Origin of the sequence: Leptolyngbya sp. FACHB-1624, assembly GCF_047649235.1 — a bacterium.
In the GTDB taxonomy this organism is placed as follows: domain Bacteria; phylum Cyanobacteriota; class Cyanobacteriia; order Leptolyngbyales; family Leptolyngbyaceae; genus Leptolyngbya; species Leptolyngbya boryana.
Map to the genome: position 1 here is coordinate 4,475,574 of NZ_CP180258.1, position 230,686 is coordinate 4,706,259.

Consider the following 230,686-nt stretch of genomic DNA (forward strand, 5'->3'; position numbering starts at 1 on the left):
CGATCGCAATAAGTGAATCCAGCCGAGTACAGAATTGAGCGGGGTGCGAATTTCGTGTGACAAAATCGCGAGAAATTCATCTTTCATGCGATTGGCAGATTCTGCGCGGACACGGGCAGTTTGTTCTAAGCGAAATAAGCGATCTCGCTCCTCTTGCAGTTGCCGATGTTCTGTAATCTCAAAACTCACGCCACTGATGCGGACAGATCGCTCTTTTGCTGTGTAGAAACAGCGTCCCTTAGACGCAATCCAATGCACACTTTGATCGCCCCAGACGACTCGAAACTCGTCGTAGTAGTCTTGTTGCGTCTCGATCGCATCATTCAGATGGTGCTGCACCAAAGCTCGATCGTCGGGATGAATACAGCGTAGAAATGCTTCATAAGTTTCCTCAAAGCTCTCAGAGGCAATGCCAAATAGCTGCTTTTGGTACTCACAACATTGCAGTTGATTCTGTGCAATATCCCAATTCCATCGCCCCAAGTGAGCCGCTTCCTGTGCAAGCTCTACCCAGGTTTCATGATCTTCAACCACGGCTTCCGCCTGCTGATAATCTTGACGAATACGAGTAAGCAGTGAAACGCTCCAGCCAACGAGCAGCGTAAAGATTAAGGCAGTTTTAATCGTCAGAAATGACAAATGAAACAGAGTATCTCCTGGCGCTTGAGGTTGTCCCCACAAGGTCACGAATGCTTCAAGTACCGAGAGCGCGATCGCGGCGAGCAGCAGTTGGCACACCATGCCTTCACTCGACCCATCACTAATCTGCATCACCCGCATTACTGCTTCATCTAAGTGCAACGCCTGAATTCCTGCACTCAACACTAAAAACGTAAATGCGGTTGCCAGTGCCATCGTCGAAACAGGATGAGCAGGCGGCAACCCAATCGGATGCACATTGTTGAGTAACGCATTGACAGCAATGAGAGCGGTGATCAGCGTGAGCGCTTGAGCTAAGCGATGAAATCCTCGCTCAGGTCGGCTAGATAACAAAAGAGCATTTCCAATCAAGACAAAGTTCAGCCCAGTACTCAGCGCGATCGGATAAGGTGCACTCCATGCCTGAAGATGAAAAAAGAACGCCATATGATCAAGCTGCCAGGTCAATCCAGCTTCACTGAAGCTCAAAAAACCAAGCAGAATCACAGCGATCGCCAGTACTGGCGAGATCCAACGGGCAGGCGAAGCTTTAGAACGCCAGTGCAAGCATCCGAGAGATATCGCCGCTGCAATAAATGCGATCGCGCTTTTGATACTCATAGGGGCAAGATCGTTTGCAAAGCTTCCTGTCAACAAAGGGCGATGCAGTTGCCAACCTAGTAAGACAAGCACAGCGATGAGGAGCACGATCGCACTACTCAGCCCAGAAGCCCGCTGAAAGAGCTTCGTCAAATTAAGATGAGCAGTGTGATGCAGCGGGGAAAATATCATAAGTTCTCTAGCAGCGCGAGGACCTCATTTTGAGGGAATATGCTTACTAGATTAAGGCGCGTCTCAGCATCCTCAATCCATCGGGAAAAGGAGCTTTGATGCAAATAGCGTCTCTCTTACGGAACGATTGCGCCGACTATCCCAAGTGAGCAGGGAGTAGCGAGAGGGATGTCATCAGCAAAAATAGAAGAGATGTGATGGTTTCAAGTGTAGCAATAGATTGAATTCGAGCAGTGCGATACCAATCTTGCTGAGCCAGCACGATCGCAAATTTGCATAAAGCAATCACAAATGCCGCAGATGTCAGCGGAGCAAGCCAACCTAACCCCCACAGCCCAAGCACGATTCCAGTCGCGATCGCATAATACAAACTACTTGGAACAATTGTCGGTGTTTTCGACTTGCGAAACTTAACCGTAAAAATTGTGCCAGCAAAGAACAGGGTATTCAGGAGCCATAATCCTATGCCTGTCATCGAAAGAGTCCCAGTCGTAGCAATTAGGGCAAACGGAGCCGATAAACACACTGCCGCAAAGGTGATCACTTCGTTGAAGATTGATTTTTGTTCTCGCTGCCAGACTGAAATCGCGTCAATAAAAAAGGCAGCGATCGCACCCAGATAAATCCAGAGCAGCATCGAATAATTGAGCAAAAGTGAAACCGCGATCGTCATTGCAGCGATCGTGTAAATACTTCCCCAGAGACAGAAGCGCAATTTCAAACTCTTGCGCTGTCTAATTTGCATCGCCCAAGGATGCTCTGCCTGAAATCCACAAAAAGCACAGACGAGAGCCAAAGTTGTTTCGTTTGTCCAAGCTTGTGCGGCGGCTGCGCCCGTCAGAAAAGAGACGAACAAGACAACATAGACTCCATGCTCTGGAGAAAAAGTCGGACGATACCATTGTTGCGAAGACGATCGAGGCGAAGTTAAGTTAGATGACAGTGACACTGGATCATCTCCTATGTGAAACGATTGCGCTATGCTCATTCTGACAAACTGCTGCAAGCTCTGAATATTCGCCGATGAAAGCCACGATCGAGCAACTTGCCAAGGTTGCGATATTTGCACATCTCAACCCAGAACAAGCTGCTCAATTGCTACCGGATGCAAACGTGCAGCATTATCAAGCTGGTGAAATGATTATGCAGGAGAACGATCGTCTCTCTGCTACCCTGTATGCGCTGATAGAAGGCAAATTGCGAGTTGTAAAGACAGCAACGACCGGGAAAGAAACTCTACTGCGGATTTTGAGTACTGGAGAGTTTTTTGCGGCTCCTGCCCTGTTCGGTAACGCTATTGCACCTGCAACGGTGATTGCAGAAAGCTCAGTGCAAGTGCTAACGGTGAAACGCGAAACCTTACTCAAAGCAATTCAGATGACTCCAGAGATTGCCCTCAGTATGATGGCAGTTTTTAATCAACGTCTACAACAACTCCACGAAACGGTGCATGGTTTAGTGTCTGAACGAGCGATCGTGCGGCTGGCTCGATTGATTCAAGACGCTGCCACCGAGCAGCAGATGAATCTTACACAGGAAACTGAGGTTAATCTGCAATCTCACTATCACATGGCTCGAAGAATTGGCATTACTTACGAAGAATGCGTTCGGTTATTTAAGCAGATGCAGGGGATTGTCTCCTACCGTCGAGGCGGAAAAATTACCATTCTCAATCAACAAGCCTTACACAGTATTGCTCATGGCGAAGTTGAGCTATAGGTGCAAAAATGCCAGATTTTCTTCGGCTCGCACTGCATGACGGGTATTCGGCAACATGTGAATCAACACCCCAGGCTCCATGACGATTTCGCGTCCTTCTAGGGTAAATGTGCCCCGCCCTTCAATCACCACCAGCGAAACTGTGCGCGGAGCCGTATGCTCAGCTAGTTCTGTTCCTGCTGTCAAACACAAGAGCGCGATCGCGGGTTGGGTATCTTTGACAATCGTTTTTCGAGTCACACCGGGTTTGCTGTAATCAATCCACTCTTTGAGTTGAGTGCTAAAGGATGGAGAATGGGTTGAAGTTGTCACCATGATCTATGTTCCTCTACTCGTTCATTACAATCAATCTGATAGGGAAGTGGAGAAGTGGTGAAATACGGAGCAATCCGAGTCTAGGCTCCCCCCATTCCTCTATGTCCCACTCCGCAACATGAATGCGGTTGACTATTACTATGCCGCAGGCTGAGAAAAGTTTCTATGAGCTAGCTCATTCTGAGCAATATTTTCACGAGAGTTAAGGCTTGAGCAAGCGGATCAGCTTTGAGAGTAATTCCAGCGGATCAATTGGCTTCGTAATGAACCCCTGGAAACCGGATGAAATCGCTTGCGCCTCGTCTTCTATCTGAGCATATGCCGTGAGTGCTAGGGCGGGAATTTCTCTGGCTTGTGGCAGCGATCTCACGCGGCGAATAAATTCAAAACCATCCACTTGAGGCATCCCAATATCACTGATAATCAGGTCGGGTTGTTTTTGGCAGAGGAAGTCGAGCGCATCGATCGCTGAAAGTTGAGCAGTCACGATCGCACCATATTCTTCCAGCAAAAAGCGCAATAGTTCTAGATTGTCTTGATCGTCATCCACGACCAGAATATGCAGTCCCTTTAAAGTGATTGTGAGATTAGCACTCGGTTGAACTTCTGAAGCGAGGACTTCGGCTGGCGCTGAAATAACAGGCGCGATCGCTGGAGATGCGTTAAGAGGCATCGGGGCAAGATCCGCTAGATCATTTGGTGCGCTGCGCTGCAAACAGTTCGTGTGGTATGGAAATCGCACCATAAAAGTTGTGCCTTGTCCGATTCCAGGGCTTTCGACACTGACTGTGCCACCGTGCAGTTCCACCAAATGCCGGACGATCGACAGCCCCAATCCTAACCCACCAAATCGGCGGGATGAACTACTATCTGCTTGTCGAAAATGGTCAAACACATGCGGCAAAAACTCAGGCGCGATCCCAATTCCCGTATCAATGACGCGAACTTGAACAGAACGAATCCCATTTCGATGAATGAAAATCGATGACTCGACTTTGATGCGTCCGTCTTCGGGCGTGAACTTCAGAGCGTTGTTGAGCAGATTCCAGAAGACTTGCTGTAAGCGATCACCGTCTCCAAGCACAGGCAACGCCGCAGTGTTATCCACTTCAATTTCGATGCGTTTGGCTTGAGCGGTAAACTGCACCGTCTCGATCGCATGAGCCACGACATTTGCTAAATCTAATGGCTGTAATTTCAGATGCAGTTTGCCTTGAATCACACTAGAGACATCGAGGAGATCATCGACTAAAGCAATTTGCTGTTTGACGCTACGTTGAATAATGTCGAGTGCTTCAGCCGTTTTCGCAGGGTTGAGCTTGTGATCTTGCATCAGCCGCGTCCATCCCAAAATTGGAGTCAGTGGCGTTCTGAGTTCGTGAGACAGCGCAGCCAGGAATTCATCTTTGAGCCGATTGGTGCGCATGAGTTCTTCAGTTTGCGCCGCTAAAACATCTTCGAGCTGTTTACGATCGGTGATGTCTGTATTGGTACCAAACCAACGCAAGATATTGCCTTGCTCATCTCGAATCGGAATGGCTCTAGAGAGAAACCATCGGTATTGTCCATCCTGACCCCGCAACGGAAACGTATCTTCCCAGACTTCACCCGTTTTAATTGCGTGGCGAAATCGCTGAGTCACCCGCTCGATGTGATCGGGATGTTGCACAACCTGTCGCCCCCCGTCCTGCATTTCTTCGAGCGTAATCCCGGTGTACTCAAACCAGCGCTGGTTGTACCAAAAAACTGAACCACTCGCGTCTGCAATCCAGGCGAGTTGAGCAATGTTATCTGCCAAGGTGCGAAATCGAGCTTCGCTTTCTCGCAGAGCTTGCATGGCTTGCGTTTGCCGAATCAAAGCCCAAAAACGTGCTCCCACAGATTGCAAGAGTCTGACCTCATCCGATCGCCACTCTCGAATCGCGCGGGAATGCACCGTCAGCGATGCGACCCAACGCCCAGACTCAATACAGGGAACTCCAATCAAAGCCCGAATCTGCCGCTCAAGCAAATGATGAGCAATGGGCACCGTGCTGCTGTGCGTTTCCACATTGTCAACGACAAGGGACTGACCCGCTTGATAGCACTGAATAATCTCTGGCGGAATGTACTCCGACAGTGAATAAACGCCTGCGATACTTTCGAGATCTGCTTGCCGCCAATCTTGCCGAATCGTCGTGATTCCCGCTTCTAAATCAACGCTATGTAACAGGCAGCGATCGACGTTGAGATAATGACCTAAACAACTCACAATTTCCCACATCATCGCTTCTGGCTCAGAGCACTGCCGCAACTGAGCATCGAGATGATTGAGGAAGGTATCGTTGAGTTCAGCCAGTTTGCGATCGTGGATATCGGTCGAAGTGCCATACCATCGCTGCAATTGTTGACGATCATCGAAAACGGGCACTGCCCGCATTAAAAACCAGCGATACATGCCTTCTGTCGATCGTAATCGTCCTTCAAACTCAAAGAGTTGCTGTGTTGCTAGCGCTGTTTCCCATTGAGCGGAGGCAGAGGCTTGGTCGTCTGGATGATAATGGCTAACAATGAGAGTCTGATCATGACTTTGTTCTTGGCTCAATCCTGAATAGTCGCACCATTGCTGATTCACATATTCAAGTTCTCCGTGAGCACCGCATATCCAGACAAACTGCGGCATTGAGTTGCTGAGTTGCTCTAACTGCTGCTCTTTGTCACGCAGCGCAATCTCTGCTTGCTTGCGCTGCGTGATTTCTTGAACTACCACATTGATGCCGATCGGTCGTCCTGCTGCATCTCGGAGTGGATACAAATCTTCGAGCCAGGTTCGCTGAACGCCAGGTTGAGCAGCCGTTTCACCCATAATCTCTAGATTCAGCAATGGTTCGCCCGTCTCTAGCACCCGGCGGAGTAATGGTTCTGCTTCATCTGCAAGATCGGGGACAATCTCTCGAACTGTCCGACCGAGATGATCTGCGATCGACAATCCATTAATTTCGGCTAAGCGTTGATTGATCCGAGCAAAGCGCAAATCTCGATCAAAAAGACCTAGCCCAACCGGAGCCGTATCGTAGATCGCCTCAATTTCGGCGAGTTGTCGGCAAATCGTTTCCTGAGTTTGGGCGCGTTCTAGCTGCTCCTGTTTACGATCGGTGATATCCAACGAAATGCCGCGCAGCAGTGCAGGATTATCAGAAGCGGCTCTGGCTCGGCTAAACATCCAGCGCAATCCTCGTTCTGGATGGTGATAGCGGTACTCAAGTTCAACAGCATTCAGTGTCGTTCGCTGCTGCACAACGGCTTGGATAGTCGGCAGATCCTCGGCATGAACTTTTGACATAAACGCTGTCAGCAAATCTGTCTCCGTCGATGAAACGCCAAAGAGAGGATAGCAAGGGTGTGACCAAACGATTTTCCCTGTCTGAACATTCCACTCCCAAGTGCCCGTTTCCGTCACCATTTGTGCCAGCTGCAGCCGTTCTTCACTCGAACGTAACTGATCGAACGATCGTCTGCGATCGCGATCCATTCGGTTGAGGGTATCAGCATTTCGCCCCACCAGTCCCAACGATGCAGCAATGAGCGTCATCACCATCAGCGACACCGCAAAATTTGAGTCATACCATCCTGCCTTTTGCCCCTGCAAAATTAGCCAGCCTAGGATGACCAGAATCACAATTGCAGTCGGAATAAACCGTCGTGCGACAACGCCCCCGACGAGCGGACTGGTGAGCGATCGCATCACTCCTTGTTCGCTTTTGAGTGCCAGCATTCCGATCGTTAAAATGCCAAAGGTAAGTGCAGTATGCAGCGCCATTCCGGTCGTCAACCTTGGGGATTGATAAAAGACTTGCACCTGATAGGCATACCCAATCACAGCTTGTAGGGACATCAAACCGACCGCGATCGCAAGGAGTTGAGCAACAATCAAGCGATTTATTTTGCCGCGCTCCTCCGTCATCTGGGCAGGCTGACTCAATAGCCAAAGTGCGATTCCGATCAGAGCGAGATCGATCGCTGTATTCACCCCCATCCGACCCGGATATAACGTTTCAGCAGCATCGGGTCGTGCGTGAAAGAGCAGTTGATCAATACCAAGATCCCACCCGAAGCTATACTGACAGAGGGTCAGAAAAGCAATGATGGTAGCGACGATCGCACAGCCTTGCGCGGCTCGAATCGTTCGCAAATTGTAGCGTTGTCGAGTTTGGAGTCCGAGGGATAATCCAGCCAAGAGCAGCCCGATCGCGGTATTTGCCTTCATCGTGCTCATACCGGGAAAGAATTCTTTCAAAACCGGAATATCAAAGCTCCAGCCTAGGAGGACGAGACAGGCAACTGACATCGTGATATGACTAGCAGCCCGTGCTACCCGTTGATGGAAGTGGTGGCTGGAGAAAAACCAGCGTCTTAAGGCTCCTAGCAAGCGCGATCTCCGCATCCTCGTTTACCTTCTCAACCTAATTAAATCCATTATCGTAGCGACCAAAAGTTTTGGTTCTACAGGTTTGTCAGGTGGCTTTGAAATCCAGCTTACAGCGGGTGCTCTAGAGTTGCACTTTGTGCTCAATGTTCTTCATAATTTGTGTTAAGCGGGGAGATTAAAAGTGATCACTGATACACATTCATCCGCTCCACTTTGAAATCTACTTTCAAACCCTTGAAAGCCCTCAGCAAAATCGCTCAGGGCTTTCAAGGGTTTAGTTTCATATAGATCCAAAAGACAATGAGTATCCGTTGGATTGGTTAGGCATATCGCTAAAAGAGAATGGTTAAGTTCGCTTCCGCGTTTTCTTTAAGATGAGGTCAATTTAGCATTGTCTGATGGGGGAGCAGATCTATCCTTTGGGGGAAGAGTAAATCTCAGAGAGAAATAGAATCAGCGATAGTATCTTGTCCCTAAGCGTGATGCGATTTGCTCAGTCTCCATTGCACTGCTCCAATCTCAGAGCTTCAATCGACTCCTATAATTACTGAACTAATCCTGCACGTAATGCTCGAACTGCAATCTGAGTTCGATCGCTCACACACAGCTTGTTGAGAATATTGCGAACATGAGTCTTGACGGTTCCAACGGTAATGTAGAGCCGCTCTGCGATTTCTGCATTACTGCGTCCATCTACAATCAAAGTCAAAACATCAAGTTCGCGAGCTGTGATGGGATAAGTCGAGATGCTTTGGCTTTCTTCTTCAGACAATCGATTGATCGTCACGGTTGAAGCCGGGGCTGAAGTTGGGCTGTTTGTCTGGACTTGTTTCAGCACAATCTTCGCGATCGCTGGATCAATCCATCCATGTCCCTCTGCCGTTAATGCCACCGCTTCGCTTAAACGATCACCACTAATATCCTTCATGCAGTAAGAATCTGCACCTGCTGCGAATGCTGCTAATACAACTTCTTGATCATCTTGCATCGTCATGATCAAAACTTTTGTTGGAGAAACACCTGCTTCAGCTTGCATCGCTCTCACCTGCTGCGTCAGTTCGACTCCATTCATATCCGGCAGACCGATATCGACGATCGCGACATCCGGATGAGTCTCTTGAATTACTTTTAGCCCCGATTTTGCATCTCGCGCTTCTCCAACCAGTTCAATGTTGCCATGCTCGCGCAGCATTGCCCGGACTCCAAACCGAGTCAGATCATGATCTTCTACTAAAACAACACGGATTGATGGCATCGCTTGATCTCCAAAAAATTCAACAAACAGGGGTAGACCTCAGAAAATAAGTTATTTCAAAATGCTGATTGATCTATCTGATGTAAAGCAGTTTAGAGGAAGAATATCCGAATCTCTGTCTGCCTGGAGAATGACTTTTAGATAAGAACTTCGAGAAGTTTCCGCCCCCTAAAGGTATAACCTAGATTTATTCCTCTCGATAGATTCTAACGAAATGAGGCAATTTTTGAATTCTTGCATGTAGAACGTTACAAACTCAAATGCTGTCCTACTAGAAGTAGAAGTAAGGATCGACACTGATAGGTGAACTACAGATAACCTAGCTCTCATAGCGGCTACATCTGCCCAATCTAGCCTGGATTAATCATTTCAATCTTGCGAACCGTAAACCATTAAAACTCCTGACTTTGTGTCGAAACGTTTCACGGTTTTACTCAGTCAAGCGATCAGAACAGAAACTTTAGGACAGAAAGGAAAAGGAGCAGTTGCGAAGGGAGTAGATTTTGAGATGGCTTCGATGAAGGCTTGTTTGCGATCGAGAATAAATTCACTGTAGTCAGCTAAGTCATCAATTCCAACACAGGTCAGCGCAACTTCTGAGACTGCCCAAATTGCAACTTGTACAAAGAGTGTTTTCCATCGCAGTTTCATTGTCTTGCCTCCATGAGTTGATCACGTTAGGTCTGGCATCCACTCTCTTTTACGCTTTGCTCGATCGAGTTATGCAGCCCACTTGATCACAAATCCATCACTTTTCCTAAGCTTCTGTCATCTATGGCTTTTGAAGTATGAGACTAAAAATCAGAAGTAATTTCATAATCATGCATCTCTAATCAAACAAGCTTAGCCAGGTTATTACGATCGTTCTGCTGTGTGTTTTCCCCGGAACGATGGTCGTTTGGCCCTAAAGTGATCGATGAGAAGCATAGGGGCACACTTCGCTTATCAGTCTAAATCAGAACAAGACATAGACTCAATTATCTAAATTCCGATTGATCAATCTACGTATTTTACTTAAGCATTTTACGGAAGCAAAACTGTGAGGAGAGTTACCATGTTGAGCCGCGTTACATTATTGAGTTCCTTCGCTCTTACTGCGATCAGTCTAATTGCTGTACCACCAGCAAAAGCAACTCCGATCGCTGAGATATCACAAGTAACTTCAGTATCACAGCTTTCTGATGTGCAGCCCACGGATTGGGCATTTCAGGCATTACAGTCTCTCGTAGAGCGCTATGGCTGTATTGCAGGCTATCCCGATCGTACCTTTCGAGGCAATCGGGCGCTGACTCGTTACGAATTTGCTGCCGGGTTAAATGCTTGTCTCGATCGCGTCAATGAGCTGATTTCGGCTGCAACGGCTGATTTGGTCAAAAAAGAAGATCTCGCCATGCTGCAAAAGCTCCAAGAGCAATTTGGTGCAGAGTTAGACAGCTTACGAGGTCGAGTTGATGCATTGGAAGCTCGAACTAGCCAGCTTGAGAAACAGCAATTTTCGACAACAACTAAGCTAACTGGTGAATCGATCATTGCACTGACGAATGTGTTCGGCGGGTCGGATCTCAACGGTCAAACAGTTGATCGCAACCCCACTCTCTCGCATCGCACGCGATTGAACTTTGACACAAGCTTCACGGGGAAAGACTTGCTCAGAGTTCGCTTACAAGCTTTTAATGTAAGTGCCATCTCGAATTTGACAGGAACACCCGAAGGAGAGCTTTCTTTTGCACCTGGATTTCAAGAGCAAGAGGGTAGCGAGATCGAACTCAATGCACTGTCTTACCAGTTTCCTGTGAGCGATCGCACAACGGTATTCGTTTCTGCCAATGATGGAGAATCAGAAGAATTTGCAGAATCGATCAATCCCTTCTTTGATGGGGATGGTGGTCGTGGTTCGATCTCTCAGTTTGGCACTCGCAACCCGATCTATTATTTGCTAGAAGGAACCGGAGCCGGAATCACTCACAAACTCAATGATACGCTCGAATTGAGCGTTGGTTATTTGGCGAGTGACGCAGATACGCCTACGGGGGGAAATGGATTGTTTGATGGGGCTTATGGAGCGATCGCACAATTGACGATCGAACCTTCTGAAGCTTGGGCATTTGGGATAACTTACATTCATGCCTACAATACCGACTACACCACAGAAGGCAGCGCTGGCAGTTTGAACGCAAATCTTTTCACTGCAACCGGAAGACCGACTGTGACGAATTCGTTTGGACTTCAAGCTTCTTTTAGACCTAGTACAAGCTTTATTGTGAATGGATGGGTTGGGTATACAGGTGCGAGAGTCCTAGAGCTAGGCGATGCAAATATTTGGAACTGGGCAGTTACGCTAGGGTTTCCAGATTTGGGCAAGAAAGGCAATTTTGCAGGTTTGGTCATTGGCATGGAGCCGAAGCTGACCCGGATTGATTCTGCAATTACAGCCGCAACTGGAGTCGAACGAGATCGTAATACTTCTCTGCATCTTGAAGCCTTCTATCAGCATCAAATCACTGACCATTTAGCAATTACACCCGGTCTGATTTGGCTAACGGCACCCAATCACGATCAGCGCAATCAAGATTTGATCATCGGCACCATTCGGACAACTTTCACGTTTTAGCCTTTTGCGTTCGGCACGAGAAGAGGCACAACGAGGTTAGAGTCAGCCCCTGAAACTATTTAAATTCTAGGGCTGGCTACCGCCAAACGCCCGGACGTAGAGCAAGATAGAAACGTAGACCCAATTATCAGCGTTGTCAAGTTGGATAAAGGGGCAGTTTTTACCCTCTTCCTTTCGGTTTATTAACTGATGGGCTGGCGTACTGGAAGCTGAATCACAAATTCAGTGCCTTGTCCCAGAGTCGAGTGGCAATCCAGTTTACCGTGATGCTTTTCAGCCACAATTTGATGGCTGATCGAGAGTCCGAGTCCTGTGCCTTTGCCGATCGCTTTTGTCGTGAAGAAAGGCTCAAAAAGCTTCGCGCGAATGTCTTCGGGGATGCCACTGCCGTTATCCGAGATCGTAATGTTGGCTTGCCCTTCATAGACAGAGGTACGAATCGTGATGACTGGAGCCGAGTGAGCGCTTGCTTCTAGCGCGTCGATCGCGTTACCGAGTAAGTTCATAAATACCTGATTCAGTTGGCTCGGATAGCATTCTACTAGACAGGGCTGCTGATAGTCTCTAACAATCTGAATGGCAGGAAGGTGAGAGCCTGCTTTCAGGCGATGCTGCAAAATTACAAGCGTACTCTCAATGCCTTCATGGATATCCACTGTGGTGAGCGCGGTCGTATCTAAACGAGAGAAGTTTCTGAGCGATAGAGCGAGATCGTGAATGCGATCGCTTCCCAGTTTCATCGAAGCAATGAGTTTGAGCAAATCCTCTTTTACATAAGCGACATCTATCTCTTCTATCCATGCTTGAATTCTAGGATCAGGCTCTGGATAGCATTCTTGGTACAGATCAATGAGTGCGGTTAGGTCTCGCACATAGGCTTGAGCAGGCTCTAGATTCGCGGCAATGAAGTTGATTGGATTGTTCAGCTCGTGAGCAACTCCAGCCACAAGTTGACCCAAGGTAGACATCTTTTCGCTCTGTACCAACTGAAGCTGAGCTTGTTGCAGGTTTTCTAATGTTTGAGAAAGTTCGCGCGTTTGTCGTGCTAGGTTCTTTTGGGCGTTGCTCAGTTGTAGATGAACTTGAATGCGAGCCAAAACTTCTTCATGTTGAATCGGTTTCGTCAGGTAATCTACTGCGCCTAAACGCAGTCCTCTCACTTTATCCACTGTGTCAGAAAGAGCCGTCATGAAAATCACAGGAATATCGAGAGTGGCAGAATTTGCTTTGAGACGCTGGCAGGTTTCAAAGCCATCTATTCCTGGCATCATCACATCGAGCAGAATCAGATCAGGACGAAAAGACTGGAGACGTTGCAATGCCGCATCTCCGCTTTTGGCAATCGCAACTCGGTAGCCAATCTCGCTGAGCACATCGAACAAAACTTGAATATTCGTCGGATTATCATCTACGACTAAGATGGTTCCGATTGGACTCGTTTCAACAGGCATCAGACAACTCCTAACATCGAGCAATAAAAGGTACACATCATCGAATCGCGAGAATTTCGTTAGAGATAAGGATCAAGCAGATTTAGAATTGCCTCATCATCAAAAGCTTGGCTCAGATCTAAGAGTTTGTTTGCAAAGAGCGTATATTGCGGATCGAGTTGTTTGAGACGGGCTGCTTCTTTCTGAATGTCTGCCATAAAACCATCTTGGGCAGCCTGATAAAGACGCTGCAGTTCCGATGCGGGAGGAACAACCCAGCTAGGCGGATCTACAACTGTAACTGAAGTTGCCTCTTTCTCTTCAGGGGTTTCATAGATCCATTGCACAGATAGATATCGTTCTAATTCACCCAGCAATCCAGTAAATTCGATCGGTTTTGGGAAAAATCCATTACAGCCTGCCTCGCTTGCGGCTTGGACATCAACTTCAGATAAGCTAGCAGGTGAGGCAATGATCGGAGTATCTGCAAAATCAGGGAGTTGACGGAGGCGACGAGTCATCTCTATCCCAGTCATTTCTGCCATGATCATATCGGTAATGATCAGGTCGGGGCGAATCTTTAAGGCAAGATTGAGTCCAATTTGACCATTCTCCGCTTCTATAACGTTGAAGCCCAAAGGTGTTAGCATTTCTGCAATGATGGTGCGATTTTCCGCCCGATCTTCAACGACTAGAATTTTACGACGCTCTCCTTGGTAACCAATCACATTTCGCTGCGTTGGAGATTCAGCCAGCCAGTCATTTGCCGCAGGAATATGAACTTCAAACCAAAAGCTACTTCCTTTGCCGAGAGTACTTCTGACTTGAATTGTACTTCCCATCATTTCAACAATTTGCTGACTGATTGCGAGTCCTAAACCTGTTCCTTCATGATTGCGATCGCGCTTTCCTGCTTGCTCAAACGGCAGAAAAATTGATTTCAGTTTCTCGGGCGCAATGCCGAGACCAGAGTCTGTAATCTGGAAACGGATGCGGTGGATTTTAGCAGTGGATTGATAGTTAGGGGGTTGAGAAGTGACAGGCAAGACACTCACGGTAAAGCTGACCTTGCCAAAGTCCGTAAATTTGACAGCATTGCTGAGTAAATTGAGCAAGACTTGGCGCAGGCGTTTGTCATCTGCATGGAGCGCTACAGGCAAATTTTCATCGGGCTGGTAGTCGAAAATTACTCCTTTTTGCTCGGCTTTGATCCGGCAGATATCGACTGTTGTGCTCAAGAAGTTCGCGAAATGGAAGTCTTGAGGGTAGAGATCCATCTTTTGAGCTTCTAGTTTAGACAGATCGAGAATGTCATTGATCAAAGTCAGCAGATGAGAGCCACACTGATGAATGACACCTAAGCCTTTGTGCTGCTTCTCTGTTGTAGTAGGATCGCGCTGGAGAATTTGAGCATAACCTAGAATCCCATTGAGCGGAGTTCGCAATTCGTGATTCATATTCGCGAGAAATTCGCTCTTGATACGGTTTGCTGCTTCGGCAGATTCTTTCGCGACTTGGAGATCAGTAAGATTCTGCTGTAAGGTGGCTTGAGCTTGACTGAGATTCTCAGCCATTTGATTAAAAGCTTGGGCGACTTGCTCAATTTCATCATTGCTGCGAATGGTTAGTTGATAAGCTAAGTTTCCTGCCCCAATTTCTGCAGCTCCTTGCTGAAGGTGTTTAAGCGATCGAATCGTGGGGCGTAAAATCCGCCAAAACATGCCAAAAACCATCAAAATCAGCAGTAAAATTGTGACATAAGAGAAGAGAGTACTGATCTGTCGGACTTGCTCTAACTCTTGTTGAGCTTGCTCGGCTTGCTGCTCGGCTTGCTGCTCCAGTCTTTCTAAGAAGAAGTTAATATCGCGCCCGAAGCCGTTGATTGCTCGAAAATCATGCCGAAGCTCAGTGATCGTGGCTTGAGAAGCTTGAGCCGCTTCTTGCCGAATTGCTTCAATTAAGTTTTCTTCGAGTTCTTCAAAAATTGCCGATCGCTGGTAGATCGCTTGAACATCTGCCGTGGGAGATAGAGATTTTAGTTCTTCTAGCAGGACATCGAGATCAACATCTTCTTCGCTTTCTTTTTCCAAATCGAGATTGCGAAATAAGACATGGTCTTTAATCATCAAGATCTCGCCAGAAAGCTGATTTTTTACTCGTGTCGTCAGTTCAATTCGCCGTTTGGCTTGTGTGTATTTTTCGAGCGTAGTAGATTCGATATAGTTGCGCCAGAGCGTACTCCCTCCAGAAACCAGCGTGATCGCACCGACTAGCGCCACCGAGATCCCTACAAATTTGGTCGCAATTCTCATCGGTTATGGCTCCTTTGTCAGATTGAGTTCCTGCCGCAGGTCTTGAACGGCTTCATAGTCTTCTGCTTCGACCAGGGTATAACCTATTGTTTCAGCCCCCATCAGGTCTTGAATGCCTTCAGGAGTCGTAAGAAATGCCTCTTTCAGCTTCTCGACTAGCTCAGGGGGAAGAGTTTCAGAAATCAACACAGGCGAATGCGGAAATGGATCAGACTGCCAAATGATTCTGACTGCTTGTTCGGATAGTTTGCCCTGCTGCTTCCATCGAGTGTAAGTTGCTAAGTTTGTCGCGATCGCATCTGCTGCTTTACCTAACATGGCGGCAGTCCGATCATGCGTGTCTCCAAAAATCACGGCTGCAAGATCGCGTTCTGGTTGAATGCCTAGTTCTCTCAATGCAGCTAGAGGCTTGAGATATCCTGATGTCGAGGAGCGATTCACAAACGCAACTCGTTTGTTCTTAAGGTCGGCGAGAGTTTTGATTGAGCTTTTTGCAGGGACTAAGATACAGGCACGATACCAAGGGCGCAGGGTATATCGATCAATCGGTGCCACCAGTGGCGTAACTTTTGCCCCTCGCTCTAGTGCTTCAAAGTAGGATGCTCCCCCCATATAAGCTGCATTCACTTGCCCTGCCACGAGTACATTGATGCTATCTTCGTAGTCTTTGGCAACCATGAAATCAACAGGCTGACCCAGCACTTTTTCTAGATGAGCTTTAAGAGGGGGGATCATACGCTCTTGCTCAGACCGATCTTGAGCCGGCTGCACGATGATTTTTAGAGCGACTGGCTCTGAGGATTGGGGTGAGGCAACTCGTGAATTAGATGGCGTGATCTTGCTACAGCTTATTGAGGTCAACGCGATCGCGATCCAGAAAAATCTGCGGAGTTGACAGCTAGACATTTGTAAAAAGCCGCGCTCTAAAGGGCTGGAGTTCGTGCAAGATGTAGATAAGTTCTGCGTGAGACAGGGTTTAGAGTTCATTGCCGGAGCCTAGAGAGACACTTCAAAGCGCAATTGATCCAAAAATGATTTGGCAAAACTGCACGCGGTATGCAACCTGCCCTTCAAAAAATCAAGTTAATACAGACGATTTCTAGAAGAACACGTTCTCTAGCGTTCCCAAGCAGCAAGGATTTGAGATTATTGATCAGAAATTTCTACGGCTACCATTTTTTTGGACGTGCCTCGCTCTGTATCGACCCTTTTGGATCACTCGATACTCATGCTTTGTGTTGGGCACAGGGTTTCCCACTGAATGCTCAAATATTCCCCTGCATTCTTCGCAAATCCACCTAGAAGCCCGATCGCAACTTTTGGGCATACCGAGAAAGTCGCGATCGTTTCATTTGCCCCATGAACATCCTCATGCTCTCGACCACGTTCCCCTATCCCCCCACCAAAGGCGGAACTCAGGTACGAACTTTCCATTTACTGAGATATCTCCATCACTTTCATTCCGTTACCGTTCTCACTCAACGAAGTGCTGATGTGAGCGATGCGGACATTGCTGCACTGCGAGAACATGTCAGTGAATTAGTTGTTTTTGACAAACCTACCGATCGCTCAAATAAACTGCAACGATTCGCGAATTTTCTCATGGAAGGCACGCCGCCTAGTGTGCGATCGAACTATTCCCCTGCGATGCAAGCCTGGATTGATCAACACATTGATAAGTTTGATGTCATCACCTGCGAACACAGCGTCAACGAAGCTTACATCCGTCCTGAATTTCGGCATAAAGCAGTCGTCAATGTGCACAGTTCAGTCTATGGTTCTTGTCGCAATCAATTGCAAACCGGGACTTCTGAGCATGAACTGCGCGATCGCATCAATCTACCCTTGCTCAAACGCTATGAGAAACGCTTTTGCAGCAAATTCTCACACATTGTCGTTACGACCGAAGACGATCGCACCCAGCTTCAAAGTTTTCATCCAAACGCTGCAATCCGTGTCATTCCGAATGGCGTTGATTTTACCGAATTTCCTTATCGCACAGCCGATCCAGGCGGACATCACCTGATCTTTATTGGTGCGATGGATAACTTAGCCAATATTGATGCAGCAAAATATCTCACGTTGGAAATCCTGCCGCAAGTACAAGCAAAATATCCAGATACCACCTTGTCTCTGGTTGGCGCACGACCAACTTCAGAAGTTTTGCAACTGCAAGATCGAGCATTTGTCACTGGACGGGTCGAATCGATCGCTGAACATTTACACTGTGCAACAGTCTGTGTGATTCCGATGCGAACCGGATACGGAATCAAAAATAAAACATTAGAAGCAATGGCAGCCGGAACACCGATCGTATCAAGTGATCGAGGGCTAGAAGGATTGCAGTTTAGCCATCCAATGCGCGCATTACACGCCAATACGACCCCTGAATATGTCACCGCAATTTCCCGGTTATTTGACGATGCAGCGTTACGATCGCAACTTTCAGAAAATGCACGATCGCTCATTGAAACCGAGTACACCTGGGAACGCGCCGGACATCAATATTTACAAGTCTTAGAGGAGATTCTAAACAGATCAAAAGATTCTGGGCTTACGGGGTGATTTTGACCCAAAATTCTATTTCAGGGCAGATCAGACCTAAGGCAAGAATCTTTAGAGCATCCTCTTAGAAAGGAAATCGCGCGCAAACTCAGAGACGCATATACCATTCAAAGAAGGGCAGTTTTTTACAACGCATCAGTTTTAAGAAGCTATGAAAAAAATCGGGGCAGTTCCTTGGAAATCGGTCGGCTCATTTTTAGCGATCGCCAGCGCAGCAGGATGCGTTGTCACCAGCATTTGGCTGAGTACAGAATTCATCATGGATCCAAAATCGGTTGCATGGATGAATCGCTATTTGCCCGATGATGCGCAAATCCCCATCAGCGCGTGGGACGATCCAAAATCTCTAAAAGAAGTTCAAGCCGATCTGCGAAAAGCAGGATTATATGCAGGCGAGGTCGTTCGAGTCGAAACTGTCAAGCAAGGCAAACCAAAACAAATCGATATACTCATGCCTGTTTTTCGACCAGGACAAGCGGATCAAGACGATCGCTTAGTCGAACTTCGGGCTTACCGCCTTGTCAAAAATTCCACTGCCCGCAAGCCAGAAGCACTACAATTCGTCAATCAAATCGAAGTGCGCGAGATGCGAGAAGATTTTGTCACCGAGCCACTGGTGCGCGCACGGGCGATGAATCCTAGTTCCGATCGCGAATTGCCGTTTACCAACGTGCAGCGCCTTGAGGATCGTGCCCCCCAGAACGGCATTTGGCTAAATGTCAATGGCAAACTTCAACAGGGGGATAGCTCGATCGCATATGGTCAAGTTATCTACTACAACCCGATAACCACGGCAATGAGCGCGATGCTGTCTTGGACAAGCCCGGATGGCGAACTCCCCACTTGGCAAGCTGTCCCGAAGGGGCGACCCGCTGAATTTGTGGTGAATCAAACTGTAGGATTGGAACCCGATTTTCAGGTGTATCAACTGAGATCAGTCAAACGTAAAAATATCCCCTTTCAACTCCAGCCAATTTCGCTCAGCCAACCTGCGATCGCCAATGGAGCGTTCACCGATGCACTCTTTCTCGCACGCAGCGGATTGTGGTCAAATGCCTCGGAATACTTGAAATCGGTCAAACGTCGAGTCGGGTCAGCCTGGACTCCTGCGGCTCAAGCTCAGATGGATTTGATCGATCGACATGCGAAAATTACCAAAACTCAAGCCGATCAACCTTGGGCAAATGTCAGCCAGCAAATCCTAGCAAACTTGCTGGATGGACGCTGGGAAAGAGCCGCTCAGGTGATGGAAAAATCCTCGATCGATCATCCTGAAGTGCTAGATGTGCTCAAATACGATCCCGGACGCGTTCAAAAGCGAATTAATGCAGCGCTTCAATTTAATCCGTCGCGATCCGAAGTACAGATGTGGGGCGCACTGAGAATGGCAACTCAGCAGGGCAAACCCAATGCGATCGCGTGGCTGAAAAATCAACCCCTCGATTCGAGCGCTCGCCGTACCCAAACCCTGAAGATGCTCAACCAACTGGACGCGATGACCTTCGGCAACCTCATGCCCGCCGATGAACCAGCTAAAACTTCTCAAAACAAGAAAATATAAATGACAATATTCTCAAGTTTTAGTAGCATTTGATAAGTTTTACAAGCTGTCATTGTCCTAAATAAAAGCTTAAATTTAATCACATCGATCGTAATCTTGTTGACAATGAGATTTATTATCAGAAAGTTATTGATGTGGTGTGAGATTTAGCTCCATGACAAAATCTTTATTCATTCATTCCCTGGTGGTTGCGGCAAGCTTAGGCATTGCAACGAGTGCAACGGCTGCTGAAGTGGCAGAATTGACTGCCCAAGAACCTTTCAATCAAGTCACTTCGGTTTCCCAACTTTCCGACGTGCGCCCGACCGATTGGGCATTCCAAGCTTTGCAATCCTTAGTCGAACGCTACGGCTGTATTGCAGGCTATCCCGATCGTACCTATCGCGGCAATCGGGCTTTAACGCGGTATGAATTTGCAGCGGGACTGAATGCTTGTCTCGATCGTGTGAACGAACTGATCGCAGCAGCAACCGCTGATCTCGTGAAAAAAGAAGATTTAGCCACGTTACAAAAGCTGCAAGAAGAATTTGCAGCAGAACTGGCAACCTTGCGCGGACGCGTCGATTCGCTCGAAGCTCGAACTTCCACGCTGGAGAAACAGCAATTCTCAACGACCACGAAACTCAATGCAGAAATCGTGCTTGGCATTACTGGAGTCGCAGCAGGGCGCGATTTTATTCGCAGAGAATTTGATCCAGTCACGGGAACAAGTAATGAAGTTGTCGATCGCGTGTCTCGCAATACGATCGTCGGCAATCGGGTTCGTCTCAACTTCGATACCAGCTTTACTGGGCGCGACATCTTGAGAACTCGCCTCCAAGCTGCGAATCTTTCTGCTCTGCCCGCAGGCATCAACGGCAACACCCTGACCAATGAAGGCGCACTGCGCTTTGCAGGTGGAGAAAACAACGAACTGGGAGTCGATGCTCTGAACTATACGTTTCCCCTCGGTGAAAAGACCACCGTTGTCATCGAAGCGAATGCAGGTGCGATCGATGACTTTACCGATACGCTCAATCCGTATCTGGATGGAGATGGGGGATCAGGCGCACTCAGCCACTTTGGGACTCGGAACTCGATCTACTATCTAGGGAATGGAGCGGCTGGAACTGGGGTTGGAGTCCGCCACAAATTTAGCGATGCTCTAGAACTAAGCTTGGGCTATCTTGCGGGTGAACCTAGTTCTCCTGCTCCTGGAAATGGTCTATTTAATGGCTCTTATGGCGCGCTAGCACAATTGACCTTCCGCCCCAGTGAGCGATTAGGAATTGGACTCACTTACATTCATGCTTACAATGTCGATTTTTCTGGCAATGGCGCAGTCGGCAGTACCCGCGCAAACTTCCGATCGCTCGCTGAGAATGGTTTCCTTGCCGATGAAGTTCCAACATCTGCGAATGCATACGGAATTTCAGCTTCTTTCCAAATTACGCCGCAGGTTGTTTTCAATGGGTCTGTCGGCTATACGAATGCTCAATCGTTGCAGCCTGGAAATCGAGGCGATTTGGACATTTGGAACTGGTCGGCAGGGCTCGCATTCCCAGATTTTCTCAAGAAGGGAAGCTTGGCTGGCATCATCGTAGGTATGGAGCCGAGAGTGTCGAGTAGCAGCGGCACATTTGGACAAGCAATCGGACGCGATCGCAATACCTCTCTGCACATCGAAGGCTTCTATCAGTATCAACTCACTGACAACATTGCGATCACGCCTGGGATCATCTGGTTAACAGCTCCAAACCATGACAATCGCAATGATGACATTGTGATTGGAACGATTAGAACGACTTTCACGTTCTAAGGCGAGACTGCTCTCTCTGATAGGGAGATGGGGAGATAGGGAGCAATCTGAATCTAGGTTCTCCCCACTCCCACTCCGTAAAATGACAACTAAGTAGGGAGATGCAATTAATTGAAAGATCGTCGCTCTCGTTTGCGTCTCGCCCTGAACTGGAAGTTCGGGCTAACCGTGCGAACTGGGTTGAAACCCACTGAAGAAGGCATTTTCATGGGCTGTTAGTCCCAGAGCGGACTTCGCACCGTTAGCCCCGAATTCATTCTGGGGCGGGTGAACAACGAAGCGAGAAAACTTGCCGAACTGATTATTAATTACGCCCATCTACTTAGGTTCTACGCCAAGCCTATATTTGCCACCAAAATCGCTCTCCCAACGATCGATTCCCCAACCTCCGATTCAATTCATGCGCTGTCGCGATTCCCGCCTGAAAAGCATTCTCAACCCGATTTCCCCCACACCAATCTCCCGTAAACATTAACGGTTGCTCGGTATCTGCAACCAGAAACGACTCCGGCAACGGTTGGATCGGAAAAGCATACCGCCACCGATGCACCTGCAACACTTCAGGACTCGTTAACCATGGCAACCCGACCTCAGACGCTCGTTCTAGTAACCTTTCCCCAACTTTCTGAAGATCTAGATCTTCTAAGTACCGAGTTGCAAATGCTGCATTACTCTGAACTACAACTGCCGGCTGCACCGGATGTATCTGCTTCGTACTATCTAATCCAATCCATCCCAACTCCGGGTCAGCACAAATCAATGCTTTCCACGGCAATTGCCCAACTTCACTCTGTCGCTCTGCTGGATAAACCGCGATCGCACTAATACAGGGCGAATACTCAACCTGATTTAACTTGTCCCATTCATACAACTGTGCCGCCTGTGGAGCCGGGATCGCGATCACCACGACCTGAGCCGAAATTGTTTCGCCTGATTCGCAGTGCAATTGCCAACCTGGTTTGATCTCGGTCACGCGATGATTCAGCTTTAACGTTAAACCAGCCGAGAGAAACTTCGCGATCGCCGAAATTCCCGTTGGCGAAACATAACAAGCTGCTTGAGATTCAGGAGCGCGGATCTGTCCGTCTACCCATTCGTGAATTCGATCTGTCCAAACTCGGCTAACTTGACGATCGACTAGCTGATCCAATAAATTCTGAAACTCATCCGACTTCGGCTTGAGATAACACACGCCATGATCGGCATGAGTTCCGTGGAGACGGCGCGTTGCCATGCGTCCGCCCAAACCCCGCGATTTATCCAGCACGACAACCTTATACCCGGCTTGGTGCAACATTTGAGCACAAGTGAGACCAGACATACCTGCACCGACGATCGCAATTTCAAATTGAGAATCTAACATATTGATGAAACCGTAAATTCCGAAGTACCGTCTTGCTTAGGTAGAATGAATCTTGACGCTGCATCGGGAGGAAAGTAACCAGTGGATGAGTTTAGAGCCGCATTGGAATTAGCAACAGATGATGAACTGCGCGAACTGACTGAAATCTTGTTTCGTCCCAAATTCAATCCTCTCGATTATGTCAATGCCCCCGATCCAATCGATCTGCAAAGCCTATGTCGAGAAGACTGGCTTGATGCGATCGACGATCGTTTCCGCTTTCTCGCTGCCGATGGCATCACGGTCTTGCGCCGCAAAACTGGGCAAGTGAGCTATCGCCAAGTACTCATTCAGGTCTGCCGATATTTGAAATTGCCTTATTCAGCCTCAATGTCTACGACAGACTTAGAAGCAGAAGTTTTTCTCAGTTTATTAAACCGAGCTTGGAAGCAATTGCCTGCATCAGAACAAACGGCTTTAACGAACCGTATTCAGAATACTTTATCGAAAACTGATTTTGTTGCAGATTTGCCGCTGTCTCTACAAAAGAATCCGATGTCACTCGTGGTTAAAGGTGGCAGCGCTTTAGCGGTGAATACTGTTCTTCAGCCGCTCCTACTGCAACATATCGCCCGCCAGTTTGCACTGCATTTTGCCCGCTATCAAGTGGCACAACAAGCGATCACCCAAGGCGGAATTGCTGCGGCAACTCAGATTCAAACTCAGGTTTCGATGCAGCTAGCTCGACGCGGAATGACAATGGCATCAGCGCGATATACAGCATCTCGTGCAGCATTTGCCTTTGTCGGATCAGCACTTTGGGCATGGTTTTTAGCGGATTTGGGATGGAGAGCGATCGCGACGAATTACGGACGAGTCATCCCAACAATTTTTGCGCTGGCTCAGATTCGCTTAACGCGATCGGAATGTTTTGAACCGATTTAGCCAGAGATGAAAGCGCTTCAGCCTCACCCCGATCCAAATTTCCAACGCCATTGGAATGTCGTGCAAATCGGATTATTTCTGCTGCCCTTTAGTGCTTTTTTGGGCGGCACTTCGATTTTGATGGTTGCGATCGCAATCTGGGTGAGAAAATTTTCGAGCTTAAGTCGTGAACCTGTCAATCGAGGCTTTGCGATTCTAGGACTGGTGATGATTGCAGCCGCTTGGTTTGCAGACGATCGCGCAAATGCTTTTCTTGGATTGTTCAATTTTTTGCCGTTCTTTTTCACGTTTGCAGCACTAGCTGATCTGATTCGATCTCCAAAACAACTCACGCAAATTGCTTGGATTTGGGTAATCACTTCTATCCCTGTCACTGTGATCGGGATTTTGCAACTGCTCAATTTCGGTGGTATGCCTTCGCTGCTGTGGGGGTTAATTTCTTGGAAAGTTTTCGCCGGGGGTAATCCTGTTGGGCGAATGGCATCGGTATTTGAATATGCGACGATTTTGGCAAATTACTATGCGATCGTCTTTATTCTCAGTTTGGGATTATGGCTAAAAGAGCGCAGAAAACTCCTAATCGGAATTGTTTTACTCAACGCAATCGGACTCATTCTCACCAATTCTCGTAATGTTTGGGCGATCGCAGTTTTAGCCTGTCTAGCCTTTGCCCTGTATCAAGGCTGGAAAACTATCGTTGCCGCTGTGGGAGCGATCACAGGAATTATCCTAGGAGCCGCGTTTGCTCCAGACTCGATCGCACTGCCCTTACGCAAAATTGTGCCAAGATTTTTCTGGGCAAGACTCAACGATCAAATGTACAGCGATCGACCTGTGAATCAACTGCGATCGACACAGTGGAAATTTGCCTGGAACATGACCGAGCAGCGACCGCTAACAGGTTGGGGCTTGAGAAGCTTTGCTCGTCTCTACACTGAACAGATGCAGCTTTGGATAGGACATCCGCATAACTTATTTCTCATGCTCTCTTCTGAATCCGGTTTACCTGCTGCTGTAATGTTGTATGGACTCGTCGGTTGGATCATGGCACAGGGCATTTGGATTTGGAAAGCACTCTCCCCGACAAACCGCCCGATCTATTTCACGTTCTGGATTGCCTTTTTAGCCTGCACCTTGTTCAGTTTCTTAGATATCGCCCTGTTCGATGCGCGGATTAATTTGATGGGATGGGTGTTGCTTGCGGCGATTTGGAAGATGGAAGAGAGTGGAGAGTGGGGAGTAAGATTGCGAGGGTCTTAACCCTGCCTACTCCCTACCCCCTACTCCCCACTTTTTCTACTCCTGCTGCGCCCTCACCTGTGACATCAACATCTCCAACTGTTTCTTCTCGTTCTTCAGTTCTTCTTCCAACTCCTGAATCTGCTCGCGTCTCGCCTCAAGCTCGATCGCTCGTCTCGCCAACTCTTGGCTTTCCAGCGTCAAAGACTGCCGCCACTGTTCCGCCCGCTCTGTCTCCTGCTGCAAAAATGCAGGCGTAATTCCATACGTTAGATAGCGCTGAACCAACTCCAGCACCCAATCTTTCGCTTCGCGAATATCTAAAATCTGATTGCTACTCGAAATCTCAACCAAAACTAGCAAGCCATCCGCATACGTATTGGCTTCAGCCGAAAGAACCGTTTCTTCTTCCGGGAGCCTCGTCCAAACATGCTCAGACTTTTGAGCAGCCAATAAGCGCAATCCTGCCTTGCCTAGATAGCCTTTTTTTTGAACTTGCGCCAAGTGCAGCATTAATTTACTCTCGATATCATCTCAAAGGGAACGATGCAAGTCAGGGGTGTCTACAAGACGCTGGAGATGCTGCCTGGGCTGATTCGACAACATACTACGCTGTATCCCCGTTTCATCGCCCGTAGGTGCACTGACCTGATAAGTACCGTTATTGAACTGCCTCCGTTATAACCCGGGTGCTTCCACTATCTGTACCTAACATGACAGTATAACTTTTCCGTTTTCTCTGGCGATGCTCATTCTCCCTGCCTCATCGAATTAAAAAAAAAGACGCTAGATTTCAGCGTCTCTTGTTGAAAAATTAAGAATTGATAAATTTATAGGCGATCGAGCTTCGACTTGAGAATTTCTGCCTGTTTTTCTGCTTCGGCTAATGCATCGCGATTTGATTGCACAACTTCAGGCGGTGCTTTATCCACAAATTTCGGATTACTCAAGCGTCCCCTCAAAGATTGAATCTCGGCATCGACTTTCTTCAAATCCCGCTCAATCTTAGCTTTCATCGCCTCAAAATCGACCAGTCCAGCCAGAGGGATCGAGATTTTCACAGTTCCAGTGACCCCAACAATCGTTTGAACATCGTCCGTTTGAACATCATCCGCTGCTTCCGAGATCTGCGGTTCTTCAACGGGTGCAACTGCGACGATTGGCGCAGGTTCTCCAATCACTTCACGAGTAAAAGTTTGCACTTGCTTGAAGAAAACTTGGCGATCGTCTTTGTTCCAGAGTCGCGCTTTGGTAAACCAGATCGTATAGATAATCCCAACCACTTCAAGGAATGGTGCGAGCAATGGAATTTCGTGAATTCCACTGGTGACTGTCGCAGCAATCTTAAGGGCGAAAATAATCGAGCCAATCAGCAAGAGCGATAACAAGACGTTCTGATTCTTAGCAATAAAAGAACCAACGATGTCGAGAGCCATGACTAAAACTGGAGCATCGTCCGCGATCGCACTCGCTTTCGGGGCAGATACGGTTCTAGCAGGCTGATCTGCCGTACTCGTAATCGACAAGGTTTCAACTCTTGCCAAGTCTTTGATATAAGACTGTCCTGCAATCAGGGTTTGCTTTTCTTGCGGATCTTCGGTTTGCATCGCAACCGTGATTCTCGCTCCTGGCTTAATTTCCGCTCCGGCTCTCAAGTTCCGAATTGTGCGAATCGAGTTGATAATCAGGTCAAACTGCCGCTCTAAGTTGGCATCGATCGCACTTGCATCTGGACTCGGATAAGGTTGGAGCGCCAACGATTCTGTTTCAGGCGCTTGAGTCAGCGTGTGCCAAATCTCTTCGGTAATGTGTGGCATAAACGGATGTAAGAGTTTCAGCGTTCCTTCCAACACATACGCCAGAGTTTGCTGAGCCGCCAAACGCGAAGTTGTCGGCTCTCCTTGTAAGCGCGATTTTACAAGCTCGATATATTGGTCGCAAAAATCGCCCCAAATGAACTCATAGAGACTCTTTGCGGCTTCTCCGAATCCATAGCGATCGAGCGAGGTTCGGACATCCTGCGCCACTTGATGAAATCGCGACAAAATCCAGCGATCGCTCAACTCCAACTGATCCGGCGCACCCAATTGAGCGGGAGTCTTCCCGTCCAAGTTGAGCATGACGAACCGCGACGCATTCCAAAGTTTGTTGGTGAAATTGCGCGAGGCTTCAACTGTTTCGGATTCATCGGTTTTGCGATCGTATGCGATGCGAATGTCTTGCCCTGCACCCGTCACTTCTCGAATCAGGGTATATCTCAGCGCATCCGTGCCATATTTATCGATCAAGATTAGAGGATCGATGCCGTTGTTGGCAGATTTCGACATCTTTTTATTGTTCTCATCCCGGACTAATCCGTGAATGTAGACATCCTTAAACGGCATTTGTCCGGTGAAATGTCCTGCCATCATCGTCATCCGGGCGACCCAGAAAAAGATAATGTCGAAGCCTGTTACCAGCGTGGCAGTGGGATAGTAGCGCTTGTAATCCTCGGCATCGGTATCCGACCAGCCCAACGTCGAAAAAGGCCACAATCCAGAAGAAAACCAAGTATCCAACACATCCGGATCTTGCTCAATCTGAACCGATTCGCCAAACTGCTCGATCGCTTTCTGTTGCGCTTCGGCTTGCGATCTCGCCACAATAAACGGCGTGTAATCGGTGATCTCGCCATTGGTTTCACTCACTGCATACCAGGCTGGAATCTGATGTCCCCACCACAACTGCCGCGAGATACACCAATCTTTCAAGCTCACCAACCAATCGCGATACACTTTCGTCCAGCGATCGGGCACAAATTTCGGAGAAGTCTGATCATCTAAAAACGATAACGCTCGACTCGCCAGCGGTTCAATTTTGACAAACCACTGCGTTGACAGTAACGGTTCAACCGGGACTTTTCCGCGATCGCTGTACGGAACCGTGTGCTTATAAGGCTCAATTTTCTCTAAACAGCCTTCTTCTTCCAATCGTTTGACAACATTTTTACGAGCAACGAAGCGATCCTGCCCCTGGAATTCTCCAGCGTTCTCATTCATCGTGCCGTCTTTGTTCATCACATTGATTGACGGCAATTTGTGACGCTGACCCATCTCGAAATCGTTTGGATCGTGAGCAGGCGTGACTTTTACGCAACCTGTTCCGAAACTTGGATCAACGTGATCATCTCCGATAATTGGGATTTCGCGATACACCAGCGGCAAGATCAGCGTTTTACCGATCAGATGTTTATAGCGATCGTCATTCGGATTCACCGCAACGGCTGTATCCCCCAACATTGTTTCCGGTCGAGTCGTTGCCACAACTAAAGAGCCATCTTCACCCACGATCGGATATTTGAAGTACCAGAGATTCCCGTCTACTTCTTTATTTTCAACTTCGAGATCCGACACAGCAGACTGACTGGACGGACACCAGTTGACTAAATAATTACCGCGATAAATCAAGCCTTCGTCGTGCAGCTTCACGAAGGCATCTAACACCGCAGCCGAAAGCCCTTCATCCATCGTGAATCGTTCGCGCGACCAATCGACGGACACCCCTAAGCGTCGAAGTTGATTCACGATCGTGCCGCCGGATTCAGCTTTCCATTTCCAGGCACGTTCTAAAAACTGCTCACGTCCTAAATCATTGCGCGTCTTACCTTCTTCTTTTAATTGCCGCTCTAGAATCGTTTGAACCGCAATACTCGCGTGATCGGTTCCAGGTAGCCACAGCGTATTCTTACCGAGCATCCGCTGATATCGAATTAACACATCGATCAGCGAACTCTCAAAGGCGTGACCCATATGTAAGCTACCCGTGACATTTGGTGGCGGAATCACGACGCAATAAGGTTCGCCAGGTTGACTCGGATCAGCCTTAAAGACCTGATTTTCCTCCCAGAACTTTTGCCATTTCGCTTCGGTGGTGCTTGCGTTGTATTGAGTTGGGAGAGAGGCAATCATGAGAAGTTTTAAAAAATCGGGGACATTTAGCCATCATAAACGCTTCTCAGCGTGAGCAGGCGTTAAAAATGGGCACTCCTTTTCAGAAGCGCCCATCGATTCAGATTGAATGAAATCTCTAGTCGATGAAGCCCATGAGCGTCGAAGGATCGTCAACATCGTTTGTGAAAATCGGTCGATCGCCCGGCAGTTTCTCAGCGTGCATCAAGCCGGATGCGCTTGCCATCACGGGACGATCGCCCGCTAGGGTCAATGCCGAGACAGAATGGAAATCGCTGTAAAAAATTGGACGATTGCCAGGCAGCATTTCAGCGACTTTCAAATTGCTTGCCAGAATGGGACGACCATTCAAAATCGTGCCGAATACTGCAAGATGGCTTGCTTCGATCGGGCGTTCACCAGACGAAGTAATGGTGCCAACAATTTCGATATCACTGGGCATGACGGGACGATTCCAAATCGAGAGACTGGGAACATCGCTACGAATTTCAATCGCGCTACCGTTTCCTTCAGCGGGAGTTGCTGTTGCTTCGATCACGTCTGCGTTACTCATAGGAGGTTCCTCCGGGATTGATTCTTTTGGAGTTGATTCTGTGGATGCTTCTTGAAAATCGCTGTCTAAAGCGGTTTCTGAAATGGGGTCAGTCGGTTCGCTGACTTCGGGTTGTTCACTGACGATGGGCGGTTCGTTAACTTCTAGCGATTCGCCAACGTCTGGACTTGGAGATTCTGAAGTCGCTTCTGGGGTCTCAGCCGGAGCAGGAGCCGAACTCTCAGGAGTTTCTGTGACCTTCGCGGCAGTGCGTCGATTACTGGTCCTGCGAGTACTGGTTTGAGTTCTGCGGCTGGTTGCCATCGCGCCATAACCTCAATATTGTTTACAGAATTACACTGTGCCAACCACCGGAAGAGTTTACCCAGGGCGCAGTATGTAAATTAGAAAATTACGATTCTTAGGAGATCATTATAAATTAAAGCGTTGCTTCAGATTGCATCAGATTCCGAAGCAGAACTTATCAAACCGATTAGTCGATCGCAACTCATTGCCGCGTTTCAGCTTCCCTTCGATCCGGATCAAGACTCAAGCACGAACTTTTCAAGATGCTTTGACCAAAACTGATTCGCTACGCGAGTTGAGTCGATTCAGACCGAACGCGATCATCCAAAACCTTTATGACGAAATTTCTGACAAAAAAGGGACGCATTTCGCGCCCCATCATCATCATTTCAAATGGTTCTAGACATTTGCAGGCACTTTTGTTGCACCAGCTTGATTGGTCAGACGCTCGTACGTTGCACGCATCTTCAGACCCGTCAACACCTGGAACAAGCCTGTTCCATTGTTAGAGCCAGGATACTCACGGTGTTGCAACAACAATTCGGTTACTTCCCCGTTGTACTTCGCAGAAGTCTTGCTCAAATGCTGTTCGATGTAGATGACTTCTTCGAGCTTGTCGAATTGACCATCCACTTCGAGCACCGAAACGCCGTGCTTGTAGTACACATCCGGTCCGTAGTGCATTCTGATGCCGGGATATGAACAGGTCAGCTTCCGTCCACAAGGAGTCCAATCGATCGTCGAACCCTCATCAAACAGATAAACCGGGTCGTAGCCTTCAATGCCATCGCGTTGAATCATTTGAACACGCAGAACTTTCCGTTCTTTGTCCTCTTTGATCAACTGGGTCGGCAACACTTGAATCACAACATCTGCAAACTCTTTCTGCGGATCAATGTACGCGTCAAAGTCCGGTTTGCGTGAGTTAATTTGTGCCAACACATCTTCGTAGCTATGACCACGCTCAGCCATATCGCGTTGAATCTTCCAAGCGATTTTGACTTCATCGCTAATGTCGAGATAGACGCTGAAATCAATCAAGTCGCGCACGCGCTTGTCATACAGCGGATGCAAGCCTTCGATCACAACGATGTGGTTCGGTTCGATCTTCTCAGGTGGATCAATTTCCCCGGTTTCATGGTTGTAAATCGGCTTATCGATGGTTTCTCCACTCTTGAGCGCTTTGATCTGCTCTGCCATCAGGTCAAAATTATTTGCCTTTGGGTTGAGTGCAGTGATGCCCGTTTCCTTGCGTTGTTTCCGATCCAGACTGTGGTAGTCGTCCAGGCAGATGACGGTGACGAAATCTTCCCCAAACAAATCTGTGATTCGGCGCAGAAACGTGGACTTACCGCACCCGGAGTCTCCGGCAACGCCAATCAGAACCACGCGGTCTGGCTTACTGGTCATAAGTTTCCTCTAAAAACAAAAAGTCAACGACGTTTTTTTGGGTCAGCCAGGAGAGTCTGGACTGTCTCGATAGCACTCTACCCTCACAAGTCACAGCACAAGGGTCTTTGGGCAAGAGCGATTGCCACAAAAAAACACCCTGCAAGCAGCCCCGCAAAGGCTCAAGGCATAGCGTAAGTATTTAGTACTATCAGCTAAGGGGATTCTACCAAATCGCGATCCCACGGACAAGGCTTAAAAGAACTTAAAATTTGAAATTATTTTTTATTGTGAAATTAAAAAGATTAATCTGAGTTTTATATTTTAGAGTGATCGAACGGTTCCAAGCCTCTGTAAAGTAGGGACGGTAGCGAAGTTGTCGCGTCCGATACGGTCTTGGCAGGTTGGGGAAATTTGCGATCGATCCCCAAACCATGCATATTTATCTACATGGGCAGCTTGCAGCACAATTCATTCTAAATTAGGTCGGAGAAACACACAGCGATGTATTATTCCAGCGCGTCGGGTGCTGCGAACACCCAATCGGGGAACCGAGTTTTTCGGTATGAGGTGATTGGTTTGGGTCAAAGTGACGCAGACGGTTCCTCAGGTTCCACGGTTCGGAAAAGCGGGAGCACTTTTTTTAATGTCCCTTATAGCCGCATGAATTCGTTTATGCAGCGGATCTCCCGAATGGGGGGCACGATTGTTAGCATTCAGCCTTTAGATGCAAACGGCAGTGGCACTGGAAACGTTACTGTTGAACAGAAAGCTCCTGCGATCGCGCAGGAAAATGCTTCTGCGAGCAGCTCAACAGGATCTAAGCCGATGACACAAGCCAAGGCTAAAAAACACGCAGATGTTCCAGTCAACATTTACAAGCCGAACAGTCCGTTTATCGGGAAATGTATTTCTAACGATGAATTAGTAGGCGAAGGCGGAATTGGAACTGTACGTCATATCAAATTTGATATTTCAGCAGGCGATCTGACTTATGTAGAAGGTCAAAGTATTGGGATTATTCCTCCCGGTCTTGACAAGAATGGTAAGCCAGAGAAGCTGAGACTGTATTCGATCGCATCGACTCGCCACGGCGATGATGTGGATGACAAAACCGTGTCGCTTTGCGTGCGCCAACTCGAATACAAGCACCCTGAAACAGGCGAAACCGTTTATGGGGTTTGTTCAACCTATCTCTGCAACTTGGAGCCAGGTGCAGACGTGAAGATCACAGGGCCGACCGGAAAAGAAATGCTCTTACCGGAAGAGACCGATACGAATGTGATTATGATGGCAACCGGAACCGGGATTGCTCCGATGCGGGCATACTTGTGGCGGCAATTCAAAGATAACGAGAGAGCAGCGAACCCCAACTATCAGTTCAATGGTTTCTCTTGGTTGATCTTCGGGATTCCCACCAGCGCAAATATTCTCTACAAGGGCGAACTTGAAGAGATGGCGCAGAAGTATCCGAATAACTTCCGCTTGACGACTGCAATCAGCCGTGAGCAGCAGAATAAAGATGGCGGCAGAATGTACATTCAAGACCGCGTCGCTGAAAATGCGGCTGAGTTGTACAAGCTGATGAAAGATGAGAAAACTCATACCTACATTTGCGGTCTGAAAGGCATGGAAGATGGTATTGATGCTGCTCTCGGTGCTGAAGCTGCAAAAGAAGGCGTGGAGTGGAAAGAGTTCCGCAGCGCGATGAAGAAAGCAGGTCGCTGGCACGTTGAAACGTACTAGAGTTCTGTAATTTTTAGCATAAGAAACCGGGAAAACTGAAAGGTTTTCTCGGTTTTTTGTTGAGATCCCACTCCCCACTCCCTACTCCCTACTTCTCTCACCGTGGAGATTCATCACGATCGCGTTCTGATCTACCAGATTTTCCGCTATAGTGCCGAAGGGAAAGCGTGATTTGATGTTAGGAGAGTACTGGTGTTAGGGATCATGCGCTGGCGAGGGACGGCTAAAACTCTTTCAGTCTCATTCGTGTTGGCAATGTTGTTGAATTGGGGGACAGCCCCTGCGTTTGCTGCCTCTTCAACTAAGCTAGCAGGCAAGATTTCAGAAGTGTCGCCGCCTGATGTAATTCAGCAGTTGCACGATCTGACTGATCAATATCAGCCTCAAGTCTCGATCGTATCTCCTCGTCAAAATGAGGTGCTGCAAGACAATACCGTTTCGGTGAAGCTGAATGTCAAAGACTTGCCGCTGCGCAAAGACGAGAAATTTGGGCTAGGGTCGCATTTGCACGTCTTTCTTGACGATCAGCCGTACCAAGCGGTTTACGATACGAGTCAGCCGCTCATTTTCAAGGATTTAGCAGCCGGAACCCATACTTTGCGAGTCTTTGCGGGTCGTCCTTGGCACGAAAGCTTTAAGAATGACGGAGCATTTGCTCAGACGACTTTCCATGTGTTTACGAAAACGCCAACCAATAATCCTGATCCAAAATTACCGCTTTTAACTTATAACCGACCGCAAGCGACCTATGGCGCAGAGCCGATCTTATTAGATTTCTATTTAACGAATGCTCCGTTGCATCTGGTCGCTCAGGAAGACGATAAAGATGATGTGTCGGATTGGAAAGTCAAAGTAACGGTCAATGGCGATAGTTTTACCGTCGATCGCTGGCAACCGATCTATCTCCAAGGCTTTAAACCTGGCAAAAACTGGGTACAACTGGAGTACGTTGACGACAAAGGCAATCCCGTTGCCAATGTGTATAACAATACGGCTCGCGTCTTCACCTATGAGCCGAACGGGAAAGATCCGCTGTCAAGATTGGTTCGCGGTGAAATTCCGTTTGCAGAGGCGGCATCGATCGTTGATCCAACCTTTAAACCCGCAGCCAAAGCGCCTGAAGTTGCTCCAACTCCAGAACCTGCACCCGTAATTCCGCCTGTTGTTGTCCCTGCTCCTGAACCAGAATTCTCCAAGCCTGTTGAAGAACCGAAGGCAATTGAAGAACCCAAGCCTATTGAGGAAGCTCCAAAACCGAAAGAAGCTGAAAAACCCGCAGGTGGATTCTTTAATCGATTCAAACGGTCTGAATCTGCGAAACCGGAACCAGCCGTTGAAACTCCTGCTGTTGTAGAACCCGAAGTTTCCGAACCGGAAGTCATTGAGCCAGAAGTTTCTCAACCCGAAGAGCCAGTCATAGTAGCCCCTGAAGCTCCCAAAGTACCAGAGAAACCTAAAGGTGGATTCTTTAATCGATTCAAGCGCCCCGAAGCTCCAGTCGTTCCGCCTGAACCGAGTCCTGCACCGGAAGTCATCACAGAACCAGAAGTGAAGGCAGAAGAGCCGGAAGTTTTAACGCCAATTGAAGTTCCGCCTGTGAAGACTAGCCCTGCGCCAGGTGGATTCTTTAATCGCACTCAACCGCCGATCGTTCCAGTCGTTCCGGCTCCAACGGAAGTACCAACAATCGAGTCACCACCCGTCGAAACAATCCCGGAACCTGTCGAAGTTGCGCCTGCTCCAGCAGTCAAAGAGAAACCAAAATCGAACTTCTTCGATCGCTTTAAGCGTCCAGAACCCAAACCCGCTCCAGTCGAAGTAGCGCCCGTTGAAGAACCGAAACCTGTTGAAGAACCACCAACAGTTGAAGCAGAACCTGAAGTAATTGAAGTTTCGCCTGCTCCAGCAGCCCAAGAAAAACCGAAATCGAACTTCTTCGATCGCTTTAAGCGCCCAGAAATCAAACCTAATCCGGTCGAAGTAGCGCCCGTTGAAGAAACGGCTCCAATCGTTGAAGAAACGCCAACGGTTGAAGCAGAACCCGAAGCAATTGAGGTCGCTCCGGCTCCAGAGGTTAAAGAGAAGCCAAAATCGAGTTTCTTCGATCGCTTTAAGCGCCCAGAATCCAAACCTGCTCCAGTCGAAGTAGCACCCGTTGAGGAACCGAAACCTGTTGAGGAACCATCAACCGTTGAAGCAGAACCTGAAGTAATTGAAGTCTCTCCGGCTCCAGTAGTTCAAGAGAAACCAAAATCGAGTTTCTTCGATCGCTTCAAGCGTCCAGAACCCAAACCTGCTCCAGTCGAAGTAACGCCGATTGAAGAATTAAAACCCGTTGAGGTTATCCCTACGCCAGAAGTGAAAGAAACGCCAGTTGAAACACCGAAACCCGTTGAAACTGAGCCAGAAGTAAAAGCGACACCGAAAGTTAATCCGTTTGATCGCTTCAAACGCCCTGAGCCGAAACCCATCATTGTTGCTCCAAGTCCAACTCCCGTTCCTGATGCCGTTTCTGCTCCAGCAGCCGAACCTCCAGCAATTCTAGAAACAAAGCCTGCTGAAGAAGTCAAACCCGAACCCAAGTTGAATCCTTTGGAAAAATTGCGTCAGGCAGTTCCCAAACCTGTTGAACCGCCAGTCGTGGAGAAAGTAGAACCGCCCGCAACCGAGGCAGAACCTGCTGCACCTTCGGACTTTGAGCCTCAGACTGAGCTTGAGCGGCGGCTTGGTATGCCTCTGAAGCCTCGTGTTGCTGCACCTGCGCTATCGTCAGAAGGAAACGCAGAATAAAACGCTCATGGTTCGCGCACCGGAGTTTCCGAAAAATCTCACTTGGTTAAATGTTCAGCGTCCTCGGTCTCTCAAAGAGTTTAGGGGACGCATTCTTTTGCTAGATTTCTGGACGTATGGCTGTATTAATTGCATTCACAGCCTGCCGGATTTGAAATATTTGGAAGATAAGTATCACGATCGCTTAACTATCCTCAGCATTCACTCCGCAAAATTCGAGAATGAAAGCTCGATCGAGAATATTCGCCAAGCCATTTTGCGCTATGAAATTACGCATCCGGTCTTAGTCGATCGCGATTTTCAAGTTTGGGAGTCCTATGCCGTTCGCGCTTATCCAACCTTCGTTTTGATTGATGCAAATGGGCGAATTGTCAGAACGATCGCTGGAGAAGGCAGAAGAGAATTACTCGATCAACTTATTGGTGAATTAGTCAACGGAATCGAGCCAAAAGACATCCAGTTTGAGTTAGAAGAAATGCCAATTTCGCCATTAGCTTTCCCGGGAAAAGTTTTGGCAAGCGATCGCTTATTTATTGCCGATTCAGGACATCATCGAATTGTCGTTACAACCTTTGAAGGTGAAGTCTTAGACATTATTGGCACAGGTTTTTCAGGCTTAAAAGACGATTCATTTGATGAGGCACAATTCTCAAATCCACAGGGCATGACGATTCACCAAAACGTTCTCTATGTTGCTGACACTGGAAATCATGCAATTCGCTGTATTGATTTAGAGAAGAGAATTGTCTCGACAATCGCTGGAACTGGCAATCAAAGCAAAACAATCTATCCGCAGGGTGGCAAAGCTTTAGAAGTCGATCTGAATTCGCCTTGGGATTTGGTGTGGAACGGCGATCGCTTATTTATCGCGATGGCAGGCGCACATCAGATTTGGGAAATGCAAGACGATGTAATTCAAACTTTTGCCGGAACTGGAGCCGAAGCCAGTTTTGATGGAGCCATTCAAGAAGCGGCTTTTGCTCAACCGAGTGGGATTACGACAAATGGAAAAGAATTATGGATTGCCGACAGTGAAACAAGTTCGATTCGATCAATTGATTTAGAAACTTCTCAAGTGAAAACAGTTTGCGGTGGTGGAGATTTGTATAACTTCGGTGATGTTGATAGCATCGGGGAAACGGCTCGATTACAACATTGTTTAGATGTCGAATTTGCAGAACAATTGTGGATTGCAGATACTTACAATCACAAAATCAAGCGCGTAAACTCCGATGGATTTTGTCAAACCGTTTTCACAGAATCGTTTTCTGAACCATCTGGAATTAGCGCAACTGCAACGCACTTATTTATTGCAGATACAAATCATCATGCGATTCGGAAAATTGATTTGAAAACTTTGGAAATTTCATCGATCGACTTTCCAAGTCTCTGTGCTCCAACCGTCTGCTTTCCGCACTAAATTTCAGCACTAAAAAAGGGGGACTCCAAAGAGCGCCCCCATGAACAAGGTGAATAGAAACTTACTGAGGATTTTGGCGATACCAATCGATCGTCTTTTTCAGTCCTTCCTCAAAGCTCACCTGAGCTGAGAATCCAAACTTCTCCTTCGCCCGCTGCGTATCCAAACAGCGACGAGGCTGACCATTCGGTTTATCCGTTTCCCAAACGATCTCGCCTTTAAATTCCATCAAATCGCAGAGCAACGTAATCAAATCTCGAATCGAGATTTCATAACCCGTGCCTAAATTCACAGGTTCGCCCTCGCTGTAATGCTGAAGCGCAGTGGTAATCCCGCGCGCCGCATCATCTACATAGAGAAACTCACGCGTCGGACTGCCATCTCCCCAAACGGGTAACGTCGCCGCACCCGCTTGTTGAGCTTCATAGACCTTCCGAATCAACGCAGGAATGACATGCGAACTGCTCGGATCAAAATTGTCCTCTGGCCCATACAGATTCACAGGCAGTAGATAAATGCCATCAAATCCATACTGCTGACGATACGACTGAAGTTGCACTAAAAGCGCTTTCTTCGCCACACCATACGGTGCATTCGTCTCTTCTGGATAACCGTTCCAGATATCATCTTCTTTGAACGGAACAGGTGTGAATTTGGGATACGCACAAATCGTTCCTGCACAGACAAACTTCTGTACCCCTGCTTCGTAAGCAGCATGAATCAATTGCGTTCCCATCATCAAGTTGTCGTAAAACAACTCAGCAGGTTTTTCGCGATTTAGCCCGATGCCCCCAACATGTGCCGCCAAATGCACCACGACATCTTGTTGATCAACCGCTCGTTGGCAATTTTCCATCTTGCGAAGATCGAGATCATGCGATCGCGGCACGGTAATTTTTTGTGGGTCAGCCCCCGATTCGCACAACTGACGAACCACTTGGCGACCCAAGAATCCTGCTCCACCTGTAACCAGAATGCGCTTATTGTGAAGATCAAACGTTGTTGAGGTCATGACTTAATTTCCTTGCTTAGAAAGAGACTCCAGCGAGGTTCTGGCGAACAGTTGCATAATCTGCTACCTTCGCGTGCCCATTACCAGGGGTACTGATTCCCAAAGCTTGCAGATCAGCATCCACCATCAGATGCACCAACTCTTCAAACGTTACAGAAGGTTCCCAACCCAACTGTTTCTTCGCTTTCGCCGGATCACCAATCAAAAGATCGACTTCTGCCGGACGCAAGTAGCGTTCGTCAAATTCAACATAGTCCTTCCAATCTAAGTTGACGCGACCGAAAGCAATATCTAGAAACTCATGCACTGAATGCGTTTCACCCGTTGCTACAACGTAATCGTCTGGCTGCTCTTGCTGCAACATTAACCACATTGCCCGCACATAATCTTTCGCATAGCCCCAGTCGCGTTTTGCGTCGAGGTTACCCATGAACAGCTTCTTCTGACGACCTGCAACGATTTGTGCTACGGCACGAGTAATTTTGCGGGTCACAAATGTTTCACCCCGGCGTGGAGACTCGTGATTGAACAGAATGCCATTACAGGCAAACATGTCATACGACTCACGATAGTTCACGGTCTGCCAGTGCGCGAATACTTTTGCACACGCATAAGGACTGCGAGGATAGAACGGTGTTTCTTCGGTTTGCGGAACTTGCTGAACCTTTCCGTACATTTCTGAAGAACCCGCTTGGTAGTAGCGGACTTGTTCCCCAATCCGTTGTTGATAGTCCCGAACCGCTTCGAGAATTCTTAACGCGCCCATACCGACTGCATCAGCCGTATATTCTGGAGCATCAAAACTGACGCGAACATGAGACTGCGCCCCTAAGTTATACACTTCCGAAGGCTTCACTTCTTCAAGAATGCGCCGGAACGTCGTACCATCGGTCAAATCCCCGTAGTGCAGGAAGAGGCGTGCGCCTTCAACATGAGGATCTTCGTAAATGTGATCGATACGATCGGTATTAAACGTCGAAGTTCTTCGGATAATTCCGTGGACTTCATACCCTTGTTCGAGTAAAAGTTCACTTAGATAGGAACCATCTTGACCCGTGATACCCGTTACCAGTGCGCGTTTACGTTGCGTCATTCTTTACTTTCCTCACCTGCAATTACAGAAACTGCTGGACATCAATTAAACCTGGGTTGTTGCGCTCGATCGCCATTTTCGGCGCACGAAACAAGCTGTACCTAGTTAACCCTAAGTGCAGCGCAAATAACACCAAAATAACACCCAACCTTACAGCAAAAGGTTCAACTTGTCTGTGAAAGAACCATGGACTTAGAATAAGATTCGCTAAATTTTAGAAGTTTCAGCCGCTTCAGTCACAATTTATCCCAGTCACAATTCGTTGATGGAGTCATCGATATGGCATCAGAACTCAATCGCTTCCAACTCGAAAATGGAAAGGATGCGAACTCGCCAAACTGCTAACCATTACGGAGATGATTCACGTAATCCGGATTACTCGACTCAATTTCGCAAGTTTGAACGCCAAACGGCTTAATACGCTCCGTTATTTTTCGGAAAGACAACGACTCCGATCGTTTTGACAATGATCCAGAGGTCGAGCAGAAAATTGTGACAGCTCGCATAATAGACATCAATGCGAACCCGCTGCGGGTAGGGAATATCATTACGACCCGACACTTGCCACAAGCCGGTAATTCCTGGGCGAATCGTTAAGACTTTATCGATATGAGCGCCGTATTTGGGGAGTTCTTCGACGACAAGCGGGCGTGGACCGACGACACTCATGTCTCCGACCAAGACATTCCAAAACTGGGGAAATTCGTCCAGGCTAGTAATTCGTAAGAACTTGCCGATCCAGGTAATGCGTGGATCAGATTTCAGTTTGAACGTCGTTTCAAATTCTTCGCGCATTTGTGGGGAGGTGCTGATTAGATCCATCAGCACTTCATCCGCGTTTCTCACCATTGTTCTAAATTTGATGCAGCCGAAGCGCTTGAAATCTTTTCCAACTCGCTCTTGGACATAAAAGATCGGCCCTGAAGAACTCAGAGCAATCAACAATGCCAAGATGAAATAGACCGGAGAGAAAAGAATCAGAACGGACAGCGAAAATACGATATCAAACAGACGTTTGGCAAAATCGGTTTCAAGCGCATTCCGAGTATTGAAAATTGACGGTTTACCAATCGGCTTACCACGCTTGAAGATTGACCGAATCCGCTTGCCGGGAACAAATTGGCTATCGGCAGTCATCTTACTCCTTACTTTTTCCACACCACACACACACAGTCCTGATCATAAAGCCATAGACTCGTTTCGCGTTAAATTTGCTCCCCAATTCGGCGAGTATTTTTAACGAGATTGAAATTCTCGATAGGCTCGATCGATGAAATCAAGATATCGTTGTTTGAAAATATCCGGGTGAAAGTTCATGGCAAATGATCTCGAAGCTTCGGGCTGAAAGATTGCCTGATGCTGTTCAAACGCTTGAACGGCTTCGACGATCGCGGCTTCTGTCTGATTTGGAAACAGAATTCCTGTACCTTGAGATTGGTATTCTCGTAAGTCTCTCACAGTTTCAGCCGTTCCACCCGCACCATAGGCAATAACAGGCGTACCACAGGCTTGCGCTTCGACCGGGGCAATTCCAAAATCTTCGTAGGCAGCATAGACAAACGCTTTTGCTTGTTTCATATATTGCTCTACAACGTCATCGGGCTGCCATCCTAAAATTTTGATATTCGGTTTTGCAATCTTCTGAATTGTTGACAATTCTGCGCCGCTACCGATCACAACTAAGGGAAGATCGAGTTGATTAAATGCCTGAACAATTAGGGGTATTTTTTTATAGCCAACCAGCCTTGAAACAGTCAGGTAATAATCTTGTTTTTGCGGTTCATAAGAGAAGCGATCGACTTCAACTGGCGGATAGATCACTTCAGCAGATCGTCGATAACATCGCCAAATTCTGCGCGCGGTATGGTGAGAATTGGCAATGAAATAGTCCACTCGATTCGATGAGATGACATCCCATTGTCGTAATTGATGCAAAAGATATCGCGTGAAAATTCCCGCAATTCCATGCCCAGCCCGACTATTGCGGAGATATTCAAACGTCATATCCCAAACGTACCGCATGGGAGCGTGACAGTAGCAAATGTGCAGTTGATGGGGAGAGGTGATTACGCCCTTGGCGACAGCATGATACGACGAGAGAATAACGTTGTATTCGTGGAGATCGAGTTGTTCGATCGCGATCGGTAAAAACGGCAAATATTTTTGCACCCCGTTTTTGGCGAAGGGGAAATGCTGCAAAAAGGTAGTTCCGATTTTGCGCCGATAGAGATAGCTGTTGGGATTGACCGATTCAAAATCGATCAAGGCATAGAGATCGGCATCAATATGTTTGAGAATTTCTTGAACGACGAGTTCTGATCCGCCTGTTGCTTTAGGGGTCAGCCACTCATGGACTAGGGCGTACTTTAAATTCACGATCGTGCATTTCTCATCTCTGGCACAGATTCTATCGTTATTTATGAGTGCAGACTGTCTGAGATTGCATTGTAGAGTAGATCAAAGTGATGGGCTTAGCGAATGAGAACTCGCTAGGGTACGAGAAGTCGTATATCGTCGATCTTGTAGTGTTCCATGCAATTGTGCGATCGAGTTTGGGGGTTGAGATGATTACTGCACTTGCCGTATTAGTGGCTTTAGGAATTTTAGCCGTAGGATTTAATCGTGCTCGTCCTTACGGCAAACTTGGCATTCTGGCTTGGTTTCAGTCTGTAGTACTGATGTCTCCGTGGATTATTTTTTTCGGCTTATTTTCGGCAGGAATTTATCTCAATTTGGCGGGAATGCTCCTGCTGTTTGTGATTTCGACGGGAATTTATATCTGGATTGGGCGAAAGCTGAGAGCCGAAGGACAGGAATTCTTGGCACAAAGAGCAGCAGCGAAAGTCGCGATCGAGTCTGCTTTTCCTAAATCGGATGACGCGACTGAAGCGCCAGTCATGATTCCACCTGAGAGCCTATCGATTCCGAATGAAGATCTCCAAGCCATTAAAAGTATTTTTGGCATTGATACTTACTTTTTAACTGAAACGATTTCATATCAAGATGGCGCAATTTTCAAAGGGAATTTGCGCGGCGATCCAGACTCTACCCATGCAAAACTAACCGAGAATTTGAAAGCCCAAGTCGGCGATCGCTATCGGTTATTCCTCATCGAAAATCAGGAAGAAAAGCCTGTCGTCGTCGTGTTACCGAGCAAAAACGACCCGAAGCCGTTGACGTTAACACAAACTTTATTGTCGATCGTGCTGTTTCTTGCCACGATCGCTGCAAGTTTAGAAACAGGGGGCATTTTACTCGGATTTGATTTTTACGGTTCTCCAGAGCGATACGCAGAAGTACTGCCGTTTAGCATAGGGATTCTAGCGGTTTTGTTAGCGCATGAATTTGGGCATTGGATTGTCGCAAAACGTTACCAAATCAAATTAAATTTGCCGTTTTTTATTCCCACCTGGCAGATTGGCTCGTTCGGAGCGATTACCAAATTCGCGTCGTTGTTGCCTAATCGATCGACGTTATTTGATATTTCAGTTGCAGGGCCGCTCGCTGGTGGAGCCGTTGCATTCGGGATGTTAATTGCTGGATTGCTGATGTCGCATGAAGGCAGTGGGTTTAAAGTTCCGACACAATTCTTTGAAGGATCGATCTTGGTTGGAACCTTGGCGCGTGTAATTATGGGAGCGGAGATTCAGCGATCGATTGTTGAAGTCAGCCCCTTGGTGGTACTGGGCTGGATTGGCTTAGTCGTGACGGCCATTAATGTCATGCCTGCGGGACAGCTCGACGGTGGTCGGATTGTACAAGCCATCTATGGACGCAAGATTGCGGCTCGCGCTACAGTCGCGACGATCATTATTTTGGGATTAGCTTCGTTTGTCAATCCGCTAGCGTTATATTGGGCGATCGTGATTGTTGTTTTACAACGCACACCAGAACGTCCCAGTCTCAACGAACTGACTGAACCCGATGATGCCCGTGCCGGGATTGCCTTAGTTGTGCTGTTTCTCATGCTGATGATTCTTCTCCCACTGACCCCAAGTCTCGCCGGTCGCCTAGGCATTGGCGGCTAGTTGTTTCACCTGCCCCAGATTATGTTGGATGCCCCTGAAATTTTCTTGCTCATCGACCTCAATACACTCTTCGCCTGTAAACCCTATGAGTGGCTGGAATTTAGCCCGATGGGTCGCTGTTTTGTACCAGAGGCAGTTCATCAAGAGTTAGAAGCTTGGGCAGGTCATCGGAGCGACACAGCCGAATCAAAAATTGCGCGGGAATATTGCCGATTGATGTTAGAAGGCGATTGGTACCTGGCACGATCGCCCATTCCCGCCGACACACAGCGCCCATTCACGAGACGCGCCAGACTCGCCATCGATGTGCGCAACTCAGCCGAGTCATTAGCGCAATCGAGTCCCAGGCAATTAGTCGTAGTGGTATCGAACGATCGAGCTTTGCTTCAACAACTTCACGCCCTGCGTCTGGATAATCTCACTGGCGTTCCAGTGAGTACTTTCCTGACTTGGAGCCGCACGAAACGCCAGCCGCCTGTTGTAATTCAGCATGTGCGATCGATGCAGTCGCATTCTCTCCAAGTACTGAGTGCTGGAAATCACAGACACTTACGCCCATTCTTGACCTCAAATTATCCGAAGTTCTCTTCTCAGCCTGTGTATCAATCTACGTGGCGCGATCGTGTATTGCCACTGCTGCCTCTGATTTTAATTCTGAGTGGCTTAACGTTGGGGTGGTGCTTCGCACAGCCTTTCATTCAGCAACTTCCCTCTACCTCAGAGCAAAATCAGTAAGTAACTTGTGATCGCATCCGCGCGTCCTCCCTCCATGAAGCCCTCTGCGAGTGTTTATGCGTTCCCCTGTTCAGATCATTTCTGCGATCGTCTTGATGAGTGCCTTATCTCTTGGTAGTGGCATTCCGCTTTTGCAAGCCTCTGCCGCCCCAATACGTCATCCGACAGTCCTGCTGACCACTGCTTATCCAAAAACATTGAGTTGGCGAGTGCGAAAAGATCTAGCACGCCGAGTTGGAATTCCCACAACTGAGTTGAGGGTCATGCAAGCAGAACGCAAAACTTGGGGAGATGGCTGTCTCGAATTGCCAAAAACAGACGAATTTTGCACCCAACAACTCATTGAAGGCTGGAAAGTTGTGGTTGCTCATCAGAATCAAACGTGGGTTTATCACACAGATTTGCAAGGTCGATTGCTCAGACTCGCTGAATCTCAACCGTCCGAACTTCTACCCAAGAATGTTGTGTTTCGATCGCGCATGAGCGGCGGATTTGCAGGTCAAACGTATGACACCATTTTGTTGAGCGATGGCACAATGCAGCAAGCCATTGATATGGGGGGAGATCCACGACGAACTCAAAGCGCTTCTTCATCAGCATCACTGCGAGCTTGGAAGATCACACCCCAAAAAGTTGAAGAATTTCGCGAACTGTTGAAGCGTGAACAATTTCAGAATTTCAATCGCAAGACTTACTCTCCTCCTCAAGGTGCCGCCGATTTCTTCATCGTAACTTTAGCCAGTCCCGTAGGAACCGTTCAGTATGCGGACATTGAGCAAGAAAACTTACCGCGATCGCTCCAAACCATCATTCAAGCCTGGAACGCCCTCAAATAACCCCACTCCCCCACTCCCTACTCCCCACTTTCCGCAAATTCCCCTATCTCCCCCCTGTTAGTTCCCTGAATTCCCCGGGTACGTTTCATAAAGACTTTATACGGCATTCGAGGAAACGCATGAGGCGAGAAAAACTCAAGCTGTTGATCGTGGATGATGAGCCGGATAATCTCGATCTGCTTTACCGTACCTTCCGGCGAGACTTCGACGTGATTCGGGCGGAAAGCGCGATCGAAGCGCTCAAAGTCCTTGATGAACAAGGCGAAGTCGCAATTATTATTTCAGATCAGCGAATGCCAGAAATGCTGGGAACTGAGTTTCTCAGTCGAACCGTCGATCGCTTTCCGGACACGATTCGGATTGTGCTAACGGGCTATACCGATGTCGAAGATCTCGTCGATGCCATTAACTCTGGCAAAGTATTCAAATACATCACCAAGCCTTGGAAGTCTCAACAGCTTCAAGTCGTTGTCGAGCAGGCGGCTGAGACCTATCAAGTGCTGAAACAGCGCACAGCGGATTTACGACGGGCACTCAGACGCGAATCGTCGTTGAATGCCATTACAACCGCGATTCGCGAATCGCTGGATTATCAAAACATGCTGCACACGATCGTGGAAACGATCGGGCTGACCTTTGAGGCAAGTTGCTGCATGTTACATCCAGTCGAAGGTGAACGGTTGAAATCCAATTCAGCCATGTATTGTGCAGTGAATGTGCCCTTCAAGAGTTGTGAAGACGATCGCACTTCAGACCTGGTACAAATCGTACTGCACGATAGCACAGCCAGAATGAAGAGCCAAAATCCACCGCATTTTGTGCTGCCGTTGCGCTACCAAAAAGACCTCCTCGCGATTCTGTCTCTGCATCGAGAATCCGATCAGCCATTCTGGTCAACAGAAGACTTAGAACTGATCGAAGTCGTCACAGAACAAGCAGCCTTGGCGATTTCTCAAGCAAGACTCTATCGTCGAACTCAGGAGCAAGCGGAACAAATTCGAGCCGAGTTAGAAGTCGCACGCCAAATTCAGACGAATCTCCTGCGGCAGACGCTTCCACGATTAGAAAATCTTAAAGTCCAAGCCTGTTGTCATCCCGCCCGTGAAGTTGGAGGAGACTTTTTTGAGGTCTATCAGCATCCCCAAGGCGATTTATGGCTGGCAGTGGGCGATGTCTCAGGCAAAGGAGTTCCGGCAGCACTGTTTATGGCAAGCGCAATTTCTGTATTGCGGCGAGAATTGTCACAAGAAATTTCTCCAGAACCCGATGAGGTGATGCGAAATTTGAACAGCATTCTCTCGCAAGATTTAATGGGCACAAACTGCTTTATTACGATGGTTTTGGCACGATATACCCGATCGAGCAGGCAATTAGTTTATGCCAATGCAGGACATATTTATCCCTTGGTGTGGTCGAAGCAGACGATCTCTCAAGCAGATGAGCCAACCTATTTGAAAGTACGAGGCATTCCCCTAGGGATATTACCGAAATGGAATGCGATTGCCGGAAAACGAATGCTTCAAGATGGAGAAGTCTTATTACTAACCAGCGATGGAATTACTGAGGCAACCGTGCAACCAGAAGGAGAAGTCAATTTAGCGAACGATCCCGCAAGAGCGATGTTACGACAAACCGGGTTATGGAAGTTACTACAGCAAGCGGGAGAAAGTTTGGATCTCAAACAACTGCTTGCCCAAATTCAGGCGCACAATACGATTCAAGAAGATGATCAAACGATTCTGTCTCTGGAGGTTCTCTAACCCATGAAGACTGAACTTCACGTTCCAAGCGATTTGCGATTTCTCACGGTCGTTGAAACTTGGCTATTAGAGAGCCTCAAAATTGAAATTGGTGACCAAATTGATTGGACGCGACAATCGAGCCGATTGCGGTTGGCTTTGGTTGAGGCTTACTCGAATGTGGTGCGTCATGCCCACCGCAATCAACCGGATCTTCCGGTCGTAGTGCGATTGGAATTAAGAGATCGAGATTTAGCGATCGAGATCTGGGATCACGGACAGGGATTTGACATTTCGAGCTATTTGGCTCCGTCTCCTGAAATGATGCAGGAGCATGGATATGGCTGGCTGATTCTGAATCGACTGATGGATCGGGTGGAATATCAGCTTCAGGTGAATGGGCAGAATTGTTTGAAACTTCAGGCAAATCTGTTGGAAATCTCAGCACGGTAATCCCAACCGTCTCAAACAATTAGCGTCAGCGTGAGTTTCGACAGTACTCAAAATGGCGATCGAGAAGCGGAACAATTCAGATCTTGACTCCGCGATTGCCGCGAGATGAGCAAATCTCCGGCTAACGCCCTAAATCGTGTAATTCGTGAATTGCATCTGCACAGCGCTGTGTAATGGCTTCGAGTTCTGCTCGATTGGTACTACTTGGCGCTTCGATCACTTTGCCAATCCGAATCGTAATGGGCGCAGGTCGGGGAAATTTCCCCTGCTTAAAAATCTCATGTGTCCCCCACAGACTGACCGGAATTAATGGAGAGTTAGTTTTTGCAGCAATCCAAGCGGCTCCTAATTTTGGATCAGCAATTCGTCCATCTGGAGTGCGAGTGCCATCGAGAAAAACGCCCGTCGCCCAGCCCGACTCGATCGATGCCATCGCGGCTTTCATCGCCGCTCGATCGCCTGTTCCACGCTTCACAGGATAGGCTCCATAGGCAGTAATCGCCTGTTTGAGCACAGGCACGTTAAACAGTTCTTCTTTTGCCATGTAAGCGACAGGTCGCCCGATCGCACAAGACAATAAGGGCGGATCAAAATCGCTGGCATGATTACTGACGACGAGAAGCCGTCCTTGTTTTGGAACATGCTCCGCTCCGTAAATTCGTCCACAAAAGTAAGTGTGCAGAACCGGAGACACGACTGACCATTTGAACAAATGATAGAGAACCAGACTGATTAAAGGTTCTCGATCGCGAGAGATTTCAGCGCTAGGACGTTCAGAAGTTTGGCTCATAACAGATCAGCAAGGCTGCCCACATTTTCTAACACGAGATCGGGGCAAGTGCGTTTAATAATTCCAGTTAAGACTTTTCCGGGGCCAACTTCAATGACGCGATCGACATTTTCTTCGGGAAGTCTCAGCGAAATTTCTCGCCATCGCACCGAACCCGTCATTTGCCGACTCAGCCGACTTTTTAGCTCTCCTGCATTGCGGCTAGGAATCGGATCAATATTTGATAAGACAGGCATTTCTGCGGCTTTAAATTCAACTGCATTTAAAACAGTCTGAAATTGCTCAGCCGCTGCTGCCATCAAAGGTGAGTGAAATGCACCGCTCACATTGAGCTTTACAGCCTTTTTCGATTTCACTTGCGCCATCACCGCTTCAACCGCTTCCGGTGTTCCAGAGATAACCACCTGTCCAGAATTATTATCATTGGCTAAAACTGCGCCCGGAGTGTCGGCTAAAACTGCTTCGAGTTGAGCGCGATCGAATCCTAACAAAGCCGCCATCATTCCATCCGAGGCGCTGTCCATTAACTCAGCACGCCGTTGCATCAGGCGCAGACCTGCCTCGAAATCAAATACACCCGCAGTATACAGGGCTGAGTATTCGCCTAAGCTATGACCCGCGACAAAGTCAGGCATTTGCCCTTTTTCTTTGAGCAAATCTGCCAAAATCGTTTCGACAACGTAAAGACATGGCTGAGTGTAAAGTGTCTGAGAAACTTTATTTTCGGGACTCTGGCAGATCTCGACCACTGACCATCCTAAAATCTGTTCTGCTCGATCAAATTTTGCCTTCGCTGCGGGAAGTTCGAGTAAATCACTGCCCATTCCAATTGCCTGAGATCCTTGCCCAGGAAACACCCATGCCGTCTTTGCCATTGTCGTGAATTGTTGTGAAGTAAATAAAGTCAGTTTCGCCCTGATTCCCTTGAAGGTCAGGGCAGGAGGATTGCTAACGCCCCCATTGAAAAATTGCTGCACCCCAGGTCAATCCTGCACCAAATCCCGAAGCGGCGATCGTATCTCCGGGCTTGACGAACCCATCCCGAACCGCTTCATCGAGTGCAAGAGGAATCGATGCCGCTGAAGTATTGCCGTATTTTGCCAGATTACTAATCACTTTCTCGGAAGGAATCTTTAAGCGATTCGCAACCGCATCCAAAATCCGCTGATTTGCCTGGTGCAATAAGAGCCAATCGACAGAATCAGTCTTCACGTTTGCCCGAAATAAAGCTTTTTCGATCACTTCCGGCACGCGTTTCACGGCAAATCGGTAGACTTCCTGACCGTTCATGGTAATCGGCTGAAAGTTGCCCTGACCGATTTCACAATCTTCCGATAACTGCTTCGATTCGCCTGAATAAGCTAAATTCAAGCAGCGATTCTGAGTGCCATCACTGCGAAGTTCAAATCCGAGTAACCGATCGCTTTGATTTGCTTGGATCACAACCGCTCCGGCTCCGTCTCCAAACAAAACACAGGTGCGACGATCGCTCCAATCCACCCAGCGCGACAAGACATCCGCCCCAATCAACAAGACATTACGATAAGCTCCGGTGCGAATGTATTGTGCAGCGGTCACGAGTCCAAATACAAAGCCCGAACAAGCGGCTGTCAAATCAAACGCGACCGCTTGGGACGCTCCGATCGCGGCTTGTACCTGACACGCACTGCCAAATAAATCATCTGGGGTCGAAGTTGCCAGCAGAATCAAATCAATTTGATCGGGTTCAAGTCCAGCCATGTCGATCGCAGATTTTGCCGCTTGCGATGCCAGATCGACCAACGTTCCCGAAGGCTCGCTTAAGTGTCGTTGGCGAATCCCTGTGCGTGAAGCGATCCACTCATCAGACGTTTCGACCACTTGACTTAACTGATCATTCGTAACCGTCGGATTGGGCGCGGCTGATCCACATCCGGTGATGGCGACTCCGACCCCTGAATATTCCACCAAAATTGTTCACTCCAAATGGGTTGAGGTGAGTTAACTGTCCGTACGAACAGCAACCGTCGGATCGTAACTTGAGCGAATGCGATCGAGAACTGTGTTGTCGATCGCATCTTTCGCAAGTCGCGCAGCATTGAAGATGGTTGGAGCTTGCGAACTGCCGTGGCTGATAATGCAAACACCGTCTACACCCAGCAATAGACCGCCGCCATGTTCTGCGTGATCCATGCGTTGCTTAATTCGCTTCAGATTTGGACGAAGGAAGGTGACTCCGGCTTTACCATGCAATCCGCGCGGTAACTCTTCGCGCAAGATTTGCAGTGCGACTTCTCCCACCGCTTCCGCAAATTTCAGCAAGACGTTTCCAGCAAAGCCATCGCAGACAATCACATCAAAATGACCGGACAGAACATCGCGTCCTTCGGCGTTGCCGATGAACGGAATCGCTGGATTAGCACTTAGCAATTCATGCGTTTGAATTGCCAATTCGTTGCCTTTATTCGGTTCTTCGCCAATGTTCAGCAAGCCAACTTTCGGTTCAGAGTTGCCTAAAACATATTGAGAATAGATTGTCCCCATCAGAGCAAATTGCTCTAAGAATTTAGGGCGACAATCAACGTTTGCACCCACATCGAGAATCAGAACAGGCTTACCCGCGATCAGCGTCGGCAGAACTGCCCCGATCGCTGGACGATCGATTCCTTTCAACCGTCCCAATTTCAGAAGTGCAGCCGCCATCGCCGCACCAGAATGCCCTGCTGAGACGACCGCATCCGCTTGCTTCTTCTTCACCAAATCCATTGCCACATTGATCGAGGCTTTTGGCTTGCGACGTAGCCCGACGAGCGGTTCTTCTTCCATTTCGACTGTTCCTTCGGAGGGCACAATTTCAATATCAGAAGAATGCGTATGATGCTTTAAGGCAGCTTCCACTTGGTGTGGATCGCCGACCAAGACGACATCGACATCGAGTTCTGCATGTGCTCTCACCGCACCCGCGACGATTTCATCCGGGGCATTATCTCCACCCATTGCATCGATTGCAATTTTTACCCGCGTTGATCCCATTGGCTCTAAGTTCTTAAAAACCTTCCAAATTTTATCAGCAGATTGCGCTTAGATTCGCGGATGCCGAAGCGATCGCTCTAACCTCAATCTACTTTCTAAATCTAACGATTCGATTGCTCTATTTTGCCTTACTAGGGTGACATCTTGAGAAGTGTAGTAGAACACGTTAGGCTGTCTGCGTTCCCATTCTCTTGTCTATGCACGCGATTCTCGCCAAATTCTGGAAATCGAGCCATCTTTTGCGATCGCTGGTGATTGCCAGTTTTGCGATTTTCTTGATTTCTAGTGTCATTCGACATTTACTGCTGCAATCGAATGCATTGGATTTGGGGTATTTCGATCAGGCTGTTTATCTAATTAGCCAAGGAATAACGCCGATCATTTCGTTCCGTCCGTATCATGTGATGGGTGATCATGCGGCTTGGATTTTGTATGCGATCGCTGGAATTTACAAGATTTTTCCAAGTGTTTATTGGTTGTTTGTGATTCAGAGTGCAGCCTTTGCGACTTCAGCAATTCCCGTTTGGTATTTAGCAAAACAGGCAGGATTAGATCGCGCAAAATCGAATGCGATCGCGATCTCTTTTTTGCTCTATCCCCTAGTTTTTAATCTCAATTTGTTTGATTTTCGTCCTGAAGTCATTTCACTGCCTTTGTTTTTCACGGCAATCTGGGCAGCGCGCGCTAATCGAATGGGTTGGTTTACGCTTTGCGTTGTGCTGATTTTGGGATGTCGAGCGTCTTTAGCCCTGTCGATCGCGGCAATGGGAATTTGGCTCATCGGCTTTGAGCAGCGCAAGCGATTGGGCGCGATCGCGTTAATTTTGGGAGTCAGTTGGTTCATCATTGCGACGCAGGGAATTATTCCTCACTTTCGTCCTAGCGGAGCCGATTATGTGATGCGCTACAGCTATTTAGGCAATTCGCTGACTGAGATTGTTCAGAACTTAATTCTGAACCCTTGGCTGTGGCTCGGTCGCCTCTTGTCGATCGACCGTTTATTTTATTTGCTACTAATCTTTATTCCGATCGGATGGGGATTTTCTATCCGACACTTTGCGCCATTGATTGCAACCGTTCCAGTGTTTGCGATGAATCTCTTGTCTGAGATGTCGAACCAGCGAGATTTGGTGCATCAATATTCTTTGCCGATTTTGCCGTTTCTTATGGTGATGGCGATTTCGACTGTCGCGGCAAATCCGAATCGTCGATCGCGGTTGATTCTAGTTTGGTCGCTGATTGCATTTTTAGCTCTGGCAAAATTTGGCTACTTTGGGTCACGGTATCTAGAGCGTGTTCCAATGCTGTCAGGAGCCTATACCGCGATCGAGCAAATTACGACTAAAGAACCCGTCTTAACAACTAGCTATTTCGTGCCTCACCTAACGCATCGAGTCATGATCGACTACACGAAATTTACGGAACCGCCGAAAGATTTAAATAAGTTTCGGTATATTCTGCTGAATCTAGAGCAACCCGGTTGGGCAAGTCGTCCGGAGTTGGCTCAACAAATTTTCTCTGAAGCGCAGGCGAATTCAGCCTTCCAGCTTCAATATCAACAGGATCAACTCTACTTGTTTGTCAAAAAATCCTGATCAGATCTCTCGCCCAACGTAGATGAGAGTAGTGTTCCTCCGTTTTATCGTTATATCCGTAAATACCGAAGCAACGATGACAACTTTGAATGCTCAATGATGCTGAGAATTCATGAAAGTTTAAAGATCTAGGTCAGTAGCCGTAACCGTATAAAGCTAGCAAGAAGAGAGGCTCAAAAATATTGCGCCTCCTCCTTAGGTAGTGTTTAGTCTACGTAGTTCCGTGCATCTCACCCACCAGGGTGATAGGTTGTTTTCAGACCTCTTGCTTTCACCTAGCAATTTTTTGAGCAAGTTTTAGTCGCATTTAAACCTTGCTTGATTTAGCTGAATCAAGGTTTCAAGCGCCGCTGTTGTCGTCACACTTCCTCAATCCTGTCGTTAAACGGTTTTGCCCGGACACTTGTTATGTTAAACCTGCCGCCATCAAGCAATAGTGGCGATCGTGCGCTCCAATTCTTGAAAACCTATCCCGCTCTTTCGCGATCGCTTTTACTGGATTGTGGGCACGACATCGATAAAATTTCCACATTGGTTGAGCCGATTTTAGAAGCTCCAAAGCGCTGTGCCACAGCTTATTACATTCAGGCGGTCACGACTGGACGTTCGGCATTTCTGACGACAAATTTAGTAGATTCAGACCAAGTACAGTTAACAGCGATCGCTTCGACTTGGTTGATCGGCAGAAGCCGAAATTGTGCAATTTCGCTGTCACAGCCCTCGATTTCGCGCTGTCATGCCGTGATTGGACATCAGCCAGAAGGGTTTTACATCATGGATGTCGGCAGCAGTAATGGGACGTTTTTAAAGGGGCAAAGATTACCTGTACTCGAACGCCGCACCCTGTCCGATGGCGATTGCATTGCATTGAGTCATCTTCAGGTTGAATTTTTTGTTGTGAGTATGCAAGGGGGATTTTCGGATTGGGGAGAAGCGACATCTCCGGGATGAGCCGTGAAAGAGCAGAGTTGTCTTGATCACAGTCGCTTTGATGGGGGAGTGGGGGAATAGGGAGCAATCTGAGTCTGGTTTACTCCCCATTCTCCCACTTTTCAAAATTGTCGATGAGTAGGAGAGAGATTCCATCCTCATTCCACTCTTCAATTCTTGACTAATACGCCGATCGCGCTAAATCCTCCGCCTGCTGAATCGGTGAATTTCCATCTGTTTGAGGAATTACCTGCTTCTCGGTATTCGAGCCGCTATAGTACTGCCACTTCCAATCCTCAACTTCTGGCATATCACGACCGTGTTCGACGATATAGCGCTTGTGTTTCGTCAATTTATCGCGTGCAATTTGCTTCACATATCCGCCGACATTCGTGAGTTTTGGAACTCGATCGATGACATCTTGCGCTAAATGAAATCGATCCAAATCGTTCAGGACAACCATATCAAAGGGAGTTGTCGTCGTGCCTTCTTCTTTGTATCCCCGTACATGAATATTGTGGTGGTTCGTTCGACGATAGGTGAGTCGGTGAACTAACCAGGGATAGCCGTGAAATGCAAAGATCACAGGCTTATTCGTTGTGAAAATTGAATCAAAATCGCGATCGGATAAGCCATGCGGATGCTCAGATTGCGGTTGCAGGGTCATCAAATCGACGACATTCACAAATCGAATCTTTAACTCTGGAAAATGAGCGCGCAGAAAATCGACTGCTGCTAATGCTTCCAAGGTTGGCACATCGCCCGCACTTGCCAGAACCACATCTGGCTCAGATCCGCGATCGTTACTCGCCCAATCCCAAATTCCGAGTCCTGCGGTGCAATGTGCGATCGCGCTTTCCATATCTAACCATTGCAACTGAGGCTGTTTACCAGCCACGATCACATTGACGTAATGACGGCTTCTCAAACAATGATCCGCAACCGATAACAAGGTATTCGCATCGGGTGGAAGATAAACCCGCGTCACCGTTGGCTTTTTGTTCATGACCACATCGATAAAGCCTGGATCTTGGTGAGTAAATCCGTTGTGGTCTTGTCGCCAGACATGAGACGTGAGTAAATAATTCAGCGATGCGATCGGTCTTCTCCAAACAATATGACGGCAAGCTTCTAGCCATTTCGCATGTTGATTAAACATCGAATCAACGATGTGAATAAATGCCTCATAGCATGAGAAAAAGCCATGACGACCCGTGAGCAAATAGCCTTCGAGCCAGCCTTGGCAAAGATGTTCGCTTAAGATTTCCATCACTCGACCATCCAGCGCGATGTGATCATCGTTCGGCAGAATCTCGCCTGTGAAGACGCGATCGGTGACTTCTAACACCGCATTCAATCGATTGGAATTATTCTCATCGGGCGAAAACACGCGGAAATTCTGGTTGGCTTTGTTTTGCACCATCACATCTCTGAGAAACTTACCTAAAACGCGAGTGGATTCCGTTTCCACCTGCCCAGGTGCATCGACTGGAACTGCATATTTTTCAAATTTGGGCAGATTCAAATCTCTGAGCAGTAATCCACCATTCGCATGAGGATTTGCACCCATTCGGCGATCGCCCTTGGGAGCTAGTTCTGCCAATTCTGGAATGAGCCGACCCGTTTCATCAAATAATTCTTCAGGTTTATAACTTCGCATCCATTCTTCCAACATGCGGAGGTGATCCGGCTTACTTGCCATTTCGGCAAGCGGAACTTGATGCGCGCGGTACGTATTCGCAACTTGCACGCCATCGACGATTTTAGGTCCTGTCCATCCTTTTGGCGTTCTCAAAATCAGCATTGGAAACTGAGGGCGCTCTTTGAATCCATGCGTTCTGGATTCGCGTTGAATCCCTTGGATTTCCTGCACAATTTCATCCAAGGTCGCAGCCATCAATTGATGCATCGTCTCTGGATCGTCACCTTCGACAAAATAAGGCTTGTAGCCATAGCCGATAAAGAGATGTTCTAATTCTCGATCGCTAAGCCGCGCTAAAACAGTCGGATTTGAAATCTTATAGCCATTGAGATGCAGAATCGGCAACACTGCACCATCTCGGGCCGGATTCAAGAATTTATTAGAATGCCAACTGGTCGCCAATGCGCCTGTTTCAGCCTCTCCATCGCCGACTACGCAGCAGACCAATAAATCAGGATTGTCGAAGGCTGCACCGTAAGCATGAGCGATCGAATATCCCAATTCTCCGCCTTCATGAATTGACCCAGGCGTTTCGGGTGCAGCGTGACTAGGAATTCCACCAGGGTAGGAGAATTGCGTAAACAGCTTATCCATGCCTTCTGCATCTTGAGTGATGTGAGGATAGAATTCGCTGTAGCTTCCTTCTAAATAAGTATTGGCAACCATGCCAGGTCCACCATGTCCTGGGCCAGCAATATAAATGCAATTGAGGTCGTAGCGACAAATCAAGCGATTGAAATGAGCATAGATAAAATTCAAGCCCGGAGTCGTTCCCCAATGTCCTAGAAGTCGGGGCTTGATATGTTCAATTTTTAAAGGTTGTTTGAGTAGAGGATTCTCTCTGAGATAAATTTGTCCAACTGACAGATAGTTGGCAGCAGACCAATAAGCATTGATTTTATGCAGTTCTTCCGAACTCAAAGGACTAGAAACGGATGCTGAATTTGCAACTGTCATAAAGATTTTCGCTAATGAATCGCGCTTCATCTTGGAAAATATGGCGCGATTCTATCTCTGTCGATCGATAGAACTTGAGGACTGAGGGAAAGTATCGGCTAGTGAACCGCATTCATTGTGGGGAGTGGGGAGAATCCCTCATGATGATTGATTCACTGTGATTCTTGCAGTGCGCTTTGCAAAACCGCTTTTACATCAGGAATGAAAACGGAATACATGCCTCGTAGATCGCCGACTCGGAAGTTGTACGCTAGATCTTGAGGGTAGTTATCTTTGACAAATTGGGGGCGCTGATTTCTAAGTCCGTGACAGGCAAGACAACTTTGTTCTACATTAATGCGACGGTAATAGCGAGTTCCTGCCTGATTGTTAATCGTTTCTCGATCCCAAAAGCCGACTAATTCCGGATCTTGCTGAAACTTAGCCAATGCCATGCTGGCATGTAAATCATCCGGTGCATGGGCAGGATTTCGATACTTGGATGCAATCTGCTTCACCTGCCAGCCATTTTCCTGACTCAACTCCATCGCGCGCATTCCAACTGGGCGGCAAACTTCTTTCATCGTTTGCAGGGTCGGTTCTTCGGTTCTACCTTTTAGCGTAGAGGCTAACCCAGAGCGCATCGCATCTAACTGTTCGATCTCCTGTACAGCTTTTGAAAGCTGAGTCGGATCAGTCTGAGCAAGAGCAGCAGTGGGATACAAGCTGATCAAAAGCATTAGCCCCAGAGAAAGAATCAAGCGAGCAAGCTGATGAACAATCAGTTGGTTCCACATAATACGGGCTACCTCAGCATCAATAGATTTTATAAAATCAATTTAACACTCTATAGCTAATCAGTTATATTAAAGAAGGTTACAAAAAACATCGCATTGGCCTCAATATCACTTTTTGCATTACTGCAAAAGTTTTTTGCAATCCGCTCAACTCTGGAGATTATTGATATGAAAACGAATGTAGGTTTACTCGATCGCCTGATCCGGATTCTGCTCGCTTCTGTCTTCCTTTATCTAGGCTTCTTCCTGTACAACGGTTCTGCCTTAGGCATTGGACTGTTGATTGCAGGAGGCATCTTATTTGTGACGGCTCTAGTCGGCTTTTGTGGTCTTTATCGTCTTCTAGGAATTCGGACTAACCAGCCTCATGAACAATTGTAGGAGCATTCATTTACCCACTCTTTTGGACTAATGATGCCTTAACCCATTACAGCAAAGTTATTGATTGTTTCTAAGGCTGCATAGTCCGACAGCAAAAGAAATCGCGATCGATGCCAGCCAGAAGGTGTAACAAGGGATCGATCGTTTGCCTAAAACCAAATACGCTATTTGACCCAAGGAGGCTCATGATGGATGACAGTCTACCCCTAGAAAGCCCATCTTTATCGCGGCGGCAGTTTCTCAACTTTTTGACGGGTGCTACTGTCGCTGCTACGGCGGGTTCCGCGCTCTACGCAACTGGCAAATTCTTCATTCCACCCGCAGAAACAACGGGAGGAGCCATTCTTGCCAAAGATATTTTGGGAAATCCAATTCCAGCCACACAAATTACAGCAGAGGCACCGGGTACTCGTGCCTTAGTTGCAGGTTTGGCAGGCGAACCCACTTACCTGATTGTTAAAGACGATAACACCGTGGACACCGTGGGAATTGTTGATAACTGCACTCATTTGGGTTGCACCTTTCCCTGGAATCCAACTGATCAGCAATTTCAATGTCCCTGTCACGGATCTCTCTATGCTCCGGATGGAAGCGTAGTGCGGGGTCCTGCTCCTCTCCCCCTCAAGATTGTCCATGTTGCTGTAGTCAATAACAGTATTTTGATCTCGCCCTGGACAGAAACCGATCCCCGTACCAGAGAAAAGCCCTGGTGGGTCTAGTCCTGTTGCTGAATGCCCAAAACTTTCTGTAATTCCCCATCTCAATCGATAGGTATCCTATGAAGATTGCCGTATCCAGCCAAAATCAGACTGCTGTTACTGCCCATCTCGGACGTTGTCAAAAATTCTGAATTTATCTTTAGCTCAGGAATTTGCAAAGCGCGCAGACTGAGAGCAAATCGCAATTCAAACTCAATGGGGAATATCAAACATTTTTTCCGGTGAATTGCTCTCAGTCATTTGGGAAAGTTGTAATGCTTCTCTACGCCTCAAAGATTGCGCCTCTCTGAGTCAAATCTCGCTTCATCTCTCTGGAAAACCAGCGAGGCTCATTAAATCGAGTCCGCTCTACATTTGCACCGATCAGATTGGTATCTGCAAGTACAGCACCCCGCAAATCTGCACCACTCAGATCTGCACCATACAGACTTGCACCGCTCAAATCTGAATTGGTCAGATGTGCCCGCCGCAACGTTGCATAGCTTAAATTCGTTTCGCTAAGTTTTGTCGCGGTCAAATCAGCACTCGTCAAGGTCGATCGACGCACATCCGCAAAACTTAATTTTGCTTGCGTCAAGATTGCACCTGTTAGATTTGCATTATCTAACGTCGCATTCACTAAAATCGCGCCAGATAAATCGGCGTTGATCAGAGATGCTCCCGTGAGCGTTGCATCAGTCAGGTTAGCTTGACTCAGTTTACTGCTGATCAGTCGAGCGTCCGTAAAGTCTGCGCTGATCAGGTTTGCACCAATGAGCGTCGCTTCGATTAAATCTGCATTTGTCATGTTTTTCGATCGCAGATCAATTCCGCTTAAGTCTGCTTCCGAAAAGTCCTGCAGCGGGTTCAATCCAGCGATCTGTGCTAAATCAAAAAAGTCGTCGGTATCAGCGGTCTTAACTTGCTCGATTAAATTCAGAAGAAGTTGAAGCGAGTGATCTTTGGTCATCATATATGCCTTGCCTAACTGAGACCATGTGGGGACATCTGGACGTTGCCCAGTTAGGAATACAAAACAGCCTTTACGAATTTCGTAAGAACCGAATGACAATTTGAGAGGATTGTCGGTCTCAGCGAAGATAGAAACAATCCTGATATCAGCAGACGTTAGGAATTACATTGTAGTATAAATTTTACGATCGCACATGTACGGCACGATCGCAATTCCGGATTACTCCTCAGTCCTCTGGAATAAAAAGCTTAACGTCGATTTGCGTTGTGCTGATGAAGTTCGATTAACCGCTCGATAATTGCTCGCTTGTTGCTGCTGAGATTGTTCGGAATCAGCGCTTCTCGACTCGCTGGGCTAGTCGTCACACCTGATATCTGCTCATCGTCAGAAGTGATCGCGATGGAAGCAGGGTGACCGTTTGAGTTAGAAGAAGACATAAGTAAACTGGGGGTTGATGAGCTGCAAAAAAACGATTGTGAAACACTAGAGGATTGTTCGATCCTCAGGTACATGAAGTACATGCCTCTGATACCGCCACTATAGCTCTTACGACCAGAAAATCGCATGACCTGAGTAGACGACGCGCTGATGCCTGGGTTCAGAATAGCATCGCTCTTAGGAGAGTGTAACTGCTATACGAAACTTTTATTTTGAGATGCAGGTCTACTTCTCAGTCAGTGACCAAGACCCATCCCACTGCTCCGGAGGGGGAGTTGTCAGCCAATGTTCACACCGCTTCATGTGCAGTAATGCTGCTTTATCCTGTTTGTCGATTTCTAGAACAGAAGCAAACTCAGCAACGGCAAAGGCGAATTTGCGATCCAAGTAATGCTTTCGTGCCAAGTGATAATGCTCAATCACTCGCTTTTTCTCATCTGAAATCTGGTCAGACTTCAGCCCAACGAGTTCATAGACTGCAACAGGTTTGTTTTTGCCTTTGACTTTAATAAAGTCGAGTTCTCTTGCCCAAACGCGATCGGCACAAGGACGATAGGTGCTCTCACTAATTACAATATCGGTTCCATAGATTTTACTTGCACCTTCGAGCCGCGAACCGAGGTTCACACCGTCGCCGATCGCAGTAAATTCCATCCGCTTACTGCATCCGATGTTGCCACTAATCACGGTGTCAGAGTTGATACCAATGCCGATATCGATCGTTTGTTCATTGCGACCATGCCGCAATTTATTGAATGCGGCTAATCGCTGGCGCATTTCTAATGCGGTTTGAACTGCCATCCATTCGTGGTCATCCAAAGGCAAAGGCGAGCCAAACACCGCCATGATTGCATCGCCAATATATTTATCGAGAATGCCTTTGTGCATGAACACGGCTTCAACCATTGACTCGAAATACTGATTGAGCATTTCGACCACTTCTTCTGCTTTGAGCGTTTCGGTCAAGGTTGTATAGCTGCGAATGTCTGAAAACAGAACCGAGACATCTTTGCGATCGCCGCCCATTTTTGCAGCATCAGGATTTTCTAAAAGCTGTTCTGCGAGTTCCTGAGTCATGTAGCGATACATCGTACTTTTCAGCCGCTTTTCATCGCTAATGTCATCCATCACAATCAGCGCACCGGAGACTCGCTGAGCATCGGTCGCATCTGCGATCGTATTAATCGACAAGTTAATACTATGCTGCTCTTCGCCTCGAATCGGCTGCAAGGTCTGATCGGGATAGTACTGCTCTCGACTGCGAGCACTGATCGATTGATTAAACCAATGATAGAAACTACCTTTTTCGAGTTTGATTAACTTCGTAATTGCTTGTCCTTCGATCGCGTCTTCTTGCTCTAATCCCAGGAGTTTCTTGGCGCTGTCATTTGCCGCGATGATATTTCCTTCTTTGTCGGTTGAAATTACGCCATTGGTCAGCGATCTCAAAATGTCTCGCTGCATTTGCTCTTGCTGCTTCACTGTTTCAAACAGTTTGGCATTCTGTAGGGCGACCCCTGCCTGAATGTTGAAGGTTTCCATGAATTCCTGGTCGCTGCGGTTGAAGCTCGCTCTCCAACGCTCTGGAGCTTGAGGAAAATCTTCGGGGCTGTAAGGCGGGAATTCGCCTTTCTTCGTTTTATTGACGAGCTGCGTGACTCCAATTAATTCTCCGTCTGCGTTGCGAACGGGCATACAGAGCAGGCTACAGGTTCGATATCCGTTCGCTTGATCCGTTTTCTTAGCCGTCTCAGCGCCTTCTCGATTGTATAAATCAAACGGAATGTTGATGACTTCACCGGATGCCGCAACTTGTCCAGCAAATCCAACGCCGATCGGTAAGCGCAATTCTTTCATGGCTCCGTCAGCAGTGGGAATGCGTGTCCAAATTTCATTGCGATCGCGATCGATTAACCACAAAGTACTGCGATCGGCATTCATGAGCGCTTTCGCTTCGTCCATGACTCGTTTCAAAGTGTCATCAAGGTCTAAGCTACTTTGGCTGAGAGATTGAGTCGCTTTGATCAGGGCATTTGCTGCGCGTTGTTTTTGGGTGGCGAGATAGAACGATCGCGAAGATTCCAGAATTAGCCGAATCGATGGAGCGAATTCTCGGAAAACTTCTTCGTCATAGGTGGTGAAACCTTCTAGAGCAATGATTTCGTCAAGGGGAAGTGTGCGATCGCATTTTGGACGGAGTTTATTAATCAATTGCACGACTGCAACGAGGTTTCCCTGCTCGCCGAGCAAGGGCATTGTCAGCATTGTGTAGGTGCGATAGCCAGTTTTGTTGTATTGAATTTTGGCTTGCGTGGAGCGGGGATCGTCGAAAAAGTCGTAAGGGATATTGACGGGACGTTTGAACGTTGCAACTTCTCCAGCAATGCCTTGATCGGCGGGAAAGCGGATTTCATACGAGCGTCCTGATCCTTCATTCACGGTGGTATGAAGCTCATTTTTCTCCTCGTCGAGAAGATAGATCGTAGTGCGATCGGCGTTGAGCAGTTCTCCCGTTTTCGCTGTGATCGAATTGAGCATTTCTTCTAAAATCGCGTCGAACCCTTGCGCATCAAGCATGGAGAGGGTTTGATTGACGATTTTTAATTTGTGTTCGACTTCGTGAACAACTTCTTTGAATTTATCCTGGGTGAGAGGAGCAAGAAAAGACGAGAATTTACCTTTCGGCGCAAGTCCGCCTCCCGAAGTGACTGCAAGACTAGAGTCGAGTTTTGGAGAATTGACCGAGATTGTGATGGTCTGAGGATCTTTTTGCAGTGAACGGGGCTGGTCGGGCAGATGCGAAGAAAGGGAAGTCATAGTCGGTGCAGGATTCAGTTAAAGGGACTTATAACAGGCACATTGAATTGAGCACTCAATGAACCTACGCAATCTGAAAGAGCAAAACGGTCGAACCGATCCGTAGACTTCTTCCAGAGTTCCCTAAAGCTGAAGTTTTGATGCTGTAAGCTCAAGTTTTCTTGACCGAGTCAGATTGGGCAGACTAAGCAACTGAACTCTAAAAAGACTGAATTTATTTATGCAGAGAGGGATTTTGAGGACTTGGAAAGACGATCGAGGATTTGGCTTTATTGAATCCAGTGTGGGTAAGCGACGGATCTTTCTACACATCACAGCAATTCGAGAAAGTTCTTACCGTCCTCAAGTTGGAGATGTAATTTACTTTCATCTTGAACGAGACGAACAAGGAAGATTACGCGCCTCTAACGCTTGGTTCGAGACAGATAGACCGAAACCTCCAATCCAATCTCCGGTCGTGTCAAAAAAAGCACCTAAATACCAAAGTTCATTTTCACCTGCACCCGCTTTGCTCTCGATTCTGCCGATGTGGGGAGCGTTCGATTTTATGTTCAGAACTCGCAATGCGTTTCCAGCGTTAGCTTACATAGCGCTTGGAATTCTGACATTTCTGCTGTACCGCGAAGATAAAAATCGCGCTGTCTCAAAAGCATGGAGAATTCCAGAGGCTCAGTTGCATCTGTCCGAATTGTTTGGCGGCTGGATTGGGGCACTAGTCGCGCAGCAAGTTTTTCGACATAAAACTCGTAAAACTTCTTATCAATTGGTGTTTTGCTCGATCGTTGCTCTGCATTCGATCTTCTGGTTCGACTGGCTTTTTCTAGGAAGAAACCTGGCTAAATCATTTATGTAGCAATATTTAATCGAGCGTTATTGCATCCGCATTCTCACACTAGCTTTCCTCTTGGTTTGCAGGAGGAGATTCAGGTTCAGGCAGTTCTAACTTCTCAAGTGGGGCTTCGGGTTGCGTGAGTTCAAGGGCTTCTTTTTCCTCGGTCGCTAGTTCAAACTCCGCCGCTTGTGCTTCCGGTAATGCTTTTTCAACTTGAGCAGGCAACTCTAACGGCTCAGGTTTCGCGAGTTCAGGCAACGCGACCAACGGTTTCTCGACTTCTTTGACCGTAATCGGAATCTGTAGCGGTTTGAGTTCTTCGACCCAACAAGACGCGATCGGTAAAGTCTGATCTAAATCATCTAAAGCACGCGGAATCACCATGACTGAATGTAATTCGCCGACTCGCTCAGCTTCTTGCATTCCAACATCAACCGCCATCGCGACATTCGCAACCGTTCCCCGAACGATCGCAGTACACAGACCATCTCCGATCGTGTGATATGCAGTCAACGTCACATCCGCCGATTTCAGCATCGCATCGGCTGCGGCTACCATCGCCGGAAACCCACGAGTCTCAAGCAATCCGACCGCCATGTTGCGAAATTGACTTGTGCCTTGATTGCCGATCATCGCCGCGAGTTTGCTGCCGATCGGTAAAACTGCATCTAAATTTGGCATCGGGCGAGGAATGACGATCGTAGAAACCTTCATGCCAAATTGCTCCACCAAATCGGCTCCGACTTCAACGGCAAGTCGTACATCGGAAATGCCGCCTCGAACCACAGCAGTACAGTAGCCACCACCAATCATTTCGTAACCGACAAGCGTCACCCCGGAAGACTTTAACATCATGTCAGCCGTACCCACGATCGCAGGGAAGCTTTGGGTTGAAATGAGACCAAGGGCTGAGTCAACGTAGGGATCTTGGCGGTTCATGGGCACTGAGGCAACAATATCACTCTCATCTTAACGTTACGAATGATTTAAAACGATTCGGGGTTGAGTTTTCCCATTTCCCAAGTAGTGTACGTTCCGATCGGACTCCAGATTAAATACGGTAGAAGTAAAAGTCCTGCGGTGGTCGAAACTGGGAAAACCAGAACAGCGAGAAGTAAGCCGAGCAGAAATCCGAGTCCACCGACGATCGTGCCGTTTCGCAAACTGCGAGTCCACAGCAAAACAGGAGAATAGGCAACGATTACAGCTTCAACCAGAATATAAAGTGCCATGGTCTGCCAGCTTTGGGTCATTTCCCAAACAATGTAGGCTGACCATGCGCCACAGATAAATACAATTGTCCAGATCAGCGGAATTGCTTTTTCAAAGGTCAGCCATCTTGGACGCTGTAAGCGATTGAACCATTTGACATCTTTGGGGCGGAGAAAGCTGCTCCCTAACGCAATCAAAAATGTGACCCCACCAATGACTAACCACGAAGGAAGCATAATTTCTCGCTCTAAATCTATTCGATTAGTATTGTGTCAGAGGGGAGCCACAGAGAACTCGATCGTGAGAGTGAATTCTGTTTGCTCACTCGAATGCGATCGACTTGTTCTCCCTGAAGCTCCGATATCTAGGAGATTCAGGGAAGAGATTTTAGCAATTACAAATGAATGTAATTTATCGAACCCCTGGATTAGCCGAAGCTCGCGGCGCTAAATTCGTCAATCTCGATTGCAAGTCAGGAGTCAGAATCAGTTGATCAACGGCATGAATCGTCCCGTTTTCAGCCGAGATATCTGCTCCAAGCACACGAGCATTCCCAACGGTCAAAGCGCCTGCACCACCTTGAGCCGTCAGCGGATTGCCTGCAAGCGATCGCACTTGTTTTGTCGCTAAATCACTCGATGAAACTTTCCCTGGCACGATATGATTTTCCAGCACTTGCGCTAACACAGCCCGATTCTCAGGTTGGACTAAAGCCTTAAAGGTTTCAGCAGGAATTGCTGCTAATGCTTCATCGGTCGGAGCAAATACCGTGTAGTCAGAACTACCTGCTAATTGTCCAGCGAACGTTCCTTGGGATTCTGCCACCCGTAAAAGCGCATTGAACAATTCAAATGAGCGATTGGTACGGACAATTTGATCGATCGACTGATTTTCTGAACCTGAGAAAGCAGAGGAATTCGTTCCAGTGTTACCTGTCGGCGAGGATTCACCCGTGGGTCGATTTGCAGGAGTGACGACACCGGGAACACTTTGATTTTGATCGCCCGGAAGATTCTGATTTGGGGAAGTGTTAGGAGCACTTTCGCGATCGTTGGAGGGAGTCGTTTCGCTGTTCGGGGCAGTTTGAACTGGCGGAACACCTGTATCGCGATTGGCGGGAGGAGGAGATTGGGGAGCGTTCGCTGGTGTATTCGCAGGGCTAGGAGTGAAATCGCTTTGCGCTAATGAAGGTAAGGCAATACCGAAACTAAAACTGAGGATGCCAGCCGTTAGAAACTTAAGAGATGGTTTCATTGTTAGTAATTTTGAACACTTCGCTTCATACCCTAAGCAAGAATTCGCACGTTTTCGTCCCCCCAATGAACTACGCCGATCCTCTTAATTAAGACTGTGCGATCGTGAATATTTAACCCGACTCTAGAACGATTACAGTAAGATCAAATCACTGAATTACAAGATATCTATGACGACTGATACTGTTGTTCGGCTATTACAAAAAAGTTTTCGAGTGACGCTTGGCGCAACCGCTTCACTCGTCGAAATCCTGCAAGATCCTCAAAGGCGGGAAGCAAATTTAACGAAACTCAAGACTGATCTAGAAGAACTGACGCAGGAATGGGCAGAAAAAGGGGAAGTGACCGAGATCGAAGCTCGGAACTATGTTGATAATTTCATTGCTCAAAAACGCAGTGAAATGAGTTCTGCCTCGACAACTGTGCCAACAACCGCAACCGAGGTTAAACCTGCATCACCCGAAGTTCAACTTGAATTACAAGAGCTAACCGCACAGTTAGCCGCGATTCGGGCGGAAATCGAAAGATTGAGAACGGAAGAACATCGGTAGTTTTTTGTGAGATGTTTGGGGATTGATTTAGCCTGGAGTGCAAATCCGAGCGGCTTGTGCTGCTTGGAATTTGTCAATCAGGAATTGGTTGTGTGTGATCTGCGTCGGGAAACTACGATCGCTGATATTTTCGATTGGCTCGATCGCTATTGTCCGACTGATGGAATTGTTGCAGTTGATGCTCCCACCCTGATTCCAAATCAAACCGGGAGCCGCGTTCCCGATCGCTTAACGCACAAGTATTTTGGCAAATATCATGCGGGAGCTTATCCGGCGAATTTAGGTTTAGCATTTGTCGATCGCACTTTAGAAGTCGGTCTAAGTTTAGAAGCGCGCGGATTTGAACATGCGCCAACGATTAAAGCTCAAGTGCCAGGGCGTTATCAAATCGAAGTGTTTCCGCATCCAGCTATGGTTCATTTGTTTGGGTTAAATCAGATTCTGAAATACAAAAAAGGAGCGATCGCCGATCGCAAACTGGGATTAGCCAAATTGAGGCAATTGATCTTAGAGAAATTACCTCACATAGAACCGCGATTAACCATTACAACGCTGCCTGAAATTCCAACTAAAGGCACGGATCTTAAAGCATTAGAAGACCAACTGGATAGTTTGATCTGTGCTTATGTTGCTGCGTATTGGTGGTATTGGGGAACTGAAAAGAATTTAGTTTTGGGCGATCGAGAATCGGGCTATATTGTAGTACCTACAGCCATTTGAGTTATGTTTGCTGCATTGGTGCGATCGCGAAAAATCGGACTCGGAGTAATCGGACTCGGAGTACTGCACTTGAGTCTGATTACATTAGGGCTACCGAGTTGGCAATGTCCGATTCGGCATGGGTTAGGTGTGCCTTGTCCAGGCTGCGGATTGTCTCGCGCGACGATCGCGCTGATGCAGGGACACGTTCATCATGCGCTAGAAATTCATGCGTTTGCACCGATCGTGTTGCTCAGTGGCGGATTGATAATCAGCGCGATCGTGTTACCTCACTCAAAACGCTCAACACTCGTTCAACTCCTGGAGCAATTAGACTATCGGCATCGTTTGACGATTCTATTAGCAGGGAGTTTCTTAGGCTATTGGTTAGCTCGATTGTTGTTTTCTAGAGACGCACTTTATCAGCTCGTCATGTAACAAATTAGACATACAGCAACATACGCTCTGAAACTACATCAAATTTCTCTCGGCGATGATGAAGTAGTTTAAACAACACGGTCAAGTTAGCACTTATATGGTTTTATTACTAAATAGTTTGCTTGAGGAGCGTGTGAATGGAACCTTTAATCGGGCTAATTGCCATTGTTGCGTCGATTACAAGTTTGGTGTGTTTGATTCTTGTTCTGATCAAACTCTTTCCTGATAAGGGTGTGGGTTGGGGAATCTTCGGGATTATTTGCGGGATTTATACATTCATTTGGGGCTGGCAGAACGTCGATCGCCACAACCTCAAAAACATCATGATCATTTGGTCAGTCGCGATCGCTGCGAATATTCTCATCCGTATTCTGGCGCGCGGTACTTGAGGACAGTAATTCTCAACTTGAAGTTAAGGGGGAAGGTCTGCCCCTTTTTTTGTTGCTAGGATGAGTCACACGGATTCCAGAGGAAGAATTAAGTGATGCTCGAACTGGCAAATACACTTTCCACATCATTACAGGGTCAGACTATCCAAAATCGAGTTCGCGAAGTTGGAATTAACCCAAATTATTGGTACGCCGTCGCCTGGGCGCATGATTTGAAAGCCGGAAAGATTTTACCCATCCGCATTTGGAATCAATCGATCGCGCTGTATCGTGATTCTCAAAACCAAGTGCAAGCCGTCGAAAATGTCTGTCCCCACAAAGGCGTTGCGATGGATAAAGGCAAAGTGCAAGGCGATGCGATCGTCTGTGGCTACCACGGTTGGGAATTTAACGGACAAGGCGAATGTGTTGGAATTCCCTACTGGAATCAAGGGCAAAAGCTTCCCTGCGCTCAGATGAAACCCTTTGCCGTTCAGGAAAAATATGGCTTGATTTGGATTTTCCCCGGCGATCGTGCTTTAGCTGCAACCCAGTCCCCTCCTCAAATCCCTGAATACGACGATCCGAATTGTCTGATGATTCCGCTTGGGGCTGCGTTCAAAGCCCACTTCTCGATTTGCAACGAAAACACGATGGATGTCTTTCATGGCTACCTCCATCAAAATTTACAAGGCTGGTTTGATCCTGTCCTGATCAAGCTTGGCGAAACTGAAGAATCGATCCTTGCGGAGTACCGGGTTTCTTATCGCGGGTTTCTCACAAAGCTACTTGGATTTAGCAAAGATGGCGGCATTACAACCAAGACAATTTCGATCGATTATCAGTATCCAAATTACATTAATAAACTCGAAAACGTCTCCTCACTCTACTTGATGCGACTGCCCATCTCCCGAACTGAAAGTCGATCATTTGCATTGTTCTTTTTGCGACTTCCGATACCAACCTGGTTGCTCAATCCACTCCGTCGAGCATTGCAGCCGCTAATCTTACATCTATTGTTCTTGCCATTCCTGCATCAAGACATTGAAATGATCGAATCCGAGCAGGAAAACTATCTCAAAGATCCTCAGCGTCGCTATGTTGAAGTGAATCCTGCGATTATTGCCGTTCAGAGATTGATTGTGAAACAGTACGATCGCTATCGGAACACCGATCAATAAAATTTTTCTCCTTTCATTGCAAAGTACTGCGATCGCGTGAAATTCGATTTAAATCCTTCTACATTAACAAGGAGCCTCTGAATTTTGTAGCGATCGTAGCCATCTCTAACTTGGGTCGGTTGCAACAAAATAGGCAACAGCGTAAATCGATCGTATAGTCCAATTTCCAACACTCCATATGAGACACCAAGCATTGACTTTCACAAATTGGCGGCGTGGGATCGTCGCCATGATGTTAGCGATCGCCTTATTCATTAGCGGCTGCACAGCAAAAGAACCTTCTCGTTTTGCAGAAGCCCAGAAGGAAAGTAACCAACCCGGTGTCGTTGCAGTCAAGAAAGATGCAACCCAAGGCAGCCAATTTAACAAGTATTTCCCGAAACCGGGTGCAGGATATGAACGGGTTTATACCCAAGAGAAAAAAGGATTTGCTGAAGCCAAATTGAAGAAAGACGGAAAAGATTTGGCAATGTTGTCGATCTCGGATACCTCCAGCCTGCCCGCTGCTGCTGCAAAGTATCAAAACACAACAGAGAAGATTAACGGCTTCCCCGCCATGACGATGGGAAATACCCAAACGGGAGTCTTGGTTGGCAAGTATCAAGTTAAAGTGCTATCGCGTGATCCTGCCTTTACGAAAGCCGATCGCGAACAGTGGATCTCGAAATTCGATCTCAAAGGACTCTCTCAGCTCAAAAGCTAAGATGAGCCTCGCTTCTGAAATTTTCATCATAGGTTGTTTATGAGTAAACCGATTTTTGAACTGGTAGACGAACTTCCCACCGGGGGCACGACGGTCAAGGCTTTACATGCACTGGACTTTCTCGTTCCTGGACAATGGCAGAATCTCACTGGGTTCACCAATACCATTCGCGTTGTCACAGGCGAAACCGACGAGAGCATGATTCAAGCGATCGGGGAACGCGCTGTGTATCTCTACAACGACGAATCCCAAGGCTATCAGCGGGCAATGTGGCTTTACCAAACAGTCGATAATGCCGCAGGTGCGCTAGGAGCGGCAGCGCTGGCAAATAAAGTCGGTCAAGATATCTCTTTCTTGGGCTTTTTGAGCAATCTCACTCCGAAACCCGAAAAAGCCCAAAGCATCGACCTCTGCGTCAAACTCGTCGTCGAACTCGTTGCCTTCTGCCAAATTAATGGAATTCCAGGCGACAGCATTGGAGATTTTCTCGCGTCTTTAGGAGACTACAGCGGCGAATCGCTGATGCGGATGGCGGCATTAGTCAGTTTTGACGGATTGATTCCTTTAGGGGGCGATTTTATCCAGAAGGGGCTGTCTACGATTAGCAATACCACCCCTCAAGAATTGGAGAAGAATCAATCCTTCAGCAGCGTCCAATCTTTGATCCCTGGCAATGATGCGGCTGGAAAACTAGGATTTATTGGACAGAGTTTTGATTCGGTGAAAGGTTGGATGGGCGATTTTGTCTCTTCCCGCAATTTGAGCCAGCAAACCCTACTCGATCGCGTTCGGGGGGTTGTAGACGTTTCTGCTGACAAACTCGACTATGTGGGCGCATTTCTCGATGTTGCCGTGAAATACTACACCCACACGGGAACGCAAACTCTTGCACGCCGTCTCGTAGAACGGGCAGTCGCAGAAATCTAGAGGATTGACTTCCTCAGAAACGGCGATCGCACACCGAATTGCGATCGCTGTTTTTTTTGGATTTCTATGAGTCCTGATAAGCTGTTATCACGTCTTAATAATTTGAGACATGCCAATCAGAATTGCGCCTGATTTATGAGCGAAATTCATCATAGGCAAATATACTGTTGAGTCAGAAGCAAATTGCGAACGTCATGCAGGTGAGAGGAGTAAACTGTGCAAGTTGTTAAGGAATATGTGCGGCGTTGGTATGAAAGTGAACTCGACCCGGATGAGTATCTCTGTCATCAACGCCAGGGAAACATGGTGGAAATTGAGGAGGCTGAAACCGGGAAACGACGCACAGTTCTAACGTTTTGCACGAACGATGTGCTGGGCTTGACTCAAAATGAAGCGGTGAAGCAGGCTGCGATCGATTCGATTTTTCAATACGGCACGTCAAACAGTTCAACTTCGGTGTTGAGTGGTCGCATCGATTTGCACCGCCAGCTTGAAGATGAGGTCTCGAAATTTAAGCATTTGCCTCATACGCAGCTTTTTCTGAATGCTTGGATGGGAATGCAAGCGTTGATGGATGCGTTTTGCCATTTAGCGATTCCGGTTCCAGGGTTTGAACATACTCGTGAGACTCTGATCATGACCGATGTGCTGAATCACGGCTGTATCGTGTCCGCTCTGGCTCATGCGGGAACTCGCTCTGGGAAACTTTTCGGCTATAGTCCTAGAGTTCGAGTGAAGGCGTTTCGCCATTGCGATATGGAAGATTTGGCGCGCAAGTTAAAGCGCTATGCTCAGCCGGGCGATCGCATTATGGTCGTGTCCGATGCCGTCTTTTCAATGGATGGCGATATTGCTCCATTGCCAGAAATGATTGAAATTCTGTCGAATTATCCTGACAGTACGCTGCTGATGGACGAAGCACACGCAACAGGCGCGCTCGGTAAGACAGGACGCGGAATTTATGAGCATTTTGGCTTGAAGCCGCAAGATGCGATCGATCGCGGGATTAATCCGTTAATTCTCTCGACGTTTGCAAAATTCGGCGCTTCAGTAGGAGCGGCAATCAGTACGCATGTGGCGGAGTTGAAGCCGTTGATGAACTGTTCGCCGACTTCGATCGGGACTTGTTCTCTGGCTCCACCTTTGACGGCTGCTGCGTTGCAGAGTTTCCGGGAAGTCCAGAAGGAGCCTGAGTTGGTTTCGCGGTTGCAAGAAAGCACACGCTATTTGCGATCGCGCTTGGCGGCTCAGGGATTTGAAGCGATCGGGGAAACGAATGTGGTTCCAGTCTTGCTTCCGCCTGAGATGAATCCGAAGATGTATGCGCGGGAGTTGCTCGATTTGGGAATTTGGGTGTCTCCGATCTGGTTTATTGCGAAGCCAAGAATTCGGATTACCGTGAATGCGCTGCATACTCGCGAGGAGATGGATCAACTCGTCGCTGGAATGGTGAAAGTGCGGGAGATGATGTACAAGCAAGAAGCTGCAACGATTAGCGCTTAGTTCAAAATTCTTGCAACGATTAAGCCCCCTAGTTTTTCTAAAGACTGGGGGGCTTAGTTTTTGAATGATTTCAATCAATTCGGCTCCTGGGAGCACGAGTGGATCACACTCTACTTGGCTTTTTTACTTTTTCTAACATTTGCTGCGCAACTTGTACCGAGGGAGGCTTGCCATACTGCAATTTTAGGTTTTGCAGGGCACGGTTGGCGGCTTTTGTCACACTACCTGACGGACTCCGCAACGCTTGTTCCAGATACGGCAGAACTTCCTGAGATCGAATCGATCCCAACGATTGCACAGCATACACCCGAACTTTCACATCAGAATCATTGGTCAGTTTACCGAGCACCGGAATCGATCGCTCAACATCCCCCCGCATCGGATGAGCGCTGACAATCCGACCTAACGAGGTTGCAACGTGACTCCGCACGATCACATCCGAATGAGTCGCATACTGCATGAGTTTTGCCAGATGCTTCAGGTCTTTCGATTGCCCCCAAGCCAGGATCTCTTGCGTCAAATCTTCGAGCTTGCCATCATTCGGGCGTTTCGGGTCTTGAATGGTCGGCGGAATCACCACCTCAGCAATTTCCGCTCTCGGTTCCATCAACGCTTGCCGATCCGGATCTTGAATCACCGGAGGAAGCACAATGTCTTCAACTTCATCTCTCGGCTCGATCGCGCTGTCAACGTCGAATACTTGCGCTACAGGTTCAGAAATTGGCTCACTCCCTGATTCCTCAGCCACAATTGGTTCAGATTCCGCTTCTGGAACACTTGGCTCAGAAATAGGTTCTTTAGGCACTTCAGAAACAACCGATTCAGATTCAACTGATTCTGAGATGACAGGTGTTATCGGTTCTGGGATACTCGGTTCAGTTTTAGCAGGTTGAGTCGTCAATTCGATCTCATCCTCTTGCTTGGTCGATTTCTCAAATCGAGCCACCCCAAAAATCACGCCGCTAATCACTGCCATGAAAGTTGCGATCGCAATTAAACTCTGAACCATAATCCCAATCCTTGCAATTCAGCCTTAATATTTTGTCTTATGTAGGCGCAATTGCTGGATTTTTTAACATGTCTGAATGGTTAGAGCATACGGTTCAAGTCGAAGTCGAACAGCCGATTGACCGAGTTTGGCAACTTTGGGCAGATGTAGAGCAGCTCCCTAATTGGATGAATTGGATTACCTCGGTGCAAGTTTTAGAGAATCAGCCCGAACTCTCACGCTGGACGCTCTCAACCGCAGGATTGCAATTTAGCTGGAAGTCGAAAATTACCAAACAAATTCCCAATCAAATTATTCAATGGGAATCGATCGATGGTTTGCCCAATCGCGGAGCCATTCGATTTTACGATCGCGCGACCAGTACAATTGTAAAAATGACCATTTCCTACGCAGTGCCTGAATTGCTCGCGCGGGTGATGAATACACCCTTTGTCGGTCGTTTTGTGGAATCGACCATTCAGGCAGACCTCGATCGATTTCGAGACTATGCCATGCGTTAGCCGCGATTGCGTTCTAACAGAATCATCATCATCAAACTCAACAAAATTTGAGCCTGTTCGCGATCGCTGATTTGATCAACTTGATGAATGATAAATTTGCGCGACCAGAACGTTGGACGCTTAGATAATTTCATCACCGTTCCTGCACCCGGACGGTTCACAAGATAGGTCGGGTTGAACAAGTAACCCGTGAAAAAGTTGCCGAAAGGTAACTCAGACAACAATGAGTCGATCACCTTAATCCAAGGATTTTCTTCTTCGATCGTGAACACAATTTGATCACCATCAAACACATCAAAATGCGCCTTCCAAATCGATCGCAATCCCCGACGCTTGACGGCTCCAACGACCATGCCGCTGGGATCTGAGAAGTTATAGCGGGCTGAAAAATCGATAATTCGATCGGCTTTAATCGTGAAGAGTTCTTGCGATCGCTGGGTATCAGCGAAGACGTTGATCACTTCCTTGAGGCGGAAGAGTTGCTGACGCACATAGAAATAGGGGTTTCCTTGAGCGTCAGCGATCGTCATTTGAGGAGTCAGCGACCAGAATTTGAACGTTAGTTCTAAAGGGTATTGCATATTCAAAGATTGAGAAGACTGTGCCTAGTGTCCCCAAATTTCTCGATTCAAATCATTGAAAACCGTGCGGCTGAGATTTTCTCAAATCTAGAGAATAAATTACTAGGTCGTACCTTTGAACAATCCCTGCGGACGGAACAACAACACCAGCACCATAATAAACAAGGCAAATCCGAGTTTGTATTGAGCCGTAAAAATGCGCGTATTGACGATCACATCGACGATCGGATTTCCAGCCCAAGGCGTTAACAAATCCGAAATTCCCGCACCAACTTCTTGAGCAATCCCAATCACCAAACCGCCCGCGATCGCACCGTACGGATTGCCAATGCCCCCTAAAATCACCGACGCAAACAACGGCAAAATCAAGAACCATCCCATATTCGGACGCACCGCCTCAACCAGCCCCAACATACTTCCGCCCAATGCCGTCATACTGCCTGCAATCACCCAAGTCCAGATCACGACTTGATCAACATTGATTCCCGTCACTCGTGCTAAATCCAAATCATCCGCGACTGCCCGCATTGCCTTGCCGATTTTGGTGTTTTGCAACAGATAGTGCAATCCGGCAATAGCGACGATCGCTAATAAGATCACTAATATCCGGTTAAACGAGAGCGTAATTCCCAGAAACGACAAGGCTGGATTCACGGCAAGATTGTATCGTTGATTCCCGCCGCCCCAAAACAAAATAATGCCGTTGCGAATAAATAATGCCAGCCCGATCGAAATAATAATCAAGGTAGTCGCTGTGGCGCGTTTCTGTCGCATCGGTTCCCAGAGTAGCTTTTCGCAAATCAGGGTGACTCCAACAGTCGCGATCGACGAAAGAATCATCGCAATCCAAATATTGATGCCGAACGCATTCAATAACAGCGTGAAGTAGGCTCCCATTGTCATGAAATCGCCATGTGCGAAATTCGATAAACGCAGAATTCCATACGTCAGCGTCAGACCGACCGCAGACAGGGCGATAATACTTCCAACCGAGATTCCGTTGACAATTAATTGAGCCAATTGAGCAAAAAACGCATCCATTCGCGGCACTGATAACGCAATAACGCTAGATTGTGCCTGAATTAGGCGGCTTTGGAAAGCGTTCTGAAAAATTGGCAATAAAAAAGCAGTCCCTACCCGGTTTGGACTGCCCTTGTGTTAGACGATGAGCTTCTCAATCTGTACATATCATGCCGTCTCAAAACGGCATTCACATCATCCTTAAGACTGATGAGAATGGGCATCAGTGGGAGGCCTGTATCGCAGCGATCGCAATTGCAGCAGGATAGATTTGATGTTCTTGTGCATGAATGCGAGCCTGCAATGCTTCGACGGTATCGTCTTCGAGTACAGGAACAGCGGCTTGTATGATAATTTTGCCGCTATCGACTTCTGGAACCACTAAATGAACCGTGCAGCCTGTGATCTTAACTTCTGCCTCTAGGGCTTGATGAACCGCCCGATTTCCTTTAAAGCTCGGCAACAAACTCGGATGAATGTTCAAAATCCGATTCGGAAAAGCATTGATCAATACAGGCGTAACAATCCGCATCCAGCCTGCCATAATCACCCATTCGACTTGATGATCTTTCAACGTGTTGACGATCGCTTGATCGAGGTCTTCTCGACTGTCGAATTCTCGATGATTCAGCAAAACGGATGAAACGCTGAATCGGTTGGCACGTTCAGCAACTTTGGCATCGGGATTGTTATAAATCACGACTTGAATGTCTGCATTCAAGTGCCCATCTTGGATCGATTGTGCGATCGCTTCAAAATTACTCCCACTGCCTGAAGCCATCACGCCTAATTTCAGCCGTGGGTGCGGTGGGAATTCAGAATGGTCAGGAGAAATCAGCGTAGCCATGAGAGCCATCTCGGAAAGTAGCGTCTCAGTTTAGCGTGGTTGGTGCAATCGTATCTAGAAACTCTTTGTTAAAACTTCACCGTTAAAACTTCACCGCTTCCGAACCAATGCCGCAGACCGCTCGACTATCGTTTGACTCAAAAGGAGACCCCAGACGTGGAGGCGGTGGAGCAAATAAAGAGGGACGAACAGACTGACAAACCGTAGTCGATGCAAAATCAATTTTGCGCTCAGTGCCTGTGACGACCACACTGATATAGCTCTTGAGATTGGCTTTTTTAGGACGAGCAATGATCGTGATTTGCTTCGGCTGAGTTTGAAGCTGATAGCGGTAGTTTGCAGTATTGTTCGTCGGCAATCCCAATTGTTCTAATGTCGTTGGAAATTTGCCAGATTCGACAGTCGAGAACAATGCGGATTGAGCTAACGCCTGCATCACGATGCGTCCTTCTGCTTCAGACGATTGTGCAGCTTGAGTAAATTTTGCAGCATCTAACGGCTCGATCGCTCGATCGCTGACTTTCTGCATTTTGGTCTGATCGGTGAACTTTGTCGGACGTGGTTTTCCTGGATTCGTATCGCTCATTTGAATCTGCAGCGTTTGCGGATCAGGCAAATCCGCGATCGTCAAAACGGGTTCTTTCGCATCCGGAATCGTGATATCCAGATGCATCGGCTTTGTCGTTGCATCGACTTTATAGTTTACGGTCGTGCCTGCAAGCACAGTCGGCTCAGCGCCATTCATTCCAAATACCATAACGAGCTTCCCTTCTGGGGAAAATAAAAAGCTCATCGGATATTTGTCGTTAAATGTGCCTTGCCAGCGTCCAGCGATCGACGAAGGTTGCACAGCTTCTGTGGTCGGCAGAGCCATTACACTTTGCGAGATCAAAACGACACCGATCAATCCACTCATCCAGCCTATTGTTTTCATCATTCTTTTTCCCTAAACCGTTGCCTGCCCCCATCTGCGGAGGTCTCGATAGCCTTCCCGTTGCAGATTTTCCTCTGAACGGGCTTTGCCATCCAGATTGTACTTTCTGTAACCAACTCCGACCGGAAAATCCATCGCGACCCAAAGCTACAGAAGCAGTGTTTTAAAGGAATTGGATTGCGAAGTCAATCTAGAAGTTTTCGAGACTGTGATTTTTTCGTTAAAACGGCGGTTTTGTCTTCCACCGAGTTTTTTCGTTCCGAATCCAAATATATGAGCATACTATACGGAGATATTTTGATGTGATTATTTACATCCGTACATCAGTGCATGGAAGGAGTATTACAATGCTCAATCTAGCTCTTCTAAATCAACGAGGATTGCGTCTTCTAACGGGTCGTAAGACTTGCGAAGATCTGTGTGTCAAGCAATGGACTCTTTCTCCTTCAAAGAAGTTCTTCTCTCCTTCAGCCATCTATTTAGACGGGGAATTACATAAGGTGACGAGTGTTCAAGAAGACACAACTTACACTGCTGAACTGCAAAGAGTTCAAGAGGGTGTGAAGGAATATGCAGCGACTATCGTATACCAATTGCAGGATGTGACAATTTACGATGGGTATATGTACAAAGGGGCAATGAAGTATCCGCTCACAACCGCTAAGGAATCCTTTTTTAGATCAGGGGAACTAGAAAATATTCCTGAAGCTGCCCTAGCCTGTACTTTTGTCGGCAATCTATATTTTGGTCATTGGGTCAGAGATGATTTAACCTTGACCTTGGCAGCGCAACAGTTTGCACAAGCGGTCAGAACCGCTCAAAAATTAACGAATCATCAACAGGAATATAGCCATCTTCTTAACATTCACAGTACTCCAGTGAGTAAAGCCAGAATTAAGGAATTGACCATTTTTGAAGATTTTGGACAAAATCAATATAAACGTGAACGGTATGAATACATCCGCTCTAAGTTCAGCACCTTGTCTTCCCATCAAACGGTTGAAGGAGTCATGTTGCTGCGCGGAAATCCTAGAATCCAGCGACTCCTAGTCAATGAGAATCAGATCGCAGAATTTCTCAGAAATCAAGGTTTTATCATTGTCGATCCTGAAAAAACCTCTGCAACTGAGATTGTTCGCCAAACTCTGGGTGCGAAAATCGTGGTTGGAGTTGAAGGGAGCCAATTGGCACATGGATTATTCACGCTGAGGGAATCCGGGGCAATTTTAACGCTGCAACCTCCTTATCGATTTAACAACGTCTATAAGGAATGTGCAGATTGCCTAGGACTCAAATATAGTTTTGTGGTTGGCAAACAGGTGGCAAATGGATTTGAAATTAACCTAGAAGACTTAGCCAGAACTCTTGATATGATTAGTGCTCGGAGTTAAATAAGCTATAAGACTTAAGATTGAAAGCATCGCACTCAGCACGAATCCAGCCAATGTTTTGCATTGTCTAACTTCTGTCTTAAAGTAGTCCTATTCATTGGCTCGATCGTTATGCGTTTACCCCTTAACGCCAAAGTTCCTAGTGATTCCAGATTTTCACGCCTGCTCGATCGAGATACAGTTGCAGCCTGGGTTTTCCTTGCTCCTGCATTGATTTTGCTCGGAATTTTCGTGCTGTATCCCATTGCATATTTATTTTTTCTGAGCTTTACGACCGATAGCTTTACACGAGCAGGAATGCGCTGGATCGGATTGCGAAATTATTGGCGATTGCTGCTCAGTCCCGATTTTTGGCAAGTTTTGGGGAATACGGTTTACTTTACGATCGCAACAGTTATTCCAAGTCTAGTTCTACCGTTGGGATTAGCTGTGTTGCTAAATCAATCCATTGCGCTGCGAGGATTGCTCAGAGCCGCTTATTTCATTCCTTCGATTACTTCACTTGTTGCAGTCGGTTTAGGATTTCGCTGGCTCTTTCAAACCGATGGAATCGTGAATGATGGGTTAGCAGCGTTAAATATTCCTGCGGTTCCTTGGTTGCAAGATACGTTTTGGGCAATGCCTGTGCTGATTCTGCTGAGCATTTGGAAGCAGATTGGATTCAATATGGTCGTGTTTTTGGCGGGATTGCAGACGATTCCGATCAGTCGATATGAAGCGGCGGAACTCGATGGAGCTAATGCTTGGCAGCAGTTTCGCTATGTGACTTTGCCAGGATTGCGTCCCACGATCGTATTCGTCACAGTTACCACAGCCATTTTCACACTGCGAAGTTTTGAGCAGGTTTATGTGATTACAGGCGGTGGTCCTATGAATTCCACCAATTTGCTCGTTTACTTTATTTACGATCAAGCGTTTGCTCAATTTGATTTTGGCTATGCAGCGGCAGCGGCAACAATTCTGCTGATTGTGGCGTTGCTGTTGGTCTATTGGCAACTGCGATCGCTGCGTGAAGCGGAGCGACCGAATGAGGAGTGAAGTTGCTGAAGATTGTGAATCGATCGTCAATCGCTTTGATATTGCGAAGTAGGGAGTGGGGAGAAACCAGATGCAGATTGCTCCCTAGCTCCCTATCAGATTGATTGGTGTGAACGACTCAATTAAGCGTCGGGAAACGTCTGCTTAAATTCGTCAATCAAAATATCCATTTCTTCGAGTGCTTGATTGACATCAATCCGCAACGTGCCTAAATTCGGTTGCTCCATCAGTTTCAGCAATGATTCTCGCTTACCTTCGATCAGTTTTATCCGTTCTTTAATTGTTTCTGCGTCCATTCCTGAAGCTCCTATTTATCGATCGTGTTCAATTGTTAAGCATTCTTCAATTTTAGTCAGATTTGCGAGAAAACGGGCAATTCCCGATGGGTTCTAACTTTGCGTATTTCTACCTTTTGGTAGATTAAATTTGTCTAAAAAAATACACCGAATCTTTATATAAAGCGTTAGGAGAAATCCGGTTGGCGGGTAAAGTAATGTGTACTGTCCCGATAGTATCCTCCTCCAAATAATTGGTATGACTAGAAAAAAACACCCCCCGGTCTGGATTGTCGTGTTAGTCTGTAGCGCTGCTGGTGTTGTGTTGGGCGGGTCTGCAAGTTGGGCAGATAGCAATCAGTGTATGCAGGAAAAAGTTGTTACTGATCAATGTCTGACTCAAGATCCATTGAAGAAAACGAGTGAAGGAATGATTGCTGGAATGGTAGCGGGAGCGGGAGCCGCAGTAGGTGCAACTTGGAGCCAACGCAAGCGATCGCAAGAATAAAAATTTTTCCGATATATTGCCGCTTAAATTCTCCCGCTCATAGGAGATTTGGGCGGCTTCTCTGATTTGTAATCGGATCGCGCGATCGCCATCGAATTCATATTTGAGCGCAATCGAGATTCAAACCAGAGTCCAGCTACGATAGCGCTTACGCCACAGACAACGCAGACTAGAGATTTCATGAAAACTGTCGTGTCATACTCCAGCAATCGACTCACAATCTGCAAACCCAATAAGAGAATTCCAAACCAAAACGCGCGACGTTTTCCATTGCTTAAACTGGTTCGCACAGATCCAAGTGCAAGTCCAATCAGCAGCACATTGAAGAGAATTGGCGCAAAAATCGGCAAGGGCTGAATGCGCAAATGCCAGAAGTTTACGATCGTACTGAATCCAATGCTGAATCCAATTCCGATGGTATTGAAATTCATCAATCTGACGTTCCTCAGCATATACAGCCATTGTCCGATCGCAATTCCTGCAAACAAAACAACACTCGGCAGCGATCGCCATTCTGGAATTCTGGTGTACCACGTCAGACTGCCATTCCAGACCCAATGAAACGAAAACCAGAAGAACAATCCGCCGAGAAATAACACGGCAAGTTGACGCGCGATCGGTTGAAATGATTTGCCAGAACTCCACAGCGAATCATCATATGACCACAGCAATGCCGCCGGAAGAATGCTCAAGAGCGCAGGTAAAACGCTTGCTTTTGTAACAATTGCCGCTAAGCTGCTCAACAATGCAGAATGAATCGCGATCGCACTCAGTAAAAAAATCGCTCTCGATCGACACCAATACGCCAACGGCAAAAACAGAATTGCAGACACGATCGGCATTTGCAATCCGATCATTTCGATGCCCGTGGGACTGAAATAGATTTGACTCCAACTTGTCCAGTAGCCAATTCCGATTAAAGCGATCGCCAAAATTCCTAATCCCTTGAGTTTTAAACCGTAAGCGATCGCTAAACATCCAATTCCCCAACCCAAAAATAGAGCAAATCCAGTCACGTACTGCGCCAGATTTGCCCCCAATGCAACTGCGCCAAAGAGCAGCAATATTTCCCCAAATCGCTGATACTTCGAGCGTTTCCAGAGTGCCAGTCCACCGCCATTCAGCCCAAAGAAGAGTCCGAGTAACAGCACGCTTCTGCCGAGATGCGAAATCCCGTTCCAGTTTGCAACAATGAACGTGACGACACCAATTCCAATAAAACTCAACCCTAATCCTAATAAGACTAGAGTGAAGCGACTTGCGTGATCGACTTGATCGAACTGATAGCGATCGCTGAGTTTTTGAAATTGCGACTCGGAGATGTCACCATTCGCTCTCCAGTGCTGCGCCTCTTGCCGCAACTGTCGCCGAAATTTTTCAGAATGCATAAACCAATCGAGAAGAGTCAAACAAACCGGGGAAATACGGGGGCTTCTCTCAGGTGAGGCGACCTGATCTCAGTAATCTCCTCAGATTATGGCATTTGAGAAATCGGGGTGGGGAAACTTTATGCGATCGTTAACATCGCAAATCTCGCAAACGCCCAACCCCTCACAGCAATGTCCTTGCAAGCAACATGACCGAGATCTGGTATAAGTAGCGATCGCAGTCTCTAAAATTTGTTGTGCAATCGTTCCTTGCTCTGCTGTTCGCGATTTTGATTCTGTTCGTTCCAGCACTCCCGACTCAGGCAGCGCAATTCGAGCGAACGCCTTTGACATTGGAATTATTGCAAGAACGATTGCGTACGCCGATTCCGAGTGAAGGAACGCGCATGGTCGATCTCAAACGCATGACAATCGATCTACGCCCCGAAAATTCAGCCTTCCGAGATCAGTTCTATCGACTGGTGCAAGCACAGCTTCAAACGCCAGGCGTGCCTGTCGGATTGGATTTAAGCAATTCAGTTATTGATGGAGACTTTACCACTAGCAAACTGGGATTGCGTGCGCCCCTGTATGACGGAGAAGCCTTATCTAAGTTATTCACCCCGACAGAACAAGAGCAACTGAAACGCGATCGCCGACGCTTATATCGATTAAGCACCCTTTCACAGTCGCTTTTAATTACTCCAAAATCGGTCGAAACCGCAGCACCACTTCAACTGACAGTCTTTCGTGCGCCCTTGAAACTGGTGCAAACGCGAGTCAACGGCTTTGCCGACTTCTCGAATACTTTTTTTCTCAATCGCGTCGAAGCCCAAGGCACACAATTTCCCGCTGGAGCTGATTTTTCTCAAACTCGTTTTAGTCTACCGATGAACTTTGCGAGTGCCAATTTTGGGCGAGAAGTGCAGTTCCGCAATGCGATCTTTTTTGCAAAATCAGAATTCAATCAAGTTCAATTTCGGGGCAATGTGAACTTTCAAGGTGCAGAATTCCAAAATACGGCAAATTTCAATCAAGCCACGTTCTATCAGCCTGCGAATTTTACGAAAGTGCAATGGCAAGGCAATGCCGACTTCGCTCAGACCCGATGGCGTGACCAAGCGCTCTTTAGTAAAAACAAATTTAGTCGATCGCTCTTTCTCACCGATGCCACGTTTGATCAAGCGGTCTTGTTTCGAGAATCTCAATTTAATGGATTCGCCAATTTACGCGGCGCAACCATTCTCGATCGTGCTGATTTTAGCTATTGCAGTTTCATGAATGGCACATATTTGAACGTTCCAGGGCTGCGATTCGATTCAGATAAAGCAAAAATTTTGGGCGACCCTGGGCAAATTGGGCGCGTTATTACCGTTCCAACCTTGCAAGGCAATGAGAATTTATTACGCGAATTGGTGCGAAATTTCCGCAAATTAGAACAGATCTCGGATGCGAATCAAATCGATTACATGACTCAGAGTTTGCGATCGCGCCAGCTTCAACGTCAACTGTTTGGAACCGATCTCAATACCGCCTCTCTACTCCAGTTAAAAAACATCGGATTTAGCGAAGTCCAAGCTGATGCAATTATTCAACGCCGCTTAGAACAACCATTTCGGAATTTGCCCGAATTACTCACACTCGATCCCGTTGGCATTGCCACTTACATTAATGTTCGCGATCGCGTGATTGCTGCTGATCCATTACCGCCCGTGCGAAATTTTTGGCGCAAAATTTCGACGGGAGTGCGTTGGCTGAGTTTAAATTCGCTGCTGCTTTTGACTCGAAATGGCACCAGTTTTTGGCTGATTTTCGGTGTCGGTTTAATTACAGTTGCGTACTTCAGTGTATTATTTTGGACTGTGGATCGCGCTCGAAGACGGCATCCAAAAGCAATTTTGCCGACCGTCCCTGAGATCATTTCCGTTCTCAGTTTCTCGATCGTGCTGTTTTTACTCGGGTTGACCGCAATTTTTCAATCGGCTGACCGCCCGTTGATTACGCTCGTGTGGTGGTCGATCGTCGTGATCCCTGTGCCGTTAATTTTATTAGGGCTGCTCTATCGCCAAGGTCGCTATCACTCCTTAATGGAAACCAGCTACTTTGCAGAAGAAGGCACATTACGACAGTTGAGAATTTTAATCGGACGCTTGCCAACCATTCCGAGATATCCCTTATTTCGAGAACGCTATTTACCGCTCTTGTGGGATCGTCGGTGGAATTGGCTCAATTATTTCGACTTTAGCTTCAACAATTTTCTTCGATTCGGCTTTAATGATATTCGCGTTCGAGACGAGCATCTACCCAGCGTCGTGTCGATTCTCGTTTGGTATCAGTGGTCGCTTGGCACCCTGTACATTGCGTTGTTATTGTGGACTCTCTCACGGACGATTCCCGGACTGAATCTTCTGATCTACTTTAAGTAGAATAGAGCCGTAATTTTCTACTTTTGGAGGAGCCATTTTCAAAAAAAACGAGCCATTTAATTCTTTACTTCTAAAATCAATGCAGCCCTCGATCGCACAAATTTTAGAGGGCAAGCTAAAAAATCTGGCGTTGTCCAGTTTTAACAGACAAAATATGGGAAATATTGATAACATTCTGCTTTCAGCGATTGGCTGAAAGCAAGAGATCTTTCAATAAAAGCGCCCATTCGGGCTTTATTGCATACAATACAAAGTCCGAATTCCTGTGAGCGATTGTTTTTTGTCAAAAATTTTGGTGTGGTGAGGAGTCCTGTGAAAAGCGCGAATCAACGTTCTGTGAATAAGAAAGTTCAGCCGACAAAACCTGTGCAAAAGCCGATGCCCAAAGTTGCTTCAGCCCCAACTAAGCGCAAAAAGAAACCGGCTAAGCGATCGCAAGGAATGCGGCTGTTGTTTATGTTTCTTTCTTTGAGCGGCATTGCGATGATTTCAGCTACGGCAGGCGCATTGGTTGCCGTTTCTCTCGCCAGCACACCCTTAATGCAGCGGCAACTTTCTCCGGCAGAAGCCTCGATTTTTGGTAAGGGCGATCGCTTCTCGACCCGCATGAGTTTGCAACTGCCCGCCTTGACCCGTCCCGTCAATATTCTGGTCTTGGGCACCAAGGTTCTTACCAGTGATGTCAATAACGCTCCAGAAAATCTCAAGAAGCTCCCCTATCACGCATTGGTGAATTCCTTTGAGGGATTGACGGACACCATGCTCCTGCTGCGCTTTGATCCTGAAACGAAGAAAGTCGTCGTTCTCTCGATTCCGCGCGATACCCGCACGTATATCGCTGACCATGGGATGACGAAGATCAATGAAGCGAATGCTTACGGCGGCCCCGCGCTCAGTGCAAAATCAGTGAGTGAATTGCTCGGTGGCGTGGGTATCGATCGATATATCACGATTAACGTCCAAGGGGTGCAAGCACTCGTTGATGCCCTCGGTGGTGTCACCATGCATGTCCCAAGAGACATGAAATACCAAGACGATAGCCAACGTCTTTACATTAATCTCAAAGCAGGCAGACAGCAACTCAATGGCGAGAAAGTTTTGCAACTCCTGCGCTTCCGGTACGACGAAAACGGCGATATCGGGCGGATTCAGCGCCAGCAAATGGTCATGCGAGCTTTGATGGAACAGTCTTTGAATCCTTCGACTGTTTCGCGGTTTCCGAGTCTCTTAAATGTGGTGCAATCGCACATTGATACAAATCTGACGGTGGAAGAACTAGTCGCTCTCACGGGCTTTGCGTCCCAGGTCAATCGATCGAATACGAAAATGCTCATGGTTCCGGGAGAATTCAGTTCGCCCGGTGAATATAAAGCGAGTTACTGGTTGCCTCATCCCGATCGCATCAAAGAGATCATGGCGCAGCATTTCAATTTCGGAACCTCGACCCTGGAGAGCACTGTACCTGCCGCAGTAAAAGTCGCGATTCAAGACAGCACCAAGCAAACCAAAAGTATTCAAACCGCTAAGACCGCTCTCGAAAGTGCAGGCTATCGCAATGTATATGAAGGGAAAGAGTGGAGTGAGCCGCTCAGTGTCACTCGCATTGTTGCAGAGTGGGGTGATGTCAGCAGTGCAGAAGCGATTCGGCGCGCGCTAGGGTTTGGAGAAGTGCGCATTGAGAATACAGGAGATCTGCAATCAGATATCACGATTCAACTGGGTAAAGATGCGCTGCAACCAAGAAAAGCTCAGCCTCGTCCAGCCGCAGATAAAGCAACCAAAACGGAGCCGACAAATTAGCGATCGAATTAGGAAAGGGTCAGATACATCCAGAGATTAGGGAAGGACAAACCGTCCTATCTCCTCAATTTCCATTTTCATCACCCCGAACCCCATATCCTTTGCTAAAGTGGCAACGGCAATACTACATCCCGACTTGTCGCCTCCCATGAACGCCCAGACGAAACCGAATTCTACAAAGCAAAGACCTCCTTTGCCGCTCACGATTGGCGCTGCGGCTGCCTTAGTTGGCGGTGGTGCGATCGCATTTTGGGCACTGACTCGACAGCAGCTCAACGTGATGCCGATTGGGGCAAATGCGATTCCGCAAGATGCATTGATGGTCGTTTCGGTTTCGACGGACACCGGAAAATGGCAGCAATTAAGAGAGTTTGGGACACCACGATCGCAAGCTGCTTTTGATCAAAGTTTGGTGCAATTTCGCGATCGCTTCTTGAAAAATCGCGGCTTGGAGTATGCCCGCGATATTCAGCCTTGGATCGGGAAAGAAGTCACAATGGCATTTTTGCCACCGCAAGCCGGGGTAACGGTTCCGAATCCGGGTCAGCCTGCTGCTCCGCCGAATGCTCAGCCGACCGTGATGGTTGTGCCGATCGCGGATGCGTTGAAAGCCAAAGATACCCTCGAAAAATCGCCTGCAACTCAGGGTGCAAAGTGGACAGAGCGCGATTACAAAGGCGTGAAAGTTCGGGAAAATCAAGAATCTGCCAATCAAAGTACTTCGATTGCAGTGTTAGACACAACGCAAGTGCTGGTTGCAAACAATCCGAACGCGATCGAACGCGCGATCGATACGGTGAAAGAGGGCAAATCGCTGGCACAAACGCCGGGATATGGCGAAGCATTGACGCAGATTCAAGAAGAAAATGCGATCGCCCGCCTCTATGTCAACATTCCTGCGGCGGCAAATACCTCTGCTGCAAATTCGAGTCGTCCAATTCCGCCCCAGACGCTCGCTCAACTGCAACAAAATCAAGGCTTAGCAGCAACAGCAAAGCTAACCAATGAGGGCATTCAGTTTAAAGGAATTTCCTGGCTTAGACCCGATAGTCAACGCAAACTGAATACAGAGAACACTGCAAAAACGATTCCAACTCGCCTGCCGACTGACACATTGATGATGGCATCCGGTGGAAATTTGAAGCAATTTTGGCAAGATTACACCCAAGGCAGTGCATCGAATCCAATTCAGTTTGTCAATCCTGAAGCCTTGCGGCAGGGAATTAGAACAACGGTGGGGCTAGATTTAGAGAAAGATCTGCTCAACTGGATGCAAGGTGAATATTCACTCGCCTTACTCCCTGCACCTCAAGGCGCACCTGCAGCACTGCCTGCAAGTTTAGTCTTTATGGTGCAAACCAGCGATCGACGTGCCGCAGAAGCGACGTTGAAAAAGCTCGATGAGGTGATGGCGACTAAGTACGCCTTTAAGGTGGAAGAAGCAAAAGTAGAAGGACAATCGATCGTGAATTGGTCACTGCCTGCTGCAAGTGTGAACATCACGCGCGGTTGGCTCGATGGCAATGTTGCATTTTTATCTTTGGGTGCGCCGATCGCAAGTGCAATTCTGCCAAAGCCGACGAAAGCTTTGGCAGAGAATGAGCTGTTTCGCAAGAGTACGCAGTCCGAACTAGCTCCGCATAATGGCAACTTCTTCGTCGATATGGATCGCGTGCTCAAGTTGCAAAATTTCCCACTGCTTCAGATCCCTGCGGCAAATCGCACCGTTTTGGAGGCAATTTCTTCGATCGGGGTAACGGCAGCAGTGACGAGCGATCGCACATCTCGCTATGACGTTTTTGTCGGCTTGAAAAAGGGCAATACCCCTGGGGCACTGCCTTAACGAGCTAACAATACCCAAAGAAATCCGACCGTGGCAATCAAACTAAGAATTGCCATCAATCCCGCAGGCATAAATTTGCGAGTTTTTGACCAGCGTAGGCTGAAAAAAACGAGCAATTCTACTGCAATACAAACTGCAAGAATTAATCCGCCATCAAGATTGTTCAGCGTCACATAAGCTGCAATCCACAGTACGATCGCGTTTCCCAAACCTGCAATCAAAGAAATCTGGCTTCTCGCTTTGAGGTAGCCGATGATCCCACCGATAGCGATGAACAATCCGTAGAGTGCAATAATCAAGGTCACGATCGCAATCCTCCAAGACTACAGCCATGATGCAACAAACCATTCCAGTTGTCGATCTGCAACTGTTTCTGCGTGGCGATCCAAGCCAGCAACAAACCTTTATCGCGACACTCGGACAGGCTTTAGAAACACTCGGCTTTTTTGCCGTGGTGAATCATGGTGTCGATCGCGATCTGATTCAGCAGGCGTATCAACAAGCTGAGGCATTTTTTCAACGCTCAGACGATGTGAAACTGCGCTACGAAGACGCTGCATTGAATGGACAGCGAGGCTTTACTCGATTTGGGAAAGAACACGCAAAAGACCATCCTGCACCGGATTTGAAAGAATTCTGGCATGTCGGGCGAGAGAACCATTTAGCAAATCTTGATCCGATCGAGACTCCTGAGTTTTGCCCTGTGATGAATCAACTGTATCAACAGCTTGATCAATGTGCAGTCACTTTACTCGAAGCTTGTGCGTTGTACTTAGAAGAGCCGCGATCGTTTCTCAGCAATATGACGACCTCAGCAGATTCGATCTTAAGAATCATTCATTATCCACCGATTCCTGAAGATGCTGATCCAGCCAGTTTACGCTCTGCACCGCATGAAGACATTAATTTGATTACGCTCTTATGCGAAGCGACTGATAGTGGTTTGGAACTTTTACAGCGAGATGGAACGTGGCTTGCTATTCCCAATATCCCAGGACAAATCATCGTGGATAGCGGTGATATGCTTCAGCAATTAACCAATGGATTGCTGAAAAGTACAACACATCGAGTTGTCAATCATGGCGATCGCGATCAGCGATTTTCGATGCCTTTCTTTGTGCATCCGGTTGCTCAAACCGATCTGACCCCGCTCCCATCTTGCATCACCAAAACGGGCAACGAGGTGAAATTCCCAAAAATCACTGCAGGCGAGTATCTCCAGCAGCGATTAGCAGAAATTGGACTGAAATAAGTTAGCCACCCGCTGCAAACGTTGCCATAATTGCCACAGACAGCAAGATCCCTGGGATCAGCATCAGAATCAGCATGAATAAATCGTGGGTGTTCATTATGTGAGCGCTCCTGGTTTTGTCTATGTTTATCTTAGGCAATGCGATCGTGATCCCATCGATCTAAGGCTTGAGAAACCCTTAAGTTTTGACGATGAATAACTTCTCCTTCGATGAGCTACAGAAAAAAGACTTACTGACGGCATTGGGGCTTTGGCTCATGGTGGAGGTTGTCAGTTTTGTTTTATTCCCGTCCTTGGGATTGATTAATCCGGGCGCTAGACTGAGGGCATGGTTTCTGCTGAGTATCCCCTTTGGGCTAGGCGGAGCCGCATTGCTGAGTATGAGTTCTCGATTTGTCGCAACCGCAGGCTATCGTCCTCAGCGCAAATTGTCAGAATTGATCGGTCAGTTTGGTGGTTGGATCGGACTCGCAGGTATTTTATTTCCATTTGTGATGGTGTGTCTGGAGTTTTTCTCAAACCTGAACCTCTCCAAATAGATTGATGAAACAGGCATTAAAAGAGTGGGCGATCGCAGTGGAAGCCCTCGAACGAGGTGAAACAATTCTGCTGTTACGCAAAGGCGGAATTCGGGAGACAGCGGGACGATTTGAAGTTCCGTTCCAACGAGTTCTGCTTTATCCCACGTTTGAGCATCAAGATCCAAACCTGCTGAAAACCCCAAATGTCGAGCGGGTTGAATCAGGCTGGCATCCGAAACAGGTAAAAATTAGCTCGATCGCAGAGATTACACATGTTTTACAAATCAGCGATCCAGAGATTGTTCATGCCTTATTGCCGTTCCATATTTGGAATGAACGCTTTGTCGAGGAGCGTCTGAAATGGAAACCGCGATCGCCGTTGTATTTACTGCTGCTTAAAGTCTCTCGATTGGCAGACCCTCAACTGCTTCCCTATCGAGAAGCTTATGGGGGGTGTCGATCGTGGATCGAAATCGATGAAATCAACGTCGATCAGGTGACTCCCGTTCTTAGCGACAAGGAGTATCTCGATCGTGTTGAACAGATTCAAAGCCTAATTTTTCGATCTCAGACGATTGCCTGATCAGAAAATGCTGCATTAAAAAACGCCAGACTCTCTTGAATCTGGCGTTTTTTAATGTCCAATCGGGTTAATTGCCTCGTTTGAGGAAGGTTTCCACCTGATTAAATTCTGTGGTCAAGCGATCGACCATTTTTTGAGGAACCGGGCGATTGGGATAGGAACTATAGTGTCCAGCCAACGAATTCACGGCTGTTCTCATGGTTGTAAACGAACTCAGCTTCGTCAAAGCAGAATCTCGACGATAGCGAGAGGCAAAATCATTCATCAACTTACGGGCATCAGCTTGGGCTGCCGCTCGATTCGGTGAATCCGCAGGCAGCGTGATCGCCGTTTTGAGGGTATTAATCACAGTAAGCGTATCATCGCGATAGTTGCCCGTCAGCCCGCCAGCGGGAGAGCAGCCCACAAGAGCAATCGACATGACCATCACTAGCGCCAGCAGGCGAGACAAAAAGCGCTTCATAAGCAGGTTGCGTTAAATAATGAACAAACGTAACAGTTTTCTCATCCTACCGTGATTAGGAACCGTAGGATCACAATGCGATTTCTTGCAATAGCCAAAATCCGGCAAACGCTTCGACATCCGGGCTTTCTTGAATCGCTAAAAAATGGACTTGATGCGATCGTGCCTTTGCCGCTTCAAACTGCTGCGCCTCGGGAACAGCGCGCTTATCTAAAGTGGTTAAAATCCAGCGATCGTTGACCCCGGTTTCTAACAGCAGTCGATTCTGGGTCTCGGCATCAAATTTCACAGCCGCAATCTCTAATCCCGACATCCAAGCTGCCATCGCGGTGGCTCGGGCTGAGTAGATAATGATGCCCGAGACAGGAGCATCCGGTTCAAGCTGCGCCAAACTCATGGGAAAGGCTTCTCCGAATTCGATCGACCATTCCCCCATTTCCGCAAAGGCTTCAAAGGGTAGAGTTGCAAACGTCCATTTCTGTCCTTGCAGCGCATCAGGCAACACTTGGGCAGGGGTGATTGGAAACGTCACCGAAGGATTGATCGAAGGCTGATATCCGGCTTCTTTCGGATAAACATTTTGAGATCGATCTTGCAGCCAGCTTGCCAAGGCAAACGTGCGCCGACTCAGTTGAGAAGGCAGATCTAAGCCATCACAAGCAGTCGTAATCATGTTGTTCATCGCCTGCCGGAAAAACCGAATTTTATCCGGTGGATTGGGAGCTTCAGCCATGGCTGCTGCGATCGCGTCTTTTAACCAGCCTGAATTTACAGTGCTGCTCGAGCAATACTGCGAATAGCGAAACAGCTTTTCTGGCTGAGCATCAACTGTGGTCGGGCTTTCACAGATCAGCACTTCCCAAACTTTTTTATTTTGCTCATCCAAAATTGGACGTGAATAGTAATCGAGTTCCCAAATAGTTGACATAGAAAACTTCAGCAATCGCGCGTTAGAGACATCTAACTCCTAGCATCTTTCGGATCACCCTATCGAAACGGTTTGCATCTGTTGGCAAGCTTGAATGCCTAAGTGCGGATTTGCCCGATAGCGATCGTCAGCAACCCACACACTCACCTCTCGATTCGCTGAGATGAAATATAAATATTCTGCGGTGGGATCATATTTCAAGCCTACCTTCAGGTTCGAGAAATCATCCTCACAAATCTCAAATCCAAACCGCACTACAATCTGTGCAACCAGACATTCTGGCGTGTCCTGTGCCTCACCCAGCGCATCTCGCTCTTGCCAAAATGTTTCTAAAAAAGACTCTAAGATCGGCAGCATTTTCTCTGGCGCACCTTTGCGACTGGCGTAAACAATCGCTGGATTTCCCTCAACAATGATGTGACAAGGAACTGGCATAGGAAAGCGATATGAAACGATGCCACCATCATATGCACAGTTTTACCCTCGCAAACGACCGCGATCGCTGAAAATTTTGGGTTTTAGGGAAATTCACGGTGGAGAACCCACTCGCTTGATTCGCAAAATGTGCTTAGCTCTGCGAAAACAATCGTTACAATTCAAACCCATCCTGCAAACCCACACGTCAATCCTATGTCCTCTGTTCGCCCCATTTCTGCTGACCTTGCTCCGACCCCTGATCCTGCTCGCTGCAAAATTCTAGACTCCCGGAGTCAATATCGAGCCTGTCATATCTGCGTGCCGGATTCCGATGAGCGACTTGCCGCGATCGTCGTTGCTGATCGCTATTACAGCTTTTTTCGACTCGTGCAAGATTCTCAAAAAGCTCTGCAAATTGCCGCCAAACTCGTTTATCGAGGAGATGAAGTTGCGATTACTCGAACGATGAAAGGCGATGTGCTTTGGATCTATGAAGCAGATGCCCAAGAGGAAAAAGCGCAGCTAGACAAGCCCAAATCTGTCAAACCCTCAACTTCCTACGACATTCCTCGATCAGACTCAGGATTATGGAAGATTCTGACATCTGAGCGCGATTATCAGGTGTGTCAAATTCGCGTTCCAGATGTGGCGAAACCGATGGCTGCAATCTATAGCGATCGTGAATATTACAGCTATCTCAGAACAGTACGCGAACAAAACCAAGCGATCTCGCTGGCAGAACGCCTCTCTGATAAAGGACTTGCTGCTCGTATTACTCAAAACAGCAAAGGCTGGACGCTGTGGGTCTTAGAGGCAGAAGCGATGCTTCGGACTTGAAGCCATTCACCCTGACATTTTTCTTGTCTGAAACGAGTTTCGGCTCGACTCAACGCCCGAAATTCGAGGGCTGAGCCGAGCCGAAACTCGTTTCATGGGAAGTGAATTCAACTACAGATCGTTTTCACCGAGTTCACGCGACATGTAATCAAAGGGTTGATCCAGGAAGCTCGTATCAGCAATTCCTGCCGCTGCTGCTTCTGCTTTGACGATATCCTTCATGATTTGAATTCCCCGGACGGTCGGTCCTGAAGGCACACCTAACGAGTTATAGGTTTCGCGCAAACCTTCTAGAACGCGCTCATCCAGCACATCCGTGTCAGCCGCAACCAAGGCATAGGAAGCATAGCGCAAGTAGTAATCCATATCGCGCAGGCAGGCTGCATATCGACGAGTCGTATAAGCATTGCCACCGGGGCGAATCAACTCAGGATTCTCATCAAACAACTGCAGCCCGGCTTGACGAACAATCCCGGCTGCATTGGAGGTAATGAGCGCAGCTGCCTGAATGCGCGCCATTCCGGTAGCAAAGTAGGATTTTAGGCTGTCGATCGCATTGCGATCTAAGTAACGCCCTGTAATATCGTAATTTCTAATCAGGCTGGTCACTGCGTCCCGCATGAAAGTCTTCTCCCAAATTTTGGTTCAATGTGTCTATATTTCTGTAGACAAGAGTAACGAACCGCCCCACAGCAAGTTGTATAGGCTCTCGTATCGTAAAAGATTCAAGCTCAGTTTACCACGCAGGTTTGAGCCTAATTTGAACCGTACCGTGGGGAATCCCGCTAGATGAGATAATCGTTACAATTTTTAATCCATACACTCGATCGGGTTACGGAATCCGCGAATGTAATATTTACGATCTTTAATTTAAGCGTTAATTCTTTCGGACACGGAGCTTTCCGTAGCCTAGGATACAAAATTACGGGAAGCCTGTTTTTACCATGATGCAGGACAGATTTGCTTGAGGCGATCTGATTCAATTCTGCGCTCAGCGTTGAGCAAAGCTACGCGATTTACTAGGAGTATTTCATGGCGACCCCACAAGAGATCTTGGCAAAGATCAATGACGAGAATATCGAATTGATTGATCTCAAATTCATCGATACGCCAGGGATTTGGCAACATCTCACCCTGCATAAGAGCCAAATTGACGAAAGCAGCTTTACCGATGGCGTTCCGTTTGACGGATCGAGTATTCGGGGTTGGAAATCGATCAATGAATCCGATATGGCGATGGTTCCCGATCCGGATACTGCCTGGATCGATCCATTTATGGAGCATCCAACGCTGAGCATGATTTGCTCGATTCAAGAGCCGCGTACGGGTCAGCCTTACAGCCGTGATCCTCGCTCGATCGCTCAAAAAGCTGTGGATTATTTGAAATCTACGGGGTTAGGCGATACGGCGTTCTTCGGACCTGAAGCGGAGTTCTTCATTTTTGATGATGTCCGTTATGACCAAAACCAGCACGAAGGTTACTATCACGTTGATAGCGTAGAAGGGATTTGGAATTCTGGTCGTCAAGAACCGGGTGGAAACTTGGCGTACAAGCCTCGCAACAAGGAAGGGTATTTCCCGGTTGCACCGACCGATACGTCGCAAGATATGCGATCGGAAATGCTGCTGACGATGCAAAAGTGCGGCGTGCCGATCGAGAAACATCACCACGAAGTTGCAACGGGTGGTCAGTGCGAATTGGGCTTCCGGTTCGGAACCCTGATTCAAGCGGCTGACTGGTTGATGACGTACAAATATGTGATCAAAAACGTCGGTCGCAAGTATGGCAAGTCGATTACGTTCATGCCGAAGCCGGTCTTTGGGGATAACGGTTCGGGTATGCACTGTCACCAATCGATTTGGAACAATGGCGAACCCACCTTTGCGGGCGATCTGTACGCTGGATTGAGCCAAAATGCGCTGTGGTACATCGGCGGAATTCTGAAGCATGCGCCTTCTCTGTTGGCGTTTACGAATCCGACCACGAACTCCTACAAGCGCTTGGTTCCAGGCTTTGAAGCTCCGGTGAACTTGGCATACTCGCAAGGAAACCGTTCTGCTTCGGTGCGGATTCCGTTGTCTGGCACGAACCCGAAAGCAAAACGCTTAGAGTTCCGTTGTCCTGATGCAACCTCGAACCCCTACTTGGCATTTGCCGCGATGCTCTGTGCAGGGATTGATGGAATTAAGAACCAAATCGATCCGGGTTCTCCTTTGGATGTAGACATCTACGAACTCAGCCCTGAAGAGTTGGCGAAAGTCCCTTCGACTCCTGGATCTTTGGCAGAAGCGCTGAAGAACTTGGAATCGGATCATGAGTACCTGACCACAGGTGGCGTGTTCACTGAAGACTTCATTGAAAGCTGGATTAGCTACAAGCTCGATCGCGAAGTAATTCCGATGAGCATTCGCCCGCATCCGTATGAGTTTATGCTCTACTACGATTGCTAATTTGCTGAGTTGAAAGCTGAATTGAAAAGGAGCGATCGAGCCAATTAGCTCGATCGCTTTTTTCTCGAAATCTAACTGATTACAGACTATTTCGCTCTTAAGAGTTCGTTACAATTAGACAATAGTCTTAGAGTGTCGTCTCACACAAATCATGCCCGATACATTAACAAAGTTGGCGTATCAGACGTTTCAGCAAGGCAAAAGTTACTTTGGGTTGATGCATAAAGCTGTTAGTACCCAAGTCTTGAATCTTGTCGCACCGCCCTCGATCGAACAAAAAAGAAAGGCAAAGCCGCTCTCTCTAGAATTGATTCAAACCATTCAAAAACGAATGGCTGAAGTTCTCGAAGCGGATTGGCAGGATGTCGAAAAAGGCGTTTATCCAGCGAGTCTTGTCTTTGATAATCCTTGGGAAGATTTTTTCCGCTACTATCCGGTGATGTGGTTCGATATGCCGGAAATGTGGCAGCGCGTGAATGCGAAGCGATATCAAGAGTTTGATGCAGGAGTTGAGACAGAAGGCTTACCAAGCTACTATGTGCAAAATTTCCATCATCAGACGAATGGGTATTTAACCGATACTTCTGCCAATCTCTACGATTTGCAGGTTGAAATTCTGTTTAATGGCACGGCTGATCCGATGCGTCGCCGGATTTTAGCTCCATTGAAGGAAGGATTGAAGGCATTCAGTGATGTTCTACCTTCGCAGATTAAGGTGCTAGACGTTGCTTGTGGCACAGGGCGGACTTTGAGAAACATTCGAGGAATGCTGCCGAAGGCTTCTTTGTATGGAGTGGATTTGTCGGCTGCCTATTTGAGAAAAGCAAATCAGTTGCTGTCTCAGTTCGAGGGAACTTTGCCCCAGTTAGTGCAAGGAAATGCGGAAGAATTACCTTACTTAGATAACTATTTCCATGCGGTGACGAGTGTGTTTTTATTCCACGAATTGCCGCCCCAAGCGCGTCAGAATGTGATCAATGAAGCATTTCGAGTGGTGAAACCGGGTGGAACATTTATCATCTGTGATTCGATTCAGATGAGCGATTCGCCGGAACTCGCTCCTGCAATGGAAGGGTTTCCTGAGACGTTCCATGAGCCTTATTACCGCCATTACATGACCGATGATTTGGTGGCGCGATTGAAAGAGGCAGGGTTTGGCGAAGTTTCAGAACAGGTGCATTTTATGAGTAAGTACCTGATTGCGAGGAAACCTGGAGTCGTTGCGCCCGAAGTGACGAAGGTTGCGACAGGTATTGCGATCGAATAAGGGCAGGCTGCGTTTTCGGCGGATCGTGTCCCCCAAATCCCCCAAACTTGAGAGATTTTGAATGGGAGAAGTTCCTTGAATTGGAGGGCATTTCCTAGTCAAAGTCTCTCAGAGTGGAGAATTTAACATTGGGAGCGAAGCAAAAACATTCGTCCGAGATGTTCTATTGATAAGCCATATAAAATATGGATACGACCTTACTGCTGAGAACATCTTATGTCGCAGAGTGAAACTGTCACAGTTCAATTACCGATCGAGATCAAACAAAAGCTCGAAGCACTTGCGACAAGCACAAATCGAAGTCAGTCTTGGCTAGTGACGCAAGCGATCACAACCTATGTCGAAACCCAATCTCAACAAATTCAGCAAATTGAAGCAGCAGTTGACCTTGCAGAGAGCGATCGAGCAGTTTGGGTCGAAGGTGAAGCTGTCGAGGCATGGCTCAACTCTTGGGGAACAGACAACGAGAAGCCGACTCCATGCGCGTAACGTATCTTTCAGTCGCTGTCCTAGATTTAGCTGAAATTCGGTCTTATATTGCAGTTGATACTCCAGATACAGCCCAACAAATCGGAAATCAGTTAGCTCAAGCTATCAACAGATTATCTACATTCCCAAACTTCGGAAAACCTGGACGAGTTGAAGGCACTCGCGAATTAATAACTCCAAAACTTGGTCGAACAGCTTATGTGATCGTGTATAGAATTCGACTTGAGCGAATCGAAGTTCTCCGTGTTCTGTCCGGAATGCGAGATATTGATCAAATCCTTGAAGAAGAGTTTCCTAACGAAGAAAACTAGCGGAATGACAACGAAGCGTAGAGACTTTCAAGTGAACAGAAACTCATGACGATCGCAAAGGGCTTCTTACAGGGCGCTCGTTTCTACCTTCTCAAATACCTCAAACGCCCTCGATTTTTAACGATCAAGGGCGTTTTTAGCGAGAATGTTGTGCAGTTTAAAACTGCTTCAAAAACCGCAAATCGCTATTGTACAACCGACGAATATCATCGATTTGGTGCAACACCATTGCCAACCGTTCCACCCCAAATCCGGCAGCAAATCCGGTGTAGATCTCCGGATCGTATCCCACGGCTTTGAGAACATTGGGATCCACCATTCCACAACCGAGAATTTCCAACCAGCGACCTTTCCATTGCACATCGACTTCCGCAGATGGCTCGGTGAAGGGGAAGAAACTTGGACGGAATCGAATTTCGACATCTCCAAATAGCTCTTGCAAGAACACTTTGATGGTCCCTTTGAGATCGGTAAAGGTCAGCCCTTCATCAACTGCCAAAATCTCGATCTGGTGAAACACAGCCGAGTGCGTTGCATCAACGGTGTCACGTCGATAAGTTTTTCCAGGAACCGCTACCCGAATGGGTGGATCATTCGCTTCCATGTAGCGAATCTGTACAGGCGAAGTGTGAGTTCTCAGCAGATTGCCATCCGGGAGATACAGCGTATCTTGCATATCTCGCGCCGGATGATCGGGCAAGAAGTTCAACGCCTCGAAATTGTAATAGTCCGTCTCCATTTCTGGACCTTCAGCGACCGTGTAGCCGAGTCCAACGAAAATATCGAGAACCTGATCGATCGTGCTATTTAACGGATGCATCCGCCCTTGTGGTCTTCCCACTCCCGGCATTGTGACATCGATCGTTTCTGAAGCTAATTGAGCCGCGATCGCAGCCGCTTGCAGCGCGGTTTTTTGGCGATCGAGTTCGACCTGAATCGCTTCTTTGACCTCATTGGCTCGTGCCCCGATTTTCGGGCGCTCGGCGGGGTCGAGTTTGCCCATCCCGCCGAGCACTTGGGGAATGGGACCTTTTTTTCCCATGTATTTGACGCGCAACTGTTCAAGCTGATCGAGAGAATCAGCTTGCGCGATCGCTTGAGTCGCTTCCTGGCGAATGGTATCTAATTGGGCTTCGAGTTCCTGGGTTTGTGCCGCCATAGTTCAGTAGTTCATAAATCCTTAATTCGCGTCACAATGAACTGCGAACTTGTTTATTGTAGTGGATTACATGAAACTCCTGGTTAGTAACGATGATGGTGTTTACGCGCTAGGGATTCAAACTCTAGCGAATGCGTTGGCAGAAGCAGGACATGAGGTGACGGTGGTGTGTCCTGATCGAGAGCGATCGGCAACGGGGCACGGCTTAACGTTGCACGATCCGCTGCGAGTTCAAGAAATGAGCCATCTTTTTCATCCCAACATTAAAGCATGGGCTTGTTCAGGAACCCCTTCAGACTGCGTAAAATTGGCGATTTGGGCGCTGTTGGAAACACCACCGGATTTGGTGTTGTCAGGAATTAATCACGGCTCAAATTTGGGTACAGATGTGCTGTATTCAGGAACCGTTTCTGCGGCGATGGAAGGTGTGATTGAAGGCATTCCAGGAATTGCACTGAGTTTAACCAGTTTTCAATCGCGAGAATTTCAGACTGCGGCGGATTTTGCTTGTACCTTGGTGCGACAGTTGGAGAAAGATCCGTTGCCAGAGTTGACGTTATTGAATGTGAATGTGCCTGCGATCGAGCGAGATGAAATTAAAGGGGCAATCATCACGCGACAAGGCGTGAGACGCTATACGGATGTGTTTGAGAAGCGGGTTGATCCCAGAGGAAAAATTTACTACTGGCTTTCAGGTGAACTGCTTGAAGACGTAGACGATCCGGATATTCCGAATGATGTTCCGACCGATGTGCAGGCAAATCGGGAGAATTACATTACGATCACGCCCTTGCACTACAATCTGACTTCCCCTTTGGGCTTGAAAATGACACAGAACTGGATTTCAAGGCTGGATCAGGCATAAATTCTACTGCTTGCATCCAGTTTTACAATGAATGAAAATTGCCGAGCATTGCCGATAAACGGGTGTTGATTCGAGATCCCCATTCTGGCAAGGCTGTTTCATATGGTTAGAGAAGAGGAAAATGAAAATGCTGTTGTTTACTTTTCCTGGATGATGAGCTTAATTGAACGCTGACAATGCCTGCCTGACAACCGCAGTATCCGCAGGCATTTATCTTTTCTTCAATGAATTAGCCCTGAGGAGTGGGGTGAAATTTCACTCCCTACTCCCCACATCCCTATCCTTCTTCGACTTCGTGCAGCGATTTCCAGCCTGCTTGCCATTGCGATCGGTCTTTGAGCAGTTTGGCATTCATCCAAAACCGAACGGCTGGATCGCAGGCGGCGACCATTTCTGCAAATACCCAGGCTCCCTGATTTTTGCGGTTTACAACTTGAAAGTGCCGCCAGCCCCAGGTTTCTTGCTGAGCAGTCCATTTCGATCCGACGAGATACGGAAATTTTTGTTTCTTAGGCATATCGAGAACCAAATCGGGAATACTCGCGCTTGTCGATCGTACTGAATATCGATCGTGCCACAACTGTCACCAGAAAGTAATATGAAGTGTTTTCCTGATCACCCTACCCGTTCCCTGCATATGACCCGGACTCATTTGACGACGATCGCAGCAGTTTTCTCATTGGGGATTGCATTACCCGTTCAGGCTGAAAATATTGATCACGTTCGGCAATTACTTTCGACTCGGCAATGTGCAAATTGCGAACTCAGTAGCGCCGGGTTAGTGTTGGCTCAATTGTCTGGGGCAAATCTCGCGGGCGCAAATCTCGCGGGCGCAAACCTGAGTCAAGCGAATCTCGCGGGCGCAGACTTAACCAACGCCAATCTCGCAGGGGCTTCTCTGAGTGGGGCAAATCTCGCAGGCGCAAAGTTGACGAATGCGAATATTCAAGGGGCAGATTTAACGCGATCGTATTTAGTGGGAGCAGATTTAACAGGCACTCAAATCGAAACGGCAGCCATTCACGGAGCCGTTGGCTTACCGACTTCAGCCGGGAATGCAGAAATGTTCTATCAAATGGCGATGGAAGCTGGGAAACGGCGACAGTATGAAACCGCGATCGCAAATTTCAATCAAGCCTTAGTGCGAAAACCAGATTCTGCACCTGCTTTGATTGGGCGAGCAATGGCACGATTAGAACTGGGCGATCAAACGGGAGCCATTCAGGACTCGGAACAAGCTGCGGCTTTGTTTGAGCAGCAAGGGGATGCGGCGAATGCAAAATCAGCAGTAGCACTCGCACAAGGCTTAAAGAATCCACCTGATCAACAACGTCGAGGCAACAACTTTGGTCAGAGCTTGATCAATGTCGTGGGTGGATTACTGCAAATGTTTTTAACCCGCTAAACTGCGAGACTCAGAGCCTGCAGCATTCCAGGTCGCTTGGTTTGAAGAGCACTCGGAATGTTGCAGGTGACAGGAAAATGATTGAATCGGATCTCACGATTCGTCAAACGCTTCTAAATCTAAGAGATAAAGGTAAGGCTCTACTAATTCAGGGCGCTGAAACGCGATCGCTCTGAGCAAATGCCAATCGTTCAGCCCTTCAAATGCATCTGTATAGTCATCTTTTTCCAGCCGAGCCGCCAGCATCTCGATATCTGACTCGGTGAGCTTTGACACATCCACTTGTTTCAAACTAGACATAACCCGACGTGCCTCCAACGATTTTCCCCGTTGATCCAAATTTTACTTCACCAATTCAAACTCGATTCAGAATAAAACCTTGATTTACGATCGCAGGCTCCCCTGCCTATTTCAGGTCACAATCCGTGTCACAATAAGTAACGCGACTTAAAAATAGCCTTAACTTTTTCAGGACTTCCCGTGACCTTTACGACAGAAACAACTTCACAAAACGGACGATCCACCGCAGTTCCCGCCCGTCGGCGTGCGGTGTTTCCTTTCACTGCGATCGTCGGGCAAGAAGAAATGAAGCTTGCTCTCCTGCTCAACATCATTGACCCGAAAATTGGCGGGGTGATGATTATGGGCGATCGTGGAACTGGTAAATCAACGACGATTCGGGCACTGGCTGACTTGTTGCCAGAAATTGATGTCGTGGCAGATGATCCCTTCAACAGTCATCCAAACGATATCGAATTAATGGGCGATACGGTGCGGCAGATGATCGACCAGGGTGCGGATGTGCCTGTGGTGAAGAAGAAAGTTATGATGGTCGATTTGCCTTTGGGAGCGACAGAAGATCGCGTCTGCGGCACGATCGATATCGAGAAAGCCCTCTCCGAAGGGGTTAAAGCTTTTGAACCGGGATTGTTGGCAAAGGCAAATCGCGGCATTCTCTATGTCGATGAAGTCAATTTGCTCGATGATCACCTCGTCGATGTGCTGCTCGATTCGGCAGCATCAGGATGGAATACGGTCGAGCGGGAAGGGATTTCGATTCGACATCCAGCGCGATTTGTTCTAGTAGGCTCAGGCAACCCAGAAGAAGGGGAACTGCGTCCGCAATTGCTTGATCGATTTGGGATGCATGCTGAGATTCGCACCGTAAAGGAACCTGCATTGCGAGTTCAAATTGTGGAGCAACGGACAGAGTTTGACCAAGATCCGATGCCGTTCTTAGAAAAATATGAGCCACAGCAGAAGGATTTGCAGAAGCAAATTGTCGATGCTCAGGAGCGCTTGAAACAGATTGCGATCGACTACGATTTACGTGTCAAAATCTCTCAGATGTGTTCGGAACTCGATGTCGATGGATTGCGCGGAGACATCGTAACCAACCGTGCAGCAAAGGCTTTGGCAGCATTAGAAGGACGAACTGAAGTCACCGTGGACGAGATTCGTCGAATTGCGCCTCTGTGTCTGCGTCACCGTCTGCGGAAAGATCCGATGGAATCGATCGATTCAGGTTACAAGGTCGAGAAGGTTTTTGATCAAGTGTTTGGAATGGAATAGTAGCTGTGTGGGTACTGTCGATCGCGCTTGATATCTTGCACGATTAAAGACATGCTCAATGCTTACACATCAATGTTGCAGAGGGATTCAACCGTGTTCCTCTGCATTTTTATATGGATATGATTTTAGAGTGATTCCAGAATCAACAATGCTGATGACATCGAGATCGCATTGCCTCACACGAGGTTGAATCCCCGTGCTCCTCGGACAAAGTCTCTGAAGAGACTGTATCCCTGAGCAATTAGCTGTGTGCAAGAGTCCCTTGAGGGAGTTCGCATTGTTAGCACCGGGTTTTGAATCCGGTGCGGGACAGAAACGTAGCAAAGATGATGTTCAAGCGTTTTGTCAACCCGCTATAAGACTCTTCGACTTTCATTTGTAACTCAGGAGTGGATTACCGCAAGTATCCAGTTCTGAATTGTCAGGAGAATCGATCGAGACATTCAATCGTTGTAAAACTTCCCCGATCGGTAACGCAAATCCTAACCCTTCAATCCCTTCACTCGCAATCTTCTCAGTCACAATCCCAATCACTTTTCCGTCTCGATTGAGTAAAGGTCCGCCACTATTCCCCGGATTGACCGCCGTATCCGTTTGAATCAAACTCCGAGAAGCATTGCGCCGAAACCCACTTACAATCCCTTGAGTGACGGAATTGGAAAAAGATAGCGGATTGCCGATCGCGACAACGGATTGTCCGACTCGCACGCGATCAGTATGACAAATCGGTAAGCCAGTCACTTCGCTGATATCCCCTTCCAATTTCACCAACGCTGCATCTGCCACAGAATCACGCCTTAACACTCGCCCATTCACGATATTGCCATCGTAAAGTTTGACTTTGACGGAAAATGCAGACCCAACAACGTGTTGATTGGTCATAATCAGTCCAGACGAGTCGAGCAGAAATCCGCTGCCTCGTCCGTTTGGGGTGCGAATTTGCACGATCGATGGAATGGTCTGCCCGACCAGTTGCTCTAGCGTCAGAGATGAACGACTCGGAGTTGCGATCGCGTCAATTTTATACGCTTGGATCGGAGTTTTTTCGATCGGACGATTGAGGATTGCAACAACGCGAGGCTCAGCCAGTAAGCTTCTAAAACTGGCTCGAATCGCTTCATAAGTTGCTGCTGGATTATCAATTCCCTCTGCTTCAGCACTTCCAGCAATTTCTTGACGGTACACGACTTTGTTTAAATCTCGATCGAATACCTCCCAACGCACCCTGCGATCGTCGTGCGTGTATTCCTCAAAAAACGAACTATAAGAATTGAGATTAACCTTCGTAATCGTTCCACCAATTAAAAATCGTCCGGGTTCTGAAGATGCAACTAAATCTGCAAACAGAGATTGAGGATGCGATCGCATCACATCAAATCCGGCTTGGCTCAGTTCATCCTCCAATAAGTCTCGAACCGAGGTTTCTAATTGCTCCTCTAAGCGTTCGGTTGCAACATACCGTTGTTGCCGCATCTTCAGCAATCCGTCGTAGTGCCCTCCAATGACGACACCCGGCAATACTCCAGAGCGAATCCTAGCAATTTCAACCTTTGCACTGGGTTCAATATCACTCTCAAAAGATTGCAGCGGTTCGGCGTGAATCGGGATTTGTAGCGAGAAGAAGAATAGGACAACAGCAGAGATCAGACTCCAGACGGATGCCTTCGCCATAGTTTAGTAGTAGAAAATGCGAGTCCTCAGATCTTGCGTTTAAATCCCTATCTTGTCAATAAAAAAGCTGCTAGAGAGTAACGTCTCCAACAGCTATCGATATTTTTTAGACCTAAGAAGAGCGATACACTCGATCGCTCTAAGGCTTCTTCTTCTCACTTTCGCCCAGTCATCAACCCGTATTCCGCATTCCTGCGGCAATACCGTTAATCGTCAACAATGCGCCTCTGAGCAGTTCACCCTTGCTGTAGCGCGATCGCACAACTCCAGAAGCCGCCAGAGTCTTATGCTGCCGCAGTCGCTTCAACAATGACACTTGCAAGAATCCCAATGGTACGATCGTTCCATTGCGCAACTGTACCGATCGCTGAAGTTCTGGATCACCATCGAGTAAGCGATTGTGTCCCGTAATTTTCAGCACAAGCTCGCGCGTCAAGAAATACTCTTGTCGAATCTGCTCAAACACAGGCGCAAACCGCTCGCGATCCTCAGCTTGAGTCAGTTCTTGGACATAGTGTCCAGCAATCTGCAAATCGACTTTCGATAAGGTCATTTCCACCCGCGAAATTGCCATTTTGAAGAAAGGCCATTTGTAGTAAAAATGCCGCAAGAGCTGCATATGCTTCTCTGGAGCTTCATCCAGAAACGCATTCAACGCCGTTCCGACTCCATACCAGGACGGCAATAAAAATCGGCTCTGAGTCCAGCTAAAGACCCAAGGAATCGCCCGCAGACTTGCTAAATCTTTCTTGCCGCCGCGACGAGCTGGACGAGAACTAATTTGCAACTGGCTAATTTCCTCGATCGGAGTCACCTGATGGAAGAAATCAATAAAATCGGCTTGCTCATAGATCAGTTGACGATAATGAGTGCGCGATCGCGCTGCCAATTCTTCCATAATTTGCTGCCACGGGGCAATCTCATCGAACTTGTTCTGCAACAAACTGCCTTGAATCACCGCAGTCGTCACCGTCTCAAGGTTATACAACGCAAGCTCGGGCAAAGAATACTTCGATGCGAGTACTTCACCTTGTTCGGTAATCTTGATGCGCCCATTCACGCTATGTCCAGGCTGCGCCAAAATTGCCTCATATGCAGGTCCACCGCCGCGACCGACCGACCCGCCACGACCGTGGAAGATCCGCAATGCCACACCATGTTCATCAGCAATTCTTTGCAACGCTTGCTGAGCTTTATGAATCTCCCAGTTACTACTGAGAAATCCAGAGTCTTTATTACTATCAGAATAGCCAAGCATCACTTCCTGCAAAGCCGTTCCTTTATCGATCGCGTCAAAGCCCCCCGCAATCAAAGCTTTGTAGAACGGCTGAGCAAACACCTGTTTCATAATTCCAGGCGCTTTCTGTAAATCCTCAACCGTTTCAAACAACGGTACGACTTGAATTGTTCCTAGCCCTGTGACGGGATCATACAGTCCAGCTTCTTTGGCAAACAGCAGCACTTCTAGCAAATCACTTACATCATGGCTCATGCTGATGATGTAAGTCCGGCAGATTTCCAGACCAAATTCTTGCTGAAGCTTGCGAACCATGCGGAACGTCGAAATCGTTTCGCGGGTGCGCTCCGAAAATGGCATCTCCGTCGGAATCAAAGGTCTGCGAGTCTGGAGTTCTCTGGTCAACCATTCACAGCGCTCTGCTTCGCTCATGTCGTTATAAGCTTTCGGCAGCACTTGCAAATATTCGACAATCTCGTTCATCGTTTCCGAATGGCGAGGGCTTTCTTGTCGGATATCAAGATGCGCCAAACAGAAGCCAAAGATTTCGACTTGGCAAATCAAATGCTCTAAGTCCCGACAGCTTAATCCGGTCGCAGCTAGATTGCTTTGAATCAGTCGCAACTCTGCTAAGAAATCTTCGCCCGATCGATAAAGCGTTGCTTCGTCAAATTCAGGCATTTCTTGCTGCAAGCCATCTCCGCTATAGAGGATGTGATTGCGATCGAGCGTATTTTCTAGGCGCTTCTGAATGTAGGCAAGCTTTAATCGATACGGCTCTTGGCGGAATCGAATCGATAAGCGATCGTACACATCCGGCATGCGTTGCTGATCTTGCTCTAAAGACTCCAGCAAATCGGGCAACACATCACTCCAGTGCAGCGACAAACTCAGTAAATCGGTCAAACACTGAACCGATTGCACATAGCGCTCTAAAACGATGCGGCGCTGATAACATGCTGTTTGCCAGGTGACTTGCGGCGTGACCGAAGGATTGCCATCGCGATCGGCGCCCACCCAAGATCCAAACTGACAGAAATTGCGACTCGGCATTTCCATGCGCGGGAACGACTGATGCACCGCTTGCTCTAATCGCGTATACAGATGCGGAATTGCCTCAAAAATTACCTCTCTGAAGTAATGCAGTGCATGATCCACTTCATCGAGCACAGTCGGCTTAAATTGGTGCAGTTCATCAGTGCGCCACCAGAGGCGAATCTCCTCGGTTAACTGATCTCGGAGCGACTCTGTTTCCCAAGATGAGGAAAGCCCGATCGCTTTCAAACTGTCTTCAACACTGTCTAACTGCCGCAAAATTTTCGCGATTCGTCGCTGCTTATCCCGAATCGTATGCCGGACAATTTCAGTCGGATGCGCCGTAAAGACCAGCGATACATCCAACTGCTGAATCAACCGTTGAATCTGTTGAGGCGGCACATTCAGCTGCTTCAACCGAGGAAACAACCAGTGAAACGTGCCAATTTCTCGACGAGACGCCGCTTCATGCAGACTCCGCTCTAGGAAATCCGCTTCTGGTCGTCCCGCTTCTTCTTCTGTGGCATAACTACTGGGTGACGACGGTTTTGGCACTTCTTCAACCTGTCCTTCCCGTGCCATCCGATACTGCAACTGCTGATCGCGCTGCTCGTAATGCTGCTCGACGATATTGATCAACTGAAAATAAAGCGCAAACGCCCGTGCTGCCCGGATCGCCTCATTGAGATCCAGATTCTCTACCACTTGCAGCACGTCTGACTCAGTAAAGGTCGTTGCCTGCCCTTCTGGTGAACACATCCGCCTCAACTGATTCAACAGATCGACGAGTTCCTGCCCGCATTCTTGTTGCAGCACCGCCTCCCAGAGATCCTCAACAATTCTTAGCCGATGGCGCAAAAATAAATCGGACATCAACGCACTCACATCCTCACCGATTGCGTCCGCAGAAGTGGCAAGGCTGGCAAATGATTCGTCAGAAGAAGAGGGTCGGCTCGAACTCATACAGTATCAATCCAGAGAGGTTCAACAATTTTAGGGGAGATGAGGCAGATTTGGGGAGACAAGGCTAAGAACGATCGTCCAAATCTAGATGCGGCAAGCGATCGCCGCGAAATAATTCTTCGCTAATCGTGCCAAGGTCTTGTAGGGTTTGCGCGATCGCACTCCCTCCCACCAATACCACTAACACCGGAATTGTTGCCAAACCCAATACAACATCCGGATCAAGCAAGCCTAAAACGCGATCAGACTGAGGTTTCATAGATTGTAGGTTCCAATAGTCCAGTAAACCAGTATTTAGCGTAACAATCTTGTTCCCAACATTGTGTATTCGGCTTCAGCATTGTCAATTCTCTCAGAGTGTCTAAGAATACAGGGAGAGAAAAATCGACAGTGGTGACAAGATCGGCTAACTTCAACGATGAGGTCAAGATTTGCAAAACGGAAATTGTGAAAGTTACGGATGTCGCTATGCGCTGGGTGCCATTTGTGCTCACAATAACCAAAAAAAGCGTGTCGAAATCAAAAGTTAAGCTTAAATGCAGCAAGTTGAGATAAGGAATTAAAAGTCGGATGGGGAATCGATCACACCGTACACTCTCTTCATCATCGTCATCGGTTGGCTCTAAATTGCCCTTGCTCCCGTGGCTGCATCGCGTCATTGGGATTCCTCATCTGCATTTGCAAGCTCGCCTGCGCGGAAATAACCTGTATATTCTCGCAGAAAGTCGCGATTGCCCAAAGCGATCGCTGATTTTTGCACAACTCGTGCGCGCGCTTTCCCAAACTTCACTGGAAACGCTGCTGCCTCCAACTCAGCCCACGATTTATCAAGTCGTGCTCTATGGTCGCTGCATCGGAGAACCGCGTCCTCAGTGGGCAGAAGTGATTCATGTCGCGCAGATCGATCGCTATTTAGAAAAACTCGACGATCCTCAGAGTAAAGCTGAAGCGACCGTTGCCATCGAACTTGCGAATCTGGGCTTGGCAAAACGTGGGAGACCCGATGCAATTGCGCGGTATCTCAGTGAAGCTTTAAGTGCATTGGGAGTCGCTGTTCGAGCCAGCGTCAAATCTGCGGCACTCCCCGACGACACAGGACTGCCTCAAATTGCAAATCTGGCTTCTGTATTAAGCAGTACCGCTTCGCTCACACCACAAGCCTTGCTGAATCGGCTGTGGGTCGTCTGCGAATCCGCGTACAGCCCCGATACGTCTTTGATGACCGAATCGATCGCACAAAAACTGCGGGACTTGGAACTCGACGGATTTCGAGATGCGATCGTCTTTAGCCGTGTTAAGGGCGAGAGTGACCCAGAATGGGTGTTGCGAGTCGATTTGACTCCTCCTCAAGAAATGCTCAAAGATTGGGCGCGCTGGGGCGATATCGAGGCGCTGACGCGATTGATGAATGCCGCAGTTCGCGATCAGGGCGTTGAGATTACAGCGACTCTGATGGACATCACGCTGCATGTCACGGCTCAGCGAGAACAGGCACCGGAGCGAGGGCGAGTGTTAGCCGCGATCGCGCCTTTGCTCGAAACGATCGCACCCCAAGGCATTCAAGCCGTTGCGGTTTACGGGTTGCAGGGCACAGCGAATCCTATTCCCCAGCTTTCGATTCCTGATTCTCCGGTTTGGGTGCAATGGATTAATCTTCCCGCCGCAGAACATCCAGCCCTCGCTGAATCCACTCGACAACTCGCGCAGCAAGGCGATTTAAGCGCGATCGCATTTCTGCTGACTCGCCAACTCAATCCCAATCTCGATACCCAACTCGCAACGGGTGGAATTCGCCTGCAAATTCGCCAAAAAGAGGACTTATTGCACATCATGACCGATGCGCCAGTCTGTCCGTCTCAAAGCCAAGTTGGAGTGAAAGTTGCCAAATACATTCACAATCTCCGTCTCTCTGATGTGCAAGGCGTGCGAGTTTACGGGCGCAGATCCGGTCAAAAACGCCCAATCTGGAGCTATGGCATCGACTTCGTCAGCCGTGAGCAGGCTCGCTTTATTCCAGAAGCGACTCCCGAATTTGCTGCCTCTGATGCCTATGTCGGCGATTTACTGACAAAAGAGCCAGGCGCGTTAACGGTTCCCGAGTTTGACGAAGCCGACGCGACTTGGGGCGATCGCATTGTAGAAGCAATCCAGGGCGCATTGGCTCGAACTCGGATTTTTACGATCGCGTCTGACACCGCTCCCAATACTGCCCGCGCGACTCAATCTGCGGTTCCAAATGAAGCAAAAGCGGCGATTGTTTGGAGTGTTTTAGGCATTCTGCTTACGGTGCAAGCAGATTGGCTCCTGGGACAATATGCGAAACCTCTGTTTGCCTCAAAACCCGCTCCAACAGCCTCTCCTGCACCGCTCACCTCTGAACAGATGCCTCTCCCCCAACTCTCGCTGCAAAAAACGACTGGATTTGGAGAACTGGGAGCGGCTGGATTTACGCAATCTGGACAGACGTTGATCGCTCCGGGTCAAGGATCAACCGCGCTTCTTGCCTCTCCCTTGAAGCCAAAAGCAGCGATCGACACTGCTCGTTCTCCTTATCCCACATTCAATGCGGGTCAGCTCGATGAAAAACTCGTGCTCTACCGTCAGTATGTCAATCAAAACGGTGCGCCGGATGTCTTGATCGTGGGGAGTTCGCGTGCGATGCGGGGCATCGATCCAGCGGTTTTAGAACAGACCTTGGCGACTCAAGGCTACGCGGGTATGCGAGTGTTCAATTTCGGTATCAATGGAGCCACGGTTCAAGTGGTTGACCTGATTGTGCGGCGCATCCTTGCCAACGAAAAACAACCGAAGCTGATCTTACTTGCCGATGGACTGCGAGCATTCAACAGTGGTCGTCCGGATGCGACTTATAAAGCGATCGTATCTTCTCCGGGATTCCGCAAGCTGCCTGAAGTGAGTACAAACACAGCTGCTACACCCACTGAAGCGTTCACGAAACCTTTAGAGACTCTGAATCGAACTAATATGACAGTGAGCGATAGCTATCAATCGTTCAATGATCATTTGCTTCGCCAAGTCGGGCAATTTTCAACGGTTTGGAGTCAGCGCAATAAGTTACAAGGACTGCTCAAGCGTGGCTTAAGTTTTGGATTTGAGCAAGCTCCGACTTCGGATGAGATTGACCCTGAATTGACGATCGCTCAAGATGGACAAGGCTTAATTGATATCAATGGCTTCCTGCCGATTTCCAATCGCTTCAATCCAGTGACTTACTATCAAAAGTATTCACGAGTCTCAGGCGATAGTGATGCTGATTATGCGAACTTCAACTTGCTCGGAGAACAGGATCAGGCGTTACGATCACTCGCTCAGTACACTAAGAGCCAGAACATTCCCTTAGTCGTGCTCAATCTGCCTCTAACAGAGAACTATCTTGATCCGTATCGCCGCGATCGTGAAAAAGAGTTCCAAGAATATCTGATGCGACTGTCTGGGGAACTCGGCTTTACCTATCGCGACCTACTAGAAAACTGGAAAAATACGCCAGATTTCTTTTCTGACCCCAGTCACCTCAATCGCTATGGTGCTCATGCCGTCTCGACTCATATTGCTAAAGATGTATTGATTCCTTGGAGACAGCGATAGTAGGTGAGGAGATGGGGAGAACCCAGGCTCAGATTGCTCCCTAGCTTCCCACTCCGCAAAATTAATACAGTTGACTAGCAGTTTTACTAAAGCGCTTCCGGTATCAATCGCTCCAAATCCAAATCTGCTGCAATCTGAGCTAGCTTCTCAACATCGGTTGGATCAGCTAAATGCGGAATCAACCCCAGCACAGGCAATCCTGTTAATCGCTGAATCAAGCTCACCGATGCCCAATTCTCGATTTCTTCGATCGAAGTCGATCGAATACAGTTGAGCACAATTCCGCGCAGATGCACCTTCATTTGACGCGCCAAAGCCACATTCGCCACCGCTTGCCCGATCGCTCCCAACTTCACCGGAACAACCAGCACCGCAGGTAAATGCCAATCCCACGCCCAATCTGCCACAGTTGTACTGTGCGTCACGGGCGAACCTAATCCACCCAACGCTTCAACCAGGACAAAATCTCGCTGACTTCGCAACGTCTCAAACGCCTGCCAAACTGGCTCAAGCTGAACCTGCCTGCCTTCTAGATCCGCCGCGATCGGAGGGGCAAGCGGCGCTGTAAAATGCAGCGGATTCAGCAATTCTGGTGGCTGATCTAACTGAAATAACTGACCATACGTTTCGCGATCGCCGATTCCCGTCTGCAAAGGTTTCATCACGCCGAGCGATCGCGATCGACAATACTTTTGCCAATATGCAATTAAAGCAGTCGTCAGTACTGTTTTCCCGGCATCCGTATCGGTTCCGGTGATCAAGAGTGCATTCACAATTCGTTATCCTTGGACATCAACAGTCAGCGTGAACTCCGCTGGAGCATCACTCGTCACATCAACTTGATAGCTTCCGCCTTTCGGTACAATCGCACTCCATCGCTGTAAATTCGTTGCATCTTCAACCGGGCTACCATCTGGATACCGTACCGTAAATCGTGTCCCCGGAGTAAGGGTCAAGGCTAAAGATTGCTTAGCACGAACATTGATGAGATAGCGACGAGTCGTGAGGGCATCGACTCTTTCACTCACCTTCGTTCCAGTCTGACCTTGTGGAATTTCAATCACGGCTTCCACAATGCTTGGACTTGCCGTTGGAGAGGGAGACGGTGAAGGGCTAGGGGCTGGCGTTTGCAGATTGACGTTGAGCTTGAAATCGCTCTTAGGAATCCCTTTTACGGTTCTCAATTGAATGATGTAATCCCCCGTAAACGGGAGTTCTCCTGCCCAATTCGAGACGCGATTTGATGCACTATCGACTGGATCGCGATTCGGGGCTAAAACGCTTAATAGCACACCTTCTCCACCGCCCAAACTTGCATTCAACTGCTGCCCTTGATTAGCGGGAACAATAAAATTGAGAGTCTCATTCGATTTTAATGTTCCACTGCGAGTCGCTGCACCTTGAACAAAATCAAGTCGCTGACTATACGTGACCGGATCAGGACTCGGAGTTGTAGTCGGAGAAGGTTTTGGAGTCGCAGTTTTAGTTGGACTTGGAGACGGAGTCGTTGCGGTAGGAGTCGGAGACGCGATCGGGGCAGGAGTCATCAAAGCACGGGTGATAGTCCAAGCTCCCAGTCCTGTCAGCAGCACTAGCCCAGTTCCGATCGCAAGCACTGCCCACGGATCATCCCAAAGCGAACTTCTCGACGGAATCGAAGGATCATTGCGATTTTGCAAACTCGTCGGCGCAACCGTCGTACTATCGCGCCGACCCACTGCCAAGGTTTCTGCTCTAGAGACATTTGTCGGTGGCTGCGCCTGAGTGGGCGGAGGGGTCGCTGGCAGCGGAGCCATCGTTGCCGGACTTTGTAGAACTTGCAAGACTTCGGTTGCAGATTGATAGCGATCGCTGACTCGATAACTCAGCATTCGATTCAGCACCTGTCCAAACGTTGGCTCTAAATTGACGAATCGCTGCCAACGCCAAGTCATCGTATTTTCGTCGAAGAGATCCTGCGGTTCGCGTCCCGTGAGTAAAACAACAGCGGTGACTGCCAACGCATATAAATCGCTATTCGGGTAGGCTCGACCCGTCTGCATTTGTTCGGTCGGAGCATAGCCGAGCTTGCCAACCGTCGTATGCTGTTTGACCGTATCTTGTGCCTGAATGCGAGTCGCAAGATCTTTGACCACGCCAAAATCGATCAAGACGGGCAGCTTATCGTGATCACGCAGAATGATATTGTCCGGAGCAATATCTCGGTGAATAATCCCTTTGCCGTGAATATATGCCAACACAGGTAAAACCTGCTTCACAAGCTGCGTGACTTCTGCTTCTGAAAAAACATACCCGCGCGATTTGCGTTCATCTAACAGCGATCGATAGGTTTGCCCTTCGACATAATCTTGCACAATAAAAAATCGCTGATCCTGCTCAAACGTCGCACGAAACTGCGGAATCTGAGGATGCTGAATTTGGTAAAGCGTTTGGGCTTCGCGCTGAAATAATTCTTTGGATTTCTCTAGCGCGTAAGGATTATCTTGAGGCGGCGTTAATTCTTTAATCGCACAAGCTTCGTTAAATCGTCCTTGATCTTCGGCAAGATAGGTACGACCAAACCCTCCCTGTCCCAACACGCTGAGAATCCGATAGCGACTTTGTAAAACAGTAGCTGGGGGAATAGGTGGCTGCATGGTCGATTCCGATACGCACAAGGATAAAGGGCAATTCTATAGAACCGGAGTTCCAAGTATTTACTTATAGCGTATAGCAGCCATTTTGGGTTAGCGGTGAAATATGAAGCTGAGTTTCGTTTTTTGTTTGTAGAAAGAGACGATCGGGCATGTTAGAAACTGAAGTTTTTCAACACTCTGCAATGGGAACTCAAGCTGGAGTTGGAATGAGTCATCTTCGCAATGTGACTCAAGCAGCAAAAGAGGCTGTTCAAAAAGCGATGACTGCTGCGAATATCACACAGCCAGATTTCGTTTTTCTCTTCGCCTCGCTTGGATATCACCAACAGAAATTAGTACAAGTCGTGCGGCAAGAGACAGGCAATTGCCCGCTGGCAGGATGCTCTGGGCAAGGCGTGATTGTCCAGAATGAAGCCGATGAATCGAATTTTTCAGTTGCCGTGATGGTGATCCAGTCCGATGAACTCCGCTTTACGAATCGCTACGCCGTCGGACTCAAAGAGCAGCCAACCGAAACAGGTCAAACGATCGCCAGTAAATTGCTGATGGATTTTAGCGAACAAGCTCAAGCCATGTTTCTCTTCACCGATGGCATTACGGTGAACTTCGATCGCTTGATGACCGGGATTGAATCAGAATTTGCTCAGCAGGGTTACACTGTTCCGCCGATTTTAGGAGGCGCAGCGGGCAGCGATATCGAAATGAAAGCAACCTATCAGTATTGTGATGATCAAGTCATTTCAGATGGTGTAGTTGCCACGTTGCTCTCTGGAGATTGCCAAGTGATTTGGGCACTCAATCATGGCTGTGTTCCGATCGGTCAAGAGCGAAAAATTACCCGCGCCCAAGGCAATAAGATTTTTGAAATTGATCATCAGCCTGTGTTTGAGGTGCTGCGTGAGTATCTCACAGAAGAAGAAATTCAAGCCTGGGATCGCACAATCGTTGCCTTCTGTTTCGGGTTAAAAGCTCCGAATTATGCTCAAGATCACGATGAGTTTGTGATTCGCTACTTGCCGAGCAAAGACGATGTTGCCGGATCTGTAACGCTGCAAACTGACGTTGTAGAAGGAAGTAGTATTTGGATTACTCGCCGCGATCCGGAGAAGATTGCTCAAGGCATTGATACGATCGCCGAACACTTAAACACTCAACTGCAAGCCCAATCCGCGAAGTTGATTTTCCAATTCGACTGTTATGGACGTGGAAAATCTGTGCTGGGGGAATTAGAAAAACAACGGCTTGAGCAGAAACTCCAGCAACAGGTCGGCACTTCTCTCCCTTGGATTGGGCTATATACGCATGGTGAGATCGCTCCGATCAAAGGCAGAAACGGATTTCACAATTACACATTAGTCTTAGCTGCCATTTACTAGACGATCGATCACTAGATGGTCTGCTCAAGAACGGCTTTGAAACTTGCTCTATATCCCAAACTGCTATGGTTCCTGCCACGTCTCTCGATGCTGAAATTGCCCATCTGCGCGCTGAAAATCAACGGCTCTCCGAACAGGTCAAACGTCTCGTGCGTGCAGAGCGCCGGATGATCGAATCTCAAGATCGACTCGATGGGCAAATCAGCCTCTACCGTCAACTCAATGAAATTGGGAAACGGGTGAGCCAGTCTTTTTCAATTAGCGGAATTTTGCAGGAAACTCTCCAGTTTATTGTTTACGATCGCAATTTTCAGCGCTGTTTAATTTTGCAGCGTCAGCATGAGCAATTTCAGTTGGTGCAACACGAAGGCTATTACGAAGACGATAACATCGTCGATTCGCTGGCGCTAGATTTGCACCACCCTGCTTTTCAAGCATTTGTCTCGAATCAGCTGATCGGTCTGATCGACAGTCCGAATCCAGCGATTCAAGATCTGGGCGATCGCATTGGCATGGATGAGTTTATCGGCTTTATGATCGCAGAGTCTGAGTTCTTAATTTTACTAGGAAATGCCCGGGAGCGCGCCAAATATCATCACCGGATTCAAAGCGATGACGATGCAATTTTAGGCTTGATCAATTTGATGCAGACAATCCAATCTGCTATTAGTCAAGCGAATCTCTATACTCAGATTCGCGATCGCGCCGAGGCTCTAGAACAGACTCTACAAGAACTCCAGCACACCCAAAGCCAACTGATCCAAAGCGAAAAAATGTCGAGCTTGGGACAGTTAGTTGCTGGCGTTGCGCATGAAATTAACAACCCCGTTAGTTTCATTTATGGCAATATTTCGCATGCCAGTGCGTACGCAGCCGATCTGATTGAATTGGTCAAACTCTATCGCAAGGCTACCGATGCTGAATTGATTCAAGAGAAAGAAGAGGAGATTGATTTAGAGTTTCTGATGGAAGACTTGCCGAAGTTGCTCACATCAATGACGATTGGAGCCGATCGGATTAGAGAAATTGTCGCTTCGTTGAAGATTTTTTCTCGCATGGATGAGCCAGACTGTAAAGCTGTCGATCTTCAGGCTGGGATCGACAGTACATTGATGATTTTGAAACATCGACTCAAAGCAACTCCAGATCGAAAAGCCATCACTATTGTCACAAACTACGCCGATTTGCCTTTGATCGAATGTTTTGCAGGGCAACTCAATCAGGTGTTCATGAATCTTTTGAGTAATGCGATCGATGCTTTAGAAGAGTTGTGTGAGCAAGATTCTAGCTTTTCACCTCGCATCGAAATTACTACAGAGATGATCGAGAGTACGGTGAGAATTTGCATCCATGACAATGGTTCTGGAATTCCAGAATCGATTCAGTCTAAACTATTCGATCCGTTCTTTACAACCAAACCTGTCGGAAAAGGGACAGGCTTGGGGCTTTCGATTAGTCACCAGATTGTCACAGAGCGGCATCACGGCAGTTTGGAGTGTATTTCTAATCCGATTCACGGAACAGAATTTATCATTACGATTCCAGTCAAGCCAGCTTAAATCTTGGCAAACTGGATGCAGTATTTTACGAATCCTATGCCGAAGCTGACCCATCTCCTGATTTATCCGATCAAATCTCTCGATGGCATCGCTGTAGATCACGCCAAGATTCTGCCCGGTGGCGCATTAGAGCACGATCGAGAATTTTGTATCGTTGATCGTGCCAATAAAATCGTGAATGGCAAACGAACTGCGGCAATTCATCAGATTCGATCGACGTTTGATCTCAAAGCCCGGATTGTCACGCTTGCGATTCAGAACGAGCAACCTGTCAGTTTCCATCTCGACCACGGTCGCAGGGGGATTGAAGGCTGGTTGAGCGATTATTTTGGCTTTGCGGTGACGTTGAAACAAGATCTCACGACCGGATTTCCCGATGATCCCGTTTCACCTGGACCGACTCTGATCAGCACAGCTACATTGGAACGCGCCGCATCATGGTTTGCAGATATCACAGTTGAGGAAATGCGATCGCGACTCCGCACCAATTTAGAACTCGGGGATGTCGCCGCTTTTTGGGAAGAGCGCTTGTATTCAGCCGATGAAACGCCTGTCCGATTTCAAATCGGGGAGGTCGAGCTACAAGGCATCAATCCCTGTCAACGCTGCATTGTTCCCACTCGGGATGCACGTTCAGGCGAAGCTTATCCTCAGTTTCAGAAGACGTTTATGCTTCAGCGCCGAGCAGAATTTCCCGCTTGGGCAGATGAGACTCGATTTACTCATTACTACCGCATGGCAATCAATACAAGAATTGCGCCAACTGAAGCGGGGAAAATTCTAAGAATTGGGGATATCTTATCTTGCGGGTCGAGTTGATCCGGCAACGACATTCAATCGTTGTGTCACCATTGTCATTCCACCATGCCGTACCAAAACGGCTGAAATCCACTGCGCGCCAGCTTGATTCGGGGCTTTGCCAATCTTAAACAGTCCACCCGAATTCAGCACATCCAGATCAGCCGTTGCAGGCTTCAGATACCCTGCCGAATTCACCGCTTCTTGCACGACTGTACCTAGCAGTAGGTCGTTTTCGAGGGGTTCTTGGACGATCGCATCAAAGCTAAATTCTTGTCCTACCCGCACCTGGTCAGGCAGATTAATATTGACGGAAGGTGGCTTATCTCCGGTTGTAATGAGATTTTTCTCAGATAGAATTTCTTGTTTGACGATTTTTTGATTCTGAAATTGCTGCCGCGATCGCAAGGTTGCATCCAGTTTCACTTGCTGTCCGTTTTGCGCTTGCGTTCCAGTAATCCGAGTGACCGTTTCTGCTTGAAACCCATTACTACTCGGTTGCCAAGACTGCAATTCGGTCTTGTACGTTAAGTTGGAATACTGCTTCCAAAGTTGTGTCAAAGATTGCTCTAAGCTCTGACGATTTAGCCCGTCGGAATGCGTAAAGTTTGGGCTATAAAACTGAAGTACGGCTTGTGCATTTCTGCTATTTGCAGCGGCATCAATTTTTGATAAAACTTGTTTGAGTTCTGCGGGCGCGGTTTCGGGAGTGGCAGCCGTGGCTCGATCGCTGAGTTGAGCGCTGGCGATCGTCAAACTCAATCCGAGAAAAAATAGGATTTGCCAAGACCGAAGACGCAATAGGGCAGAAAGTCTCATAGATTACTCTCAAAGGCAATGGAAAAGCTTCTAATCACTATACACGCGATGTCGAAAATCATCTGGATCTAGGGTGATAAGAATCATTTTGGTCGCGATCGCGCTGCGATGCTGAGCGATTTTTTCTAGATGAAGAAGCGTTTAGTTTTGAGGATTGCTTATTGGCTCAGCGATCGCAAACGGCTTGAAGGAGTTTGCATCAATCCTCTACAAATCGATCGATCTGCAACATAAACCCTGGTAAAACAGCTTCCCCAGAAAATTGCGTCGGCAGCGATCGCACTTCTCTCAGTTGTCCTTGACGATAGATTTCAATTTCTTGATTCTGAGGATTCACCATCAAACCCAACTGAACACCACTCGTCATATACTCCTGCATCTTTTCCTGCAATGTCTCCAAACTGTCAGTTCGCGATCGCAGTTCCAAGACAAAATCAGGTGCAATTGGAGGAAATTTCTGACGCTGTTCAGCAGTCAGAGTTTGCCAGCGCGATCGCTCAACCCACGCCGCATCAGGAGAGCGATCGCCCCCTCCCGGCAGCTTAAACATCGTTGAAGAACTGAACACTTCTCCGAGTCCAGTTTGACGATTCCAAATGATCAAGTCAGCAATATAGCTCGCTTCTCGTCTTCCGCTATCACCGCCAACTGGAGACGTAAGAATCAAAGCTGCTTTCGCATCTCGTTCGATCGTTAAGTCAGGATTGCTCATACAAAGGAGATAAAACTGCTCATCTGTAAAGTGAACCTGGCTCATGTCAATTTTGAGAGGAAGCGTCAGCGAAGCCATCATGTCGTTGCCAACAACTTTGGACATGCTTTGAATATAATCCAGATCTTTTTATCGCAATGGACCCGATCGCAGAATACTAATAATCAACCAAAGCCCCAAGAAACTCGCGGCTGCAAACAAGACATCACTCACCCAATAGACTTGACTCGACTGCGTATTCGCAGAAATGATCGCTGCACCCATAATCAATGAGCCAACGACAATACTAAAAGACACCCGATTCGCAGCAGAATCGACCGTGCGTCGCATTGGTTCTGCTTCTCGAATCGAAAAATTCCACTGCAAGGTTTCAGACGTGACGCGATCGAGCAATAACTCAACCTGCCGCGGAGATTGCAATGAGAGATTTTTCACATCCAACACCGTTCGCAACAAAGCAATTAACGGCGCTTCTCCAACAATCTGACGCTGAAACACTTCCGTCATCATTGGGCGAATTTTATTGGGAATGTTGAAATTCGGGTCGAGCGATCGAGCAATGCCTTCTAAGTTCGCGATCGCTTTCGCACATAGCCCCAAATTGCCGGGAACTCGCACCTTATTGTCTCGAACAATTTGCAGCACTTCGTAAACGAGCTTACTAAAGTTGACCTGCGAGATATTCAGACTATAGTACCGACGCAGTAACCGATCGAACTCGGTTTCGAGCTTGACTCGATTGATCGGTTGAATCGGGGGCGCAAGTTGCAGTACGAGTTGAGTACATCGTTGGGCATCCAGATTGACGATCGCAAGTACCAATTCCAAAATCAACTGCTGTGTTCTTGGATCGAGTCGTCCAACCATGCCGCAATCGAGCAATGCTACCCGCCCATCCTTGAGATAGAACACATTCCCAGGATGCGGATCAGCGTGGAAGAAGCCATCTAAGCAAATTTGCTGGAAGAACGCTCTGAGGAGTAACGTTGAAATTTCTTCTCGTCGCTGGAGATCGACGACACCTTCAGCAGCACTGATGGGCGGAAATGCAGAGAGTACCGCCACACCATCTAGCCATTCCATCGCAACGAGTTTATCAGTTGTATATTCCCAATAAATCTGAGGAACTACAAGCTGAGAGGCATCAAACCAGCGAGTCCCGCTCAAATTCTGCCTCAGTTGATCGGTATATCGAGCTTCTTGAGTAAAATCGAGCTCGTTTCGTAGCGCTTCCGCGAATTCTTCAGCGATCGCCACAATATCGTAGTACTGTCCAAAATCCGTCTGAGCAACCAGTCTTGCCATCAAACGAATCAGCGCAATATCTTGTTCTACAACCGCCGAGAGTCCCGGACGTTGAACTTTGAGCGCAACGGCTCGACCATCTTTGAGAATAGCGTAATGCGTTTGAGCGATCGAACCCGCTGCAACGGGCGTGTAGTTCACCGAGGCAAAGACTTCTTCTAGGGGCTGACTAAATTGTTTTCGCAGCACGACTTCAATTTCTGACCAATCCACCGGAGGAACTTCTGCTTGCAGCGTGGACAGAGCATCAATATATTCAGCAGGCAAGAGATCAGGACGAGTACTCAGCAGTTGCCCGAGCTTCACATACACGGGCCCCAAATCGACCAAAATATTGCGAAGCACAGCCGGAGGCGGTAATTTTGGCTCGTCAACTTTTCCCCCGGTCAAGAGCCGCCGCATAAAATCCCATCCGTTCCGAAGCACTACTTCTAAGATTTCACCTTGGCGCGAACTGGTTTGGACAAGTCTGGAAAACATAGAAGCAATTCCAAAAGTTAATGCAAAACGGCATCAGAACAGTGACTTAAAACTAACGTAGATCTCCACCGTTCAGCCATCCTCTTCCGGGGGAAAACTGAGGAGCGAAATCCGCCAATCGAATGATCGGCAACCCGATAGCCCCGATTGCAAGAAAAACAGTTAGGCTATGAATACTGTGATTGAAGTTGCCTCGCCCTTCAATTTTTTAAGCTTTTTCGGAGGCGCGCATGAATCGATTTTGGAGTGTTGCAAGCAAAGTTGCTGGAAGCCTATTTCTCTGCGGAGGTGGCGTGATCTCGATCGCGCTTTCTCTGTCGATTTTGGCATTCCAACCTCCAACCTGGGCATTTACAATTCTCTTGATTCTGCTGGTATTTTTTGGGCTGACTCCCAGTGCGATCGGAGGACTTTTACTCTATGCCAGTTCTAAAGCGCATCGCCATGCCATTCGCGATCGCTTTTTCCAACTGTTGCGGATCAAGCAGGGCAGGATTTCACTGCTCGATTTCTCCAGAGCCACCCGCCTCGAACCGGAAATTGCGCGCCGACATCTCGATCTTTGGGCACGCGAATACGACGCGAATTTTGAAGTGAGCGATGCAGGCGAAGTGTACTACGTGTTCTCAACCGAGCAATTGCATTTGCCGGAGAGCCAGCCGTTTGAAGTAATTCGTCAAGTCGTGCGCGATACCTGGCGATCGCTGTAACTCCTAGCTCTCAAAATATTCAGACTTCAGTTCCCGAACTCATAAAATTGATCCGGTCAGCGTTAGCGCTTCCTGATAGTGAGCCTCTCGGAAGGTGTTAAATTCGATTTCTATCTGTACTCTAGAAATCAAGTTGCACTGTCCCGACGCTTCCATGTCTAACCGTTTTCCTCAGATCGCTTCGCTGTTTTTTGCGATCGCTGCCTTGAGTTCCTGTAATTCATCGAATCCGAATGTCGAGCGCGATCGAGAACCCCAAGTTGCCCAAGCTTCATCTTCTAGTGCTCCAATTCGGACAGAAATTCTGAACCCCCAACCGATCCGAATTGATGTCGATCAACTTCCTCAACCCAACGCCACACAAAGCGCCTCAAAACCACCTGAAGTTGTTCCAATTCCTGAAAATCCAGTCTTACGGGTTCCTGTTGGCTTTACTGTCAATGTGTTTGCGGAAGGACTTGATCGACCGCGTTGGCTCGCCCTGACTCCAAACGGCGATGTTCTCGTCACCGAAACCCGTCGCAATCGAATTCTGCTGCTACGAGATGCCAATAAGGATGGCGTTGCAGAAGTCCGCAAAACCTTTGCAACTGAAGAAAACGGGCTAAATTTACCGTTTGGAATGGCATTTGCCGAAGATGCGTTTTTTGTCGGCAATACTGATTCAGTCCTGAGATTTTCTGTGGCAAACGATCGCGTTCAAGGTCGGGGCACGAAGATCACAGAATTACCTGGACAAGGCTATAACCAACATTGGACGCGCAACGTGGTCACTTCTCCAGATGGGCAAAAGCTTTATGTCTCCATCGGATCGCGATCGAACGCTGATGAAGAACCGCTCCCGCGTGCCTCAATTCAAGTCATGAATTTAGATGGCAGCGATCGTCAAACCTTCGCTTCTGGGCTGCGTAATCCCGTCGGTCTAGATTTCAATCCGGCAACCGGAGCACTCTTTGCAACGGTCAACGAACGGGATCAAATCGGAGATGGCTTAGTGCCAGATTATCTGACGCAAGTACAAGCAGGCGAATTTTATGGATGGCCCTATGCCTATCTCGCACCCAATCGCCTCGACCCGCGCCATCTCAAGGACGGAAAAAGCAGCCGCCCCGACCTCGTTGCGAAAACTCGTACGCCAGATGTTTTATTTGAAGCGCATTCGGCAGCATTAGGATTGCGATTCTATACGGGCAATACATTTCCCGATCGCTATCGAAACGGCGCATTTGTCGCCTTCCGAGGGTCTTGGAATCGCTCTCAGGGAACCGGATATAAGATTGTCTTCGTGCCGTTTAATGAAGGGCAATCGCAAGGGCAATACGAAGATTTTGTAACAGGGTTTCTCCTTGACCCCAGCATTCCAACAACTTGGGGTAGACCTGTCGGCTTACTCGTACTTAATGATGGCAGTCTGATTTTCACGGACGAAGCCAATAACAGAATCTACCGCGTTCAGTACGCTCAAAAACAAGTGCAGTAGAAAGATAAAAAATGTGTCTCGGCTTCGCTGAATGCTCGATTCTAGAGTTTTCGCAGGGTGAGCGAAGCTGAAACCGATTCTCTGGATTAATCTTCAACAACTTGAGCCGCAACTTCAACGGCTTCTACATCGATCGTGCCGGAAGGAGTCATGCGCTTAAATTTCCCATGCTCAACGAGTAACGGCTCTCCACAGCTAGAACATTGCATCTGAGCCTGATTAAATCCAGTCAACTCGGTTCCACACACCGGACAAGCCGACTGGACAATATTCTTTCTCACCCACCACTGGAACACAAAAATCCCGACAATCGGCGCAAGAATCAACAGCCCCACTACAAAGAAAAACGATTTCACCAACCAGCCCAACCCGACGGCACTCAGCAGTAACGCAAATCCCACGATCGTTAAAATGCGACCAAATCCATTTAGACCGAGTTGTAAGTTATAAAGTTGATTCTGGTTCACGGTGATTTCCTCTGTCTATGCTTCCTCTATTGGAACAGAATTCTTGATAATCTTAGGGACGGCTTTCTCGACTTCAGTGAGGTCTGGTATCCGTATACTTTGGGTTATGCAGGCTTACTCTTAAGCATAAATGATCTCTCTAGAAGGCTAATTAAAATGCTGGAAAGCTTAACGCCCTTTGAAACCGTTCTCGTTGCAGGTGCAAGTCGAGGAGTCGGACGCGAAATTGCTCGAATCTTACAGCCGAATTTTACGGTCAAAGCATTATTGCGATCGAATACTGCTGTTACTGAACTCGAAGTTTTAGGCATTCAACCGATCAGGGGCGATGCAATGATTCCAGAACAGTTAGATCTCTCTGGAATCGATGCAGTCATTAGCACGATCGGCGGTCTTCCCGGCGATATCAAACGCGCTGATGATGAAGGCAATCGCAATTTAATTGATGCAGCACGCAAAGCAGGCGTGAAAAAATTCGTCTTAGTCACCTCGATCGGGTGCGGCGATAGTGTGGTTGCCTTACCGCCTCGTGCTCTCGAAGCGCTAGGAGCGGTTCTCGCAGACAAAGAAAAAGCGGAACAACATCTGATCGACAGCGGGCTGACCTATACGATCGTGCGTCCGGGCGGTCTCAAGTCCGAACCCGCAACCGGAACCGGATTTCTCACCGAAGATCCCAAAATCTCTGGCTCAATTCACCGTGCCGATGTCGCAGATCTCGTGTGCAAATGCTTAATCAGCGATCGCGCCAATCAAAAAATTCTCTCGGCGCTCGATCGCAATCAGATGTTTAGTGCAACTGAAATTGTAGAATTTATCCCTTAAATCGCTGAATCCAGCCAAGGGACATCCCCCAATCAAGCACCAGTCTGGCGATCGCAAACAACAAAACACTTTCAACTGCGTAGCTGACAATGGGGATGACTGCACTTTGATTTGCAATTCCCATTTCCACCTGCGCCAACCCTCGCACTAATCCAAACGCCAGCACCGCCCCAGATTTGAGGTGAGAATTCTCATCTTCACGAATGATGTAGCGGTAAGTCACCCCAAATAAGAACCCTGCAAACAGCGCGATCGCGCCGCTAATCCAGTAGTTCATCGAAACACTGGGATAGCGGCTGACCAAAAAATCATTCAATAACGCAATCAACGGAAAAATCAACGCAACCGAACCTGCCGAAAGCAATCCTGCCTTCAACGACTCGACTCGTTCTTCCCAGCTCAGCTTTAAGTGTTGCATGTCAATCTCTAGATCCCAGTTCCCCAGTCGCTAGCCCGTTTTGCCTTATTATTAGATTTATCATCCTTTGTACCGCCCGTTTTTATCATGGATATTTTGTCACTTGGTTGGGTCGCGCTTTTATCCGTTTTTACCTTCTCGATCGCAATGGTCGTTTGGGGACGCAATGGCTTCTAATGCCTAGTTTCCAGCCCGTGGTCAACACGCTGCGGGCACTGAAAATCTAGAACTTTGAGATCCGATCGTGGAATTTACAGTTTTTAACACACTGGTGCTTGTCGCGTTTGGTCTTCTCATAGCCATCACTGGTGGCGTTGGCTATATCACCATTGCAGATTGGCGCGATCGTCGCCGTCGCGAACAAGAGAAAAAACCAACGAGCAAACGACGCTAACACACCCTCAATTGACTTCAAAGCTCCCAAATCGGGGACAGAGAGGACAAAAGCTGCACACTAGCAAAGCGAGTTGCTACCGCATATCAAAAGGCTCTAGGATTTCAACTCCTAGAGCCTTTTAAGTAAATCATCCCTGTAACCGCATCTTATTCAACTCGAGTCATCATGAACCCTGCGGTAACCTCTTCACCGTAGCCTTCTTCACCATGCTCATGAATATCTACACCCTGAAACTCAGCATCTGGGTGGACTCGCAATCCACCAAAGACTGCGCTCAGGACTTTCAGAATCACGATCGTTCCTAGCGCTGCCAAGACATAAGTGATGGCTACCGCTTCAATCTGCGTCAACACCTGGGTTGCATTCCCTGCCAGCAACCCATCTGCACCAGCCGAGTTGACTGCTTTAGTCGCAAAAATACCAGTTAAGATCGCACCAATTGTTCCACCCACACCATGCACTGGGAATGTATCCAGCGAATCATCAAACTGGAGCTTCGCTTTCAAACTCACAGCAAAGAAGCAAGCCGTTGCAGTGATTGCCCCAATCAGCAAAGCTGCAATGGGAGTCACAAATCCCGCAGCCGGAGTAATTCCAACTAATCCAGCAACTGCGCCTGTTGCAATCCCAACGGCGGTCGGCTTGCCACGTAAGATCCATTCCAAAATCACCCAGACTAAACCTGCTGCTGAGGCAGAAGTTGTCGTTGCCACGAATGCAACTGTCGCTAATGAGCCAGAGGCTAAAGCACTGCCGCCATTAAAGCCAAACCACCCAAACCACAGCAATCCAGCTCCTAACAAAATGTAAGGAACGTTATGCGGTGCAGCAGGCTGATTGGGGTAAGTTTTGCGCGGACCTAAGACCCAAGCTGCAACCAGTGCTGACACACCAGAACTGATGTGAACAACGGTTCCGCCTGCAAAGTCCAAAGCACCCAAGCCACCATATAAGCCCAAAAATCCGCCTTTCGCCCAAACCATGTGAGCGAAAATCGGATACAAAATTCCAGACCATAACACAATGAACCAGAAATAAGCTTTGAAGCTAATCCGTTCAACGATCGCACCCGAAATCAAAGCAGGCGTGATAATGGCGAACATCGCCTGATAAATCATGAACGTTTGGTGCGGGATCGTTCCGGCATAGGAAACAACCGCATCGGGCTGGCTGCCCGCTAGATATCCTGTCGTTTCTAGACCCACACCGTTCAAGAACAACCACTGTAGCCCGCCGATAAACGGAGTTCCAGGTGCAAACGAAAGACTATAACCCCACAGAATCCAACTGGTTCCAACAATACCCATGAGAATAAAGCTCATCATCATGGTATTGAGAACATTCCGAGACCGAACAAAACCGCCATAGAAAAACGCTAAACCCGGAGTCATCAGCAGCACGAGGGCAGCCGAAATCAACATAAAGGCTGTATCAGCTTGGCTAGCTGCCTGATCGGCGGCAGCTTTTGCAGCTTCAGCCGTCACAGGCTCAGCAAGAGCAGTACCCATCAACGGAATACTAAACAGCGCGATCGTGGTGAGCGCTGTCCACATGATTTTTTTCAACACTGGCTTCAAACCTTCAACGCCAATAAAGAACTCATCTTCAGACTTCCGTTAGGCTGTAGATACAGAAACCATTGGAAATCCGAATGATTGCTATTGGATTGCACCAAAATTGAAAGGCTCATTCTGTAATTGAAATTACACTTTTGCGATCGAGAAAGCCTTAATCCCAGCAGACCCTAAGTTTCATCACTAGGGAGGATGTTTCTTAAAAGATTATGTGAATTCCTAATAGATTCATCGGACTTAACAAAGTGCAAAAAGAGCGCTCTCCAAATTGGAGAGCGCTCTTCGCAGAATCTTAGATTAGACCTTTCAAGTCATTAATACTTGGTCGGTTCAGATGAACTGCTGGGGTAGTTACTAGAAGAGCCAAAAGCACTTTCCTTAGCAAATCCTGCATAAGCTTCCATACCGTGCTCGCTGATATCCAAACCTTCCAGTTCTTCTTCAGAGGTCACCCGGATACCCAAAGTAGACTTCAGCAAAATCCAGAAGATGCTGGAAACCAAGACTGTAAAGCCGCCTACTGATAAGACTCCAACCAGCTGATACCAAAACTGCTCAATACCGCCACCAAACAGCAATCCAGCTTTGGGAGCAGGAGTTGCACCAAAAGCATCAGCTTGGCTGAATAATCCGAGCGCCAGCGTTCCCCAGACACCGTTCACTAAGTGAACTGCGATCGCACCTACTGGGTCATCGATTTTCAACTTATCAAAGAACCCAACGGCGAAGACAACTAAAATACCGCCAATCGCACCGATGATCGCAGAAGAAGGAACGCTAATCCAAGCACAGGGTGCTGTAACAGCGACCAATCCAGCCAGCAGACCATTGATGGTCATCGTCAAGTCAGGCTTGCCTAAAATTGCCCATGCAACTACCGTTGCCGCGATCGCACCAAATGCGCCACCTGTGTTCGTCGTCAAAGCAATATGAGCAATCAAAGAACCATTCCCAACGCTCATCGTTGAGCCGGGGTTAAATCCGAACCAACCCAACCAGAGAATCAAAGCACCCAAGGTTGCAATACTGAGATTGTGAGGCGGAATCGCATTTGCAGAACCATCTGCATTGTATTTACCAATTCTTGCACCGAGGAAAGAAGCGCCCATCAGAGCCGCCCAACCCCCAACTGCGTGTACGACCGTCGAACCTGCAAAATCGTAGAATCCGAGAGTTGCTAGCCAGCCACCGCCCCAGATCCAGTGACCTGTAATGGGGTAAGCAATCCCAACCAACAGTAAGCTAAACAGCAAGAAGTCGATGAATTTGATCCGCTCAGCAACAGCACCCGACACGATCGTCGCTGCTGTTCCAGCAAACACCAACTGGAAGAAGAACTTCGCAGCCAGAGGAACGCCTGCCCAGCTAATGGCTTTGAAGATTCCTTGGTAAGCGTCACCTGTTACTGGGCTGCTGTCTGTACCCGTTAAGAAAAATCCGCCGCTTGCGCCAATCCAGCCGTTTCCGTTACTGAACATCAAGCCAAACCCGATCGCCCAAAATGCCACTGTAGACAGCGCAAAGACAATCAAGTTTTTCGCAAGCACGTTTACCGCATTTTTCTGTCGGCACATGCCAGTTTCGAGCATACAGAAGCCCGCATTCATGAAGAACACTAGGCATCCTGCAATCATTACCCACATGGTATCTAGACCAATTTTTAGGTCTGCGGTTGCAGTCGCAACACTTTCAACAGTAGGTGGGGTTTGGGCAACAGCCGCATAGCTCCAAAGTCCAACGATCGCGACTGTGATCGGAATTGACATTTGCCAACCGAGAGACAACTTGCTCACTGTTCTGAGCAGTGCTTCCCAGGATTTAAGCAAGGCAGGCTTCCGCTTGCGAACTTGCGATTTTTGCTTCAACGATGCTCTTAACACCATGACACGAAATTCCTAATGTAAATAAACCAATGCGAAATTGACCTGCTGGCATGAGAGCGTTACACCATTCCAGCAAGTAAAAGTTGTCTTGCAGTCGGGCAATGCAATTCCTGAATCCCGAAACCCTCCACTACTTGGCAATCAGTGCCGCGATCGAGGACGAGTTAGGTCTCTATGATTCAGCTGCCACAAGGTCGGTACGTCGTTTGAGGTACTGAAATATACGACGAAGTGGGGGCATGTCACATAGCTAAAGAAACAGAATCTTTAGATGAGATGAAGTCAAATTTCGTTGATTGAGTCATGTGATTCTGTATCTCAGATTACAAATGCTCAATTCTAGAGAGAGATTCCCAGAGAAAAATAGGGAGATTGATTATTTCTTAATTCAACATCGATTTTTATCTATGAATAAAAGATCTCATTCAAACTAAGATTTGCTTTTTTCGAGACTATCTTATATAGTACTTGTGTATTAATTTCGTCTCCTTGAGTAATTCGCCTTTTTACCTGACCGTTGCGTGAGGAAGGGGGCGATTTTTTTCGCTACAAGCCCCCTAACTGAGCTAAAGTGATGCTATGAGCGAGAAAAGTAGCGACGGATTCAAAATTGTTAGCGATAATCGTCAGGCGAGGTTTCAGTACGAGATTCTGGAGACCTACGAGACGGGAATCGAGCTTGCGGGAACCGAGGTGAAGTCCATTCGCGCCGGTCGAGTGAACTTACGCGACGGTTTCGCGCTCGTTCGCAATCAAGAAGTTTTTCTCCACAATGTCCATATTTCGCCACATAAAACTGCAAGTCAGGTCTTTAATCACGATCCAACCCGAACTCGGAAGCTCCTCCTCAGACGCGATGAAATTCGCAAACTTGTGGGCAAAGTTGAGCAGCAAGGGCTGACCCTTGTACCGTTGAAGATGTATTTGAAGCGAGGCTGGGTCAAGGTAGATTTGGCGTTAGTGCGCGGCAAAAAGTTGTACGACAAACGCGAAGATTCAAAACGCCGGGATGATCAACGAGATATGCAGCGAGCCATGAAAAATCGTTAGGAGTGATCGATTCTTTCTTGAACGCAGAAAAATCGAATCGGGAATAATAGCCGTACTACCATTCTGGCTGCGTTTATGCTACCGTCTCCTGACTCGCACTCTTCTCTAGATGCTTCAGTCTTAACTTGGCTGGAGCGAGGAGATGAATTGTTTCAACTTCAGCGCTACCGAGAAGCGATCGCTGCTTATGATAAAGCGATCGAATTTCAGGCAGGCTACACCGCTTGGTTCAGGCGGGGAATTGCCTGTGAAAATTTGCAGCGATTTGATGAAGCACTCGTTTGCTACAAAAAAGTGATTGAGCTGCAGCCAGATGATTATTTAGCATGGTTTAAGCAGGGTGCCGCTTGTGAAAATCTCAACCAGCCAAAAGAAGCATTAGCTTGCTATGAAAAAGTGATTCAGCTGCAGCCAGAAAACTATTGGGCTTGGCACGATAAGGGAAAAGTCCTAGAAACTCTGAAACGCTTTGAAGAAGCAGTAGCAGCCTACGATCGAGCAGTTCAATTGAAGCCCAATTTTCAATTGGCGGTCGAGAGTCGGCGGCGGATTTTGGTGCAGCTTCAGCGCGTTGATTCTCTCTACGATCTGCCGTTCGATGAGCCAGCGGCCAATAGCGCATCCGAGATTGCAGAACATTCCTCGGATTGCCTCACGCAAGGAATGGCGCTGGAAACACAAGGGCAATTTGAAGCAGCGCTTGCTGCTTACGATCAAGCAGTCGCTTTGCAACCGAACGACCATCTCGCTTGGTTTAAGCGAGGCAATGTTTTACAGCATTTACAGCGGTTTGAAGAAGCGATCGTTAGCTACAACAAAGTGGTTGAACTTCAGCCTGAGAATTATTGGGGATGGCACGATCGCGCAAAAGCGCTAGAAGCCACGGCTCAATATGAAGAAGCCTTATTTTCTTATATCCGAGCGATTCAGCTGCGGGGAGATTGGCAAGCTGCGATCGCAGGTCGTCAAAGAGTTTTAGATCGATTGAATTCAGGAGATCAGCCTGAGCAGCCAGCCCAACCCGCCAATGATTACGGAACTTGGTTCCAGAAAGGTCAGATTCTAGAAAAGCTTCAACATCATGCAGAAGCAGCGGTTGCTTTCAATAAGGCAGTGCGCTTGAATCCAAAAGACCCAGAAGTTTTGCGCTGGCGAGGCAATGTCCTTTATGCGTTATCGCGATATGAAGAAGCGATCGCGTCTTATGACCAAGCGATCCAGCTTCAGCCAGAGAATGCCGACTTATGGTGCTGTTCTGCAAGTTCGTTAATTAAACTGCGCCGATTTCGAGAAGCGATCGCGTGTTTTGACAAAGCTCTACAACTTCAACCTTCGCATCACGGGGCTTGGTACTGGCGGGGGCGAGTCATGGCAGAGCTAAAACGGTTTCGGGATGCGTTGTATTCCTATAATCAGGCAATTAAGTACAATCCAAATTTTCGGCCTGCCATTCGCGATCGAGCGAAATTGCAGAAGGAATTCAACTAAACCTCAGTACAAATCAACTTGATCGGTGGGTGAGAGCGATAGAATCATGAAGGACTATTTCTTCGCCCTCCGAATGCCTAAGCGTGTCAGCAAACCCAAAAGCTCCGATGCTCCGGTCTTAAGTCCTGATTTAGGAGCCGAAATCGAATCGAACGGCTCGAAAAAACAGCCTGCTCAGAAAGCTCAAAAAGTTGTTTCACTGAATTCCATTCGGATTCGAGGCGCAAGACAACACAATTTAAAAAATGTCGATCTCGATCTGCCGCGCGATCGATTAATCGTGTTTACCGGAGTTTCAGGCTCAGGCAAGTCTTCTCTGGCATTCGACACCATCTTCGCAGAAGGTCAACGCCGCTATGTCGAATCGCTCAGCGCTTATGCACGACAATTTCTCGGACAAGTCGATAAGCCAGATGTCGATGCGATCGAAGGATTAAGTCCAGCGATTTCGATTGATCAGAAATCGACCTCTCATAACCCCCGTTCAACGGTCGGAACGGTCACAGAAATCTACGACTATATGCGGCTTCTCTATGGTCGCGCGGGGATGCCGCATTGTCCAATTTGCGATCGCTCGATTACTCCCCAGACGATCGATCAAATGGTCGATCGCGTCATGGAATTGCCCGACCGGACTCGGTTCCAAATTCTTGCCCCTGTGGTGCGTGGGAAGAAAGGCACTCACCGCAAATTAATCTCAGGACTTGCCGCAGAAGGATTTGTGCGGGTGCGCGTCGATGGCGAAGTGCGAGAGTTGAGTGATTCCATCGAATTGGATAAAAATCAATTGCACACGATCGAAATTGTCGTCGATCGATTAATCAAAAAAGACGACATGCAAGAACGGTTGAGCGATTCCTTGACCACTTGCTTAAAGCGATCGAACGGAATCGCCATTATTGATTTGATGCGCGAAGCAGACTCAGAAGATCAGCCTTCAGAACTCGTATTCTCAGAAAATTTCGCTTGTCCAGAACATGGTGCAGTGATGGAAGAGCTTTCTCCGCGCCTGTTTTCGTTCAACTCGCCGTATGGAGCATGTCCGAATTGTCATGGAATTGGCAGCCATCGCACCTTTTCGCCTGACTTGATCATTCCAAATCCAAATCTTCCGGTTTATGCCTCGATCGCGCCTTGGTCAGATAAGGACAACACTTACTATCTTTCGCTGATTTGCAGTGTTGCCGAGGCATACGGATTCGATATTCAAACCCCTTGGAATCAACTGAGCGCCGAGCAGCAACACATCATGCTCTACGGTTCTAAAGACCCGATTTGGATCGAAGTCGATTCGCGATACCAGGAGAATAAAGGCTATCACCGTCGATATGAAGGAGCGATTCCTCTGCTCGATCGACAATATCGCGAAGCCAGTTCTGATCTGTACAAGCAAAAACTCGAACAGTATTTAGTCGATCAACCTTGTGATGTCTGTCATGGCAAACGATTAAAGCCAGAAGCGCTCGCTGTTCGCTTAGGGCAGTATCACATTCAAGATTTCACAGGGGTTTCGATTCGAGATTGTCTTGATCGCGTCGAGAATTTAGAACTGAGCGATCGACAAGCTCAGATCGGGGATCTCGTGCTGCGAGAAATTCGATCCCGCTTGCAGTTTCTCCTCGATGTTGGACTCGATTATTTAACACTCGATCGCACCGCAATGACGCTTTCGGGTGGAGAAGCTCAACGGATTCGACTGGCGACTCAAATCGGTGCAGGATTGACCGGAGTGCTATATGTCCTAGACGAGCCAAGTATCGGGCTGCATCAACGGGATAATACTCGCTTGCTCAACACCCTGACGAAACTTCGCGATTTGGGCAATACCTTAATCGTGGTCGAACACGATGAAGAAACGATTCGGGCAGCAGACCATTTGGTAGACATTGGACCGGGTGCAGGCGTGCATGGAGGACGGGTGATTGCTCAAGGCGATCTCGATACACTGCTGAATGCCGAAGAATCGCTGACTGGAGCCTATCTGTCTCGACGACGGGCGATTCAAACGCCAGCAGAACGGCGATCGGGAAATGGGAGAGCGATTACACTTGGCTCTGCCCAACGCAACAACCTCAAAAATATTGATGTCGAAATTCCACTAGGTAAACTAGTTTGCGTCACGGGTGTATCCGGGTCTGGAAAATCAACCTTGATTAATGAATTGCTCTATCCTGCAATTCAGCATCATTTTGGGCATAAGGTTCCGCAGCCGAAGGAAATGAAGCCTGTCAAAGGTTTAGATGCGCTTGATAAAGCGATCGTCATTGATCAATCTCCAATCGGACGCACACCTCGATCCAATCCAGCCACTTATACTGGCGTTTTCGACTGCATTCGCGAAGTCTTCTCTGAAACGATCGAAGCCAAAGCCAGAGGCTACAAAGCGGGGCAATTTTCTTTCAACGTCAAAGGTGGACGATGCGAGGCTTGTAGCGGTCAGGGTGTAAATGTCATCGAGATGAACTTCTTACCTGACGTGTATGTGCAATGCGATGTCTGTAAAGGCGCACGGTATAACCGTGAAACGTTGCAGGTGAAATTTAAAGGCAAGTCGATCGCAGATGTCTTAAACATGACTGTCGAAGAAGCCGCCGACTTCTTTCAAAATATTCCCCAAGCGGCAAATCGTCTGCAAACGTTAGTTGATGTTGGATTAGGATACATGCGGTTAGGTCAAACCGCTCCAACTCTCTCTGGAGGAGAAGCCCAGCGTGTGAAATTAGCCACTGAGCTATCTCGACGTGCAACCGGAAAGACGCTGTATTTAATTGATGAACCGACAACAGGCTTGTCCTTCTACGACGTTCACAAACTCTTAGATGTGATTCAACGCTTGGTAGATAAAGGCAATTCTGTGTTAGTCATCGAGCACAATTTAGATGTAATTCGCTGCTCGGATTGGTTGATTGATTTAGGACCTGAAGGCGGCGATCGCGGCGGCGAAATTGTTGCAGTCGGTACTCCGGAGGATGTCGTCAAGCATCCTAAATCCTATACAGGTCAATATCTTAAACAAGTTCTAGAACGATATCCTGCTGGATCATGAAACACGATCGCATCAATACGAACGGGATCAATCTCCATTACGTCGCTGAAGGCGAGGGCAATCTCATGCTGTTTCTGCATGGATTTCCTGAATGTTGGTATTCCTGGCGCAAACAACTTCCAGAGTTTGCTAAAGATCATCACGCTGTTGCCCTGGATCTTCGAGGCTATAACGAGAGCGATAAACCCAGCGAGTCTAGCGCTTACAAAATGTCTGAATTAGTCGCAGATGTAAAAGGTGCGATTGAAGGATTGGGATACCAGCGCTGTACGCTGGTTGGACACGATTGGGGAGGCGCGATCGCTTGGAATTTCGCGTATGAGTATCCGGAGATGCTCGATCGCCTAATCATCCTCAATCTTCCTCATCCTGCTAAGTTTTCTCAAGGTCTACGCACACCACAGCAGTTATTAAAAAGCTGGTATGTCTTCCTTTTTCAAATTCCCTACTTGCCGGAATTTCTCATTCAATTTGATGACTACAAACTCTTAGAAACAGCCTTAAAAGGAATGGCAGTTAATCAAGAGGTTTTCTCTGCTGAAGACATCAATTTCTACAAAGATGCGTTTGCAAAACGGGGTGCTGCGACTGCGGCTATTAACTATTACCGCAACATTTTTCAAGCGGGTATCCTTGAGAAAAAATGGGGGATTTTAGAAGTCCCGACCTTGATGATCTGGGGAGAAAAAGATATCGCTTTAGGAAAAGAATTAACTTACGGAACAGAGGAATATGTTCGTAATTTGCAGATTCGATATATTCCAAATTGCAGCCACTGGGTACAGCAAGAACAGCCGAATTTAGTCAATCAATATATTCGAGAATTTATCGGCTTATAAATAAAAACTCAGGGGCTTAGTAAGCCCCTGAGTTTTTAAAGTTTCAGCTTCGATCTAAACGATCGCAAATTCAGCTTCTTCCGTAGAATGTTCGATAATTTCAAAAACTTTATCCATGCCTGTCAGTTCCAGCAGCATCTTAATCTGATCATTGATCGACTGCAAGAACATGGTCTTGCCTTCCTCACGCGCCTGTTTGAAAACAATGACGAGCGCCATCAGACCGGGACTGCTCATGAATTTAACGTTGGTAAAATCAACGAGCAGAACAGTTGCATCTGACTGAATCGCATCATCTGCTTGCTGATGAAAGTGAGCGATCGCCGCTTCATCCAACGTTTCCGGGAACTGAATAGTTCGAGTTAATAATTCCATGCCCCACAACCCAAATGCTAAACGATAATAAGTAGAAAACTCTAGCTCAATAGATGCTAGGCAGAAGCGAAACCGCTACGAAAGTTCTGTTAATTAACTTGTTGTAATGTAGCGTTTGCTTTCCACTGTAGCCTCTATCTCAGGATGTAGCTAAAGATTCCTTGCACCATGCCTATTTCAGGATCAGAATCACAGTTCTACTTTAAGTTAGTTGAAGCAACACTGCCGTATTGATGAATACGTTTTTCAAATCTTAGTTATTGCACTCATTTATGGAAAAGACAGCACAAAGCTTTTGCAGTTCAAAGATTAGTACAACCTCTATCTAAAGAAGGAGTAACAGCTTGTTTCTACAGATAGACAGCGACAAACCAAGACCACAATACCATGTCAGGTATGAAGCGTTTGGAACCTAATTATGCAAACTCCCCAGACTGATGCACAGACTGATTTACTTCTCTCTACTGCTTACAATGGCAAAGACCGCAATGCCTTCCTATTCGGCTGGACACCCCAAGCTGAGCTATGGAATGGTCGCTTTGCAATGATTGGATTTCTTGCTTATCTGCTTTGGGATTTAGCAGGTTATAGTGTGGCTCGCGATGTTCTACACTTAATCGGTTAGTGTCTGTCTAAAGTTAATAATTACTATTAGCGTGAAGAGAAATTATGCCTCTCTTCACGCTATTTTTTGTGGCAAATCGCTGCAATATTCCTAATAAGAATTTCAGCGATCTTAGCTATTAATTTGACGATTGCTTTACTGACATCAGTGAGTGTCTCATATTCATCTTCTAGCCATTCTTCTAAAGGCGATCGCAGTTCTTCATCAATCCCATTTCCTCCTGCATGTTTAATGATATATTCTTTGCTTCTGCAGGATAATCAATGCCTTTCAAATATTTTTTGAACTCCAATCAAATTAGTCTTTACTGTGACAGTTTCTCCAGTTCAGTATCAAAATAGGAGAGCTGAACATATCACTAAATCTTCATTCTTTGATATGAGTTCTACCGTTGCATAGAGATAAGACAAAAACCCTGCCAAATTGACAGGGTTTAGATAATGAGGCTTATCAAGCGATGAAACGCTTTAAAGGGTTGATCGCCGAAATATTTCAGCGATCGCTTCACAAAACTAGAACGTGAAGGTTGTTCTCAAGGTTCCGATAACAACATCATCGTTTGCATCGTTCTGACCAGGATTCACAACCCAGATCACACCAGGAGTGATCGAGATGTTGTCGGTCAATTGGTACTTGTAGAAACCTTCAAAGTGCAGCGGAACATCGTTCGATGCACCACCACTAGGGTTACCCATGTAAGGCTCAGCACCTGCGACGAAACCTAACAAGTTGCCCTTCTTACCAAAGTCAGGGAATGCAACACCCAAACCATAAGTCCAAATGTCTTTCTTACCTTGTCCATCATCTACAAAGTTTGCGTTGATGTAGGAGAAGAAGCCATTGATAACAACTTGAGGGCTGAGCTTGAACGCAACCGACGCACCATAAGCGTTAACTTGGGAAGAACCTGTCCCAAGAGTGTTGCGGTTAGCCAAAGCAGTACCAGAAGAAGCAACTGCCGAACCACCGTCGAAGATTGCTCCACGACGATAAGCGTTTACATAGGTCAGACCAATTTGCAACGCTTCGCTTGGGCTAAAGGTCAATTGACCCAAAGCACTGTAGCTACCATTGAACAAACCATTTTTATCAGAAGGGTTGTTCGCACCGAAAGTCAACTGAGTGCCAGTGGAGTTATCAGCCAAGTAGCCTAAGCTAACCTGGAAGCGATTATTGAGGTTGTAGTTTGCACCAATCCCTGCACCGCCACCAATCAAGTAGATCGGGTTGCGCTGCGCGAAGATGGAGAGCGGACCTGTACCACCATCAGCCGCATCCAATGCAGGGCTGACAGTCGGAGCATAGTCATAGTGCAGACCACTAACGGCTGGAATATAGAATTTCAGGTTTTCGCCAACCGGGAAGTAGTAAGCCACCCAGTCAATCAAACCAGAGTTACCGCCAGTGTTACCAAAATTGAAGGTTTGAATACCTTCAGCACCGCTACCTGCGGGAAGGTTGAAGAGACCTGCGTTACCAGCTGCAATCCGGGTAACGAGCAAGTCTTTTCCGGTAAAGCTGGTGTTCAGAGCTAAACGAACTCGGTTCTGGAATACGGTATTGTTTCCGTTAGTTCCATCCACACCAAACTCATCAGTCAGAGCGAAGACCACTTCCCCTGCCAGTTTGGTGGTGGTAGAGAATTGTTGTTTCTCTAAGGTCGAAGTCCGAGCTTCTAAGGAGTCAACGCGACCACGCAGAGTTGCGAGTTCAGCTGCGAATTCCTCTTGCAGTTTTTGCAAGGTTGCGAGGTCTTCTTTCTTAACCAAGTCAGCGGTTGCTGCTGCGATCAACTCGTTAACGCGATCAAGACAAGCGTTCAAACCAGCCGCAAACTCATAACGAGTCAGTGCGCGGTTTCCACGATAAGTCCGGTCAGGATAACCTGCGATACAACCATAGCGCTCAACCAAGGATTGCAGTGCTTGGAATGCCCAGTCGGTGGGTCTAACATCAGACAATTGGGACACCGAGGTGACTTGTCCAGCACTATTTGCGGTTCTGCCTTCGCGGCTGTAGCGGTTGATTTGCTCTAAAGAATCAACACTAGGAGTCGCTTGAGCTTCAGGTGCAGCTTGGGCAACTTTTACAGGCTCAGCAACGACTACAGATTTAGCGGGGCTGAATTCAGCGGATGCTTGTAGTTGGGGCTTAACAGCTTCAGCAGTTTTCTCAGTCGAGAGAGATTTAACTTCTGTCAAAGGCGTAACTGATGCTGTTTGAGTGGTTTGAGTTCCCACTTCCAGAGCAGGCAATCCAGCAACTTCAGTTTTTTGAGCTGCAAATGCCGACGAAGACATCACAAGTGCTGCACCTAAGACAGCGGGACTTGTGAACAAAGAGTTCAATAGAATCTTACGCATTGTGTTTTTTCCTCACACCTTTTTCGTTTTGATAGAGCGACTGAATGAGCCTTCTATACCAAAAGCACTAAATCGGCAAAAAGCGCCCGATTTTTCTCTGCACTTCCATAGTTTACCTGCAATAGCTGAAATGTGACATACGGAAATTGTGCCAATTCTAAAACTGTCAGTATTTCATTACAGGATTCAATGGCAAGACAACGATTTAGGCTCTTTAGGTAGAGTACCCACGGCTAACAGATTGCCTTACTCAAAATTTACCCTCCTCTACCTAAAGAGGTACTTCTTTAGAGCGATCGATAAAGTTTTAATGAAACCAAACTCAATTAGCTTTAAAAAGCTATCCGCTCTGGTTGGGGAAAATGGACGCATCCAAATTTCATAACCAGAGCGGTGTAGCGGGTCTTCAGTTTAGAAACCAGACTGCCGGAAGGAACTCCGAGTTAGTCCAGTAATTGAAAATTGTACGGACAATACATTCAAAAGGTCTGAAATAACTGTTAGAGAACAGCCCCGGCGCACAGCCGACTTACTCTAACCTGACGACCCAAGCGTTTACTACTATCTGGCATGGGCATCACCTCCTACTTCCTAAGTGGATAAATTTCAAAGGGTTTACAGACTTGGAATTCGTTGAATCCCTTCATCTGTAATTGAATGTAGCACACCCTTTCGAGATCGTGTCAAGCAATTAAAAAAGCTCCTACCAAAGTGGTAGAAGCCAGGGAAATTGAGAAGACTTTGTCTCTTAGAGAGCGTTACCGCGAGGCAATACTTCTTCGGGGAATACAAAGTGTTCATGAGGCTGATCCTGAGATGCCATCCATGCCCGGATGCCCTCGTTCAGCAGAATGTTCTTGGTGTAGAACGTCTCGAATTCTGGGTCTTCAGCGGCCCGAAGCTCTTGCGACACGAAGTCATACGCCCGCAAGTTCAGCGCAATGCCGATGATGCCCACCGACGCCATCCACAACCCGGTCACAGGCACGAACAGCATGAAGAAGTGCAACCAGCGTTTGTTGCTGAACGCAATCCCGAAGATCTGCGACCAGAAGCGGTTCGCCGTCACCATCGAATACGTTTCTTCTGCTTGGGTCGGGTTGAACGCCCGGAACGTGCTAGAGCCTTCGCCGTCTTCAAACAGGGTGTTCTCTACAGTCGCTCCGTGAATCGCACACAGCAGCGCACCCCCGAGAATCCCCGCCACGCCCATCATGTGGAACGGATTCAAGGTGAAGTTGTGGAACCCTTGCACAAACAAGATGAAGCGGAAGATGGCAGCTACCCCAAACGAGGGAGCAAAGAACCAGGACGATTGTCCCAAGGGGTACATCAAGAACACCGACACGAACACGGCAATCGGTCCGGTAAACGCGATCGCGTTGTACGGACGGATGCCCACCAACCGAGCAATTTCGAGTTGGCGCAGGCAGAAGCCAATCAGTCCGAATGCCCCGTGTAGGGCAACAAAGGTCCACAGACCGCCGAGTTGACACCAGCGGGTGAAGTCGCCTTGGGCTTCGGGTCCCCACAGCAACAGCAAGGAGTGTCCTAAGCTGTCAGCGGGGGTGGAGACTGCGACGGTGAGGAAGTTACAGCCTTCGAGGTACGAGGACGCGAGTCCGTGGGTGTACCACGAGGAAACGAAGGTGGTTCCGGTCATCCATCCGCCGAGTGCCAGGAAGGCACAGGGGAAGAGCAGGATGCCCGACCAACCGACGAAGACGAATCTGTCGCGTTTGAGCCAGTCATCGAGAGCGTCAAAGACTCCTCTCTGCGGCGCGCGACCTACTGCGATGGTCATTATTAAAACTCCAGATAAGTATGGAATGAAAAACTGAACGCTGCTGCATCAAGAATTATGAGCAGAATTTACTTTTCGTTACCTATGCTCTTGATTATAGGAAGACTTCTCTAGAAATTTCCAGTATTTTCTTAATAAATCTTAAAATTACGGAAATTCTTGCAATTTGACTTCGATCCGACAGAATGGGGAAGCAAGCCGTTTCTGCGGATATTTGCGATACTGAGAACTGGCAATTTGTACGATCGACATTATGTTTATTCTGGAATTAACGTTAAAGGGAACTCCAATTGGTCTGTCATTTCACCGCAAATCGGCTGAAGATGCAGAAGCGACTTATCAAGAAATCATCGGGGCAATGAAGGCTCCAGGTGAATTGTTGGAATTCACGTGCGATCGTCAGACGGATAAGAAGATTGCGGTGTTTGCGGATTCGATCGCAGCCGTTCAGATGTACGAGAAGTCGAGCGCTGCGGCTTCGGGCAGACCTGCTGGATTCTTTGCAGTGGCGGCTGAGTAGTTATGACTTTGGACGCGCCTAACCCGACTGGAGAAACGCTCCAGAAAGCGGCAATTCGAGCAACTGATCTGTGCTTCGCTTGGTCGGAAGATAAAGAAATTCTGCACTCTTGCGCTGTGGAAGTGCCAGAGGGAGAGTTTTGGATGCTATTAGGCGCAAATGGAAGCGGGAAGTCTACATTGTTAAGGCTTCTCGCAGGTTTATTACAACCGACTGGGGGAGAAATTCAGATTTCGTCTCCGGTCGGTTTTGTGTTTCAAAATCCGGATCATCAGTTGGTGATGCCGACGGTTGGCGCAGATGTGGCATTTGGGTTGGTGAATGAGGGATTAGAGATCGATGAGATTCGCCAACGGGTGGAAGAGTCTCTGTCGGCAGTGAGTTTGGGAGCGTTTCAGCGTCGTCCGATTTATGCGCTGAGTGGGGGACAGAAGCAGAGAGTCGCGATCGCGGGTGCAATTGCCCGACATTGTGATGTCCTTTTATTAGATGAGCCAACAGCACTGCTCGATCCCGATAGCCAATTGGAATTAGTTGCGCAGGTGCAAGCCTTGGTGAAGAAGCGGGGAATTACAGCGCTTTGGGTAACGCATCGGCTAGAAGAATTGGAATATTGTGACGGGGCATTTTTGTTGGAAGCAGGGAAAGTTGTCGATCGGGGTGATCCCGAACGTCTGAAACAAAGATTGATGCAAACAGAAGAAGTTGAGGATTAGATGAATTAGATAAAGGGAGTGGCTTGCCTCAAGAACGCTAGAGATAATATGTGACTGAAAAGCCTCTAACGTCTGCGGACAGCCAGATTCATGTCAGTAATTCCTCCAATATTTAGTGTTTGTACTTTAGGCAACTCTTATTTTTGGGCAGCGTGGGATAGTCCAAAAGCAGCGAATGATTTCTTGGAAAAAGCTGAAAAGGTCATTTCGCTAGATTGCCTTTTTTATTCAGAGGCTGCATCTAAGGATGCCGCGATTCAGACTGCTCGTAGACTTTTAGGTGCTTTTGCTAAACAGGCAAGCGATAAGTATGCAAAAGAAGTCGCGATGACAGTTTACGGGAAGCTTTACGACGATTTTACAAAGAGTGGCAGTACTGCTAACGAATCCTCTGTATCTTCTGATCAATTTGATCCTTCTTATCTCCTCAAATCGTTAACTGGCTTGAGCATAGTGAAATCTACCGTTCAAGAGTTGGTCAACATTGCAAGGATCTCGAAATTACAAGCGCAAGCAGGATTAAAGGCTCCTTCAATTACCCGACATTTAGTATTTACTGGAAATCCTGGAACGGGTAAGACGACTGTAGCGAGGATTTTGGGAGAGATTTACAAGGATCTTGGTGTCCTATCAGAAGGGCATTTTATAGAAGTCGATCGAACGGATCTTGTTGCGGAATATTTAGGACAGACTGCACCTAAGACAGCAAAAGTGATTGAATCTGCTTTAGGAGGAGTGCTTTTTATTGATGAAGCATATTCTCTTGTGCCAGCAGAACGCAGCGATATTTTTGGACAAGAAGCAGTCAATACGTTGCTGAAGATGATGGAAGACCATCGAGAAGATTTGGTGGTGATTGTTGCAGGGTACAAGGGGGAGATGGCTCGCTTCATTGACTCGAATCCAGGATTGAAATCGAGATTTGCGAGATCAATTCACTTTGAAGACTATTCTCCTGCTGAGTTAGTTGAGATCTTCAAAACTAGATGTGAACAAGGCGGCTATTTGGTTTCAGATGAAACACTGAAAAAAGTAACTCAATTGGTCAAGCAGTTTGAGGAGCAAATTGGACAATTGGGGAACGGCAGATTTGTGAGAAATATTTTTGATCGATGTATTGCCAATCAATGTAATCGCTTAGCAACTACAAGAAGCCCATCTAAGGAAGATTTAAAGACTTTTTTACCTACGGACATTCCTTCTCAAAATCAGTTAGCAGAGTGTCTTCTTTGAAGATTACTCCTTTACATCTGATTGACTGACAAATCTCTTCATTAGTGCGTGACCTGCGACTAAGCTAAAACCTTCAGGCGGAGTAACAACAGAGCGGTCTTTTAGGAGATTTGTTAGTCAATCAGCCTCAACCCTAATAATTTGCCAAACAAGTTATCATAATCAGGCTATTCTTTACCATCACTCACTAATATGAGCAATCTTAAAGTTGAAAAAGTTGGGGATGCGCTAGGAGTCGTTCTGCCTGAAGAAATTTTGAAAAAACTTGAGGTGAAGGAAGGAGATACACTCTACATTCTCGATACGCCTGATGGAATTAAAATAACAACTTTTGATCCCAACTCAGATACAGCGATGCGAGCATACGAAAAAGTGAATCAAAAGTATACGAATGCATTGCGTGAGCTTTCAAAGTGACTCAGGAACCGATTTGGATATCAGAATCTTTTGTGCGAAGTGTCCATGCGGATCAACTCAAGCAATATGGTGGTCGCCCTGGCATTCGGGATGAAAATTTATTATCCGCTAGTTTAGCAAGACCACAACAGCTCTTTGCCTATGGTGAATCTGCAACAATTTTCGATCTAGCCGCCGCATACGCTTACGGATTAGCGAGAAATCATCCCTTTACTGATGGCAATAAGAGAATCGCTTTCGTAGTAGCCGCAGTTTTTCTTGAGTTGAATGGTTATTCCTTAGATGCACCAGAAGAGGAAGTTGTAGAAGTCGTATTGAGGTTGGCAGCAGGACAAGAATCTCAAGCAGCGATCGCAAATTGGCTGTCAACTCGATCAATTGAACATTAGAGATCGAAATGTCGATCGAATCTTGGATCGAAACTGTGCTTTTTGCGAGAATTGCACGATCGACATGAAATTGCGAATCCCATCTCTGAATGCAGACCTTATTAAAAAAATGCAATATTATTAAGATGTGAAGCGATTCAATCTTTACAAACTTGTCCTTTCTGCGTTGAGTGATGCCACGTTCTGCACCACAGGCACTTCTATTGGTGGACGGCTATAACATAGTCGGAGCTTGGCATGAGCTGAAAGAAATTCGCGATCGCCAAGGATTAGAAGAGTCGCGGCGGAAATTAGTCGAAGCGCTGATGGGATATAGCGCTTATCAAGATTTTGAGACGCATGTGGTGTTCGATGCTCAGTTTCGAGATGGCGGAACAAATCGAGAAATCATCACGAAGCATTTATATGTCTGCTATACCGATTTTGGGCAAACCGCAGATACTTATATCGAGAAAACTTGTGCAGATTTTCGATATGACATGCGGAAATTTAAGCAGCGGTTGATTGTGGCAACGAGCGATCGTGCTCAGCAGTTAACGGTTGTCGGATATGGAGCCGAGTGGATGTCGGCAGAAAAGTTAGCCAATGAAGTCGAATTTGCAGCGCGGAAAGTTCAGAGCAAATTGAAACCGAAAAAGAAATCAGCGGGACGATTGTTGATGCATTCGCTCGATCCAGATGCTCAGAAGCGATTGGCGGATTTGCGATTTGGTAAGGACAAGCCGCAGTGAAAGACGAGTTTTGAGCAATGCGTGTGAGTTGATCTCAGCGACCATTCGTTTTGATGTCTTTGCGTTTTTGCAGAATGAATGCGATCGCTAAATAAACCAAACTACTGACAACGAGCACTCCCCAATTCAAGCCTAAATTCTGCAAAGTTGCATCGTAAACTGCACTCGTCTGAATCGGTTGCGGGATCGGCGCGTGTCCTGGAATCGTAATCGCAGGTGGAATCATTGCATTCACATCGACGATCGCGCCATAAGCTCCAACTGACCAACGGCTTAGTAACAGCCAAGCAAACTTCGCGGGTAATCCTTCTAGTTCAAATAACACACCGGAGAAGATAATCTGCGGGATCATAATCAGCGGTAACGCATTGTTGGCTTCATTTTCATTTTTGACAAAGGTTGATAGTAATAGCCCCAAACAAATACTACTCAGCAACGTTAGGAAAGTTGTCACGCCTGTACTCAATATCCAAGGAAGTAATTTTGATTCAGGAGATTGGAAATTTAGCGCGATCGCAATCACAATCAACATCGTTTGCAAAAGTGCAATTCCCGATCGCACAAAGAGCTTTGAGCCGATATAAGCGATCAAATTCAGGTTCACTAAACGCTCACGCATATAGATCGCAGCTTCTTTGACGATTTCTTGAGCTGCACAGGAAATTCCCACCCAAATTGCAATACAGCTAAAGATGAATAAAGTTCTTAAAGCAAGAGAAGCCTGCATTGCTTCCGCTGGAACCACTTGCGTCAGAGAAGTATTATCTTTTAGAGCGAGCCGAATTAAAGTAATACCGATTGGACCAGTCAGTAGCGTGAGAAGTAAGCTTGTACGATCGCGCAAAAGCAATTGCAAATAGCGCTGACTTAACAAACCGAGTTGCCGAACGAAAGCAGAATTCGATCGCTTTGGAGTAGCAGAAGATCTTGACTTGGAAAAAGTAGAATGACGTTGCTCAATCAAGTTGGCGAACTTCGTTGCCCACATTTGAACCGTTGCTTGTACTTCTTGTTTGGTTCTGCCTTGATCAAGCTTGATATAAATATCAGCAAAATACTTCAAATCATTAGAAGGCATTTCAAAAAACTCTAAAGCGTTTAGAGGTGAGCCAAAGTAGCACAATTTGCCTCCACGTCCCATAAACGCAACGCGATCGCAGACTTCTAAATTTGCAGTGGCATGAGTGACGAGAATAACCGTTCTTCCTTGATTTGCAAGCTCGCGCAATAAGTTCATCATTTCCTTGTCCAGCCCTGGATCAAGTCCAGAAGTTGGCTCATCTAGGAAAAATAATCTTGGGTCAGCGAGTAATTCGACCCCAATACTGACTCGCTTGCGTTGTCCTCCACTCAGATCGCGCACAAATGTATGTTTCACATGGCTTAATTTCACTTGTTCCAAAGTGCGATCGAGAACCGCTTTTACATTTGTATCCGGTGGCAATCGCAGCTTACAGGCATAGCTCAAAACTTCTTCAACAGTTAGATTGCCATGAACAATATCATCTTGAGGAACATAGCCAATGTGCGATCGATATAGCTCAAACTGCTGCCGCAGGTCTTCGCCGTTGAGATAAACCGTTCCTGATGTTGTCGGCTCAATGCCTAAAAGCGTTTTCATTAAGGTAGATTTTCCAGCTCCACTTCCTCCGACCAATGCCACTAATTGTCCAGGCTCGATCGACAAAGAAACATCGCTCAAGATGGTTCGTTCCTGACCTTTTTTATCTTGAACTTTGCGAACGAGATGGACTGCATCTAAACGAATCTCATTGCCGCGATCGACCATTTCTAAACAGCCGCGCTCATACAGCAACGTAAACGGTCCAATGCGAATGCGATCACCCTCGCGCAGTTCAGCAAAGCGCTCAATTCGTTGCCCGTTCACAAAGGTTCCGTTCGTACTATGGTCTTGCAGCGTGTAGCGGCCATCGCGAGTCGGAGAAATCGAAGCATGACGACGGGACACAACGGGAGCATCCAATTTCATCGAGGAATAGCGCAACGGATCAGGATCGCGTCCGAGTTCGACGGGAAACTCGCGAAGCTGTTTGAGGTTGAGCCGAAACTTACTAGGTGTGATCGTTGGACTGCTCGCAGGATTGAAGTAAGTTAAAACAACTTGATTGTTTGGATCTTGTCCAATCGTTAACTGAGTTCCATGCTTGAGTAAATAGCCTGTTTGGGCAGAGATGCGCGTGTGGTTGATATAAATTCCATTGCGGCTCACCTTTTCGCGATCGCCATCATAAATTCGATAGTCCTCACCTTCACGCTGGAGAATTGCTTGTTGTCGCGAGAGCACCTCCCAACCGATCTGTGGAATCTCTAAATCTGACCAAGTGCGATCGCGTCCAAGTTGATACTCTGCGTCTTGAAGTTGAAACCGGAGAATTTCACCACAATTGTTTAGTTCAATAAACGGTTGGGTTTGACTAACAAGTGTAGTTTGGTCAGCAGTACTCATCATGGCAAGAATTCCTCTCTTCATTCTTGCCTACGACTCGATCGCTCAACTTATGCAAAAAACTTTCTCCACTGATTCGGAGGGGGCGTGAGAAATTCATATGCACCCGCAGCTTTGCCAGTGGCAGTTAGCACAATGTCAAACGACAATGAAACGCGCACTTCATCGGTCTCGTTCATCGTGACTGCATGGCGTTGTTTTGCAGGAAAAATTATTAACCGTCCTTCTACAGGGGCATAAGCTGTATCCAGTTGATTCAGATAGTTATCCGCATCAACAATATCTGTATTTTCGCTTCCCAGACCTGGGCTAACTTCATTCACTCGCGCATCGTTGAAAAACACTAAACTGCCAGGATCAGACATTTCCCCAGTTGGAACTTTAATGTAGTAAACCGCACTCACATGCGCTGTATTGTGGCAATGCGCACCGACACCTTGATCGGGACGTGAAATGATCGGCCAAGCCCGCTGAATATAGAGATCAACTTTGCTTAAATCGACTCCCACTTCTTGTAAATACGTGGCGACATGCAACTCAACTTGTTTGACAATCCAGGAAAAAGCGGGATGAGTGTGAATCTGTTCGACTCCATGTAAATCGCCTGTCCACGCCATTTCAGGATAATTGCGAGGTTCGGCTCCCTGGTGCTCTAATTGCATAACTGCATCCAGCAATGCTTGTTGATGTTCTGAAGCATCGGGTAAGTCGTCATAGTAGATAGCAAGCGGGAACCAAGTTTCGATCGGCATTGGTGCATTTTCTCAAGATTTCAGCGATCGAGTTTAGCAGGTGTCGCACTCGATCGCGCTTTTGCAAAGAGTAAAGAGACAGTGCGATCGCGCTGCCCCTCCTGAAATCTTGCATGTAAGGTGAAATGAATTGGGAGATCGGCGCTCTCGTTTGCATCCCGCCCTGAACTGGAAGTTCGGGCTAACTGTGCGAAGTGGGTTGAAACCCACTGAAGAAGGGACTGCGATTGGCTGTTAGTCTAGTTCAGTGTCCCTATGGTGGATAGTATGGCGCACTAGCCAAGATGCCCCACTCCGAAATAGCCTGAAAGTACCAAAAACAAGCCAGGAGGACAGCATGAAAACCAGCTTGAACGCCACACAATTTCATCATACAAGGGGCAACAGGTTTATATCGGCATTGATGTCCATAAGCGGCGCTACGTGGTGGTCGTGCAGATCAACCAAACGGTCGTGAAGAAATGGCGTACGGCAGCCGTGCCTGAGGAACTAGCACAACAGTTGTTACGATTTTTTCCTGAAGCCACTCTCCACAGTGCCTACGAAGCCGGATTTTCTGGGTATGTGTTGCACCGTGTGTTGAAGTTGCACGGGATCGACAACATCGTTGTCCATGCAGCGGCGGTCGAAGTCTCAGCGCACAGTCGCGTTAAGACGGACAAACGCGATGCCCAGAAATTAGCGAGCCAGTTGGAAGCGTCCCGCTTGCGCGGCATCCGAGTGCCCACGCCAGAACAGGAACAGCGTCGCCTGCTGAGTCGAACGAGATCGCAACTGGTGCAGCAGCGCTCGGCGGTGCAGAATCAAATTCGCATGAAAGCGCATCAATTTGGCTTGATTGCCCCAGAAGACCGACGACAGATGAGCCACAAACTGGTGGCTGAGTTACTTGAGCGTTCCCCAGCAGAGGCGTTTCGCTTTGTCGTCGAGGTGCATTGGCAAGTCTGGGAATTCAAGTGATGGCGATCGCTTTGAGAAACTAGTGAGAAGAAGCTTTGTAGAACTTGGATTTCAAAACTCTCTAAACAATCTCAAAGCTAGCCTTGATCTAAATGCTGCTGGGGGTGTAGGAGGAATTGATATCTATTGCGAAGCTCCTTATCCCCTAGTAGGTGAGTGTAAAGCTAGCAAACACGAAAATTTACCAAATGGTGTTGCTGCCCAGCTCATTAATTTAGGTCACACTCATTTGGGGAAAGCTCAATTTGAGCGTTCAGTTAAAGTTTTATTTGTTGCTGGTCGATTAACTAATGCAGCCGAGAAAGCAGCAGTTGAAGGAGAAATGATGTTATGCGCCCTGAAACATTAGAACGATTAGTAACACTAAAGGCTCAATATCCTGGAGCAGTCAATCTATTTGAGCTAGAAGCTTGCTTTAATCCCCTTTTGGCGAAGACTCAAATGAAAAAATTAATAGATATCTCGATCGCATTCAAGAAGATATCGAAGTGCGAGCCAAAATTATTCAAGTCCTTCAAGCAAAAGCGCCACAACAGTTAAGTGTTGGATTCATCCAAGGACATTATGAAGCCTCGAATCCACCTCGATTACTGGATGAGAAGCAATTAAGAGACATTCTGATTGAGCTTTCTTCCCCGCTAACAGGATTTGTTGGACGCAAAGAGAGCGATCGCTTTTATTTTCTCCGTCCGTTTCAATGAACAGCAACTAAGCGATCGACCGTAATAAAATTCTTCTAGCACAAGCGAAGATACGATCGATATTCAGCTTCCTCCAAAAAATTAATCATTACCCCAGGTTGGATTGCGTTTGATCACAATTTCACGCTTGTCGATCATCGTCATCAACGCCGGTAAATCAGGAGAAGCTTTACTCGTGAGATTCAACTCTGCAACGGCTTGCTTACAAGTTTTACCTTCAGTCATTCGATAAGCAATTTCTTCGATCTCTGCCCAAGCCAAATCACTCTGCACAAACGCTTTTGCCATCACATTCAGCAGATTTTCCCACTGATTGCCCTCTGCCTTCGTCATCATCGTGTGAGGGATATTCAACTCACGATCGAATCTGTAATACCAAGTTTTCGGCTGACGGACTAATAGATTCTCAAACAAGACTGTGTGATCCGTATTGCTCACTGCCCGATCCGCATCAGTTGAAACGACAAACATTGGAGGAGCCGCTGCCGACTTCGACCGTTTTAGCACCTCACTCCCTAAATCGAGAAAGACTCTTAGATCTGGAAAAGTAAACCCTTTGTAGCCGATCGGCTCTCCAGGCTCATCACTCTGCCATTCAAAATAGGTATTGAACGTTTTGACAAATAGATCAATCACTTTGTTACTGCTACTAAGATAAGCAGCAAAAAGTAAAGCACGATCGATTTGACTCGCTTTTTCCAGAGCCAGCCACGCTGCAAGCGTCCCCCCACCCGACAATCCGCCCACCACAACTCTATCGCCTAGCCCCTGAGCCTGCCGGAACCACTCCAGCGCAAAATTCTTGTAAGTCTCTACATTCGTTGGCAACGGGGGTGGATTCTTGCCGTTCCAGTCGCCCGCCTGCCCATGCCCAGGCAATCGCGGAATGATCACGTTATAGCCCGCCTGGTAAAACACCCGCGCCATTGGTAAAAACTGATAAGGCGCAGCCGTAAAACCGTGAAAAAACAGACAGACTTTCGTCGTCGGAGCGGGATGTAAGAGAAACTGCGATCGACAGCCATCATTTTTTATCGGTAGTCGATCCTCCTGAAACTTCGTGCGCTGAGGCAGAGAATTTGCAGCGATCGAGTAACCGATTTGAGTAAAAAAGTTTCTAGGCATGGTGCAGACCAGTAAAGGCAGATAAATCCAGAGTGCCCGACTTTACGGCGCAAATTCTGAACCCACAATCATCGAACCCGTTCCCGTATCGGTAAAAATCTCCAATAGCAGCGAGTGCGGCATCCGTCCATCCACGATATGAGCAGCTTTCACACCTTGAGCCAGCGATCGCACACAGCAATTGACTTTCGGAATCATCCCGCCCGAAACAATGCCTTCATCGATCAGCTTTCTCGCCGTCTGAATATTCAATCGCGGAATCAAGGTCGATGGGTCTTTGTAATCGCGCAGAATTCCAGCAGTATCCGTCAGTAAAATCAGTTTCTCAGCTCCGAGGGCTGCTGCAATCTCCCCGGCGACAGTATCCGCATTGATATTGTATGCCTGCCCAAACTCATCCGCTGCCACACTGGACACCACCGGAATATGACCATTGTTCACCAGCGAATTAAGAATTTGAGGATTGACTCGGGTTACTTCTCCCACAAATCCAATCCCTTCCTCGTCAGCAGGACGCGCTTCAAATAGCCCCGCATCTTTGCCACACAGTCCAACCGCAGAACCGCCAGCCTGATTGATCAAAGACACAATCTCTTTATTGACGCGACCGACCAAGACCATTTCGACCACATCCATTGTTGCCGCATCGGTCACACGCAGTCCATTCTTAAACTGAGCTTCAATCCCTAATTTATTCAGCCAAGAATTGATTTCAGGGCCACCCCCGTGAACGAGAATCGGACGTAATCCGACACAAGCCATAAAGACAACATCCCGGATGACTTTCTCTTTGAGCGCGCCTTCTTTCATCGCGGCTCCGCCGTACTTCACAACGATCGTCCGTCCTGCAAATTGCTGAATATAGGGCAGAGCTTCGCTGAGAATGCGGACTCGGGTATCGGCGGTTTCAAACTGTTCGCTGTCTTGGAGCATAGAACTGATCTGTGGGGGTAATCGTGCGTGATTTAACGATCGCGCACTATAACACCTACAAATTGTTATCTAAATTACTCTTCTAGACAACTTAAGAATTTGTCCTAAAGCTCTCGCATCACTTGGGGTAAAAATGTGGGCGGAATTTGCGATAAGGCTTGCGTCTGCCCCTGAATCCCTTCACGCTCGTAGATGCCTTTGACGATTTGACTCAACTGCCCAACCGCACTCGGTTGGAAGTCCGGCTGCTCTTGCCAGCCTTGAGCCGCTCGAACCTGATGTTTGAGCGCATGATGCAGAAATTGCGATCGCTCTTTCGTCTCAAGGCTGGCACGTTGATCAGTCGCCATTTGATAGTAAGCCAGCCCAATATGATGATGCGTTGCCGACAGATCGAAGCTGAGGGTCGGCGCGTAAGAGAGATTTGCAGTTAAATATTGCACTGCACTCAGGGATTCTTGATACGCATCGATCGCGCAAAGCAGGTAGGTTGCCTGATCGTCATAATGCGTCGTGTCTTGATTTGCTAAGTGCCAGTAGGCAGTGCCGAGATTATTTTGAGTCGCGGCATAAGCGCTAGGAGCCGCCTCTAGGGTGCGATAAATCAGCGCCACTCGGTAAGCCCCGATCGCTAAGTGCAAAAAGTCTTCTGCCATCGCTAACTCTTGCACCGCTTGATCGCAGCGGGAAAGATTCCAATAGGCAGTCCCTAAATTGTTTTGCAGCATCGCGTAGTGCATCGGCTCACGCTCTGGAGTGTAATAGCGCAGGGCTTCGTTATATGCCAAGACAGCAGATTGCAGGTTAAACATGGGCATACGATGCTGCGCCAAGTTCCAATACGCGGTTCCTAAATTGTTTTGAGTCGCGGCGTAGCGAGCCGGATCAGTGTCAAAGGGGCGATGTTCAATCGAGGCTTTGTATGCCGCGATCGCATGTTGCAGATTTTCTTCGGGCGATCGCAGGCCTGCTAAGTCGCTGTAAACCGAACCGAGATTGTTCTGAATCATCGCATAGGTCTGCGGCTGAATCGCCGGATCAGTACGATCGATCGCGAATTGATAAGCTTTTAAGGCTTTCTCTAAATTCGTTTCGACAGCACCCTCTCCAGAGCGAGCTTTGATCCAATACAAATTGGCGATGTCATTGAGCAAATCGGGCACTTGCTCAGATTTCATGTCGATCAGTTTCAGGGTTTGCTCATAGGCGCGAATCACGATCGTTAAATCCCCAGAACTGGGACGCACCGGATCGAGGCGATCACGATACCAATCTCCGAGATCGCGATATAACTGAGCGATCGTCGCAGCTGAAGCCCGTTGTTGATGCAGATCTTCAATCTGCTGCAAGAATTGTAGCGGTTTCGCATTAGGATGATTCGTCTGCAAGATATCGCCAATCGATGCTTGATCCTCAAGATGGATCGTCTGCATGACTGAAGCCAGCACGAAATCTGAAAGTTCATTATCCAGCTTAATTTTGCGATGTCCGTTAGTTGGCGCAGTTGCAGGCGGCGGAATTTGTACCGAATTATCTCCGAACGGATCACCTTCAAACTCAAATAAACCCGTATGCCATTGCCAGAAGTTGGGCACAGTTTGCTGAATCGAGCGACACCAAGGACGCGTCAGCCAAAGAACCAGATTGAAGTCGAGTTTGGGCAGTTGCAGCGCGATCGCAGACAGCGAATCGAGAAATGTTCTTTGAATATGAACAGGCTGGCGCGTTAAGCGATCTATGCCCGTGATTTGATAATTGGGCATCCCCGCTTGGACATGCGCCAGAATATCAGGATTTTCTAAATCTAGGTCTAGACTGACGAGCGAAGTGGCAGGAGTCTCTTGAGCAAGCTCAGCCTGAAGCTGTGTAGCCAATTGACTACGTAAGGCAGCATCATCACAAACGACCATCAGAATTTGACGGCGCAAATTTAGACTTAACGCCATCCGTAGGCGCAGATAGATCTGTTGGTTCAGACTGGGAACAGCCTGAGAGACGATCTCGTTCACAGGAATATCTTGAGCGAGGGGGTGACGATCAATGACAGACATCAGCATTTCAAGAATCGCTTGTCAAGCGCAGTATAGACGAGATGATATTAAATCTCTTCGTCGAATCTGACCGATGTTCAGGATGAAACTGAGGTTTACGTAAATTTATGGATTGTCCCAAGAAAAATCCTACGAAAAAACCAGGTTACCTACTAAGGTAAGCGACCTGGTTCGTTTAAATCTACTGTAGAGCGAATTTTTGTTTAGGAAACGGCAGCGGCGACAGCAACCAATCCACCAATCAAGACTACGGCAGCGATTCCAAGAAAAATGTAATTGCGTTTCTGATTTTGGGTCGGCGGTTCGGCTTCGTACATTTTCGGCTCGATCGCAAAATTATTCAGCAATCCACTCTCTTCTTTGACATATCGCATGGGTCAATTTCCCCTTAGTGTTTTGTTAACTTTAGCAAAGTTATGGTAAATGCCATATACCTTCAGCAGGAAGATTTAATATTCGTTACGAGAGTTAATTCTGACTGCGCGTCAGCCCATTTTGCAGCTGAAACCAGACAGCGCAATGGTTACAATCATTCAGCGCAGTCGCAACGCCGCTTACGATCGTTCAAGCCATGCCCGCATTTTCCCTGGATTTAATAAGCCATATGGATCGACTTGCTCTTTGAATTGCAGTTGTGCGAGATCCACCATTTTCATCCCGCCATCTTCAATTAAATAGGTGTGCGGATTAAAAATAAATGCGCCTTTCGATTCGTGATCTCGAATGATGTCGTTCAGGCGCTCCTCGGTTGTATAGCGAACCAATTGCAACGAAGCGGGGCGGGCTTTGCCTCCATATCTGAGAAATTCCAGATGAAACATGACTTCATCCCCGTAGTGGTGATACATTTCCTCAAGCAAAGACAAGTTCTTGTCGTCGGGGAAGAGGGTTTGTAGATAAGTAATCGTCGGATCGACGCTGCGCGCATGTAGGGTTGTATGGTTCCAAGTATATTCAGCCAGGGCAATCCCTTTTCCTGCTTCTTGAGCCGGTTTTTGATACGTGATTTCGCCGGAAAATTCTTTGACGAATTCGGCAAGTGGCTCTAAACAAGTCTCAGAAATCATTAACAAAGCAGCGTGTTTTCCGGCAGGAATATAACTTTTCAGTGCAGCAAAGTATTGAGGAATCGGATCGGGACAAATGCAGACCAGCTTTTTGATCATGCCGTCTGCATCACTGAGCGCTTGCCCAAACCGCGCCGCACTCATAAAATCGGGAAAATTGACGATAATTTCTGACCAGGGATAAGCCGGAGCCAAGGGAATTTCTAATTCGGTGATAATCCCATTCGTTCCATAAGCATGAGCGACTTTGTAAACGTCATCGCCGCGTAGTTCAAGAATCCGCGGCTCGTCTTCCATCGTGACTACTCGAACGGCAAGGAGATTGCCACGATCGCGTAATTGCCCATACGTAACTGAGCCAATGCCCCCGCTGCCGCCGCCAATGAATCCACCGATCGTCGCAGTTCGATACGTCGAGGGAGCCATGCGAATTTCCCAGCCGATTTCGCGGGTTTGCTTATCTAATGCAGCGAGTTTTGCACCCGCTTCGACACGCACCACGCCAGGTTTCATCCACTTGACTGCTGTCATTTTCGTAATATCGAGGATCACCCCGCCTTCGAGTGGAATGCATTGCCCATAGTTACCCGTTCCGGCTCCCCGCACAGTCAAAGGTACTTTGTGCCGCACACAGGCTTGAGCAATTTTGAGTACTTCCGCTTCATTTACCGGACGAACAACCGCATCGCCAAATTTGTCCTGCAATTGCGGTTGTAAGACAGGGCTAAAGTGGTAGTAATCGTGAGAGAGCTTTGCAACTTGGGTTGCGTCGGTAATGATATCAAGTCCAACTAAATCGCTGAGAACCGATGCGATCGCATTCGGAGTCGTGGTGGTCATCGCCAAATTCCTGAATTATCTGCTGTTTCGACTATAAAGGGATTTTGCAGGGAAATTCGTATGAGACAATCCATTTTGGAGTTTGGATGACGAGAGATTTGCCAGTAGAGCAGTTCAGACAAATAGGGTAAAAAAGATTTGGTATACAGAAATCATCTGAAGGCAAAGCTTTGAGAGCTCTATATACGCGAAAGCCTAAGCTTCAGAGAAAAGTAGTTGATTGATTAAATCAGGACTGTTTCGGGACAGTTCAAGGGATGTTCTAGTAGCATTGTTCGTTCTGCTTTATGAGATCAACAGCACTGGTCAAGATTACTATCTACCCTTCACTTCCTCGCCCATTTTTAGCAACAGAGAGAAGCCGTACAACTTTGAGCAGAACTGTTGTCGATCGCAATTTGCCAAGCTCCGATGAATTAGACCCAAATGACTGTCATCGAACCAATGAATCGCCGCTGCATCTCCCTCAATTCAGTCAATCCCAAAGCGATTTGGAAGCAACAGGGCTAGCACTACTTCTACCGCATCGCCCCCATTGTATTTTTCCAAGCTAGCTCTCGACAAAGCACAATCAACGCCCGTTCTTCTGCTCCCTTAAAAAGTTGCTTCTCAATCAGCTCCTCTAAAACCTGATGCGTCAACTGAGTCGAAAACGTGCCCCCACAGTTCAGCAAATGGCTGTAGTAACAAAACTGCGATCGACCTTCTTCATTCAGATGAAAGTGATAAATCTCCTCCCACGTCATCCTCCGCACTGGCGTATTCACCGGAACCACAACGCGCGGAATTCCTTGAACCCCATACGGTTTACCCGAACGCGTATTCAATTCCCCCACTAAAACCGTCCACAACAACGTTCGGACTTCCTGAACTTGGTCAGGCGTAAACATAGGATCAGGCTCACTCGTCAAGCGAATGCCCGTATTGAGAAATAGCGGATTAAAGAGCTGAGAATTGTAGACGATCCCGACTGCCCAATGGCGATCGTCTTCCAATTTGACAAATGTGCCAAAGCCGTAATCATCGGGAGAAGGCGCATCGATAAAATCCAGGCTATCGTCCACCTGCACCACATAATCGCAGTGTGAATTCGATTTAACAATCTTTCCTAATCGCATGATCGACTCCTCAAGCATTCACAGGCATTTTACCGCTATGCGAGTTTTTGTACTACAAACTTGATTGTTTTTAGCTTTCGCCTCCCCAGTCTCCACATCAGTACGATAAGATAAATTCCTGCTTGTATACGCCACCACAAAACCATCATGAGTACTGGAACACTGTTCGATAAAGTTTGGGACTTACATACGGTCGGAATTTTACCGTCGGGTCAAACTCAGCTTTTTATCGGACTCCATCTCATTCATGAAGTGACCAGTCCTCAAGCATTTTCAATGCTGCGAGAACGCGGTTTATCCGTTTTATTCCCTGATCGCACCGTTGCCACCGTTGATCACATCATCCCAACCGACAACTTAGCGCGCCCCTTCGCCGATTCGATGGCAGAAGAAATGTTGCAGGAGCTTGAAAAAAATACTTCTGCTAACAATATTCGCTTCTATCCAGTCGGTTCTGGCAGGCAGGGAATTGTACATGTGATTGCACCGGAGCAGGGATTCACGCAACCTGGAATGACGATCGCATGTGGAGATAGCCATACTTCGACACATGGAGCATTCGGCGCGATCGCATTTGGGATCGGAACCAGTCAAGTCCGCGACGTGCTAGCTTCTCAAACCTTGGCGTTGTCCAAACTGAAAGTCAGAAAAATCGAAGTCAACGGCAAGCTCAATCCTGGCGTGTTTGCCAAAGATGTCATCTTGCACATCATTCGTAAACTTGGGGTGAAAGGCGGCGTGGGCTACGCTTACGAATTCGCTGGAACCACGTTCGAGCAAATGAGCATGGAGGAGCGCATGACCGTTTGCAATATGTCGATCGAAGGAGGCGCACGATGCGGATATGTCAATCCGGATCAAGTTACCTATGACTATCTCAACGGTCGAGATTTCGCACCCAAAGGCGAAGCATGGGATCAAGCGATCGAATGGTGGAATAGTCTCCGTAGCGATGCCGATGCTGTTTTCGATGATGTTGTAGTTTTCGACGCGGCTGACATTGCTCCAACTGTAACTTGGGGTATCACACCGGGGCAGGGAATTGGCATTAGCGATCCCGTTCCTACTCCAGATACGATGCCCGAAGATGAACGAGCGATCGCGCTTGAAGCTTATCAATATATGGACTTGAAGCCGGGTGAACCGCTGCAAGGAACCAAAGTCGATGTCTGCTTTATTGGAAGCTGTACAAACGGGCGTATTTCTGACCTGCGAGAAGCGGCAAAAGTTGCTCAAGGGCGACAAGTTGCAGCAGGCGTAAAGGCTTTTGTTGTGCCGGGATCAGAGCGGGTAAAAGTTCAAGCTGAGAAAGAAGGACTCGATCGTATTTTCGTCGAAGCTGGATTCGAGTGGCGTGAACCCGGTTGCTCAATGTGTCTAGCAATGAATCCCGACAAGCTAGAAGGTCGGCAACTCAGCGCATCTTCTTCTAATCGTAACTTCAAAGGTCGGCAGGGATCAGCATCCGGTCGCACTTTACTCATGAGTCCTGCAATGGTCGTTGCAGCAGCAGTCACAGGCAAAGTGACCGATGTACGTGAGTTGATGTAGCGTGGCAAATGAACGCGACTGGCAGCAGGATAAGCTGTTGAGCCGTGGCGAGATTGCTAAACTAAAGCAATCAGGAATTGACGTTCACGAACTCAAAGGTGGGCGAGGTGCAAGTAAGCTTGACCTCTACAAAGATGAAGTAGGTAACATCTATATCAAGCGCAAAGGTGGACTTGATATAGGCGAGCCAACAGGATTGAACATCAATGATTTCTGATTGCTTTTGTTTGGAGGAATCAAAATGGACTCTGAAGTGTATGTGGAATTCAGCTTGACAGGAATCGATTTGAACCCTGAAGATATCACGTCGAAAGTTGGAATTGAGCCAACAAAAACGTGGCTTAAAGATGAGTTGATTTCTCCAAAAGGGCAGATTCGGTATAAGCAGAACGGCTGGAAATTACGATCGCACTTAGAAGCTTCAGACGATTTAGACGAACATTTCCGAGTCATTCTGCAACAACTCCGACAAGGCTGGCAACCTCTGATTGAACTTTGCTCAGTTTACGAAGCTGAATTTTGTGGAGTGATTTATACATCTGGAGAGCGTCCAGCAATTCACTTCGATCGAGAACTGCTCAAGGCTGTTTTACAACTGAATGCAGAAATCGATGTCGATCTTTACGTATTGCCAGATCATGATGCTGAACTCAATGCGACCCAACGAAATCATTCAACGGAAATGAACCAAGCCTCGGAAGCGTCAATAGTAGCGGCATCAAATGAATTAAAGTCGCTGCACAGAGGAGCATAAATCTTACATCCCTACAATGAACTATAAACAGCAAGTTGCTGATTTCTACAATTCGAGAGCTAACTATGATAATGACCTCACTCACAGTCGCGCAGTCCGTTTACTCAACTACACTCAATTGCATCCAGATTATTCTGTCTTAGATGTTGCGACTGGAACAGGTAGCATTGCGATCGCTGCTGCCAAACAGGTCAAATCTGTTGTCGGTATCGACATTGCCACAGAGCTTCTCAAAATCGCCCAACAAAAAATTACCGCAGAACAACTGACTAACATTCAACTGCTTGAAATTGATGTCGAAGCTTACCAATCTGAACCAGAGCAATTTGATGCCATCTACTGTTCGTTTGCGATCGTGCTTTTTCCCAACATCTCCAAAATTTTGCAAAACTGGTATTACTTTCTCAAACCTAATGGCTTCATTGCTTTTAGCTGCTCCTCTGAGAACTCCTACCTTGTAGATACGATCGTAGAATCCTGTGCCGCTCATGGTGTCACCCTGCCAAACCTGCATTACTTGCTTGGAACCCCTGAGCGAATTCAGAACTTACTCGGATCGATCGGCTTTCATTCCATCGAAATCCATCCACACCAGCTTGGAAAATATCTGACAGTCGAACAAGCCCAAAGCCGATGGAGCGGAAAATTCTGGCTGCACATTGATAATCCGCTACCTCAAGTAGACCCAGCAATCCTTGAGCAAATTAAAGCAAGTTACGATCGTGCGATCGCATCACTCGCCACCGATCAAGGTATTTGGCACGAAGAACTGATCTACTACGTGATCGCTAACCGCGCTTGAACTCTCAACTTCAGAGCGTTATGTCAAGACATCAGGTTGCAACACTGGAATTTCGATCACAAACTGTGTCCCCGTTCCAAACGTTGAATCATAGTAAAGCCTACCTCTGTGCCGCTCCGCAATGATTTGATAGCTAATTGAAAGTCCTAACCCGGTTCCTTTTCCAACAGGTTTCGTCGTAAAAAACGGATTAAACAAAGAAGACCGTACACTTTCTGGAACGCCTTGCCCATTGTCCGCAATCATAATTTTGACGAAGTTTTTCTCAGTCACCTCCGTCCGGATGCGAATCGTACTCGGATTCTTCTCAATCTCCTCATAGGTTCGATCGTGATTCACCTCTTCTAACGCATCGATCGCATTACTCAACAGATTCATGACGACCTGATTGAGTTGCCCTGCGTAGCATTCAACCAGTGGCAAATCACCGTATTCCCTAGTAATTTGAATCGCTGGATGCTTTGTCGTAGCTTGTAACCGATGGCGTAAAATCAGCAGCGTATTCTCAATCCCTTCATGCACATCGACTGCTTTGTATTCAGCTTCATCTAATCGGGAGAAGTTGCGAAGCGACAAAACAATTTCCCGAATCCGGTTCGTCCCAACTTGCATCGATTGCAAAAGCTTTGTCAGATCTTCAGTCAGAAACGGCAGATCAATCTCATCTAACTGATCCTGAATCACAGCAGGGGGATTCGGAAAAGTCTGCTGATAAGTTTCAACCAAAGTGAGCAAGTCTTGCGTAGAAGTTTTGACGTAGGAGAGATTACCGTGAATGAAATTCACGGGATTGTTGATCTCATGCGCTACTCCTGCCACCATTTGTCCCAATGCAGACATCTTTTCGTTCTGCACCATATGTAACTGAGCATTTTGTAAATCTTGCAGAGTCGATTCTAACTTCTCAGTTTTGATCGAAAGTTCTGCCTGAGTTTTCTCGGAAATTTCTCTCGCCTCATCAATGGCTAAAACCTGCGGTAAGCTACTCCAACAGGCGATCGCAACTCCCAAGAATGCCACCACGAGTAGCACCAAAATCAGCAGAGAAGACTGAATGCTTGCTGCTACATTATCTAATGTTGATCTCACCCACCAGCTAATACTCGTCGTCATAGCAATGATGACCAGGAGCGAAATCACCTGAGTTGAGAGGAAATCTGTTTGTTCCGAAAGCAATTTGGGTTGATAGAGCCGAAACCACCATTCAGACTGAAATGGAGCAAACTTAACTTGCTGCATTCCCCAACTGAGCAATCGAACGATGAAAGGAAGCGACAGCCCGAGAAGTAAATCTTGCCAACTCCAAGCCATTCCACCGACAATCAGTGCCGTGACTTCAATGCACAAGAAAAAGAGCGATGCTTTTGCCCAAAGAGACTCTGGACTCTTACGCTGATGCCACATTCCCAGATGGAACGCGATCATCGCAATCAGATAGCCCGTGCCTGTGATCATGATGATTCGATCGACATTTCCCCAGACCAGGCATATCAAGCTAAACAGCAGAGTTAGAGAAAGTGCAGGTGCAAATACTCCTCGCTGTGAAACGACCCCAAAAACTGGAGCAATATAGCGATCGCGTGCCAACTGATAGAGAATTCGAGACGTATTAGAAACAGCAGTCGCAGAACTCAGCAAAGCGCCACTTGCAATTAACATCGTCACCAGCAATGGAGCCGCATCTCCCCAAAAAGGTTGCGCCGAATTCACTAAAACCAGAAAGGTCGAGGTGGCATCAGTAGGACTGAGACGATTGATAATCCAAGAGCCAGCGATGTAGACAAGCGGTAATAAAACAGCAGCACCTGCAATAAAATTCAAGGTCGATCGAGGACGCTGACTATCTGCGACAAATGAAGATCCCGTTTCAGCCCCATAGACGGCATACACTGCCATGAAATACCATTTCATCCAACCTTCCAGCGAAAAGCTTGCACTTTGCATCGGCACGATCGTTGAGTTGTGCGCGAAGAAGGTTAGCCAACTGAATCCAAACACACAAAAAGCAATGATCAGTCCGATCGCAGGCAGCACAAAAAACGAGTGCAGGATACTCAAAGCTCTCGTTCCGCTGAACGCAAGGATGTAGGGCAGTAACGTAAAGAGAACTCTGAAGAAAGTCGTTGGGATGTGAATTGAGATGGGATCGAGATTTGTCTGAATCAAATCCGTCAAAATCATCGCATTCATCGGAGGAATGGAAACCCATCCAAGCCAGTAACCGATTGCGCTATATTGAGCGATCGCTGGATACGCCTTTAATAATCGAGTCGTATAGTTCGGCGTTCCACCTGAAACATCAGGATAGATTTGCCCCAGATGCCGCACTTGCAGATTTAACATCACTCCTGCAATTGTACTGATGATCCAGACTGAGAGAGCTTGTATCCCAAGCGCTCCATGCATCGCTGGCGCAGTTCCTAACCAAAGCAGCACTCCCCCTAAACTGAATCCCAAAGTTTCAAACGAGGTTAACGTTCTTGGCAGAATCGGAGGCAAGATCGAACCAGGATTCGCTGAAATTGGCTCAAACTTCCACCGAGAAAAAGATTCGGAACTGAATATCATAGAGGGCTTTTAGGCTGCAATCTTTCTCCTCCAAGCATTCCCAACTCACCGCTCATAATCGATGGAAAACTTAACATTTCCTCAGAGAAAACTAAAATCAGTCCCCATCAGGTTGAGCGATTTTGGGTTCTGATCAGGTGTATTGATTTGTATGAAGTCTAGACCCTCAAAACAAAACATCTGGCGCTGAATCAACTGCACCAGATGTTGATGAATTAGCGGTTAGCCCTAAGCTTCGACAGCTTCCGCTTTCGGTTCTTCTTGTTTCACGGTCAAATAGCGAATCACTTCGTTACTCAAGCGCATTGCTCGTTCCATTTGAGCAATCGGGCTTCCATCTGACTTAAAATTCATTTGGATATAAACACCTTCGCGCTGTCTTTCAATTTCGTAAGCCAAGCGACGCTTACCCCGATGCTGAGTTTCGATGATCTCCGCACCGTTTTCCTTCAAGATCGATTGATACTTCTCGATCGCTTGATCGACTGCTTCATCCCCGATGTCAGGACGCAAAATATACATCGTTTCGTACAACTGGCTCATGAAATCGACTCCTTATGGTCTAAATGGCTCTTTCGAGTGATCAGCATCGCCCAACAATCAGACAAAAATCGCTTGATTTAGGTTGGGAAACCCCAATAATGAAAGGGCAAGGAATTACAATTCTATACCAGTTTCTGAATGATTCGTCGCGCTCTATTCCCCGGTCTAGCAAAATACGATTAATTTCTTATGGCACAGCGTTATGTCCGCGTTCAAACCCCTGACGACAAAATCTATTACGGCTTACTGCAAATCGATCGCACTGTTCAAGTTTTAGACGCTCCCCCTTGGCATCGAGGACAACTGACAGAGCATCGACTAAATGCCGCTGAATATCGGCTGCTTGCCCCCTGTGCGCCCTCGAAAATTATTGCAGTCGGCAAAAACTACGCCAGTCATGCCGCTGAAATGGGAACCCCTGTGCCCCAAGAGCCGCTTTTATTCCTCAAACCCACCACCACCATCATTCCGTTGGACGCTGAGATTTTGTATCCACCGCAATCTGAGCGAGTCGATTATGAAGGAGAATTAGCGCTAGTGATTGGCGATCGCACAAAAGACTGCACCCCTCAACAAGCCCACAGTAAAATTTGGGGATATACGATCGCAAACGATGTCACTGCCCGAGATCTACAAAAAAAAGATGGGCAGTGGACGCGAGCCAAAGGCTTCGATACGTTCTGCCCCTTAGGTCCTTGGATTGTCAGAGACATTAATCCCGATGCGCGCATCCAAACTTTTTTGAATGAAGCCCCCGTTCAATCTGATTCGATCGGAAATATGGTGTTTTCACCGGATTTCCTAGTCTCCTACATTAGCCAAGTGATGACCCTACTCCCTGGAGATGTGATTTTAACGGGCACTCCTGAAGGTGTGGGAGCCATGCAGATTGGCAATCGAGTTCGGGTTGAAATCGAAGGCATCGGCTTCTTAGAAAATACGGTTGGCGAACGCTTACCCGTTCGCCAAGCCCAATTACAGGATTAGCGCACCTGCATATAGACGGCATCTGAGATCGTGGGAATTTCTGCATAACGTCCCAATGCAGATTGCACGATCGAATACCCGACTGCCACAATCATCCCTAAAAAGACAGCGTTGAATAGCGTTTGCGTCAACAAGCCCATACCAAAAATAGGGGATAGTGCAAATTGCCAGATAATGCTGACCAAACTCAATAAAATTCCAAACAGAATCGCTTGCATGGTATTGAATCGGATAAAGTGCGGCACATTTTCGTTGCGCACCACCAGTAGGAACAGCGCAAAGAACACAATTAACGGAATGAATCCGGTGTAAATCGAGAGGAGTGGAGCCAGCGGCAAGGCAACGATCGCAACCAGTGGACTGAGAAACGAGTCCGTCGCCAGCAAGATCCGCCCAACGAAGCCCACTACATCTAATAAGGGTAAGAGATACACTAGACAAGCAAAAATGCGATCAGACACCGTTGTAGAGCCGCGCCACGTCATAACTCAGTTCTCCTCGTTCGTATTCAGATGAATTGGGATACGCCCAGAATAGCGCACTTCCACCTTATTCAATATTTGCCACCCGAAATCCCATCTGGCACTCAAACTGATCTGGGGTCTTTTCCCCCAGTTTCAAAATTGCCTGCCCGCAACGCAGTTGACCCTGCCGCCATCTGGGTTGTCCACTTTGATCTGCCATTAAGCAGTTCTGGCAAACTTGCTGGGGTGAAAGGAGTTGTTCGCCCGCTAGGATGACTAACATCGCGCCTCCAAAAGAATGATTAAATCACACACTTCATGAATCTTCAGATCGCATTCAAAGCGCTCTACACTTGACCCTTGAGCCTATTTTAGAACAAGCTTTTTGAAAAGTAAGGTAATTCTGATACAGCTTAACTGTCAGATACGATTCACTGCTTTGACATATTTTTCAAACCAAATCGGTTCACTCTTGAATTGCAGTTCGATCGCTTGAATAAAATCGCTGAATTCTGCAATCAAATCTGGATTACGCCAGCCTTTTCTTGTTTCTTCTGCAATGATTCTCAACGCTTCTTCAGGTGAAAATGCTTTTTTATAGGGGCGTTCGCTGGTCAGCGCATCATAAATATCAAGGATTTGAAACACTTGTGCCAAAAAAGGAATGTCATCGCCTTTCAAGGCATCCGGATAGCCAGACCCATCCCAACGTTCATGATGATGCCGAATGATCGGGACAACGCCGCGCATGGTTCGCAGCGGTTGACAGATTTTTTCGCCGATCAGGACATGCTGTTTCATAATCTGAAACTCTTCAGGAGTGAGTCGTCCTGTTTTCAGCAGCACAGCATCGGGGATGCCTACTTTGCCGATATCGTGCAAATATCCACCCCACATCAAGTCGCGAATTTGCGATCGCGTTAATCCCAAAAATTCACCGAATGCTTTTCCCAGCATCACCAGTCTTTCACAGTGATCTCCAGTATTTGGATCGCGACTTTCAACGGTTCTCGCAATTGAGAACAACACTTTTTCTGCGTGATCTAAATCTTCATTCAGGCGTTTCTGATGCACGAGCGATTTGACTCGTGCCGAGAGTTCTAATTGATCAAAGGGTTTGGTCAAGAAGTCGTCGCCCCCGGCTTCGATGCCGCGGAGCCGCGATCGGCGATCGTCTAATGCTGTAATAAAGACGACTGGCGTTAAACGAGTGAGTTCATCTTCTTTGAGGCGACGGCACACTTCATACCCATCCATGCCTGGCATCATCACATCGAGCAAAATCAGGTCAGGATTCGTTTGCTGAAGTTGTGCAAGTGCAGTCGCGCCGCTTTCTGCTTCAATGACATCGTAGCCTTCTACAGAAAGCAAAGCTACAGCGGTCATCCGGCTCGAAGGATGATCGTCTACTACCAAGATGGTGGGTCGCTCCAAGTCTAGGTCATTCACACGGGAAACGCCTAAGTCACTGAACAATAGGAGGCAAAACTAAATTGCCTTTTCCAGTATGGTCACGCAACCGAGGAAATTGATCAGCGCGGGGATGGAGAATCACAATCGCTAGCATTCAGCGTGATGATCGTCACTTCGGGAGGACAGAACAATCGACCTGGAAAGTAAGTTCCTAATCCACGATTGACATAAAGTCGATTCTTGCCAATGTGATGCAGTCCTTTGACCCATTCCCAATGTTTCATAACTCGGTAACAGGCAGCGAGAACTGGAATTCTGTACTTGATTTTCTTGGGAAGGATGCGATAGAGATAGGCGCAAAAGGCTGAAATATTGACAATGCCTGGAATGATGATTTGCCCACCGTGGCTATGTCCTGAAAGTTGCAGATCGACTCGCCATTTTTGTAGGGATTCGGCGCAGTCGGGATTGTGAGCGAGCACAATGCGCGGCAAGTCGGCAGGAAGTTGATCCATGACTTCGCTAGATTGTTTGTAGGCAGGCGACCAAAAGTCTGCGAGTCCAACTAGGGCAAGTTCTGATCCAACCGGATAAACGATTTCATTCCAGAGAATTTGAATATGAATGTTGGCTAGAGCATCAATGATAATTTGCTGACTATCGCGGCGATATAAGTCGTGATTGCCCAAAATGCCATAAATTCCTGATCTAGCTTTTAACTGTTTCAAATAATGGACAAGTTCATAAATCGGCTGCGGATCATCAGTCACAAAGTCGCCTGTGATGACGATGAAATCGGCTGCGGCTTGATTGGTAATCTCGATCGCTTGATTCAGAATTTTTTCAGATAATCGCTCTCCGTCAAAGTGCAGGTCAGAGAGTTGAACGAGTGTTATCCCATGCAGGTGAGGGGGAAGGTTGTCGATCGTGAAATTTAGGGTTTCGACCTTAAGCGACTGGGTGAATAGGGGCTGCATATCATCTGGCTATAGCGCGCTCCTAGCTTAACAATTCTGAACCGATGTCAGCGGTGAAGCCTTCATGAACGCTTTAAGAAAATTTGGTGAGCAGTCCTAAGAGTTTTCGGCTAGTGGGAGTGAGCAGTTTTCGGCGGTAGGCATCTGCGGCTTTTTTGATCATTTCGGCTTGAGTGGGATAAGGATGAATGACGGTAGATAAGGTGTTGAGTCCGCGTTTCCCGACGATCGCGGTTGTGATTTCGCTGATCATTTCTCCGGCATGACGCGCGACGATCGTGGCTCCAAGAATTTCGTCTGATCCTGTTCGATGCAGTAATTTGATGAAGCCGTTGGTTTCTCCATCGGCAATCGCACGATCGACCTTATCTAAGGTGATTTTAATCAGTTCAGCGTCATCGCTTTCGTAGATCCCGACATGCGCAATTTCGGGATCGGTGTAAGTGACCCAAGGCATGGTCAAACTGCTGAGTTTCGATCGACCAAACCCAAACGGTGAAAACAAAGCGTTTTTAATCACAATCCGCGCCGCAGCATCTGCCGCATGTGTGTATTTCCAATCCATACAGATGTCACCTGCTGCATAGATGCGCGGATTGGTCGTTTGCAGAAGTCGTTGACTTTGACACCTTTGCGATCGTAGTTCACCCCCACCGCTTCCAGATTCAATCCTTCTACATTCGGGGCACGACCTGCACCCACAAGAATTTCATCGACGACAAAGCTCTCGCCGTTTGCATCGATCACTTTCCCTTCAGTAGAAGATCTAACTTGATCAATGTTGCAATTCAAGATCACGCGAATGCCTTCTTTGAGAAAAACTTGCTGAAGCAGTTCGGCAGCGTCAGGATCTTCTCGATCGAGTAACCGAGCATGTTTATGAAATAGCATCACTTCACAGCCTAAGCGCTGAAAGGTCTGTGCCAATTCACAGCCAATTGCACCGCCGCCAATCACAGCCAAGCGACGAGGACGATCGGTTAATGAAAAAACTGTTTCATTCGTCAAATATCCTGCTTCTGCTAATCCTGAAATTTTAGGGTCACGCGCCCGTGCTCCAGTCGCAATCACGGCTTTTTTGAAGTTGAGAACGCGATCGCTCACTTGAATGCGATCGCGATCCAAAAAGCTCGCTTCACCCAGAAAGACATCCACGCCTAATTTCTTAAATCGATCGGCTGAATCATTTTCACTGATGCCTGCTCGCAATTGACGCATTCGTTCCATCACAGCCGGAAAATCGACTTCAATCGTATCCGGAGGAATCACACCAAACGATCGAGCATCTCGCATCTCAGCCACGACTCTCGACGATCGAATCATGCATTTAGACGGAACACAGCCGACATTCAAGCAATCTCCGCCCATTAAATATTTTTCGATCAGCGCCACTTTCAGTCCGATCCCCAGTCCGGCGGCTCCTGCTGCAACGACTAAACCTGCCGTTCCTGCGCCTAGAACCACCAAATCATAGCGATCGCTCGGTTGCGGATTCACCCAATCCGGCGGATGCACCCGCGAAACCAAGAGTTGATTGTGAACATCATCAGGAGAAATCAGGCTCATGAATCTTCGACCCCGCTATCTTGCAACGCTTTTCGCGCAATTCGTGTCACATAGACTGTTACGACTACTGTAGCGATTAGCCCAACGATTCGAAGTCCCCATTGCGCTAGTTGTGCTTCTGAACTCAAGGGTGCTTTGCCTAATGTTGCTAAATTTCCGGCAAGCGAGCCGATGTAGACATACATGATGATGCCTGGAATCATACCGAGACAGCCGATCGCATAATCTTTTAATGAAACTTGGGTCACACCAAACGCATAATTTAATAACGTGAATGGAAATACGGGAGACAATCGGGTAAGGATAACAATTTTCAATCCTTCTTTTGCAACTGCTTGGTCGATCGCTTTCCACTTCGCATTCGCTTCAATGCGTCGAGATACCCAATCTCTAGCAACATATCGCCCAACTAGGAAAGCTGCGATCGCGCCTAAAGTCGCCCCAATTGCTACATAAAGTGAACCAAGAAAAAGTCCATAGACAAGCCCTGCCCCTAGCGTGAGCAGCGTTCCCGGAATCCAGAGAACAGCAGCGCACATATAGAGCAGGATGAACACGATCGCGCCTGTCGCGCCAAGATTTTGAATCCAAGTCAGGGCATCTTGTAGCATTTACTAAAAAGTAGCATTGACTAAAAAATAGAGTGCTGAAATTAAAGTAACGTGAATCTCGTATCGAGGAGCAGCTTGCATCCGATGTAAGAATTTGTAATAAAAACGCTCATCAAAACGGATTACCTTAACAAATAGCGCAACATGATGATTTCTACGGTCACCATTAAGTTCTTGATTCAAAGCCTTACACAGCAATGGATACAAGCCCTTAAGCTAAAACTTGGGATCATCTGTAAAATGACACGTCAGCAGATCACTTAAATTTACAGTGTTGGGAAGTTTAGAATGAGCAGTAATTTAGCAACAAAACTTCGCGAAGGAACCAAGAAAGCTCACACGATGGCGGAAAACACCGGATTCATCGCGTGCTTTTTGAAAGGAACGGTTGAGAAAGAATCTTATCGCAAGCTCGTTGCAAACTTTTACTTTGTCTATTCGGCAATGGAAGAAGAGATGCGCCGACACAAAGATCATCCGATCTTGTCGAAAATCTACTTCCCAGAGCTTGAACGGAAAGAAACGCTAGAACAGGATCTTGCTTACTACTTCGGTAAGAACTGGCGCGATCAAGTCGCTCCATCGGATGCCACTCAGTCCTATGTCGCTCGAATTCATCAAGTCGGACAAAGCAATCCTGAGTTGCTGATTGCTCACTCTTACACGCGCTATATTGGCGACTTGTCGGGTGGTCAAATCCTCAAGAAAATTGCTCAAAACGGCATGAATCTCACAGAAGGCGAAGGCACGAGCTTCTATGAGTTCAAACATATCTCTGATGAGAAAGCCTTCAAGAAAGAGTATCGGGCACGTTTGGATTCGATGGATATTGATGAAGCAACTGCTGATCGAATTGTCGAAGAAGCAAACGATGCGTTTGGCATGAACATGCACATGTTCAAAGAGCTAGAAGGCAACCTGATCAAAGCAATTGGACAAGCATTGTTCAATGCGTTGACCCGCAGACGCGCACGCGGCAGCACAGAGTTGGCAACGGCTGAATAGGCTGAATAATTCGAGTCTTGAGATTAAATTCTCATTTTTTGAATCCTGGAGGCTTGGTGAAGAAACCCATCAAGTTTTCAGGATTCGTTGTTGGAATTGGTATGATTAGCGCGATCGTGAAAGATTCCGCGTGATGCGAGAAGTCGGGATTTTGCAAACATCCAACTTCTGAGAATCTAAGCTTTAGACTAAATGGACTGAATTTATGGCTGCGAAGATTCCGGTTACTGTCATTACTGGCTTTTTAGGAAGTGGAAAGACTACGCTGATTCGTCACCTGTTACAAAATAATCAGGGACGGCGAATTGCTGTGTTGGTGAATGAGTTCGGGGAAATGGGCATTGATGGCGAACTTCTGAAATCTTGCCAGGTTTGCCCCGAAGACGAGACGAGTAATGAGACGAGTAATATTGTCGAATTGACGAACGGTTGCCTCTGCTGCACAGTGCAAGAAGAGTTTTTGCCCACGATGTTGGAATTGCTCAAGCGCAGAGACAGTTTAGACTCGATCGTGATTGAAACCTCTGGCTTAGCTTTACCAAAACCGTTGATCAAAGCATTTCGCTGGCATGAGATTCGTAATGCAGCTACAGTCGATGGTGTGATCACCGTTGTCGATTGCGAAGCGGTTTCAACCGGAACGCTTGCGGCGGATTTGCAAGCGGTCGAAGCACAGCGACAAGCCGATCCCAATCTTGACCACGAAACGCCGCTGCAAGAATTGTTTGAAGATCAGCTAGCTTGCGCTGATTTAGTGATTTTAAATAAGACGGATCTCGTAGACCGTGAGGCTCAGGAGAATGTGCGATCGCTCGTCGAGCAGGAGCTTCCAAGAGCTGTCAAAATTGTGGAAAATGGGCGGGCAGGAGAGCTTGATCCAAACTTGCTTCTAGGGTTCAATGCGGCGGTAGAAGATCATTTAGAAGCGCGTCCGAGTCATCACGATACAGAAGAAGAACACGACCATGACGATGAGATTAACTCGACTCATTTAATTTTGGATCAAGCCTTTGATCCGGAACAGTTGCGATCGCGTTTAGAAAAACTCGTCCAGGAGCAGGAGATTTATCGAGTCAAAGGGTTCGTGGCAGTGCCAAATAAACCGATGCGGCTCGTCATGCAGGGGGTGGGTTCCAGGTTTGAGCATTTCTACGATCGACCGTGGCGATCTGATGAACTGAGACAAACTCGACTGGTCTTTATTGGTAAAGATCTCGATTCGACTCAATTAATCTCGAAGCTTGCTTAGACGACCATTTCGCCGCATTCATCGACTAAATAGCACAATGCTCGGAATCTTAGACCGACAAATTGGTCATACAGGGGATTCAATTTGCACATGGGGGGGATATGCGCGATCGTGCGTCCAAACAGCTTGATATCGCGTTCAAACGGGCATTGTGCTGGAATCAGCTTGCAGACGAAGTGAGCAGCTCTACGATCGTGGATTTGAATCGAGTCGAACCAGTTGCGGAGTGGTTGTAGGAAATCGAACTTTTGAGGTGGGCGAGCGATCAAGTTGGAGTCGAAATGGGTTTCAGACATAATTGACCTTCCAGACAAACGAGAGAGAGTAGCCATCAACAGAGAGAAGAAGAGAAGAACTTGTGTTTTCTCACTTACAAGATACACAAGCAGTCTTAGATTTCCGTGAACTTCAGAAGAGAGTTAGTTGAAGTGTTGATGAATTAACTCAGTGAATCAATTCTGCTTATTTCAGCTTCAACATACCCATATCTATGTATGAATCTCTCAACCTATGCATTAGATTTCGATCCGATTTTCTATCTCTTTTCTTTCAAGATATTCTTAATTAAAGCGATCCCCGAAAGCAGCGCACAGCATCCAACAGGGTAGTTTTTTCTTCACCCCCAAGCAAAAGTACTCCTGTTGGTATTCATCCTTAGACATAAACATAGGGCTACAGCATCAACTGTGCAAATTCGTATTTTTTATTACTATCTTCAATTCTCATAATCAATAGATTTTCTTAAGATTAAAATGCTCGAATTCTTATCAATCAATTTGATAGATTGAATACATTTCCTAGGGCTGTCTATGACTTCAACCTTATCTGAGCAAATCCAGCAGTTTTACGATGCGTCCTCTGGCTTATGGGAGCAAGTTTGGGGCGAGCACATGCATCACGGCTATTACGGCGCAGACGGCAAGACCCAAAAGGAGCGCAGACAGGCACAGATTGATCTGATCGAAGAATTACTGACGTGGGCGGGGATCACAAAAGCAGAGAAAATCCTGGATGTCGGATGCGGCATCGGAGGAAGTTCGCTCTATTTGGCTGAAAAATTTGGAGCGGAAGCAACGGGAATCACCCTGAGTCCAGTGCAGGCAAATCGGGCAAAAGAACGATCGAGAGTGGCTCAGATTTCCGCCAATTTTCAAGTCGCTGATGCGCTGAATATGCCCTTCGAGGATAATTCCTTTGATTTAGTGTGGTCGCTGGAAAGCGGCGAACACATGCCGGATAAGCAGAAATTCTTAGCCGAATGCTATCGAGTGCTTAAACCGGGTGGGACGTTTATTATGGCAACTTGGTGTCATCGTCCGACGGATCAAGTGCCGCTGACGATCGACGATCGCAAACGGTTAGCTGAGATTTATCGCGTGTATTGCTTGCCGTATGTGATCTCATTGCCGGAATACACCGCGATCGCGCAAAAGATTGGACTGCAAGACATCCAAACCGCAGACTGGTCAACGGCTGTGGCTCCATTTTGGAATGTCGTGATCGATTCCGCTTTTACGCCTGGTGCAATTTTTGGCTTGCTTACATCGGGCTGGACAACCATTCAAGCCGCGCTCTCGCTGGGATCAATGCAGCAAGGGTACAAACGCGGATTAATTAAATTTGGCTTGCTTTGCGGCAAGAAAGTTTAGAACCACGGTAGGGTTTAGGGGTCAAGATTCCAGAAAGTTATGAGTCGAACTTCTTACAAATCATCCAACAAGTCATCGAATAAATCATCGAATCTCGTTCAACGCTATGCCCCTTGGCTCTATGCTTTCTGGAAATTCTCGCGCCCTCATACAGTGATTGGAACGTCATTAAGTGTGTTGGGGCTATATCTGATCGTGCTTGCTGGCAATCGCGAATTATTGCTGCATCCGACCTTGTTGATCGCGCCTCTGATTGCCTGTCTGTGTGGCAATGTCTACATTGTGGGGTTGAACCAACTTGAAGATATCGAGATCGATCGCATTAATAAGCCGCATCTTCCCTTAGCTTCGGGCGAATTCTCAGTTCAGCAAGGGCGACTGCTGGTGGTACTGACAGGAATCATCGCGATCGCAGTTGCCGCGTCCCAGAGTCCTTATTTGTTCGGAATGGTTGGGCTGAGTTTAGCGATCGGCACACTCTACTCTTTGCCGCCTGTGCGATTGAAGCGATTTCCGTTTTGGGCATCGCTGTGCATCTTTACGGTCAGAGGCATGATCGTGAATTTGGGATTGTTCTTGCATTTCAATCAGGGCTTTCCCATTCCCGCGAAAGTTTGGGCGTTGACCATCTTTATTTTGGTGTTTACGTTTGCGATCGCAATTTTCAAAGATATGCCAGATACAGAAGGCGATCGACGATACAACATTCGCACATTGACCTTGAGACTGGGACAGCGCCCGGTGTTCAATTTATCGCGGGCAGTTTTGACCGGGTGTTATCTATCGATTGTGGCGATCGCGCCTTTTTTACCGGGTGTCAATGCGCCTTTTTTGATGGTGAGCCATCTGATAGTATTAGCAACCTTGTGGTTTCGCAGCTACAAAATCGATCTACACGACAAAGTAGAAGTCGCTCGCTTTTATCAAGTCATTTGGAAGCTGTTTTTCTTAGAATATTTGATTTTTCCAGCCGCTTGTTTTCTAGGTTAAGCAATGTCAGGCAAAGTTTTTTTAGTGGGATCAGGACCCGGAGATATTGGAAATTTGACGATGCGAGCTTATCAATTGCTCACTCAGGCTGAAGTTCTCGTTTACGATGCGTTGGTCGATTCGCAGTTTTTAGAATTGGTAGCGGACACCTGTTTGAAGCTGAATGTTGGGAAGCGAGGGGGACAACCTAGCATGAAGCAGGAAGATATCGATCGCTTACTCGTCGAGCACTGTCAACAGGGCAAAAAAGTCGTTCGGCTCAAAAGTGGAGATCCGTTCATCTTTGGACGAACCACTTCGGAAATTCAAACGCTCAAAGCGGCAAATTGTGACTATGAAGTTGTTCCCGGTATTTCCTCAGCTTTAGCCGCTCCGCTGTTCGCCCATATCCCCTTGACTGATCCGGTCTTAAGCCGTGGATTTACGGTGATTACAGCGCATGAACCCGAGCGATTAAACTGGCAAGTCTTGGCTCAAATTGACACGCTCGTGATCTTAATGGGAGGTAAACATTTACCACGAATTGTCGAAGAGCTACGTCGTCAGGGAAAATCAGAACAGACCCCGATCGCAATTATTCGGTGGGCTGGACATCCTGAACAAGAAATCTGGAGTAGTACACTCGATGAAATCCTGTCGCAGGTGACACCCCAGCGATTATCGCCTTGTGTGATCGTGATTGGGGAAGTCGTTCGACTGCGATCGTTTTTATGAATTTGCCTCTTTTTAACAAAACTATCATCGTCACCCGCGCCGCAGGACAGTCGAGTCAGTTCGCTTACTCGCTGCAAAACTATGGCGCAAGTGTGCTGGAAATGCCGACGATCGAGATTGTGCCGCCGTCGAGTTGGGCGGGATTAGATCAAGCGATCGCGAAAATAAACGAATTCGATTGGCTAATTCTGACTTCGACGAATGCAGTCGATTATTTCTTTGAGCGATTGGGTTCTCAACTTCAAGATGTCCGGGGACTGTCGGGCATTAAGATTGCCGTGGTTGGCGAGAAAACGGCTCAACGATTGAGACAACGCGGATTACAGCCAGATTTTATCCCGCCAGATTTTGTGGCGGATTCGATGGTGATCAATTTTCCAGTCTCAGTCGAAGGAAAGAAAATTTTGTTTCCGCGCGTTGAGACAGGCGGGCGGGACGTGCTCGTGCGTGCATTTAGCGATCGCGGGGCAATTGTCACAGAAGTTGCCGCCTATCAATCCACTTGTCCGAGAATTCCTGATGCCACTGCGATCGCGGCGATTCAAGCTCACAAAGTTGATATCGTTACCTTCGCGAGTTCTAAAACCGTCAAGCATTTCTGCGAATTGTTGCAAAAAGCGATCGGGGATAATTGGAGCCAACATTTAGAGAAAGTGCGGTTCGCGTCGATCGGTCCACAGACTTCTAAAACTTGTCGAGCCTTGTTAGGGCGCGTTGAGATTGAAGCCGAAGAATTTACCTTGGAAGGGTTAATTCAAGCAGTTGTGCGATCGGCAAGTCTGAAAATGGACACTTGAGCAAAGCTGATATCGGGGTATTGCACCCTATTCAGCTAGGCCTCTTGCTTTAGCGTAGCGGTATACACTTCCCCGTCTATTCCTGCTAACGATTCCGTTTCGGTTTGATATGAGTCAATTTGACTCCTGACACGGCTCCATCTGCATTAAAAAGAAGTTCAGCTTTGCAGTAGGAGGCAGTGCGTGTAGTGTCATCAGGACAGCTTTGCGAATGGGGTTGGTCAGATGTAGATGAAGTGAAGTCAACTGCTTTACCATCATTCAAGATTGCGAGATAACTGAAAGCAACTTCCTCTGTCACAGGTTGCTGGAACATCATTGTGTATTCTTCTGTCGATTCAGTGTCAATAAATTTCGTCGTCAGGCTGCCGTCTTTGAAAGCATAAACGCGAGTAGAGCAGGGAGCAGCCACCATACTGAGTCCACAATCGCGATTGATTTCTAGCACTTGTTGGAAGAAAGAAGAGCTAAAGTCTTGATAGATAAAGCGATCGTCATGGTTAACCAGACTCTCATCTTGCACAGCGACTTCCGAGACTTGATGGGTCATTTGGCTGAGCGGAAATTCGCAAGCTGTATCCCCACTCACGCAGCGATTCTCACTCTGCCCTTCAGGCGTGAGTGGATAGACCTGATTGACTTCGGGCAGAGGCGCTTTGCGATCGTCAAGAGCAGCTGGACTAGAGAAGTTGCCGTGATATTCGACAGCCGAAGTTTTCGGATCTTGAATTTTCAGAATTGCGGTTCCGTCTGCAGCGATCGTCATCGTTCCAACTGTTCTCATTCCATCTGAAACCGTGAAGTTTCGCGTTCTAGTGGTTGAACTGGAATCTTGCGCCTCAGAGACTGGTGCAATCTGTGGCTGTCGAGGTGGAGTCGGTCCAGCTTGTACTTGGGGGACACTGGAGAGCGTCGAATTTTCACATCCAGACGTAACTAGTCCAATCGTTCCTGCTAGTGCAAGGGTCGCAACTCGCAAGGAACCCGTCCCGTAGTTTTTTGAGAACATACGATACAAATCTTGTAGAAGTTTATGACAAAGACGACCACCCCGATAAAAACACCCTCGATTCTCCATCTTGTAATGTACGCGAGTTTTGTCCTTTTGGCTGCAGTTGATCGAGATAAACCCTATTGGCGCTTAGAAACTTCTTTCAATACGTCAATCCTTTAAGATCTGTTTAAAATAGATCGCTAAGCGTCGATGAATGAAGTCTGACACTTTTGCTCGATCGCGTTCAACACATCTGCTTCTGGCTGAGAAATTCCGCCTGTACTCTCTGCAATCCGACGACATTGAGCTAACAGAGGAGCGGCAAAATCGCAGTTCAGTTGATCCAACAAGCTAGCTAAAGGCTGAGGTGACTTTAAGTGAGCTGCGATCGTCTTCATTGAAGACGGTTCTAACTGCAATTGTTTTAACTCAGGCAAAATATCTTCCCAAGTTTTCTCTGGATAGCTCACTAAAAGCATATGTGCAAGGACTTGATCCACAATTGCTTGCTGAGCGATCGCGACATTGAGATAAGCTTCGCTCTGTTGCTGAATCGTCTTCAAGGTTTCGGTCTTGGGAACTTCAGAAGCCTCTTGGATCTGAGCTTCGTAGAATCGACTTGCGGCATAACCGACGGAATAGAGGATCGTCGCATTTGTACTGGCACCGATCGCGGCTCCAGCAAGCGGAACATTGCGTAAAAACTTCAAGCCTGCCTTCAATGCGTTGCCGCCACCGAGCGCGAGTCCAAAAATCGCTAACACTTCACCTTTTCGGGCTGTATCCCGCAGATTCAATCCGTAGGCAGCAGCAATTTCATAGACTAAAGCAGTTTGTAGTGCCGTTGTTGCCGCGATATCAAGTGCGAGAAATGCCACAGCAAATCCAGGCAAAATGCTGGTCACTAAGCCCGTACCACCTGCTTGAATTGCTTTTTTCACCATCAATCGATGCGAGATTTGGCTCGGTGTTTCGTTCGGAAATTGTTGCTGAAGCTTTTTCACTTCTGCTTCCGCTTTTTCTAGGTTCACTTGACCTGTCAGCCCAAGTAACCACTCCAATCTCAACACTCCTGCGAATCGTCTAACAATCGGATTTTTCAGCAAAGGAATGGTATCGACAAAATCTAAGGCATGTCCTAATCTCGGTAAAATGCGTCGAATCCAGCCCAAAGAATGCTGCGCGATCGTACTTGGAAGCGCGAGCAAGTTTTTACCAGTTTTTTGAGAAGTGGGTCGTGCCATAAATCTAGATTGCAGAAGTTATTTTTAGTTTCTCCCTCCTGAAAAGCTTTTTCATCCTTCTGCATAGGTAAAATTCATTTCTGCTACATCCTTCTGCATAGGTAAAATTCATTTGTGAGATGGCGTTAGAGAGCTTTCTGAATCGTGGCTTCTGCAAGCGGAGCCATGATCTGGTATCCAGCGTCATTCGGATGTAACCCATCGTCCGAAAGGTGCGATCGCAAATATCCTCGCTCATCCACCATCGAACTGTAGTAGTCCAGATAAATGAGATGATTTGTCTCACAATATTCAATGATCCACTGATTGAGCATTTGGATCTTGGTAAGAGGTCGAGTGATGGATCGTTCCTCGCTGACCGGAAGAATCGAAGCAAAGATGAGTCGGATCTGATGTGCCTTTGCGAGATCTGCGATCGACATAAAATTATTCTGAATTTGCTCGATCGTCATATGTCCCGTATTGCCTGCGATATCATTAGTTCCAGCAAGAAAAACAACAATTTTGGGATGCAGATTAATCACATCAGGACGAAATCGAACCAGCATTTGAGGAGTCGTTTGCCCGGAAATTCCACGATTGACATAAGACTGATTTGGAAAATACAGCGATAAATCCCACTGATCAGTAATGGAATCGCCAAAGAAAATCACTTCAGCCTGTTTGACACCGCGATTCGCCTGCTCATACCGTTGAAGCTGTGCCCAATCGGTCATGCGCTCTTTGATCAGCGATGTTTCCCAAACACTGAGTTCGATTCCAGATTTGATCTGACGATAGAGTTGTTTAATCTGGTTCATTTCAACCTGCGCGACACATCGATCGATAATGCATTGACAGAAAGAGGATTTTGGCTGCCTTTACTCGAATTAAAAATTACCGAGATGGCATTATCACCTGTATTCAGCCAGACATTCTCAACGGTGACAGTTTGCCATTGATCTAATGCACCTGTTTTTGGGAAAAGTTGTCGATCGACCAAACTTTTTCCATTCACATACAGATATCTCACAGCACTTTCAGGCGAGGCGTACCGAAATTGCAAATCATACCGACCTGAGCAAGCGACTGAAACATTGAACTTTGTTGTATCAGCGCTCAATTTGGGTTGAATGCCTGTCCAAGTTGTTCTCAAGGCAATGGCTGCATTCAAAGCATCGATCGCGCTCGTTTGCCGTTTCGCATCGGCTTGATCAACATTTCCTGCCCAATCGAGTCCAAATTGATCGTTCTGATTGCGATTTGCCCAAATCGACTCTGCATTTCGAGTAATAAATTCTCGATAGCTCAGTTTTGGGCTGACTCGATACAACTCGGCTAAGTTCCGCATGAAGATGCCCTTAAATTGCGGTCCATCATTGCCACAATCATTGTTATCTTCGCAGGGTTCGCGTAAAATTCCGTTTCGGGCAAGTTTGACGATCGACGCATCGGCGATCGCTTCTGCCTGTTGCAACAATTCAGGGTCATTTGTCCCCCGATATAAATCGACGAGTCCCCCAATCAAAACTCCCTGATTGTAAGTCCAAGTCGTTTTGCCATTATTTCGACAAGTCTCGTAATCTAAACCATCATTCACCAGATTCTCAGCATTGATCATTCCGCTTTGCTGATACCATTTCCAAATCTTTTGCGACCATTCTAAATATCGTTTGTCTTCCGGTTCACGGAGATTCAATTTTGCTGCAACCGATAGCAATAATCCATTTGTGATTGCATTCTTGTAGTTCAATTCGCGCTTATGCCAGTAAAGCCCGCCCCCACAGACGTTATCCCAACCTTTCGTCATATCCCAAAAGATCAACTTAGCTTGATCTAAATACCGCTTTTCACCTGTGAGATCATAGGCTCTGATCCAAGCAATCGCCCACCAACCATCATCATCTCGAAACCAGGGATTAATAAAATTTGCGTAGCGCGGCTTTTGATAAAACGTATTGAAAATGTTGCCCCGATAGGTGAGTGAATCCGTTAATCTTGAATACTCGATCGTGGCTTCGAGTGCATTCGCCGCATTCCACCAATTTGCCGAGTCCCAAAGCCCCGTCCCGGCGTTGTAAAACATCTGCAATGCAGCCATTCCTGCTGCAATTCCTGGAGAGCATGTCGCTGGTACGATCATATACGGATATCCCTCAAACCCTTACGGTGTCTTATTGTGACGCAAATTTGCATAGTACGATTGAACTTTTGAAAATCTTGCACTACAATGCAGCGAACCAATGTAGGAATCATTGTGAGGACACGTAAATGAACAAAGGTGAATTAGTTGATGCGATCGCTCAAAAGGCGAGTGTCACCAAGAAAGAAGCTGATGCAATTCTCAGCGCAATGGTCGATACCATCCTTGAAACCGTGGCAAGCGGCGACAAAGTAACAATCGTCGGATTTGGCAGTTTTGAAGCGCGGGAACGTCAAGCCCGTGAAGGTCGTAACCCTGCAACAGGTGCTGCGATCCAAATTCCTGCAACTCGCGTTCCTGTGTTTGCCGCAGGTAAAGGCTTCAAAGATAAAGTTGCACCGCAATAATTCAGTTCATAAAAATGAGCTGCTAGTTGGCTGTTGCTGCGCTGACTAGCAGCTTTTTTGTGACCAACTCTTGACACATATTATTGATTGGCTTATCTTCTTTATTGACAAGAGATTTCAATAAACTGCTCAATTCAGATAAAAAGCCCCTTCTTTTTGGGAAGAGGCTGTGGGGTTCTTGCGTTGATTTTGAGAAAAACTTTTACTCTAAGGAGGCTTAGACCACCCAGAAATCTATCGCTTCAAGCTATCCGGTGCTAGGAAGTGAGCAACATGGAATGCTCGATCTTCTGTTGCCAACAAAATCTTTTCTAGCAAAAAGCGCGTTGCGCGATCGCCGAGGCTTTCTGCTTGAGCAGCCTGACGACGCAGTAGGTCAATAATTGCCTGTTCTGCGACTAGATCGTGCTCCAACATCGATCGACAACTGTAGGCTCCATCCGGTTCTGGCGCAAAACAGCATAACTCAGCCAACTTTGAGAAGCTTGCGACTGGAACGCCGCCCAAGCCTTCGAGGCGCTCCCCAATTTCATGAGCATGGTCTTGCACAGCCTCATAGCTTGTTTCAAAAAACTCATGAAGCGAGTAAAACTCTGCACCTTCGACAACAAAATGATGCTTTTGATACTGCAAATACAGTGCTTGAAAACTTGCGAGCAAAGCATTCAAACCTTCGCAAACTGGCTCGGTTGTTGTGTGATCGAGTAAAACTGGGTTTTCAGCGATTTGACCAAATTGACGTATCAAAACTTGCGTGCTGGACATTTTATTCTCCTAATGATCTAGAGAGCTTAGCTGTAAAAACAAGACAGTTCAGAAACGCTGGAATGATATCTGTACAACCACTTTCTTCTACATAATTGGCGCATTTTCTATGAGAAATCAAGTGAAATTCTGTATGTTTTTATTCATTTCAAATCGCAATTGAGAAAAGATTTTATCTAGAAATTTTTCGTTTCATTCATATCAACTTCCTCCTAGAATGCTGCTGCACAAGTAAGTCATGAAATGCCCTAGCTGTGGCTCAACCCAGATTAATAAAAACGGGCACTGCCGAGGAAAACAGAACTATCGCTGTAAAAGCTGTGGTCGTCAATTTGTCGCAGCGCGATCGACCAAAGGATATTCCGACGATGCCAAGCAAATTTGTCTGAAAATGTATCGCGATGGCATCGGATTTAGAGCGATCGAGAGAACAACAGGAGTTAGCCACAACACCATTATTAATTGGGTAAAGCAGATGAATGCTCAAGAGCAATCCGAACCTGATCCCCCGGAGGCTGTATCCTTACAAAACTGTGCAAATTCGGAACTCCAGTCTTCGAGTCTTACTGAGAAAGATTTTTTTACGCAAAATTATGAATTTAAATCCTATTGAGATTAAAGGCGGTCATCGCTGGCAAATTTATCACCGGCTTTGCGAATTGGGGATCGCCTGTACCTGTAATGCTTATGAGCCTTTGATTGTCAAAGTCGAGACTCCAATCGCGCTCGTGCAACTATGGAGCGTTGCAAAACACATCACAACGCCCCGTCAGACCCAAATCGCATGGCTCGAAACTTGCTGGAACTGTCGTTAACAATTCCGCAATCGCGTTAAAGCCACTACTAGACTGTCAACCGAAGCGCGAACTGTCGAAGCAGAATAGCCAGAATTCACAATCACACTAAATACAACGGGAGAATAGCCTGGAGGCGTAACGTAACCTGAGAGTGACACCACACCAGAGATTGTTCCAGTTTTGGCAAAAACAATGCCGCGAGCGGGGGTATTTCGGAATCGACTACTTAAGGTTCCGCTCACGCCTGCAACAGCGAGCGATCGCCGAAATACGTCTGCGTTGGCTCCTTCAGCCATCGCTTGCAACGTTTGCACAAATGCCTCTGCACTAGCACGATTACGATCGGCAAGTCCTGAACCATCGACCATACTATAGCGATTCGGATTGACTCCCAACTCAGACAGGATCGATCTAACAGCAGTGACTCCACTCGCGGTCGAATCCGATCCATTGGGGTCTTGCAACCGTCCTAACGTTTTTAAAATCGCTTCTGCATACGCATTATCGCTTTCCTGATTGGTTTCAAAAATCAGGCGTGAGAGCGGGGGTGAAATGACCGACGCGAGTTCTACTTCTCCAGGAGGTGCAGGAGTCCGTTTCACCAGCGTTGAACCTTTGACCTGAATCCCGGCATTGGCTAATCGGTTCCGAAACTCACCGACAAAGTAATTTCCAGGATTGGGGACTGCGCCAGTGTAAATATTATTCTGATTCAACATCAAACTGTTGACAGGCGGTGCATAACCTTGTCCTCGATCTTCTTGATCCCAGTAAGGATTAAAATCAGCCCCTCTAAAAACCGTGTCATCTCCAATCAGTAACCCAACTTGTCGAATCCCTTTTTGGCGAAGTTGCTGCGTCAGCGAGTTTAACTGTGCCGAACTGAAACTTGGATCTCCTTGACCGATGACTCGCAAAGTTGCAAGGTCTGAAGTATTGCTATTGCCGAAAACGGGAGTCCGGAGCTGGTACTGCGCACCCAGCCGAGTCAGAGCAGCAGCGGTTGTGAACAGCTTGTTATTAGAAGCGGGAACAAGCTGAGTGAAAGGATTGCGAGAATAAAGATTTTGCCGTGTGCCTCGTGGAGCTTGAGTTTGAACTAAAACGCTCCAACTGGCTGGAAGCTGATTGACAATACGATCGAGCGTTCCTCCCAATTGCGCTGGACAGAGGCCTCCATTGGTGGGAGCGGGTGTTGTGGGTCGAGGCGTGACAGGCAGCGGTGTCGTGCGAGGTGGAATAGGGAGCGGTGTCGCGCGCGGCAGCGGTGTGAGCGGCGGCGGAAATAGCGGTGTTTGGGCGCGGACGGGAGCAAAAAGGCTTTCAGACGCGATCGACAATGCCAGTGTTGCACAAACCAGAGGAGCCAGCTTCATAGGAGCGATTTCCGGGTATGAATATTCATCGGCATTGACTACTGTACCGATGGATTTGTTGCCCAATTTTTGATTGTTTGCAATCCGAAATCGAGCAACAAATCGCTGAATATTATACGCTCATCGCCAGCATTTTCTGAATTGGACGCAATGCTGCAATCCGAGTCGATTCGGGCAGGGTGATCTCTGGCGTTTTATTTTTCATTGCCAAATACAATTTTTCCAAAGTATTCAATCGCATGTGGGGGCATTCATTACACGCGCATTGATTCAAGGGAGGAGCCGGAATAAATTGCTTATCGGGTGCAGCTTTCTGCATTTGGTGGATGATGCCGGGTTCGGTCACCACGATGAAAGATTGTCGATCGCTCTTTTGACAATAGTTCAGCAAGGCTGTGGTTGAGCCGATGTAGTCAGCGTGACGCAGCACCACTTCCTCACATTCTGGATGTGCAATCACTTCTGCATCCGGATGCTGAATTTTTAACTGCACCATTTTCTTCTCAGAAAACGTTTCATGTACCATACAGCTTCCTTGCCAGAGCACCATGTCCCGCCCCGTTTGCTCGATCACGTATTTTCCAAGATTACGATCGGGTGCGAAAATAATCGGCTGATCGGCTGGAATCTGATTCACAATCTTGACCGCGTTGGCACTGGTGCAGATGATGTCACTCATTGCTTTGATGTCTGCGGTGCAATTTATGTAGGAAATTACCAAATGATCAGGATATTTCGCCTTAAATTTAGCAAACTCATCGGGCGGACAGCTATCTGCTAAGGAACATCCTGCATTCAAATCGGGCAGCAAAACGAGCTTATCTGGATTGAGAATTTTCGCGGTTTCTGCCATGAAGTGAACGCCTGCAAATACGATCACATCCGCATCAGTCTGAGCAGCTTGCTGCGATAAACCGAGCGAATCGCCGAGATAATCAGCGATATCCTGAATATCTGGATCTTGATAGTAATGCGCCAAAATTACCGCATTCAATTCACGTTTGAGATCTGCGATCGCGCTAAATAAGTCGCGGGGCAGAGCAGTCTTAACAGGAGCAGCAGTCGTAAACATGCGCGATGTTGCGTTTGAGAGAGTTTAGTTAATTATAGTCTAAACTACCAAAAATAAAAGCGTCATTTCGGATTAATTTACCAAGAAGCGGGGAGTGGGAGTAGGGAGTTGTCATTCCCTACTCCCACTCCCTACCCCTTACTCCCCACTCCCTACTTCCCACTCAACCGCCGATAAACCGTCGCCAATGCCGTCTCATCTCCCACATTCCCCGGAAACAGCACGACAGGTAGATTCGGAAACTGAGGATGATCTGAATCCGTTCTGACCATCGAAACTCCTGCTAAAACTTGTCCTAAAAGTCTCGCAGTTCTTAAAGCTAATCCCTTACTCAAAGTGTCATTTGAAGTAATGCCACCTTTACTAATCAAAAAACCGATATCCGCAGGCAAATGCTGCAAAATATCCATCAATAATCCAGAAACCGATTCCCCAAAATTCAGCCGAGTCTGAGCATCATCAAAAGTTAGCTCTGTCCGACTCGTATACACGACAGGTGTGTTTCCAGCAGTGTGAATCTCATTAATTTTCTCAACGGCATCATTGAGCAAAGCATCGTGAGCATCGTTTGACCCGACTAACTGCCCCACTTCAATTTCCACTCCAACTGTCCCCGGAGCTTCTAACAATTTCTGCAATTGCTCAGTCGTTTTCTTCACATGCGACCCAACAATTACCGCACCCGGCTTACCTTCCCGCACATACTTCGCCATTTCTGCCTGTGCGATCGGTTGCGCTCCCAAATTCGCGAGCGACGTTAACAAACTCGCTGCACTCCGAAATAAAAATCGTTTCCCTTCAGATGCCACAGCCAATACATCTGACGCAAACCGATCCATATCCCATTGCGTTTCAGAGTCTACAACGCAGCATTGATTATTTTGTAACTTATCTAATCGCGCTTGAATCCCCGATCGAATATCCGCGAGTACAAAACGTTCAACTTGATCAGCTCGAATTCGCCCGTGGGTCTTCTCTTCAACGTAATCAGGCAAATAGCTATGCTTGTATCCAAAAACGGAATCCTTCGCAAATTCAGTTTCATGAACAGGTGTATCCACTCCATTCACTTTCAAATAATGAATACTATCGCGAGTCGTTCTCCCCCCTTCAAAAAAGGCTGGAACTAAGAAATGAGCATCAAATGGACCAAGTTCCTCTGCGATCGCATCAGTTTCAATCGGATAATGTCCTCGCAACGTCGAATCTGATCGACTCACGACTAGGAAATCCTCAATTCCGGTTTGAGCGATCGCCGTCTTTAAATTTCGACAGACTTCCTGCGTAATCGACTGAGCCGCTTCAGGAGTCAGCGATCGCGTGTTCGTCAAAACAAAAAAAATCGGTGCATCGTCTTGCAAACCGAACCGTAGGGTTTCTACATCCCACTGCATCAGAAGCAAACAACTATGCACCGTCTGAGATCCAGTTGGATCATCATCGAGAACAATAATTTTAGGTTGCATATTCCTGACTCCTGGGCGTTTACAACGCTCAATCTATCAGGAAAAGCACCCCATTCTACTTTTTAATGTCCTTCGCCATCTTGAGGAACATGTCCATGTCTGATCCAGCCGTGCGCCGAGAAGTACTCTCAGCGGTCTTGCTCTCGGCAGGACTGCTTTCAACGATCGGAGCCGCATTCGTTTCAGGCTTGCCATTGACGATGCGATCCATTGCCGAAAGTTCTTGAATAAACTCTTTCTCTTCTGGGCTGTCCACAGTTTTTGGGAAAGTCCGTCTGATTTTCTTCGAGGTCTTCATGTATTCCAAGTTGCCAAACGTTTGCGCTTCATTGGAATCTAAAAAGAAAGCACCGCCTTCTTTCTCAGGACGAACAGCCTTCTCTCGCTTCGGGCGCTCTACAGGTGCGGATGCTTCAGCTTCATTCGATGTTGGTTTTGAAAAGAACCCACGGATAAACCCGGTCATGAGATGTCTTCGCCTCTAACTTTTACATTACTTAAAGTTGATTTTACCAAACTTAATATCTGTTTAGTGTTACAAGCATGGCAATTCTCAATCCATCCACTTGCCTTCGAGAAAAACAAGTGAACTAAATTGTCCGAATTGTGAGGATAAGTTGAGAAATTCCCCGAAGGACAGGAAAATTTGGCAGAATTAAGGCAGATAGAGCTTCTTAGGCAGTTCAAGAACTTCAATCCAGCCAGTGCAAATTCGCTGCATTGCACTTTAGGCGAACTTCAATGAGACAAGATTCCTATCGATCGAGGGAGACGTTCTGGAATCCGATTTCATAGTCTTGAAGTTATTGATATAACTCTGCACGAACTCGATTTATAAAACTGCTCTTACGGATTCTGGGAGGATATGGCTATGTTTGCAAAAGTTGGCATCGCTTTAGCTTGTGCGACTGCTCTGTCGATCGCGGCTCCAATCCGAGCAGAAAATCCACAACATGTCCAACGACTGATTCAAACGGGTGCATGTTCCGGGTGTGATCTGACAGGTGCAGATTTAAAAGAACTGCATGCCTTAGGCGCTGATCTCCGAGATGCAGACCTCACAGGCGCAAATCTCACAGGTGCAAATCTCGAAGGCGCAGATCTCACAGGTGCGATTCTCAAAGATACAAATCTGAGCGGGATTAACCTGACGAATGCATCGCTCGATCGTGCAAATTTAACCAATGCCAACTTGTCAAGCGCGCGTCTCTACAATGCAGAAACATTCGGCGCAATCCTGACAGGCATCAACATTCAGAACGCTGAAGTCTACGGCAGTGGCATTGCAGCAGGCGGCGAATACTAATCAGTTCACCAGAATGCCCTAATCAGAACTGAGGATTATTTGAGCCAAATCTTCTCAATTCGCTGCGATTCGGCTCAGTTCAACGCTTCAGATGCTGCTAACCGAGCGAACGACCTATCCTCCCCAAACGCGATCGAGAACCATCTGCGGGGCAATGTCTGCCATCTTTCCAGTCGGCGACTTGATGCCCAAAACGCGATCGCTCTTTGGCAAAATCTTCGCAGGTTCCGTTTCGCCGAGTAATGCCAAGGTAAACGTCTGAGCCGCGATCGCCGCATACATAGGTGCGCCATCAGTAGTAAGAACTAGACTGGCTCCAGCGGTCATGGCGACCAGTTGCCCCATATTTTCAGGTGCAGAAGTTTTGGTTCCAGGACACAGTTTGATCAATTCAGCGACCAGTGCTGCATTCTCTTCATCTGCGATGAGAACAAGCGGGAGCTCCGGCTGCTTTTGCTTGAAATCTGCAATGATTTTTTGCCAATTCTCGATCGGATAAGACTTCAAACGTCCCTTCTTCTGTGTATCCGCACCTGAATACATCAGAACATAACCGCCATCTTGCAGTCCTAGCCGCTTGCGCTCTGCATCTGCCCATTCCAAGTCTTTCGTTGGCACACTGACTGCAAGTTCGCCTAACGGTTTATCAATCTTTAATCCCTTCAAAATGTCGTGATAGACTGCGGCTTCATATTGCTCCGGTCTAAACTCGACTGCCTGAGTCAGAAATCTCTCTGTGGCTGAACTTCTACTAAATCCAATTCGGGTTGGAATGCCGCTGAGCCATAAGAGAAATCCAGTGCCCCAACCTGGGCTAAGAGAAAGCGCGATATCGTATTCGCGATCGCGCAACACCCCGAGCAAATTTCCCCAATCTGCCAAACTATTGCTGCCACTAAAATCGAACAAAATTGTGTCGCTGACTGATTTAGAGACGCGATACGCTGCCTTTGCCCTTGGCTCCACGACCACATCGATTTGGGCATCAGGATAAGTCGCCTTCAAATCATCCAGCGTTGGAAAAAATAGGATTTGATCGCCAATGCCGCCAGGCACTAGGGCAAGAATTCTCATAAGACAGTTATTGTAAGGCTGCATTCCGCCCTTAATTCTACGGGAAGAAATCGTTCAAAGAAAGAACGAAATTCAGCTTAATTGTATTTCTGAGCGAAATCGATTGAATGTGTCTCAGGAAACAGGAACTCAATCATAAAAAAGCCTCTAGAAGAACGAGAGTCTCACTAGAGGCTAAAGGGGATGAGAAGGCTAAATCTTAGCCAACTGCGGTCATCGATAATGCAGCTTCTTTCAAGACAGCCGCTTTATCGGTTTGCTCCCAAGGAAGCTCTAAGTCAGGACGACCAAAGTGACCATAAGCTGCGACATCTTGATAGAAACGACCATCGCGATCGCCCGGTGCAGTCCGTAATCCAAATGTCTGAATGATTCCGGCAGGACGCAGTTCAAAGTGAGTCTTCACCAATTCCAGCAAGACTTCTTCGCTGACTTTGCCTGTGCCAAAGGTTTCGATCATGATGCTCACCGGACGAGCAACCCCGATCGCATAACTCAATTGCACTTCACATTTCTCAGCCAAGCCTGCTGCCACAATGTTTTTCGCGGCATAGCGGGCAGCATATGCTGCACTCCGGTCAACCTTTGTGGGGTCTTTTCCAGAGAAAGCACCGCCACCGTGACGAGAATAGCCACCGTAAGTATCGACAATGATCTTCCGTCCGGTTAAACCAGAGTCGCCTTGAGGACCACCAATGACAAATTTGCCAGTCGGGTTGACCAAGAAGCGAGTTTCACTATCAGGTTTGATGTCGATATCTGCAAAACAAGGCTCAACTACCAATGCCCAAAGATCGGTTTTGATGCGCTCTTGGATTGCAGCTTCGTCGGTAACGCCATCGATCTCTGCAGTGTGCTGTGTCGAAACGAGGATCGTGTCAATTCCAACCGGGCGATCGTCTTCGTAAGCGATCGTCACTTGCGTCTTACCATCTGGACGCAGATAAGGGAGTTGACCTGTCTTGCGAACCGCTGCGAGCTTCCGGGAAATCCGGTGCGCTAAGCTAATCGGCAAGGGCATCAGTTCGGGAGTTTCGTTGCAGGCAAACCCGAACATAATCCCTTGATCACCAGCCCCGATCGCATCGAGTGCTTCTTGGCTGAGTTCTTCACGGCTTTCTTGAGCGGTATCAACGCCTTGAGCAATGTCAGGAGACTGCTCGTCGAGGGCAATCATCACCGCACAGCTATTTGCACTAAAACCGTTTTCTGCGCCAGTGTAACCAATCTCAGCGATTTTCTTGCGGGCAAGGTCAATGTAGTTGACGTTCGCTTTGGTGGTAATTTCACCAGTGATCAATACAAGTCCAGTATTTACAACTACTTCAGCGGCAACTCGGCTACTTGGATCTTGGCTGAGAATTGCATCTAAAATCGTGTCAGAAATCTGGTCACAAATCTTGTCGGGATGTCCTTCAGTTACGGACTCGGAAGTGAAAAAATAACGACGGGTCAAGGGTGGTTTCCTCTCTCGCTTAAGGGTCTAGTACTTTAGAAGTCAGTACAGTTGCGGAAATTACACCACTTAGTTCTCAAACAATAGCCGAAGCAATTGCTTGGAAGAGCCAAGTGGATCGGAACCGTTCTAATCTACGTGCAAGCATCCTAGCAATATCACGTAAAAAGGTCTATCTTCAAACTACATCTTCATGTAGTCTTTGAAATCCTGCACGATTGTTACTCATATTATGGTCTATTTCTGTTTTTCCGGATCCGTAGAGCGATCCCCAGGAAAATGTTGAATTTTGTCCTGACTACGGAACGGCAACAATTACAACCGTGATATTGTCTCGCCCACCGCGATCTTTTGCTGCATTGATTAAAGCGGTTGCTGCTTTTTCACAAGCTCGAATCGTTTTTAAATGGGTTGCGATGAGCTGGTCTGATAATTCTTCCGTCAGTCCATCACTACAAAGCAGTAAGCGATCGCCGGATTGCACCGAAAGCGATTGAATTTCTACAAATTCCAAGTCTGGGCGACCTAAGCATTGCGCTAAAACATGTCGCATCGGATGAACCCTCGCTTGATCAGGCGTGAGTTCGCCGAGCCGCATCGCTCGTGCAACCCAGGTGTGATCTTCAGTAATTTGATCGAGCTTGGCTCCGCGCAGCCTATAAAGGCGCGAATCTCCAATGTGAGTACAGAGCGGTTCTTCATCTCTGAAAATGACAACAACAGCGGTCGTGCCCATATCCGATCGCTCTGGATGCAACCGCTGATCTTTGAGGATGGCTTGATTCGCTTCTAAAACGGCTTGACGGAGAAGAGTTGCAGAATCGAGGTCAGTCTCCCACTGCTGAGCAAGAAATGCTTGCATCGTCTCGATCGCGATTCGACTGGCTTCTTGCCCACCTGCATGTCCACCCATGCCATCCGCCACGATGAAGAATCGCTCTTCTGGATCGACATAGTAAGCATCTTGGTTAACTGATCGGATTAATCCCGTGTCAGTCATCCCGGCAGTGAAAAAGCGTTTCATGAGTTCTCAAGCGCGAGGGTAGAAGACAGTTAAAGCGGCAGTCAATCTGCTGCTCTCATTCAATTATTCACATCTCGCCCTAAATCACACCAAAATTTAAGGCATTCGATCAAATCGATCGAGTTTCATCATTAATCGAATCAGGGCAATGCCGCTAACTACAGCTGCAACCGCAACAATTCCGGCAATCCAATAGAGATGATTGACCAATAAAATTGTGGCAGATACGGTGAAAGCGCTAGCGAGCAAGGTATAGTTTGTGCCCATATTCACACCGCTGATCCGCCGTAAGATGCGATCGGTTTCGGTCGATCGCACCCGGACTCGGATATCACCGCGCTCTAATTTATCGAGAGTATCTTCGATGCGACGAGGTAGCCCAAAAGCAGTCGTGCCAACTTGTGCGGCTTGACGGCTCAACTCGTTTAAGAGTCCACCATCGGGAGAATTTCCATTGGTCATAAGCTGCATTGCAAACGGTTTTGCAACCTCCATAAAGTTAAAGTCTGGATCTAAACCTTTTCCGACCCCTTCTAAGGTTGAGAACGCTCGCATGACAAAGGTAAACGTTGCGGGGAATCGGAAGGGTTGATCGTAAGCGATCTCATACAAGTCGTCGCTAATGGCTCCCACGGATTGTTCTTCAAACGGTTTGTCCATGAAATGATCGAGCATGAACTGCACCGATCTCCGAATGGGTCCCATATCGTCTGCTGGAGAAAGCGCGCCCAGTTCGATGAGAGATTTGACCACGCGATCGCCATCTTTTTGAGCGATTCCAAAGAATGTATCGAGCAATTTCTCGCGCGTGACAGGCTTAATTTGCCCCATCATGCCAAAATCATAGAAAATCAGCCCCCCGTCTGGATTGACTGCAATATTTCCAGGATGAGGATCCGCGTGAAAAAAGCCGTCATTCAGCAATTGGTGGAGATACGCTTTAGCTCCTAATTGCGCCAGTTCTTTGCGATCGAGTCCCGCAGCTTCAAGCGCGTCATAATGGCTGATCTTAATGCCTGGCATATATTCCAGGGTTAGAACTCGCGGAGAGGCATATCGCCAGTAGACTCTAGGGACATGCACCCAATCCTCTCCTCGAAAATTCCGACGAAATGAGTCCGCGTTGCGTCCTTCGTTGAGATAATCGACTTCTTCCCACAGGATCTTGCAGCACTCTTCGTAAATTCCTAACCAATCGCGCCCTTTTCCCCATTCTGGATGGTTTTGAAAATAACGTGTAATTCCTTTGAGAATTTGCAAATCAATTTCAAACAGCTTCCGCAAGCCTGGACGCTGCACTTTGACGACCACTTCTTCACCTGAATGAAGCTGCGCGCGGTGAACTTGTCCCAGACTTGCAGCAGCGAGGGGAATGGGGTCAAAACTCCGATACAGTTCTTCGATCGATTTGCCCAGATCCTGCTGAATAATCGTGGCAACTTGCTCGTAACTAAAAGCAGGCACACGATCCTGGAGTTTAGAAAGCTCCTCGACAAATTCGGCGGCAAACAAGTCTGCACGCGTTGAGAATAACTGCCCAATTTTGATAAACGTTGGACCTAAATCGAGCAGCGTTTCTCGAATCCAGATCGCCAAAGCTTGCCGCCGCGCCGCTTTCTTGGCATCACTAACCCCGCCTCGGTAGCTCCAAGACTTGGTGTAGAGCCATCTTGCTCCCATCAGTTTCAGCACAAATGCCCAGATGTCGATAAAGCGCCGTTGTCGCGAATATTTTTCGCGATTCCAACGGTAGGCTTTGCCGGAATACGAGACTTCTGGGGGTTTGCGACGACGGGGAAGCGACTCAGGAATGCGATGATCGGCAGGAGACAAGGCTTTTAGCTCAGTAACGTCAGACAGATTAGGGCGATCGCGCTGCTCGGATTGCTCAGGCGTGACTGGCTCTACCGAAGGCGAACTGGAGTCATTTGAAGAAACAGACACGCAATTTCTCAACTAAAACGAAATCTTTCAAGAATTATTGACTAGAACGAGTGCGATACCGCTGAAGTTCAGACCGCAATTCGGCGATTTCTGCTCGCAGATCATCGATCGTTGCTTGCAGATCTCCACCTGTTTGTAAGTCCGTGGGAACGATGGTGGTAGTTGTGCTGGCTTGAGTCGCGATCGCTTCTTCGCGCTGTGCCCGTTCCACCACTTCATCGACAAATTGCCGCAGGTTTTCCCGCTGCTCGGCATCAAATTTACCGAGTTCGCTCAAGGCTTCGGTCACGCCTGTTTCGAGACGTTCGTAGACAACTTCCGCGATCGCTCGACCGACAAAGAAAGCATGAACTAATGGAGTACTCATAAACCCTTTACTTTACTAGCGCGCTGCCTGAATTATAGCGTGCGACGTTGAGAGAGCAAGGCGCAACCGATTATTCTCCACGATCAGATCGTGGAAGTGGGGGAGCCGGTTCGATATCACGAGTGCTAGGTTTGACCGGGGCAGGTTCGATAGGTGCAGGAGGTGTAACTGGCGGGGTAACAGGTTCGATAGGCAGGGAATCGCTCGGTTCTGGAGCGGTTTCTACGGGTTCTGGAGCAGGTTTGACAGGCGCAGGTTGAATCGGCGCTGGGGAGATCGGGTTGCTCTGCGATCGCGGATAGCGAGGCTGGATGGGTGAAGGATATGCTGGCTCTTTTCGCAGGTTGGGGGATGGGCTAGCGGAACGTTGATCAACTTCAGGATCAATATAGTTTTGAGAAGGGCTAGAAGATTTGGCGCTTCCTGCTGTTTCGGTGAAGATATCAGCGCGGTCGTTGGGGGTTAATGTGCCTTTCCAGTCTTTTTCTGCAAAGGGTTGAACTGGATTCAGAATGCTGCTTCCCGGAGCTTTAGCGGCACTGAGCCGGAGGGTGACTCCAAACCCTAAGCCGATTGCGCCTGCCGTGACGATCGCGAACATTAAGAATTTTGGCAAGCGATTTGGAGTCACAATTGCTGCCTTTACCGGAACGGCAAGCTTTGCTGCACCTGCTCTGGAATTCGCGGCTGAAGGATTCACGGTTGGAGAGTTCACGGTTGAAGAGTTCACTATTGCAGGATGAGTGGGAGGTTCAGGGAGTGAAACTTTGACCGGAGCAGGAGGAACGGTTACATTTGCGGCAGGAATGGGTGGGAGAGCATGACCGCTGGACAGGCTGCCATTGTTGCCATTGGATGATTTGGAGGGGACGGACAGAGGTTGTGCTTGCAACGTGTTTACTGACATTAAAGGCAGCGTTGTATTGGGGAGGAGCCGCAGCCATTCGTCAACGGTCTGGACTTGCCATTGAGGATCATGCGTTAGTCCCCGGAAGATGGCTTGTTTCGTTGCAGGACTCCACGAGTATTGTTCGAGGGAAAGCGTACCGTTTGTAGGCTGTCCTGAGAGGAGATAGTAGAGGGTTGACGCGAGTGAGTACAGATCGATCGCGAATGGATTGTCTCGGCTCCAGTTGCGTTCAGGTGGGGCAAAAGGATTGTCTGGCAGTAGGTCTGGAATGGCAACATCGTGAGCTAGTCCAAATCCAACTAAAATACCCAGATTTGTGCCTTGCCGACGCACGATCGCTTCGGGGCGAATATTGCGGTGAACTAATCCGACACGATGCGCAACGCTCAACGCTGAAGCGATTTGCCGCATGTAATGAATGGCTTCAGCTTCCGTTAGGGGTGGCGCGCTGGTCGTAGAAACGCGATCGTGTAAGGTCTGACCCGGAATGTAATCCATGACCAGAAACGGCAGGTGATCTTCTTCGAAGAAGTCAAGAATGCGGACTAAGCTCGGATGCTGACAGCGAGCGAGAAGACGAGTTTCTTCGATGAAGCGTGCTTTGAGGTGCGGGAAGCTTTGAGTGACTTGCAGGCTGGGATCGAGGGTTTTGATCACAACGGGTTGTTGCAGCAGAGTTTGAGTCGCGATATAGGTTGCGCCTAAACTTTCACGCCCTAAAAATTGATTTAGCTGATATTTCCCATTCTGAAGGGTTGCACCCATCTGCAATTTCATCCTGACAGCTCCTGCACGCAATCCAAATCATGCTAACCCCTTCGAGGACAATTCCCAACATTCCGGATAGGTTTTTACGATCGAAAAAATAAAGGTTGCTCTTTCCGTCTTCAAATGGATCGCCCTAAGCGGCAATCGCACACTACGATTTCTCATTCTCAAGTCATTTTCAAAGTGCGAATTGACATCAAAAATCCCGAATGATCGCATTAAACGACACATTCGGGATTTTCTATAGATATTGATGCAGTTCTCCTAAGCTAGGAGTTCTTTCTAAGCCTTGTCTTCCGCCAACTTCACTTTAGTCGCAAGACCCAGCAATTCCAGCGTACGAATCGTCATCCAGGTGATATCAATTTCCCACCATTTCAGACCATGGCGTGCCGAATACTGAAACGCATGATGGTTATTGTGCCAGCCTTCGCCGTACACCAAAACTGCGACCCACCAGCAATTGGTAGAGTTGTCGCCAGAATCATAAGTCTGATAGCCAAACTTGTGCGTTGCGCTATTCACAAGCCAAGTGCAGTGATAAACCAGCACCAAGCGCACAAAAATGCCCCAAGTTACAAAAGACCAACCCCCGATCGCATAAAGCAACACGCCCAGTGCAACCTGCAACAGCGCAAAATAATTCTCTAAAAACTGATAGAACTTATCATCTGCAATGTCTTTCGTGAATTTAGGAATTTCATTTTCGGCTGGAACGTCGCGCAGCATCCATTCCATGTGACTCCACCAGAAGCCTTTGGTCGAATCGTGGTGATCGTTGGGTTGATCAGAATAAAGATGATGATGACGATGTAACCCAATCCACCAGATCGGTCCCCCTTGCATTGCAAGAGAGCCAAAGAATACCAGCGTATACTCCAACCATTTAGGAACCTGGAAACTGCGGTGGCTCATTAAGCGATGCCAGCCCAGCGTAATTCCGAGTCCTCCGGTCAGCCAATGCAAGAAAACGGCTAATCCAACTGCACTCCAGCTAAAGTTTCCTGGCAAAAAGGCACACAAAGCGCCGATGTGAATCGCCACCATGAAACCTGTGGTGAGATAGTCTATTTTCAGTTTTTCGGAAGTTGCAATAGTCATGAAAGAGTCTCTAAACGGAACTATGATGCTCAATTTGCGCGACAATGTAAGACCCGGTTTGCCAAAACCCGGATCAGTTCGGGAAAGCGCAATCTCTAACTGTAACTTTTAATCAATTGTAACTTTTAATCAATGAGGCGGACATGAACGGCTCGATCCTGCTAGAAGAAGCGGAACAAGCACTAACTAGAATTTTTTCTGGTATTGACTCCCAGGTCAAGAAAAATTTACAAAGGGTGCTGACGGCCTATCGTGATCATCGGGTGGGCGTTCACCATTTTGCAAGTGTTTCAGGCTACGGTCATGATGATTTGGGGCGAGAAGTTCTCGATCGCGTCTTTGCCCAAATCGTCCAAGCCGAAGCGGCGATCGTTCGAGTCCAATTTGTTTCAGGCACTCATGCGATCGCTGCCGCGCTCTATGGGGTGCTTCGTCCCGGTGATGAAATGCTTTGTGTCGCAGGCGCGCCCTACGACACCTTAGAGGAAGTCATCGGGTTAAGAGGCGAAAATCAAGGGTCACTCAAAGATTTAGGCGTTTCCTATCGACAGTTGGAACTGACTCCGGATGGGTTAATCGATTGGCACGCGCTGCAACAGGCAATTCGACCCGAGACGAAATTAGTGTCGATTCAGCGATCGTGTGGGTATTCCTGGCGACCCAGTTTGTCGATCGTCGAAATTGAGAAAATTATTGCGATCGTCAAAGAACAAAATCCCAATACGGTCTGCTTTGTCGATAACTGTTATGGCGAATTTGTCGCTGATCAAGAGCCGACCGCTGTTGGAGCCGACTTGATGGCAGGATCGCTGATCAAAAATATGGGCGGCACGATCGTCACAACGGGTGGGTATGTGGCAGGACGAGCCGATTTAGTCGAGATGGCGGCTTGTCGGTTAACGGCTCCAGGAATTGGTAGCTCAGGCGGAGCAACTTTAGAGCAAAATCGCCTGCTCTTCCAGGGATTATTTCTCGCGCCTCAGATGGTTGGGGAAGCGATGAAGGGAAATCACCTTACAGCCTATGTGTTTGACAAATTAGGGTATCCCGTTAATCCGGCTCCAATGGCTCCTCGACGCGATGTGATTCAAGCAATCAAATTGGGTTCGCCTGAAAAGATCATTGCTTTCTGTCGTGCGATTCAAAAAAATTCTCCGATCGGGTCGTATCTCGATCCGGTTCCCTCTGGAATGCCTGGGTATGAGAGCGAACTTGTGATGGCTGGCGGAACGTTTATCGATGGCAGCACTTCGGAATTTTCTGCCGATGGTCCATTACGTGAACCGTATGTTGTGTTTTGCCAGGGTGGGACACATTGGACGCACGTAGCGATCGCGCTAGAAGATGCGATCGCTGCCATACAAAAAACCCCCGACCGAAGTCAGGGGTAATTAATCAGGGTGCATCTACCAATTCCCTATACCGAAGGTTCCATGTAAATCAGGACACTTTTTCAGAATTCCCTAAAATTGCCACAGCTACACCGACTAATAAGACGATCGCGCCAAAAATCACCTGTATTCCAGGGAGTTCTCGGAAAAATGCGATCGCTAAAATCGTCGATCCCACTGGCTCTAGCAAAATTATCAACGTGACGATCGTGGGTGGCAGATGCCGCATTGCCCAGTTAAAGCTGGTATGTCCAATCAGTTGCGGAAAGATCGCCAGAAGGAGAATGCAGAGATACGTGGCACTGGGATAGCCGAGATAAGATGCCCCAAATAAAAACGGCAAAGGAAACAGCGCGATCGCAGCGACGCTGTAAGCGATCGCAATATAGCTTTTCACGCTCAATCCTTGTCGTTGCGCTTCTGTTCCTAGCAATAAATAGAAACTTGCTGCCCAAGCTCCAACGATCGCCAGTCCATTTCCTAACAGGGGATTGGTTCCTCCTTGGCTTGTACTGTTGAACCCGATTAGCATTCCGCCGATCATGGCGATTGCAATGCCCCAGAATGTCGCTCGGCTCGGTTTATCTTTGAACCAAATCCAACTGACGATCGCGACCCAAATGGGATTGGTCGTGACTAATGTTGTTGAAGCGGTGATCGACGTAAACGACAAAGACGAAATCCAAGCTGCAAAATGCACCGCTAAGGCAATCCCTGCTCCAATTGCGAATTTCACAGCAGTTGGTGAACTCGGTTGAAACGATCGCCAGGTGGGAATCAGGGTGAAAGCCGCGATCGATAATCGAGATGCTGCTAAAACCAGGCTAAATCCAACCGTGGAAGTTCCAGCAGTGTTTGTTGCCAGTCGAATCAGAATTGCAGCGGTTGAGACGGAGAGAATCCCGATCGCTAAAACAATCGTCAGTTGAGTGTGCAGTCGTTTCGCTTCCTGACGGGTTCGCATTCTAAATCAGTTCCATGCCGGGCAGCCAACAGATTAAAAGGCAGCGTTGCTCAAGCCACGAAAAGGCTAGATTTTAATGAAAGACCTTTCCGAAATCTTTCCAAGCCGAATCGATCGCACGAGACTCGCTGCTTCCAAAATTATGAGGATTGGCGATCGCTGACGTGATCATATTTTAGGCACACTGGGCTTTCGTTAAATTAGCAGCTATGCCAAAGCGGGACTGCGCAGAAATTGCAGCAATTCTCGATTCACAGTCTGAGGAGCTTCCTGTTGAATCCAGTGCCCACAGTGTGGAATCAGCTTGAACTGAAATGGAGCTGAAATCCACTGCTCAATTCCATCCATCAATTTTGGACTGAGAATTGAATCCTCGTCACCCCACAGTACAAGAGTCGGTACAGAAATCGGATCCGGCGATCGCATCCAATCGATCCAATTCCCCGACAAAAATAATTGCCGATAAGAATTCACAGCTGCCGCCAGTGCTCCTGGTTTTTGCAACGCCGCTTGATATTGCTGAATCTGCTCCTGAGTAAACGCGCCTTTCCGCACCGCTTGCTCCTGGAACATATTGCGCACAAATTCTCTCAGATTTAACTGAATGAGCCATTCCGGCAGATTGGGAACCTGAAACGCCAACACATACCAACTCCGCCGCAACTGATCCAAATTGCTGAGCAAATCTTTGGCAAATCGCTGCGGATGGGGAGCGCTTAATAATGCCAATCGATCGATAAAATTCGGGAACTGCTGAGCCAATCGCCACGCGATCGCGCCACCCCAATCATGCCCAACAATGTGAGCACGCGAGTAGCCCAATCGCTCAATTAAACTCCGAACATCGGTACTCAATGTATCAAGATCGTATCCACTCTTTGGCTTTTCTGAATCGTTGTAGCCTCTAAGATCTGGAACAACCACCTTGAAATGCTTTGCTAAAGCTGGAATTTGGTAGCGCCACGAATACCAAAACTCAGGAAATCCATGTAGCAGAAGGACTAACTCTCCTTCTCCCTGCGTCACGTAGTGCAAGCGAATCGCATTCGCTTCAATGAATTGATGCTGCCAAGCTGAATCAGAAACCATAGTACCCTTACACAACAGCCACAAAGCGCTGTAAAACGATGCACGATGAGGAGCACCAGGTTTTGTGCAAGGATGCGCCTCACTTTCTGTTGAATTATCTCACTGAAAGCGCACCAACAGAAATGAGGGGATCACGACTAGGCAACCGATCCCAGTCTAAATTACGCTTTCTACCGCTGCGGTAGGACGATACTCAGAGGGCTTGATCTGATATTTCACCAGATTCGCTAATTCTTGAAGCTGGCTGATTGCCTCGGCTCCTTCAAGTTTCATCAATTCGCGATCGTCTCTCATTTCCGTCCAGGTAATGCCGTAATCGGACACCAAAAATCGAATCAGATGGTTGTTGCCGAGGCTCACCATAAACGATGCGCTATTCATTTGACCGCCACAGGTATAACAGGAGGCCAGATATCCCCGGTTCTCCAATACGGTTGCCAAAGCCTGGAGATTCATAACCAAGTCTTTGACGAATTGACGGTGCTGTTCTGCAAGTCTTAAGAACACAATTGTCCTCCAATCACCACATATGATTCTAAACCTTTTCTTAATCTTTCACCGCTAATTTTGCTGCTAATATCTCCACCTCACGGAGATCAGCATTCCAGACAATGTTAAATCCGATACTTATACTCAGTCTTTGCCATGTTAACTGACTGAATTGAACCCCAAAGTAGCGAACGCAACAAGTCTAAGAAACGATGCAATTCTTAATCTTTTTTACCAATTGCCTTGGGAGCAAGGTTGAAAGGTGTTGTGTCGCAAAATGTGGAGAAACCGAGCCTTCAGTGCTAATTAACTATGTGCACATTCTAATGACTGAATCAGGAAATGCATGACTCTCAATCGGTAGATTTTGTTTCTACCAAACTCAAGCCTTCAGAATCTCAGTCCTGAAGGCTTGGCAAACCTGATTAAGCTTCTAACAAACTCCGCAGCATCCAAGCGGTTTTTTCATGTACCTGCATTCTTTGTGTTAACAAATCCGCAGTCGGTTCATCATTCGCTTCATCGACTAAAGGAAAGAGCGATCGAGCGGTTCTCACGACGGCTTCTTGACCTTCGACCAACAATTTGATCATGTCATGAGCTTTGGGAACGCCAGGAGTTTCAGCGATCGAGCTTAGCTTAGCATATTCGCTGTAGGTTCCGGGAGCAGGATATCCCAGTGCCCGAATTCGCTCAGCAATCAAATCGACTGCTAACGCCAGTTCGGTATATTGCGTCTCAAACATCAAATGCAAGGTTTGGAACATTGGACCCGTGACGTTCCAATGAAAGTTATGAGTTTTCAAATACAACGTATAGGTATCCGCCAACAATCGCGATAGACCTTCTGCAATCTCTTGACGCTTGGTGTCTTCAATTCCAATCGACACTTGACTTACCATAGTTTTCTCCTGATCTGTCTAACTTAAATTATCTCGCAGCAAACTTGATCTCTAGGCTAAATGTTGCTTAAGAACCGCTCTTGGCGCACGTCGGATGCGACACAAAATTGTTTCATGTCCGAGGCGGCTACAAGCTTCGTAGCGATGACAGCCTGAAAATCCGTAAAATTGTCCGTCTACTTCTAAAACATCGATCGGTTCTTGAAGTCCAATTTCAGCGATCGAGGTCATCAGATCTCTGACTTTCTCTTGGTCATTTTGTCGAAATAAAGGACGGCGAATCTGATGGATGGGGATTTCTTCAATTCTCATAAATGTCTGTCCTCACCTGACCTCTATATCATACTCATAATGACTACGACTTGCAATCAATTGTGTGAAGTTGCTCAAATCTGGACAAGTGTTTCAGCTCATGTAGCTTTTGCATGGATCTCCGGAGCAGAAGAACACGATGACGAAAATTGATGACACACAGCTGATCTTGGGAAATCCCACTACAATCGATTACAGATTTTCACCTATGCCACCTCGCGAATCGGAGGCTTGACCCCCTTGGCTCTGACATTCATTTCTCTTAAACCCCTGACCCGGATCGCTCTTGGTTTAACTTGTTTGATTGGGTTTGCTACACCGGCTGCTGCACAACAGGACGTTGGAATCCAGGTTGGAATTGTGCAACGATTCGGCGATCGCGCCAAAGATACTCTGACGCTCAAAGCGAATCCGGGAGATCGCTTAACGGTTCGATTTGATACGAATGGCAAGCCTGAAACGTTAACGGCTCAGGAGTTGAAGCTGGAGATTGCAACACAGTCTCTGCCTGAACCTGTGACCGATGAGCGCGTTGTGTTTAGTACCCATCGCAGCTTTGAATCTGCTGAAGATCAGGCTCAGGAATGGCGAAAACAAGGAATTGAAGTTGAAATTGCTCAACCGGAACGTTGGCAAGTTTGGGCAAAACGAGAGGTCTATAATACGCCGTTACTCCGACGGTTGCTGCTGCAAAGCTTGCAAGCCAAAGGCATTCAAACCGCACGGATTGAAAGTCGAACGATGAAAGAAGTGCCTCGCCCAACTTGGGTGATCAATGGGTTTCGATATACCCGAGATGTCCTGGATATCTCATCGGGATCAAATGTGATTCAAGTCGATCGAGAAAAAGATGACAATCCTAACCGTCCCTACGGTGGCGCACTCAGAATTCAACCCAATGCCTATGGCAATTACACCTTAGTGAATTTTGTTGGGATTGAGACTTATCTAAGAGGGGTTGTCCCGCATGAAATTGGAACATGGGCACCGCAACCTGTTCTAGAAGCGCAAGCGGTCTTAGCGCGAACCTATGCTCTGAGAAATATACGGCGATTTGCGATCGACAATTATCAACTCTGTGCCACCACTCAATGCCAGGTTTACCGGGGCTTAGATGGGGCAGCAGCTTCAACCGATAAAGCGATCTCCGCAACGCGCGGGTTGGTGTTGACTTACCAAAATGAACTGGTGGATGCTGTGTACTCGTCAACGAGTGGCGGGGTCACTTCTGGCTTTAACGATATCTGGCACGGCTGGGATCGTCCCTATCTTAGAACAGTCGTAGATTCTGTCAAACCGATGTGGGATATACAAAATCGCACCCTTGCCGATGAGCGCAATTTCCGCGAGTTTCTCAAGCAGAAGAAGGGATTTAACGAAGATGGAACGGATATGTTCCGCTGGCGCTATGAAGTGCCAATGGCGCAATTGAATCAAGAGCTTCGCGAGTACCTTACTGCAATTCGTCACCCCTTGACAAACTTCAAGACGATTCAAAACATCAAAGTTTTAGCGCGATCGAATGGAGGACGCATTCTCAAATCCGCTATCATCACTGATGCAGGCACGATCGAGCTTGAAAAAGATGATATTCAAACGGTATTTGAAGCGCCTGCGAGTACTCTATTTCATGTCGATGCTTGGATGGATAAAAACAGAGTCAAGGGCTTTATCTTTACCGGGGGTGGATTTGGACATGGAGTTGGGATGAGTCAAGTTGGGTCGTACAACTTGGGTCGATTGGGATGGTCGAGCGATCGCATTCTCAGCTTCTATTTCCCTGGAACCCAGTTACAGCCAATCAATAATTCGATCACGATCTGGCGTGATCATTCCACTGAGCAAACCTCTGCTCGTTAGATGCTGAGATCGTGCCAAAACAAAACAGAACTCTCATATCGAGAGTTCTGCTTAAAACACTAGAAATCACTAAGACGGGGAGAACGAACGTGAGAAGCGGAACGTGGCTCCCTGTTTTGCTGAGAACTAGTAGAGATCTTCTTCTTGATGAGTCAAGATCGTGCAGTCCGATGTGGGGTAAGCCACACAGGTCAACACATAACCTGCTTGAATTTGATCATCATCCAAGAACGACTGATCAGATTGGTCAACAGTTCCAGCAGTGATCTTACCTGCACAGGTTGAGCAAGCACCTGCACGGCAGGAGTAAGGCAAGTCAATGCCTTGCTCTTCAGCCGCATCTAAGATGTACTCATCATCAGGTACTTCGATCGTGGTGTTCAGCCCTTCAGTTTCGTTGATTAATGTGACCTTAAAACTAGGCATTCGGTGATCCTCTCTATTGTAGAAGCGGCAAATTTGCCAAAAATTCCGAGACTTAAGTTTTCCCAATCAATAGTTGAGTAACCAAGTTCGTTCCAATTCTGATACTACGGGAAAACTTGCGAGTTAAACCCGCTATTTGGCGCGATCGCTGAACGTGATTCCTAATAAATCACCATGATTGAATCTACTTATACTTATAGGACGATCAATCGGGCGCAATCGAGAGTTACAATCCTCTACCCCTATATTTTTCCATTGGTTTTCTGCGCTACAAATCTATCCGTAGCATCGATTAATGCACTCAGAATTCCAGCTTCCATCATGGAGTGTCCTGCATCGGGCACAACAATCAATTCCGACTCTGGCAAAGCTTTATGAAGTGCCCATGCCGAAGTCATGGGGCAGACGACATCATACCGCCCTTGCACAATCACTGTGGGAATGTGAGCAATGCGATCGCAGTTCTGCAAAAGCTGATCGTCGGTTTCAAAAAATCCTCGATTGATAAAGTAGTGACACTCAATCCGGGCGAATGCGTCGGCAAATTCATCGTCGGCAAATTTACTCTGCAAACTTGGATCAACAATTAATCGGCTGGTTGTGCCTTCCCAGACTGACCAAGCTTTCGCCGCAGTTGAGCGAATCTCTGCATCTTCGCTGGTCAACCGACGATAATAAGCCGAAATCATATCGTCTCGTTCTTCGGGCGGGATCGGCTCTAAATAGTGCTCCCAGGCATCAGGAAAAATCCAGCTTGCGCCGTCTTGATAGAACCAAAGAATCTCTTTACGGCGCAGCAGAAAGATCCCACGCAGAATCAATCCTAAGCAGCGATCAGGATGCGTCTGACTGTAAGCGAGTGAGAGAGTACTGCCCCAACTCCCGCCAAACACAAACCAGCGATCGATATTCAGATGCGATCGCAGTTTCTCGATATCGCTGACCAAATCCCAGGTTGTATTTTCTCTGAGTTCAGCATGAGGCGTACTTTTTCCGGCTCCTCGCTGATCAAACAGGATAATTCTCCACTTCGACGGATCAAAGTACTGGCGGTAGGTTGGAATTGTGCCGCCCCCAGGGCCGCCATGCAAAAACACAACTGGCTTTCCATTGGGGTTGCCGCTCTGCTCGTAGTAGATCGTATGCAGAGCGGCAACAGGGAGCATTCCGGATTGATACGGTGCGATCGCGGGATAGAGTTGGCGCATGAGGGTTTCCTTAGTTAAGTGGGGTGGGGAGTGGGGAGTAGGAAGTGGGGAGTCGAAGCATTCCTTCTATCTCTTCTTCACAAACCTTTTCACAAAGCTTGCATTACCCTACTCCCCACTCCCCACTCCCTACTTCTGCAAGCCAATCAACTAAACACCCGATGCTGCAACGAAGGCATCTGTCGTCTCACCTGCTCCAATCGACCGGGTGCAATTTCCGCGATCGCGACTCCAGTCATTTCTCCGGCATCTGCTAAGATCACGCCCCACGGGTCAATAATCATGGCGTGTCCATGCGATTGTCGCAGAGAATTATGTCGTCCGGTTTGGGCAGGGGCAATCACATAACAGGTATTCTCGATCGCTCTTGCTTGCAACAATACTTGCCAGTGGTCTTTTCCGGTATGCGCCGTAAAGGCTGCCGGAACAAACAGAACTTCTGCGCCAAGCTGAGTCATTTGACGGTAAAGCTCGGGAAATCTCACGTCATAGCAAACAGACAAACCGATATTTCCGAGATCCTTGGAAGGATGAATCGGTGGGACTCTTGTTCCTGCAACGACAGTTGCCGATTCCCGATACGTATTACCATCGGGCAAATTCACGTCAAACAGGTGAACCTTTTCGTAACGGGCAAGTTCTTCTCCATTCGGAGCAACGAGCAACGCCGTATTGTAGACCTTCCCAGGCTCAACAGGGACAGGATAACCGCCACCTAGAATTGTCACTTGGAAACGTTGCGCCATTGTTTTGAGAAACTTTTCGCTTTCAACGGCGATCGCGTCTGCTTGCGCAATTTTTCCTTCTTCATCTCCGAGAAACGAAAAATTCTCAGGCAAGCCGATTAATTCTGCACCTCGTCGAACTGCAATCTCGATCAATTCTTCTGCTTGCGCCAAATTCTTTTGCAGATCGGGCAAGCTGTTCATTTGCACAGCAGCAGCTAAATAAGACTTCATGGGATCAACTCACGGGTTTTGCGCTCAAAATGGCTCTAAATCGTACCGGGCTTTTAAAACAGCTTTAAGTGGGCAATCTCAGGATTTGAAATTGCTCACTTAATACTTTAGACCGCGTTGATCCCGATCGCTGTAAGTTTTCTATGAATCTGATCGCTCTTGAGGATTATGGTGCAAAACAATTTGAACGATTGAAGAAATAATTCCAACGATCGCGCCGACCACCAAAAACATCATCAACATTGCCAACGCAGAGAATGGCGAAATCACGAACACTAACAGCAAGGTCATCAATAGCAGCGAAGTTACAGCCCGATTCATTTCTTTCTCCAACTCAAAAATTGATATCTTCACTCTAAAATTGAGCGCGGATTCTGCCCTCTAACAAAAGCTACATTTCAATTTATCTGCTCATCAGAAGCGTAAGATTCCTTCACAGTCAAGGGTTTGAGTTCAAGTTATGATCGGTTTCTTAAGTAAATGATTTCCCTTGTAACAAACCCGGACTGGATCTGTCATGAATGACTGGCAAAAGGACTTAACTGAGATGTTAGAAACGTTCGTCAATCAAGTGGAAGAATTCTTTTTAGATGTTGCTCAAAATGCCACTGAGGCGATGTCTGAATTTGTTGAATTCTCTGAAGAAGTTTCAGTTCAAATCAATACAACCTTTGTCGATGAAGTTGAGGAATATCTCACGCACTTAGTCAGTCCGGTTCTGGAAGCTTACTTCGGGATAGGAGGCGCGATCGATGAAGTGACTCAGCCAATTACTCGCACCGTTGAACCGATGCTGACGCAACACTCTGCTTGTGTCGGCTGCCGTCATTTTCACGGTCAGTATTATGGGGAAAGCTTTTTAGTCTGCGGAATGCACCCCTATGGAATGGGAGAAGGCGTTGAAACCTGTCCTGATAAAGAAGCGGTCGATTGGGGATTATTTCGATTCGACGATCGTGAAGAATGGTAGCGGATGAATGCCCTCGTAGAGGATATCCACAACTTGAAGAAGAATCTGATCAATAAAAAGGCGGGAAGTTAGCCCGCCTTTTTTCGTTCACATTAAACCAGCTTTAGATTGGGATATTCTGCCAGAAGATCGTCTCGGGTGAGAACATCACCATCAGCTTGAGGTGTCCATAATACTTCCAGTGCCAACAATTGATCACTCGAAACACTTCCCAATTGACTCAGCGATCGTCGCAAATCCTCAGCGCTGTTAATTTCTGGAAGCTGCAACTTTCCTTGAGTTCCAACCAGCAGCGTCACGACGATATACTCTCCTGGAGCCTCTGCTAATGCTGAATCCTTGTCTGCCAAGGTGAGTGCACTTGACGAAGCCTGTTTCAACTGGTTATTCACATTCGAGAGCGTCTCAGCACTGAATTTACTCCGTTCCGACAACGCCAACCGATTAAATTCACCACTTGCTGCTTCTAATCGCGTTTGCTTCGCTTCTGTTGTGCCGTAGACCCAGTATTGGGGGTTGCGAAGCAGTGCCAGTGAAGCTTCTTGCAAGACTTGCGCCAAGCCTTCCGAAGAACTGGTATCTGCTTTTTCACCAATGCGATCGAGATCTGCTTTGAGTTCCCGCGCTTCGGCTAACAGACCAACTTGCACTTTCGCAACGGAAATCGTCGGTGTGCTGCTATATCCTAATTCGTTATCGTCACCTGCCCGGCGGAAGCTATTGACGAGGAAGCTCGCGATCGAGATAAAAATCAACAGCGTAAACAATCCGCCAAATCCGCCACCGACTCCAAAGAAGGGGAAGTAAACAAACGGAAAGAATCCGCCGCCCCCACCCGGATAATAGCCCCCGCCTCCAGGAGGCGCATAGGTACGACCCGGTGAGGAATACCCACGAGACGGCATTCTGAACGATCCGCCGCCAATCCGTCCGCCGCTCGCTGCCATTGCATTATCTGCTTGACTAAAAACCAGCGTAAAGACGAGCGCGATCGCAAGCACAGGTCGGATCAACGTTTTAAATAGGTTTGAAAGTTTCATGAGTTTATCCTCATCTCTTACCCGGACAAGGATCTGTCTCAGTCCGGTTGGGTGGCACTCTGCTTTAACATTTCGTTACAGAGTTTTAAGCTAACAGATCTACTGTATCGCGTTCCCGATGGGTTGAGAATGTCCCAAGAGAAGGGTTTCAGGGGAGATAACCGTACTTAAACGCACGCGCTAAAAAAGCGGATCCTATTGGACTCGAACCAATGACCGACCGCTTAGAAGGCGGTTGCTCTATCCACTGAGCTAAGGATCCAAAAAAATCAAGTCATTTACCAATATAACGGCGGAAGGCAATTTTAAGACAGCGAAACGACATCAAAATAAATTTTTAACCTTGTACTGTTGACGATCGCAACAAGATTTTATCAAGCAGATGTGAAGTCGAGGCACAAAACGGGGAATTCAAGAAAGTGAACCGATTCGATGCGGTTTGTCCCAAATCCGATCTTATCTTGAGTGTCGATCGACACAATCCCAGGCATAATGACGAACAACGTCAGTGCCCTACCCCCTAGCCCTGAGCCGCTTTATGTTCATTCTGAAACGGCAGGATGTTGAGATCAGCAGCATTCAGCACCCCAAACGCGATCAAAAAGTTCCTATCTTGTCCTACCAAGGGCAAACGTTTCGCCTGATCCAGGTCTTTAGTGCTGGACAGGAAGAAGATGCACGCGCCTTCTGGCGAGACTTAACTGACAACCAAGGAAAAGCCTGCGTTCTCCTTGAAGAACCAGAGCGATACAGTATCTGGGGCAAAGTCCGCCTCGATCAATTGGGCAATGAGCCAAGTGGTCACGACGCTGGGGGAGCGGTTTCAGCGATGTTTACTCAAGCCTGTTTGTTGATGCTCCAAGCGATGTACATCGATATTGAAGATCTCATGGGCACAAAGCAAGCGGCTTCGTTTGAAAAAGATGTCACTCATGTATTTCAGCAGTGGCGATTTCCGCAAACCGAGTCTCCTAGTGCAGTCAAGCAACTTTTGACTGTGAATCCCCTCAACAGTTTGCAGACTCCAACTTGGCAAGAGAATCTCCTCAACGTGTTGCTACAAGAACTGCACCGTCTTGGAAAAGCCTATTTCGGTAAATCATCTTTCTCCAATCGTATTCTAGATGCCCTGCAAGATCTCCCGCAAGGCGAACGCAGCCGATTTATGGAATGGCTGAGTCATTCCCCCACGGGCAAACTCTGGTCTTAACCCCCTTGCACACCGTCCCCTTGTTGAAAATTCCTTATGAGTAGTTCAGCTAGTAAATCTTCCTCGAAAACTCTCTCTGTTCAAGCGATCGTCTTTTCAGAGATCCTCTTAGCAGTCCTTGCCCTGCTGTTTTCCTTACTGTTTAGTGTGCCAGATCCAGGTCAAAGTCGCCCGGATTGGTATTCCTATGGCACTTCAATGTTTGAAGCTGTGGCATTTTTCACAGCGGCGATGTTGTGTTTTAGGAACTGGAACAGCCCTCAAATCGTGAGTGGTCGCCGCGTTTGGTTGGGGATTGGCTTAGGAATGCTGTTCTACGGCATCGGAACGATTCTATTTACCTTCTGGGAGACTTATTTGGGACGAGAGGCAGCGGTTTCTCCTGGAGATTTCTTTTTTGTTCCCACTTATATCTTCTTGTCGTGGGGCATGATTATGGCGTTTGCCGATCGCCGATTGAATTTGGATCTCTGGCAATGGGCAATTGTTGGATTAATTGCAGCAATCAGTATCGCTTTTGCAACTTGGCTCACTCTAGCAACGAATGCAAAACTGCCAACGCAGTCTCTCTTGGGTGAACCTGCAATTGCACAAACGGCTCCGGCACAAACGGCTCCGGCACAAATCGCTCCTACAAAACCTGCTCCAAGAGCCACGACTGCTCCTGCTCCGAAGCCTTCTCCTGTGATCAATGCGACTCCGGCTGCTCCGAAACCAACGGCTGCGCCCACTGAATCTAAGCAAGAACAGCCCGCAGAAGAGTCTGCTCCAGCTTGGGTTGTCCTGATTGAAACCCAGCTCGAACCGCTCAAACCTTTTCTCGATTACTTCTACGTTTTAGCGGATGTGTTCATTCTGATCATTGCGACAACGTTGCTGCTTGCTTTCTGGGGTGGACGGTTCTCGCAGTCGTGGCGAATGATTGCAGCAGCGGCATTTTCGCTTTATATCGCAGATATGTGGTTTAAGTACGCAACCACTCAACTCGAAAACTATCAGAGTGGAGCGTTAGTCGAAATCTTCTGGACATTTAGCGGCGTGCTCTTTGGAATTGGCGCAGCGCTAGAGTTTGATCTGAGTCGATCGAGGCGGAGTAGCTCCCGGAGAAGAGCTTAGAGCAAAAAAAGGAGAAGCAAGTCGCTTCTCCTTTTTTTTGCCCTACCTTTCGGGAAATACAGATACATAGAATCTTTGTGAGCGAAGTCACAACCCGATCGATGCCATTGGTTTCCCAATGCAAAATTCGGATTTGCCCGTCCTTCTCGATCGCTTCAGCATAGAATAGATGAGTAATTGCCGCGCCGCAAGTGCGCTAAGTTTCGCATGAGCAGACTGTCTGATTCTGATAAGAGCCATATTATTGAACTGTATCGCCAATCCGGGGAAACGACGCTTACGTTGGCAGAGCGTTACGGAGTCAGCAATACAACGATCAGCCGTATTCTGAAAAGCACGTTGTCGCCTGAAGAGTACGACAGTCTAATTCAGCAAAAACGGTCAGCATCTCGTGGAGGATCGAAACCAGCGACTCCCCCCGATGAGACTCCTGTGCAAGGCAGTTTGCTCGAACCCGAAGAAACGGTCGAGCCAGAACTGATTGAAGAAAAGCCGTCGAAACCGGCTGCGCCTGTTCGTCGCTCGCGTCGTCGCTCTTCCGAGCCTGAAGAAGTAGAATCAACTCCGGTTGCAGCAGAGCCAGAATTAACGGAAGCGAGCACCGTTGAAGCGATTGTCGGTGAAGATCTCACGCCCACCCCAGACGGAATGCTGGATGACGATGATTTAGAAGACGATCTCGATGATCTCGATGGTCTCGATGATGACCTTGATGACGAGGATGACGAGCCAGCAATTTTGCCTTCGATTCAACTGAGTGCGTCAGACTTTATTCGGGTTTTGCCGATCGCAGAAGCTGCCATTCCGAAGACGTGTTATTTGGTGGTCGATCGCTCTGCGGAACTCGTCGCGCGTCCATTGAGCGAATTTGCGGAATTGGGACAAATTCCGAAGGACGAGATCGAAGAAAAAACGCTACCCGTCTTTGATAATCACCGAGTCGCGAAACGATTTTCTAATATTCGGACGCAACGGGTGATCAAAGTGCCGGATAGCCGAGTGCTGCAAAAAACGGCCCCTCACTTGCAAGCGAAGGGAATTACTCGGCTGCTGATTGACGGGCAAGTGTATGCGCTCTAATCTTCGTCACTGGGTGAGAGAGAAAATCCGAGAAGCGGTTGAGCGATCGCACTGCCGATGATCCCAATCATGACGCTGAACGCAATCACTAATCCAAACGGGATTTCGATCGTTTGCAAGGTAAGAAATCTCAAGGTGACAGGGGTTGCGTTTTGAATAGCAATCAGCGCGATCGCGCCAATCCAAACGGCAACAATGCATGCAGTCAGTAAAGTGGCAAAACTTCTCATAAGTTTCAGGAATCAAGGACTGAGCAAGTGTAGGAAATATCATCAGCCGCGAACTGATAGAAATTAAATCCTTGTGAGACATTTCCTCTCCGTGGGCAGGTTAGACACTGCCCACTTTCATTTTAAAGAACAAAACCGCCGATATCGGCGGTTTTGTGCAAGCTAATTAGCGAAACAAACTACTGACAGAACTATCTTCGTGAATCCGCCAAATCGTCTCACCAATCACGTTTGCCACAGAAAGAATGGTCAACTGGGGAAAGCGATTTTCTTCTGCGATCGGGATAGTGTTCGTCACAATGACTTCTTCAAGCAAGCCGCTTGAGAGTCGCTCGACCGCAGGAGGCGAGAAAACGGCATGAGTTGCACATGCATAAACTTGACGGGCACCTTCTTTCCGAAGAATTTTTGCGCCTTCTAAGATTGTGCCTGCTGTATCAATCATGTCATCGACGAGAACCGCAGTCTTGCCGCGGACATCTCCAATCACATTCATCACTTCTGCGATGTTATGAGCTTGCCGACGCTTATCAATAATTGCGAGTGGTGCATCATTGAGTCGTTTTGCCAACGCCCGTGCTCGTGCAACGCCTCCCACGTCTGGAGAAACAACGACTAGATCTTCAAGCTGCTTACTCGCGATGTAATCAACGAGAGTCGGCGAACCGTAGACATGATCCATTGGGATATCGAAATATCCTTGAATCTGCGCGGCATGTAAATCCATCGCGAGAATTCGGTTTGCACCTGCTTGCGTAATCAAGTTCGCGGCAAGTTTTGCCGTAATTGATTCTCGTCCGGCAGTTTTACGATCGGCTCGAGCATAACCGTAATAGGGTAGAACGGCTGTGATTTGCCGTGCCGACGCGCGCCGACAGGCATCAATCATAATCAGCAGTTCCATCAAGTTGTCATTGACTGGGCGACAGGTCGGCTGAATCAGATAAACATCACATCCTCGGATTGACTCTTGAATCTGGACGTAAAGTTCGCCGTCAGCGAAGCATTTACGCACCATTGGGCTGAGATCCATTCCCAAGTAGCGGGCAATCTCTAGGGATAGCGGAGTGTTAGATGATCCCGCAAGCAGCCGCAGACGATGGTTATCAGGAATCGTAGGCAGAGCAGAGGGAGGAGTCAATGTTGCAGAATGGATCACGTCAAGTCCTCGAACGCATTCAACGCAATAGTATCACTGAGACTTCTAGCTGTTGTCTCAGATTTCGTGGTTCTAAAGTATTCGTAAATGGCAGATGAATTTGCGAAATATTTGTTTAAAACCGAACCACTGATAGCGTACCGACAGTTGCTGCTATCGAACTTCATCCAATTAGGTGAAAAAGTTACCACAAGTAAGAATCGATCCAAATCAGTGAGTCAGTAAAAGGGTATTTATCGCACCTTATTCTGCCAAATTTGTTTGCAATTCGCAATGTGTATTTACGAGGATCGCGATCGCGGACGGGCACCATCATTTTGTGCGGAGTGACATTGTTCTAAATTCACAAATGTGCTTCAGCAGCCAACTGCATTCATTTTACGGCGTGGGGAGATGGGTGAGAACCCAAGTTCAGATTGCTGTCTATCTCCCTATTCGATTTCTTGCGGTGAACGACTAGGTTGAAGTAAAGGGACTAAGCTATCCTTAGAGCTTTAGTTATGCAAGGATTAGCCAGTTATGAGCCTAAAAGATCGCATCACCGATGAGATTAAAACCGCGATGAAAGCTCAAGATAAATTGCGCTTGGAGACGTTGCGGAGTATTAAAAAGGTGCTGCTTGAAAAAGAGGTGAGTGTTCGTCCTTCGGGTCAGACGGAGTTGACTGAGGAGCAGGAGATCGAGTCGTTGTCTCAGATTGCAAAACAGCGGCGCGATTCGATCGAGCAATATACAAACGCGAATCGCCCGGATCTCGCTCAGAAAGAAGCAGAGGAATTGGCGATTATTGAGACGTTTCTCCCAGCGCAGATGTCGGATGAGGAAATTGAAAGTGCGATCGCGAAAATTATTGCGGATGTCGGAGCGTCTTCACCGAAAGATATGGGCAAAGTGATGGGTCCAGTGATGCAGCAGTTGAAAGGTAAGGCGGATGGGAAGAAGGTGCAAGCGATCGTGAAGGCAAAGTTGGGCGCGTAGAGGTGGGGAGTGGGGAGTAGGTGAACGATCCAAGATCCAAACAGTTGAGTCGAGATTAAATTCACTCCCACTCCCCACTCCCTACTCCCGCCTTTCTGCCACCGCCACAGAAGCCGTATTCACAGCTTGGGAACTGGAAGCCAACTCTTTCTTGCTAAATTTCAACTTGCCTTCGACGAGATCGATCACGATCGTATCTCCTTCGCCGAATGCGTTTTCGAGCAGTTTGGTTGCAATCGGGTTTTGTAATTCGCGTTGAATGGCTCGCTTCAGGGGACGTGCGCCGTAAGTTGGGTCGTATCCAACATCGGCAACATATTTCTGGGCTGCAGCCGAAAGTTCCAACGTGATTTTCTGATCGCTCAACATGCTTTGAATTCGGAGCAATTGCAGTCTGACGATCTCGCCTAATTCTGCTCGGCTCAATGGATGGAACAGGATAGTATCGTCGATCCGGTTGAGAAATTCAGGGCGGAAATGTTTCCGGAGAGCCGTCATGACTCGTTTCTGCATTTCCTCGTACTTGGCTTCATCGCCTGCGATATCGAGAATGTGTTCGCTGCCAATGTTGCTCGTCATGACGATGACTGCGTTGCGAAAATCGACGGTACGACCTTGAGAATCGGTAATTCGCCCATCGTCGAGAACTTGCAGCAGAATGTTGAACACATCCGGGTGTGCTTTCTCTACTTCATCCAGCAAGACAACCGAGTAAGGCTTCCGACGAATCGCTTCTGAAAGCTGTCCGCCTTCGTCATATCCAACATATCCAGGAGGCGCACCGACAAGCCGCGAGACGGAATGCTTTTCCATGTATTCCGACATATCGAGACGCACGATCGCATCGTCAGAGTCAAACAAAAATTGTGCCAATGCTCGCGCGAGTTCTGTTTTACCGACTCCGGTTGGCCCCATGAATAGGAATGATCCAATCGGACGACTGGGATCTTTCATCCCCGATCTCGCTCGACGAATCGCGGCTGAAACGGCTTCGACTGCATCGTGCTGTCCGATTACTCGTTCATGCAGATGCCCTTCCAAATTGAGAAGTTTTTGCCGTTCAGATTCGAGCAGTCGAGTAATGGGGATGCCTGTCCATCGCGCTACGATTTCAGCAATGTCTGCTTCGGTGACTTGTTCGCGGAGCAGTGTGCTTCCTCCGGCTTGCAGTTCGATGAGCTGCGCTTCTTGTTTTTCTCGATCGTGCTGTAAGGCTTCTAGGCGACCGTATTTTAACTGTGCGGCGGTATTGAGATCGTAGGCGCGCTCAGCTTGCTCGATTTGCACGCGCAGTTGATCTTCTTCTTGTTTGAGCGATTTAATCGTTTCAAGAATTTGTTTTTCGCTTTGCCATTGCGAATCGAGCGCGTCTTTTTTGGGCTGAAGCTCTGCAATTTCTTGTTCCAGCCGTTCTAAGCGATCTTTAGAATTGCGGCTGAGTCCGGTTAAACCTGTGATTTTGTCTTCGCTCTTGATCGAGAGCTTTTCCATTTCAAGCTGTCTCAATCGACGCTCGATTTGCTCTAGCTCGGTCGGCTTGGAGGTGATTTCCATCCGCAGTTTTGCAGCAGCTTCGTCAACGAGATCGATCGCTTTATCGGGAAGAAAGCGATCGCTAATATATCGGCTCGATAAGGTTGCCGCTGCCACTAACGCTGAATCAGTAATATTGACCCCGTGATGGACTTCGTAGCGCTCCTTTAAGCCGCGCAAGATCGAAATCGTATCTTCGACGGTCGGTTGGTCAATCATCACCTGCTGAAATCGCCGTTCTAGCGCCGCATCTTTCTCGATATATTTGCGATATTCATCTAAAGTGGTTGCTCCAATACAGCGCAACTCGCCTCTTGCTAGCATCGGCTTCAGCAAGTTTCCAGCATCCATGTTGCCTTGCCCTGCTGCCCCGGCTCCGACCACGGTATGAAGCTCATCGATGAAGAGAACGATCTGCCCATCGGACTGAATGACTTCTTTCAGGACGGCTCGCAGTCGATCTTCAAATTCGCCTCGATACTTCGCACCAGCAATCAGCGATCCCATGTCGAGCGAGATTAATTTTCGATTTTTAAGCGATTCGGGAACGTCACCATTGATAATTCGTTGGGCAAGACCTTCAGCGATCGCGGTTTTCCCAACGCCTGGTTCTCCGATTAAGACCGGATTATTTTTCGTTCTGCGAGACAGAACTTGCACAACCCGACGAATTTCTTCATCCCTCCCAATCACTGGATCGATTTTTCCGGCTTTGGCGCGCTCGGTCAGATCCATCCCGAATTTCTCTAAAGCGGAATAACGGGATTCAGGGGCTTGATCGGTCACTTTTTGGCTACCACGAACGTCTCGAATTGCCGTATCTAGCCTTGCGGTATCGACATTGAGGCTGCGAAATAGCTTCATGCCGAGGCGAGGATCATCTGCAAAGGATTTGAGGAGATGCTCGATCGAAATAAAATCGTCTTGCATCGCGACACGGGCGGTTTCAGCCCGATCGAGCATGACATCCAGATTACGACCCAGGTAGAGCTGTTCAGAACTCCCGACTTTGGGCTGGCGACGGGCATACTCGTCGATCTGCTGCCACAAGCGGGTTGCTTCCACTCCGACTTTAGTTAAAATTTTTGCTGCTAGCCCATCTTCTTGCTCTAGCAGGCTAATCATTAAATGTTCAACTTCTAAATTCTGGTGTCGATAGCGGCGTACGACATCTTGTGCCTGTACGATCGCTTCCCAGGCTTTATCTGTAAATTTGCTTGGGTCTGTGGGTTGCATGTATTCCGATAGGTCTATTCATCATTCTTCTTGAGCCTTCATTGTAGCGACTTAGGGTCAAGAGTTTGTATTGAGTTGAGCAGTCTCATGGTTGAAGCAGGGTTTGCGGCTTCATGATGATTTTTGCCCGGCAGTAAATTTTTGATTTCCAAAATATCGGCTTGAGCTTTTGCATCAGAGAATTTTGGAAAAAACCTTGCGGCACTTAATTTATTCCGTTAAAAGCAAAAGGCACGATCGATATCGATCGTGCCTTTTTACTCATTTGAGTGCGAGATTATTCAACGCCTTCGATGCGGTCTTCGACTTCTTGATAGAGTTCGCGGAGTCGATCGAGGTTTTCTTCGCTCGTTTCCCAATAGCCTCGACCATTTGCTTCGAGCAAGGTCGTGACCATCTTACGGAACGAGTTGGGATTGAGATCCAACAATCGCTTACACATTTCCTCATCTTTGAAAAATGTAGTGTTGGTATCTTCGTAAACCCAGTTATCCACAGCGTTTGCCGTTGCTGACCAGCCCATTGTATTGACCAATCGCTTCGACAATTCCCGCACGCCTTCATACCCGTGGCTCAACATGCCCTCATACCATTTCGGATTGAGCATCTTCGTCCGAGCATCGAGACGAACGGTTTCAGAAAGTGTCCGAATCTGAGCATTCGCCGTGGTCGTGTCTGCCATGTAGGAAGAAGGCATCTTGCCGTCATCGCGCAGGCTCGACACGATCTTGGTCGGATCGGAGTCGTAGTAGTGCGAAACGTCGGTGAGCGAAATCTCAGAAGAATCGAGGTTTTGGAAGGTAACATCGGCAGTCTTCAGCGAGGCGCGGAAAACGGCTTCGTTTTGTTCCATCATGCCGGGATTGTCTGAGGAGAAAGCAAACCCTTTCCGAGAGAGGTACATGTTTTGCAGTTCCTCTTCGTTCTCCCACGTACCATTCTCAACGGCTAAGTTGATATTCGACGAGTAAGAACCAGAAGCATTCGAGAACACCCGAGTTGCAGCTTGGCGCAGGTTAATGCCTAACTCATCGGCTTGCTTCATCGCGTGCTTGCGAACAAAGTTCATTTCCAAAGGCTCTTCTGCTTCGGCAGCCATTTTCACAGCTCGATCGAGTAATGCCATTTGGTTAATAAACAAGTCGCGGAATACACCGGAACAGTTGACGACGACATCGATCCGAGGTCTGCCTAACTCTTCTAAAGGAATCAAGTCCAGCTTATTAATCCGTCCCAAGGAGTCGGGTAACGGACGAACTCCAACCATCCAGAGAATCTGAGCCAGCGATTCGCCGTATGTTTTGATGTTGTCAGTTCCCCAGAGCACGCAGGCGATCGTTTCTGGGTAAGCTCCGTTATTCTCTGCACATTGCCGGGCAATTAAGCGATCGACGACGATCTTCGCAGATTTCACCGCAGCAGCAGTCGGAATCGATTGTGGATCAAGTGCGTGAATGTTCTTTCCAGTCGGCAATACATCGGGGTTCCGAATCGGATCACCACCGGGGCCTGGCAGAATGTATTCCCCTTCTAGTGCCGTCAGCAATGCACCCAATTCATTGTCTGCAACGACTTGCTTCAAGCAGAATTGCAGGAACTCGATCAGAGGTTTGATCGCTTCTTGATCCACATTCGGATAGCCTGCTTCATGCAAAGCTTCGATCCAAGGTGCTTTCTTGTTGCCTCCAAAGTTAAACAAGTTGCCTAACATCGAGGTTTTAGAAACGCGCCCTTCTTGGTCGATCTGAGCATTCACCATTGCTGCGACAGCATTGCGAGTGGCTTGGTTGATATCATTCAACAGTTGAACATCGTTGAGCACGCCCAAATCACTGTTTTGGAAGACTTCGTCAATGTCGCGGTTCACGCTATTCGCAATAATCCGAGGCAAGCTCAGCATTTCCTCTTCAGGACGATCGAGGCTTGCGATATTCACTAAAGTTGCGATCGCTTCTTCTGCCGTAGGTGGCTTACCAATCACGTGCAATCCGCAAGGTAACAACCGCGATTCGATCTCCATCAGTTTGATGTAGACCTTTCCAACGATCGTATCTCGCTCTTCTTGGCTCAATTCGCTGGCATTGTCAGGAAACGCAATATCTTTATCGAGATTGCAAATCCGAGCTTTATCCATGATCGTATCGACGATCTGAATCCCACGACCGGAGTCTTTCAGGGTTTGATAAGAGCCAACTAATTCGCTCAGTTCTTTCAGCCCTTTGTATAGTCCAGCATTCTCAGCCGGAGGTGTTAAGTAACTGATCGTTTCAGCGTAAGAGCGGCGTTTTGCGATCGTTGCCTCAGATGGATTATTGGCAGCGTAGTAGTAAAGGTTCGGAATGGTGCCGATCAAGCTATCTGGGAAGCATTCATCGGACATCCCAATTTGCTTACCAGGCATAAATTCCAACGATCCATGCGTTCCAAAGTGCAGGACTGCGTCTGCTTTCCAGATTTTCTCTAGATAGGTGTAGTACGCTGCGAATCCGTGGTGTGGACTTGCCGATCGCGAGAACAACAGCCGCATCGGATCACCTTCATATCCGAAAGTCGGCTGAACTCCGATAAAGACATTTCCAAACGATTTCCCATACACCAAAAGATTTTGTCCATCGGTGTTGAGATGTCCAGGCGCTGGTCCCCATGACGGGATTAAGCGCTCATGATAGGGAGTCAATTCCTCGTATTCAGGAACTGACATCTTGTAAGCAATGTTCAGTTCGGGGCTGTTGTACTGGGCGCGAGCATCATGCAGCACTTCTAGCATCAACGCTTCACCTGATTCAGGCAAATCTTGAACGTCATAGCCGTTTTGCTTCAAAGCTTCCATGGCTTTGTAAATCGAGCCAAAGACATCCAGGTAAGCTGCGGTTCCCACGTTACCTTTATCCGGCGGGAAGCTGAAGACTGTAATTGCAACACGCTTATGCAGCTTAGGTTTGCGACGCAGATTTGCCCATTTCAAGGCGCGTTGTGCGATCGCTTCGACTCGATCCTGAAGCGCGATCGCTTTACCCGTCGCACCATCTCGACCCGACACGATGATCGGCTCGATCGCACCATCTAGCTCAGGCAATGCGATTTGTAATGCAACTTGAATCGGGTGCAATCCGAGTTCGCTATCTTGCCACTCTTCGGTTGTTTGGAAGACCAGCGGCAATGCCACCATGTAAGGACGATTCAAGCGACGCAAAGATTCGATCGCTTTGGGATGATCTTGACGAGCGGGGCCACCTACTAGCGCAAATCCAGTCAAAGAGACAACCACGTCAACGATCGCATTCTCAGGATTAATCGGATCATAGAAAAACGCATCAACTGGTTTCGAGAAATCCAAGCCACCCGCAAAGACTGGAATCACTCGTGCGCCCATCGCTTCAAATTCTTGAACCATTGCGACATAGTGAGCGTCATCCCCTGTGACCAGGTGAGTTCTTTGCAACACTAGCCCAACCGTTGGAGCGAGAGGGTCGCGCAGATCTTCGGGAATATCTTTGCGAGAGCTAAACCAGTTGAGATACTCTTTGAGATCCTCGAACATGTGAGGAGCCATCGGATGCCAAATTCCTAGATCCGGATAAACCTGCGGGTCTTGGTATTCGACGTTATGACCGATTTCGCCTTTGAAAACATACTTATCTGCCAACATCAGCAGAAAGTTTTCTAAGTTGTCTGAATTGCCGCCGAGCCAATATTGGAAGCTCAACATAAAGTTGCGAGCATCCTGGGCTTTATCCATCGGCAAGTACTTCAACACTTTGGGCAAAGTATTGAGTAACTTCAGCATCGCGTCTTGGAAGCCTGCGCCGGAATTTTCCTTGCGCTTCTTCATGAAGTTCGCGATCGCGCTTTTTGACTGTCCCAACTGAGCCATTGAGAAGCTACCCAATTTGTTTAGGCGCATCACTTGCGGCATCGACGGGAAGACGACTGCTGCGTCTAAACGATCGCGATGCGGCTCAACGGCAGCAACCACTTTCTCCGCTAAATCTTCGAGGAAAATGAGCGAGGCAATGAAAATGTTTGCTTCTGAAACATCGCGTTGAAAGGCTTCGTAGTTCTCCGGGTTGCGGAGTTCTTCAATCAGATAGCCACTAATTTCAACAGCGACCTTGGGATGATTTGCATTAATTGATCGAACGGCGGCGGAGAGCGCACTTTGATACTGTGGCTCTAACACGACATAGACCACCTTGAGCAATGACCGTCCTGCCAAGTTCTCTGGCGTAATGTGTCGAACGGTGGGCTTGACGTGGGTGAACATGCAGTCAGACTCCTTTTAGCGTGTTCTCTTCTTAAATCGACAAGCGAACGTGAGCGTCCTAATCCAGATCAACCCCAGATTCAGGCAGAGATGTAACGCTTTGTAAAGTTACATGCTCGGCTTTGCGATCGCAAACTGTATTTAATCTACATTTGTGTTTTTACCAGAAAACGTATACATAAAGCGCATTTCGGGACATATATGACACAAATTGATAAGAAATCGGTAATTTTTTGTTACTAACCGTTACAGAGTTATGAGCTAGTGCTCTAGTTTTCTTTACATTTCTTAATTAAGAAATGTAAAGATGAACCTTTCAAGCTAGGTATAAGGACTTATTAACCCGATAACTTCGCAATATTTTGTAATATTTAATTTTTCAGATCGGTATTTTTCAAAATCGTCTGCTGCACCCAATTGGGAAGTTTCTGTGCACCAGGCTGACTCAGAACTGCGATCGAGAATCCTGCAACAATCAAGCTGCTTAAAATTGTGATCAAGGGAGAATGTTTGGCAAGCCCTGAATCTCTCATGATTCTTGCAATCGGGCGGCTCTGCTTCCTCAACTGCCGACTACTTGGCTTTAATTTTTTGACGCTGAAGGGATCGCGAACATAATGACCGCTAATACTTACAACAAGGCGCGATCGACAATGCGGACAGGTCAGTAATCCATTCACAGAGTTGACTGAGACAAAGTTGCCTGTACGATGGCAAACCGGGCAAGCATGAGAACCGCGATCAAAGGTATCAGCATTCATTGGCAGCAGAAAACCAGCAAAATGACAACATTCGGAAGGCGCGTTTTTAAAGTCGAGTCAATCCAAGCGAAAAATAGCTTCAAGACTTAAATAGCTAAGAAATAATATTTGTAATAGGTTGAGACTTGATCCTTTGATACCAGTTTACCCGCGATCTTCCGTGCAAAGTGCGATCGTTCAGCAAAATTGCGGAAAAATGAGAGCGATTTTTTTCGCAGTTTCGTCTTCTCGGAAGGGCAAATTTTGCCCTGTGTCGAAATCTTTCGGAATTTCGCAAAATACTTGTCTACTCTGGCTTTGATCAATCACAATGAGAATGAGAAATAAAAATTAATCATTATTGATAACCCCTGCCGTGCCCTCGACTCCGCCGCCCAAAATTCTGCTGCCTGATTCTTCGATCGCTCCTCAATCTCGCTTCAATGGTCTGCTGAATCGCCTTCAACCTCATCCGGATACGATCGTGCTGCTCTTAGCCGTTGTGATCGGTGGTGGGGCGGGGTTAGGCGTATTGATGTTCCGCTATTTGATTGAATTATTTCACCGACTGACGCTAGAAGACCTGATGGGAACGATCGGGCATTTTGGGGCTTGGACATTAGCTTGTGTTCCAACGCTCGGTGGAATTCTAGTTGGGCTGATGCGCTGGCTCACGAAAGAATTTAGTCCAGGAATTTCAGGACTCATTGCGGCGGTGCAAGCGGGCAAGGAAATGTCGCCAACTCGCCCCATTATCAAAACAGTAGCGGCAGCCGTTTCGTTGGGGACTGGAGCATCTCTCGGACCCGAAGGTCCAAGTGTAGAAGTCGGCGCGAATTTTGGATTGTTAGTTGGGCAGAGTTTGAAAGTATCGCGCGATCGCCAACGGTTACTACTAGGTGCAGGTGCAGCAGCGGGATTAGCAGCCGGATTTAATGCGCCGATCGCTGGCGTATTCTTCGCGCTAGAGGTGGTCTTGGGGACGACGTTTGAAACGTCTGCGGCAAGTATTGTCTTACTTTCGGCGGTCGTTTCGGCGCTGATTGCTCAGATTGGACTTGGGGGACAGCCTGCATTTGCGCTTCCGGCTTATGAAGTTCGCAGTCCGCTAGAATTGCCGCTTTATCTAGGGTTGGGTTTGTTTGCTTGTGTTGTGTCGATCGCTTACACCACTTCTTTAAAGTGGGCAAGTGATGTCTTTCAGGGCAAAATTCCTGGAACCGTTTGGATGGCAAAAATTCCGCGGGAAGCGCAGCCGATTTTAGGCGGTCTATGCGTCGGATTAGTAGCCCTAAAATTGCCGCAAATCTTAGGGGTAGGCTATGACACCGTTGAAGCGATGCTGCGAGATGTGCAATTCTCGTTACTCCTGCTCATGACATTATTAGTTGTGAAACTGCTCATGACAGCGGTCAGTTTAGGGAGCGGGCTAATCGGGGGGATGTTTGCGCCTGCGATGTTCTTGGGTGCGACATTGGGTGCGGCATATGGCAAAGTTTTGCCTTTCGTCTTCCCTATGTTTGCAGGAAGTATTGCTGCACCTCCTGCGTATGCAATGGTTGGGATGGCGGCAGTTTTAGCAGCGAGTGTAAATGCACCTTTAACTTCGATTTTGCTGCTGTTTGAGATGACCCGCGACTATCGAATTGTCTTACCGTTGATGGCAGCGGTGGGATTGAGCGTCTGGCTTGCGAATCTGTTGAAATCGAATCCCGAACAGCCTTCTAACTTGCAGCAAATCGAAGCAAAAGGTGATCCTGCCCCAACTTCAACGAGCTTACAGAAGCAGGAAATGCTCAGAAATGTTTCTGTTGCAGAGGCAATGCATCCGAACTTTCTACAGGTTGAAGAGTCAATGCCACTTTTAGAGGCAGGTTTGCAATTGATTCAAAATCATTGTCATAGTGCATTAGTGGTTAATCTCGATCGCCAATTGATCGGCATTATCACCTTGCAAGATATCAATCGTGCGATCGCACGTTGGGAAACCGAACTGAATCATTTTGATCAAGCCCTCGATCGCACGATCGCGGATGTGTGTACAACCGACATTCTTTATGCCTATAAAGATGAGCCATTAACCGATGCATTAGATAGAATGGCGACTCGTGGATTGCATCAACTTCCTGTCATCGATCGCGAAAATCCGCATCAAATTCTGGGACTTTTGGAGCAAGAAGGCATCACATTGGCATGTAATTTGGCACTGACGAGAGTTCGGTTAACGCCTTATCTGTCTCACGCCAAAAAAACAAGTCCAACCGAAGCTGAACTTGCCAATGTAGGCGTATTGAATTAACTCTAGATGAGACTTTATAAAAGTAGAGTCTCATCGGTTTCGGCTGGTCCAAACTCCTGTAAACATCATTAGCATCCCGCCTAGAAAAATCGCGATCGCTAGACCCACCGGAATAGCAGTTTGCCAATCAATGTTTTCCATAGAATTACACGTTGAGTTCTTCTCGATCGAGTTGTTTCAGATGAATATGCTTTCGTCCCAAAGAGATTTCAAATTCATCTCCTGGCTGCAATTCCATTTGTTTTGTATACGCTGCACCAATTAACAAATTACCATTAGACTGCACACTAATTCGGTAACTTGCACTGCGACCTCCTCGTCCATTGGTTGCCTGTTTCCCATCTAATTGAATTCCTTCTGCATCGATTAATGCATTCAGGAATTTCATCATATTCACACGTTCGACTCCATTTTTCGTCACCGTGTAATAGCCGCATTCTTTCGCTTTTTCTTCTTTATTGAGATGGTCGAGTTCCTTCACCTTCTTCAGCAGAGATTCCCCCGTCAGTGGCTCAATCTTTTTCTTCTTAGTCATCAACCCGAAATCCGAATCAGTGGACATCAATTCGATCTGATCAGCGCTCCCAAATCCACTAAATTGAGATTATTTAGTGCCCGGTGAGTTTGCCCAATTCATATTACACTGGCATCGCTGATTTTTGACACAAATTCGTCTCAGATTGCCGACAAAAATGACGTGCGAATTCGCTTAGAATTTGCAACGATTTTCGCCCTTCTTTCTCGTGATCGTAGTCTTTAGAAATTTGGGAAGGGAAATTTAAAAATAAAAAGGAGCAGACTTACTGCGTTGAGCGAACTACGGCGGCAATCCTGACGGCATCGTCAAACATCGACACCTTAGAGATCAAAAACCTTTTGTCGCTCAAGTTGTAAGCTGCTCTTACCATTCATTCACCTGTGATTCATAAGTTATCAACCTCACTTGTCAACGCTGTGTGTTCGTCATGAAGTTGAAATGACAAAATCAAAGATAGAGAGAGCATCCTGCATGCAGCGATAAAGATATGGCACAGTTGCAACTAAATTGCCGCGCTAACGTCATATTTGATGACTATAGTCGAAGTATCTATCATTTGGATGAAGAGCAATTTGCATCTTTGCTTACGGAAATGATTGAAATTTTTGGAGATGCAACATTAAGGAGAGTACACACCCGATGACAACGCCTCGCAAATCGTTTAAACAGTCTGCTGTCTATTTCATGCTGCCATTGGTCGGAGCGGGGACAGCCCTCGCTGGAAATCGTCTACTCTCCAGCAATGCTGTCAATAATATTGTTTCACCTCCTGCGATCGCGCAAGCAACGAATCGTACCGCTGGACTCGCTGACCCGAATTTTATCGCATCTGCCGTGGAGCGAGTCGGACCTGCGGTGGTGCGGATTAACGCTTCGCGAACCGTGCAATCGCGCGTTCCCGAAGTATTTAACGATCCTTTCTTCCGCCAATTCTTCGGCAATCAAATTCCCAATCAACCTTCGCAACGCGTTGAGCGCGGAACAGGTTCAGGCTTCATCATTAGCGGCGATGGATTGATTTTAACGAATGCTCACGTGGTCAGTGGCGCAGACACCGTGACTGTCACGATGAAAGATGGACGTGAGATCAGTGGAAAAGTGGTGGGTCAAGATTCTCTGACCGATGTTGCTGTGGTGCGAGTTCAGGCGAATAATTTACCGACGGTTCCACTGGGCAACTCGGATGGGTTGAAGCCAGGAGAATGGGCGATCGCAATCGGGAATCCGCTCGGTTTAGATAATACAGTCACGGCTGGCATCATCAGTGCGACCGGGCGATCCAGTGCGGAAGTGCGAGTAGCAGACAAGCGGGTGAGCTTTATTCAAACGGATGCCGCGATTAATCCGGGGAATTCTGGTGGTCCTTTGCTCAACCAACGCGGGGAAGTGATTGGCATGAATACCGCGATTATTGGTGGGGCGCAGGGGTTAGGCTTTGCAATTCCTATCAATACGGCTCAGCGGATCTCGCAGCAGTTGATTTCTAAAGGTCGGGTGGATCACCCCTATTTAGGAATTCAGATGCGGGGATTGACAGCGGACTTGAGAGATCAGATTAACCGCGATCGAGAAGTTGGTTTCCGAGTCCAAGATGATCAAGGCGTGGTCATTTTTCGCGTGATGCCGAATTCTCCGGCTGCAAGAGCGGGCTTGCGGAATGGAGATGTGATCAAGAAAGTAAATGGTCAAACCGTGACAAAAGCGGATCAAGTTCAGCAAGCAGTGGAGAACGCTTCGGTGGGCGGAAATCTTCGGCTTGATGTGAGTCGCGGAGGGAATACGACGACTGTGAGTGTACAGCCTGGGGTGTTCCCGACTCAAACGGCGCAGAATTAATGACAGTTCATCGTTGATGTTGTCTCTACTCGTCAATCCCATGAATTTTGCGGAGTGGCGAGTGGAGAATAGTAACCCTGATTTCAGATCCTCACGCTATCTCCCTATCAGATTGATATTGAACCATAGTGAATTGATACAAAAAGCCGATGGATATATCCATCGGCTTTTTGGTTAATCTTGAAGTCTCAGGCTAATCGCGCTGACCGAGCGCAATTAAGATGTACTGAACCAACTGGAGCAACGCATACAGCGCAGTTGCAACGTAAGTAAATGCTGCTGCATTCAAGACTTTTCGCGCACCTTGATTCTCTTCACCCTGCAAAATGCCGAGTTCATCGATCAAGCGTAAGGCTCGGCTTGACGCATCAAATTCAACGGGCAGAGTAACCAGATGGAACACAATCACAGCCGCAAACAGCGCAATTCCAATTTTGATGAATACGCCACCCAGTGCTCCCAGGAACAAACCACCCATAATCAAGAGTGGTCCAAAATTTGCGCCTAGGTTCACGGCTGGAACTAATGCCGCCCGAACATTCATCGGCACATATCCTTTCACATCTTGTAGAACGTGACCACATTCATGTGCTGCTACCGCTGCTGCAGCTAATGAACTCGAACCGTAAACGACTTCTGAGAGTCGAACCGCTTTTGCACTTGGGTCGTAATGATCCGTCAGTTCCCCCGCGACAGGCTCGACGCTCACGTCATAAACGCCCATGCGATCGAGAATCATTTTCGCAACTTCTGCCCCCGTCATTCCCATCCGTGAGGGAATCTCAGAGTATTTGCGGTACGTGTTTTGAACCCGCTGCTGCGCCCAGAATACCAGGATCATGCCGGGAATCAGCAGGAGATAAGACCAATGGAAAAACATGCCGTTTACCTTTTCTTAAATTCTATGCGAGGCTTAATTGACTGCTTTTATCCGCTATGCTATCACCTCTAAATCTAGGATGCCTGGAGCGAAAACCGAACTCGACCCGGTTGAATTTTAGCTGCGGAATTTTCGATGAATTTGTCACAAATCGCATCCGATGAGAGGGGATCGAGACTCAGAGACTTACGTTAGAATAAAGACAGCACTGAAAGGAAGGAATGGATCGCTCGATGTCAATTTTTATCCCCGCACAAGGTACTGGCAGGAGATAGCAGTACTGATGCGTGAATTGCCCAAAGCACTACAGACTGAAGGGACTTCGCCACAGGTGGATAAATCGATCGCGCTTTCACGTTTACTTCCGCCTCCTGATCGATCGCGTGCAAGAGTTTTATTCTGGCTGAAAGGTCAAGTCCCCGAAACTCGAATTCGACATATCCTGCGGGTCGAACAATTCGCGATCGAGCTTGCTCAACGGCATCATCTCGATCGTGAGAAAGCGGCGCAAGCTGCACTCATGCACGATTTGGCAAAGTTCTTTAAGCCAAAGCGACTGTTGAGTATGGCGATCGCAGAAGGCTTGGAGATCGATCCGATTGAAGAGATGAATCCTCATTTACTTCATGCAGATGCAGGTGCGATCGTGGCACGGGATGAATTCGGTGTAACGGATTCTGAGGTATTAAATGCAATTCGGCATCATACGCTTGGCAGTCCGGAGATGAGTTTACTCGGCTGTGTGGTGTATCTAGCTGATGGGCTAGAACCAGGACGGGGAGCCACACCTGAGTTAGAAGAATTGCGAGACTTGAGTCGGCAGGACTTGATTCAGGCAACTTGGCGAGTGGCAGATGCATCGCTCAGACACTTGATTCAAGCGGGTCATCTGATCCATCCGCGCACGGTACAAACTCGTAATGCCTTTTTACAACGGTTCAAACAAACAGTTGTAAAAGACCCGATCGCTAAAATCCAACTCGTAAAAGGAATTCAAACCTGAATGACAGAACTTTCTAACCAGCAAACTCTTTCGCTCAATACGACGCTAGACGATCGCTCAGATCGAATGGCACAGTTAGTCGCTACGGCAGCTGATGAGCGCAAAGGGAGCGATATTGTGTTGTTGAAAGTCGGCGATGTGTCGGTTCTGGCAGATTATTTTGTCGTCGTGACAGGGTACTCAAAGGTGCAAGTCCGGGCAATTGCTCGATCGATTGAAGACAAACTGGAAGAAGAGATGGGACGGAAGCCCATTCGATCCGAAGGCTTCTCGGATGGGACTTGGATTATTGAGGATTACGGTGATGTGATTGTGCATGTGATGATGCCTCAAGAACGCGAATTCTATGGCTTAGAATCGTTCTGGGGACATGCACCGCGCGTTCCGTTTGGCACCTTGTAAATTGATTTAGAACATAAAGTGAATCGAGAGATTAGAATTCTAACCTCTCGATTCACTTTATGAGGTTTGGGGTTCGGCTCAATCTTTAGAGGAGACGAGCTTCAGAACGGTTCAGAATGTCGGAAATTGCGATCGTTGAACCAAGCCGAGACGCAGCGAAATAGCTCGAAATGTACCTTTTACGCCGCAGCAGGCTCAGGCTGCATTTCAACAGGTGCGCCTTCTTCTACCATTTGAGCCATCTTGCCGCCTTTACGAATGTAGTTTTGCACGGCTGCAAACATTGCATTCACTTTGCGAGTCCGCCATTCATCAATTAACGCTTGCGTTTTGGCAATTCCAAAGTCACGTTCCATGACTTCATAAAGATAAGCAGCGTGTCGTGTCTCATCTTCAGCGATACTCAAAACGCCCTTTTTCAAGTTTGTACTCGTCGCATCTTCTGGTAGGGCTTCTGCAAGTCTGAAAAAGTCTTTACTCGCATCCAGTTCAAGAATATAAGTGCTGGCAAGAAAGACTTCCCAAGGAATATTTGCAGGTTTCAACTGTTCTTGAGAGTAGCCTACAAAATAGGCATCAAAAAAGGGACTCCGCTTCGATTCCTCCGGTTTCCTGTCCGTTTGACGATCGCGCAGTTGACTAAAATCGATGACCTTTTTATTGAGCTGCTTTAAGCCATGCGCAAAGATCTGACCATGCCGTTTCTCATCGTTGGCATGGAGATCAAGCTTTTCTGCGAACCAGGTTTTGTCTTCTGCAAGTGCACGATCGCGCAAAGCCTGCAAAAATGGCACAGAACCCGATTCTGCCATTTGAAAGCCAGCGAGGAGATTCGGACGAGTTTGACGATCGCGAATTCCACTCGACAAAATGTAAGCGCTCGCACCTGAACCGACAATGTGGAGAAATTGTGTCAGAAGATTCATAGATCTAAAAGGGGAGGACTGCACTCGCTATGGTAGCGTGCTGAAGCGGTGGGGAGTCGGAGACCCCGTTTAATCCCGCCCTACTTCGTAGCAGTCGCATCCGCTGTTTTTGGATCAGGCTTGACTGCACCTAAGCGAACTTCAGAACAGAACGATGCCAGACTGAAGCCGCCTGCCTGCTTCAAAACACTGTGCCGGAAGCGCACATTTGGGCTTTCAAACCAGATTCGCTCTTTCGAGTAAAGGGTGTCTGATTCGGTAATCAGAGTTAGTCCCATCGCGTCTGAGACTTCGTAGTGTCCCACAATCGGGGTCTGCTGGGTAGTTCCCATTTCGCCAAGTAGCTTGCCCGAATTTTGGGTATCGCCTGCGATCGGCACAAGCACAGTCGAGCCAGTTTGCTTCCTCGTTTCGCCATCGAGAAAGCCTTCCCACGTCAGCCGTGCGCCGAGCAATGCCGTAGTTGGGTCAACCTGATACTTTTCACATAGCTGAATCACAGCAGGATCGGATTTGTCGAGTAGGTCGATCTCGATCGTAGATTTTCCGCTCCCTTGCTGAGCGGCAGGATGATGGCTGGTTCGCATCGACGACCATCTGCCTGCACTAAGTTCAAAAAACTCGACAATATCCATAACGATCCTATAGCGGGTTGTGATTCCTCTCCATTGTAAAAGGTTCAGTTACCCGAAAAATCAGCCGTCGAGAAAGAATTGACGGCTGATCGCGCTCAGATTTGTTCGATCGACGCTTGTAATCCCTGATTTAGGAGGATTTGCAGCAATTCATCTGCTTCTGCTCGATCGCGAAATGCACCGGCTTGCATCACTCTCCGTCCTCTTAAGGCAAACGCATCGGCAACCACCGATCGCACTTGAGTCTGCTCAGACGCTGTACTCGCTTGGACAATGATCCGAAATCGGAATCCAAGACTGGAAGCTTGACTCACTGCACCCGATCCGCCGCGCCAAATTCGGACTGAGGTTCCGGCTGTATTGCCAATTGGTGGGGTCGCTCGTGGAACAGGCAGAATACCGGAAGCAGAAGCGACACGACGGGATTGTTGAACAGGTTGCGGTTTAGGTTGTGCGATTTGGGGTTGTACTTGGGGAATGCGGATTGGAATTCCTTCAGTTGGACGAATTTCAGTTGGGCGAATTTCAGTTGGACGAATCGCAGCGTTGATTCGCAGGGTGGGAAGTGGGCGATTTGAGCGGGCGATCGGTAAAGGAGCACTTCTCGAAGTTGCGGCTGGAACCGGAATCTCGATCGCACCATTATTCCGGGCTTGAGGCAGAGGGCGACTGCGAATGGCGAGCGGAGGCAAAGGTCGAGGCTGCCCAAATCCGGTCGAGGAAGCTACATTCGTCGTCATTTCAGGAGCCGCAATGCCAGAGAAATCGAGCCGCCCGATCGTTTTGGCTGAGACTTGATTACCAAAGGCGGGCACAGTTTGAGTGGTGCGCTGAGTATTAATATCAAATTGCTGATTGTTTAAGAACGTGTTGTTGCCGGGATCAGCAGAATTCCCTAAATTAGGACGTGATTGCGCGATCGACACCATCCCGTCTCGCGCGTTGTTATCGATCACATTGTTGCGAAGAATGGGCTGAGCACTGCCCTGCACCACGACCCCATCTTTGTTCTGTGTAATCCGATTTCCGAGTAGCTTGGGAGCAGAATTCTGAGCAATATTCACTCCGAATCCGGTGCGCTCAAAAATATTGTCTTGAATCTCTGGGCGAGACGTTCCGTAGACAGTGACACCGTTCGCGCCGTTTTGGTAGAAATAATTGTTTTTCAGCACGGGAGCGCTATTGCCCACGATCGAGGCTCCGTCATGGGTATTGCCCGTAAACGTATTCGCGAAAATCACTGGACTGGTCGATTCTGTCCAGAGTCCATAGCCTTGGGGGTTAGGATTCGTCACGGTGACTCCAGCGAGCATTGAGCGATCTGCGCCTAGAATCGTGACATTTTGCCGAGCGAAGGTTCGACTGAGAAAAAAGTCGCCTCCCCGAATCAGCACGTTCTGTCCCCGATTGCGGGGATCGCCTTGTAAGGTGATCGTCGGCTTAAGCTGAATCGGAAACACTTCGCCAGTCGCGATACTGTATGTTCCAGGAGCTAGAAGAATGACAGTATTCGGTGCTGCTCGGTCGAGGGCTACTGTAATCGTTTTGAGCGGAGAATTCGCTTGACCAGAGCCATTGTCGTTGCCGATCGCTGGATTGACGTAAATCACCGATGGAGTGATTTGAGCAATCGAGTCGGGCAGTGGGTTCGCGATCGCAGGCTTTTCTGTAATGGCGAATAAGGCAGATACACTTAATACAGCGAATACGGAGGAATACACAGAGCATCGATTCACGATTGTTCTCCAACACACGGCTTGTTCGGATAACATGACTGATTTTCTCGGATCGGTTACAGAAGGTTCAGTCTACACAGAGAATCTGAGTAAACCTCTGTAAAATCACTGGAACGCTGATCACGCGCGGGTTTCCACGGAAATGATCGGATTGAACTTATTGTCTCTGTAAGTCTACGGTGGTCAAGTAAATTAAAAAATCTTTATGAAGTAGCCTCATCCTCTGCCCCTGATACGATAAGAGATTAATATCTGGGAAATTTGCGCCCTTGCACTTCTTTATGCAGTCAGCCCTCTATCGAATTTTAGATGCGAACCTCGATCGCGCCCGTGAAGGTCTCCGGGTGATCGAAGAATGGTGTCGCTTTGGCTTGAACGATGTTGCATTGACAGAGCGGTGCAAATACTGGCGACAAGAACTCGCGCATTGGCATCAAGCAGAATTACGGGCTGCCCGCAATACCCCGGATGATCCGGGTACGGATCTGACCCATCCGAATGAGGCAACACGGGGCAGTATCGAACAAGTGTTGCAGGTGAATTTTTGCCGGGTAGAAGAAGCGCTGAGAGTCTTAGAAGAATACGGAAAAGTATATCGCGCCGATATGGCAAGCGCAGTCAAGCAAATGCGCTATCAGGTTTACACGTTAGAAAGTCATTTAATGACGGTTCATCGCCGTCAAGTCCTTGATGCTGCTGCGCTTTATCTCGTCACCTCTCCTTCTGAGAACTTGTTCTCAACGGTTGAAGCTGCATTGAAGGGCGGATTGGGACTGGTGCAGTATCGAGACAAAGAGGCAGATGATGCGACTCGGTTTCAGAATGCTCAGAAGCTGCGTGAGCTTTGCCGAGACTATGGAGCATTGTTTATTGTCAACGATCGTGTAGATTTGGCTCTAGCTGTCGATGCCGATGGCGTGCATTTAGGTCAAGACGATATGCCGTTTGCCTGGGCGCGACAAATGTTGGGTCAGCATAAGCTGATTGGGCGATCGACGCATAGCCCGGAACAACTGAAAGCCGCGATCGCAGAAGGAGCCGATTATGTTGGAGTCGGGCCAGTGTATGAAACTCCAACCAAAGCAGGCAGACCTGCCGCTGGACTCGAGTATGTGAAATATGCGGCGGA

The 230,686-nt window shown here is 47.6% G+C and carries 212 protein-coding genes and 1 tRNA gene (2 of these 213 only partly in view); 96 read left to right on the forward strand and 117 right to left on the reverse strand.

Features of this window, described 5'->3' with window-relative positions; translation table 11 throughout:
- Both ACMUEV_RS21210 and ACMUEV_RS21215 read right to left on the reverse strand, forming a co-directional pair.
- Positions 1 to 1,431, reverse strand: partial view of a sensor histidine kinase gene (locus ACMUEV_RS21210; RefSeq protein WP_190647769.1) — the 5' portion only. Its footprint begins 630 nt before the window's first position; 1,431 of the gene's 2,061 nt are visible here — the first part of the coding sequence; its start codon is at positions 1,429 to 1,431; the stop codon falls past the left edge of the window.
- 136 nt (positions 1,432 to 1,567) lie between these two features.
- Positions 1,568 to 2,380 carry a YwiC-like family protein gene (locus ACMUEV_RS21215; RefSeq protein WP_415354679.1) on the reverse strand — a complete coding sequence of 271 codons (813 nt, stop codon included), beginning with the start codon at positions 2,378 to 2,380 and terminating at the stop codon, positions 1,568 to 1,570.
- A 74-nt stretch (positions 2,381 to 2,454) separates the two neighbouring features.
- Between ACMUEV_RS21215 and ACMUEV_RS21220 the strand changes: the two genes are divergently transcribed.
- Positions 2,455 to 3,150 (forward strand): Crp/Fnr family transcriptional regulator, encoded by a 696-nt coding sequence (locus ACMUEV_RS21220; protein ID WP_190647765.1) that lies wholly within the window; start codon positions 2,455 to 2,457, stop codon positions 3,148 to 3,150.
- Here ACMUEV_RS21220 and ACMUEV_RS21225 read toward each other — a convergent pair.
- The 4 genes from ACMUEV_RS21225 to ACMUEV_RS21240 form a co-directional block, all read right to left on the reverse strand.
- Entirely contained in the window at positions 3,145 to 3,465 is a 321-nt protein-coding gene (locus tag ACMUEV_RS21225; protein WP_017287243.1) for a cupin domain-containing protein, read from the reverse strand. The two genes, ACMUEV_RS21220 and ACMUEV_RS21225, sit on opposite strands and share 6 nt — an antisense overlap.
- Before the next feature lie 202 nt (positions 3,466 to 3,667).
- Positions 3,668 to 7,888 (reverse strand): PAS domain-containing protein, encoded by a 4,221-nt coding sequence (locus tag ACMUEV_RS21230; protein WP_190647763.1) that lies wholly within the window; start codon positions 7,886 to 7,888, stop codon positions 3,668 to 3,670.
- 529 nt (positions 7,889 to 8,417) lie between these two features.
- Positions 8,418 to 9,128 carry a response regulator gene (locus tag ACMUEV_RS21235; RefSeq protein WP_190647760.1) on the reverse strand — a complete coding sequence of 237 codons (711 nt, stop codon included), beginning with the start codon at positions 9,126 to 9,128 and terminating at the stop codon, positions 8,418 to 8,420.
- 438 nt (positions 9,129 to 9,566) lie between these two features.
- Positions 9,567 to 9,779 (reverse strand): hypothetical protein, encoded by a 213-nt coding sequence (locus ACMUEV_RS21240; protein ID WP_190647758.1) that lies wholly within the window; start codon positions 9,777 to 9,779, stop codon positions 9,567 to 9,569.
- 403 nt (positions 9,780 to 10,182) lie between these two features.
- On the opposite strand from ACMUEV_RS21240, the gene ACMUEV_RS21245 reads away from it, so the two are divergent.
- Positions 10,183 to 11,739 carry an iron uptake porin gene (locus ACMUEV_RS21245; protein ID WP_190647756.1) on the forward strand — a complete coding sequence of 519 codons (1,557 nt, stop codon included), beginning with the start codon at positions 10,183 to 10,185 and terminating at the stop codon, positions 11,737 to 11,739.
- A gap of 182 nt (positions 11,740 to 11,921) precedes the next feature.
- Here the strand turns inward: ACMUEV_RS21245 and ACMUEV_RS21250 are convergent, their stop codons facing one another.
- The 4 genes from ACMUEV_RS21250 to ACMUEV_RS21265 all read right to left on the reverse strand — a co-directional run bounded on the left by ACMUEV_RS21250 (position 11,922) and on the right by ACMUEV_RS21265 (position 16,915).
- Positions 11,922 to 13,190, reverse strand: coding sequence for a sensor histidine kinase (locus ACMUEV_RS21250; protein ID WP_190647754.1), 1,269 nt, complete (start codon positions 13,188 to 13,190; stop codon positions 11,922 to 11,924).
- Between the two features lie 59 nt (positions 13,191 to 13,249).
- On the reverse strand, positions 13,250 to 15,481 hold the full coding sequence (locus ACMUEV_RS21255) for an ATP-binding protein (protein WP_190647752.1): 2,232 nt from the start codon (positions 15,479 to 15,481) through the stop codon (positions 13,250 to 13,252).
- Between the two features lie 3 nt (positions 15,482 to 15,484).
- A complete protein-coding gene (locus tag ACMUEV_RS21260; RefSeq protein ID WP_199329235.1) occupies positions 15,485 to 16,468 on the reverse strand; it encodes a phosphate/phosphite/phosphonate ABC transporter substrate-binding protein in 984 nt (327 codons plus the stop codon).
- Between the two features lie 228 nt (positions 16,469 to 16,696).
- Positions 16,697 to 16,915: a hypothetical protein gene (locus ACMUEV_RS21265; RefSeq protein WP_190647805.1), complete on the reverse strand. Its 219-nt coding sequence runs from the start codon at positions 16,913 to 16,915 to the stop codon at positions 16,697 to 16,699.
- Here ACMUEV_RS21265 and ACMUEV_RS21270 point away from each other — a divergent pair.
- The 3 genes from ACMUEV_RS21270 (at position 16,853) to ACMUEV_RS21280 (ending at position 21,405) form a co-directional block, all read left to right on the forward strand.
- Complete coding sequence (locus ACMUEV_RS21270) at positions 16,853 to 18,046, forward strand: glycosyltransferase family 4 protein (protein WP_199329243.1); 1,194 nt, start codon at positions 16,853 to 16,855, stop codon at positions 18,044 to 18,046. The two genes, ACMUEV_RS21265 and ACMUEV_RS21270, sit on opposite strands and share 63 nt — an antisense overlap.
- Before the next feature lie 151 nt (positions 18,047 to 18,197).
- Positions 18,198 to 19,607 (forward strand): hypothetical protein, encoded by a 1,410-nt coding sequence (locus ACMUEV_RS21275; RefSeq protein WP_190647747.1) that lies wholly within the window; start codon positions 18,198 to 18,200, stop codon positions 19,605 to 19,607.
- Positions 19,608 to 19,761: 154 nt separating this feature from the next.
- A complete protein-coding gene (locus ACMUEV_RS21280; protein WP_190647745.1) occupies positions 19,762 to 21,405 on the forward strand; it encodes an iron uptake porin in 1,644 nt (547 codons plus the stop codon).
- Between the two features lie 340 nt (positions 21,406 to 21,745).
- Here ACMUEV_RS21280 and ACMUEV_RS21285 read toward each other — a convergent pair whose 3' ends face one another.
- On the reverse strand, positions 21,746 to 22,768 hold the full coding sequence (locus ACMUEV_RS21285; protein WP_190647743.1) for an NAD(P)/FAD-dependent oxidoreductase: 1,023 nt from the start codon (positions 22,766 to 22,768) through the stop codon (positions 21,746 to 21,748).
- 81 nt (positions 22,769 to 22,849) lie between these two features.
- Between ACMUEV_RS21285 and ACMUEV_RS21290 the strand changes: the two genes are divergently transcribed.
- Both ACMUEV_RS21290 and ACMUEV_RS21295 read left to right on the forward strand, forming a co-directional pair.
- Entirely contained in the window at positions 22,850 to 23,692 is an 843-nt protein-coding gene (locus ACMUEV_RS21290) for a YaaW family protein (protein ID WP_017287234.1), read from the forward strand.
- A 6-nt stretch (positions 23,693 to 23,698) separates the two neighbouring features.
- Entirely contained in the window at positions 23,699 to 24,952 is a 1,254-nt protein-coding gene (locus tag ACMUEV_RS21295) for an O-antigen ligase family protein (protein ID WP_190647741.1), read from the forward strand.
- Positions 24,953 to 24,988: 36 nt separating this feature from the next.
- Here ACMUEV_RS21295 and ACMUEV_RS21300 read toward each other — a convergent pair whose 3' ends face one another.
- From ACMUEV_RS21300 to ACMUEV_RS21315, 4 genes are all read right to left on the reverse strand, one after another.
- Positions 24,989 to 25,444 carry a hypothetical protein gene (locus ACMUEV_RS21300; RefSeq protein ID WP_017287232.1) on the reverse strand — a complete coding sequence of 152 codons (456 nt, stop codon included), beginning with the start codon at positions 25,442 to 25,444 and terminating at the stop codon, positions 24,989 to 24,991.
- Between the two features lie 317 nt (positions 25,445 to 25,761).
- Entirely contained in the window at positions 25,762 to 28,878 is a 3,117-nt protein-coding gene (locus tag ACMUEV_RS21305) for a valine--tRNA ligase (protein ID WP_190647739.1), read from the reverse strand.
- Between the two features lie 118 nt (positions 28,879 to 28,996).
- Positions 28,997 to 29,734, reverse strand: a complete 738-nt coding sequence (locus tag ACMUEV_RS21310; RefSeq protein WP_017287230.1) for a hypothetical protein — start codon at positions 29,732 to 29,734, stop codon at positions 28,997 to 28,999.
- Between the two features lie 381 nt (positions 29,735 to 30,115).
- Positions 30,116 to 31,126 carry a phosphoribulokinase gene (locus ACMUEV_RS21315; RefSeq protein ID WP_017287228.1) on the reverse strand — a complete coding sequence of 337 codons (1,011 nt, stop codon included), beginning with the start codon at positions 31,124 to 31,126 and terminating at the stop codon, positions 30,116 to 30,118.
- Between the two features lie 483 nt (positions 31,127 to 31,609).
- On the opposite strand from ACMUEV_RS21315, the gene petH reads away from it, so the two are divergent.
- The 3 genes from petH to ACMUEV_RS21330 all read left to right on the forward strand — a co-directional run bounded on the left by petH (position 31,610) and on the right by ACMUEV_RS21330 (position 37,061).
- Entirely contained in the window at positions 31,610 to 32,851 is a 1,242-nt protein-coding gene (petH, locus tag ACMUEV_RS21320) for a ferredoxin--NADP reductase (protein ID WP_026148517.1), read from the forward strand.
- Positions 32,852 to 33,043: 192 nt separating this feature from the next.
- Positions 33,044 to 35,641 carry a hypothetical protein gene (locus tag ACMUEV_RS21325; RefSeq protein ID WP_190647737.1) on the forward strand — a complete coding sequence of 866 codons (2,598 nt, stop codon included), beginning with the start codon at positions 33,044 to 33,046 and terminating at the stop codon, positions 35,639 to 35,641.
- On the forward strand, positions 35,598 to 37,061 hold the full coding sequence (locus ACMUEV_RS21330; RefSeq protein ID WP_415354680.1) for a thioredoxin-like domain-containing protein: 1,464 nt from the start codon (positions 35,598 to 35,600) through the stop codon (positions 37,059 to 37,061). The genes ACMUEV_RS21325 and ACMUEV_RS21330 overlap by 44 nt, the downstream gene beginning before the upstream one ends.
- A 61-nt stretch (positions 37,062 to 37,122) precedes the next feature.
- Here ACMUEV_RS21330 and ACMUEV_RS21335 read toward each other — a convergent pair whose 3' ends face one another.
- The 4 genes from ACMUEV_RS21335 to ACMUEV_RS21350 form a co-directional block, all read right to left on the reverse strand.
- Positions 37,123 to 38,073 carry a GDP-L-fucose synthase family protein gene (locus ACMUEV_RS21335; protein WP_190647735.1) on the reverse strand — a complete coding sequence of 317 codons (951 nt, stop codon included), beginning with the start codon at positions 38,071 to 38,073 and terminating at the stop codon, positions 37,123 to 37,125.
- 16 nt (positions 38,074 to 38,089) lie between these two features.
- Complete coding sequence (gene gmd, locus ACMUEV_RS21340) at positions 38,090 to 39,166, reverse strand: GDP-mannose 4,6-dehydratase (protein WP_017287223.1); 1,077 nt, start codon at positions 39,164 to 39,166, stop codon at positions 38,090 to 38,092.
- Between the two features lie 414 nt (positions 39,167 to 39,580).
- Positions 39,581 to 40,303, reverse strand: coding sequence for a sugar transferase (locus tag ACMUEV_RS21345; RefSeq protein WP_017287221.1), 723 nt, complete (start codon positions 40,301 to 40,303; stop codon positions 39,581 to 39,583).
- 99 nt (positions 40,304 to 40,402) lie between these two features.
- The gene (locus tag ACMUEV_RS21350; RefSeq protein WP_190647733.1) at positions 40,403 to 41,542 is read right to left on the reverse strand and encodes a glycosyltransferase; all 1,140 of its coding nucleotides are present in this window, start codon (positions 41,540 to 41,542) and stop codon (positions 40,403 to 40,405) included.
- Positions 41,543 to 41,631: 89 nt separating this feature from the next.
- Between ACMUEV_RS21350 and ACMUEV_RS21355 the strand changes: the two genes are divergently transcribed.
- The 5 genes from ACMUEV_RS21355 (at position 41,632) to ACMUEV_RS21375 (ending at position 46,957) form a co-directional block, all read left to right on the forward strand.
- Positions 41,632 to 43,194: a site-2 protease family protein gene (locus ACMUEV_RS21355; RefSeq protein ID WP_017287219.1), complete on the forward strand. Its 1,563-nt coding sequence runs from the start codon at positions 41,632 to 41,634 to the stop codon at positions 43,192 to 43,194.
- A 21-nt stretch (positions 43,195 to 43,215) separates the two neighbouring features.
- Entirely contained in the window at positions 43,216 to 43,929 is a 714-nt protein-coding gene (locus tag ACMUEV_RS21360; RefSeq protein WP_190647731.1) for a hypothetical protein, read from the forward strand.
- Positions 43,930 to 43,985: 56 nt separating this feature from the next.
- Positions 43,986 to 44,765 carry a hypothetical protein gene (locus ACMUEV_RS21365; protein ID WP_017287217.1) on the forward strand — a complete coding sequence of 260 codons (780 nt, stop codon included), beginning with the start codon at positions 43,986 to 43,988 and terminating at the stop codon, positions 44,763 to 44,765.
- Positions 44,766 to 44,884: 119 nt separating this feature from the next.
- A complete protein-coding gene (locus ACMUEV_RS21370; RefSeq protein ID WP_190647729.1) occupies positions 44,885 to 46,525 on the forward strand; it encodes a SpoIIE family protein phosphatase in 1,641 nt (546 codons plus the stop codon).
- A 3-nt stretch (positions 46,526 to 46,528) separates the two neighbouring features.
- Entirely contained in the window at positions 46,529 to 46,957 is a 429-nt protein-coding gene (locus tag ACMUEV_RS21375) for an ATP-binding protein (protein WP_190647727.1), read from the forward strand.
- 121 nt (positions 46,958 to 47,078) lie between these two features.
- Here ACMUEV_RS21375 and ACMUEV_RS21380 read toward each other — a convergent pair whose 3' ends face one another.
- The 4 genes from ACMUEV_RS21380 to plsX all read right to left on the reverse strand — a co-directional run bounded on the left by ACMUEV_RS21380 (position 47,079) and on the right by plsX (position 50,759).
- The gene (locus ACMUEV_RS21380; protein ID WP_199329233.1) at positions 47,079 to 47,747 is read right to left on the reverse strand and encodes a lysophospholipid acyltransferase family protein; all 669 of its coding nucleotides are present in this window, start codon (positions 47,745 to 47,747) and stop codon (positions 47,079 to 47,081) included.
- Entirely contained in the window at positions 47,744 to 48,622 is an 879-nt protein-coding gene (gene fabD, locus ACMUEV_RS21385) for an ACP S-malonyltransferase (RefSeq protein ID WP_190647725.1), read from the reverse strand. The genes ACMUEV_RS21380 and fabD overlap by 4 nt, the downstream gene beginning before the upstream one ends.
- 73 nt (positions 48,623 to 48,695) lie before the next feature.
- A complete protein-coding gene (locus ACMUEV_RS21390; RefSeq protein ID WP_190647795.1) occupies positions 48,696 to 49,694 on the reverse strand; it encodes a beta-ketoacyl-ACP synthase 3 in 999 nt (332 codons plus the stop codon).
- A gap of 33 nt (positions 49,695 to 49,727) precedes the next feature.
- Positions 49,728 to 50,759, reverse strand: a complete 1,032-nt coding sequence (gene plsX / locus ACMUEV_RS21395) for a phosphate acyltransferase PlsX (protein ID WP_190647722.1) — start codon at positions 50,757 to 50,759, stop codon at positions 49,728 to 49,730.
- Between the two features lie 197 nt (positions 50,760 to 50,956).
- Between plsX and ACMUEV_RS21400 the strand changes: the two genes are divergently transcribed.
- Both ACMUEV_RS21400 and ACMUEV_RS21405 read left to right on the forward strand, forming a co-directional pair.
- Positions 50,957 to 52,354 carry a DUF2079 domain-containing protein gene (locus ACMUEV_RS21400; protein WP_190647720.1) on the forward strand — a complete coding sequence of 466 codons (1,398 nt, stop codon included), beginning with the start codon at positions 50,957 to 50,959 and terminating at the stop codon, positions 52,352 to 52,354.
- Between the two features lie 408 nt (positions 52,355 to 52,762).
- Entirely contained in the window at positions 52,763 to 53,305 is a 543-nt protein-coding gene (locus ACMUEV_RS21405) for an FHA domain-containing protein (RefSeq protein WP_017287209.1), read from the forward strand.
- A gap of 160 nt (positions 53,306 to 53,465) precedes the next feature.
- Here the strand turns inward: ACMUEV_RS21405 and ACMUEV_RS21410 are convergent, their stop codons facing one another.
- Together ACMUEV_RS21410 and ACMUEV_RS21415 are read right to left on the reverse strand one after the other, a co-directional pair.
- Positions 53,466 to 55,943, reverse strand: a complete 2,478-nt coding sequence (locus tag ACMUEV_RS21410; protein WP_190647718.1) for a phosphoketolase — start codon at positions 55,941 to 55,943, stop codon at positions 53,466 to 53,468.
- 152 nt (positions 55,944 to 56,095) lie between these two features.
- Positions 56,096 to 56,719: a DUF3365 domain-containing protein gene (locus tag ACMUEV_RS21415; protein ID WP_190647716.1), complete on the reverse strand. Its 624-nt coding sequence runs from the start codon at positions 56,717 to 56,719 to the stop codon at positions 56,096 to 56,098.
- 168 nt (positions 56,720 to 56,887) lie between these two features.
- Here ACMUEV_RS21415 and ACMUEV_RS21420 point away from each other — a divergent pair, with 168 nt between their 5' ends.
- Entirely contained in the window at positions 56,888 to 57,100 is a 213-nt protein-coding gene (locus ACMUEV_RS21420) for a DUF2892 domain-containing protein (protein ID WP_190647714.1), read from the forward strand.
- Between the two features lie 185 nt (positions 57,101 to 57,285).
- Positions 57,286 to 57,819, forward strand: a complete 534-nt coding sequence (gene petC / locus ACMUEV_RS21425) for a cytochrome b6-f complex iron-sulfur subunit (RefSeq protein ID WP_415354681.1) — start codon at positions 57,286 to 57,288, stop codon at positions 57,817 to 57,819.
- 262 nt (positions 57,820 to 58,081) lie between these two features.
- On the opposite strand, the gene ACMUEV_RS21430 is transcribed toward petC, so the two are convergent.
- The 3 genes from ACMUEV_RS21430 to ACMUEV_RS21440 all read right to left on the reverse strand — a co-directional run bounded on the left by ACMUEV_RS21430 (position 58,082) and on the right by ACMUEV_RS21440 (position 62,026).
- Entirely contained in the window at positions 58,082 to 58,870 is a 789-nt protein-coding gene (locus ACMUEV_RS21430) for a pentapeptide repeat-containing protein (protein ID WP_190647710.1), read from the reverse strand.
- Positions 58,871 to 59,019: 149 nt separating this feature from the next.
- Positions 59,020 to 59,208 carry a hypothetical protein gene (locus ACMUEV_RS21435; protein WP_017287206.1) on the reverse strand — a complete coding sequence of 63 codons (189 nt, stop codon included), beginning with the start codon at positions 59,206 to 59,208 and terminating at the stop codon, positions 59,020 to 59,022.
- Between the two features lie 226 nt (positions 59,209 to 59,434).
- The gene (locus ACMUEV_RS21440; RefSeq protein ID WP_190647709.1) at positions 59,435 to 62,026 is read right to left on the reverse strand and encodes an adenylate/guanylate cyclase domain-containing protein; all 2,592 of its coding nucleotides are present in this window, start codon (positions 62,024 to 62,026) and stop codon (positions 59,435 to 59,437) included.
- Positions 62,027 to 62,246: 220 nt separating this feature from the next.
- On the opposite strand from ACMUEV_RS21440, the gene ACMUEV_RS21445 reads away from it, so the two are divergent.
- Positions 62,247 to 62,879, forward strand: a complete 633-nt coding sequence (locus ACMUEV_RS21445) for a DUF1294 domain-containing protein (protein ID WP_017287204.1) — start codon at positions 62,247 to 62,249, stop codon at positions 62,877 to 62,879.
- 39 nt (positions 62,880 to 62,918) lie between these two features.
- Here the strand turns inward: ACMUEV_RS21445 and ACMUEV_RS21450 are convergent, their stop codons facing one another.
- From ACMUEV_RS21450 to ACMUEV_RS21460, 3 genes are all read right to left on the reverse strand, one after another.
- On the reverse strand, positions 62,919 to 63,797 hold the full coding sequence (locus ACMUEV_RS21450) for a carbon dioxide-concentrating mechanism protein (RefSeq protein ID WP_190647707.1): 879 nt from the start codon (positions 63,795 to 63,797) through the stop codon (positions 62,919 to 62,921).
- Between the two features lie 47 nt (positions 63,798 to 63,844).
- Positions 63,845 to 64,306 (reverse strand): TspO/MBR family protein, encoded by a 462-nt coding sequence (locus ACMUEV_RS21455; RefSeq protein ID WP_190647705.1) that lies wholly within the window; start codon positions 64,304 to 64,306, stop codon positions 63,845 to 63,847.
- 175 nt (positions 64,307 to 64,481) lie between these two features.
- On the reverse strand, positions 64,482 to 65,324 hold the full coding sequence (locus ACMUEV_RS21460; RefSeq protein WP_190647703.1) for a fasciclin domain-containing protein: 843 nt from the start codon (positions 65,322 to 65,324) through the stop codon (positions 64,482 to 64,484).
- 169 nt (positions 65,325 to 65,493) lie between these two features.
- Between ACMUEV_RS21460 and ACMUEV_RS21465 the strand changes: the two genes are divergently transcribed.
- The 5 genes from ACMUEV_RS21465 to ACMUEV_RS21485 all read left to right on the forward strand — a co-directional run bounded on the left by ACMUEV_RS21465 (position 65,494) and on the right by ACMUEV_RS21485 (position 68,560).
- Positions 65,494 to 65,874 (forward strand): hypothetical protein, encoded by a 381-nt coding sequence (locus ACMUEV_RS21465; RefSeq protein WP_017287200.1) that lies wholly within the window; start codon positions 65,494 to 65,496, stop codon positions 65,872 to 65,874.
- Positions 65,875 to 65,880: 6 nt separating this feature from the next.
- Complete coding sequence (locus ACMUEV_RS21470; protein WP_190647700.1) at positions 65,881 to 66,594, forward strand: DUF429 domain-containing protein; 714 nt, start codon at positions 65,881 to 65,883, stop codon at positions 66,592 to 66,594.
- Positions 66,595 to 66,597: 3 nt separating this feature from the next.
- Positions 66,598 to 67,011 (forward strand): DUF2752 domain-containing protein, encoded by a 414-nt coding sequence (locus tag ACMUEV_RS21475; protein ID WP_190647699.1) that lies wholly within the window; start codon positions 66,598 to 66,600, stop codon positions 67,009 to 67,011.
- 137 nt (positions 67,012 to 67,148) lie between these two features.
- Complete coding sequence (locus ACMUEV_RS21480; RefSeq protein WP_190647697.1) at positions 67,149 to 67,400, forward strand: hypothetical protein; 252 nt, start codon at positions 67,149 to 67,151, stop codon at positions 67,398 to 67,400.
- A 95-nt stretch (positions 67,401 to 67,495) separates the two neighbouring features.
- A complete protein-coding gene (locus tag ACMUEV_RS21485; RefSeq protein ID WP_190647695.1) occupies positions 67,496 to 68,560 on the forward strand; it encodes an aromatic ring-hydroxylating oxygenase subunit alpha in 1,065 nt (354 codons plus the stop codon).
- On the opposite strand, the gene ACMUEV_RS21490 is transcribed toward ACMUEV_RS21485, so the two are convergent.
- Positions 68,554 to 68,754 (reverse strand): hypothetical protein, encoded by a 201-nt coding sequence (locus ACMUEV_RS21490; protein WP_190647693.1) that lies wholly within the window; start codon positions 68,752 to 68,754, stop codon positions 68,554 to 68,556. The two genes, ACMUEV_RS21485 and ACMUEV_RS21490, sit on opposite strands and share 7 nt — an antisense overlap.
- Here ACMUEV_RS21490 and ACMUEV_RS21495 point away from each other — a divergent pair.
- The 3 genes from ACMUEV_RS21495 to ACMUEV_RS21505 all read left to right on the forward strand — a co-directional run bounded on the left by ACMUEV_RS21495 (position 68,754) and on the right by ACMUEV_RS21505 (position 71,693).
- A complete protein-coding gene (locus tag ACMUEV_RS21495; protein ID WP_239741306.1) occupies positions 68,754 to 69,263 on the forward strand; it encodes a hypothetical protein in 510 nt (169 codons plus the stop codon). The two genes, ACMUEV_RS21490 and ACMUEV_RS21495, sit on opposite strands and share 1 nt — an antisense overlap.
- A 39-nt stretch (positions 69,264 to 69,302) precedes the next feature.
- Positions 69,303 to 70,190, forward strand: coding sequence for a hypothetical protein (locus ACMUEV_RS21500; RefSeq protein ID WP_017287193.1), 888 nt, complete (start codon positions 69,303 to 69,305; stop codon positions 70,188 to 70,190).
- A 216-nt stretch (positions 70,191 to 70,406) separates the two neighbouring features.
- A complete protein-coding gene (locus ACMUEV_RS21505; protein ID WP_017287192.1) occupies positions 70,407 to 71,693 on the forward strand; it encodes an aminotransferase class I/II-fold pyridoxal phosphate-dependent enzyme in 1,287 nt (428 codons plus the stop codon).
- Between the two features lie 103 nt (positions 71,694 to 71,796).
- On the opposite strand, the gene ACMUEV_RS21510 is transcribed toward ACMUEV_RS21505, so the two are convergent.
- Positions 71,797 to 72,702 carry a HEAT repeat domain-containing protein gene (locus ACMUEV_RS21510; protein WP_190647691.1) on the reverse strand — a complete coding sequence of 302 codons (906 nt, stop codon included), beginning with the start codon at positions 72,700 to 72,702 and terminating at the stop codon, positions 71,797 to 71,799.
- A 68-nt stretch (positions 72,703 to 72,770) separates the two neighbouring features.
- Between ACMUEV_RS21510 and ACMUEV_RS21515 the strand changes: the two genes are divergently transcribed.
- A complete protein-coding gene (locus tag ACMUEV_RS21515; protein WP_017287190.1) occupies positions 72,771 to 73,202 on the forward strand; it encodes an SRPBCC family protein in 432 nt (143 codons plus the stop codon).
- Here the strand turns inward: ACMUEV_RS21515 and ACMUEV_RS21520 are convergent.
- The 4 genes from ACMUEV_RS21520 to ACMUEV_RS21535 form a co-directional block, all read right to left on the reverse strand.
- Positions 73,199 to 73,783, reverse strand: coding sequence for a hypothetical protein (locus ACMUEV_RS21520; RefSeq protein ID WP_017287189.1), 585 nt, complete (start codon positions 73,781 to 73,783; stop codon positions 73,199 to 73,201). The genes ACMUEV_RS21515 and ACMUEV_RS21520 overlap by 4 nt on opposite strands.
- A 102-nt stretch (positions 73,784 to 73,885) precedes the next feature.
- On the reverse strand, positions 73,886 to 74,824 hold the full coding sequence (locus ACMUEV_RS21525; protein ID WP_017287188.1) for a branched-chain amino acid ABC transporter permease: 939 nt from the start codon (positions 74,822 to 74,824) through the stop codon (positions 73,886 to 73,888).
- A gap of 202 nt (positions 74,825 to 75,026) precedes the next feature.
- On the reverse strand, positions 75,027 to 75,650 hold the full coding sequence (purN, locus tag ACMUEV_RS21530) for a phosphoribosylglycinamide formyltransferase (RefSeq protein ID WP_225885708.1): 624 nt from the start codon (positions 75,648 to 75,650) through the stop codon (positions 75,027 to 75,029).
- Between the two features lie 82 nt (positions 75,651 to 75,732).
- Positions 75,733 to 76,587, reverse strand: coding sequence for a type IV pilin-like G/H family protein (locus tag ACMUEV_RS21535; RefSeq protein ID WP_190647688.1), 855 nt, complete (start codon positions 76,585 to 76,587; stop codon positions 75,733 to 75,735).
- Between the two features lie 344 nt (positions 76,588 to 76,931).
- On the opposite strand from ACMUEV_RS21535, the gene ACMUEV_RS21540 reads away from it, so the two are divergent.
- Complete coding sequence (locus ACMUEV_RS21540; RefSeq protein ID WP_190647686.1) at positions 76,932 to 77,975, forward strand: glycosyltransferase 61 family protein; 1,044 nt, start codon at positions 76,932 to 76,934, stop codon at positions 77,973 to 77,975.
- Between the two features lie 111 nt (positions 77,976 to 78,086).
- Positions 78,087 to 79,013 carry a carbohydrate ABC transporter permease gene (locus tag ACMUEV_RS21545; protein ID WP_190647684.1) on the forward strand — a complete coding sequence of 309 codons (927 nt, stop codon included), beginning with the start codon at positions 78,087 to 78,089 and terminating at the stop codon, positions 79,011 to 79,013.
- 122 nt (positions 79,014 to 79,135) lie between these two features.
- Here ACMUEV_RS21545 and ACMUEV_RS21550 read toward each other — a convergent pair whose 3' ends face one another.
- A complete protein-coding gene (locus ACMUEV_RS21550; protein WP_017287183.1) occupies positions 79,136 to 79,309 on the reverse strand; it encodes a hypothetical protein in 174 nt (57 codons plus the stop codon).
- Between the two features lie 238 nt (positions 79,310 to 79,547).
- On the opposite strand from ACMUEV_RS21550, the gene ACMUEV_RS21555 reads away from it, so the two are divergent.
- On the forward strand, positions 79,548 to 79,796 hold the full coding sequence (locus ACMUEV_RS21555; RefSeq protein WP_036044499.1) for a hypothetical protein: 249 nt from the start codon (positions 79,548 to 79,550) through the stop codon (positions 79,794 to 79,796).
- A gap of 23 nt (positions 79,797 to 79,819) precedes the next feature.
- On the opposite strand, the gene ACMUEV_RS21560 is transcribed toward ACMUEV_RS21555, so the two are convergent.
- On the reverse strand, positions 79,820 to 81,184 hold the full coding sequence (locus ACMUEV_RS21560) for a DUF2157 domain-containing protein (protein WP_190647682.1): 1,365 nt from the start codon (positions 81,182 to 81,184) through the stop codon (positions 79,820 to 79,822).
- Positions 81,185 to 81,420: 236 nt separating this feature from the next.
- Between ACMUEV_RS21560 and ACMUEV_RS21565 the strand changes: the two genes are divergently transcribed.
- The 3 genes from ACMUEV_RS21565 to ACMUEV_RS21575 all read left to right on the forward strand — a co-directional run bounded on the left by ACMUEV_RS21565 (position 81,421) and on the right by ACMUEV_RS21575 (position 87,232).
- Positions 81,421 to 83,589 (forward strand): pentapeptide repeat-containing protein, encoded by a 2,169-nt coding sequence (locus ACMUEV_RS21565; RefSeq protein ID WP_190647680.1) that lies wholly within the window; start codon positions 81,421 to 81,423, stop codon positions 83,587 to 83,589.
- Between the two features lie 312 nt (positions 83,590 to 83,901).
- On the forward strand, positions 83,902 to 85,389 hold the full coding sequence (locus tag ACMUEV_RS21570; protein WP_190647678.1) for an LCP family protein: 1,488 nt from the start codon (positions 83,902 to 83,904) through the stop codon (positions 85,387 to 85,389).
- Positions 85,390 to 85,537: 148 nt separating this feature from the next.
- Positions 85,538 to 87,232, forward strand: a complete 1,695-nt coding sequence (locus tag ACMUEV_RS21575) for a DUF3352 domain-containing protein (RefSeq protein WP_190647676.1) — start codon at positions 85,538 to 85,540, stop codon at positions 87,230 to 87,232.
- On the opposite strand, the gene ACMUEV_RS21580 is transcribed toward ACMUEV_RS21575, so the two are convergent.
- Entirely contained in the window at positions 87,229 to 87,537 is a 309-nt protein-coding gene (locus ACMUEV_RS21580) for a TMEM14 family protein (RefSeq protein ID WP_199329227.1), read from the reverse strand. The genes ACMUEV_RS21575 and ACMUEV_RS21580 overlap by 4 nt on opposite strands.
- Before the next feature lie 26 nt (positions 87,538 to 87,563).
- Here ACMUEV_RS21580 and ACMUEV_RS21585 point away from each other — a divergent pair, with 26 nt between their 5' ends.
- From ACMUEV_RS21585 to ACMUEV_RS21595, 3 genes are all read left to right on the forward strand, one after another.
- Positions 87,564 to 88,484, forward strand: coding sequence for an isopenicillin N synthase family dioxygenase (locus ACMUEV_RS21585; RefSeq protein ID WP_190647675.1), 921 nt, complete (start codon positions 87,564 to 87,566; stop codon positions 88,482 to 88,484).
- 191 nt (positions 88,485 to 88,675) lie between these two features.
- Positions 88,676 to 89,023 carry a hypothetical protein gene (locus ACMUEV_RS21590; protein WP_017287172.1) on the forward strand — a complete coding sequence of 116 codons (348 nt, stop codon included), beginning with the start codon at positions 88,676 to 88,678 and terminating at the stop codon, positions 89,021 to 89,023.
- A 4-nt stretch (positions 89,024 to 89,027) separates the two neighbouring features.
- The gene (locus ACMUEV_RS21595) at positions 89,028 to 89,588 is read left to right on the forward strand and encodes a DUF1802 family protein (protein WP_190647674.1); all 561 of its coding nucleotides are present in this window, start codon (positions 89,028 to 89,030) and stop codon (positions 89,586 to 89,588) included.
- A 67-nt stretch (positions 89,589 to 89,655) separates the two neighbouring features.
- On the opposite strand, the gene psb27 is transcribed toward ACMUEV_RS21595, so the two are convergent.
- The 3 genes from psb27 to ACMUEV_RS21610 all read right to left on the reverse strand — a co-directional run bounded on the left by psb27 (position 89,656) and on the right by ACMUEV_RS21610 (position 91,414).
- Positions 89,656 to 90,051 (reverse strand): photosystem II protein Psb27, encoded by a 396-nt coding sequence (gene psb27 / locus ACMUEV_RS21600; protein ID WP_017287170.1) that lies wholly within the window; start codon positions 90,049 to 90,051, stop codon positions 89,656 to 89,658.
- A 70-nt stretch (positions 90,052 to 90,121) separates the two neighbouring features.
- A complete protein-coding gene (locus tag ACMUEV_RS21605) occupies positions 90,122 to 90,979 on the reverse strand; it encodes a Tab2/Atab2 family RNA-binding protein (protein WP_190647673.1) in 858 nt (285 codons plus the stop codon).
- A 54-nt stretch (positions 90,980 to 91,033) separates the two neighbouring features.
- On the reverse strand, positions 91,034 to 91,414 hold the full coding sequence (locus ACMUEV_RS21610; RefSeq protein ID WP_017287168.1) for a hypothetical protein: 381 nt from the start codon (positions 91,412 to 91,414) through the stop codon (positions 91,034 to 91,036).
- Between the two features lie 195 nt (positions 91,415 to 91,609).
- On the opposite strand from ACMUEV_RS21610, the gene ACMUEV_RS21615 reads away from it, so the two are divergent.
- On the forward strand, positions 91,610 to 92,233 hold the full coding sequence (locus ACMUEV_RS21615; RefSeq protein ID WP_190647672.1) for a hypothetical protein: 624 nt from the start codon (positions 91,610 to 91,612) through the stop codon (positions 92,231 to 92,233).
- Positions 92,234 to 92,344: 111 nt separating this feature from the next.
- Here ACMUEV_RS21615 and apcB read toward each other — a convergent pair whose 3' ends face one another.
- Positions 92,345 to 92,854 carry an allophycocyanin subunit beta gene (gene apcB / locus ACMUEV_RS21620; protein WP_017287166.1) on the reverse strand — a complete coding sequence of 170 codons (510 nt, stop codon included), beginning with the start codon at positions 92,852 to 92,854 and terminating at the stop codon, positions 92,345 to 92,347.
- A gap of 411 nt (positions 92,855 to 93,265) precedes the next feature.
- On the opposite strand from apcB, the gene glnA reads away from it, so the two are divergent.
- The 4 genes from glnA to ACMUEV_RS21640 all read left to right on the forward strand — a co-directional run bounded on the left by glnA (position 93,266) and on the right by ACMUEV_RS21640 (position 96,751).
- On the forward strand, positions 93,266 to 94,684 hold the full coding sequence (gene glnA, locus ACMUEV_RS21625) for a type I glutamate--ammonia ligase (protein WP_017287165.1): 1,419 nt from the start codon (positions 93,266 to 93,268) through the stop codon (positions 94,682 to 94,684).
- Between the two features lie 151 nt (positions 94,685 to 94,835).
- Positions 94,836 to 95,951 carry a class I SAM-dependent methyltransferase gene (locus ACMUEV_RS21630; RefSeq protein WP_017287164.1) on the forward strand — a complete coding sequence of 372 codons (1,116 nt, stop codon included), beginning with the start codon at positions 94,836 to 94,838 and terminating at the stop codon, positions 95,949 to 95,951.
- A gap of 216 nt (positions 95,952 to 96,167) precedes the next feature.
- Positions 96,168 to 96,440: a CopG family ribbon-helix-helix protein gene (locus ACMUEV_RS21635; RefSeq protein ID WP_017287163.1), complete on the forward strand. Its 273-nt coding sequence runs from the start codon at positions 96,168 to 96,170 to the stop codon at positions 96,438 to 96,440.
- Positions 96,431 to 96,751, forward strand: a complete 321-nt coding sequence (locus tag ACMUEV_RS21640; protein ID WP_190647671.1) for a type II toxin-antitoxin system RelE/ParE family toxin — start codon at positions 96,431 to 96,433, stop codon at positions 96,749 to 96,751. Before ACMUEV_RS21635 ends, ACMUEV_RS21640 begins: the two co-directional genes overlap by 10 nt.
- A 157-nt stretch (positions 96,752 to 96,908) precedes the next feature.
- On the opposite strand, the gene pheS is transcribed toward ACMUEV_RS21640, so the two are convergent.
- The gene (pheS, locus tag ACMUEV_RS21645) at positions 96,909 to 97,910 is read right to left on the reverse strand and encodes a phenylalanine--tRNA ligase subunit alpha (RefSeq protein WP_017287161.1); all 1,002 of its coding nucleotides are present in this window, start codon (positions 97,908 to 97,910) and stop codon (positions 96,909 to 96,911) included.
- A 70-nt stretch (positions 97,911 to 97,980) separates the two neighbouring features.
- Between pheS and surE the strand changes: the two genes are divergently transcribed.
- Positions 97,981 to 98,775: a 5'/3'-nucleotidase SurE gene (gene surE / locus ACMUEV_RS21650; protein ID WP_017287160.1), complete on the forward strand. Its 795-nt coding sequence runs from the start codon at positions 97,981 to 97,983 to the stop codon at positions 98,773 to 98,775.
- Between the two features lie 277 nt (positions 98,776 to 99,052).
- Here surE and ACMUEV_RS21655 read toward each other — a convergent pair whose 3' ends face one another.
- On the reverse strand, positions 99,053 to 99,292 hold the full coding sequence (locus ACMUEV_RS21655) for a TIGR02450 family Trp-rich protein (RefSeq protein WP_017287159.1): 240 nt from the start codon (positions 99,290 to 99,292) through the stop codon (positions 99,053 to 99,055).
- Positions 99,293 to 99,412: 120 nt separating this feature from the next.
- Between ACMUEV_RS21655 and ACMUEV_RS21660 the strand changes: the two genes are divergently transcribed.
- Positions 99,413 to 100,180: a pentapeptide repeat-containing protein gene (locus ACMUEV_RS21660; protein ID WP_190647670.1), complete on the forward strand. Its 768-nt coding sequence runs from the start codon at positions 99,413 to 99,415 to the stop codon at positions 100,178 to 100,180.
- Between the two features lie 93 nt (positions 100,181 to 100,273).
- On the opposite strand, the gene ACMUEV_RS21665 is transcribed toward ACMUEV_RS21660, so the two are convergent.
- The gene (locus ACMUEV_RS21665; protein ID WP_017287157.1) at positions 100,274 to 100,480 is read right to left on the reverse strand and encodes a DUF2555 domain-containing protein; all 207 of its coding nucleotides are present in this window, start codon (positions 100,478 to 100,480) and stop codon (positions 100,274 to 100,276) included.
- 180 nt (positions 100,481 to 100,660) lie between these two features.
- On the opposite strand from ACMUEV_RS21665, the gene bchI reads away from it, so the two are divergent.
- Positions 100,661 to 101,752, forward strand: a complete 1,092-nt coding sequence (gene bchI, locus ACMUEV_RS21670) for a magnesium chelatase ATPase subunit I (protein ID WP_017287156.1) — start codon at positions 100,661 to 100,663, stop codon at positions 101,750 to 101,752.
- A gap of 372 nt (positions 101,753 to 102,124) precedes the next feature.
- Here bchI and ACMUEV_RS21675 read toward each other — a convergent pair whose 3' ends face one another.
- From ACMUEV_RS21675 to ACMUEV_RS21685, 3 genes are all read right to left on the reverse strand, one after another.
- Positions 102,125 to 103,423, reverse strand: coding sequence for a S1C family serine protease (locus ACMUEV_RS21675; protein WP_190647669.1), 1,299 nt, complete (start codon positions 103,421 to 103,423; stop codon positions 102,125 to 102,127).
- Positions 103,424 to 103,595: 172 nt separating this feature from the next.
- A complete protein-coding gene (gene ppc, locus ACMUEV_RS21680) occupies positions 103,596 to 106,658 on the reverse strand; it encodes a phosphoenolpyruvate carboxylase (RefSeq protein WP_017287152.1) in 3,063 nt (1,020 codons plus the stop codon).
- A 64-nt stretch (positions 106,659 to 106,722) separates the two neighbouring features.
- Positions 106,723 to 106,917 carry a hypothetical protein gene (locus tag ACMUEV_RS21685; RefSeq protein ID WP_017287151.1) on the reverse strand — a complete coding sequence of 65 codons (195 nt, stop codon included), beginning with the start codon at positions 106,915 to 106,917 and terminating at the stop codon, positions 106,723 to 106,725.
- 311 nt (positions 106,918 to 107,228) lie between these two features.
- On the opposite strand from ACMUEV_RS21685, the gene ACMUEV_RS21690 reads away from it, so the two are divergent.
- A complete protein-coding gene (locus ACMUEV_RS21690; protein ID WP_017287150.1) occupies positions 107,229 to 110,264 on the forward strand; it encodes a hypothetical protein in 3,036 nt (1,011 codons plus the stop codon).
- 86 nt (positions 110,265 to 110,350) lie between these two features.
- On the opposite strand, the gene bioD is transcribed toward ACMUEV_RS21690, so the two are convergent.
- Positions 110,351 to 111,037 carry a dethiobiotin synthase gene (gene bioD, locus ACMUEV_RS21695; RefSeq protein ID WP_017287149.1) on the reverse strand — a complete coding sequence of 229 codons (687 nt, stop codon included), beginning with the start codon at positions 111,035 to 111,037 and terminating at the stop codon, positions 110,351 to 110,353.
- Positions 111,038 to 111,043: 6 nt separating this feature from the next.
- A complete protein-coding gene (locus tag ACMUEV_RS21700) occupies positions 111,044 to 112,900 on the reverse strand; it encodes a serine/threonine-protein kinase (RefSeq protein ID WP_190647668.1) in 1,857 nt (618 codons plus the stop codon).
- Between the two features lie 149 nt (positions 112,901 to 113,049).
- Between ACMUEV_RS21700 and ACMUEV_RS21705 the strand changes: the two genes are divergently transcribed.
- From ACMUEV_RS21705 to ACMUEV_RS21715, 3 genes are all read left to right on the forward strand, one after another.
- Entirely contained in the window at positions 113,050 to 114,276 is a 1,227-nt protein-coding gene (locus ACMUEV_RS21705) for an FIST signal transduction protein (RefSeq protein WP_017287147.1), read from the forward strand.
- A 65-nt stretch (positions 114,277 to 114,341) separates the two neighbouring features.
- Positions 114,342 to 115,835, forward strand: a complete 1,494-nt coding sequence (locus tag ACMUEV_RS21710; RefSeq protein ID WP_190647666.1) for a sensor histidine kinase — start codon at positions 114,342 to 114,344, stop codon at positions 115,833 to 115,835.
- A 36-nt stretch (positions 115,836 to 115,871) separates the two neighbouring features.
- Positions 115,872 to 116,654 (forward strand): MOSC domain-containing protein, encoded by a 783-nt coding sequence (locus tag ACMUEV_RS21715; protein WP_242044230.1) that lies wholly within the window; start codon positions 115,872 to 115,874, stop codon positions 116,652 to 116,654.
- Here ACMUEV_RS21715 and ACMUEV_RS21720 read toward each other — a convergent pair.
- The 3 genes from ACMUEV_RS21720 to ACMUEV_RS21730 form a co-directional block, all read right to left on the reverse strand.
- Complete coding sequence (locus ACMUEV_RS21720) at positions 116,634 to 117,452, reverse strand: nuclear transport factor 2 family protein (RefSeq protein WP_190647662.1); 819 nt, start codon at positions 117,450 to 117,452, stop codon at positions 116,634 to 116,636. The two genes, ACMUEV_RS21715 and ACMUEV_RS21720, sit on opposite strands and share 21 nt — an antisense overlap.
- Before the next feature lie 199 nt (positions 117,453 to 117,651).
- Entirely contained in the window at positions 117,652 to 118,242 is a 591-nt protein-coding gene (locus ACMUEV_RS21725) for a Uma2 family endonuclease (protein WP_190647791.1), read from the reverse strand.
- A 51-nt stretch (positions 118,243 to 118,293) separates the two neighbouring features.
- A complete protein-coding gene (locus ACMUEV_RS21730; RefSeq protein ID WP_190647660.1) occupies positions 118,294 to 119,949 on the reverse strand; it encodes an ABC1 kinase family protein in 1,656 nt (551 codons plus the stop codon).
- Between the two features lie 230 nt (positions 119,950 to 120,179).
- On the opposite strand from ACMUEV_RS21730, the gene ACMUEV_RS21735 reads away from it, so the two are divergent.
- On the forward strand, positions 120,180 to 120,659 hold the full coding sequence (locus ACMUEV_RS21735; RefSeq protein WP_017287137.1) for a hypothetical protein: 480 nt from the start codon (positions 120,180 to 120,182) through the stop codon (positions 120,657 to 120,659).
- Positions 120,660 to 120,813: 154 nt separating this feature from the next.
- Positions 120,814 to 122,139: a PQQ-dependent sugar dehydrogenase gene (locus tag ACMUEV_RS21740; RefSeq protein WP_190647659.1), complete on the forward strand. Its 1,326-nt coding sequence runs from the start codon at positions 120,814 to 120,816 to the stop codon at positions 122,137 to 122,139.
- An 86-nt stretch (positions 122,140 to 122,225) separates the two neighbouring features.
- On the opposite strand, the gene ACMUEV_RS21745 is transcribed toward ACMUEV_RS21740, so the two are convergent.
- Complete coding sequence (locus tag ACMUEV_RS21745) at positions 122,226 to 122,606, reverse strand: hypothetical protein (protein WP_190647658.1); 381 nt, start codon at positions 122,604 to 122,606, stop codon at positions 122,226 to 122,228.
- Between the two features lie 156 nt (positions 122,607 to 122,762).
- Here ACMUEV_RS21745 and ACMUEV_RS21750 point away from each other — a divergent pair, with 156 nt between their 5' ends.
- A complete protein-coding gene (locus ACMUEV_RS21750) occupies positions 122,763 to 123,431 on the forward strand; it encodes an SDR family oxidoreductase (RefSeq protein ID WP_190647657.1) in 669 nt (222 codons plus the stop codon).
- On the opposite strand, the gene ACMUEV_RS21755 is transcribed toward ACMUEV_RS21750, so the two are convergent.
- Positions 123,421 to 123,849 (reverse strand): hypothetical protein, encoded by a 429-nt coding sequence (locus ACMUEV_RS21755; RefSeq protein ID WP_017287133.1) that lies wholly within the window; start codon positions 123,847 to 123,849, stop codon positions 123,421 to 123,423. The two genes, ACMUEV_RS21750 and ACMUEV_RS21755, sit on opposite strands and share 11 nt — an antisense overlap.
- A gap of 87 nt (positions 123,850 to 123,936) precedes the next feature.
- Here ACMUEV_RS21755 and petN point away from each other — a divergent pair, with 87 nt between their 5' ends.
- Positions 123,937 to 124,026 carry a cytochrome b6-f complex subunit PetN gene (gene petN, locus ACMUEV_RS21760; protein WP_071596148.1) on the forward strand — a complete coding sequence of 30 codons (90 nt, stop codon included), beginning with the start codon at positions 123,937 to 123,939 and terminating at the stop codon, positions 124,024 to 124,026.
- A 67-nt stretch (positions 124,027 to 124,093) separates the two neighbouring features.
- Entirely contained in the window at positions 124,094 to 124,243 is a 150-nt protein-coding gene (locus tag ACMUEV_RS21765) for a hypothetical protein (protein WP_190647656.1), read from the forward strand.
- Between the two features lie 149 nt (positions 124,244 to 124,392).
- Here the strand turns inward: ACMUEV_RS21765 and ACMUEV_RS21770 are convergent, their stop codons facing one another.
- Together ACMUEV_RS21770 and ACMUEV_RS21775 are read right to left on the reverse strand one after the other, a co-directional pair.
- Positions 124,393 to 125,799 carry an ammonium transporter gene (locus ACMUEV_RS21770; protein WP_017287131.1) on the reverse strand — a complete coding sequence of 469 codons (1,407 nt, stop codon included), beginning with the start codon at positions 125,797 to 125,799 and terminating at the stop codon, positions 124,393 to 124,395.
- A gap of 335 nt (positions 125,800 to 126,134) precedes the next feature.
- Positions 126,135 to 127,703, reverse strand: a complete 1,569-nt coding sequence (locus ACMUEV_RS21775; protein WP_190647655.1) for an ammonium transporter — start codon at positions 127,701 to 127,703, stop codon at positions 126,135 to 126,137.
- A 579-nt stretch (positions 127,704 to 128,282) separates the two neighbouring features.
- On the opposite strand from ACMUEV_RS21775, the gene smpB reads away from it, so the two are divergent.
- The 4 genes from smpB to ACMUEV_RS21795 all read left to right on the forward strand — a co-directional run bounded on the left by smpB (position 128,283) and on the right by ACMUEV_RS21795 (position 134,126).
- Positions 128,283 to 128,753, forward strand: a complete 471-nt coding sequence (gene smpB / locus ACMUEV_RS21780; protein ID WP_017287129.1) for an SsrA-binding protein SmpB — start codon at positions 128,283 to 128,285, stop codon at positions 128,751 to 128,753.
- A 75-nt stretch (positions 128,754 to 128,828) separates the two neighbouring features.
- A complete protein-coding gene (locus tag ACMUEV_RS21785; RefSeq protein WP_017287128.1) occupies positions 128,829 to 130,241 on the forward strand; it encodes a tetratricopeptide repeat protein in 1,413 nt (470 codons plus the stop codon).
- 73 nt (positions 130,242 to 130,314) lie between these two features.
- On the forward strand, positions 130,315 to 133,287 hold the full coding sequence (gene uvrA, locus ACMUEV_RS21790; protein ID WP_190647789.1) for an excinuclease ABC subunit UvrA: 2,973 nt from the start codon (positions 130,315 to 130,317) through the stop codon (positions 133,285 to 133,287).
- The gene (locus ACMUEV_RS21795) at positions 133,284 to 134,126 is read left to right on the forward strand and encodes an alpha/beta fold hydrolase (protein ID WP_190647654.1); all 843 of its coding nucleotides are present in this window, start codon (positions 133,284 to 133,286) and stop codon (positions 134,124 to 134,126) included. Before uvrA ends, ACMUEV_RS21795 begins: the two co-directional genes overlap by 4 nt.
- Before the next feature lie 54 nt (positions 134,127 to 134,180).
- On the opposite strand, the gene ACMUEV_RS21800 is transcribed toward ACMUEV_RS21795, so the two are convergent.
- A complete protein-coding gene (locus tag ACMUEV_RS21800; protein ID WP_017287125.1) occupies positions 134,181 to 134,501 on the reverse strand; it encodes an STAS domain-containing protein in 321 nt (106 codons plus the stop codon).
- A gap of 418 nt (positions 134,502 to 134,919) precedes the next feature.
- Between ACMUEV_RS21800 and ACMUEV_RS21805 the strand changes: the two genes are divergently transcribed.
- Positions 134,920 to 135,126, forward strand: a complete 207-nt coding sequence (locus ACMUEV_RS21805; protein ID WP_017287124.1) for a chlorophyll a/b-binding protein — start codon at positions 134,920 to 134,922, stop codon at positions 135,124 to 135,126.
- A 512-nt stretch (positions 135,127 to 135,638) separates the two neighbouring features.
- Here ACMUEV_RS21805 and ACMUEV_RS21810 read toward each other — a convergent pair.
- A complete protein-coding gene (locus tag ACMUEV_RS21810; protein WP_017287123.1) occupies positions 135,639 to 137,489 on the reverse strand; it encodes an iron uptake porin in 1,851 nt (616 codons plus the stop codon).
- Between the two features lie 748 nt (positions 137,490 to 138,237).
- Positions 138,238 to 139,293: a photosystem II D2 protein (photosystem q(a) protein) gene (gene psbD, locus ACMUEV_RS21815; RefSeq protein ID WP_017287122.1), complete on the reverse strand. Its 1,056-nt coding sequence runs from the start codon at positions 139,291 to 139,293 to the stop codon at positions 138,238 to 138,240.
- A gap of 253 nt (positions 139,294 to 139,546) precedes the next feature.
- Between psbD and ACMUEV_RS21820 the strand changes: the two genes are divergently transcribed.
- The 6 genes from ACMUEV_RS21820 (at position 139,547) to ACMUEV_RS21845 (ending at position 143,299) form a co-directional block, all read left to right on the forward strand.
- A complete protein-coding gene (locus tag ACMUEV_RS21820; RefSeq protein WP_017287120.1) occupies positions 139,547 to 139,813 on the forward strand; it encodes a hypothetical protein in 267 nt (88 codons plus the stop codon).
- Between the two features lie 2 nt (positions 139,814 to 139,815).
- Positions 139,816 to 140,529: an energy-coupling factor ABC transporter ATP-binding protein gene (locus ACMUEV_RS21825; RefSeq protein WP_017287119.1), complete on the forward strand. Its 714-nt coding sequence runs from the start codon at positions 139,816 to 139,818 to the stop codon at positions 140,527 to 140,529.
- Between the two features lie 90 nt (positions 140,530 to 140,619).
- The gene (locus ACMUEV_RS21830) at positions 140,620 to 141,762 is read left to right on the forward strand and encodes an AAA family ATPase (RefSeq protein WP_190647294.1); all 1,143 of its coding nucleotides are present in this window, start codon (positions 140,620 to 140,622) and stop codon (positions 141,760 to 141,762) included.
- A 192-nt stretch (positions 141,763 to 141,954) separates the two neighbouring features.
- Complete coding sequence (locus ACMUEV_RS21835; RefSeq protein WP_190647296.1) at positions 141,955 to 142,179, forward strand: AbrB/MazE/SpoVT family DNA-binding domain-containing protein; 225 nt, start codon at positions 141,955 to 141,957, stop codon at positions 142,177 to 142,179.
- Complete coding sequence (locus tag ACMUEV_RS21840) at positions 142,176 to 142,568, forward strand: type II toxin-antitoxin system death-on-curing family toxin (RefSeq protein WP_190647297.1); 393 nt, start codon at positions 142,176 to 142,178, stop codon at positions 142,566 to 142,568. Before ACMUEV_RS21835 ends, ACMUEV_RS21840 begins: the two co-directional genes overlap by 4 nt.
- A gap of 173 nt (positions 142,569 to 142,741) precedes the next feature.
- On the forward strand, positions 142,742 to 143,299 hold the full coding sequence (locus tag ACMUEV_RS21845; protein ID WP_017287115.1) for an NYN domain-containing protein: 558 nt from the start codon (positions 142,742 to 142,744) through the stop codon (positions 143,297 to 143,299).
- A 34-nt stretch (positions 143,300 to 143,333) separates the two neighbouring features.
- Here the strand turns inward: ACMUEV_RS21845 and ACMUEV_RS21850 are convergent, their stop codons facing one another.
- Complete coding sequence (locus ACMUEV_RS21850) at positions 143,334 to 145,769, reverse strand: ATP-binding cassette domain-containing protein (RefSeq protein ID WP_190647528.1); 2,436 nt, start codon at positions 145,767 to 145,769, stop codon at positions 143,334 to 143,336.
- 47 nt (positions 145,770 to 145,816) lie between these two features.
- On the reverse strand, positions 145,817 to 146,518 hold the full coding sequence (locus ACMUEV_RS21855; RefSeq protein ID WP_017287113.1) for a TIGR02466 family protein: 702 nt from the start codon (positions 146,516 to 146,518) through the stop codon (positions 145,817 to 145,819).
- Positions 146,519 to 146,917: 399 nt separating this feature from the next.
- Between ACMUEV_RS21855 and ACMUEV_RS21860 the strand changes: the two genes are divergently transcribed.
- The 3 genes from ACMUEV_RS21860 (at position 146,918) to ACMUEV_RS21870 (ending at position 148,179) form a co-directional block, all read left to right on the forward strand.
- Positions 146,918 to 147,478 (forward strand): IS110 family transposase, encoded by a 561-nt coding sequence (locus ACMUEV_RS21860; RefSeq protein ID WP_347277585.1) that lies wholly within the window; start codon positions 146,918 to 146,920, stop codon positions 147,476 to 147,478.
- A gap of 22 nt (positions 147,479 to 147,500) precedes the next feature.
- Positions 147,501 to 147,827 (forward strand): hypothetical protein, encoded by a 327-nt coding sequence (locus ACMUEV_RS21865; protein WP_190647301.1) that lies wholly within the window; start codon positions 147,501 to 147,503, stop codon positions 147,825 to 147,827.
- A gap of 139 nt (positions 147,828 to 147,966) precedes the next feature.
- A complete protein-coding gene (locus tag ACMUEV_RS21870) occupies positions 147,967 to 148,179 on the forward strand; it encodes a hypothetical protein (RefSeq protein ID WP_190647303.1) in 213 nt (70 codons plus the stop codon).
- A gap of 81 nt (positions 148,180 to 148,260) precedes the next feature.
- On the opposite strand, the gene ACMUEV_RS21875 is transcribed toward ACMUEV_RS21870, so the two are convergent.
- From ACMUEV_RS21875 to ACMUEV_RS21900, 6 genes are all read right to left on the reverse strand, one after another.
- On the reverse strand, positions 148,261 to 149,304 hold the full coding sequence (locus ACMUEV_RS21875; RefSeq protein WP_017287110.1) for an alpha/beta hydrolase: 1,044 nt from the start codon (positions 149,302 to 149,304) through the stop codon (positions 148,261 to 148,263).
- 42 nt (positions 149,305 to 149,346) lie between these two features.
- Positions 149,347 to 150,237 (reverse strand): acetylglutamate kinase, encoded by an 891-nt coding sequence (gene argB / locus ACMUEV_RS21880; protein ID WP_017287109.1) that lies wholly within the window; start codon positions 150,235 to 150,237, stop codon positions 149,347 to 149,349.
- Between the two features lie 104 nt (positions 150,238 to 150,341).
- A complete protein-coding gene (locus ACMUEV_RS21885) occupies positions 150,342 to 152,288 on the reverse strand; it encodes a tetratricopeptide repeat protein (protein ID WP_190647305.1) in 1,947 nt (648 codons plus the stop codon).
- Positions 152,289 to 152,491: 203 nt separating this feature from the next.
- Positions 152,492 to 152,662, reverse strand: a complete 171-nt coding sequence (psb34, locus tag ACMUEV_RS21890) for a photosystem II assembly protein Psb34 (protein ID WP_017287107.1) — start codon at positions 152,660 to 152,662, stop codon at positions 152,492 to 152,494.
- A 180-nt stretch (positions 152,663 to 152,842) separates the two neighbouring features.
- Positions 152,843 to 154,195, reverse strand: a complete 1,353-nt coding sequence (locus tag ACMUEV_RS21895) for an FAD-binding oxidoreductase (RefSeq protein ID WP_190647307.1) — start codon at positions 154,193 to 154,195, stop codon at positions 152,843 to 152,845.
- Positions 154,196 to 154,713: 518 nt separating this feature from the next.
- Entirely contained in the window at positions 154,714 to 155,313 is a 600-nt protein-coding gene (locus ACMUEV_RS21900) for a hypothetical protein (RefSeq protein WP_026148500.1), read from the reverse strand.
- A 147-nt stretch (positions 155,314 to 155,460) separates the two neighbouring features.
- On the opposite strand from ACMUEV_RS21900, the gene leuC reads away from it, so the two are divergent.
- The 4 genes from leuC to ACMUEV_RS21920 are packed head-to-tail and all read left to right on the forward strand — an operon-like array spanning position 155,461 to position 158,420.
- The gene (gene leuC / locus ACMUEV_RS21905) at positions 155,461 to 156,864 is read left to right on the forward strand and encodes a 3-isopropylmalate dehydratase large subunit (protein ID WP_017287103.1); all 1,404 of its coding nucleotides are present in this window, start codon (positions 155,461 to 155,463) and stop codon (positions 156,862 to 156,864) included.
- Position 156,865: 1 nt separating this feature from the next.
- The gene (locus tag ACMUEV_RS21910) at positions 156,866 to 157,081 is read left to right on the forward strand and encodes a polymorphic toxin type 33 domain-containing protein (protein WP_190647308.1); all 216 of its coding nucleotides are present in this window, start codon (positions 156,866 to 156,868) and stop codon (positions 157,079 to 157,081) included.
- A gap of 24 nt (positions 157,082 to 157,105) precedes the next feature.
- Positions 157,106 to 157,618 carry a DUF4279 domain-containing protein gene (locus ACMUEV_RS21915; protein ID WP_190647310.1) on the forward strand — a complete coding sequence of 171 codons (513 nt, stop codon included), beginning with the start codon at positions 157,106 to 157,108 and terminating at the stop codon, positions 157,616 to 157,618.
- A 16-nt stretch (positions 157,619 to 157,634) separates the two neighbouring features.
- Positions 157,635 to 158,420, forward strand: a complete 786-nt coding sequence (locus ACMUEV_RS21920; RefSeq protein WP_190647311.1) for a class I SAM-dependent methyltransferase — start codon at positions 157,635 to 157,637, stop codon at positions 158,418 to 158,420.
- An 18-nt stretch (positions 158,421 to 158,438) separates the two neighbouring features.
- On the opposite strand, the gene ACMUEV_RS21925 is transcribed toward ACMUEV_RS21920, so the two are convergent.
- Both ACMUEV_RS21925 and rpsF read right to left on the reverse strand, forming a co-directional pair.
- The gene (locus ACMUEV_RS21925; RefSeq protein WP_190647313.1) at positions 158,439 to 160,988 is read right to left on the reverse strand and encodes an amino acid permease; all 2,550 of its coding nucleotides are present in this window, start codon (positions 160,986 to 160,988) and stop codon (positions 158,439 to 158,441) included.
- Between the two features lie 228 nt (positions 160,989 to 161,216).
- On the reverse strand, positions 161,217 to 161,531 hold the full coding sequence (rpsF, locus tag ACMUEV_RS21930; RefSeq protein WP_017287098.1) for a 30S ribosomal protein S6: 315 nt from the start codon (positions 161,529 to 161,531) through the stop codon (positions 161,217 to 161,219).
- Positions 161,532 to 161,720: 189 nt separating this feature from the next.
- Between rpsF and ACMUEV_RS21935 the strand changes: the two genes are divergently transcribed.
- Positions 161,721 to 162,518 (forward strand): fumarylacetoacetate hydrolase family protein, encoded by a 798-nt coding sequence (locus ACMUEV_RS21935; protein ID WP_190647315.1) that lies wholly within the window; start codon positions 161,721 to 161,723, stop codon positions 162,516 to 162,518.
- On the opposite strand, the gene ACMUEV_RS21940 is transcribed toward ACMUEV_RS21935, so the two are convergent.
- The 7 genes from ACMUEV_RS21940 to ACMUEV_RS21970 form a co-directional block, all read right to left on the reverse strand.
- On the reverse strand, positions 162,515 to 163,003 hold the full coding sequence (locus ACMUEV_RS21940; protein WP_017287096.1) for a Tic20 family protein: 489 nt from the start codon (positions 163,001 to 163,003) through the stop codon (positions 162,515 to 162,517). The genes ACMUEV_RS21935 and ACMUEV_RS21940 overlap by 4 nt on opposite strands.
- 64 nt (positions 163,004 to 163,067) lie before the next feature.
- Positions 163,068 to 163,265: a hypothetical protein gene (locus ACMUEV_RS21945; protein ID WP_017287095.1), complete on the reverse strand. Its 198-nt coding sequence runs from the start codon at positions 163,263 to 163,265 to the stop codon at positions 163,068 to 163,070.
- 137 nt (positions 163,266 to 163,402) lie between these two features.
- The gene (locus tag ACMUEV_RS21950) at positions 163,403 to 164,431 is read right to left on the reverse strand and encodes a two-component system response regulator (protein WP_051077780.1); all 1,029 of its coding nucleotides are present in this window, start codon (positions 164,429 to 164,431) and stop codon (positions 163,403 to 163,405) included.
- A gap of 83 nt (positions 164,432 to 164,514) precedes the next feature.
- Positions 164,515 to 165,372, reverse strand: coding sequence for a metallophosphoesterase (locus ACMUEV_RS21955; protein ID WP_190647317.1), 858 nt, complete (start codon positions 165,370 to 165,372; stop codon positions 164,515 to 164,517).
- A 73-nt stretch (positions 165,373 to 165,445) separates the two neighbouring features.
- Positions 165,446 to 165,937 carry a hypothetical protein gene (locus tag ACMUEV_RS21960; protein ID WP_242044210.1) on the reverse strand — a complete coding sequence of 164 codons (492 nt, stop codon included), beginning with the start codon at positions 165,935 to 165,937 and terminating at the stop codon, positions 165,446 to 165,448.
- Positions 165,889 to 166,938, reverse strand: coding sequence for an FAD-dependent oxidoreductase (locus ACMUEV_RS21965; protein WP_242044211.1), 1,050 nt, complete (start codon positions 166,936 to 166,938; stop codon positions 165,889 to 165,891). The genes ACMUEV_RS21960 and ACMUEV_RS21965 overlap by 49 nt, the downstream gene beginning before the upstream one ends.
- Entirely contained in the window at positions 166,935 to 167,549 is a 615-nt protein-coding gene (locus ACMUEV_RS21970) for a TVP38/TMEM64 family protein (RefSeq protein WP_190647319.1), read from the reverse strand. The genes ACMUEV_RS21965 and ACMUEV_RS21970 overlap by 4 nt, the downstream gene beginning before the upstream one ends.
- Positions 167,550 to 167,837: 288 nt before the next feature.
- Between ACMUEV_RS21970 and ACMUEV_RS21975 the strand changes: the two genes are divergently transcribed.
- Positions 167,838 to 168,554: a heme oxygenase (biliverdin-producing) gene (locus tag ACMUEV_RS21975; RefSeq protein ID WP_190647320.1), complete on the forward strand. Its 717-nt coding sequence runs from the start codon at positions 167,838 to 167,840 to the stop codon at positions 168,552 to 168,554.
- Positions 168,555 to 168,759: 205 nt separating this feature from the next.
- The gene (cobW, locus tag ACMUEV_RS21980) at positions 168,760 to 169,803 is read left to right on the forward strand and encodes a cobalamin biosynthesis protein CobW (protein ID WP_190647322.1); all 1,044 of its coding nucleotides are present in this window, start codon (positions 168,760 to 168,762) and stop codon (positions 169,801 to 169,803) included.
- On the opposite strand, the gene ACMUEV_RS21985 is transcribed toward cobW, so the two are convergent.
- On the reverse strand, positions 169,800 to 170,099 hold the full coding sequence (locus tag ACMUEV_RS21985) for a Mo-dependent nitrogenase C-terminal domain-containing protein (RefSeq protein ID WP_017287086.1): 300 nt from the start codon (positions 170,097 to 170,099) through the stop codon (positions 169,800 to 169,802). The two genes, cobW and ACMUEV_RS21985, sit on opposite strands and share 4 nt — an antisense overlap.
- 513 nt (positions 170,100 to 170,612) lie before the next feature.
- Between ACMUEV_RS21985 and ACMUEV_RS21990 the strand changes: the two genes are divergently transcribed.
- From ACMUEV_RS21990 to ACMUEV_RS22005, 4 genes are read left to right on the forward strand one after another with little or no spacing between them, the layout of a single operon-like run.
- On the forward strand, positions 170,613 to 171,452 hold the full coding sequence (locus ACMUEV_RS21990; protein WP_190647324.1) for a methyltransferase domain-containing protein: 840 nt from the start codon (positions 170,613 to 170,615) through the stop codon (positions 171,450 to 171,452).
- 39 nt (positions 171,453 to 171,491) lie between these two features.
- Entirely contained in the window at positions 171,492 to 172,442 is a 951-nt protein-coding gene (locus ACMUEV_RS21995) for a homogentisate phytyltransferase (RefSeq protein WP_190647326.1), read from the forward strand.
- A 3-nt stretch (positions 172,443 to 172,445) separates the two neighbouring features.
- Positions 172,446 to 173,156 (forward strand): uroporphyrinogen-III C-methyltransferase, encoded by a 711-nt coding sequence (gene cobA / locus ACMUEV_RS22000; protein WP_190647328.1) that lies wholly within the window; start codon positions 172,446 to 172,448, stop codon positions 173,154 to 173,156.
- Entirely contained in the window at positions 173,153 to 173,953 is an 801-nt protein-coding gene (locus tag ACMUEV_RS22005) for a uroporphyrinogen-III synthase (protein WP_051077779.1), read from the forward strand. Before cobA ends, ACMUEV_RS22005 begins: the two co-directional genes overlap by 4 nt.
- Before the next feature lie 85 nt (positions 173,954 to 174,038).
- Here ACMUEV_RS22005 and ACMUEV_RS22010 read toward each other — a convergent pair whose 3' ends face one another.
- The 4 genes from ACMUEV_RS22010 to ACMUEV_RS22025 form a co-directional block, all read right to left on the reverse strand.
- Complete coding sequence (locus ACMUEV_RS22010; RefSeq protein WP_190647330.1) at positions 174,039 to 174,962, reverse strand: hypothetical protein; 924 nt, start codon at positions 174,960 to 174,962, stop codon at positions 174,039 to 174,041.
- A 185-nt stretch (positions 174,963 to 175,147) separates the two neighbouring features.
- On the reverse strand, positions 175,148 to 176,191 hold the full coding sequence (locus ACMUEV_RS22015) for a hypothetical protein (protein ID WP_190647332.1): 1,044 nt from the start codon (positions 176,189 to 176,191) through the stop codon (positions 175,148 to 175,150).
- 125 nt (positions 176,192 to 176,316) lie between these two features.
- Positions 176,317 to 176,991: an SGNH/GDSL hydrolase family protein gene (locus ACMUEV_RS22020; protein ID WP_190647334.1), complete on the reverse strand. Its 675-nt coding sequence runs from the start codon at positions 176,989 to 176,991 to the stop codon at positions 176,317 to 176,319.
- Complete coding sequence (locus ACMUEV_RS22025; protein ID WP_242044212.1) at positions 176,988 to 178,313, reverse strand: glycoside hydrolase family 76 protein; 1,326 nt, start codon at positions 178,311 to 178,313, stop codon at positions 176,988 to 176,990. Before ACMUEV_RS22025 ends, ACMUEV_RS22020 begins: the two co-directional genes overlap by 4 nt.
- 128 nt (positions 178,314 to 178,441) lie before the next feature.
- Between ACMUEV_RS22025 and ACMUEV_RS22030 the strand changes: the two genes are divergently transcribed.
- Positions 178,442 to 178,720: an HU family DNA-binding protein gene (locus ACMUEV_RS22030; protein WP_017287079.1), complete on the forward strand. Its 279-nt coding sequence runs from the start codon at positions 178,442 to 178,444 to the stop codon at positions 178,718 to 178,720.
- A gap of 234 nt (positions 178,721 to 178,954) precedes the next feature.
- Here ACMUEV_RS22030 and ACMUEV_RS22035 read toward each other — a convergent pair whose 3' ends face one another.
- Positions 178,955 to 179,485, reverse strand: coding sequence for a Dps family protein (locus ACMUEV_RS22035; protein ID WP_190647336.1), 531 nt, complete (start codon positions 179,483 to 179,485; stop codon positions 178,955 to 178,957).
- Between the two features lie 238 nt (positions 179,486 to 179,723).
- Between ACMUEV_RS22035 and ACMUEV_RS22040 the strand changes: the two genes are divergently transcribed.
- Positions 179,724 to 180,098: an IS1 family transposase gene (locus tag ACMUEV_RS22040; protein WP_017287077.1), complete on the forward strand. Its 375-nt coding sequence runs from the start codon at positions 179,724 to 179,726 to the stop codon at positions 180,096 to 180,098.
- Positions 180,079 to 180,300, forward strand: coding sequence for an Asr1405/Asl0597 family protein (locus ACMUEV_RS22045; RefSeq protein ID WP_017287076.1), 222 nt, complete (start codon positions 180,079 to 180,081; stop codon positions 180,298 to 180,300). The genes ACMUEV_RS22040 and ACMUEV_RS22045 overlap by 20 nt, the downstream gene beginning before the upstream one ends.
- Here the strand turns inward: ACMUEV_RS22045 and dacB are convergent.
- The 4 genes from dacB to ACMUEV_RS22065 form a co-directional block, all read right to left on the reverse strand.
- Complete coding sequence (gene dacB / locus ACMUEV_RS22050) at positions 180,297 to 181,658, reverse strand: D-alanyl-D-alanine carboxypeptidase/D-alanyl-D-alanine-endopeptidase (protein ID WP_190647338.1); 1,362 nt, start codon at positions 181,656 to 181,658, stop codon at positions 180,297 to 180,299. The genes ACMUEV_RS22045 and dacB overlap by 4 nt on opposite strands.
- A 112-nt stretch (positions 181,659 to 181,770) precedes the next feature.
- On the reverse strand, positions 181,771 to 182,730 hold the full coding sequence (gene nadA / locus ACMUEV_RS22055) for a quinolinate synthase NadA (protein WP_190647341.1): 960 nt from the start codon (positions 182,728 to 182,730) through the stop codon (positions 181,771 to 181,773).
- A 152-nt stretch (positions 182,731 to 182,882) separates the two neighbouring features.
- On the reverse strand, positions 182,883 to 184,196 hold the full coding sequence (locus ACMUEV_RS22060; RefSeq protein ID WP_190647343.1) for a four-carbon acid sugar kinase family protein: 1,314 nt from the start codon (positions 184,194 to 184,196) through the stop codon (positions 182,883 to 182,885).
- A 55-nt stretch (positions 184,197 to 184,251) separates the two neighbouring features.
- Positions 184,252 to 184,662 carry a hypothetical protein gene (locus ACMUEV_RS22065; RefSeq protein ID WP_017287072.1) on the reverse strand — a complete coding sequence of 137 codons (411 nt, stop codon included), beginning with the start codon at positions 184,660 to 184,662 and terminating at the stop codon, positions 184,252 to 184,254.
- A 405-nt stretch (positions 184,663 to 185,067) separates the two neighbouring features.
- Here ACMUEV_RS22065 and ACMUEV_RS22070 point away from each other — a divergent pair, with 405 nt between their 5' ends.
- Complete coding sequence (locus ACMUEV_RS22070; protein ID WP_017287071.1) at positions 185,068 to 185,502, forward strand: pentapeptide repeat-containing protein; 435 nt, start codon at positions 185,068 to 185,070, stop codon at positions 185,500 to 185,502.
- Positions 185,503 to 185,616: 114 nt separating this feature from the next.
- On the opposite strand, the gene ACMUEV_RS22075 is transcribed toward ACMUEV_RS22070, so the two are convergent.
- The 7 genes from ACMUEV_RS22075 to ACMUEV_RS22105 all read right to left on the reverse strand — a co-directional run bounded on the left by ACMUEV_RS22075 (position 185,617) and on the right by ACMUEV_RS22105 (position 194,146).
- Positions 185,617 to 186,576, reverse strand: coding sequence for a glycosyltransferase family 9 protein (locus ACMUEV_RS22075; RefSeq protein WP_017287070.1), 960 nt, complete (start codon positions 186,574 to 186,576; stop codon positions 185,617 to 185,619).
- 199 nt (positions 186,577 to 186,775) lie between these two features.
- Positions 186,776 to 188,032 carry a methionine adenosyltransferase gene (gene metK, locus ACMUEV_RS22080; protein WP_017287069.1) on the reverse strand — a complete coding sequence of 419 codons (1,257 nt, stop codon included), beginning with the start codon at positions 188,030 to 188,032 and terminating at the stop codon, positions 186,776 to 186,778.
- Between the two features lie 298 nt (positions 188,033 to 188,330).
- Positions 188,331 to 189,056: a PP2C family protein-serine/threonine phosphatase gene (locus ACMUEV_RS22085; RefSeq protein WP_017287068.1), complete on the reverse strand. Its 726-nt coding sequence runs from the start codon at positions 189,054 to 189,056 to the stop codon at positions 188,331 to 188,333.
- Positions 189,057 to 189,152: 96 nt separating this feature from the next.
- Positions 189,153 to 191,000, reverse strand: a complete 1,848-nt coding sequence (locus ACMUEV_RS22090; protein ID WP_190647345.1) for an AarF/UbiB family protein — start codon at positions 190,998 to 191,000, stop codon at positions 189,153 to 189,155.
- 34 nt (positions 191,001 to 191,034) lie between these two features.
- The gene (locus ACMUEV_RS22095) at positions 191,035 to 191,367 is read right to left on the reverse strand and encodes a DUF6825 family protein (RefSeq protein WP_017287066.1); all 333 of its coding nucleotides are present in this window, start codon (positions 191,365 to 191,367) and stop codon (positions 191,035 to 191,037) included.
- Between the two features lie 70 nt (positions 191,368 to 191,437).
- The gene (locus ACMUEV_RS22100) at positions 191,438 to 193,054 is read right to left on the reverse strand and encodes a serine/threonine protein kinase (RefSeq protein ID WP_190647347.1); all 1,617 of its coding nucleotides are present in this window, start codon (positions 193,052 to 193,054) and stop codon (positions 191,438 to 191,440) included.
- Between the two features lie 273 nt (positions 193,055 to 193,327).
- Positions 193,328 to 194,146, reverse strand: coding sequence for an acyl-CoA desaturase (locus ACMUEV_RS22105; protein WP_190647349.1), 819 nt, complete (start codon positions 194,144 to 194,146; stop codon positions 193,328 to 193,330).
- Positions 194,147 to 194,289: 143 nt separating this feature from the next.
- On the opposite strand from ACMUEV_RS22105, the gene ACMUEV_RS22110 reads away from it, so the two are divergent.
- Complete coding sequence (locus ACMUEV_RS22110; protein WP_190647351.1) at positions 194,290 to 195,537, forward strand: aminotransferase class I/II-fold pyridoxal phosphate-dependent enzyme; 1,248 nt, start codon at positions 194,290 to 194,292, stop codon at positions 195,535 to 195,537.
- A gap of 49 nt (positions 195,538 to 195,586) precedes the next feature.
- Here the strand turns inward: ACMUEV_RS22110 and ACMUEV_RS22115 are convergent, their stop codons facing one another.
- The 5 genes from ACMUEV_RS22115 to ACMUEV_RS22135 all read right to left on the reverse strand — a co-directional run bounded on the left by ACMUEV_RS22115 (position 195,587) and on the right by ACMUEV_RS22135 (position 199,293).
- Complete coding sequence (locus tag ACMUEV_RS22115) at positions 195,587 to 196,501, reverse strand: DMT family transporter (protein WP_190647353.1); 915 nt, start codon at positions 196,499 to 196,501, stop codon at positions 195,587 to 195,589.
- Between the two features lie 207 nt (positions 196,502 to 196,708).
- Entirely contained in the window at positions 196,709 to 197,590 is an 882-nt protein-coding gene (locus ACMUEV_RS22120; protein WP_017287058.1) for an alpha/beta fold hydrolase, read from the reverse strand.
- Positions 197,591 to 197,746: 156 nt separating this feature from the next.
- The gene (locus ACMUEV_RS22125; RefSeq protein WP_026148496.1) at positions 197,747 to 198,097 is read right to left on the reverse strand and encodes a DUF1815 family protein; all 351 of its coding nucleotides are present in this window, start codon (positions 198,095 to 198,097) and stop codon (positions 197,747 to 197,749) included.
- Positions 198,098 to 198,504: 407 nt separating this feature from the next.
- Positions 198,505 to 198,981: a Dps family protein gene (locus ACMUEV_RS22130; RefSeq protein WP_017287056.1), complete on the reverse strand. Its 477-nt coding sequence runs from the start codon at positions 198,979 to 198,981 to the stop codon at positions 198,505 to 198,507.
- Between the two features lie 51 nt (positions 198,982 to 199,032).
- Positions 199,033 to 199,293 (reverse strand): sulfiredoxin, encoded by a 261-nt coding sequence (locus ACMUEV_RS22135; protein ID WP_017287055.1) that lies wholly within the window; start codon positions 199,291 to 199,293, stop codon positions 199,033 to 199,035.
- A gap of 240 nt (positions 199,294 to 199,533) precedes the next feature.
- Between ACMUEV_RS22135 and ACMUEV_RS22140 the strand changes: the two genes are divergently transcribed.
- Positions 199,534 to 201,153 carry a SpoIID/LytB domain-containing protein gene (locus ACMUEV_RS22140; protein WP_190647354.1) on the forward strand — a complete coding sequence of 540 codons (1,620 nt, stop codon included), beginning with the start codon at positions 199,534 to 199,536 and terminating at the stop codon, positions 201,151 to 201,153.
- A 126-nt stretch (positions 201,154 to 201,279) separates the two neighbouring features.
- Here the strand turns inward: ACMUEV_RS22140 and ACMUEV_RS22145 are convergent, their stop codons facing one another.
- The 4 genes from ACMUEV_RS22145 to ACMUEV_RS22160 all read right to left on the reverse strand — a co-directional run bounded on the left by ACMUEV_RS22145 (position 201,280) and on the right by ACMUEV_RS22160 (position 204,067).
- Positions 201,280 to 201,579 carry a ferredoxin gene (locus ACMUEV_RS22145; RefSeq protein WP_017287053.1) on the reverse strand — a complete coding sequence of 100 codons (300 nt, stop codon included), beginning with the start codon at positions 201,577 to 201,579 and terminating at the stop codon, positions 201,280 to 201,282.
- A 242-nt stretch (positions 201,580 to 201,821) separates the two neighbouring features.
- Complete coding sequence (gene pip, locus ACMUEV_RS22150) at positions 201,822 to 202,787, reverse strand: prolyl aminopeptidase (protein WP_190647356.1); 966 nt, start codon at positions 202,785 to 202,787, stop codon at positions 201,822 to 201,824.
- 146 nt (positions 202,788 to 202,933) lie between these two features.
- Complete coding sequence (locus ACMUEV_RS22155) at positions 202,934 to 203,746, reverse strand: carbon-nitrogen hydrolase family protein (RefSeq protein WP_190647358.1); 813 nt, start codon at positions 203,744 to 203,746, stop codon at positions 202,934 to 202,936.
- Positions 203,747 to 203,887: 141 nt separating this feature from the next.
- On the reverse strand, positions 203,888 to 204,067 hold the full coding sequence (locus ACMUEV_RS22160; protein ID WP_190647360.1) for a hypothetical protein: 180 nt from the start codon (positions 204,065 to 204,067) through the stop codon (positions 203,888 to 203,890).
- Between the two features lie 196 nt (positions 204,068 to 204,263).
- On the opposite strand from ACMUEV_RS22160, the gene ACMUEV_RS22165 reads away from it, so the two are divergent.
- On the forward strand, positions 204,264 to 204,716 hold the full coding sequence (locus tag ACMUEV_RS22165) for a hypothetical protein (RefSeq protein ID WP_017287049.1): 453 nt from the start codon (positions 204,264 to 204,266) through the stop codon (positions 204,714 to 204,716).
- 92 nt (positions 204,717 to 204,808) lie between these two features.
- Here ACMUEV_RS22165 and ACMUEV_RS22170 read toward each other — a convergent pair whose 3' ends face one another.
- Both ACMUEV_RS22170 and ACMUEV_RS22175 read right to left on the reverse strand, forming a co-directional pair.
- Entirely contained in the window at positions 204,809 to 205,756 is a 948-nt protein-coding gene (locus ACMUEV_RS22170; protein ID WP_017287048.1) for a DUF1517 domain-containing protein, read from the reverse strand.
- Between the two features lie 189 nt (positions 205,757 to 205,945).
- Positions 205,946 to 206,018, reverse strand: a tRNA-Arg gene (locus ACMUEV_RS22175).
- A 276-nt stretch (positions 206,019 to 206,294) separates the two neighbouring features.
- Here ACMUEV_RS22175 and ACMUEV_RS22180 point away from each other — a divergent pair.
- The 3 genes from ACMUEV_RS22180 (at position 206,295) to ACMUEV_RS22190 (ending at position 209,162) form a co-directional block, all read left to right on the forward strand.
- Complete coding sequence (locus ACMUEV_RS22180) at positions 206,295 to 206,966, forward strand: Npun_F0813 family protein (RefSeq protein ID WP_017287047.1); 672 nt, start codon at positions 206,295 to 206,297, stop codon at positions 206,964 to 206,966.
- Positions 206,967 to 207,002: 36 nt separating this feature from the next.
- The gene (locus tag ACMUEV_RS22185) at positions 207,003 to 208,082 is read left to right on the forward strand and encodes a hypothetical protein (protein ID WP_190647362.1); all 1,080 of its coding nucleotides are present in this window, start codon (positions 207,003 to 207,005) and stop codon (positions 208,080 to 208,082) included.
- Positions 208,083 to 208,289: 207 nt separating this feature from the next.
- Positions 208,290 to 209,162 carry a transposase gene (locus ACMUEV_RS22190; protein WP_190647364.1) on the forward strand — a complete coding sequence of 291 codons (873 nt, stop codon included), beginning with the start codon at positions 208,290 to 208,292 and terminating at the stop codon, positions 209,160 to 209,162.
- Here ACMUEV_RS22190 and ACMUEV_RS22195 read toward each other — a convergent pair.
- Positions 209,159 to 209,392: a lipopolysaccharide assembly protein LapA domain-containing protein gene (locus tag ACMUEV_RS22195; RefSeq protein WP_190647366.1), complete on the reverse strand. Its 234-nt coding sequence runs from the start codon at positions 209,390 to 209,392 to the stop codon at positions 209,159 to 209,161. The genes ACMUEV_RS22190 and ACMUEV_RS22195 overlap by 4 nt on opposite strands.
- A 166-nt stretch (positions 209,393 to 209,558) precedes the next feature.
- Entirely contained in the window at positions 209,559 to 210,548 is a 990-nt protein-coding gene (locus ACMUEV_RS22200) for a ribose-phosphate pyrophosphokinase (RefSeq protein WP_415354794.1), read from the reverse strand.
- A gap of 522 nt (positions 210,549 to 211,070) precedes the next feature.
- On the opposite strand from ACMUEV_RS22200, the gene ACMUEV_RS22205 reads away from it, so the two are divergent.
- The gene (locus ACMUEV_RS22205) at positions 211,071 to 211,529 is read left to right on the forward strand and encodes a GatB/YqeY domain-containing protein (protein ID WP_190647370.1); all 459 of its coding nucleotides are present in this window, start codon (positions 211,071 to 211,073) and stop codon (positions 211,527 to 211,529) included.
- Between the two features lie 81 nt (positions 211,530 to 211,610).
- Here ACMUEV_RS22205 and clpB read toward each other — a convergent pair whose 3' ends face one another.
- From clpB to ACMUEV_RS22220, 3 genes are all read right to left on the reverse strand, one after another.
- A complete protein-coding gene (clpB, locus tag ACMUEV_RS22210) occupies positions 211,611 to 214,298 on the reverse strand; it encodes an ATP-dependent chaperone ClpB (protein ID WP_190647372.1) in 2,688 nt (895 codons plus the stop codon).
- A 277-nt stretch (positions 214,299 to 214,575) separates the two neighbouring features.
- Positions 214,576 to 218,562, reverse strand: a complete 3,987-nt coding sequence (locus ACMUEV_RS22215; RefSeq protein WP_190647374.1) for a magnesium chelatase subunit H — start codon at positions 218,560 to 218,562, stop codon at positions 214,576 to 214,578.
- Between the two features lie 371 nt (positions 218,563 to 218,933).
- On the reverse strand, positions 218,934 to 219,323 hold the full coding sequence (locus ACMUEV_RS22220) for a hypothetical protein (RefSeq protein ID WP_017287038.1): 390 nt from the start codon (positions 219,321 to 219,323) through the stop codon (positions 218,934 to 218,936).
- A gap of 355 nt (positions 219,324 to 219,678) precedes the next feature.
- On the opposite strand from ACMUEV_RS22220, the gene ACMUEV_RS22225 reads away from it, so the two are divergent.
- Entirely contained in the window at positions 219,679 to 221,601 is a 1,923-nt protein-coding gene (locus ACMUEV_RS22225) for a chloride channel protein (RefSeq protein WP_017287036.1), read from the forward strand.
- Positions 221,602 to 221,746: 145 nt separating this feature from the next.
- On the opposite strand, the gene ACMUEV_RS22230 is transcribed toward ACMUEV_RS22225, so the two are convergent.
- On the reverse strand, positions 221,747 to 222,163 hold the full coding sequence (locus ACMUEV_RS22230; RefSeq protein ID WP_017287034.1) for an AbrB family transcriptional regulator: 417 nt from the start codon (positions 222,161 to 222,163) through the stop codon (positions 221,747 to 221,749).
- A 615-nt stretch (positions 222,164 to 222,778) separates the two neighbouring features.
- Here ACMUEV_RS22230 and ACMUEV_RS22235 point away from each other — a divergent pair.
- A complete protein-coding gene (locus ACMUEV_RS22235; RefSeq protein WP_190647376.1) occupies positions 222,779 to 223,975 on the forward strand; it encodes an HhoA/HhoB/HtrA family serine endopeptidase in 1,197 nt (398 codons plus the stop codon).
- A 193-nt stretch (positions 223,976 to 224,168) separates the two neighbouring features.
- Here the strand turns inward: ACMUEV_RS22235 and ACMUEV_RS22240 are convergent, their stop codons facing one another.
- Complete coding sequence (locus ACMUEV_RS22240) at positions 224,169 to 224,855, reverse strand: zinc metallopeptidase (RefSeq protein ID WP_017287032.1); 687 nt, start codon at positions 224,853 to 224,855, stop codon at positions 224,169 to 224,171.
- Between the two features lie 283 nt (positions 224,856 to 225,138).
- Between ACMUEV_RS22240 and yqeK the strand changes: the two genes are divergently transcribed.
- Positions 225,139 to 225,858, forward strand: a complete 720-nt coding sequence (yqeK, locus tag ACMUEV_RS22245) for a bis(5'-nucleosyl)-tetraphosphatase (symmetrical) YqeK (RefSeq protein WP_017287031.1) — start codon at positions 225,139 to 225,141, stop codon at positions 225,856 to 225,858.
- The gene (rsfS, locus tag ACMUEV_RS22250) at positions 225,859 to 226,260 is read left to right on the forward strand and encodes a ribosome silencing factor (RefSeq protein ID WP_017287030.1); all 402 of its coding nucleotides are present in this window, start codon (positions 225,859 to 225,861) and stop codon (positions 226,258 to 226,260) included.
- A gap of 179 nt (positions 226,261 to 226,439) precedes the next feature.
- On the opposite strand, the gene ACMUEV_RS22255 is transcribed toward rsfS, so the two are convergent.
- From ACMUEV_RS22255 to ACMUEV_RS22265, 3 genes are all read right to left on the reverse strand, one after another.
- Positions 226,440 to 227,186: a hypothetical protein gene (locus tag ACMUEV_RS22255; protein WP_017287029.1), complete on the reverse strand. Its 747-nt coding sequence runs from the start codon at positions 227,184 to 227,186 to the stop codon at positions 226,440 to 226,442.
- An 80-nt stretch (positions 227,187 to 227,266) separates the two neighbouring features.
- Entirely contained in the window at positions 227,267 to 227,821 is a 555-nt protein-coding gene (locus ACMUEV_RS22260; protein WP_190647378.1) for a phycobiliprotein lyase, read from the reverse strand.
- Positions 227,822 to 227,916: 95 nt separating this feature from the next.
- Positions 227,917 to 229,557, reverse strand: a complete 1,641-nt coding sequence (locus ACMUEV_RS22265) for a DUF1565 domain-containing protein (RefSeq protein WP_190647379.1) — start codon at positions 229,555 to 229,557, stop codon at positions 227,917 to 227,919.
- Positions 229,558 to 229,838: 281 nt separating this feature from the next.
- On the opposite strand from ACMUEV_RS22265, the gene ACMUEV_RS22270 reads away from it, so the two are divergent.
- Positions 229,839 to 230,686 carry the 5' portion of a thiamine phosphate synthase gene (locus tag ACMUEV_RS22270; protein ID WP_190647381.1) on the forward strand. It continues 208 nt past the right edge of the window, so only the first 848 of its 1,056 coding nucleotides appear in the window; it begins with the start codon at positions 229,839 to 229,841; the stop codon falls past the right edge of the window.

Coding starts and splice junctions, on each gene's coding strand:
- ACMUEV_RS21990 (WP_190647324.1), top strand. CDS start 170,613: ATGACTTCAACCTTATCTGAGCAAATCCAGCAGTTTTACGATGCGTCC.
- ACMUEV_RS22045 (WP_017287076.1), top strand. CDS start 180,079: ATGAATTTAAATCCTATTGAGATTAAAGGCGGTCATCGCTGGCAAATT.
- ACMUEV_RS21555 (WP_036044499.1), top strand. CDS start 79,548: ATGACTAGAAAAAAACACCCCCCGGTCTGGATTGTCGTGTTAGTCTGT.
- ACMUEV_RS21365 (WP_017287217.1), top strand. CDS start 43,986: ATGCGTTCCCCTGTTCAGATCATTTCTGCGATCGTCTTGATGAGTGCC.
- ACMUEV_RS21535 (WP_190647688.1), bottom strand. CDS start 76,587: ATGATGAAAACAATAGGCTGGATGAGTGGATTGATCGGTGTCGTTTTG.
- ACMUEV_RS22230 (WP_017287034.1), bottom strand. CDS start 222,163: ATGTCCACTGATTCGGATTTCGGGTTGATGACTAAGAAGAAAAAGATT.
- ACMUEV_RS22170 (WP_017287048.1), bottom strand. CDS start 205,756: ATGAAACTTTCAAACCTATTTAAAACGTTGATCCGACCTGTGCTTGCG.
- ACMUEV_RS21975 (WP_190647320.1), top strand. CDS start 167,838: ATGAGCAGTAATTTAGCAACAAAACTTCGCGAAGGAACCAAGAAAGCT.
- ACMUEV_RS21820 (WP_017287120.1), top strand. CDS start 139,547: ATGTTTATTCTGGAATTAACGTTAAAGGGAACTCCAATTGGTCTGTCA.
- ACMUEV_RS21540 (WP_190647686.1), top strand. CDS start 76,932: ATGCTCAATCTAGCTCTTCTAAATCAACGAGGATTGCGTCTTCTAACG.
- ACMUEV_RS22165 (WP_017287049.1), top strand. CDS start 204,264: ATGAATGACTGGCAAAAGGACTTAACTGAGATGTTAGAAACGTTCGTC.
- ACMUEV_RS21490 (WP_190647693.1), bottom strand. CDS start 68,754: ATGCTTGGTGTCTCATATGGAGTGTTGGAAATTGGACTATACGATCGA.
- ACMUEV_RS21945 (WP_017287095.1), bottom strand. CDS start 163,265: ATGTTAGTCATCCTAGCGGGCGAACAACTCCTTTCACCCCAGCAAGTT.
- ACMUEV_RS21595 (WP_190647674.1), top strand. CDS start 89,028: ATGAAACAGGCATTAAAAGAGTGGGCGATCGCAGTGGAAGCCCTCGAA.
- ACMUEV_RS21245 (WP_190647756.1), top strand. CDS start 10,183: ATGTTGAGCCGCGTTACATTATTGAGTTCCTTCGCTCTTACTGCGATC.
- ACMUEV_RS21655 (WP_017287159.1), bottom strand. CDS start 99,292: ATGCCTAAGAAACAAAAATTTCCGTATCTCGTCGGATCGAAATGGACT.
- fabD (WP_190647725.1), bottom strand. CDS start 48,622: ATGGCAAAGACGGCATGGGTGTTTCCTGGGCAAGGATCTCAGGCAATT.
- ACMUEV_RS22190 (WP_190647364.1), top strand. CDS start 208,290: ATGAGCAGACTGTCTGATTCTGATAAGAGCCATATTATTGAACTGTAT.
- ACMUEV_RS21875 (WP_017287110.1), bottom strand. CDS start 149,304: ATGCCTAGAAACTTTTTTACTCAAATCGGTTACTCGATCGCTGCAAAT.
- ACMUEV_RS21335 (WP_190647735.1), bottom strand. CDS start 38,073: ATGACCTCAACAACGTTTGATCTTCACAATAAGCGCATTCTGGTTACA.
- ACMUEV_RS21500 (WP_017287193.1), top strand. CDS start 69,303: ATGAGTAAACCGATTTTTGAACTGGTAGACGAACTTCCCACCGGGGGC.
- ACMUEV_RS22115 (WP_190647353.1), bottom strand. CDS start 196,501: ATGCGAACCCGTCAGGAAGCGAAACGACTGCACACTCAACTGACGATT.
- ACMUEV_RS22065 (WP_017287072.1), bottom strand. CDS start 184,662: ATGACCGGGTTTATCCGTGGGTTCTTTTCAAAACCAACATCGAATGAA.
- ACMUEV_RS22255 (WP_017287029.1), bottom strand. CDS start 227,186: ATGAATCTTCTGACACAATTTCTCCACATTGTCGGTTCAGGTGCGAGC.
- dacB (WP_190647338.1), bottom strand. CDS start 181,658: ATGAAGCTGGCTCCTCTGGTTTGTGCAACACTGGCATTGTCGATCGCG.
- ACMUEV_RS21920 (WP_190647311.1), top strand. CDS start 157,635: ATGAACTATAAACAGCAAGTTGCTGATTTCTACAATTCGAGAGCTAAC.
- ACMUEV_RS21835 (WP_190647296.1), top strand. CDS start 141,955: ATGAGCAATCTTAAAGTTGAAAAAGTTGGGGATGCGCTAGGAGTCGTT.
- leuC (WP_017287103.1), top strand. CDS start 155,461: ATGAGTACTGGAACACTGTTCGATAAAGTTTGGGACTTACATACGGTC.
- ACMUEV_RS21520 (WP_017287189.1), bottom strand. CDS start 73,783: ATGCAATACCCTTTAGAACTAACGTTCAAATTCTGGTCGCTGACTCCT.
- ACMUEV_RS21700 (WP_190647668.1), bottom strand. CDS start 112,900: ATGCAGCCACCTATTCCCCCAGCTACTGTTTTACAAAGTCGCTATCGG.
- petN (WP_071596148.1), top strand. CDS start 123,937: ATGGATATTTTGTCACTTGGTTGGGTCGCGCTTTTATCCGTTTTTACC.
- ACMUEV_RS22145 (WP_017287053.1), bottom strand. CDS start 201,579: ATGCCTAGTTTTAAGGTCACATTAATCAACGAAACTGAAGGGCTGAAC.
- ACMUEV_RS22105 (WP_190647349.1), bottom strand. CDS start 194,146: ATGACTATTGCAACTTCCGAAAAACTGAAAATAGACTATCTCACCACA.
- purN (WP_225885708.1), bottom strand. CDS start 75,650: ATGGCTACGCTGATTTCTCCTGACCATTCTGAATTCCCACCGCACCCA.
- ACMUEV_RS21810 (WP_017287123.1), bottom strand. CDS start 137,489: ATGCGTAAGATTCTATTGAACTCTTTGTTCACAAGTCCCGCTGTCTTA.
- ACMUEV_RS21660 (WP_190647670.1), top strand. CDS start 99,413: ATGACCCGGACTCATTTGACGACGATCGCAGCAGTTTTCTCATTGGGG.
- ACMUEV_RS22040 (WP_017287077.1), top strand. CDS start 179,724: ATGAAATGCCCTAGCTGTGGCTCAACCCAGATTAATAAAAACGGGCAC.
- ACMUEV_RS21605 (WP_190647673.1), bottom strand. CDS start 90,979: ATGTCAACTATTTGGGAACTCGATTACTATTCACGTCCAATTTTGGAT.
- ACMUEV_RS21715 (WP_242044230.1), top strand. CDS start 115,872: ATGCCGAAGCTGACCCATCTCCTGATTTATCCGATCAAATCTCTCGAT.
- psbD (WP_017287122.1), bottom strand. CDS start 139,293: ATGACCATCGCAGTAGGTCGCGCGCCGCAGAGAGGAGTCTTTGACGCT.
- ACMUEV_RS21690 (WP_017287150.1), top strand. CDS start 107,229: ATGGGGAATCGATCACACCGTACACTCTCTTCATCATCGTCATCGGTT.
- ACMUEV_RS22260 (WP_190647378.1), bottom strand. CDS start 227,821: ATGGATATTGTCGAGTTTTTTGAACTTAGTGCAGGCAGATGGTCGTCG.
- ACMUEV_RS21280 (WP_190647745.1), top strand. CDS start 19,762: ATGACAAAATCTTTATTCATTCATTCCCTGGTGGTTGCGGCAAGCTTA.
- ACMUEV_RS21855 (WP_017287113.1), bottom strand. CDS start 146,518: ATGCCGATCGAAACTTGGTTCCCGCTTGCTATCTACTATGACGACTTA.
- ACMUEV_RS21405 (WP_017287209.1), top strand. CDS start 52,763: ATGTTAAACCTGCCGCCATCAAGCAATAGTGGCGATCGTGCGCTCCAA.
- ACMUEV_RS21315 (WP_017287228.1), bottom strand. CDS start 31,126: ATGACCAGTAAGCCAGACCGCGTGGTTCTGATTGGCGTTGCCGGAGAC.
- ACMUEV_RS21560 (WP_190647682.1), bottom strand. CDS start 81,184: ATGCATTCTGAAAAATTTCGGCGACAGTTGCGGCAAGAGGCGCAGCAC.
- ACMUEV_RS22120 (WP_017287058.1), bottom strand. CDS start 197,590: ATGGTTTCTGATTCAGCTTGGCAGCATCAATTCATTGAAGCGAATGCG.
- ACMUEV_RS21615 (WP_190647672.1), top strand. CDS start 91,610: ATGTCCTCTGTTCGCCCCATTTCTGCTGACCTTGCTCCGACCCCTGAT.
- ACMUEV_RS21970 (WP_190647319.1), bottom strand. CDS start 167,549: ATGCTACAAGATGCCCTGACTTGGATTCAAAATCTTGGCGCGACAGGC.
- ACMUEV_RS21665 (WP_017287157.1), bottom strand. CDS start 100,480: ATGTCTAGTTTGAAACAAGTGGATGTGTCAAAGCTCACCGAGTCAGAT.
- ACMUEV_RS21460 (WP_190647703.1), bottom strand. CDS start 65,324: ATGAAACCATCTCTTAAGTTTCTAACGGCTGGCATCCTCAGTTTTAGT.
- psb27 (WP_017287170.1), bottom strand. CDS start 90,051: ATGAAGCGCTTTTTGTCTCGCCTGCTGGCGCTAGTGATGGTCATGTCG.
- gmd (WP_017287223.1), bottom strand. CDS start 39,166: ATGACGCAACGTAAACGCGCACTGGTAACGGGTATCACGGGTCAAGAT.
- ACMUEV_RS22070 (WP_017287071.1), top strand. CDS start 185,068: ATGTTTGCAAAAGTTGGCATCGCTTTAGCTTGTGCGACTGCTCTGTCG.
- ACMUEV_RS21940 (WP_017287096.1), bottom strand. CDS start 163,003: ATGACGTGGCGCGGCTCTACAACGGTGTCTGATCGCATTTTTGCTTGT.
- ACMUEV_RS21305 (WP_190647739.1), bottom strand. CDS start 28,878: ATGATTGCCTCTCTCCCAACTCAATACAACGCAAGCACCACCGAAGCG.
- ACMUEV_RS22235 (WP_190647376.1), top strand. CDS start 222,779: ATGACAACGCCTCGCAAATCGTTTAAACAGTCTGCTGTCTATTTCATG.
- surE (WP_017287160.1), top strand. CDS start 97,981: ATGAAACTCCTGGTTAGTAACGATGATGGTGTTTACGCGCTAGGGATT.
- ACMUEV_RS21785 (WP_017287128.1), top strand. CDS start 128,829: ATGCTACCGTCTCCTGACTCGCACTCTTCTCTAGATGCTTCAGTCTTA.
- ACMUEV_RS21960 (WP_242044210.1), bottom strand. CDS start 165,937: ATGGATTGGAAATACACACATGCGGCAGATGCTGCGGCGCGGATTGTG.
- ACMUEV_RS22015 (WP_190647332.1), bottom strand. CDS start 176,191: ATGGCACGACCCACTTCTCAAAAAACTGGTAAAAACTTGCTCGCGCTT.
- ACMUEV_RS22035 (WP_190647336.1), bottom strand. CDS start 179,485: ATGTCCAGCACGCAAGTTTTGATACGTCAATTTGGTCAAATCGCTGAA.
- ACMUEV_RS22185 (WP_190647362.1), top strand. CDS start 207,003: ATGAGTAGTTCAGCTAGTAAATCTTCCTCGAAAACTCTCTCTGTTCAA.
- rsfS (WP_017287030.1), top strand. CDS start 225,859: ATGACAGAACTTTCTAACCAGCAAACTCTTTCGCTCAATACGACGCTA.
- ACMUEV_RS22180 (WP_017287047.1), top strand. CDS start 206,295: ATGTTCATTCTGAAACGGCAGGATGTTGAGATCAGCAGCATTCAGCAC.
- ACMUEV_RS22195 (WP_190647366.1), bottom strand. CDS start 209,392: ATGAGAAGTTTTGCCACTTTACTGACTGCATGCATTGTTGCCGTTTGG.
- ACMUEV_RS21510 (WP_190647691.1), bottom strand. CDS start 72,702: ATGGTTCAGAGTTTAATTGCGATCGCAACTTTCATGGCAGTGATTAGC.
- ACMUEV_RS21445 (WP_017287204.1), top strand. CDS start 62,247: ATGCAGAGAGGGATTTTGAGGACTTGGAAAGACGATCGAGGATTTGGC.
- ACMUEV_RS21900 (WP_026148500.1), bottom strand. CDS start 155,313: ATGCGATTAGGAAAGATTGTTAAATCGAATTCACACTGCGATTATGTG.
- ACMUEV_RS21575 (WP_190647676.1), top strand. CDS start 85,538: ATGAACGCCCAGACGAAACCGAATTCTACAAAGCAAAGACCTCCTTTG.
- ACMUEV_RS21955 (WP_190647317.1), bottom strand. CDS start 165,372: ATGCAGCCCCTATTCACCCAGTCGCTTAAGGTCGAAACCCTAAATTTC.
- cobA (WP_190647328.1), top strand. CDS start 172,446: ATGTCAGGCAAAGTTTTTTTAGTGGGATCAGGACCCGGAGATATTGGA.
- ACMUEV_RS21850 (WP_190647528.1), bottom strand. CDS start 145,769: ATGATGAGTACTGCTGACCAAACTACACTTGTTAGTCAAACCCAACCG.
- ACMUEV_RS21935 (WP_190647315.1), top strand. CDS start 161,721: ATGGCACAGCGTTATGTCCGCGTTCAAACCCCTGACGACAAAATCTAT.
- smpB (WP_017287129.1), top strand. CDS start 128,283: ATGAGCGAGAAAAGTAGCGACGGATTCAAAATTGTTAGCGATAATCGT.
- rpsF (WP_017287098.1), bottom strand. CDS start 161,531: ATGAGCCAGTTGTACGAAACGATGTATATTTTGCGTCCTGACATCGGG.
- ACMUEV_RS21640 (WP_190647671.1), top strand. CDS start 96,431: ATGCGCGTAACGTATCTTTCAGTCGCTGTCCTAGATTTAGCTGAAATT.
- ACMUEV_RS22205 (WP_190647370.1), top strand. CDS start 211,071: ATGAGCCTAAAAGATCGCATCACCGATGAGATTAAAACCGCGATGAAA.
- ACMUEV_RS22085 (WP_017287068.1), bottom strand. CDS start 189,056: ATGAAACGCTTTTTCACTGCCGGGATGACTGACACGGGATTAATCCGA.
- ACMUEV_RS21985 (WP_017287086.1), bottom strand. CDS start 170,099: ATGTCTGAAACCCATTTCGACTCCAACTTGATCGCTCGCCCACCTCAA.
- cobW (WP_190647322.1), top strand. CDS start 168,760: ATGGCTGCGAAGATTCCGGTTACTGTCATTACTGGCTTTTTAGGAAGT.
- ACMUEV_RS21740 (WP_190647659.1), top strand. CDS start 120,814: ATGTCTAACCGTTTTCCTCAGATCGCTTCGCTGTTTTTTGCGATCGCT.
- ACMUEV_RS21550 (WP_017287183.1), bottom strand. CDS start 79,309: ATGGACGCAGAAACAATTAAAGAACGGATAAAACTGATCGAAGGTAAG.
- ACMUEV_RS21225 (WP_017287243.1), bottom strand. CDS start 3,465: ATGGTGACAACTTCAACCCATTCTCCATCCTTTAGCACTCAACTCAAA.
- ACMUEV_RS21440 (WP_190647709.1), bottom strand. CDS start 62,026: ATGACTTCCCTTTCTTCGCATCTGCCCGACCAGCCCCGTTCACTGCAA.
- ACMUEV_RS22215 (WP_190647374.1), bottom strand. CDS start 218,562: ATGTTCACCCACGTCAAGCCCACCGTTCGACACATTACGCCAGAGAAC.
- ACMUEV_RS21800 (WP_017287125.1), bottom strand. CDS start 134,501: ATGGAATTATTAACTCGAACTATTCAGTTCCCGGAAACGTTGGATGAA.
- ACMUEV_RS21230 (WP_190647763.1), bottom strand. CDS start 7,888: ATGCGGAGATCGCGCTTGCTAGGAGCCTTAAGACGCTGGTTTTTCTCC.
- ACMUEV_RS22155 (WP_190647358.1), bottom strand. CDS start 203,746: ATGAAGTCTTATTTAGCTGCTGCTGTGCAAATGAACAGCTTGCCCGAT.
- ACMUEV_RS21755 (WP_017287133.1), bottom strand. CDS start 123,849: ATGCAACACTTAAAGCTGAGCTGGGAAGAACGAGTCGAGTCGTTGAAG.
- ACMUEV_RS21485 (WP_190647695.1), top strand. CDS start 67,496: ATGCTCGAACTGGCAAATACACTTTCCACATCATTACAGGGTCAGACT.
- ACMUEV_RS21410 (WP_190647718.1), bottom strand. CDS start 55,943: ATGACAGTTGCAAATTCAGCATCCGTTTCTAGTCCTTTGAGTTCGGAA.
- ACMUEV_RS21355 (WP_017287219.1), top strand. CDS start 41,632: ATGGGCTTAGCGAATGAGAACTCGCTAGGGTACGAGAAGTCGTATATC.
- ACMUEV_RS21465 (WP_017287200.1), top strand. CDS start 65,494: ATGACGACTGATACTGTTGTTCGGCTATTACAAAAAAGTTTTCGAGTG.
- ACMUEV_RS21965 (WP_242044211.1), bottom strand. CDS start 166,938: ATGAGCCTGATTTCTCCTGATGATGTTCACAATCAACTCTTGGTTTCG.
- ACMUEV_RS22100 (WP_190647347.1), bottom strand. CDS start 193,054: ATGAAATTGCAGATGGGTGCAACCCTTCAGAATGGGAAATATCAGCTA.
- ACMUEV_RS21845 (WP_017287115.1), top strand. CDS start 142,742: ATGCCACGTTCTGCACCACAGGCACTTCTATTGGTGGACGGCTATAAC.
- ACMUEV_RS21610 (WP_017287168.1), bottom strand. CDS start 91,414: ATGCCAGTTCCTTGTCACATCATTGTTGAGGGAAATCCAGCGATTGTT.
- ACMUEV_RS21370 (WP_190647729.1), top strand. CDS start 44,885: ATGAGGCGAGAAAAACTCAAGCTGTTGATCGTGGATGATGAGCCGGAT.
- ACMUEV_RS21895 (WP_190647307.1), bottom strand. CDS start 154,195: ATGACCACCACGACTCCGAATGCGATCGCATCGGTTCTCAGCGATTTA.
- ACMUEV_RS21260 (WP_199329235.1), bottom strand. CDS start 16,468: ATGAACTCTAAACCCTGTCTCACGCAGAACTTATCTACATCTTGCACG.
- ACMUEV_RS21475 (WP_190647699.1), top strand. CDS start 66,598: ATGTTTGCTGCATTGGTGCGATCGCGAAAAATCGGACTCGGAGTAATC.
- psb34 (WP_017287107.1), bottom strand. CDS start 152,662: ATGCGATATGTCAAAGAAGAGAGTGGATTGCTGAATAATTTTGCGATC.
- ACMUEV_RS21725 (WP_190647791.1), bottom strand. CDS start 118,242: ATGGCTTCGCTGACGCTTCCTCTCAAAATTGACATGAGCCAGGTTCAC.
- glnA (WP_017287165.1), top strand. CDS start 93,266: ATGGCGACCCCACAAGAGATCTTGGCAAAGATCAATGACGAGAATATC.
- ACMUEV_RS21915 (WP_190647310.1), top strand. CDS start 157,106: ATGGACTCTGAAGTGTATGTGGAATTCAGCTTGACAGGAATCGATTTG.
- ACMUEV_RS22160 (WP_190647360.1), bottom strand. CDS start 204,067: ATGAATCGGGCTGTAACTTCGCTGCTATTGATGACCTTGCTGTTAGTG.
- ACMUEV_RS21415 (WP_190647716.1), bottom strand. CDS start 56,719: ATGTGGAACCAACTGATTGTTCATCAGCTTGCTCGCTTGATTCTTTCT.
- ACMUEV_RS21515 (WP_017287190.1), top strand. CDS start 72,771: ATGTCTGAATGGTTAGAGCATACGGTTCAAGTCGAAGTCGAACAGCCG.
- petC (WP_415354681.1), top strand. CDS start 57,286: ATGATGGATGACAGTCTACCCCTAGAAAGCCCATCTTTATCGCGGCGG.
- ACMUEV_RS21220 (WP_190647765.1), top strand. CDS start 2,455: ATGAAAGCCACGATCGAGCAACTTGCCAAGGTTGCGATATTTGCACAT.
- ACMUEV_RS21805 (WP_017287124.1), top strand. CDS start 134,920: ATGCAAACTCCCCAGACTGATGCACAGACTGATTTACTTCTCTCTACT.
- ACMUEV_RS21585 (WP_190647675.1), top strand. CDS start 87,564: ATGATGCAACAAACCATTCCAGTTGTCGATCTGCAACTGTTTCTGCGT.
- ACMUEV_RS21630 (WP_017287164.1), top strand. CDS start 94,836: ATGCCCGATACATTAACAAAGTTGGCGTATCAGACGTTTCAGCAAGGC.
- ACMUEV_RS21310 (WP_017287230.1), bottom strand. CDS start 29,734: ATGGCAACCAGCCGCAGAACTCAAACCAGTACTCGCAGGACCAGTAAT.
- ACMUEV_RS21275 (WP_190647747.1), top strand. CDS start 18,198: ATGAAAAAAATCGGGGCAGTTCCTTGGAAATCGGTCGGCTCATTTTTA.
- ACMUEV_RS21255 (WP_190647752.1), bottom strand. CDS start 15,481: ATGAGAATTGCGACCAAATTTGTAGGGATCTCGGTGGCGCTAGTCGGT.
- plsX (WP_190647722.1), bottom strand. CDS start 50,759: ATGGGATCAACGCGGGTAAAAATTGCAATCGATGCAATGGGTGGAGAT.
- ACMUEV_RS22020 (WP_190647334.1), bottom strand. CDS start 176,991: ATGAACCAGATTAAACAACTCTATCGTCAGATCAAATCTGGAATCGAA.
- ACMUEV_RS21735 (WP_017287137.1), top strand. CDS start 120,180: ATGAATCGATTTTGGAGTGTTGCAAGCAAAGTTGCTGGAAGCCTATTT.
- ACMUEV_RS21545 (WP_190647684.1), top strand. CDS start 78,087: ATGCGTTTACCCCTTAACGCCAAAGTTCCTAGTGATTCCAGATTTTCA.
- yqeK (WP_017287031.1), top strand. CDS start 225,139: ATGCGTGAATTGCCCAAAGCACTACAGACTGAAGGGACTTCGCCACAG.
- nadA (WP_190647341.1), bottom strand. CDS start 182,730: ATGTTTACGACTGCTGCTCCTGTTAAGACTGCTCTGCCCCGCGACTTA.
- ACMUEV_RS21770 (WP_017287131.1), bottom strand. CDS start 125,799: ATGTGGACAGCGCTCACCACGATCGCGCTGTTTAGTATTCCGTTGATG.
- ACMUEV_RS21240 (WP_190647758.1), bottom strand. CDS start 9,779: ATGAAACTGCGATGGAAAACACTCTTTGTACAAGTTGCAATTTGGGCA.
- ACMUEV_RS22220 (WP_017287038.1), bottom strand. CDS start 219,323: ATGAATGCTGATACCTTTGATCGCGGTTCTCATGCTTGCCCGGTTTGC.
- ACMUEV_RS21285 (WP_190647743.1), bottom strand. CDS start 22,768: ATGTTAGATTCTCAATTTGAAATTGCGATCGTCGGTGCAGGTATGTCT.
- ACMUEV_RS21375 (WP_190647727.1), top strand. CDS start 46,529: ATGAAGACTGAACTTCACGTTCCAAGCGATTTGCGATTTCTCACGGTC.
- uvrA (WP_190647789.1), top strand. CDS start 130,315: ATGCCTAAGCGTGTCAGCAAACCCAAAAGCTCCGATGCTCCGGTCTTA.
- ACMUEV_RS21590 (WP_017287172.1), top strand. CDS start 88,676: ATGAATAACTTCTCCTTCGATGAGCTACAGAAAAAAGACTTACTGACG.
- ACMUEV_RS21705 (WP_017287147.1), top strand. CDS start 113,050: ATGTTAGAAACTGAAGTTTTTCAACACTCTGCAATGGGAACTCAAGCT.
- ACMUEV_RS21455 (WP_190647705.1), bottom strand. CDS start 64,306: ATGCTTCCTTCGTGGTTAGTCATTGGTGGGGTCACATTTTTGATTGCG.
- ACMUEV_RS22135 (WP_017287055.1), bottom strand. CDS start 199,293: ATGAGAATTGAAGAAATCCCCATCCATCAGATTCGCCGTCCTTTATTT.
- ACMUEV_RS21795 (WP_190647654.1), top strand. CDS start 133,284: ATGAAACACGATCGCATCAATACGAACGGGATCAATCTCCATTACGTC.
- ACMUEV_RS22025 (WP_242044212.1), bottom strand. CDS start 178,313: ATGATCGTACCAGCGACATGCTCTCCAGGAATTGCAGCAGGAATGGCT.
- petH (WP_026148517.1), top strand. CDS start 31,610: ATGTATTATTCCAGCGCGTCGGGTGCTGCGAACACCCAATCGGGGAAC.
- clpB (WP_190647372.1), bottom strand. CDS start 214,298: ATGCAACCCACAGACCCAAGCAAATTTACAGATAAAGCCTGGGAAGCG.
- ACMUEV_RS22075 (WP_017287070.1), bottom strand. CDS start 186,576: ATGAGAATTCTTGCCCTAGTGCCTGGCGGCATTGGCGATCAAATCCTA.
- ACMUEV_RS21830 (WP_190647294.1), top strand. CDS start 140,620: ATGTCAGTAATTCCTCCAATATTTAGTGTTTGTACTTTAGGCAACTCT.
- ACMUEV_RS21360 (WP_190647731.1), top strand. CDS start 43,216: ATGTTGGATGCCCCTGAAATTTTCTTGCTCATCGACCTCAATACACTC.
- ACMUEV_RS21270 (WP_199329243.1), top strand. CDS start 16,853: ATGCTCTCGACCACGTTCCCCTATCCCCCCACCAAAGGCGGAACTCAG.
- ACMUEV_RS21265 (WP_190647805.1), bottom strand. CDS start 16,915: ATGGAAAGTTCGTACCTGAGTTCCGCCTTTGGTGGGGGGATAGGGGAA.
- ACMUEV_RS21250 (WP_190647754.1), bottom strand. CDS start 13,190: ATGCCTGTTGAAACGAGTCCAATCGGAACCATCTTAGTCGTAGATGAT.
- ACMUEV_RS21435 (WP_017287206.1), bottom strand. CDS start 59,208: ATGTCTTCTTCTAACTCAAACGGTCACCCTGCTTCCATCGCGATCACT.
- ACMUEV_RS21235 (WP_190647760.1), bottom strand. CDS start 9,128: ATGCCATCAATCCGTGTTGTTTTAGTAGAAGATCATGATCTGACTCGG.
- ACMUEV_RS22005 (WP_051077779.1), top strand. CDS start 173,153: ATGAATTTGCCTCTTTTTAACAAAACTATCATCGTCACCCGCGCCGCA.
- ACMUEV_RS22010 (WP_190647330.1), bottom strand. CDS start 174,962: ATGTTCTCAAAAAACTACGGGACGGGTTCCTTGCGAGTTGCGACCCTT.
- ACMUEV_RS21400 (WP_190647720.1), top strand. CDS start 50,957: ATGCACGCGATTCTCGCCAAATTCTGGAAATCGAGCCATCTTTTGCGA.
- pheS (WP_017287161.1), bottom strand. CDS start 97,910: ATGGCGGCACAAACCCAGGAACTCGAAGCCCAATTAGATACCATTCGC.
- ACMUEV_RS22030 (WP_017287079.1), top strand. CDS start 178,442: ATGAACAAAGGTGAATTAGTTGATGCGATCGCTCAAAAGGCGAGTGTC.
- ACMUEV_RS21300 (WP_017287232.1), bottom strand. CDS start 25,444: ATGCTGCACTTGGCGCAAGTTCAAAAAAAAGGCTATCTAGGCAAGGCA.
- ACMUEV_RS21720 (WP_190647662.1), bottom strand. CDS start 117,452: ATGAGACTTTCTGCCCTATTGCGTCTTCGGTCTTGGCAAATCCTATTT.
- ACMUEV_RS21635 (WP_017287163.1), top strand. CDS start 96,168: ATGTCGCAGAGTGAAACTGTCACAGTTCAATTACCGATCGAGATCAAA.
- ACMUEV_RS21525 (WP_017287188.1), bottom strand. CDS start 74,824: ATGGATGCGTTTTTTGCTCAATTGGCTCAATTAATTGTCAACGGAATC.
- ACMUEV_RS22060 (WP_190647343.1), bottom strand. CDS start 184,196: ATGCAACCTAAAATTATTGTTCTCGATGATGATCCAACTGGATCTCAG.
- ACMUEV_RS21450 (WP_190647707.1), bottom strand. CDS start 63,797: ATGAACCGCCAAGATCCCTACGTTGACTCAGCCCTTGGTCTCATTTCA.
- ACMUEV_RS22095 (WP_017287066.1), bottom strand. CDS start 191,367: ATGAGTACTCCATTAGTTCATGCTTTCTTTGTCGGTCGAGCGATCGCG.
- ACMUEV_RS21295 (WP_190647741.1), top strand. CDS start 23,699: ATGAAAGCGCTTCAGCCTCACCCCGATCCAAATTTCCAACGCCATTGG.
- apcB (WP_017287166.1), bottom strand. CDS start 92,854: ATGCGGGACGCAGTGACCAGCCTGATTAGAAATTACGATATTACAGGG.
- ACMUEV_RS22240 (WP_017287032.1), bottom strand. CDS start 224,855: ATGTTTTTCCATTGGTCTTATCTCCTGCTGATTCCCGGCATGATCCTG.
- ACMUEV_RS21420 (WP_190647714.1), top strand. CDS start 56,888: ATGAAAACGAATGTAGGTTTACTCGATCGCCTGATCCGGATTCTGCTC.
- ACMUEV_RS21825 (WP_017287119.1), top strand. CDS start 139,816: ATGACTTTGGACGCGCCTAACCCGACTGGAGAAACGCTCCAGAAAGCG.
- ACMUEV_RS21885 (WP_190647305.1), bottom strand. CDS start 152,288: ATGTCTGTCATTGATCGTCACCCCCTCGCTCAAGATATTCCTGTGAAC.
- ACMUEV_RS22130 (WP_017287056.1), bottom strand. CDS start 198,981: ATGGTAAGTCAAGTGTCGATTGGAATTGAAGACACCAAGCGTCAAGAG.
- pip (WP_190647356.1), bottom strand. CDS start 202,787: ATGCGCCAACTCTATCCCGCGATCGCACCGTATCAATCCGGAATGCTC.
- ACMUEV_RS21675 (WP_190647669.1), bottom strand. CDS start 103,423: ATGGCGAAGGCATCCGTCTGGAGTCTGATCTCTGCTGTTGTCCTATTC.
- ACMUEV_RS21380 (WP_199329233.1), bottom strand. CDS start 47,747: ATGAGCCAAACTTCTGAACGTCCTAGCGCTGAAATCTCTCGCGATCGA.
- ACMUEV_RS21995 (WP_190647326.1), top strand. CDS start 171,492: ATGAGTCGAACTTCTTACAAATCATCCAACAAGTCATCGAATAAATCA.
- ACMUEV_RS21925 (WP_190647313.1), bottom strand. CDS start 160,988: ATGATATTCAGTTCCGAATCTTTTTCTCGGTGGAAGTTTGAGCCAATT.
- ACMUEV_RS21750 (WP_190647657.1), top strand. CDS start 122,763: ATGCTGGAAAGCTTAACGCCCTTTGAAACCGTTCTCGTTGCAGGTGCA.
- ACMUEV_RS21730 (WP_190647660.1), bottom strand. CDS start 119,949: ATGTTTTCCAGACTTGTCCAAACCAGTTCGCGCCAAGGTGAAATCTTA.
- ACMUEV_RS21775 (WP_190647655.1), bottom strand. CDS start 127,703: ATGGTGTTAAGAGCATCGTTGAAGCAAAAATCGCAAGTTCGCAAGCGG.
- ACMUEV_RS21710 (WP_190647666.1), top strand. CDS start 114,342: ATGGTTCCTGCCACGTCTCTCGATGCTGAAATTGCCCATCTGCGCGCT.
- ACMUEV_RS21480 (WP_190647697.1), top strand. CDS start 67,149: ATGGAACCTTTAATCGGGCTAATTGCCATTGTTGCGTCGATTACAAGT.
- argB (WP_017287109.1), bottom strand. CDS start 150,237: ATGCTCCAAGACAGCGAACAGTTTGAAACCGCCGATACCCGAGTCCGC.
- ppc (WP_017287152.1), bottom strand. CDS start 106,658: ATGAGTTCGAGCCGACCCTCTTCTTCTGACGAATCATTTGCCAGCCTT.
- ACMUEV_RS21345 (WP_017287221.1), bottom strand. CDS start 40,303: ATGACTGCCGATAGCCAATTTGTTCCCGGCAAGCGGATTCGGTCAATC.
- ACMUEV_RS21685 (WP_017287151.1), bottom strand. CDS start 106,917: ATGAAACCTCAGTCTGATCGCGTTTTAGGCTTGCTTGATCCGGATGTT.
- ACMUEV_RS22110 (WP_190647351.1), top strand. CDS start 194,290: ATGAACGGCTCGATCCTGCTAGAAGAAGCGGAACAAGCACTAACTAGA.